Source organism: Mangrovivirga halotolerans, from assembly GCF_026241165.1.
Taxonomy (GTDB): Bacteria; Bacteroidota; Bacteroidia; order Cytophagales; family Cyclobacteriaceae; genus Mangrovivirga; species Mangrovivirga halotolerans.
Window position 1 is genome coordinate 230,686 of sequence record NZ_JAPFQN010000006.1, and the last position, 230,686, is coordinate 461,371.

Genomic DNA, 230,686 nt, shown 5'->3' on the forward strand with positions numbered 1-230,686 from the left:
TGTAGAGGCATCTCTGGATAAAGGTCGTGGTTATGTAACCACTGTAATGGTTCAGGCAGGTACTCTTAAAATTGGAGATGTATTGCTTGCCGGAAGTCATTTCGGTAAAGTTAAAGCCATGTTTGATCACAGAGGTAAAAAACTCGATGAAGCTGGCCCATCAACTCCGGTACTTGTACTTGGTCTGGATGGAGCACCTCAGGCCGGAGACAGGTTTAATGTGATGGAAACTGACAGGGAAGCAAGAGAAATTGCTAACAAGAGATCTCAGATTCTCCGTGAGCAAACTCTTAGAACCCGTAAGCATATTACTCTTGATGAAATTGGCCGTAGATTAGCTATCGGATCGTTTAAAGAACTTAACATCATTGTAAAAGGTGACGTGGACGGTTCTGTAGAGGCTCTTTCAGACAGTTTATTGAAATTATCTACTGAAGAGATCGCTGTAAACATTATCCATAAAGGCGTAGGCCAGATCTCTGAATCAGATGTTCTGTTGGCTTCTGCTTCTGATGCAATTGTAATTGGTTTCCAGGTTAGACCATCTGGCGGAGCAAGAAGAATTGCAGAGACAGAAGAGATTGAGATCAGATTATATTCTATTATCTACGACGCAATCAATGACGTTAAAGATGCGATGGAAGGAATGCTTGCTCCTACAGTTGAAGAGGTAATTACCGGAACTGTAGAAGTCAGAGAGATCTTCAAAATATCTAAAGTTGGTACAGTCGCAGGTTGTATGGTTACTGAAGGCTATGTGAAGCGAAATAACCAGATCAGACTAATCCGTGATGGTATTGTTGTCTATACAGGTGACATCGACCAGCTTAAGCGATTTAAAGATGATGTTGGAGAAGTTAAGAAAGGTTACGAATGCGGTATGAGCATTAAAAATTACAACGACATAAAGGTCGGTGATGTAATTGAAGGCTTTGAAGAAAAAGAGATCGCGCGTAAACTTTAATATAAATATTCTGAAATTGAAAAAGGTTGTATCTTTAAATAATGGATACAACCTTTTTTTTATTGATACTAAAATTTTTAATCTACTTTTTGGCCTTCTGTGTTGTACTAGGACTTATAGAACCCTGGCGAGCCTTGTGGTGGGCAGAGAGGCAAAACAGGTTACTTGTCTTAAAATATTACGGTATCCCTTTAGCTATTCTTATTATTGTTTTACTGATGGTAAATTAAACTTATCCTCTAAAGCTGCCTCAAGGATCTTAGCTGCTCTGTCATTGATTGTATGAACCACTAATTCCAGCTCGTATATCCCCTCCTTTTCATCGACTATAGTAATTGTCGGATTATGCTTAGTTAAAATGTAGGGGAGTGATAGCGTATAATCTTTAATCTCACTGATTCTATTTTGCAGCTTTTGAAAAGAATCTGCTTCAACATACAGCTTAACAAGGTTCCGGTTTTTATATTCAGCACTTTGTTTTTTATAAATATAGTTACTTAATATCTGATCATAGGAAATCTTGACCCGATCTCCCTGGTTCGTCTCTAAAATAACAAACAAGAGGTACATACCTACCAGCTTACCATCAAGATCAATAGTTTTGATACCCTCGCCTAACTTAAAATTAAAGTGATATCTGAAAAGCACACCCATAAGCGCAGTCCTGTGAACATACCAAAGGATTAACAAGACTAATAGGATAATTGGTACGCTAAAGGCCCACGGGATTTCTCGAAACTGAATAGTGAACTTCCATATTAAATAAAAGAAAAATCCTGTATAAAAGATCAGTTCTAGATAAGCGAGATTCAAGCTGAAGTAGATCTTTTTGTCAGTTTGGCCATAGATCAATCTCACAATCTTAGCGATCAGGCGAAAAACACCCCATGCTATTACGAATATTAAAATATAATTCATCTTAAATAAATTCTTTTTCTCTTAATACCTGAATGATAAAATGTTCAACATGACTATTCACTCCGAAGATTTTATTATTCTTCTCTTGTACCAGCCCTTGCCTTTTCAGGTTGTCCAGTTTAATTAGGCAATTATCCCTGTCATTAAACATTATTTTAGCCATTCTATTTACACTTAACCGCTTATGTAGAACAAATTGTTGCAAATAAGAAAGGTCTTCATCAGTGATGTTATATAATATTTTATACCCGGTTTTATCAGGAGTCCGAATTTCTATTTTTCGATCAGTAGCCGCCGAAATATTAGCTAGCCAAGATTTCAATGCAATACCAGGCACTCCATTTGAATAATCAAAATAAGCATTAAATAATGAAGCAAGTCTCATTTCTGAAATCTCATCTTCTTCTTTACCTTTCCATGTAAACTTGATCCCGCTACTTCTGTGTCTTAATAAAAGCAAATGCTTTATCTCCTCAGCATCAAATGGTTTACAATATAATTCATTAAGAAAGTATTTATTAAAATCCCTTTGATTGATCATTAATCTATAGAAATACGGATTGCAATTGATCATGAAAAATATCTTTTCAGAATATTTATCAATTGCATTTGTTATCAGATCAATAACTTCCATTCCTCCTTCTTTACGCGTCCACCATAATTCAAGATCACAGATCATCAATACAGAACCATGAGGCATGGATTGAAAAATTCTCTCAGCATTTCCGTTAAAGCCGGTAACATCTCTTAAAGATTTTTCAAAGGTCTTAATAGACGAGGTCCCATCAGCCATTGGCCTTAAATGATAAGTATGCTTATGACCAAAAAACTTATTTGCTATTTGCCTCGCAAGAGCCGTTTTACCAGCATTACGTTCTCCCAGTATGATCAAGCCTCCGGAAAGTCCTTTCTGATGCCTTTTGTAAGCCTGATTTGCAACAGCCATTTCCTCAGGTCTTTCTACCCAGAAATCGCCACTAACAAAAGACCGGCCACTAAACAGGTTTTGATAGTAAACAGGCAGTTTACCAATAATCTTTCTATCAGGGCTTATTTTCTCTACAAATGACAATACCGAAGAAACAGTATAAAAGTCCTGACCATTAGCGACAATACTTTTGGCTAATATGACACCTTTACTTTTTGAATAAAGCAGCCTGGTTAGTTTTTCCTGTGCTGTAGTTGCGAGCTTTTCAGACCATTCAGTAAACTTTCCTCTTACTTGCTTATTCTTATAATCAACGATAAACTGTTTGTAATCTTCAGTATTTGCAGATAATATAAATACAGATAGTGGATCAAGTGCCTCCTCAAGATCAGCCCTTATTTTCCTCGTAGCATTATTTATCTCCTCTTTTAGCTTTTCTACATCTTGTTCGATTAAACGAGCCGATTGCTCAAGGATAGCCTTTTCCTTTTCTTCTTTATCCTCACTCAGCTTATTATTTGTTAAAATAAAATCATGCTGGTAATTGGTGTGATTGACAAGGTCTTTGAATGCATTATTATACTTTATGATCACTTGCTCAAATTGTACTACCTCTTGCTGCGCAGGAACAATAAGTTTAGAATCGATCAAAAATTCAGAGATCCTTTTTACTTCGATCGTCACAGGTTCTGGTTCACCCGTAAATTTTCTATCCTGAGACAGGTGGCCTGTTTTTAATACTTCACTTTCTTCAGGTAGCTGCCTGAATAAATTTGTTATACTTTCCGAAACCGCAGAAAAACGAGTTTCAAGATCCATTGCAGAGTGACCTTCAAACTTTAATTTTAGCTCGACATCATTACCAACTTCTTCCGCTGACTCTACAATTTCAGCTTTTAATTTTTCAGCAGGTCTGATGAGATGGTGTTTAGTATCATTTTCAAGAGCCTCAATAAACTCCAATATTTCCTGCCTTACCCGGTACTTGAAACTATTGAGCTGAACTTCAAGATTCAGAGCACCTATGTACCAACTCAATTCTTCATAAGTAGAATTGCTAAAGTTTCTATTATTGATCTCAATATTCTGGTATACCTTTTGGCGCTTAGCCAGATTAGATAAAAGAGGTTTTACGTTAAGCTTGGAAAGATTAAAAGCCAATTCCTGGGTCATCTTTCTCCAGAGCAATCTTAATCTGTTTTGAAGCTTTTCATATTGTTTTTGTTCGACCTCCTTCATTTTTTCCAACTGTTCATACACTGGTTGGAGCAAAGACTCAATATCTATTTCTTCATTCTTTTCCTGATCGATCTTAATATGAAGCTTTTGCAAAGCCTGGTCTATACCAATCAAGTAACCTCGGATGTTTTTGAGATTTTCCCGCTCGTATCTTTTTACTTCAGATAGCCAGCCCGAAAGATATCTCTGCCATTGTCCATATAAAGCAAATTCAACAGTCTTACGAAATAAAACCTTTCTATTGATCGACTGGACTCCCATACTGCGCTTTATACTGAGCCATCTTTTGTATATCCGAAGACCAAAAGAATCGTCTTTATTGATTCTTACATCTTCTGTTTTAAAGGTGACTGAAATGTGCTGAGGAGTACGCTCAATATCTTGTTTCAATTTATCAAGATACCAGTTGACAGCAGAGTCCATGCGCTGTCCATTATTTTTTAATCCATCTTCTGATAATTGCTCTAAAATATCTTTACTATGGTAATAAAAATCATTCTTGATTTTTATCAATTGCTTTTGAGCCCGGTAATCGGCATCAGTAGATTTCACCTTTTTCAGGTGGTCTTTTATTGAGTTAAGCTGCTTTTCCCATTTATGAATATATTCATCATAATTACCATGAAGCTCCCCTAAACCCTTTGCAAAGAAAACATCAAGTTCTTTCAACCCGTGCTTATCAATGAGCATCACATCCGAATTAATATTTTCATAACGTGTAGGAAGCAGCCTTGGTAATTCTACAAGATAATTTTTTTCATCAGAAACCGGTGCTCGCTTAGTAGTCAGACTATCAATAGCAATAGTCTCAAATTTTTCTGATGGAAGTGTGAGGATACTAGTTCCAAGTCTGTTTGATAAAAGATGGTTTTTGATAAAATGCTCTTCTTTATCGATTTCATCCTCATCAAGACCAACTATAACAAGGTCTACATTCTTAGATTCCCTCTCCATTATTTCAGGCACAGGACCATTTTCAAGGGAATTATCTATAATCTTGATCTTATAATCAAGACGGAACTTTTCAAGGGTGCTCTTTAATAATGAATATAGTTTTTCATCCTGATCTGCGGTCTGACTGATAGCAAGAACACGAATTTTAACATCTTTCCAGTCTGGAGAGCTTTGTAAATGTCTTAGTAGACTAAAATGGAAAGTAAGACCTTTCCCTTTTCCTTTCCACCAGAGATCAATAAATTTCTTCCTCCCAAACCCTTTTTCCTTATCATAATTTAACCAGATTCCGTTAAGATCTTCCTTATGAATGGTCTGAACCAGCTGTCTGAAATCATCTTTATTACCCTCATCCGAAGTCCATCCCATCAGCACTGTGTTCGGTCTTACACCAGAAAATCCATATACTCTGATCAGGCCTTGCATTCCACCGTATACATCTTTGCAGTCCACAGTATATTTAAAATAACCATTCCCTGTATCTGCAATATCCTTCCATTCTCCTTCGCTGCTTATTCTTAAAGCATCTCCTTTTTCTTTTAGTTCGAAGGCTGTCATAATACCAAGCCTGCCACTAATAGCAGTTCCAAACTCGATCAGATGCCTTCTCTGCTTTTCATCACCGGAAAAAACAAGACTATTTGGCCTCCAGTTCCTGTAATGTTCCTGCTTTTGTGTTAGATTCTGCAAACCGCTTTTAACCAGCGAAGACCAAACTCCACTCCAGGAGTCCCCGCTTTCCAGAACCATTTGTTTTCTTCTGAAATAAACATAAATACCACCTAATAAAACTACGGCCCCAATCATTGCAGGAAGGTCAAGTTGTATCATGACAATCAAACACGCCAGTGCTCCTAAAATACTTACCCAAGCAGGAGTTTTAAACTGAGGTCTGAAATCTGCGCTCGTTAATTTTTCAAATGCGCAACTGAGGTTTATAAATCCATAAGTGGTAATGAAGAATATCGAAACAATCCTCGCGATAACATCAAGTTCTCCAATCAGAATACCCAACTCGGCTATTATAAAAGTCAGGATCAGGGCATTCCTTGGTTCATTTGCTTCACCAGTTCCTTTGGCAAACCACTTCCAGGTGATTTTATCAATTGCTGTTGCTTGCAAGATCCTTGGTGCTCCTAAAATACTTCCTAAAGCAGAGGAGATCGTAGCTCCCCATACACCCGCAATAACCAATTCAGGTATCCAGGCAATTTCAAAAAGAATATTAGGATTATTCATTAATTGCTCTCCATCTACAGTAAAAGCAAAAAAGCAGGCAATAATAATATAAGCAATAAGTCCAAAAACAATCGCTGAAATGGTACCTACAGGAATTGACTTTTTGGGATCCTGAAGGTCTCCTGACATCGAAACACCCGCTTCAAACCCCGTTACTGCAGGGAAGAAAATACCAAAAAGAAGCATTATACTTACTTCACCACTGAACGGTTCAAAAAGAGGTTTGGAAGTTTCGTGAGCATCATTTCCAATGAATATTGACAAAAGGGATAAGCCAATTGCCGCCATAATAAAAAACTGTGACTTAATAGCTAAAGAGGTACTTATAAAAGTAATTGCTGTTACCGCAAAAAGAGCTATACTTCCTGTGAGACGAATTGTATTAATATCTGTTGGCAGATCAAAATAAGAAAGCAAACTCTCACTAAAACCTATTAAGTAAAGTGATGTACTAAATGAAAGTCCGACAAAAAGTGCGAGTCCCAGGGTTCCACCTATCGGCAATCCTAAACTTCGACTAATTATATAGTATGTCCCTCCAGCTTCGACTTTTTTGTCTGTAGCAATTGAAGAAACACTTAAGCCAGTACTTGCAGAAATAATATGTGCTACTAAAATAATCCCGAGAGTGTACCAAAGTCCGGCAGAACCGACTATCATTGGCAACCTCAGATACATTATAACACCTAATATAGTTAAAATGGAAGGGGTGAAAACACCGCCAAAAGTTCCAAACTTTTTGATTTTGGCCATAAAGGTCAAATTTTATTATATAAAATATCTAAAGTTATCGTTAATTTAATAATTTGAATGCAACCTGAAAGTTTAATTTTCAGGATTGTTGTAAAATATACTACATGGAAGAGTTAAACCAATTATCACCTTATATTCTTGTTATCGCTGCTTCAGTGATAATCATTGCCTCCTATCTTTTCAATATAGTGAGTCAAAAAACTAATATCCCAAGTGTAATATTATTGATTTTAACCGGAATCGGAATAAATCAGGGACTTAAATATATCGGACTGGATATTGAAAACATCCTTTTTAAAACTTTAGAGATACTCGGCATCCTTGGTTTGATTATGATTGTACTCGAAGCTGCATTAGATTTAAAATTAGGCCGTGATAAACTAAAACTGATAACCAACTCCTTTGTCGTTGCATTTTTAAGCCTCGGAATCACCTGTTTTGCTATTGCCTATATCCTGATCTATTTCCTGGAAATGGACATGCTCAACGCAGTGTTATACTCAGTACCTCTGTCAGTAATGAGTAGCTCGATCATTATACCCAGTGTAGCAAACTTAATTGGATCTAAAAAAGAGTTTTTGATTTATGAAGCTACTTTTTCAGATATACTTGGCATCATGGTGTTTTATTTTATCATAGGAAATGCTAATGCTAGTGATGCTAAAGAAGTATTTGTTGATATATCAAGCAACATCACTTTAACTGTAATCCTTTCTGTTATTCTTGGTTATGCACTGGTATATCTGATCCAGAAACTGGATTCTAAAGTAAAATTATTTTTACTTATATCATTTTTGATCCTTTTATATTCTGTTGGTAAATACTACAAGCTTTCCAGTCTTATAATAATCCTTCTGTTTGGCTTGATATTAAATAATCACAAACTGTTTTTCAGAGGCTGGTTTAAAAGGCTCACAAATGAGAAAAAACTAAATGAAGCACTGGAAGACCTCCACCTGGTAACACTCGAAACTGCATTTGTAGTCCGGACATTTTTCTTTGTCATTTTTGGTATGACATTGAAGCTTGATACCTTACTTAGTCTTCAAACAGCGATAGTAAGTTTGATCATTATATTAGCTACCTACATAATCAGATGGCCACTACTAAAGATCTTTTCAAACCGATCATTAAAGCCTGCCTTTTTTGTCACACCTAGAGGGTTAATTACTATTCTATTATTCTTTAGCATTCCTGCTGAATTTACTTTCGAAGGATTCAGACCGGGAATCTTACTCTATGTAATTATGCTGACAAACATTGTTATGACCTATGGTTTGATAACTGATAAGTCAGATAAATCCGAAGATATTGAAAAGCTTGAATTTGACGATTGGGATGAATTAGATGAAGAATTAAAGATGCTTAAAAGTGAGGATACAGATGGGACAGAGAATTCATCTTCCTCTTCTTCTACTGATGATTCTGAAAAAAATCGAATAGAGCAGGCTGAAAGCAGAAAATAAAAAAAGGGAGCTACTGGCTCCCTTTTAATTTTATTTTAATGATGGAAATTTCATCCTGTACCCCACTTTAACTTTTCCTTTTGAAATATTATTAAGCTTACCTTTCAGGAGTCTCTTTTTTAACCCACTTAAGTAGTCGGTAAATAATACTCCTTCGATATGATCATATTCATGCTGTATAATCCTGGCAGCAACCCCTTCATAAGTTTCTGTATGCTCGTTCCAGTCTTCATCAAAATATTTAATGGTAACTGTCTCAGGACGATATACATCCTCGCGAATACCTGGTATACTAAGGCAACCTTCTTCAAAAGCCCAGTCATCTCCATCTTCATCAATGATCTCAGGATTAATGAAAGCTTTTTTAAAGCCATCAGTAGTTTCATCTTCCATAGGCTCTCCATCTACAACAAAAATCCGTAAACCTTTGCCAATCTGAGGGCCTGCCAGACCTACACCACTTGCCGAATACATTGTTTCAAACATGTCTTCCACAAGTTCTTTTACATCAGTGCCTTTTTCTATATCTACTGCTTTCTTCTTTAAAATCGGGTGTCCGTAAGCAACAATCGGATAAATCATAAGTACCTTTTCAATTTAAAGCTGCAAATCTACTCAAAATACCTTAAATAGTTAAGATACAGACTCAAGGTATTCCTGAAGTATCAATACGGCACTTACCTTGTCAATGTTTTCCTTTTTTCTTCGGTCCTTTTTTTTAGATCCGGCAGCTATCATAGATTCCATTGCCCTAACGGAGGTAAATGCCTCATCTTGTTCATGAACGGGTATTCCAGGAAATTGCTTTTTGAGGGTGGTTATAAATCCTTTACAATGTTGGGTATTATTTGTAGGTGAACCGTCTTCTTTATAAGGTACACCAACGACAAAGGCTTCAACATCTTCTTTAGAAAGATAATCTTTCAAATAATCCACTACATCTTTTGAGTGAACGGTATCCAGACCAGTTGCAATTATTTTTAAAGGATCGGTTACTGCAAGCCCAACTCGCTTTGTTCCATAATCGACAGCTAAAATTCTTGGCATGGACTAATTTGAACCTTTGTTATCGGAAAGCATTTTTTTGACTTCCTTTTCAAGCATCAATGCCTTTGGAAAAAGGATTTCATCTTCTATTGAAGCATGGATCTTCAATTCTTGCTCAAAAGACTGAAGCTCTTTCATGATCACATTCATATGAATGTCACTCTGATCTTTCAGATCAAAATTGTTTGTGATCTTTTTAAGTCCTTCTAGCTCATCTTCATGAATTTCATGGTCCACTGCATATTTTCTTACCGAATGTTTTTCCAGTTCAAAGAATAGTTTAGCAGCTGGAAAATCACCTGAAACTGCTTTTTGAAGTTTAGTAATGTAGGTAAAAAGTGTATCCTCCTCCTGGTAAATATGGTGAATGAAATCTTCGACAAATATGGGATATACAAATTTAAGATCCTGAATAATCTGTTCGTGTTCAGGCTTAACTTTTTCCGCACCTCTAAGCAAGCTGGATATATAAGGCAGTCTCCTTTTAATAAAAATGTGATGAGCGTGCTTTAAATATTCTATAATAAGGTCTACAGGTAAGGTAAAAAGCTTTAAAGACTCTATACTGTTATCATCTTTATATTTTTCAAGCTTACTAACTACTTTTTCAAGCAAAAGCCCTCTGTTCTTACATACTTCCTCAAGAGTAAGTTCAGGATATTCATAGAACCTGATTCCAAAATCATTGAGAATTGAAGCAAAAATGTGATTTGCTCCTACTAATTCATTTAAAGTCTTATGCTTGTATACTTTGTAGTCCATTATTTTGCAAAGATAATGTATAAAATAGATAAATAACTGACTTAAGTCACCTCTTTAACAAACTGTTGTGGTTTGAATGCGTTAAATATTTACTAAATATGTAGTTTTGTTATAGTGCTTTAGAAATAAATATATATGCTTAAGGAGAATAAGTCAAGAAATAAAAAATACGTCAGGCTTCCGATATACCTTGCAATTGCAGTTGTAGCCGGAATGTTTATGGGTACTACATTGAGTAGTAGTGACTCAACACCTATCAGTTTTAAACCTAAATTAATGGGTGACAAAGTAAGAGAGGTGATGGCGCATATCCAAAAGCACTATGTTGATGATGTCGATGAAAATGAATTATCCGAAAAGGCTATTCAAGCCATTCTTTCAGATCTTGATCCTCATAGTGTTTATATCCCGAAACAGGATGCTGAGCTTACAAAATCACAATTTGAAGGTGCATTCGAAGGAATTGGAATCGAATTTACAATACTTAATGATACACTAACGGTTGTCGCTCCATTGATTGGTGGCCCATCAGAATCGGCAGGAATTATTTCTGGCGATAAGATTGTAACTGTGGATGGTGATACTATTGCGGGGACAGGGCTGACTAATCGTGATGTTTTTGAATTATTGAGAGGAGAAAAAGGATCAGAAGTCACCTTGGGCATTAAACGAAATGGAAAATCAAGTCTTCTGGATTTTAAAATTGAAAGAGACGAGATACCTCAATATACTGTTGAATCAGGCTATAAAATAAACGACTCCACAGGCTACATTAAAGTTACCAGATTCGGATTGGAAACTTATAACGAGTTTGAAGAGAAAGTTCGCGAGCTGAAAATGAAAGGAATCAAAAACCTGATCGTAGACTTGCAGGGAAACCCTGGAGGGATAATGAGTTCAGCAGTAAATATAGCCGATGAATTTCTTGAAGAGGATAAAATGATCGTCTATACTGATGGCCGAATTGATTCTTATGATGATGAATATAAATCTACTTCAAAGGGATTATTTAAAGACATGCCGGTTATCGTTTTAATAGACGAAGGTAGTGCTTCTGCTTCAGAAATAGTTGCCGGTGCTCTTCAGGATAATGATCGGGCATTGATAGTTGGCAGGAGGAGTTTTGGAAAAGGATTAGTTCAAAGCCCGATCAGATTAAAAGATGGTAGCACGATCAGATTAACAATATCAAGGTATTACACACCAAGTGGGCGATCTATCCAAAAACCATATAACGATAATACCGAATACACCAATGATATAATGGACAGATACGAAAATGGAGAATTCTTTTCTCCTGACAGTACTCAATTAAATGATTCCCTGGAGTATAAGACTTTGCACGGCCGAATCGTTTATGGAGGTGGCGGTATTATGCCAGATGTTTTCGTTCCCTTAGATACTACCAATACTGCTGAAGTTTTAAATAATCTGATCTATAAAAATATTCTATCAGCATTTGTGATTTCTCACCTTGAAGAAAACAGACCTGAAATCAAAAAATTAGGGCTTGAAAAATTTGTTAAGGAATATGAAGTCTCTGACAAAATGATAGATGAACTTATTTTAAAAGCAAAAAACTCAGAAATTGAAATAACAGATGCTGAAGTAATGAAAGCATCTGATTTAATAAAGTTACATATTAAAGCACATATAGGAAGAAATATCTGGCGTGGAGATGGATATTATCCTGTCATCAATCAGATGAATGAATCATTACAAACTGCTTTAAAACTATTACCAGAGGCTGAAAAGCTAAATGATAAATTGTAACTTTATATAAAAATATTAAACAACAACTAACCCCTAATTATGTCTTACTATTATAAATTGGGAGATATACCTCATAAAAGGCATACTCAATTCAGACAACCTGACGGCTCTTTGTATGAAGAAGAGTTGGTAAGTAGTATCGGTTTTTCAGGAATCTATTCATTGCTTTATCACAAGCATCCTCCTACAAAAGTTATTAGAGTAGGAGACCCAGAGCCTTATAAGGTAGAAATGCCCGAGGAATCTCCATTACTTCAAACACACTTAAACACTTCCGGATTAACAACAACCGGTAAAGATTATCTTGAATCCAGATTAACATTATTAAAAAATAAAGATTGCTCAATGGCCATCTGCATGCCAGAAGAAAGAAGTATGGATTACTTCTATAAAAATGGAGAGGCAGATGAAATCGTATTCATCCACGATGGTTCAGGAACTTTAATATCTCAATTTGGGAAAATTGAAGTAAAGCCAGGTGATTATGTAATGATACCAAGAACAACTATTTATAAGTTTGAATGGGACGATAAACCATTGAGACTACTAATAATTGAATCAAATAGCCCAATAGAAACTGTAAGTAGATACAGAAATGAAATGGGGCAATTGCTTGAGCACTCTCCATATTGCGAGCGCGACATCAGGCCACCTGAAGAGCTGGTAATGGAGGATGAAAAAGGTGAATATCTTATAAAAGTAAAAAAGGAAGGCTACTTACATAATTACTATTACGAAAACAGCCCGCTGGATGTAGTTGGCTGGGATGGTTGTCTTTATCCTTATGCATTAAGCATTCATGATTTCGAACCTATCACAGGTAGAATTCACCAGCCACCTCCGGTTCATCAGACTTTCCAGGCTGCAGGATTCGTTATTTGCTCATTTGTACCAAGGTTATTTGACTATCATCCAGAGGCAATTCCAGCACCTTATAACCACAGCAATATAGATTCTGACGAAGTACTATACTATGTTGAAGGAAACTTCATGAGTAGGAAAGGTATTGAACGAGGCTCATTCACTATGCATCCCGGAGGACTTCCACATGGACCTCACCCAGGTACAGTTGAAAAGAGTATTGGTGCGAAAGAAACTCACGAAATTGCAGTAATGCTTGATACTTTCGGCCCTTTATATGTCACAAAAAAAGGATTAGATTTTCTTGATAAGAATTATCCGATGAGTTGGAATGAATAATTATTCAATTGTAATAAACTAAAAAAGGAGGTCAAATGACCTCCTTTTTTTATTTCTTATTAAACCGATCCTCTATACTTTTCGAGAAATAAATTTCTCAAGATCTTTTAATTTAAGTCTATCTTCATAAAAAGCCTTCCCAAAGAACACACCATAAACACCGATATCTTCAAGCTTTTGAATATCCTCTACTGACCGAACCCCACCTGAAGCAAATAGTTTAATATCAGGAAACTGCTCAAGAATTTTTTCATATAAATGAATTGAAGGACCTTCTAAAATTCCATCTTTTGCAATATCCGTAGTCTTTACATACTTTAAGCTATGGCGATAAAAGTAATCGATATGTTCAATAAGATCAGTTTCAGTACTTGTCTGCCATCCTCTGATCGCTATTTTACCTTTAAGAGCATCAGCCCCCATTATGATTTTCTCTCTACCGTAGCTGATTATCCACTGAGCAAATAGATCAGGTCTAAGAACAGCAATCGTTGCAGCGGTAATAGAAACAGCACCGTATTCAAAAGCTTTAGTTACATCTCCATCAGTGTGCAATCCTCCACTAAAATTCACTTTAAGATCTGTATAGGAAGAAATTAGCTCAAGGGTTTCGTAATTAACCGGAGTTCCTTTCTGAGCTCCTTCCAAATCCACCAGGTGAATAGTATCTAATCCGGCATCTTCAAATTGCTTAGCTACATCCAACGGAGAAGCTTCATACTCTCTTTTTTTATCAAAATTACCCTGCTGCAGGCGAATTGTCTTTCCTTTAATAACCGATATTGAAGGAATAATTTTTATCATAATGTCAGTTTTATATCTTACAAAACTAACATTTATTTGGATATCTCCTTAATAGATTTTCTTTTTTTCTGCTCTATTCTTTCAATTCTATCAATTTAAAACCCTCGCCATGCACAGTAAGAATCTGTACAGTATCGTCTGGTTTTAGCATTTTTCGAAGCTTAGCTATATAAACATCCATACTCCGGGCATTAAAATAGGAATCATCTTTCCATATTCTGTTCAATGCCATACTTCGGTCTAAAGTTTTATTTTTGTTTTGAACTAGTAGCTTTAATAGTTCAGCCTCTTTGGTAGTTAATTTAGTGGTATTACCCTTAAAATTTAACATACGTTGAGTATAATCAAATTCAAAGTCACCAAATTTCATTTCATCTGAACCGGATTCTATTTCCGATGCACCACTTCTTTTTAGAATATTATTAAGTCTCAACAAAAGCTCTTCCATGCTAAAAGGCTTGGTGATATAATCATCAGCACCAATTCTCAAACCATGAAGAGTATCTTCTTTCATCGATTTGGCCGTTAAAAATATTACGGGGATATCCCTGTCTATTTTACGTATCTTTTCTAAAAGCGTAAAACCATCCATTTTTGGCATCATGATGTCAAATAAACAAGCATGATACTCTTCCTTCTTATAGGCTTCCAATCCTTCTTCCCCATCTCTGCATAAGTCAGTTTCAAAGCCTTTAATTTCAAGATATTCTTTCAGGATCTGTCCGAGATTCGGATCATCTTCAACTATCAGTAATTTATATTTGCTCATTGTATAGTGGTAAACTTATTTCAAATGTACTTCCTTTTCCGGGTTCACTTTTTACTGTAATATTTCCTCCATGTGCATTAACCATAGTTTTGACATAGGTCAGCCCTAAACCAAAACCCTTTACATCATGCAGGTTACCAGTAGGAACCCGATAAAATTTTTCAAATATTTTATCAATGGTATCCCTTGTCATGCCTATTCCATTATCAGATACTTTTATTCTCACATCCCCATTTAAATTATACGTCTGAATAGAAATTTTAGGCTTAACCGGTGAATATTTATTCGCATTATCCAGCAGGTTGTGAATTATATTGGTCAAATGTACTTTATCAGCATAAACTTTATGCTCACTAGCCTCAAGATCAAGATCGATATTACCTTCTTTTTTCTGCACCTGGAGATTAATGTTGTCCAGAGCTTTTGAAATTACCTCCTCTACATCTACAACATCTTTCTTAAGCTTAATGTCTTCTTTTTCTAATGTTGCCATCTGCAATACTTTTTCAACTTGTGTTCCTAACCGATTATTCTCATCCTTAATTATTCTGAGATATCGATCATGAAATTCAGGGATTTTTCTTATTTCAGGATCCTGAAGTGCCTCGCAGGCAAGGGAAACTGTAGCAATAGGCGTCTTGAATTCATGAGTCATATTATTGATAAAATCATTCTTGATCTCACTGATCTTCTTCTGACGGATTATTATAAACAAGGCATACCCGAAACAAATCAAAATAATAAAAATTAAAACCCCGGATGAACCCAAAGTAATAGCACTTTGCTGTAATAGATATCCTGTTTCATTAGGGAAATAAAGGTATAAAAAACTGGCCTTTCCAATTATATCATTAGGAAACAGCTTCGTTTTAAAGTTCGATTCAAGCAGGTTTTCCCTGTTCGAAGTATGCGCGAACATAAGGGTATCCTGAGAAATATTCGATACTCCATATTCGTAATTAAGATCAATTCCGTTATTGCGAAGCTCAGCAGCTAAAAGGCTGTCGAGTTCTTCAGGGTTTATCCGGTTGGTTATTGTTCTTTTCCCATAAAAAAGTTCATTTAACACAACCTTAACCATGTCTGATTTATTCAGGGCCTTTGCAAGCTGCATGTCATAATCCTGAACTTTATTTTTAAGGCTGTCAAATTGATCATAGAAATTTAGAATTTCTTTCTTGAGAGTGGTTTCGTCGTCATTTCTGTTGAGAAAAACTTCTTTTTCCATCTCAAGATTAAAAGAACCGGTTCCATCGCTAAAAGAATACTCAAAGCTTGGCTGCCCTTTTATGGAACCAAACGTCTTACTTTTTTCCGGTAACCTAAGCTCAGCTTTTGGCAAAGGAGCTATTGTAAAGGAATCACTTTCTCCTGATAAAAAGAATTTAATCGAATAGTCAAGGCCAGTATAGGCATTATAAAGCATTTCCTGTTGCTCTAATTTCTCAGCAACATTATTCAATGCCTCCTGTACCTCCTGATCAAATCTTTGCTGATTTATAGACAGGGAGTTTTTAATCCAGTATAGCTGAAATGCAATTAATGCAGTCAGAGCAACACTCATCAGCAGTATAATAACTATTAATGTTCTTCTCTTCTTCATTCCTTCAATTACCAAAACGAATTTATTTATACCGGTATTCTCCCGAAATAAATCAATTAATTTTAAAATTAAGCCCTTAAAATCACTGTTTTATCCATTTAACAATATTTAACCCGGTTTAATGAAATCAATTAGACAGATAATGATTGAGTATTGTAAAAATGATTACTATTAATAAACCATCTATTCAACATTGGGTTTGTTTTATTAAGGACTATAGATGTATTTTTGCAAAAAAAATTTGATCAGATGCAATTAAAGAATAACACCTATCAAATTCAGGGAATTGATGTTTTGGACATTTGCAATGAATTTGGAACGCCGGTATACGTATATGATTCGGATAAAATAAAAGAACGGTATGATTCACTTAAAAGTGCATTTAGCGGGCAGCCGGTCAAGATCAAGTATGCGGCAAAAGCTCTGACAAATATTAACATATTAAAATATATTAAGAAACTCGGCGCTGGCCTTGATGTTGTTTCTATTCAAGAAGCACACCTGGGTATAAAGGCAGGGTTTGATCCTACAGATATTATGCTGACTCCCAATTGCGTATCATTTGACGAAATCAGAGAAGCAGTTGACCTGGGAGTACAAATTAACATTGACAACATTCCTCTCCTTGAGCAATTTGGTCATGAGTATGGTGATAGCGTGCCTATCTGTGTTCGAATAAACCCACATATTCTGGCTGGAGGAAATGCGAAAATTTCAGTAGGGCATATTGATTCTAAATTTGGTATTTCTATACTTCAAACCAGGCATCTTTACAGAATAGTAGAGACTCATAATATCAGAGTAAATGGTGTACATATGCACACTGGTTCGGACATTCTTGATGCTGAAGTGTTTTTACGTGGGGCTCAGGTAGTTTTTGATATTGCTAAAGAGTTTAAAAACCTTGAATTTCTCGATTTTGGTAGCGGTTTTAAAGTTGGATACCGAGATGGTGATGTAACAACGGATGTTTTTCTTTTAGGGAAAAAACTTGGTAGTGCAATCGATAAATTTGCTGAAGAATATGGAAGCAAGCCTGAAATATGGTTCGAACCTGGAAAATATCTTGTTAGTGAATCTGGTTTCCTGTTTGTGAAAACTAATGTAATTAAAACAACCCCTGCTACAGCTTTTGTAGGAGTTGACAGTGGTATGAACCATTTATTAAGACCAATGATGTATGATGCTTATCACGATATCATAAATGTTTCTAATCCACATGGCACAAAACGGGTATATTCTGTAGTAGGATACATTTGTGAAACTGATACATTGGGTTGGGACAGGGCACTCAACGAAGTAAAAGAAGGTGATATCCTGGCAATAAAAAATGCCGGAGCTTACAGCTTTTCTATGTCTTCTAACTATAATTCTAGATTCAGACCTCCAGAAGTAATGGTTTACAATGGAAAAGCGAACTTAATAAGAAAGAGAGAAACATTTGATGACCTGATAAGAAACCAGGTAGAAATCAGTTTTGATTAAAATGAGAAATCAAAATCAAAGCTTATATCAAAATACTCTGATAATTTAAGTTTTGAAAGGAGGTTTAAAAAGAAATTATAAGAAAGTGGAGATACTTCTTCTTCACTTTTTTCTTTTAACTTCTTTTTTGCTTTAATAGCTTCTTGTTTATCTGACACTTTCGTTGAACTACTTTCTTTAGTGTCCTCCATTTGCTGATATAGGCTATCAGAATTCAAATCGAAAGATTCAAAAGTGGTGTTTGAAAGTTCTTTAGCAAACAATTGATTATTATTAATTCTTGACCCTGCAAGAATCAAAAACAATGCAAATACAACTAATAATTTTGGCTTTATAGATTTGTGCATGCTTAAAATTAATAAACATTGTGCAATTTTAAAGTGAAATAACAAAATTTTACTCTCGATTAATCTAAAATTTCCGATTAAATGACAGACGTCAATAGCAACGAGACTAACATTCCTTTTTCTGACTTGAAAAAAGTTATAGATGGAGAAATCCTCAATTTGGACTTTGAAAACAGAAACATAAAATATTTAATCACTGATAGTCGAAGGCCAATTATAAATCCGGAATCTGTATTTTTTGCAATTAAAGGCAACAATCATGATGGCCACAACTATATACCCTCAATGATTGAAAGCGGGATCAAACAATTTATTATTGAAGACCAAACTGCTTTTAAACATTTTAAGGATACTGATTGTAATGTTTGTCTTGTAAAAAGCTCCGTAAAAGCATTACAGGATCTGGCCTCATATAAAAGGTCATTAACTACATCACCAGTTATAGCTATAACAGGCAGTAATGGCAAAACTATTATAAAAGAATGGGTTTCTCAGTTACTTTATGATTCAGAAAAGGTAATTCAAAGCCCAATGAGTTACAATTCTCAGATTGGCGTGCCTGTATCAGTATGGGGAATAGAATCATTTCATACGGTTGGTGTTTTTGAAGCCGGAATTAGTCACCCCGGAGAAATGAAAAAACTGCAGGAAGTAATTAAACCAACTCACGGTATTTTTGCAAACATCGGATCTGCCCACGAAAGCAATTTTGAATCTATAGAACAAAAGGCTAATGAGAAGGCTATATTATTTCAAACCTGTGAACGAATTACCTACTGTAAAGATCATGAAATAATTCATAATGCATTAACAATATATGAAAAATCAAGATTAAATGGTTGGTCTGCAAATGATGAAAGTGCTGATTATTTCGTGAGCTACGAAACCACTGAGGATAATTTCACAAACATTATTATTTATCGGGCTAATAAGAAATCAACTTTCACTGTTAAATTCAATGACCCGGTAAGTTTAGAAAACATAACTCATTGTCTGGTATGCCTTATCGATATGGGTTATAAAAAAGATTACTTAAAAAATCAGTTGCCAAGAATAAAGGAAGTAGATATGCGTCTTACAATTAAAAGAGGCATTAATCAATCTTTTGTCATTGATGACACATACAACAATGATATGGCCGGACTGGAAGCAGCCCTTTCACGGGTAACCCAGTTTCCAAATATCGCCAAAAGAATAGTCGTTCTTTCTGATATCCAACAAAGTGCAGCAACTAAAGAAGAGCTTTACGGGCAGGTAAGCAGACTGCTAGAATCTTTTAAAATTGATCAGGTTATAGCTATTGGAAATGAAATTACTCAGTATTTGAAATATAACTTTGGAGATAAAATTTCTTTTCAAAATACTGAAGAGGCTTTAAATAACTTTGGCTGGGATGAAATAGAAGACTCACTAATTATTGTAAAAGGAGGGCGTGTATTTCAACTCGAGAAAATTGTCCGCCGTTTAGAGAAAAAAATCCATGGAACTACTCTGGAAATAAACCTCTCAGCTCTAACTAACAATCTTAATTTTTACAGGAGCAAAATCAAACCGGGAGTAAAACTTATGGTAATGGTAAAAGCTCTTGCTTATGGTAGTGGTGCTGTAGAAATAGGTAAAATTCTTCAATTTCACAGAGTTGATTATTTGGCGGTAGCCTATCCTGATGAAGGAGTTAATTTGAGAAGAAATGGGATTTATATACCCATCATGGTAATGAACCCTTCACCTGAAAGTTTTGATATGCTTCACCGCTACGATCTTGAACCTGAAGTCTATAGTCTTTCTTTCCTTAAAAAGCTAGATTCTTATACGAGAGAAGAAAAAAAATCATTTAAAGTGCATGTCAAGCTTGACACTGGAATGCACCGTCTTGGCTTCAATATTGAAGAACTAAAAAAAGTAATAGAGATCATATCTGCTAACAAATACATTCGAGTAACTGCCGCATTCAGTCACCTTGCAGGTGCTGACAGTTCTTCACATAATGAATTTAGTCATCAACAAAATGATGAATTCAAAAAAATGTCTGAAGTATTGATAGACGGGCTTGGTCATAATGTCATCAGACACCTATGTAATTCTGCAGGCATAATCAGGTTCCCGGAATTTCAGTATGACATGGTGAGGCTGGGTATAGGCTTATACGGAGTTGAAGTGACTGAAATGGAACAAAAAAACTTACTCCCCATTAGTAAGCTGAAAACTATAGTATCACAGGTTAAAGCAATAAAAAAAGGACAGACAGTTGGTTATGGCAGGGCTGGAGTAGCAGCGAAAGACATGAAAATAGCCACTATAGCAATTGGTTATGCCGATGGCTTCAGCAGAATATTTTCTCAGGGAAATGCTTCTGTTTACATCAAAGGGGTTAAAGTTCCTGTTTTCGGCAATGTCTGTATGGATATGACTATGGTTGATGTCACTGCCATTGATGATATAAATGAAGGTGATGAAGTGGTGATTTTTGAAACAACAGAACAGCTTTTAGAATTAGCTGAATCAGGAAAAACAATTCCATATGAAATTTTAACCAATGTTAGTGAGCGAGTTAAGCGTGTGTTCCAATCGATCTGATTAGCCACCGCATCCCATTAATTTTCGAAGGTCAAAATCATCGGGAAGATTATCAATGCCCTTAGGCTCTTTCTCCTTATTTTTCTTTTTGGCGGAAACTTCCTCTTTTAACTTATTTTGAGCCTTTTTGGATTTCTTTTTGCTATCTTTCATGATTTATCTAACGAAATAAATAAAGATTCGATTAATGAAATTTGATAATAGTCTTGGGTATTTCAAAAATCAAATTGAAATATCAGAAAATAAACTTCAGGAATTAAGAAAAAAGGATAAACGATTCGCTTTTCTCAGGCTCATATCATTTTTAGCAGTTGTTGTTCTTTCTGTTTACTTCATTTCTAATTCTGAAATGCTTCTTTTCTCTATAATGCTATTCATTTCATTGATAGCATTTGGATATTTATTAAAGACTCATCAATTCGTAAGAAATACAATACATTCAACAACTTTATTAAAAGGGATCAATCAAACTGAAATATCCAGATTAAAAAGAAACCTTTCTGACATTCCGGGAGGCGAGCATTTTTTTGACCCTAAACACCCTTATCATCAGGATCTGGATATTTTTGGAAAAAACAGCCTTTATTCCTTAATCAACAGAACTACCTCAAAGGAAGGAGCAGAATTGCTGGCGAATCGATTATCTAATGGAATTGCTGACAACAATAAAATAGTAGATATACAGAAAGCAATTAAAGAATTATCTCCTAGAGTCGATTGGAGACAAAAGCTTGAAGTTCTGGGGTTGTCAATACAAGAAAACCAAATTCCGGATAGCGAAACACTTAAAACAGAAAAAATATCCACTTTCAGAGTGATCACTCAGATCATTTTAAACCTATTATTGGTTGCCAATATAATTTTAGTTTCTCTGGATATCGTCGATGTCAGGCTACTAATAATTAACATTATAGCCAATATAATTGCCACTTATACTTTTATATCAAAAACAGTAAAACCTGCTAATGAAGCAATAATTTTTTCAACAAAGCTGAATAGATATAAAAATATCTTCAAGCATATTGAATCTGAAAATTTTGAATCTGAATTAAATACCAAATTAAAAACACGGTTATATTCTGAAAACATATCTGCAGGCAAAAGCCTTGAGCAATTAAGCTCTATTGGATACTGGCTGGAAAACCATGGCAACCAGCTCTATCAGATTGTTAATGCTCTTTTTAACATTGATCTTTTCATATTTATCCGATTACATCGCTGGTTTAAAAATTTCAGGACTCACATACCTGAATGGTTTGAGGTAATGACTGAATTTGAAGTACTTAATAGCTTTGCAGGATTTTATTATGAAAGTGAAGGCTCTTATAATTTTGCCAAAATCACTGATGAAAAATACTGCCTTGATATAACCAGTACAGCCCATCCTCTTTTAAAACCTGGTGAAACAGTAAAAAATGATTTTACTATGGAGGGAAAAGGAGCTATTGGATTAATTACTGGTAGCAATATGTCAGGGAAAAGTACCTTTTTAAGAACTTTAGGCATCAATATGGTTTTAGCTTATTGCGGTGCACCCGTAATTGCCGAGAAATTGGTGGTTTCAAGAATGCAGATTTTCACATCCATGAGGACACAGGATTCGTTAACAGAACATATTTCTGCTTTTTATGCTGAACTATTGCGGATCAAGGCTTTATTAGATGAAATCGAAAAAGGCAAGCCTGTATTTTATTTATTAGATGAGATACTTAAAGGAACAAACTCAGATGACCGGGTGTCAGGATCGCTGGCCTTGATAAAGCAATTAATAAAGCTAAATGCCATGGGATTGATCGCAACACATGATCTTCAATTAAGTGCATTGGAAAAATCCTTGCCTGAAATGGGGAATTATCATTTCAGTAGTGAAGTAAACGGAAAGAGTATTAATTTTGACTATAAATTAAAGGAGGGTCCGTGTGAAAGCTTTAATGCTAAGGCATTGATGAAGAATATGGGCATTCAACTCGAAGATTGAGCAATTTTAGTTATATTAAAAATTTAAAGTAGTGGAAAAGTTTTACCAACAATTTAAACTTGGAGTATTAGGCGGAGGACAGCTGGGAAGAATGCTGATCCAGTCAGCAATTGATTTTAATATCGATGTCCATATCATCGATCCATCACCAAACGCCCCTTGTTCCAATATTGCCACCTCATTTACAACAGGCGACTTACAAGATTTTGATGCCGTTTACAATTTTGGTAAAGATTGTGATGTGGTTACTATTGAAATTGAAAAGGTAAATACTGAAGCACTAAAGAAATTAAGGGAGGAAGGCGTGCAGGTTTTCCCTGAACCTGAGGCTATCGAAATGATACAGGATAAGCGAGTTCAAAAAACTTTCTACAAAGAAAATAACATTCCCACTTCTCCTTTCATTCTTGTAAATAATAAAGATGAAATTAAAAACCATAAGGATTTTCTTCCTGCGGTGAATAAACTTGGAAAAGATGGTTATGATGGGAGAGGTGTTCAGGTAATCAAATCAGAATCTGACATTGAAAAAGGTTTTGACAGGCCAGGGCTATTAGAGAAGTTTGTGGACTTTGAAAAAGAACTTGCTGTGATTGTGGCCAAAAACACAAAAGGAGAAATCAAAGCTTTCCCACCTGTTGAACTTGTTTTTCATCCTGAGGCAAACCTTGTAGAGTATTTGTTTTCACCGGCTGATATATCATCAGAGATTTCTGAAAAAGCAGAAACCCTGGCAAAGAAAGTTATTGAAAAGGTAGATATGACAGGCTTATTGGCCGTAGAAATGTTCCTGACCAGGGATGGAGAAGTTTTAGTAAATGAAATAGCTCCAAGACCTCACAATAGTGGACATCAGACCATTGAGGGAAATACAGTCAGTCAGTATGAACAGCACCTGAGAGCTATCCTCGGAATGCCATTGGGTGATACAGATATTCGGATTCCTTCTGCTATGGTTAACCTGTTAGGTGAAGAAGGGCATACTGGTGAAGTTGATATTGAAGGATTGGATGAGGCACTTGCTACGAAAGGAGTACATTTTCATTTATATGGTAAGAAAGACACGAAACCATTTAGAAAAATGGGACATATTACCATCACAGATGAAGATGTAAAAGCTCTAAAAGAAAAAGCACTTAAAATAAAATCATTAGTAAAAATTAAAAGCAAATGAGTCAGGTAGGAATAATAATGGGCAGCAAATCGGATCTTCCTGTTATGAAGGAAGCGGCTGAAATTTTAGAAGAGTTAGGAGTAAGTTTTGAGATTGATATAGTTTCAGCTCACAGAACTCCTGAAAAAATGGTGGACTATGCCACTACTGCTCGAAAAAGAGGACTAAAAGCCATTATCGCCGGTGCAGGTGGTGCAGCTCATTTACCAGGTATGGTAGCTTCGATGACCTCATTACCAGTTATCGGTGTTCCGGTAAAATCACGAAATTCCATAGATGGATGGGATTCGGTTTTATCAATTTTACAAATGCCCGGAGGTATTCCCGTAGCAACAGTGGCCCTCGACGGAGCTAAAAATGCCGGAATCCTTGCTGCTAGTATTGTTAGTACTTTTGATGAAAAAGTTGCCTCTAGCCTGGATAAATATAAAGCGAGTCTAAAAGAAAAAGTATTAAATACTGCTGATGAACTAAAACAATCAGGATATAAAAACATTTAACTATTAATGAATTCTGGCAAATTTATCTGGCTGATTTTTATTTTGCCATTTTTAATTAATGGTCAGGATTACTATGAAGATCCCGGAGATAAATATCCAAAATATTGTGAAGAGTGTGTAATCACCCTCAATCAATTACCTTCTACAGTTGAATATGGCCTTACTGGTCGGGGAGACAGTGTCTTTTTTGTCACGAATGAAAAAGAGTGGTTCTTTGAGCAGCTGATCACCTCTTCTAAAGATGGCCTTATTGTTGATGTAGTCGGTAAAGAACTTTACAAGTGCGGTGAGAAAGTGGGATATTCTCAGCGTAGCCTTCACCGGGGAATAATGCTCCCTCCAGTTTTTGAAGATGAACTTGAGGAAAGAATTGAAAAAAGAGATAATGGCTACTATTATATCTACCTGGGATCTACCAGTGATATAGAACTTCAGTCAGATAATCTTGAGTATAATCTCATTATTTTACAAAAGGGCTATCACTGTTTTTATAATACTTTTTATGACTTGCCCCCGCCTAATTGGAAGCTCCCTCTTTCATTTTTCAGGGTTCAGGACGATACAGTTTTCCTGACAGAAAAATATAAATGGACAGGCAAGGATACTGTCAGGTTTTCGGTCCCTTTTGAAAAGGCAGAAAGTAATATCAATAAACTTGCTTTAAACAAACTATTATTTAACCTTAACCTTTTTCAAAATAATATTGATAGTGTTGTTATATATGGTTTTGCATCAATTGAAGGAAGTGAGCAACGAAACAAGATATTACAAATTAATAGGGCAAGATCTGTTGCCGGATATATTAGGGGCTATTCTGATAACAGATTTCCTCTGGAAATTTTAACAGAAGAAAACTGGGCTCAATTTTACAGGGATATAAGCAAAACTTCATGGGCTTACCTGGTTGGAAAACCTAAATCGACTATCCGGAACTATGTCAATGCAAATAGCGGGACATTCGAACCTATATTAAAAAACCACAGAGCTACTGTAGTAGACTTATATCTAAGTCCGAGAGAAACCGAAATCAATAATTATGATAAAATACCGGAAGATTTCTTCCAGTACCCTCCGACACCAGGTAAAACCGATGGGATCTTAGACTATATCAAAAGAAAGAATATCTCAGTTGAGAACCTTCTTGGAAAAGTATTTGACGAAGCAAGAGAGCCTTATAAATGGCTTAATGAAATAGTATTAACCAAGCATTTCCGCAATGAAATACCCGTAAAAGAAGCCTGGTGGTATTTTGAAAGAGCAGGAAATTATGGTGAGCTTCCGAATTGGTTTAAATACAATAATCTGAATTTAACCTGTAAATTATTATTCCATGAAGATAGTTTTTCTACTATTGAAGAAAGAAAATATTTTAACAGGCTAGATCAAGTCCCGGATAGTCTTGTAGACCAGGCTTATTATAAGATCAGGCTGAACAAATTTTTACTCATGGCTGAGAGAGCCAAGCAGCAAAAAGATTATAAAGAACTGGATCTGATTCTTCAGGTTTTAGAAATGACCCTCAAAAAAACTGAGCTTACCCCTAAAGAAACTCAACAAACAGCTCGCTTTCTTGAATACTTTGGCTTTAGTGAAATGGCCATCGATGTCCTCTCAGAATATGCCTATCAGCAAGGCGTCAACCCTGGTGTAGTCAGTGATTATATAGCCTTTACCATTACAAGAGAGGCTTTTATGAGAAGTCCTGCTTACAGAGAATTATTAAAACGGTTTTCACAAAGGGAAAAGTCGTTATTTTGCCAGTTATTTAATTCTTATAAAAACGGAGGGATAAGTTTTCAATTACTTGAAGACAGATATCTTAGAGATTTGTATTGTTCTAGTTGCGCTACTCCTGAAAAAGAAGGAGAAGGAAATTAACAGGCATCAAGATTTATTAGCCAGTTTCTTAGGAAGGATAACTGACATAACGATCGATAAGAGCATTGTTCCGATTATAATAATAAAACTAACTACCGGTTCAATCAGAGGCTCTTCTCCGGGTTCTTCAAACCAGGTAAGTAGCATCTTAACGCCGATAAATACAAGGATCAAAGAAAGTCCCTTTTGTAAGAGATAGAACTTATCCAAAATACCTGCCAATAGGAAAAACATCGCCCTTAAACCAAGAACTGCAAAAATATTGGAAGTATAAATAAGAAATTCATCTGTAGTAATTGCGAAAGCAGCAGGAATAGAATCTACAGCAAAAATCAGGTCTGTGGTTTCAATAAGTATTAATACCAGAAATAAAGGCGTAAAAAATAATACCCCATTCCTGATAATATAAAATTTACCACCATAATTGCCTTTAGTGATCTTGAGGTGCTTACGAGTAAATTTAATTATCGGATTCCTTTCCGGATTAATCTCATCTTCTTCATTTTCAAACAAGAGTTTAACACCTGAATAGATAAGGAATATACCAAAAACGTATAAGATCCAGTGAAACCGCTCTACTAGAGCTGCTCCTACAAAAATAAAAACTCCCCTGAATATCAAAGCTCCTAGAATACCCCAGAACAAAATCCTGTGGTAATGCTTTTCCTTCACCTTAAAATATCTTAAAATCAAAAGAATGACAAAGATATTATCAAGGCTCAATGCCTTTTCAAGAAGATACGCTGTTAAATAAAGGAAGAAGTTTTCTTTGGAAGAATAGTGTTCGGTACTGTATTCAAAATATATGAGTACACCAAAAATCAGGGATATTATAACCCAGAAAATAGTCTGATACAGCGCACTTTTAGTACTGATCTTATGGGATGACTTATTCAGTACACCCAGGTCAATTACTAAAAACCCAATAATTACGACTGCGAAAATCCCTACTAATGTGTAATCAACTTCCTGAAACATAAAAAAATCTTTACAACTTCTATCACGGTCATGCCTAGCTTAAAAAGTTGTTAATTATTTAACTCCTGGCTGAGAAAGGGTTAAGATTATCCTTGCAAGATACAATAATAATTGAATTATCAATGTTTTTATATGACTTTTTTAATCTTGAAGCTGTAATTGTACAAGATTTCGATAAACCCCCTGATCTTTCTGTTTCAATTCTTTGTGCGTCCCGCTTTCTGCTATCACACCATTTTCAATAACAAAAATATTGTCGGCTTTTTTAATAGTACCCAACCTGTGTGCTACAATAATTGTAGTACGATCTGCCATTAATTTTTCCAGTGCATCCTGAATCAAATATTCAGACTCTGCGTCCAGAGCACTTGTGGCTTCATCCAGGATTAAAAGTTTAGGATCCTTTAAAATCGCCCTTGCTATTGCTATTCTTTGTCTTTGACCTCCTGAAAGTTTCACACCTCGTTCACCAACCATGGTATTAAAACCATCCGGAAATGAATTGATGAATTCTAATGCATTGGCCTTTTTTGCTGCTTCAACTATGGCTTCCTCAGATGCTTCAGGATTACCATAAGCAATATTTTCTCTGATGGTCCCCCCAAACAAAATAACTTCCTGAGGAACTACACCTATTAATGATCTGTATGATTCGAGGTCAATTGATTGAATATTAGTTTCTCCAACACAAATTACTCCACAATCAGGATTGTAAAATCTCATAATAAGTTGCGTGATGGTAGATTTACCAGCACCACTTGGACCTACCAATGCTACTTTTTGCCCTGGATTAATTTTGAAATTCACATCTTTTAAAACCTCCATTTCTTTCCTAGTAGGATAAGCAAATGAAACATTTTCAAATGAAACTGAAAGCTTAGTCTCTTTGGTAGTTTCTGCTTCACCTTCAGTTCTTGATGGTTCTCCATCTTCATCTATGATCTCCAGGACCCTTTCTGAAGCTCCAACTGAACGCTGGATCTGTGTAAGTATATTACCTATTCCAGCTATAGAGCCTCCCATAAAAGCAGTAAAGAAAACAAAGCTCGTAAGATCGCCCATGCTTATCACACCATCCTGAACAAGTGTTGCTCCATACCAGATCACACCGATAATTCCACCCATTAAAAAGAAAATGATAAATGAAACAAAGAGACCCTGATAGGTGGATGTTTTAATGGCAATCCCAACTAGCTCTTTTACAGATCTGCCAAACCTGGAGTATTCATACTTTTCATTTACAAATGCTTTAACTGCCTGGATTCCATGCATACTTTCCTCCGCAATAACATTCGTTGCCGCCAGATGATCTTGAGTTTTTCTTGACATTTTCCTGATAAATTTCCCAAAAACCATTGCAACAATAATAATTAAAGGAAGAGTTGCCAGCATAAATAAGCTCAACTGAGGAGTCATTATAAAAATCACAGTCGTACCGACAACTAAAGTAATTATCTGTCTGAAAAACTCAGCAAGGGTGGTAGTAAATGTAGTTTGAAGTTGAGAAATGTCTGCGGTTAATCGCGAAACTAATTCTCCAACTCTATTTTGATCATAAAAACTCATTGGAAGGGAGAGGAATTTAGAAAATAATGCTTTCCGAAGGTCAGCCATACTATTTTCACTAAACCTGGCAAATAGGTAAATCCTCAAAAAAGAAAATATACTCTGAACAAAGAGTATTCCCAATAGTAACAGACCAAGGTTTGTAATTCCTTTAACAAACCATGTATTGACCCCTTGTGCTTCATCAACGATTTTTCCGACAACATAAGGTAAGGCCAGCAGTACACTAGATGAAATAGAAAGTGCAATCATCCCTAAAATAAAAGTTTTCTTATAGGGGAGCACATATTTGAACACTCCGTAAACTTTACGTAGGTTTTTCTTATTTAATTTTCTCTTCTCTCCTTCCTTGAGAGGTTCCCTGGATCTTCCCTTCGCCATCTATTTTTTAATGCTTGCTTTTATACTATATTCATTTATGCCTCTTAGAGACATGTCCTTTTCTTCAAAATAAAAATAACTTCTCAACCTTTTACTCTCAGGATCAAAATCTAATTCAATCACTTTTTCTGTGTGAAAAAGAATATTTTCATCATTGATCACTGCTCCGATATGAGTTATTCGATCCTCCTTTAATTCAACTACAAACTTTCTTAAATTAAAATATGAAGTATCTGTAACAATGTAGGTTCTTTTTTCATAACCATTATTGAGTTTCTCAACAGTAGAATCAACCGCTTTGGCTCTGAAAATTTTTTCCGGCTTAAATTCTGAAAGAAAGCCGAGTTCCTTTTTCCAATCTACTTCTTCAAGCTCTACAGTTTCTTCCTTGCTATTATAAGTAACCGTTTTGGTTACTATCAGATCTTTTTCGGGGAGAATTTCTCGATTCAAAGAATCTAATAATTGTAATTGGTGGGTAATAGGATGAACCTTATATGCTGAGTAAGTATCCGATTTTTCTTCCGAACACCCAACAACACTAAATATTAATGCAAAGAATAAGAAACGTATTGCCATGCCTTATTAACCTGTACCGAAACAAATAAGTTGCAAACTTACAATAAAAATAAAAAAAGCCCGATTAACGGGCTTTCTGATTTCATTAATTTCTTATTTACTGACTAACAGGTTCTTTTAATAAGACATTCCCGGTCATTTCTTCAGGGATATTGAGGTCCATTAGTGTTAAAATTGTAGGAGCGAGATCTCCTAGCTTACCATCTTTCATCTTAAGAGGAGATTTACTCACATGAATAGATGGAACCAGATTAGTAGTATGAGCTGTATTAGGAGATCCATCATCATTGATCATGAAATCGCTATTTCCATGGTCAGCAATAATAATAGAGTCATAACCATGTTCAAGACCAGCTTCAGCCACTTCTTTCGCACATTGATCAACGGTTTCACATGCCTTTACCGCTGCATCAAAATCACCAGTATGACCTACCATATCCGGGTTGGCAAAATTCAGGCAAATAAAGTCCGTTTCTTCGTTTTTGATCTCTTTAACAATAGCATCAGTAATTTCTCTTGCACTCATTTCAGGCTGCATATCATATGTAGCTACCTTTGGAGAAGGAATTAATATTCGTTTTTCGCCATCAAATTCTTTTTCCCTACCTCCTGAGAAGAAAAATGTAACATGGGGATATTTTTCTGTTTCAGCAATACGAATTTGTTTTTTGCCCTGATCAGCCAGTGTCTCACCAAGGGTATTTTTAAGATTATCCTTTTCAAATACCACACGAACGCCTTCAAAAGTATCGTCGTAACGGGTCATCGTTACATAATGTAAATCAAGCTTGTGCATATTTTGTTCAGGAAAATCCTGCTGAGTAAGAGCCATGGTGATCTCACGACCTCTGTCAGTTCTGAAATTGAAACAGATAACAACATCGCCATCCTCAATAACAGCTTTCGGATTGGATCCATTTTCTGAGGCTATGATCGGTTTAACAAACTCATCCGTAACGCCATCTTCATATGATTCTTTCAAGGCTGCCAAAGGATCTTTCGTAATTTTCCCTTCTCCTTTAACCATCGCATCATATGCCAGCTTGACACGCTCCCATCTCTTATCCCGATCCATAGCGTAGTAGCGACCAATTATTGAAGCAAGTTCACCAGAAGTATCAGATAAGTGGTTTTGAAGATCTTTTAAGAATCCTGCACCGCTTTTCGGATCGGTATCCCGACCATCAGTAAAGGCATGGACAAAAACGTCCTCCAAACCATATTCGTCAGCATAACTGATAAGTCCTTTCAAATGGTTGATATGTGAATGAACTCCACCATCAGACACCAATCCGATCAAATGAACTTTTTTATTATTTTTCTTAGCATAATCGTATGCCTCATTTAATACGTCGTTTTCTTTGATTTCGCCTTCTTCTATAGCACGATTGATCTTTACAAGGTCTTGATAGACAACTCTTCCGGCACCAATATTCATGTGACCAACTTCAGAATTACCCATTTGCCCTTCCGGCAATCCTACTGCCATTCCGGAAGCATCCAATTTAGAATGTGGATATTTTTCAAAGGCACTATCCATAAAAGGTGTATTTGCCTTAGCAATTGCAGACACTTCTGGTTTTGTTCCCAGTCCCCAGCCGTCGAGAATCATCAGGATAACTTTTCTCATATCAGTAGATTATATTTATTTTTAATGTAAATTTAGCAATTCAGATTCAGCAATTTTAATTTAATAATGCCAAATTCCTTAGTTCTATTTGTTTTTTGCAACTAACTGGCATAGTTTTAGCTGAATTATGAAGATGACAATATTTTTAAAATTTCATGTTTAAAATTAAACATCTTTTTTACGGAATGGTGTTATTTTTTGCTGCTTCAAATGCGATAGCTCAAAACGGTGCGGCGTTAAATAACATACAGGAAGCCATTAAAATTGGATCTTCGAGAGAGTTGGCAAAATATCTCAGCAATAATGTCGAAATCAATTTTGATAACGAAAGCGCTATATATTCTCAAAATCAGGCTGAGTTTGTGCTCAAGGAGTTTTTTATGAAATATCCTCCCAGGGATTTTCAGGTTAGTCACCAGGGCTCTTCAAGCAAAGGTCAATTACGATATGCAATCGGAAAATATATTTGCGAGGACACAAGCTTTGTGGTCCTTATACGCATGAAAAATATAGATGGAGAATATATTGTGATAAACCTGACATTCAACAAAGAATGATGGACTACCTTACAAAAGAATCAATTAATAATTTCATATCCTCTGCCCTAAAAGAAGATGTAGGCAATGGCGATCACAGCACTCTTGCCAGTGTTCCTAAAGAGGCAAAAGGAAAAGCTCAGCTAATCGTAAAAAATGATGGCATAATTGCCGGTGTAGAAATGGCCAGGCAGATATTTAAGTTTTTTGATGATGATCTTATCATGCATGCCCAGGTTGATGATGGCGCTCCTGTTAAGATAGGTGACATTGCTTTTACTATTGAAGGTAATGCCAGGTCGATTCTAACGACAGAAAGACTTGTATTAAACTGTATGCAAAGAATGAGTGGAATTGCTACATATACAAGAGACCTCAATGATCTTATATCTCATACTGAAGCCAAGCTGTTAGATACCCGTAAAACAACCCCGAATTTCAGACTTTGTGAAAAATGGGCTGTCGTAATTGGCGGTGGGAAAAATCACCGCTTCGGTCTTTATGATATGATCATGTTAAAAGACAATCATATTGATTTCGCCGGTGGTATCGATGAAGCAATTATTGCGACGAAAAATTATTTGAGCAAAAAGGGTCTGAATCTTAAGATTGAAGTTGAAACCCGTAACCTTGATGAGGTACAACAAGTTTTACATCATGAAGGAATATACTCCATTCTGCTTGATAACATGAGCCCGTCAGAATTAAAAGAAGCTGTGAGCCTGATCGATGGCAAAGTAGTTACTGAAGCTTCGGGTGGTATTACAGAAAAAACTATTTCTGAAATAGCTGAAAGTGGAGTTGATTTTATTTCTGTTGGTGCTCTGACCCATTCTGCGGGCAGTCTGGACTTAAGTTTAAAAGCTGTCGATGAGTAAAAGATCTAACAGAAATCTGATTACAGTATTAATAAATGCTTTACTGGTCACTGTAATGATAATTTTCTTTTTTTACCAATGTGTAGGATAACCAGGTGAATTAAGAACCCAACTCATTATTTTATCAACTAATAGAATGGAAAAAAGCCATTATTTAGCTAGTTTTGCCATCCGTTAAAGAGTAATATTCAAAATGTTAATAAGAACAAGGAAATACCAATTACCAACCAACACTTATATCAAGTTGGGAATGGTTAATGTATTGAAAGAACAATGGTGGGTATTTTTGATCTATCTCGCCATTAATGCCGGAGCATTAATCTGGCCTTCATGGTGGTGGTTTATAGGCTCAACTATTGCCTTAGTGCTTTATTTGTTATTCTGGTTAATACAGTTTGCCGGTTTAACTCAGCATGAGCAAGGAAAAATGCTTTTTGAAAAATTAAGCTATGAGATCACCTCACAACAAATCCTTGTGAAGATCAGTACTAAGCAAGGAATGCCAATCAAATGGGATATGCTTAAAAAAGCGGAGAAGAAAAAAGATTCTTTTGTCTTATTCGTTAATAAAGCTCAGATCATCCACTGGCCATTTAAGTTGTTCAAATCCGAAGGTGAAATAAAATTCATCGAGGCAATACTAAAAAGAAAGAATTTAATTAAATAAATTAACCGGGTAACACCCGGTTTTTTTATGGCTGAACGAATATTTCTTTTTTTACTCGGACTTTTACTTGCCAGCCCTGGCTTGCTGACTATTTATATTGTTCGCAAAAATCCCCGGGCATTTATTAGGGAAGGATTTACAGCTTATTTAAAATTGATCCTGATAATAGCAGGTTTTGCCCTGATGATTATTTCTATTTTCGGATACTTTGCTCTGTAATTATGACCGATCTTATTATCAAAGAAGCTCTTATCAAATATTCAAAATACTGTACCTATCGGGAGGTATGTGGTTCAGACTTAAAAAAGAAAATCCTGAATGACAAAAAGTTGCAAGTCACATTGACCGAGGCAGAAAAGATTATTGATAAATTAACAGATGAAGGCTTTATAAATGAAGAGCGATTTGCCTCTGCTTTTGTTAATGATCATTTCAAATTTAACAAATGGGGTAAAATCAAAATACGTTATCAATTACGATCTAAGGGAATTGCTGAAGATCACATTCAATCAGCCCTTAACTCCATTCCAGCTGCCGATTACAAAGACATATTGAAAGAACTCGCTGTAAATAAATGGGACAAACTAGAATCTGAGGACGATATACATAAAAGAAAGATGAAATGTGCGAATTACCTTTCTTCTAGAGGGTTTGAATCTGATTTGATCTTTAGTGAATTAGAAAAACTTTAAATAATGTGTACTGTAAGTTTTGTTAAAGCATCCGAAGGAGTAGAAATCACCAGCAACAGAGATGAAACCACATTAAGGTCAAATGCCATGGCCCCTGCAACCTATATTTATAAAAAGAAAGAGTTAATTTTCCCCAAAGACCCACAGGGTGGTGGTTCATGGATTGGGGGTAATAAGCAAGGAAGAATGGCTTGTCTTTTAAACGGTGCTTTTGACTATCATCATCATCGTCCACCTTACCGGCATAGTAGAGGCTTAGTACTGTTAGATGCTTTAGCAACTGAAGATAAAGATGATTTTATAAATAATTATGACCTCAATAATATCGAGCCTTTCACGCTGATAATATATCAAAATGATACTTTAACAGAATTACGCTGGGACGAAAGAAAAAAGCACATCAAAAAACTTGACCCTGATAAAACACATTTATGGGCTTCAGCTACATTATATGGGCCGGAGATTGTTCAAAAAAGAAAAGAATGGTTTCGAAAATGGGAGAAAGAAAACGAAATATCTGCTCCATATAGTGTTCGGGATTTCCATTATCATGCAGGAGAAGGAGACCCTGAAAACGATGTAGTCATGAAAAGAGGCTCTTATTTACAAACTGTCAGCGTCACCTCAATGAGGCTGGATGATGTAAAAATAAAATTAATACATGATGATCTTGTTGGGAACAATTCTGGAGATGCAGAATTATTTACCGATATCAGCAAATGATTGTTGGGCAAGTACTAAATCGATATCTTCACATTTATGGAATTCCTTTCCTCTTATAAAGACGGTTTTAATTTTGTGAGCAAGCTAACACCTTCAAAAATTATCAATGGTTTGAAGGTGATGGGAAGTTATTACCGATCGAGGTGGACAGGAAAGGTGAATCATAAAGGCTTACCTGTTTCGATGAGTGTTGAGCCTACTACAGCCTGTAATTTGCGTTGTCCGGAATGCCCAAGCGGCTTGCGCTCTTTCACAAGAGATACCGGTGCACTTACACTGGACACATTTAAATCACTTATAGAAGAGTTAAAAGATCAATTAACCTACTTGCTATTATATTTTCAGGGTGAACCTTATCTCAATAAAAACTTTTTTGATATGGTTAAAATAGCCTCAAAAAACAAAATATATACAGCAACAAGTACCAACGCCCACTATTTGACCCCTGAAAATGCAGAAAAAACTGTTAGGTCAGGGATTGACAGGGTCATCATTAGTATTGACGGCACCACTCAGGAAGTATATCAGCAGTACAGAGTAGGAGGCAAACTGGAAAAGGTTATTGAAGGAACAAAAAACCTGGTCAATGCCCGAAAAAAATTACAATCGAAAACTCCCTTTATTATTTTTCAATTTCTGGTAGTACGACCAAATGAACATCAGATAGATGATATAAAGAAGCTTGCTAAAAAATTAAAAGTTGACAAGGTTGCATTCAAATCCGCTCAGATCTACAACTATAAAAATGGTTCACCTCTAATCCCTGAAAATGAAAAATATAGTCGATATAAGAAGCAAAACGATAATACTTACAGATTAAAATCAGAACCAGATGACAGTTGCTGGAAAATGTGGCACAGCTGTGTTATGACATGGGATGGAAAGATCGTTCCTTGTTGCTTCGATAAAGATGCACACCATAATATGGGATCAATTTCTGACCAGCCTTTTAAGAAAATATGGCATAGTAAACCCTACAATGCATTTAGAACACAGCTATTTGAATCCCGTGATCAAATCGAAATATGTAAAAACTGTTCAGAAGGCAGTAAGGTATGGGTTTAAACTTTTATCTGAAGACCTTCCCTCTTAGTGGTAATCAAGTAAATATAAAAAGACCTTAAAATTGAAATTAAAATAACAGGAAGGAAAGCCGGGTGAAACCATTGCGGTAAAATACCCCAGAATAAAACTAAAAAGATCATCAGCCAACCATGAACTAAGAAATATCTCCTCAGGTAGACAGAATAATTCTTTTTTAATAAAAGAATAGCGAAGACAAGGTGAGTTGGCCATGCCCATAATAAATTAAAATTATTTTCTGCTGCGCTATGATCTGTAAAAAACCAGAGCAATGTTAAAAGCAGTCCTATAGCTCCAACAACAAAGTACCATATCACATCGATCGCTTTAATCCAACGATAATTCTTATATCCAATGAGGGTAATAATAAATATTATACCAAAAACGGCCCAAAAAACTACCATTGGAGTGAAAGGGCCTGGCTTTTCCGCTATAGCCTGGGCCTCATTACGAGAATAATGAATGATGAGGTCTTCTTTAATTGCAAGTGGCCGACCCGAAACCTTTGTGTTAAGAAATGATTTTTCCACATATTCCGGTAGATATGTATACTCTCTAGGAGTCATTTTTTTATCGATAGGTAATCCAAGACATAAATTAATACCAAGACTACCCCATGGCTGCCAGCCTAACAACTGATTAGTACTTTCCCTGAAACTTAGATTGCTATCTATAAAAGACCAATCTGTAGACATGTCCTCACCAAGTACCTGGTCAAAAACATCATATACTTTTGTTGCGCAATTATTATAATAATAATCGTAATAATAATTTTGGTTTTCCGGGCGGATATTATTTTTTAGATATTGATGTATTGCTTCTGCCTGCTCGATAGTTAGATTAAGAGGTAATTCTTTTACAGTCCTGTTTTCTTTGGTGCTATAATGATTTACATAAGCTGGAAATGATGCACCCCCGAGTTTGTACAAAAGATAACCCCGGGCAAAATTCAAGTAGAAGTTGGGTTGATTAAAGTCAAAGATTCCATAGTTATACATAAAATCTATTCCTCGGGCAGGGTCATAAACCCTTATACCTGAGTGACCAAAAGCAGCATATAATTCTCTTTGTCCTGGTTCAATCGTTATTAAGCTTATCTTAGCTTCGTCACTAAGATCCCTGACTTGTGTAAATAATGCCTGAGAAGATAAAAATAAGGCAAACAGGGAAAAAATTATTTTATTCATTCTTGCCAGTATTTTCTTATAGTTTCAAGGATTTCAGGATGCACTGTGTTTGCAGCTACAATCTCACGTCCAAAAACGTAATCACTTCCTCCTGAGAAATCTGATACTGTTCCTCCCGCCTCACAAACAATAAGGGCTCCGGCAGCAACATCCCAGGGTTGTAAATTATATTCAAAAAAACCTTCAAACCTGCCGCAAGCTACATAAGCCAGGTCAATAGCGGCACTTCCCATTCTTCTAACTCCATGTGAATTTCTCATAAACGATTTCAGGATCTCGATATAATCATCCATTTTACCGAAATCATAATAAGGAAATCCTGTCGCTATAAGAGAATTATCCAGATCAGGAACCCTTGACACCGAAATAGGTTCATCGTTGAGAAAAGCACCCTGATCTTTAATCGCATGAAAGAACTCATCCATTGATGGTTCATATATGAAACCTGCGAGGATTTCTTCATCTTCCATTAAAGCTACACTAACACAGTATACAGGAAGTCCATGGGTGAAATTAGTTGTACCATCTAGTGGATCAATTATCCATCGAAAGCGATGACCTTCCTTATCAATTGTTCCTTCCTCAGCAATAAAGCCAGCATCGGGTATCAGCTCCATCAATTTTTCCACAAGCTGCTTTTCTGCTTCTTTATCAACATAAGAAACAAGGTCATTAAAACCCTTCTTCTCAATATCTTCGATCTTAAAATTTTTCGACTCTTCTAAAATAAATTGACCGACATCACTAATGATAATTTTACATTGTTCGATCAGATTACTATCTACCTGCATTAATTTTTACCTTGGATGATTACCACAAATTCACCTTTTACTTTGGATGCATTTTCCGTAAAGTAGTCAGTTACTTCTTCTAAACTCCCGTTAATTGTTTCTTCAAACTTTTTTGTTAGCTCCCGGCTGACAGAGACAATTCGGTCTTCTCCACATTCTTCTGATAAGGCAGTTAGCAATTTGATAAGCCTGTGTGGAGATTCATATAAAACAACAGTTCTTTCCTCTCCGGCAATATATTTAATTCTAGTTTGACGTCCTTTCTTTTGAGGTAAAAACCCTTCAAAACAAAATTTATCAGAAGGTATACCAGATTTAACAAGTGCCGGGATAAAAGCAGTGGCTCCTGGAAGGCATTCAATTTTGATATTTTCATTCATGCATTCACGAGCTAAGAGAAAGCCGGGATCTGATATTCCCGGTGTACCTGCGTCGGTTATCAAAGCAAATATTTTACCTTCTTTCATTTGCTCAATAATATTCCCCAAAGCTCTGTGCTCATTATGAGCATGAAAGCTTTTCATTGGGGTATTGATCTCGTAATGAGAAAGAAGTTTGCCACTTGTACGAGTATCCTCCGCCAGGATAATATCCACTTCCTTTAAAATTCTAATCGCTCTTAAAGTAATATCTTCCAGATTACCAATCGGAGTTGGAACCAGGAATAATTGAGTCGAAGAAATTTCTTCCATTAAACCAATTTATCTATTGCATCAGCTAAATCCCTGTCTTTTTCAGTAATAACGTTACCTTCATCATGTGTAGTTAATTCAATGGTAACCTTATTGTATACATTACTCCAGTTTGGGTGATGTTGTCGTTTTTCAGCTTCAAGTGCTACACTTGACATAAAGCCGAAGGCTTGAACAAAATTATCAAACTCGAATGTTCTTGTTAGTTTATTGTCTTGTTCTTTCCACATATTTTAATTTATTTATGGTTGATAATTAATTAATTAGCCTATTTTAATTTATTGTTTTATAAATTAGGTAAACTTTTTAACTCTTCAGTGTTTTAAAGTTATAAAAAGGAGCATAGAATGTCTCAACCACTATCAAATATTGACAAAAACGAATTTAATCATGTTAAACAAGCATATTATAATATATATGCTTTTGTAAAAAGCTATTACGAAGATAATAATTCATATAAAGCTTGTATTGATAAATGGGGAGAACAATTGCACATTCCGGATAACGCTTTGGAGGAAAGAGAAAACATTGACTTCAAAAAACCATCTGACAAACTCTATGCACTTGAAGAAATTTATGATATCGTTTATATGATCTACCTTGATGGTGTAGTTGAAGATGTAGAACTCTCACTTACCATAAAATTTGCTGAAAAACTAGGGTTTGAAAAACACGTTGTCGGAGATTTACTAAAGGCAATTGTTACGGCTCCTTACGATGGCATTCCTAAAGAGGAAGTAAGAAATGAACTTACCACCTATCTTAAGCAAATACTTGAAGAGTAGTTTAATTATAAAGAAATAATCCCTTCTATTTCCGCAGCTTTTAAATATACGTTTATAATGTCATCACTGGATGGTGTCATAATATCAGCAGTGATGCTAACATAGTTTCCCTTCTTAGAAGGTTTGGTAACCACTTCAGTTTTAGGAAATAAAGCCTTTACTTCATCCAACTTATCAGAAGGAACGATAAACTTATATTTATATAAAGCGGGCCACTGATAGCTGGCATCAAGTTGATCTTTAAACTTTTTTATGTCTAATTCCTTTTTACTAGTCATAATCACTCCTCTTTAGTGCAGTAAAGTTACAAAAAAAGCCATGAGTGAATACCCATGGCTTTAATTCAATTTATGTTTTTTTAGAAAAACTTATATCTCAGATCTTCGATGTCAGCTGTTTCTTCAAGAACAACATTTAAGTCACCTGCAATCTGACTTTGCTTTCTTTGTAATAACTCATTTTTAATTGCTGTGTAGTCTGCAATTTCCGGAGCTTCAGATTTATTGGTCACTTCCACAACAATCACTCCTCTTTCCTCTTCTATAGGCTGGCTTCTTTCTCCGGTTTTAAGACCAAATGCAACTCCGACAGCTTTTGGAGATGCACCAACCGTCGTTCCAATACTAGAAGAAGTTAATTTAAGATCAGCTGTTGAATAAACTTCCCCATCTTCTCCAAAAAGATTAGCAAGTTCTTCTAAAGAACCTGTTTTACCTTCAAGCATAGATTTGATCTTTGCCGCTTTCTTCTGGTTCTTCACTTTAGTTGTTACTACAGGTCTTACATCAGATACCTCCGCAATACCAGCTTCTCTTTCACCCGTCATTACAGCAACAACGAATTTAGTTTCAAAATCAAAAACATCAGATACTTTCCCGGTTTCTGCTTCATTATATAACCAGGTAACCAAACCTCTGCTGTTTGTAATTCCTTTAATAGTTCGAGATTGTGCTAATACATCATTGTCATTAAATACACTTATTCCTTCCTCACTTGCTTTATCTTCGAATGACTTAGCATTATTTACTTCAGCCTGGAACCTTGCAGCCTCTCTGTAAATATTGTTATATGTCTGCTTGCTAGGAACTAATTCCTTAGTCACATTAGCAATTTTATATAAAGTTTTTGTTTTAGATTCATCAACTTTTATAATGTGAAATCCTATTTCAGATTCAACTACTTTAGGAACAATCCCTGTTCCGCTGAAATTGAATAACTCATTGCTGAATTCTTCAAGTCTGATCTGACCTTCTTTAATCCACCCAAGTTGTCCACCCTGATTTTTAGTTTGCTGGTCATCGCTATGAGCAGCAACCAGAGATGCAAAGTTTTCTCCTTCTAAAGCCTTAGCTAATACTTCCTCTGCTTTTTCCTTTAATTCATCATTTTGAACTGAATCGGCTCCGGTTTTCTTTTCAAACAAAATGTGCGAAGCCTTCACTGAATAGGCAGTATCTTCTGCAACATCTGAGAATTTGTAGATAACCATTGAGTTGCCTTTTTGAATTGGCCCGATGATTCCACCTGCTCTTAAACCAGGAATAGTATCCTGTAGCTCCTGTGGTAATTCATGATATCTTAAAGATGCGTAAGGAATTCTCGCTTCTGAAACTGCTGCTGCAATAAGTGAATCTGGTGTTGATGAAGACCTAAGATCCTCAAGAGCCTGATCCATTGTTTCCCTAACAACCGCGGAATCCTTTGAAGAAGGAACCACATCAAAAGAAACATACTTTAATGAACGAGCTCTTTCCACCTGGAACATTTCTTCATTCTCATTTATATATGCTTGTAACTCATCATCTGTTGGCTCCTCTATTTCCGAATCAGGAATAGCAAGGTATGGCACATATAAATAGTCAGCTTCAACTACACTGTTATTGTTTTTATAATAATTTTTAGCTGCTGGCGTAGATACAAAAGCAGATCCAATAAAGAAATTATCATATTTAACTCTTTGTCTGGCATCCCTGATTGATTTTTCAATCATTAACCACTGCTGATATTGAGCAGAGTTTATATCCTGTTCCTTTAATGAGTTAAGATATTGCTGAACAAAAGCCTTATCAAACTGTCCAGTCTGAGGATTGGTAAAGTACTGTCTGATTTCAGGGCTAATATTTTGTCCCTGAACAGCATCTTTCAATTCTTCATCAGTTACAGTAATTCCAAGATCTTCAAATTGTTCATTGAACAATACTGTGTTGATCATGCTTTGCCAAGCAGTATTTCTTAAAGAATATCGCTGAGCTTCATTGAGGCCCATTCCGCCATATTGCATTTGCTCTAACTGGTCGACTCTTGCAGTAAACTCATCAACGCTAATATCTTTTCCGTTAACTGTTCCTACAACCCTTTCATTACCCGACCCAAAAATTCCTGTTTGCTGATTGAATAAATCAGTTAGAATAAATGCTAACAGGGCCAGTCCAATTACTACCAACAAAAGGGTAGCCATCCGCTGTCTCAAAGTATTAATAATTCCCGCCATTCGTATGAGTTATTTGGTCTTTTTTAATATATAAGATTTTTCCAAAATCGTGCAAAGCTAACCAAAAGCAGCCTTATAACAAAAAATAAACTTCTATTTAGCTCTCTCTTTCAGAATTTTTAACTTCTAATTCTACAGTATCGATTCTGGCTTCCTCAATAGTTTTTATTGTTATTTTAAAAAATTCATTCTCAATCACCTGACCCTCCTCCGGAATATCCTCTGTTATCGAAAGAATATATCCTCCAAGAGTGTCGTAATCACCTTCAGGAATTGGCCACTCGTGTCGATCGATTAGATCATCAATTTCATGTCTTGCACTTAATAAATAAGTGCGGTCATCGATCTTTCTTTCAAGCCAGTCTTCCTCGTCGTGCTCATCCTGAATATCGCCGAATATCTCTTCGATGATATCTTCTATTGTCACAATGCCCGAAGTTCCTCCAAACTCATCAACCACCAGAGCCATACTTTTATGCTCATTGATAAACTGAATTAATAATTCATTAGCCTGCATGGTTTCCGGGACGATCATAATAGGGTTTAATATCTGTTCCAGATCTTTTGGTTTTTTAAAGAGTTCCATTGAATGGCAATACCCTTTGATGTCATCGATAGACTCCTTATAAACCAATATTTTCGAATGCCCGCTATCAATAAAAGATTTCCTGACTTCCTCAATATCTACATCGTCCATATCGATTGCCACGATTTCAGTTCGCGGCACCATACATTCTCTTACCTTTACAGTTTTAAAATCAAGTGCATTGGTAAGTATTTTAGTATTTACCTCGACTTTTACGTCATTATCATTCGACTCTAATGTTTCCTTGACATAGTACTCCAGATCATTCAATCCGAAAGCAGGACGATCTTCTGCATAATTTAGTCTGAACAATTTATTGATAACAAACCTGGATAAAATCTCAATAGGATATACAAACAATAATAAAATGTGATAAAGTATATTCATTATTGGCGCAAAAAATGACAATAAAGCATTTGGATTGACCAGAAATATACTTTTAGGAAGAAATTCTGCTATTGCTAAAACTAATAGAGTAGAAATACCTGTTTGAATGATAAGTGTCACCACTTCATTGTCAACATAACCAGGAAGCCATTCATGAATTACCGGCAACAAAATCTTAGCCATGAAAATGCCATATACTACCAGTGCAATGGTATTTCCTGTTAATGTTGTGGCGATGAACAAGGACGGTCTTTTAGTAATATTTCGTAACGCCCGGGCTGTTATACCTGTATCGTTCTTACCAAGTTCCAGATGTAATTTATTTGCTGAAATAAATGCAATCTCTATTCCACTGAATAAAGCTGAAAACAACAAACTGATAATTATAATGATTACTTCAGTACTCATTTTAAAATTTTTGCCTTTCAATTGGCATGGTCATGCATCGTGGGCCACCGAGCCCCCTGCTTAATTCACTACTGCTTATTTCTAACACTTCCACGCCCGCATGTCTCAATGCACGGTTAGTGTGTATGTTTCTATTATACGAAATTACTCTTCTAGGTCCAATTGCAAAAACATTTGCCCCATCAAACCATTGCTCCCTTCTTGCATAGTCAGGATTACCATCGCCGGTTTCAACTACTTCCAGATGATCGATCTCATTTTGTAAGACTTTCAATATTGAATCATTGATTTCTTCTTTGTGAAGACTTACGTTTCCTTCAGAATCGACTTCATCTAACCTGTATACATTAGTTTGAAGTACTGATTGCATTGCATCCGGGTAAGTCACTACAAGGTTCTCGTCGATTATAGTAAAGACTGTATCCAGATGCATGCAGTTCCTTACCTTGGGAAGATGTACCTCATAAACCCGCTCAACTCCACCTTTCTTTAGCACCTGCCTGGCAACTGCCTCGATTGCTTTCGTATCGGTCCTTTCAGAATGGCCGATGGCTAACGCTTTATCTGAAAGAACGATTACATCCCCTCCTTCAATGCAAGTATTCACTCCCTCCCCGGTATCCAGAAAATCAACTCTCCCTTTAAAAAGATCGTGATTTTCAAAGATTGTTCTAAGTAACTTAGATTCTCTTTGTCTACCCGGAAATTTCATTTTACTGCTTATTACACCGGTTTGTACCACTGCAGCAGGATCACGCATAAAATAAAGATTCGGATTAGGTTTGATGAGATAATCGTAATCATCAAACTTATCGAGAACCTTATGTTGATATTTTCTTTTTAACTCGTTTACTTTTATTCCATGAAGTAGAATACCAGCGCATTCCGAAGTGCTATATCTGGCAATAAATTCCTCTGAGTGTTCCTCGATACCACTACCGTTCAAAGCATCAGTTATAGCCTCTAAAAGTAAATTATCATCGATAAGCACATCGATCAATAACTCATGCAATCGATACACTTGCGCACCTGCTGCTTGCTTTATTAAAACAGTAAATTCATCATGCTCCTTTTGCATTTGTTGTAAAAAAGGAACATCATCAAAAAGTAGTTCAGATTTATTGTATGGAGTAAGCCGGTCAATTTCTTTTCCCGGCCTGTGCATAATTACAGATTTTAACGTTCCAAACTCGGAATGTAGCGCAACTCTATCTTCAGGCATATATCTTCGATTTTGCGCTAATTTAATGAAACAAGATTCAATTAAGCAGCCTTTTTTGCAGATTCTTTAAATCGCCTGTAAGTACTAATTCCAAATCCAACAGCTAGAATAATTGTTCCAAGCCACAATAAATTGATCCAAGGCTTTTCAATTGATTTAATTACAACAAAATCTTTTTGAGTTGTATAAGGAATAAATTTGAATTTTTCAGTATTCGGATCAACTCCCAGGAACTGAACTTTTATACCAAGCTCAATTAATTCATCCTCTAATGAAGCTCCCATGTCATCCCTAATCACTATCAACGGTTCGACATAATGAGTCAATGACTGGCTCTTGATCTCAAATGCTGCTTTAAGTGCCAGGTCATTTTTATTAAGCCCTCTGAATTCAAGCTCCTCAGCATCAAGTTTTACAACTTCTTTTAATGTTGTAACATAATCATTGATAAAAAATTCTTCTCCGACAGAAATAACCATGGTATCACCTGCCACCCACTTTAACTCATCATCACTTGGTGGAATTACTGTTGCATATGTATAAAAATCCCTGGTAAATGTGTGAAGAAGGTCTGGAGATACAACTTTTCCCATATCAGGGTTATCTTGCACACGCGGGTACATGTCGATAATTTCATCCCCTCTGACATGCCTGATCTTATAATATGTGTTTTCAGGATTCAAAGAGAAAGTATCTGCTTTTCCGGCAATTAATTCATTCTCCTCATTATAAATATCGCGCGATGCCACTACTTTATAAGGGTCATCCGTAGGCAGCACATCAGAGATTCTGACATATTCACCATTTTCATCAAGCTTAACGTGTCTGCCTAAATAATTCAGATCATATTCCGCCATCTTTGAAGTTTCGTCAAACCATAAGACTAGGTTTTCCCTGTTTTCCTGAGTAGTCATATTTTTATTTATGACCAAACCAGAGGTGTTTTCTGAAACTACGTTGGAAAATCCTGTTGAATATAAAATTCCAATAACCATGAAAGCAACACCAATGTGGGTTATTGCGCCTCCACTTAATACTGGTTTTTTTCTCAATAATTCGATTAAAATTTGACCATTTGCCAGCAAAGAAAAAACCCCGGCTATGAGCATTATGATTAATCTGAAGTCACTATATGTAAAGCCAATTTGCAAAATGATCAATACTAATACCATCGTAAGAATTATCGATGGAACAAAAGAAGCAAGCGCTTTACCTTTTTTGATATTTTTCCACCAAAAATATTGAGCTATACCCGAGGTAATAGTTAATAATATTGCAAACCAGATCTGGTACTTAGAATATTCAGCAGGATCAGATGGCGCGGCTGCGGTTGATATACCACCAAAAAACTCTACAATTTTATTATATACGGGAATTGAAGTAGGCAACAGAACCTGAATACCCATTAAAATCAATATTAGCGCACCAATAAATACCCAGAATTCTCCTGAATAAGTTTCGACATCCTTTTGTGAACTTGGTATTCTTCTTCCATGGTAGATAAGAAGTGCAACCCCGCCAATAAAGAAAAACAGCAGGTAAATTAACAATTGCCCACTTAAGCCAAGATCTGTAAAACTATGCACTGATGATTCACCTAAAACACCTGACCGGGTAAGAAAAGTACTATACAAAATCAAGGTGTACATAGATAGAACCATGATCATTGAAGCCATTAATCCGGATTTGCTTCTTGTAAAAACAATCATGACATGATAAGAGGCAACAAGGAACAGCCAAGGTATGTACACTGCATTTTCTACAGGATCCCAATTCCAATAACCACCAAAGTTAAGAGTTTCATATGCCCAGTAGGCTCCCATTAGAATACCCACTCCTAAGACCCCTGCAGCAAGCAAAGTCCATGGTAAAGCAGGCTTCACCCATTCCTTATATTTACGAGTCCATAATCCTGAGATCATAAAACTAAATGGAACAAGTGTTAATGCAAACCCAAAAAATAATGTTGGTGGATGTATTACCATCCATATATTTTGAAGTAATGGATTTAATCCTCGACCGTCTTCGGGAACAAAATTTGGATTTGAAATAAAAGTTGGGTCGTCAATTACATCCCTTAACAGCATGAAAGGGCTACTACCCAATTTCAGTTCGATCCCCGGGAGAACAACACCCAACACCATTGAGGTAAGGAAAGCCTGAACAACAGAGAAAACAGTCATTACTGGCGCTTCCCATTCTCCACCTTTGCCCATGATAAACATGGCAGTAACCACATGCCAGAATATCCATAATAAGAAACTACCTTCCTGACCTTCCCAAAAGGAAGAGATCATATAATGAACCGGAAGATGTCTGCTGGAGTGACTCCAGGCGTAGTGGTATTCGAAGTAGTTATTATAAATTATAGAAAATAGCGTAACCACTATTCCGAAAACTGCAAGACCATGAATAGCAAAGAGAATTCTGGCATATTTTAATGCACTCGATGCCTCAATAGTATTCGCCTTTCTGTAAGCATTATAATATGCCCATGAAGAAGCCAATGCAGTAACAAAGGATATAATAACAAAAAGGTGACCTGTGTCACCTATCCACTTATGAACCAGGGAAAGGATCATGCTGTTTATAATTGAGCGTTAGGATTAAGATTTTCTTCCTGATATTTAGACGGACATTTCATCAGGATCTGATCAGCAACAAAAACATTTTGACGGAAACTTCCCACAACAACCACTTTCTCAGATTTCATAAAATCCTGAGGCATTGGCTCATTGTAAAAAACCTGTCTTTCTTCTTTATTATCGTCTACTAAAGTAAATGAAAAGCTAAGCTTATCTGGTGAAGGATGAATTCCGATCACTTCTCCCGAAGCATCTTTTTTTAATTCACCAACAACATGATATTGCTTTTCACTACCATTATCTGCAAGTTCTTTGGCTTCATTAAAGGTCACGTAAGAACCTGCATCAAAAGAAGTAGCAAAAATAAATGCAACAACGGCTGCTACTATGACTAAAATAAAAATATATTGCTTTTTCATAATTAATATTATTTCAATTCTTCACTTTCCAACTTCTTGATTTTTCTTTCTACACGGAATAAATAAGCAAACAAACCGACTAGTATTATAAGCAATACTGCCACCACTACGTAGATTTTTCCATCCGCTCTTAAAGCATCTGCCATGGCAACATCACTATTTACCGGAGCATTACTATCTCCCGATTGCGCCAGAGTCTGAAACGATATCTTCGATATCAGATTTATTAAAATTGAAAAAAGCTTATGCATTATTCTTCTTCAAGTTTGTGTTCAATTTTACGGATTCTGAAGTGCAACGTTGCAATCCAGTAACCAAGAAGTGTCCATCCGATAACAGCCGGATAAAACACCATTCGCAATCTGCTATCAAGATCATAAGCATTAAAACCAGGATTTCCCGCATTTCCGGGGTGCAATGAATTTTCTGCCAGTCTCGGAAGTATAAATAAAAGAGATATCATTAATGGGTAAGCGAAAATATTATAAACTGCGCTAACCCTTGCTCTTTTTTGTTCATCGTTGAGACTCGATCTTAATAATAAATATGCGAAATATATTAATAATGTTACGAAAACAGCTGTGATCTTCGGATCTGCGAGCCAACCTGCCATTCTACCCCACGTATAGGTTGCCCAGACTGCGCCTGTAACCAATCCTAAAACTCCATACCAGATACCTACTTTAGCCAAAACATCGGCTCCTATATCTTTGTTCAAATCATTTGAACTCAAATATCTGACCGACTGAATTACAGATCCTGTTAGAATTATAACCATGCCAAACCACATCGGAACATGGAAAAATAAATTTCTAATTGACTCATTTAAGATATTGAGCCTTGGTGCTTCGATCAAAAATCCGGCTACGACGGTATAGATCAAAAGAACAATAGTAAGATATTTCCACCAGTTTTTTTTCATATCAACTCCTCCATAAATATGGAAACAATACGAGGCCTACCACCACTATAATTATATCGAGTGCAAAAATGCTTAATAAAGGTTTCCATACCAACAGAATCTCAAAATTGTCAATTGCTGCTTTTGAAATTTTAATAGACAGCAACAACAAAGGTACCATGATGGGCAACGACAATACAGCCATTAAGGTTGCCGTATTTTCAGCATTTGATGCAATTCCTGATACCATTGTAAGAATTGCAGCAAATCCGATGGAAGTTAACACCAGATTTATCAGAAAAAGAGGGGTGTTGGCAACCGGATTACCCATCACAAAAGAATAAAAAACAAAAGAGATCAACCCGAAAACAGTCAGTAATAAAATATTGTATGCCGATTTAGCTGCAAACAACATTTGGGGATCTACCAATGAATACATATACAGCTGCTGCCGCTTTTCATCTCCTGAAAAACTTTTGGCAATCGCATTAATTGCTATAAATGAGAAAATGATCCAAAATATTGAATTCCATGTCAGGGGATGAATAAGGCCTCTTTGAACACCCAGCGATAGGTAGGTAATAAAGATAGTGGTAGCCAGGTACAAAAGAATGCCGTTGATGGCATATTTTTGTCTCCATTCGATTAAAAATTCCTTGCTTACCAGTTTCCTGAACACGTTCTTAAAAATTCTGTCTTACCCGACAGGTGAAAATCACTTATTTATCTTAGAACAAAATTATATGTCTGACAAACATTGTTGACATTCTTTTATAACTTTATCCCTTTAATTTGCTGATATTGAATATCGACGCAAAATTAGGTCATATTGAATTATTAATGAAATTTTTTTGTCAGTCATCCTATAATTGATAATTATTAATAGAATTCAAAAAATTTCATAGATTAGCATTTTGAACTATGCCACGTAAAAATTTAACAATTCTATGAAAGGAATTATTCTTGCCGGAGGATCCGGCACCAGGCTTCATCCTCTAACGATCGCAGTAAGTAAACAGCTAATGCCTATTTACGACAAACCGATGATCTATTATCCTTTGTCAATTTTGATGCAAGCCGGAATTAAAGAGATTCTCATTATCACAACTCCACACGATAAATCTTTATTTCAAAAGCTTTTAGGAGACGGATCTACCCTGGGATGTAAATTTGAATACGCCATCCAGGAAGAACCTAACGGACTTGCTCAAGCCTTTGTAATCGGTGAAGAATTTATAGGAAATGATAAGGTGGCCTTAATACTCGGAGATAATATATTTTATGGTTCAGGTCTAAAAGAATTACTCCAGGCTAATAATGACCCTGAAGGAGGCGTAGTTTATGCTTACCACGTATTAGATCCAGAGCGATATGGTGTAGTTGAATTTGATGATAATCAAAAGGCCATATCGATTGAAGAAAAACCGGCAAAGCCAAAATCCAATTTTGCAGTACCGGGCCTTTATTTCTATGATAATGATGTTATTGAAATAGCAAAAGGACTAAAACCAAGTGCAAGAGGAGAATATGAGATAACTGATATTAATAAAGAGTATTTACGTCGTGGAAATCTTCATGTTGGTATATTAGATAGAGGAACAGCATGGCTTGATACCGGTACTTTCCCTTCTTTAATGGAAGCGTCTCAATTTGTTGAGGTCATAGAAAACAGACAGGGATTAAAAGTAGGATGTATTGAAGAGGTTGCATACCAAATGGGCTTTATTGACGATCAACAGTTAAGAGAACTCGCTGAACCTTTAGTTAAAAGTGGGTATGGTAAATATTTATTAAACCTGATAGAAGAATGAAGGTAACAAAGGGCAAGCTGAAAGGTGTGTTTATCTTTGAACCAACTATACACGGAGATGACAGAGGATATTTTCTGGAATCCTACAATAAAAAAACTTTCAAATCTTTAACAGGTCTTGATGTTGATTTTGTTCAGGATAACCAATCTCGATCGAAAAAGGGAGCATTGAGAGCATTACACTTTCAAAAAGGGGAACATGCCCAGGCCAAACTGGTCAGAGTATTAAATGGAAAAGTGCTGGATGTTTTTGTTGACATAAGGCCTGAATCTGAAACATTTGGTCAATGGGAAGCACATGAACTATCTTCTGAAAATCAAAAGCAAATTTTCGTACCCAGGGGGTTTGCACATGGATTTGCAACGCTAAGCGAATCAGTAGATTTTTTCTATAAATGCGACAATTACTACAATAAAGAATCTGAAGGTGGCATTTTTTATGCTGATGAAGATCTGAACATAGATTGGCAGCTTAACGATATTTCACCAATAATTTCAGAAAAAGACTTAGCTTTACCATCGTTTAAGTCTTTTAAAGAAGAAATAAATAACTAAGATGAAGACAGTTTTAATTACAGGCGGCGCCGGATTTATAGGCGCTAATTTTGTGCCTTATTTCATAGATAAATACAAGGACTATAAAGTCATAAATTTGGATAAACTCACATATGCTGGTGACCTTGCCAATTTGAAGGAGATCGAAGGACATCCTAATTATCACTTTGTAGAAGGAGATATATGTGATTATAACATAGTAAATCAGCTTTTTAAGACAAATGATATAACTGATGTTATTCATTTTGCTGCTGAATCTCACGTTGACAATAGTATTTCAGGACCTGAGGCATTCGTAAAAACTAATGTAAACGGAACCTTTACTTTACTTGATGCAGCACGAAGATATTGGATGGACGGTCCTTTTGAAGTTAAAAAAGGAATGGAAAATAACCGCTTCCATCATATTAGTACAGATGAGGTTTATGGAACACTTGGTAAAGTAGGCCTTTTTACTGAAGAAACACCATATGCACCCAACAGTCCGTATAGCGCATCAAAAGCAAGTAGTGATTTTCTGGTAAGAAGTTATTTTCATACTTATGGATTGAATGTCGTAACTACTAACTGTTCAAATAACTACGGCCCAAAACAACACGATGAAAAACTAATTCCTACCATAATAAGAAAAGCTATTAATGAAGATAGTATTCCGATCTATGGAGATGGAAAAAATGTTCGAGACTGGTTATATGTACTGGACCATTGCAAAGGAATAGACCTTGTATTTCATAAAGGAAAATCAGGGGAGACCTATAACATCGGAGGAAGAAACGAAAGAGAAAACATTTACATTGCCACAACTATTTGTGAAATTCTCGATAATAAAAGACCTTTGTCGGAAGGAAAAAGCCATAAGGATCTGATCACTTACGTAAAAGACAGGCCTGGTCATGATCGCAGGTATGCAATTGATGCATCAAAACTTGAAAACGAATTAGGCTGGGAAGCGGACGAGAACTTTGAAAGTGGCATTGAAAAAACAATTGAGTGGTATCTGGAAAAATATAATTAATGGATAAGATAGGAATTATTGGTTTAGGCTATGTTGGCCTGCCATTAGCTGTAGAATTTGGTAAAAAAGTCAGCACTTTAGGGTTTGACATCAACCACAAGCGCATAGAGGAATTGCAAAAGGGCAAAGACAGAACCTTAGAGGTAGAGCCCGAAGAATTAAAAGAAGCAGAGCACTTGGTTTATTCAAGTAATCTGGAAGATCTGGCAAGCTGTAATATATATATTGTTACAGTTCCAACTCCAATTGATAATTATAAAAAACCTGATCTTCGGCCACTCATCGGAGCCAGCACTACTATCGGAAAGGTGTTGAAAAAAGGAGATATTGTGATATATGAATCAACTGTATATCCAGGTTGTACTGAAGAAGACTGCGTTCCGGTACTTGAAAAAGTTAGTGGACTTAAATTCAACGAAGACTTCTTCTGTGGTTACTCACCTGAAAGAATAAACCCCGGAGATAAGCAACACAGATTACCAACAATTAAAAAAGTAACCAGTGGATCTACTCCTGAAATCGCTGAAAAAGTAGATAATTTATATAAATCAATTATTACAGCAGGCACACATAAAGCCTCTTCAATAAAGGTAGCTGAAGCTGCTAAGGTGATCGAAAATGCCCAACGTGATATAAATATCGCTTTCGTAAATGAACTGGCAGTAGTATTTGATAAAATGGATATCGACACCACTGAAGTTCTTGAGGCAGCGGGAACTAAATGGAACTTCCTTCCATTCAGACCTGGATTGGTGGGAGGTCATTGCATAGGAGTCGATCCCTATTACCTTACTCATAAAGCAGAAAGTCTTGGGCACCACCCTGAAGTAATTCTTTCTGGAAGAAGGATAAATGACCAGATGGGACTGTTTATCGCAAGCAAAGTCATTAAGTTGATGACCCAAATGAACAACCCGATAAAAAATTCCAACATTCTGGTACTGGGAATTACCTTTAAAGAGAACTGTCCGGATATAAGAAACAGCAAAGTGATTGATGTTATTCGTGAACTGCAAAGCTTCGGAGCAAATGTTGAAGTCTTTGATCCACTTGCAGACCCAGAGGAAGTTAAAGAAGAATACGGACTCAATTTAATAGAAAAACCATCCAAGAAATACAATGCGGTTGTGATGGCAGTAGCGCATAATGAGTTTGAATCGCTCAATTGGTCAGAAATTAAAAATGGGAATACTGCGGTTTACGATGTTAAGGCAAAACTCGATAAGTCAACAATAACAGCCAGACTTTAATTGGTATGGGTAAAATTCAAATGGTCGATCTTAAAAGTCAGTATCTTAGGTTAAAACCTGAGATTGACAAGGCTATTGAAGATGTAATCATGTCTACTGCATTTATTAATGGTCAGCCAGTAAAAGATTTTGCCAGAAACCTCGAAGAATATCTGGACTGTAAATATGTTATACCCTGTGGAAATGGTACCGATGCACTTCAAATAGCTATGATGGCATTGGGGTTTGCCCCAGGCGATGAGATACTAGTCCCTGCTTTTACATATGTAGCAACTGTAGAGGTTATAGCTCTATTAGGTTTAAAACCGGTTTTTGTAGAGGTAGATCCAAATACATTTAATATCGACACCAAAGACCTAAAGAAAAAAATAACCCCTAAATCTGCAGGAATAGTACCTGTTCACCTTTATGGACAATGTGCCGATATGGAACCAATAATGCAGATTGCCGCCGAAAATGATCTTAGAGTCATCGAAGATACGGCACAAGCATTGGGTGCTGAATATACTTTTTCTGACGGGACAGTCAAAAAGGCGGGAACTATAGGGGACATTGGGACAACTTCATTTTTTCCATCAAAAAACCTGGGTTGTTTCGGTGATGGGGGTGCAATAATGACTAACCATAGCGAATTAGCTGACCTTTTAAAGATGATCGCTAACCATGGTCAGAAAGTTAAATACCATCACGATACTATTGGAGTAAATTCGAGGCTGGACAGCATCCAGGCAGCAGTTCTTGATGTAAAACTTAAAGAGCTGGATGATTTTGCCAGAAGTAGAAGACAGGTTGCTGACAATTATGATAAAGCTTTTCAGGGAAATAAATTAATTTCAATCCCCCATCGATCTGAAAACTCGACGCATGTTTTTCACCAGTATACTTTAATTCTGGATAAATCAATAAACAGGGATAAATTTAAAGAAGAATTGCACAAAAATGGTGTTCCAAGTATGGTTTACTATCCACTCCCGATTCATCTTCAAAAGGCATACGAAAATTACGGATTCAATAAAGGAGATTTTCCTGTTTCTGAGGAATTATGTGATCGCGTGATCTCTTTGCCTATTCACACTGAAATGAAGGAGGAAGACCAGACTTTTATTATAAAAACATTTTTAACAACACTTACAGACCATGTCCGATAAAACCACTGATTATTTCGCACATCAAACTGCAGTAATAGATGACAACTGTGAAATCGGATCCGGAACAAAAATCTGGCACTTTTCTCACATTATGAGTAATTGCAAAATTGGAGAAAAGTGTAATATTGGTCAAAATGTAGTGGTTTCACCAGAAGTTATTCTAGGAAACAATGTGAAAGTACAAAATAACGTATCAATTTATACCGGTGTTACTTGTGAAGATGATGTGTTTTTAGGGCCTTCAATGGTTTTTACTAACGTTACCAATCCCAGAAGTGCGGTAAACAGGAGAGGGCAATATGCTAAAACCCATGTAGGTAAAGGAGCCACCATCGGTGCTAATGCAACTGTGGTCTGTGGTCATGATATCGGAAAATTTGCTTTCATTGGAGCGGGTGCGGTAGTAACTAAAAACATACTTCCATATGCTTTGGTAGTTGGTAATCCGGCAAAACAAACAGGTTGGATGAGTGAATACGGGCATAAACTTGATTTTAATGCTGAGGGAATTGCAGTTTGTCCGGAAAGCAATGAAAAATACCAATTAAAAGATGGACAGGTAACTAAACTTGGCTAAAATTGAATATGAAGGATTTTGCATTAATTGGTGCCAGTGGATATATAGCTCCCCGGCACATGAAAGCCATAAAAGATACTAATAACAACCTGGTAGCCGCTCTGGATCAATTTGATAGTGTGGGCATTATTGATAGCTTTTTTCCAAATGCAGATTTTTTTGTTGAATTTGAGAGATTTGACAGACATATAGATAAACTAAAGAGATCAGGCAAAAAAGTTGATTATGTTTCTGTTTGTTCCCCAAACTATCTTCATGACAGTCATATAAGATTTGGGCTCAGGCAAAATACAGATGTTATTTGCGAGAAGCCTATTGTACTCAACCCATGGAATATTGATGCTTTACAGGAAATTGAAAAGGAGACAGGCAAAAAAGTTTACAATGTTCTTCAGCTTCGATTACACCCTTCTATAATCGCATTAAAAGAAAAAATTGAAAACGGCCCCAAAGATAAAATATACGATATTGACCTGACCTATCTGACAAGCCGAGGTAATTGGTATTACACCAGCTGGAAAGGAAACATCGAAAAATCCGGTGGTATTGCAACAAATATTGGTGTTCATTTTTATGATATGCTTACCTGGATTTTTGGTAAGCCAACAAAAAATACTGTAAACATCCATACTCACGATCGGGCCTCAGGATATCTGGAACTTGAAAAAGCTCGTGTGAAATGGTTCTTAAGTATTAATTACGATGTGATCCCTGATAATATCAAGGCTGAAGGAAAAAGGACTTACCGATCAATTACAGTAGATGGGCAGGAAATTGAATTCAGCACAGGGTTTACCGATCTTCATACTGAAACTTACAAAGATATCTTAAGCGGCAATGGTTTTGGTCTGGAAGAAACCAGAACTGCGATAGAAATTGTTCATGATATCAGGCATGCTAAACCAGTAGGGCTAAAAGGGGAATACCACCCCATGGCTAAATTACCGCTTGCTGAGCATCCATTTAAATAAAAAAGTCCTCAGAAAATTCTGAGGACTTTTTTTATTATTCTTCAAATCCCAATACCAGAAAGGATGGGTTAAGCAAATCCTCCCGGTTATAATGGAATCTTTTTTTATTGTCAAACCGGATCACATGACCGCCCGCAGCTTCTACTACAGCCTGTCCGGCACCTGTGTCCCATTCCATAGTCGGTCCATGACGGTAATACAAATCTGCTCTACCTTCAGCAACCATACAAAATTTAAGTGAGCTCCCAATTGATATACTATTTTTACAATCATATGAGTTTAGAACATCTTCTTCTTCCTCGCTGGCATGAGAAGCACTTCTAACTGCAATTCTATCACTTGGTTTATTATTCACAATTAAACTGGATGTTTCTCCGTTTTTAATTTTATATGCTCCCTCTGCATCACCATAATAAACTATATCAGTAACAGGAGTATAAACAATGCCAAGTGCCGGATAATTATCTCTTATCAAAGCAATATTAACTGTAAACTGACCATTTCTTTTTATAAATTCCTTAGTTCCGTCTAGCGGATCTACAAGCCAAAATTCGTTCCAGTCCTTACGTTCTTCATAAGGAATACTTCGACCCTCTTCGGAAAGGATAGGAATATCCGGAAAGTACTCTTTTAATTTTTTGGTTATTACTTCATTTGCAGATTTATCCGCCTGAGTCAGTGGTGAATCATCAGCCTTAAAATCTACCACATTAGAAAAATCATCTAACCTGTAAACCTCCATAATAGCTTCACCGGCAGATTTTACGATCTCTGTAAGTTGCTCTTTTACTTTATTTTGCATGATTTTTTTTAATTCAACCCTAAATCTATAAAATTAGTAGAGATTTTACTTAACCGTTATAAATTTATCAATTAGTTTTGTGTCTTTAATAAAATAATATGGCGGAAAATATACACCCTATATTCGATACTATCCTTGCAAAAAGTGATAAAGAAAAACTCCTCAATCAACGAGGAGTTGTTGTATGGATGGTTGGACTAAGTGGAAGTGGAAAAAGCACTCTTGCCAGAGGTTTAGAGAAAAAGCTTCATGAAGAAGGCATTTTGACAATGCTGCTTGACGGAGATAATCTAAGAACTGGGGTAAATAATAATCTGGGCTTTTCAGATGAAGACAGAACTGAAAACATTCGACGGGCTGCAGAGGTTTCAAAATTATTTTGTGAGTGTGGTGTAGTGACGATCTGTTCGTTAATCAGTCCGACCAACTCAATCAGAAAAATGGCAAAAGAAATCATTGGTGAAGAGAATTACCTGGAGATCTTTGTTAATGCAAGTCTTGAAGAGTGCGAAAAAAGAGACGTCAAAGGCTTATATGCCAAAGCAAGAGCAGGTGAGATAAAATCTTTTACCGGTATAGATTCACCGTTTGAGGTTCCTTCAAAACCATTTTTAGAAATTATCACAGAAGGAAGTACAATTGAAGATTCATTGGATACACTTATAAAAAGAGTATATCCAAAAATCCAACCAGGAAATTAAAAAATCGTAAATAATTATTTTTAGCGTAAAAGCTATTAACAAACAAAAATCTATCAGATGAAAGCGTACAACCTAACACATCTGGAAGAACTGGAATCAGAAGCAATTTACGTTATTCGTGAAGTTGCCGCCCAGTTTGAACGTGGAGCATTATTGTTTTCAGGAGGAAAAGACTCAATCGTAATGGCACATCTTGCCAGAAAAGCTTTTTACCCTGCTAAACTTCCATTTCCTTTAGTACATATCGACACAGGTCACAATTTTCCTGAAACTATTGCATTCAGAGATAAATTTGTGGAAAAAATCGGAGCTGACCTAGTTGTCGGTTCGGTACAAAAAAGTATCGACGAGGGAAAAGCCGTGGAAGAAAAAGGATTCAATGCTTCAAGAAATGCACTCCAAACGGTAACACTTTTAGACACTATCGAAGAGCATAAATTTGATGCTTGTATGGGTGGTGCTCGCCGTGACGAGGAAAAAGCAAGAGCTAAAGAAAGGTTTTTCTCACACAGAGATGATTTCGGTCAATGGGAACCAAAGAATCAGAGACCTGAGCTCTGGAACATTTTTAATGGCAAAAAGAATTATGGTGAACATTTCAGGGTTTTCCCTATCAGTAACTGGACTGAAATGGACATCTGGCAATATATCCTTAAAGAAAACATCGATCTTCCGCCGTTATATTTTGCTCACGAAAGAGAAGTATTCGTTCGCGATGGCGTGATCATGTCTACCGGTGAGTTTATGAATCGCAAGGACGATGAGGACGTTATCAAAAAGGTTGTTCGATTCAGAACAATCGGTGATATGACCTGTACCGGAGCTGTTGAATCTGGCGCAGATACATTGGAAGGAATAATTGAAGAAGTTGCAGCTACACGAGTAACTGAAAGAGGTACAAGAGCGGATGATAAGCGTTCAGAGGCTGCAATGGAAGATCGTAAAAAACAAGGATACTTTTAACCAACACCACATTGAAAATTATGAGTACTTCAAATAATAATACAGATGGATACCTGGACATGGAGCTTCTTCGCTTCACCACTGCTGGAAGTGTTGATGATGGAAAAAGTACACTGATCGGTAGACTTCTTTACGATAGTAAATCAATATTCGAAGATCAATATCAGGCAATAGAGGAATCTTCTAAAAGAAAGGGTGACGAAAACGTAAACCTTGCACTTCTTACTGACGGGCTTAGAGATGAAAGAGAGCAGGGAATCACAATAGATGTAGCTTATCGTTATTTTGCTACTCCAAAAAGAAAATTTATAATCGCTGATACGCCCGGCCATATTCAATACACAAGGAATATGGTTACTGGAGCTTCAACAGCCAACCTGGCTATCATTCTTATTGATGCCCGTAAGGGTGTTGTTGAGCAAACAAGAAGACACACATTTATTGCAGCTCTTCTTGGCATTCCTCACATAGTTTATTGCATTAACAAAATGGACCTTGTCGATTTTAAAGAGGAAAATTTTGAAAGCATTAAAAAAGAACTTGAAGCTTTTTCAAGTAAGCTTGATGTTAAGGATGTCAGATTTATCCCAATCTCTGCCTTAAAAGGAGATAACGTGGTAAATAAATCTGAAAAAATGCCATGGTACCAGGGTAGTACATTACTATATCTTCTAGAAACAATTCATATTGGTAGCGATCATAATCATATTGATTGCAGATTTCCTGTTCAGAATGTTATCAGACCTCAATCTGATCAGTGGCATGATTACAGAGGATATGCAGGGCGAATCGCGGGTGGTATATTCAAACCGGGTGATGATGTAGTTGTTCTTCCTTCAGGATTTACCTCAAAGGTCAAAAGTATCGACACATTTGATGGCCCCCTTGATGAAGCTTTTGCCCCTCAATCTGTAACTATCACTCTGGAAGATGACATCGATATCAGCCGTGGTGATATGATCGTTAGAGAAAATAATCAGCCCTCTGTAAGTCAGGATATTAATTTAATGATCTGCTGGATGAACGATAAGAAATTGATTCCGAATGGTAAATATGCAGTAAAGCATACTACTAACGATGCCAGGGCAATGATCAAAGAAATAAACTATAAAGTCGACATCACCTCCCTTCACAGAATTGAAGAGGATAAGGAGATCGGCATGAATGATATTGCAAGGGTAAAAATCAGAACTACCAAACCATTACTGTTTGATCGTTACGACAGAAACAGAATTACTGGTAGTGTGATCCTTATTGATGAAGCAACTAACGAAACAGTTGCAGCGGGAATGATAGTTTGATTATTTTTGTGCCATGGAGAATATTGAAGCATTAAAAAAGGAAATTAAATCGTTCAAAGTTGAAAATGAACAGCAACTTGAAGAATATCGTCTGAAATTTATCGGGCGAAAAAACATCATAAATGATTTATTTTCTCAGCTTAAAGACGTACCCAATGATCAAAAGAAAGCTTTTGGTCTTGCAGTTAACGAACTTAAAAACCTGGCTAAAGATACTTTCCAGGCACATATAGATGAATTAAATAATAATAAGGCTGGTGGAGCTCAATCATTCGATTTTGATCCGACACTGCCTGTTGCCCCAAACCAAACCGGAGGCCTTCATCCATTAACTATTGTAAGAAACAGAATCGTTGAAATTTTTGAACGTATTGGATTTACTGTGGCTGACGGACCGGAAATTGAGGATGACTGGCATAATTTCACTGCCTTAAACTTCCCTCCAAATCATCCTGCCAGAGAGATGCAAGACACTTTCTTTATTGAAAGGGATCCGGACATTGCTCTCAGAACTCATACCTCATCGGTACAGGTCAGATTAATGGAAACTGATAAACCACCGATTAGGGCTTTGATGCCTGGCAGAGTATTTAGAAATGAGGCTATATCTGCACGAGCTCATTGTGTCTTTCACCAGATCGAAGGACTTTATATTGATGAAAATGTTGGACTCACAGACTTAAAGCAAACTCTTTATCACTTTGCTAAAGAATTATTCGGGCCTGACACTCAGGTAAGGTTCAGACCATCATATTTCCCATTCACAGAGCCTAGTGCCGAGATGGATGTATCATGTAATATATGCAAAGGCAAAGGCTGTAATGTTTGTAAATATACCGGCTGGCTTGAAATACTTGGATCAGGAATGGTAGACCCGAATGTGTTGGAAAACTGTGGTATTGACTCAGAAAAATATACTGGTTTTGCTTTTGGTATGGGAATTGAAAGACTCGCCATGCTAAAATACAATGTTAAAGACCTGAGGCTGTTTACTGAAAACGATGTCAGGTTCTTAAGGCAATTCAAAGGAGCAGAATAAAACACTAAACCGAATCAGATTGATTCGGTTTTTTTTATGCATTTTGTAATTGATCAATTAATTCTTATCATGTAGATAAAAGCTTTAAGACTTATCTTTTTAACAGTCAGCTTATTCTTTCAAACCAAAATGATTAATTATGAAAAGATCTATGCTAATGACCGTAGCAGCTGCTATGGCTATCTTAATTTCCTCATGTGTCAATAATGAAGAGGTAGTACCGGAAGAACAACTACAGATTCGTCAGATGGATACCGGAAATGATGAATTTGCGAATGAACGACATATTCATCTCCCAGAGGAAATAAAAATAAACCTTCCCGGACTATATCCTGAGGGAATCGCCTTTAACCCCTGGAAAAAAGAATTTTATGTCTCTTCAGCCAAAAAAGGGGTTATTACCAGCATTGATTTTGAAGGTAATACACAAACATTAACTGAAGAAGGTAATCTGATTACGACAACAGGAATGGATTTTTCTTTCTTTACCCAAAAACTTTATGTTTGTAATGGTGATGCCGGGGTTAGTGAATATAGTTCTCCTTCAACAATAGCAAGATTAGCCCAGGTGGGTACTCTAAAACAAAAATACAATTCAGATATAAACTTTGAAGCACTTGAACTTTCAGGAATTTATCCAGGTCCCCAGCTTTTAAATGATCTTATCCGTGACTGGTATGGAAATACTTATATCACAGATAGCTTTTCGCCTGTAATCTATAAAATTGATCGGTATGGAAATAAATCCGTATTTGCTGAAAGTGAATTATTTCAAGCTCCTGTGGGAAGCTTTGGTTTAAACGGTATTGCATGGTCACCAAAAGGCTATCTGATAACTGCCAAATATGATGAAGGTAAGTTGTTTAGAGTTTCTACTTACGATCCAACAAAAACTCATGAAATAAAAATCGATCAGGATATCGCCTCTCCGGATGGGTTATTAATGATAAATCCACATACCTTACTGATGGTAGGAAACAATCTAGGGCAGGCAAAAGGACCAGTTGGTGTTTATAAGTTACAATCATTTGATAATTGGCGATCAGCTAAGGTGGTTGATTTCATGCCTGTAGAAGAGAATTTTCCAACTACGCTAACAAGAGTTTATAATGAGGTTTATGTATTATATGGAGAAATTGACAAACTCCTGACAGGAGGTCCTGAAGTACACTCTTTTACTATAAAAAAGGTGTCATTTTAATAAAAAAAGGGGCTATAACAGCCCCTTTTTCCACTTATTTACTTATTATACTTATAGTAGCTTTTCGATAATGGAATCGTTGTCAAGATCTTCAGCATCAGCCTTAAAATTTGAAACGATCCTATGCCTTAGTACAGCTTTAGATACAGCCTGGACATCTTCGATATCCGGGGCAAACTTACCATGTAGCAATGCATGACATTTAGCTCCCAGAATTAAATATTGACCGGCTCTTGGCCCTGCACCCCATTCTATGTATTCCTTAGTAACAGGGTCTGCCAATTCACTTTTTGGCCTTGTTTTATGAACAAGGTTAACAGCATACTCAATTACATGATCTGTAACGGGAACTCTCTTTACAAGCATCTGAAATGACTCCATCTCTTCTGCTGAAAGAATAGGTTCCACATTTTTAACACTTCCATCTGTAGTACTTTTAACTATTTGAACTTCAGAGGCATAATCAGGATAATCGAGTACAATATTGAACATGAACCTGTCAAGTTGAGCTTCTGGCAGAGGGTAAGTACCTTCCTGCTCAATAGGATTTTGAGTTGCCAGTACAAAGAAGGGTTCAGGTAAAGCATATTTTTGCCCTCCGACTGTTACCTGGTGTTCTTGCATTGACTCCAGCAGTGCAGCCTGAGTCTTTGGAGGAGTACGATTAATTTCATCCGCCAAAACGATATTTGCAAAAACAGGGCCTTTTATAAATCGGAAATTCCGATCTCTGTCGAGTGTTTCAGCTCCCAGAATATCCGAAGGCATTAAATCGGGTGTAAACTGAATTCGGTTAAAACTTAAATGCAGTGCGTCGGCAATAGTATGAATCAAAAGTGTTTTTGCCAACCCAGGCACCCCTACAAGTAAGCTATGGCCTCTGGAGAATATCGATATCAGTAGCAGGTCCACGACCTTTTCCTGTCCGATAATTACCTTTCCAATTTCTGATTTTAGATCACTGAAAGCTTTTTGTAAAGCTTCGGCAGCTTCCTTGTCTGAGTTAAAGTTCTTCATATATTATTGCATGATCTTACATTCCTTATATTCGGGATCTATAGCAATATAAACTTCATCTCTCGCATCCAAAAACCACTCCTCTTCTTTTTTGCCTTGTTTTTTTATCAGGGCTGCTCTTTTGATCCTTTCAAAGTCATCCGTAAGGTTAGCCTCGTGAGGCTGAAATCTCTCTTTATAGTAAATAATTCTTGCTGCATCCTGCTGGTGCATTACCGTACCAGGACTTGAAACTGTGAAAGTAAGAGGTTTTGAAATATCTCCTATTTCCATTGTATCTATAGCAAAATAAATATTTGCATCCATTTCTTCAGCTAGTACCCTTGGCACTCCATTCTGATCTGTAAAATAACCTCCGGCATCAGCAGTGTATTTATCATCACTATATTCTTTTGCTGCTTCTTCGAATGAAATACTATCTCGCAATATTAGTGTTCTCATGCTATCAAGGTATTCTTTAGCATCCTGAACATCCGCTGAGGTAATTTTTGGAGCTATTAGAATATGTCTGCTTCGATATTCATTACCTCTTCTATCTAATAACTGTATCAGGTGAAAGCCAAAATCAGATTCAACCGGATCACTTATCTCTTCCTTCTCAATGCTGTAAACCGTTCCTTCATACTCCGGCACAAAAGATCCTCTTTTTGTCCAGCCATACTCACCACCTTTAGCTGCAGAGCCAGGATCCTGAGAATATTTCATGGCAGCATCCGCAAAAGACAATTGTCCGGATTCGATCTGGCGTTTAAGATCAGTGAGGAAGTCAATAACACGTTGTTTCTCTTCCTTATTAATTTCAGGATATTTGACAATCTGACCGGCAGTAACCTGCGTTGAAATAAACGGTAGTGAATCAGATATGCTTTCATAAAACTGCTGAACTTCCCGAGGTGTAACACTTACATTTGCTGTGATCTCCTGCTGCATACGCTGAATGGTCATTTGTTCACGTATCTGATCTCTCAATTCATTTTTAATTGATTCCAATGAGCGACCATACAATTGTTCAAGCTGTGATTCATTTCCTCCAACTGATTGCACGATAGTTGCTACACGACGATCAAGGTTTGCTGTAACATCCTCTTCGGAAACAATTACTGAATCTATCTCCGCTTTTGCAAGCATCAACTTTCCAATAACTTGTTGCTGCAGAATACGGCATTTAGTTTCTTGCCCGGCATAGTTACCCCGACTCAGAAAGTCAAGGTATGCTTTTTCAAGGTCGGATTTTAATACTATGTAGTCATCTACTTTAGCTATTATTCCGTCTGCAGTTATTACTTCTTCGTTATCCTGTGCATTAATATTTATGCATACAAAGAATATTGCTGCAATAAACGATACCTTACTGTCCAAATATTTCAAAATCTTCATTTTCTTTTGCACTTTCATATATGTCTTCTTCCAACTTATTGGATAGCTCTACTTTTCTTTTATTAATAATTATAGTTTTGATCTGATCATTAACTACGTCTACAGGTGAGATTTCGTCGGTAATTTTATAATCTTTAATTCTTAAAAAATACCGGAAATTATCATCTGAAGTCTCATAGAATTTATTTCCCTTCAAAAACTGAACTTTATTGGGAATATCCGCAATAGGTGTTCCAATAATCAATTCATCAAAGTTATGCCAGGTAGAGTCATCCAGCATATAAACCTGAGCATTATTGTAACAATATTCCTGAAGTTCTTCTTCATCAACATTAGCAGCCCTGAATTTAGTTCTGAATTCAGAAATTTTAGGAGCTTCTTTGGACAACTTCACAAACCTGCCTTTTATAATGTTCTGCATTAATTTGAAATTATCAGAATGCTTCTCATAATATTCCTGAATTTCTTCATCTGAAACTTCCTGATCCAGTTGCTCATTAACATGCTTTTTCTTGTATTCGTAGATCAATAAAGAATATTTATATTCCAGCAACCTTCGATCAAGCTCTGCCTCATCCATAACCATATTATCTTCAGCTTTGGCTATGATCAATTGCTGACGCACCCATTTATTAATATACTGGCTTACCCTGTTAATACTATCAGCAGCACTCATTTCATTACCGGTAAGCCCTTTAAGGTCTGACTTATATAAATACTGATCTTCTACTTTAGCGATTGGCTTTTCCCCTTCTATGGGAGTGTCATCTTTAAACTGCAACCATTCGCAGGAAGACATCAGTAGCATAACTACAATAAAAGCTATTCCTTTAAATCCTTTGCTCCTCAAGTTCATTTATAACTGATTGTAATAATTCTTCATTTACTATTACCTCATACTTTTCTCTGAGGCTATCTAACCACTGCTCTTCAAGATGTTTTTGATACCTTGAAACTACTTCTCCCCGAACTTTCGAAAGTGGTTTATTTGTAGCAGACAATTTTTCTTCGATGTATATTATTGCAAAATACCCATCTTTATTTACATACTGCAAACCTTCCTGCCAGGGAGAAGATCTGAAATATAAATAATCAGATCTATCAAATTTGCCGTAATCGACCACTACATTTAATGATTTTAAATCCTTGCTAAGTAGATCTCGTTTATTCTTATCACTTACCCAGGTTTCATCATTTTCTATTAACCTTGTAACGCTATCTGCAAGGTCTTTATTTTTTAATACTGCATACCAGAGTCTTGCAGATTCATCAGCAATATATTCATCTTTTATTCCTTCATAAAACCCATAAAGCCCTGTGCTATCTTTATTTGCTTTATCCCAAACTTCTCTCTCCATCACCTCAAATAACACCATGCCATCAGAATATTCATCGAGAAGAAATTTGAAATCAGAGTTTGTCTCGTACAAATAGATAACTTCATTCTCCTCCAAAGCATTCTCTACTGCCTTATTGATCTTTTGTTGATTATTTCCTGCAAGTTTTTGTTCTACTAAATAAGTGGCGTTATATGGTTTCTTATTTATATAGAATAAAGCTACTGTATCGGAAATACTTTCACCGGAACTATACTTGTCGAAAAATTCAGTCTTTCTAAATCCAAATTTCTTTTTAAGAGAGTCTTTTAATGACAATTCAAGTGCTTTCATTCGCGAAGAATTGGCCAGCCTGATCTTTAATTCCCTTTTAGTTTCTTCTAAACTGGGGACAGGTTGCTTTTGAATAAGCTTTACAATATGCCAGCCATATCTTGACTTTATTGGTTTGGTATAATCCCCGGGCTTTTCCAGTTGAAAAGCTGGATCCAGGATCTCCGGATCAAGCTGCCCTGTTCCAAACCATTGTAGACGACCTCCATTATCTTTTGATCTTATATCTTCTGAATATTTAGAAGTTAATTCGTCCCAATCTTCACCTTGCTCCAATTTTTTATAAATCTCCCGTATTTCTTCTTCGGCTTTTTTAGAATTACTGTTATCCGCTTTTTTGTATATATGTGCGATCAACACCTTTCCCTGAGCTTTTCGCACATCCTCTACTTTAACGATGTGATATCCAAAACGTGTACGCACTGGATCTGAAATTTCTCCTACAGATGTATTGTAAACAACATCTTCAAACGGCTCCACCATTTGAAAAGCAGTAAAATAACCTAATTCACCATTATTAATTTTTGCCGAAGGATCTTCTGAATACTCCAGTGCTACCTGACCAAAGTCAGCACCTTGTTCAATTTTATTCTTAAGTTCTAAAATTTTATTGTACGCTTTTAAGGTATCCTGAGGTAAGGCTTCTTCTCCAACCGTGATCAAAATATGGGATGCTTTGATCTCTTTCTGTGTTCGGTCATACATCATGCTTACTAAAGAATCCGAAACCTGGGAGGTTAAAAGGTAAGGCTTAACTAACTGACTTTTATATTGCTTATACTCTCTTTTAAACTTTTCTGTAGTATCAACCATCATTGACCTGCCCTCTGTAACTTTCAACTTAAAGTCAATGTACAGATCAAGATAATTTCTCACCCTGGCATTAACGGACCCTGAAGTGTCCCGATTATTCTTGTTAAATGCATATAAAAATTCTGCAGCACTTATGCTATCTCCAGCGACCACCAATAATGGTTCTGCCTCCTCTGTTTTAAATGTATTTACCCGGCATCCAAAAACCAGGATTACCATCAATAAGGAAATTGTTGATAAGCTTCGGATCATCAAAAATTTAAATTGATTATATGCAACCTGCAATGTTAAGAAAAAGTAGATGCTTAATGGAAAGGAAAGCTATTTTTTTGCAAAGTTTAACTTAATGAAAGCTTTTTATATAATACACAACGGTTACCAAAATCATCACTCTCTAATTCAATCTTATCGATAAGTCGCTTCACAAGCATCAGACCCATACCTCCTTTGCTCCTTTTTTTAATCAAATCATTGAGGTCTGGCATTTTATAACCATTGATATCAAAAATGCATGAAGGGTCGACAATATCAACACGAATAAGGTCTTTTTCTTTTTTACTTATATAAACCTCAAACACCTGTTTTGTATTACAATCATTGCCGTGGATAATAAGGTTAGCGCATACTTCGTCAATGGCAGTGACCAAATTGTAGACATCTGTTTCTGACATTTGCCAATTTGACAAAGATGTAGATACAAAATCCCTGATGTGCCTGAGATTATTTTTTCTGCAACTAGCTTTATATCTAAACTTCATTTAAATATCCCTTTGCCTCCTCTTCGGTTTGTTTAATTGTTAAAACCTGGTGTAATCCAAGAATTTCAAATGTATTATAAACTTTAGGGCTGAGTCCATATATTACCATCTTCAAATCTTCAGCCTCCATCGGCTCAACATAAGACATAAACACCCCTAATCCGGCAGAAGATATATACGATAACCCTGTACAATTGATCAGTAACTTGTTCTCGCCCTTATCCAAAGCCATTGAAATCTGCTTATCCAGTTCGATCGATGAACTTGCATCTACCTCACCAGTAATAATTATATGGTATATGCCTTCTTGTTTTTTAGTGCTGATTTCTAGCATGTTGTACGAAAAAATTTATAGTTAGTTATATCTATTTAAATTTAATTACCATCATGGTATAGTCATCCTTTAATGGATTTGTATCACAAAAATGGTAAACTTCCCTGATAATGGCATCTTGAATATCCAGGGCGCTAAGGTCTTTAAATCTGGTCAAACAGTGTTGCAATCTATCATAACCAAACTCATCACCTTCGGGGTTTGTGGCCTCAGTAATTCCATCTGTATACACTACCATTATATCACCAGACTGATAAACACACTCGATCTCCTGAACAAAAGGTAAATATTCTTTTTTTCTGATCACACCTAGCCCCAATCCTTTATTCTTAAAATAGAAAGTTCTGTCTTCTTCTTTTGAATAATATAAAGTTGGACAATGTCCGGCTCGAACAAAGCGAACTGATTTCTCCTGTGTATTTACTATAAAATACGATAAAGTAACAAAATTATTTTTTTCCAGAATACGGCCAAGAGTTTCATTTGCCCTGACGATGAAATCAATCGGGTCAAGCCCAAAGGGAACAAGACTATGGAAAACTCCTTTTACCTGGGACATATTAAAGGCTGCAGAAGTACCTTTTCCTGAAACATCTGCGATCACCAGGGCTATATTTTCATCATCAATCCTGAACGTATCGTAATAATCACCACCAACTTCATCTGCAGCTTGAGAAAAGCTGGTTATTTCATAGCTTTCGTGTTCGATCAATCGATCCGGAAGTAGACTTTCAGAAACTTTCTGGGCAATCTTAAGCTCCTCTTTATAACGCTCAGTCGTAATTGCCTCCTCCATTAACCTGGCGTTTTCAATCGATATCACAGCCTGGGCAGTAAACGTTTCAATAATTTCGAGCATATCTTTATTGAAACCATCCTTGACTTCTTTTAAAAGCACGAGATCTCCCGCCGCTACTCCCTGGATATTGATCGGGCACACCAATACAGATTTATAGGCTCCTTTATTTAATGAATAAATCTTTCTTCTTCTGAAAATAGAGGACTTCTTATCCTTTGATGTATCAATATTGGTTTTTATTGCTGCGATATCTGATCCTGAAATTTCGTAATGCAATAAAAGCTCTTTCCCTTTTTCGGTAATTTCTAACCAGCCAGCATCCGCGAGTACTGCACTCATAGAACTGTTAAGAAGGACATCAAAAACAAATTCATCCTTCTGTTCGGAGTGAAAAGTTTGCGACAGGTCCTTAAATCTCAATACATCTCCGAGTTTTTGTTCGAATACCGAACTTGTCGGAAGATTAAACAGTAGAACTAAAATAGAAAATACCACATACACCGACACAAATGTGAATAATGCTATTATGGTCACGTTAGACTGAAGAAGTGTAATGCTTGCTTCCAAATTAACTCTAACCAGCACAAGGTTGATGAAGTAGTATAAATAGACCCCGGATAGGGTAAGCAATAAGATGCTTTTAAGTTTCTGGTTGAAATTAAGATAAGCAACCCACTTCATATTGACCGACAGGATAATACTCATCACGGTAAGGAAAAAGAAAACGGATAGAGAAAAAGGTTCTGTAAACTCTAAATCCCAAAAATTCAATAATACTGAAGCAAGCAAAGTATATTCAAAAACATTCCATAGCCTTAACAACGAAATAGTTTTCTGATAAAGGATCAGCCTCTTAAAAACATGATAAGAAGATATGAGCAGTGCACAGATCACCCCAATATTTATATGGTATTGAATATTGAGTACAAATGGGTTAACTGCGAAACTATGACCTTCAAAGATTGATAGAAAATACGAAAGGCCTATCGATACAAAAATTGCAAGAAGTCCGGTAATAAAAACTCTCCAAAGCAGATCTATGAAATTGCTACTGGCATACCTTTGTACCTGAAAATGATAGTATATAAAAAGAAATATTATAAATGAGTCCAGAAAAGCCCTTGAAAAGAAATTTTCAATATTTACTGCCAGGGCATTTTTAGTAGTAAAAAGAATGACCACGTCAATAACTGAAAGGCCTATCCAGCTGAATAAGGCTCCGAAAAATACCAGTCTTCTTATGATCTTCGTCGATAACATGGCGCCAATATAATATTTAACTTTTTAACCGGAAACAAAAATAAAAGAGCTGCCCGAAGAGCAGCTCTTTTTTATAGTTATTTTTTGTTAAGTCTTTACTTAATATTTAACACTATAGTTTGGTGCCTCCCTTGTTACCTGAACATCATGAGGATGACTTTCCTTTACACCAGCAGCAGTGATTTTTACGAATTTAGCTTCTTTCATAGCTTCGATATTTCCTGCTCCACAGTATCCCATTGAAGCTCTCAATCCGCCTACTAATTGATAGATAACTTCAGAAACAAGTCCCTTGAATGGCACTCTACCTACAATTCCTTCAGGAACTAATTTCTTAATATCATCTTCAGCATCCTGAAAATATCGATCTTTTGAACCTGATTCCATTGCTTCCACAGATCCCATTCCACGGTAAGTCTTATATTTTCTACCTTCATAAATCACCACTTCTCCTGGAGCCTCTTCGGTCCCGGCAAGTAACGATCCTATCATAATACTGTCAGCTCCTGCTGCTATTGCTTTGGCGATATCACCTGAGAACCTGATACCTCCATCTGCAATTACTTTTGTCGGACGACCCTTTAAGGCCTTTGCTGCTTCATAAACTGCAGATAATTGAGGTGCACCAACACCTGCAATAACTCTGGTAGTACAAATACTTCCCGGTCCAACTCCTACTTTAACACAATCAGCTCCTGCATCTGCAAGCGCTATTGCTGCTTCAGCAGTGGCAATATTTCCGACAATCATATCGAGGTCAGGAAACTTATTTTTAATTGATTTTGCCATATCGATCACTCCTTTAGAGTGCCCGTGAGCAGTATCAATACTAACCACATCAACCCCTGCTTTTACAAGTAATGTTATTCGTTCTTCAATATCAGGAGTAACTCCTACAGCCGCTCCGACTCTTAATCTTCCAAAAGAATCTTTACATGCATTAGGCCTGTCTTTATTTTTAAGGATATCCTTATATGTGATCAGTCCGATTAGATTATTATCCTCATCTGTGATAGGTAATTTCTCGATCTTGTGTTCCTGTAGAATTGTTTCCGCCTCTTCAAGACTGATTCCTTCGCTCGCTGTCACAACGTGATCCCTTGTCATGATGTCTTTAACCGGAAGATTAAGATTTTTCTCAAATCTCAGGTCCCTGTTGGTAATGATTCCGACAAGCTTATTGTTTGAATCCACTACCGGAATACCTCCGATCTTATTTTCTTTCATGATTATTGCAGCGTCCCTTACCTTGGCGTCAATCGCCAGAGTGATTGGATCGATAATCATACCACTTTGTGATCGCTTGACCTTTCGTACCTGTTCAGCTTGCTGTTCTTTAGTCATATTCTTGTGAATAAAACCAAGACCTCCTTCAAGAGCCATAGCAATAGCTAACTCTGATTCTGTAACAGTATCCATTGCTGCAGAAACCAGTGGAGTATTAAGCTTGATATTTGGGGTTAAGTAGGTACTCGTGTCTGTATCGCGTGGCAGTACATCTGAGTAGGCCGGTACTAAAAGCACGTCATCATAAGTGAGCGCTTCATAGAGAAATTTTGATGAGTCTATCGACATAGCAAATAACTTTATAGGAACTATTATTTGCCGTGCAAAATTAGCTTTAGTACACCACATTTAAAACAAGTTTGGAAGAATTATTTTTTATTTAGTTAGTTTTGCCTTTCATATGTTAGAAATAATCCAATTATGATCGAATTTTTTGTTCAGGGTATACAAAATGGTATTCAAAACATGACCTGGCTTGAGGTGGTTGGAGTTGTATTTGGTATCACCAGTGTGTTTTTCTCTATTAGAAAAAGCATTTGGGTATATCCTACAGGAATTATCTCGGTAGTAGTCTACATTTATATATGCTATAAATATAAGCTTTATGCTGATATGGGTATCAATACTTATTATTTTGTAATGAGTATTTACGGATGGTATGTCTGGTCGAGAAGAGATCCGAATGATCCTGCTCATCATACCCCTGTTACAATTAATTCAACCAGAGAAAACATCATCTCCATCTTAATGACGGGGCTGTTTTGGGTTGCCATAGTTATGGTATTAAGCCTTACTGATAGTGATGTGGTATATTATGATGCTTTCACTTCATCTGTTGCAATGACAGGCATGTACCTCATGGCAAAAAAGAAAGTTGAGAACTGGATAGCATGGATTATCACTGACCTTGCTTCAGTCCCATTGTATATCCACAAAGAATTGGCATTTACCGCCTTTCAATATTTTGTATTTTTAATTATGGCCGTCGTCGGATTGATCGAATGGATAAAAACTTACAGAAGGGAACACAATTACGAATTGCAATAACCGGACCTGAAAGCTCGGGCAAAACCACTCTCACCAAAAAGCTTGCTGAACATTTTGATGCAAGCTATGTGCCGGAGTATGCCCGGGAATATCTTAATAATATTAACCGGGAGTATGATGAAAGCGACCTCCCCGAAATTGCGAAAGGGCAATGGTGGAGCTGGAATAATGTGAAAAAAGATAAAAGCCAATTGTTCATTGCGGATACAGATATGCTGGTCATTAAGGTCTGGAGTGAATATAAATACGGAAAAACACATCCATTCATAAAATACCTGTTTAAAAAACAAAACTTTGATGCTTTCATCTTAACCAAAGCTGACATTCCATGGGAGGAAGATGAATTGAGAGAAAATCCGCTGGACAGAGATGTTCTTTTTGACATGTATTTAAAAGAGCTTAAAAATCAATCAAAGCCTTTTACTATTGTAGAAGGTGAAGACCCGGAAAGAACTCAAAAAGCAATTGATTTTATTAATTCTCTCAGGTAACATCGATTCTTTCCAACACCTTGGCCAGCATTCCAGGCCATAATCTTTTCAATACTATTCCTGTAGATTCCTTTAGACCAGCTATATAAACTTCCCTTTTATTTTTCTTCAAAGACCTCACGATCTTTCTTGCACATTGATCAGCTGGTATGCCATGTTTATTGCCTGGTTCCAGTTTGCCCAGTGGACTACCATCTGCCGTAACCGCTTTTAGTGTAATAGGTGTTTTTATAAATCCCGGGCAAATAAGCGTGACATTAATACCATTCTTTGAATTTTCTGCCCGGACAGAATCGAAATACCCATGTAAAGCGTGTTTGCTGGCGGCGTAGGTTGACCGATATGGTGTGCCGTATTTTCCGGTGACACTACTGGTTGCTACAATATGACCGGATTTTCTTTCAATAAAATATGGCAAAATCTCCCGCGTCAAAGCAACAGCACTAAAAAAATTGACCTCCATAATTTTTCTAGTTGCTGAAAGATCTGTTTCTGCTGCTAGTGATCTTTGGGTGACTCCTGCATTATTGATCAAAATATCCAGGGTGCCATACTTTTCCAAAACTTGTTCGAATGCAGGCTTTAAAGTTTCTGTATTAGTTACATCCAGAGGTAAAATCATATGCCCAGTTCCTTTGCATTGAGATCTGACCTTTTCTAACTCTTCTTCCCTTCTTGCAGATAAAATGACTTTAGCTCCCTTTTCGCTTAGTTCCACAGCAAGGGCTTCACCAATGCCGGAGGATGCTCCAGTAATCCAAACAATAGAATCTTTTATTTTAGTCATAGATTTTTATTTGTTCCAAAATAATATTTTCTAAACATTATTGCAGAATATGCGTCCTTATTATTAGAATTGCACTGCAAATTCAGGGGTGCCCTAATAATTACGGGCTGAGATCATACCCTTATCACCTGATTCCGGTAGTGCGGACGAAGGGAGTAAGATTTAAGATTAATAACAAACACCATTGAGGTTAAGGTTCAGCTACCCCTGTCTTGCTGATGTTACACCTTTAAAACCTTAAATTATGTTTCGCTTAACTTTATTAAGCATTTTCACTCTTGTATCAATGATGATGAATGCGCAACATTCATTTTCCGGGAGTATTTCCGATGTAAACGGCGATCCGGTAGTTGGAGCCTATGTGTTACTGGGAGAAAAATCCCAAACCGTTACTGATACTGATGGGAAATTTGAATTCCAGGACATTCCTTCTGGAGATTACATGCTAAGAATCAGTCATATCAGTTTCGAACGATTCAACAGAGAAGTATCAATTCCTGAGGAATCATCAATCAATGCTGTATTGAAAGAGCAGGTTATTCAAAACCAGGAAGTGACTGTTTCAGCATTACGAGCAGGGGCAAAAACGCCTACTACCTATCAAAACATTGACAAAAAAGAACTCAATGAATTGAATCTTGCCCAGGATATGCCATTTCTATTAAACTTAACGCCTTCGGCCGTATCAACTTCTGATGCCGGGGCCGGAGTGGGATATACGGGTATTCGTATCCGTGGTAGTGATGCAACACGAATTAATGTGACAATTAATGGAATTCCGATCAATGATTCAGAAAGCCATGGTACTTTCTGGGTTAACATGCCGGATCTTGCTTCTTCTGTAGAAAGTATTCAGATTCAAAGAGGTGTGGGTACTTCAACCAACGGATCTGGTGCATTTGGTGCCTCTGTAAATATTGAAACCAACAACCTGCAAGATGAGGCATACGGAGAATTAGCACTATCTGCAGGATCTTTTGACACTTATAAGTCAACTGTAATGTTTGGATCAGGATTACTCAACAATCATTTTATTATTGAAGGTCGACTGTCAAAAATTGAAAGTGACGGGTATATCGATCGTGCTAGCAGTGACCTGCGATCACTAAATCTTGCAGCTGCTTACACTTCTGAAGATCATTTATTGAAGTTCATACTACTTTCAGGAAGAGAAAGAACTTATCAGGCATGGTATGGAGTAAGTGCAGAGGATATTGCCACCTTTGGGAGAACTCACAATTGGGCAGGTTATTATTTCAACCAGCTTGGAGAAGAGGGGTATTATGATGACCAGGTTGATAATTATGGTCAGGATCATTACCAGCTTCTATATACATTTAGTGGATTGACCAACTGGAACATAAACACTGCAGTACATTATACCCGCGGTAGAGGTTATTACGAGGAATATCACGGTTCTGAACCCTTTAGTGATTACTATCTCGACCCATTGGTTTTCCAGGACAGCACCATAAATCAAACTGACCTGGTCAGACGTAAATGGCTTGACAATCACTTTTATGGTGGTACTTTCTCCGCAGAGTTTACCCCAAACGCACCTTATCAGTTAACTTTTGGCGGGGCAATAAATCGATATGACGGCGATCATTTTGGAGAAATTATCTGGGCCAGGTATGCTTCGCAAACTGAAAACGATTACGAATGGTATCGTAACAATTCAGTTAAAGATGATTACAACTTTTATGTAAAAGGTCTGTATGACTTCAATCAGAAATTATCAGTTTTCGGAGATATCCAATTCAGAATGATCGATTATACCATGGAAGGTGTTTTTGACGGCTCTCCTGAGATAAGATCAATGAATTATGATTTCAACTTTGTTAATCCAAAAGTCGGATTAAACTATGCAATAAATAACAACATGAGCTTGTATGCCAGCTATGCAGTTGGAAGAAGAGAACCGGTGAGAAGTGATTTTGTCGATGCTCCGCAAGGTGAACAACCTAAGCCTGAAAAGCTTAATGACTTTGAATTAGGCTTTAGAAGCCAGGGATATAAATACGCAGTTGAAGTCAATTCATATTTCATGTATTATGAAAATCAGCTCGTATTAACTGGTGCTGTAAATGACGTTGGAGGATACATCAGGCAAAATGCAGGAGAGAGCTACAGAGCCGGTGTAGAAGTAAGTGGTCTTTACAATTTCAGTAGTCAATTTACAGTTGAAGGAAATGTTAGTCTTAGCCAAAACCGCATTGAAGAATTTAAAACTTTTGGAGAAACTGACCTGGTAACTTATGAAAATACGCCAATTGCATTTTCACCAAATATGATCAGTTCGGTAATTCTAAGATATAATCCAACAGATGATCTTTCAATCAATCTGATCAACAAATATGTAGGATCTCAATATCTGGATAATTCGGGAAGGGAAGTAAGTAAACTGGATGATTACTTTGTCAATGACCTCAAAATTGGATATAATATTCCAATGGATTCAGGAATTAAATCTTTGTCATTTGATTTACTGGTCAATAACATATTTGATCAGGAATATATAAACAACGGATATATGTATGGTAGCACTCCATATTTTTATCCCCAGGCGGGCAGAAACTTCCTGATTGGATTTACAGCCAGATTCTAAAATGAAATTTGTTCCGTTTCATAATATACCAGAACCGGAAAATTGCCTTGCGGTGGATTGTACCCACCGCAAGGCTCTTCCCTTAAGTCACTGGCGAGGTGCTCCTTCTCCTGAAAATATTCACGATGACACCTCTGCAGCAATATGCCTGAATGCCATTAAAGCAAATCTGATAGAAGGGTATCGATATGTTACCAATAATCATTTTGACATTGATGGATTTATGGGTGTATGGGCTTTAATGGAGCCGGAATTAGCACTAAAAAACGAACAATTAATTAGGCAGGCAGCGCTGATTGGTGATTTCAGAGAATTACCTGACTTAAACGATGTGATAAATGACAAAGCGCTCAAAATAGTTTGCCTGATCAATAAAATTGAAAAGGATCATTTTTATGCTCCTTTTGAAGCTCAAGACCAGGAAGATAAAGAGAGCAAGGCGTGTGTTGAAAAGTATGAGTATTTTCTTCCTAGGTTGAAAGCCTATTTAAATAATATTGACCACTATGCTGATTATTGGAAAGAAGAATATGAATGCGTAATCAATGGGTTGAGAAATATAAACTCGATCAAATATGATGACTCAATCCGATTAACAATAATTCATGCTAAAAAGCCTGTACATTATTACTCCTTGTTTAAAGGAACTGAAAATTCTGACATGGTTATTACTGTTTATTCTGAAAACAGATTTGAATTAGAATATAAATATACCAGCTGGGTTGACACTAACCGTCTAAGTTATCCTCGAGTTGACCTTACTCTTTTAACTGAAAGATTAAATAAACTTGAAGAAAATCCCGGTACCTGGATAGGTGATAAAATTACGGATACGGGTCCGATATTAAGGTTATCACGAGAAACACTCTCAAAAGCACAACGATTTGACCACCCTTTTAACAGACCGATCCATAAAAGCAGTATACCCGAAGAGCAATTCATAAAAATTATCCATTCTTATTTTAAAGAAGCTTACAATAACATCCAACCTCAGAAAAAGTACAGCTGGGAAGAAATAAAAGAATGGAACAAGCAAAGGGTTTAAAATCTAATTTTTAGATTTGAGCCATGTCTTCACATCACGTAATCAGAGAAGGTCAGGAGCCTGCTATTTATTTAAGAAACAGTAGCAGTGTAATTCTTAAAGTACTTCATAATTTGCTTGAATGGAGCCCATATCTTATTGTCAATTCTGATACGTTAGTTTTTTGCAAGGATCATGGTATAAAACCTGACGCAATAGTATGCGAAACAGAGAATGAAGTAGATTTCTTCATTGAAATAATACCTCATTTAGATACTTTAAATGATCTGGATCAGATCAAAAAATGGTTAAAATCCAGGAATTGCGATCAGCTGTTGATCTTTGAAGATATGAATAATCTGAAACAACTTATCAGTACTGATCCTTTGTTCGGTGTTATTGATAGAAATATTAAATATTCCATGATCAGAGAGAGAATATTAAAATGGTTTCCCGAAGGACAGAAACTATTCCTGGTCAATACAGAGTCAAAACAAAATATGGAATTTACTAACCTGAAAAAAAATAACCAGGCCCTTATTGTTATAAATACTGGCCTGGTTAACATACATTCAAACAATCCTTTTTACCTGGGTGAACTATTAGAATAGTCCGCTATCAGGAAATTGTCTGACATCAATTTTTTTATGATATCCTCTACCGTCATGGTTAAAAGGAAGGTTAACAACTAGTTTCTCGTCTTCTCCATAAGCTTCAATACGCTGATAATCAACATCCCTTGGCAAGGTCACTATTGCATGTACCTTAGGAACTTTCACATTTGATTCATAGGTATCAGTAAGTTTACATACAGTTAATTTATCATTGAAAATATCAACATTAAGCTCTTCAGGACTTATCCCGGGAACATTAACAATTAACCTGTAGTTTTTCTTTAATCGCTTAAACTTAACATTGGCTTGAACACTGCCTCCGTTAATTGTGTTCATGAAGTCCGTTGTTAACAATAGTTCTTTAGGAATTTTGTTATAAATTTTCATATCAACCTCAACTTTCTTCAATTAATTCAAGATATTTAATGCAAAGTTTGTTCCAAATAATTTTTTCATTTGTTATGACAAATAAAATGGTCAAAATGTCATCTACATCCGCTTTTAAAGACTTTCTGTCAGCATCTTTTATCTTAATAATAGGTTTCACATTATTTTATAATCATGTATCGGGACAAAACTCTACAGTTTTTGAGCAATCCCAGGGAACAAAAACAGCTACATATCAGGAAGGCATAAAGTTTTATAAAAGCCTCTCTCAAGAATTCAGTACTATTCAGATGGATTCTGTGGGCATGACAGATTCAGGAATGCCTCTGCACCTTGTTACTTATTCTCAAAATGAGGTTTTTAACTTTACCCAGTTGCATCGTGATAATAAAAAGATATTAATGATCAATAATGCCATTCACCCTGGAGAACCTGATGGGGTAGAGGCTTCAATGATGCTTCTTAGAGATATTGCAAGTGGAAAACAAGAAATCGATGAAGACATTGTCATTGCCATTATACCTTTTTACAATATCGGAGGCGTTTTAAACAGGAACAATCATTCCAGAGCAAACCAAAATGGTCCGGAAGAATATGGATTCAGGGGCAATGCAAGAAATTATGACCTTAACAGAGATTTTATAAAGTCTGATACGAGAAACGCTTTCGCTTTTCAAAATGCTTTTCATATGGTTAAGCCTCATCTGCTTGTCGATACACATGTATCTAATGGAGCCGATTACCAATATGTAATGACAATGGTCTACCCACAAAAAGATAAACTTGGAGGGGCCACCGCAAAATTACAAGAAGAATTATTAATGCCTTACCTATTCAATCAGATGGAAGAAGCAGATTATCCTACTGTACCATATGTCAATGTATTTGGAAGGACTCCTGAACCAGGATGGCAGCAGTTCCTCGATGGACCCAGATATTCTTCAGGGTATGCTGCGCTTTTTCAAACTATCGCATTTCAAAGCGAAACTCATATGCTTAAACCATTTAAGCAGAGAGTTTTGGCTACCTATGCCTGGCTAAACGCATGTATTTCAGCACTTGAAAAACACGGTGATGAAATAGTTGAAGCGCAGAAAAAAGATCGTCAGAATTTGATGGATCAAACACGGTTCTCACTCTCATGGGAAATTGATACTACAGATTACCAGATCTTGAACTTCAAAGGGTATGAAGGAAAGATCATTAAAAGTGAAATATCAGGAGGGGAAAGATTGTATTATAATCATGAAAAACCGTTTGAAAAAGAGTTAAAGTTCTACGATTCATATAAACCCGGAAATATAATCAATGCCCCCTCTTATTATGTAATCCCACAACAATGGCACGAAGTAATCAGGCGGTTAAAAAATAACGATGTAGAACTCAAGACGGTCGAAAAAGACACTTCCATACTAGTAGCGGCATATTCTATCAATTCTTATGAAACGAGTCGCATGCCGTATGAAGGACATTATCTTCACTATAACATAAAAACCAGTAAAAATCAAAAGCAGGTTAATCTAAGAAAGGGAGATTACATTCTTGATGTAAACCAACCTTCTAAACGATATATTATTGAAGTTCTCGAGCCAGAAGCACCGGATTCATTTTTTGCATGGAACTTTTTTGATACAAGACTCCAGCGGAAAGAACATTTTTCTCCTTATGTATTTGAAGACCTGGCAAAAGAAATGCTGGAGAATGACCGCGAGTTAAAGCAAATCTTAGAAAATGCGACCAAGGAAAATCCTGAATTAGAAAGTAATGCTTATAGTCAATTGAAGGTAATCTATGAAAACTCTCCTTACTCAGAGAGTGCCTATTTGGAATATCCGATTTATAGAATAGAATAAAAAAGGGACTCAAATTGAGTCCCTTTTTTATTCTGTTTGTTTATTGACCTAAACTCTCATCGCTGGAATTCCTTAACTTTAAAAGTAAAAAACATTCCTTTCGTCCTTTCATTGTATAAATAAATCTTTGGTTTTCATCAAGTTGATTACCTTTAATTGGTTTAAAGTATAGATCAACCTCATCTTTTTCGAAAAGAACGCTTTTTTCAACTTTTGCATTTGCGTCTACTCTTACCAATAAAGCGGCATAACCATTATAACCGCCCGTTGAATAAATTTTATCTCCTGGTTCCAAGTCTATATTTGCTTTTGTACCATTATACAATAAATAAATATCGTTACCATTTACAAAAGCATTATATGATCCTAAATATTTATCCCTTTGATCTTTAGCAATTTTTGTTCCCCAAACTATTTCTCCTTCAGGAGATAATTTGATAATCATAATGTCTCTGATATGATGGTAATATTTGTTTTCTGTAGGTGAGACATAAACAGAATTTACATGATGGAATTCACCTGTTAGAATAATATTTCCATCTTCTAACACTCTTAAATAATCAAGATCAAAATGTTTAAGTTCATTAGCTTCATTTTCTTTATCCTTTGTCACAGACTTCACATCATTCCTATATTTGAAATCAAGCGAAATAACATTTTGCGGCAAATCATTATGAACTCTTTTTAATATTCTTCCGGACTCAGAATTTATTTTTAAAAAGTAAATCCCTGCAACATTATTTGGTTTCAACCTTGAAAAATAACCTGTGCAAATAACATTTCCTGCATTGTCAAGCTTTAAAGCTAAGTCGTAAAAATATTCGTCATTGTCACGAATATTAACTTCTCCCTTATCGCCATTATTTCTAACACTTAATATTTTATAAGTATAATTAGGCTCGACCTTTTTTCGGTATTCTTTTGAAATGTTGCCTTTATAGTCAGACAGAAAACTTTCTTTTTTTTCGTAATATTCCTTATATAGTAAGTGAATGTTACCATCATTACTCACTCTAATATTTTTAATCACCGCTAATTTTGATTCTACTGGAAGTTCCAGATCCTTTTTCCAAAGACTTTGAAGGTTTGAATCAAATATTTCAAATGTATAAAAGGCATTTTCATTTGGATCAGTTGGGTTAGCAGTGGTAATAGCTATTTTACTTGTATCAGAAGATAAATTTATATAGATACCGTAATTTTCATCAAGTATAGATGTATTTTCCATTCGCCCCAATATCTTATAATCACTCTCATCAACCTCAAAAGTGTTTTTATTCACTTTATGGGCAACAAGGTCTAGCCCGTTAGTTTCTTTATTTTTAACAGAGGATATTGCTGTTAACTGTCCATTTAAAAAGATCAACTTTTGGATTGTACATTTTTTCCCATTTACCTTTACCTTGAATTGCTCTTCCTTAACCTCATTAAGGTCATTGTCTAATTTTACAAAATAAGTTTTGGTGTTAAATGCTAAAGCTTGAACATTCACAATATAATGTCCAGACTCGTCATGACCGGCATAGTGGTTGAAAGACTCTTCAGCTCTTCTCCGCTGTTTCTCCCCCCATTTCAAATCATATTTTGTGTTTCCCTTTTGGGCATTGGTGTGATTGTTAAACAGAAATAAAGCGACAAAAAGCGTGAAACAGACCCTTTTCATAGTTAAAAAAATTTATAAACTCCTGATTGATTAAAAAACAAAACCAGTTTAAGCCAGGTGAATTCAACACCTCTTTTAACTTAAACAATAAGTTTTAACTTCAAACTTCGGGAAACATGGAAACAGAAAAAAATTAATTAATCAAAAAAAAACCTTAATTTTGGAAAAATAACATTTCACTCATGATTCTATTCATGCCATATATTCCCATCACCTCCGTGGTGAAATAAACTGAGAAGAAAACTTATTCTTCTCAATTGAAAGTCAATTCTCAATTCTTTCTCATTTTTTATTTCAATAGGCATGAAGAAGTTTTTACAACAATCTCGTCATATATTATCTATTTTCCGGCAATCGCTGAGCGGAGAAGATTATTCATTTACATCAGGAAGTTTAAGAAAAGCACTTTTTATCCTGGCTGTACCAATGATTCTGGAAATGATCATGGAATCATTATTTGCAGTTATAGACATATTCTTTGTCAGTAAAGTGGGTACCAGTGCAGTGGCTGCAGTTGGTCTTACTGAAACTGTAATCACACTAGTATATTCGCTGGCTATTGGAATCAGTATGGCTGCTACAGCCACAGTTTCCCGAAGGACAGGTGAAGGAAAGCCTCGCGCTGCCTCTGAAGCCGCTGCCCAAAGTATGATCGTTGGATTATTGGTTTCTGTTGTTTTAGCAGTAGTCGGGCTTTTATACGATCAGGAAATACTTCTTTTGATGGGAGCTAGTCCTGAACTTGCTGAATATGGTAGTGTATACTTACAGTGGATGTTTGGAGGTAACATCTTCATAGTGTACCTGTTTGTAATTAATGGAATATTCCGGGGTGTGGGAAAACCGCACCTGGCAATGCAATCTCTGTGGCTAGCTAATGGACTAAACATTGTTCTAGATCCTTGTTTGATTCTGGGATTATGGATCTTCCCGGAGTTAGGTTTGAAAGGTGCTGCAATAGCAACGAATATCGGCCGTGGAGTGGGAGTTCTTTTTCAGCTATACCATTTATTCAAAGGAAGACACTCCTTAAAATCGAACTTATCGATGTTCCTGCCTAATTTATCTTTGTTAAAAAGATTAATTAAGATTTCTGCCGGAGGTGTAGGACAGATGCTGATCAGTTCAGCCGCCTGGATATTTTTAGCAAGAATTGTAGCTGAGTTTGGTCAGGCAGCATTCGCCGGATACACAGTAAGTATTCGCGTTATTATTTTCGCCATCTTACCTGCATATGGATTAGCAAATGCAGCGGCTACGATGGTTGGGCAAAACCTTGGAGCCAATAAACCTATGAGAGCTGAAAAATCCGTCTGGCTTGCTACAAAAGCTAATTTTATATTCCTTGGTATTCTGGCTATAGTCTTTGGAATATTCGCCAGGGATATTGTTAGTTTATTCGACGATACACCCGAGGTAGTTATTGTAGCAACCCGTAGTTTACAAATAATTTGCCTTGGATATATACCCTTTGGTTTTGCGATGGTACTTAGTCAATCGTTTAATGGTGCAGGGGATACAAGGACTCCAACTGTTATTAATTTTATATGTGATTGGGTATTTCAGATCCCATTGGCATATCTTATGGCTAAAACTTTCGGACTTGGGCCTTATGGTGTATTTTTGACCATTGCATTGACATCACTAGTGATGGCAAGCTTATTTTTTATTAGATTCAGGAAAGGAAACTGGAAAACTCAGAAGGTGTAAAATGGATAATAAAAAGCTTTTTATTTTAGATAGAGTGGCGTCAATGGGATTTTTTATAACATTGATCATTTATATGAATTATAAGTCACTGACAGTACTGTTGGTAACTACCTATGTTCTTTTGGTTACAGCAATTGTGACGAAATACTTCTTGTTTAAAAGGTCAGGTCAAAAAGTATATTTATTATTTGCCTTTCTGTATCTGGCACTTGTCGCGGCAGTATTTTATTTTAAATAACATAAAAAAAGCCATGATCTGAGATCATGGCTTTAATTTTATATTATCAAATAATTACTTTTTCTGTTTATTCATTCCTGGCTTTGGCACCCCATATGGAGCATTCCATTGTTTCCACATTACATATAGTCCTCCTAATAAGAACGGAATACTAAGTAATTGCCCCATGTTAATGAACATATCATCTTCAAAAGATTTTTGATTCGCCTTCACAAATTCTAATAAAAATCTTGCACTAAATAATAATACAAAGAAGAGTCCAAATATCACACCTCTACCAAGTTCCTGGTATTTTTTATGATATAAAATGTTCAGAATTATAAAGATACCAAGGTAAGCAAGTGCCTCATACAATTGACCCGGATGCCTTGGCACATTATCAACCTGAACAAATACAAATGCCCATGGAACGTCTGTAGGAGCTCCAACAATTTCACTGTTCATCAAGTTGCCTAATCTGATACACATTCCAGCAAGAGGCCCAACCAGTGCAAGCATGTCTAATAGCCACCATTTTTCTATTTTCTTATTTTTTGAAAACAATAACAGGGCAAGTAGAACACCAAAAATCCCACCATGACTGGCAAGTCCCCTGAAACCAGTTACTTCAAACTCCGGTTCAAATCTGAAAGGTAAAAATATTTCAAGTGGATGTTGAGAAAAATATTCCCAGTCATAAAAAATACAATGTCCAAGTCTTGCTCCAATTATAGTACCTAGTACAACATAAGTTACAAGTGAATCAAGATAATCCTGCTTAAGTCCTTGATTCTTAAAGTATTTATTTAAAATAATATAACTTAAAATAAAACCACCGGCAAAAAGCAGAGAATAATAGTGTATGGCCAAACTTCCAAAGTCGATCAAAATCGGGTTTGGATCCCACTCTATAAAATTTAATAGCATATTACAGTTCTGATTAAATTACTCAGGCAAATATAAAGGTAAATATTAACGAAGCTAAACCAGCCACAGAAAATAGCCGATTATTTATGATTTTTTAATTTAAATAATACATCAAGGCCTCTAAAATTATATTATTTTGTTATTTTGAGGTGAATTTTTAATATACGTGATGAGACTGTTATTTTTAATTGCCATCGTTATTTGTGGTTTTTTCAACTGCCTGGGGCAGGAAGAGCCTACGGTTATAAGGCAGGTTACCTACATAAATCTTCAGGATTCTGCCAATCAACCTTTCTTTAAAAGTGGAATGGAGATTTCTAAAATCTTGATCGAGGCTTGCTATAATGGAGATTTAGATGCTTACTATATCGACTATAAGGATAATAGTAAAATTATCGAACTGTCTCCGGAAGAAGTCGCAAATGCACTAACAGCTGAAAGTGATGGAGAAGTAAACCCTAAGCTTTTCAATGCCTGGAATGACGACAAAAGATACTCAAAAGGCGACGTTGTTCTTTTCGAGAATATGCTATACATGGCAACAAAAAACGTCCGTGGAAGAAATCCTAAAAGGAACAAACGATGGAAGCTTGTAGATTCAGGAATAGGTCAAATCCCTTATAATTCTCTTTACCTTATGGGTATCGATGAAACTGTTCTTACACATTCGGGTAACATCAAAAGATTATATAATTATATTAACTTCTATCTTCATCCATTACAAACCGGGGATGACATTGAATACCTGGTCTCATTCGAGTTTGACGATGTTAGAAAATATTTAAATAAAAATGACCAGTTCATGTGGTATAGAAATAATCATGGATCTTGGTGGTCAGGATCGGTTTTTAGTGATCCTGGATTAAACTATCTTCATCATACCGACTTTCTTAATAATTTACTTCTGGTAAGTAAAAACACATCTTTCAAACCATTTTTACTGGACGATGCTGGGTATAGAGTTGAAATCCCAATTGAAAATCTAAGTTCGCTTGAAGAAAATGAATATTACTTTTCTTTTGTTGAAGATGGGGTGATTAACGGTGAAAATATTGATTATATCGAGGTGCTGAATAATGATGGCATGCTGATCGCATTATTTGACTTTTCTGAATACAAAGCAGCGGTTTCAAAAATGTTTCAGATTCAATTTACCCCGATAATCTGTACCTTCGACATAGCATTAATTCAAAGATACTTTCAAACAAGTTCTCTTTTTAATCCAATGGAAATTGGAAAAAACGGCGTGTTTCTTTACGATGAATCTACTATTGATCCGTTATCCCAAAGTTTTACATTTGGTACTGAAACCGACTTTACCCCTGTAGAAATTAGCGGACCGTTTGAGAATGAAAAAATCACTCGTCTCATACCTGGTATCCCAGGGACAGAAACTATTAAAACCGGCTTTATGGATGAATTGGTTCAGGCTATCATAAATGACGAAATTGACGCCTATGAATCATTCAAGTTCGAGAAAGCTTTAAGCCTGAATTCATTAAAGCAAATATGGCAGGATGCCAATAAGAATGCAGTAAATAATAGCCAACCAATGGAGTTACTGTTCGATCATTATCAAAATGTTCAATTTGATAAATTTGGCCAAAATAAAAAATACGATTCTGAAGGTTTAGCGGTGATTATTCCATATTGGGCTAATCCTGCCGGTTTTGATCAACCTCTTGCTTATTTTACCTGGAAAGATATAAATAAGCTTTTTAGGGATCAGGATAAATATCCAAATGGAAAAGCTTTTCTGAATGCTTTGGAAAAGGATGAGCTTCAAACGATATACCTGTATAACACCTACATTAGAACAAAATAAAAGAACACTCTTTTATTGCTTATAAACTGAAAATCAAAGACTTGTTTTAAACAATATTTTTAAATGTGAGTTGTTAATTCATTGATATTTGTTATACTATGGCTATATTTGTTTAGACAAAATTTGTAATATGAAGATAGAGGAGGCAATTAAGACTAAAGGACTTAAAGACAATTATGAAAAACTTTTTGTCAATGTTATCTATACCAGCAATTGGTTTAAATCAAAATTAAAAGAGCTATTTAAGCCTTATGGAATAACCCAAACTCAATATAATGTACTACGGATTCTTAGAGGAAAATACCCTGAACCATGTAATCCTGGGTATATTACGGGTGTTATGATCGAAAAAATGTCTGATGTAACACGACTCATCGATCGCCTTATTGAAAAAAAACTGGTAAAGAGAAAAGTCTGCGAGACTAACAGAAGAATGGTTGAAGTATACATTACAAAAGAGGGGTTGGAACTTCTGGAAAGACTTGAGCCAGTGGTGGAAAAATCTCGCGATGATTTAAAAGTTCTTACTGATGAGGAAGCAAATCAACTAAGTCATCTTTTAGATAAATTAAGAGGTCATTAATTTATAAACCCAAACCGTAATTTTTCATATAATTAAACAACAAATGATTACCCAAATTTCATTTTTACAAGACCCGTGGACTGTCGAATTAATTATAAAAATAAGTCTATCACTTTTTCTGGCAATACTATTTTTGCAGTCGGGATTAGATAAAATTTTCAACTATAAGGATAATGCAGATTGGTTAAAAGGGCATTTTGCAGAAAGTCCGATTTCAGGGTTGACACCTTTGATGATTCCTTTGATTACTTTGCTCGAAACTGCTGCAGGAATTCTTTCTGCTATCGGAGTGATCATGCTGGTCATTTCTCAATCCGGAACCTTCGCTTTTCTGGGAGCATTACTAAGTACTATTAGCATAATCAGCTTGTTTTTCGGACAGCGACTGGCGAAAGACTATGAAGGTGCAGCTACTTTAACAGGGTATTTTCTGATTTGCATCGTAACTCTGTTTATGTTTATATAAACAGATCAAAATATTAAGATTAAGGCCGGTATAATCCGGCCTTTTTATTTTTAACTAACTTATATTTTTTATTGCTAAACCAGTTTAGTTTGAAACTTTAATAATCAAATTTATAACCGACGCCTTTGATCGTCTTAATGAAACGATCACCTAATTTTTCTCTGATCTTTCTGATGTGAACATCCACCGTTCTCTCAGCTACAAATACATCAGCACCCCACACATGGTGCAGTAAAATATCTCTTCCAAAAATATTATTGCTGTTGCTTGCAAGAAAATATAAGAGGTCAAATTCTTTTTTAGCTAATTGAATCACCTCTTCACCTACTCTTACTGTATAACTGGCTTTATCGATCATAAAATCTTTCGTTTCGATCTTTGTCTTGTCATCTACAGCTTTGTTTTCTCTTTTAAACAACGTCTCCACTTTTTTAAGGAGAGCCCTGGGTTTGATCGGCTTGATTATATAATCATCACCACCCACATCAAAAGCAGCTACCTCGGAGTATTCTTCGCTTCTGGCAGTAAGAAAAAAAACAAATGTTTCTTTAAACTGAGGGATATTTCTAAGTTGCCTGCAAGTTTCAACCCCGTCAATATCAGGCATCATTATATCCAGAATAATCAGGTCGGGATTAAATTTTTTTGCTATATCAATGGCTTCCTTGCCATTAGTAGCTTCCTGAACCTCATAGCCAGCACTGTTGAAATTATACGCTAGCAACTCTACTACATCCGGTTCATCATCTACGATCAATATCTTTTTATCTGTTACAGCAGGCATTTGGTTGGTAATATTTTAATACCGCTAAGTTCCTAATCCTATATTACCTCATTGTTAATAGTCTTTTAAAGTTGCTTTAAGTATAACTGTGGTATGTTAATTAATTAAACAAAAATCTTATTGCCCCAGGTGTCTCGTCATAATGATTAAAAAAAAGCTCCAGGATGGAGCTTATAATCAATAACACTTAATACCCGATCCAATCGGGCTCCCATCGGGAATTTTAGGTGGGGATGCCGGAACAGATTTAAGTTCACCCTCCAGGTATTCACTAATATAATTTGACAACAATTTATCCTCAGGCTGGTCAGAGTTAACCAAAGAGTCATTTAATTTCTCGAGGAACACCAGAATTTCTGCTTTCACTGATACCGATGAGTTTTTGTCTTCTTTTAATTCTATAATTCTTTTTATAAACTGATTTCTAACCGAAAACATGATCTGATTTCCAAATTCTGATTTACCAGTTCCCTTTTTAATTTCATTTAAAATGCTGTCAAATACATCTTTGACTGTTATTAGATTATCTTCCTGGCTACTTTGTATTGACAGGCGATTAATTCTTTGCGGGTTTAATAATGCATTAAAGGTAAATGATGAAGCTGTTTCTGCAATTCCTACAGGATCAAGAACCGGATCAGTTTTTCCCATTAAAGATTCTCTTCCTTTCCTGTCTCCATATGATTTAGGCGGTATTACAGATAATATCTTATCACTTAACATGAGGTTTTCAAGTGAAATAGTTTCCAATATGGTGGATAAAGCTTCGCTTTGAACCTCCGCTGAGACAGGTTCATTTATTAAATTACCTTCCCCTTTTACACTATATCTGTAATCTACCCCTCCAATTAATTTAACTGCTGCCTCAAGTTGGTACCGATGAAAGAAATATAATGGTGCCAGCATCTCTTCAAGGTCTGAATACGACCTTCCCTCTGGTAAATTATCAGGCCCAAATTTATCAAGAGCAATTTTCCTTATTTTTAAAACTCGCTTTAGTTCTTGATCTGCGCTCAAACCATTATCCCACAAATGTGTTTCAGGGTGAGCCCCATATATTGGTCTTGCATCCTGGTCAGAAAGAAAATAAATGCCTTTTTCTGATGCTTCACTGATTACTTTTTTTCTTTCCTCTTCAGAATGGTCTCCATACCCGTAATTAATAGCCACTTTATCCCATTCTCCAATTCCTGCATCATAAGCAGAATCAAATTTTAATTGTCCGTCTGCTCCTTCGTAAACATATGGATGAGGATAATCCATTACTGACTCCCTGCCATACGAACTTGCTGCATAATTATGTGCCAAGCCCAATGTATGCCCCACTTCATGAGCAGATAATTGCCTGATCCGAGCCAGGGCAAGCGCCATATGTGGAGCGGTATTTGGGTTAAGACCATACGCAGGCACCAAAGCCTGTGCAATCAGGAAATCCTGCCTTACCCTTAAAGAACCAAGAGTTACCATCCCTTTTACAATCTCACCAGTTCGGGGATCAATTACCTGGACGCCATATGACCACCCTCGGGTTGACCGATGAACCCACTGAATGACGTTATACCGACTATCCATCGGATGAATAGAGTCAGGCAATACTTTGACTTGAAAGGCATTTTTAAATCCCGCAGCTTCAAAAGCCTGATCCCACCAACTTGCTCCATCTAATAAAGCAGACCGAACAGGTTCAGGGGTTCCGGGATCTAAATAATAAACAATAGGTTCAACAGGCTCAGAGATTTCGGCTTCCGTGTCTTTTTTAATCAATCTATGTTTGGTAATGAATCGTTCTTCAATAGGTTGATCAATCGGAGAGGCATAATTATATCTTCTAATACCAAAATAGCCTCCTCCCGGATGAAATTTTACAGGTTCAAAACCTTCTTCAGGCAAAGAAACAAAGCTATTCCGCACTTGAATTGTAACGGCGCCGGCAGTAGGAGTTACACTTCTGATTTCATAGTCTTGAGGCTCTCCTCTGAAAGTGAGCATGGCTTCAAACTCAGTATTGCGCGGGAAATTAAAACTCTTTTCAGGTAATATGACAGAAGCTTCCTTGTCAAGAGTATAACTTCCCTGCCCCTGATCCTTTAAAGTTTTAGCAATATTGTGAGCATCTCTTGTGATGAAATCTGTTATATCAATCCAATCGCCATCTGTACTTCCTGATTTTTTCTTTTCTATAGAAAAAGATGCTAATACAGATTTAGCAAAGGCTTCTTCAACAGCTCTCACCTCAAAACTATTATCAGTAACAGCTACATAACTTGAATTTGGTTCAATTAATAAGACCTTGTTCCCATACTTACTAAACTTCACCATCCTGGAATTACCCAGTTGCCCTCTGTCCAGACCGATATCATTGGAACCAATACCGGCAGTAAGACTGTTTATATAGAGAAAAAGGCTGTCATAATGTTTAACTTTTAAATAAACCTTTTGAGATGCCGCATCAATCTTGTAATCAAAAAAGCCCTCGACAACTTTTACTTTGTCCTCCTCAGTCTCATCAGAAGCCGCTTGATTTGCCGAAGCACAGGCTGATAATATAAAAAGGCTGACGAATAGCCTGAATAATTTAATATGATTCATCGTGTATTTATTAATTCGGTTTTTAATTAACAAAATACAAAAACACGCGATGAAAACAATTTATTTACTGAAGGTAGTTATCTTTCAAAAACAACATAAGGATTATCCTCATGTAACCTGGCACTTGTCACTTCATCATTATAATTAAAATGAATGATATTAGACTGGTCATCGTATTTTTCAAAAATCAGTGTGTTTCTAACAAAGAGTTTAGAAACTTTTTTCACATCTTCAACTTCAATAAAAATCATCAAGGCATCCTGATCTAATTGAGAACCGAGGTATTTTAGAGATGATTTTTTATCGTCTATTCTAAGATTAAAATTCTTTAAAAAATAGGGTTTCAGGATATCATCAAGCTTTCCTGCCTTTGATAAAGCAATCACATCAAGAGTTTCTCCTTTTACATCATTCAATGCTAACTCAAGATCATCCAAAAAAACACGAGACGTAATTTGAAGTACATTTTGATCTTTTTTGTGAACAATATCTGTCACGCTTACGTGAAAAGGATGTAGGCTCCAGAAAAATGATAATATCGCCGTTAAAAATATTTTTGCCGTCATATTAGATATTTTATATATGTAAAGTTACTATAGTTTATTAATATTGAACTTTTAAGGAGTCACAAAAAATATACCCGTTTTTAAATATGGATAACTTCTTGCTCTATTTTGAGCTGGGCCTCAGGCATATATTGGATATAAATGGATATGACCACATTTTATTTGTCATTGCATTAGGTATCATTTTTATGTTTCGGGACTGGAAAAGAGTTTTAGTTTTAGTCACTGCCTTTACTGTTGGTCATTCGATCACACTGGCACTTTCAGCTTTCGATCTGATTGATTATGATCACAGGCGAATTGAAAAATTGATAGTATTAACGATACTTATCACAGCAGTGGCTAACCTTTTCAGAAAAAAATACTCTGAAAATAAAAAGTTAGTCAGTATGAATTCTATTCTTGCGTTATTTTTCGGATTAATTCACGGATTAGGGTTCAGTACATATTTCAAGACGCTTCTAGGAAGAGAAAAATCAATAATTGGGCCGTTATTTGCATTTAATATAGGTCTGGAAGTTGGCCAGATTGTTGTGGTATTAGCTGTGCTGATTACTACATCCCTCTTTGTAAACCTCGCTGGTGTTAAACGACGGGACTGGGTGTTGATAATATCATCAGCAGTAGCTGGTATAGCTGTCAGCTTTTTAATTTAGAATACAATTTAACAATTCAATAAATTAACAATAAACAATACATTATGAAGAAAGTATTTCTATTGTTTTCCTTAGTATTTATCTATGGCACTTCTTTTGGCCAGGGGAAATATGAAGGAAAATTTGAGCAAATGGGAACGCTGCTACCTTCTCCAAACGTTTACCGAACAGCTTCAGGAGCTCCGGGTCCGGAATATTGGCAGCAACGTGCAGATTATGACATCGATGTCAAGCTTGATGATAACAAGCAAACAATTACTGGAAGTGAAACGATTACCTATTATAATAATTCTCCAAACCCTTTAGGCTATATCTGGGTTCAGCTTGATCAAAATATGAGAGCAACAGACTCGCATACTCCTAAAGTAGCTACTAATGGAATGCGAGACACTTTGTACAGCAAATGGGTTCCAGGAATAGAGGTTAATGATTATGAAGGAGGTTACAACATCAAGTCTGTAACTGATGAGAACGGAAATGACCTGAAGTATTTCATTAATAAAACAATGATGCGGGTTGAACTCCCTTCTGTGATGAATAATGGAGATACATTCAAATTTAATATTGAATGGTCATATAACATCAACGACAGAATGAGTGATGGTGGTCGTTCAGGACTTGAATACTTCCCGGAAGATGATAACTTCCTTTACACAATTGCACAATTCTATCCAAGAATGGCTGTTTACAGTGATTTTGATGGATGGCAAAATAAACAATTCCTTGGAAGAGGAGAGTTTGCATTACCATTTGGTAACTATGAAGTATCAATCACTGTACCTTCAGATCATATAATTGCCTCCACTGGCACATTACAAAACCCGAAAGAAACTCTTACTGAAGAACAAAGAGAAAGATTTGAAAAAGCTAAAACTTCATTTGACAAGCCAGTATTCATCGTAACTGAAAAAGAGGCTATAAAAAATGAAAAGAAAAAAGCTTCTGATACAAAAACCTGGGTATTTAAAGCGGAAAATGTAAGAGACTTTGCATTTGCTTCTTCAAGAAAATTTATCTGGGATGCTCAGGCAGTAAAATTACCTAATGGTAATACTCCTTTAGCAATGTCTTTTTACTCAAAAGAAGGAAACCCTCTTTGGGAAGAAGAATCTACAAAAGCTGTTGTCAACACATTAAAAACATATTCTAAGTATACCATTGACTATCCATATCCGGTTGCTATTTCTGTTCATGCAGCATCTATCGGTATGGAGTATCCTATGATCTGTTTTAACTTTGGTCGTCCTGATGAAAAAGGAAACTATTCTGAAACTACCAAATACAGAATGATCGGTGTAATCATTCACGAAGTAGGTCACAACTTCTTCCCAATGATCATCAACTCTGATGAGCGTCAGTGGACATGGATGGATGAAGGACTTAATACATTTGTTCAATACAGAACTGAAGTTGAACAATATGACAACTTCCCTTCTCGAAGAGGACCTGCAGCTAATATCGTAAGATACATGAAAGGTGAAAAGCAATATATCAGACCAATCATGACTAACTCTGAGCAGATCCTTCAGTTCGGTAACAATGCTTATGGAAAACCTGCTACAGCATTGAACATTCTTCGTGAGACTGTAATGGGACCAGAGTTATTCGATTATGCATTTAAAGAATATGCTAAAAGATGGGCATTTAAACACCCTACTCCAGCTGACTTATTCAGAACAATGGAAGATGCTTCAGCAATAGATCTTGACTGGTTCTGGAAAGGATGGTTCTACAGTACAGATCATGTAGATATTACAGTAGAAAATGTAAGATGGTTCAAGTACACAGAAGACAAAGAAAAACTTGAAAATCAGGTAAGCGTTTCTGCCTCACAAGAACCGGGAGAAGCTTCTGAAGGTGAAACAGCATTAGAAGAACCAATGTATTTCACTATCGCTGAAACTCCTGACAGATATTACGGCGAATTCATGAATCGTGTAGATGAAAAAGAAATCGTAAACAAAGCTAAAGACAAAAACTTCTACGAAATAACTTTCGAAAATGAAGGTGGCCTTGTTATGCCGATCATCGTTGAATTCACATATGCAGACGGAACTACTGAAACTCAAAAGATCCCTGCTGAGATCTGGAGAAGAAACGAAAATGTAGCAGTTAAAACTTTCGTAACAGAAAAAGAAGTAACAAGAATCACAGTTGATCCAAATCTGGAAACTGCAGATGTGAATCTTGAAAACAACGTATATCCAAGAAAAGATGTTAAATCTGCCTTCGATAAATTCAAAGAAGGAACCAACTAAAACAGATTAACAAACGTTTACATAAAAGAGGCCGGAGAATTCCGGCCTTTTTTTTACTTTTGCAGGAAACTGAAACTATTATTTATGAAAAGATTGCACTTAATCGCGCTTACTTTTCTTTCGATTTTTATCGCCTCTGCACAAGGCAAGTACGAAGGAAAGTTTGAACAGCTTGGGACTATGCTACCTTCTCCAAATGTATACAGGACAGCTTCAGGAGCTCCTGGACCTGAATACTGGCAGCAAAAAGCTGACTATGATATCAAGGTATCTATTAATGATAAAACTCAAGTATTATCAGGCGAGGAAACTATTAAATATTATAATAACTCTCCGAACCCACTAGGTTATTTGTGGATACAGCTTGATCAAAACATAAGAACTCAGGAAAGCCTTGCCAATACTTCAGAAAAGCAACAAATGGCTTCTAAAATTCCTTCTAAAATATTGAAATCAACTGCTGAATTCAGTGGCTATGAAGGTGGATTCGACATAAAAAAGGTAACTGATAAAGATGGAAATGATCTAAAGTATTTCATCAATGGAACCATGATGCGAATTGAGCTTCCTTCAGTTCTATCAAATGGGGATACTTTTACTTTTAATATCGACTGGTCATACAATATTTATGATCGAATGTATATCGACGGCAGAGGAGGATATGAATACTTCCCTGAAGATGACAACTTCGCATATACTATTGCTCAATGGTATCCAAGACTTGCTGTTTACTCTGATTTTGAAGGGTGGCAAAACAAGCAATTCCTTGGAAGAGGAGAGTTTGCTCTTACTTTTGGCGACTTTAATGTGGAGATTACTGTACCGGAAGATCATATTGTTGCAGCAACCGGATCGCTTCAAAATGCTAAAGATGTTTTAACAAAAGAGCAAAACAATCGATTTGAAAAAGCAAAAAATTCTTTTGATAAGCCTGTATTCATCGTTACCGAAAAAGAAGCTATCGAAAATGAAAAAGATAAATCGACTAAATCTAAAACCTGGGTATTCAAAGCAGAAAATGTAAGAGACTTTGCATTTGCTTCTTCAAGAAAATACATCTGGGATGCACAAGCTGTAAAAATCGGTGATAAAACTCCTTTAGCGATGTCGTTTTATCCTAAAGAAGGAAATCCTCTTTGGGAAGAAGAGTCTACAAAAGCAGTTAAAAACACTTTAATCACCTATTCTGAGCATACCATCGAGTATCCATATCCTGTAGCTATTTCTGTACATGCTGCTAATCAGGGAATGGAGTATCCAATGATTTGTTTCAACTATGGTCGACCTTCAAAAGATGGTTCATATTCACAGCGAACTAAAGAAGGAATGGTCGGCGTAATCGTTCATGAAGTCGGACATAACTTCTTCCCGATGATCATTAACTCAGACGAGCGTCAGTGGACATGGATGGACGAAGGTTTGAATTCGTTTATGGAGCATGTTACTATGACAGAACACTATCCTGATTTTGACCTGACTTGGGGTACTCCTAAAGGTGTAACTAACTACATGAGAGGCAGTAAAGAATTTATCCGCCCGATAATGACTCAGTCTGACAATATTCTTCAGTTTGGATATAATGCTTATGGAAAGCCTTCTGCAGGTTTAGTAATGCTTCGTCAAACGATTATGGGTGAAGAATTATTTGACTATGCTTTTAAAGAATATGCACAACGATGGGCGTTTAAGCATCCTACTCCTGCTGATTTTTTCAGAACAATGGAAGATGCTTCTGCATTTGACCTTGACTGGTTCTGGAAAGGATGGTTCTACTCAATCGACCATGTAGACATTTCGGTTGATAATGTTAAATGGTTTAAATATACGGAAGATAAAAAAGTCCTTGAAAATCAGGTTAATGCTGAAGCCTCAGCACAACCAGGAGGAGAAGACAAGAAAAGCAACTCTTTAGAAGAGGGCCCGTCTTACTTTACGATCACTGATACACCTGACAGATATTATGGTGAATTCATGAACAGAGTAGATTCGAAAGAAGTAGTTAATAAAGCAAAGGATAAAAACTTCTATGAAGTAACTTTCTCAAATAAAGGTGGATTAGTGATGCCTTTGATTCTTGAATGGCACTATACTGACGGAACTACCGAAAGAGAAGTTATTCCTGCAGAGATCTGGAGACGTAATGAAAATGAAGTGACGAAAGTATTCGTTAAAGAAAAAGTAGTTTCGAAATTGGTTTTTGATCCTGAAGGAGAACTGGCAGATGTTGAACCAACAAACAACACCTTCCCGCAGGCTGATCTGGAATCTGCTTTTGATAAGTTTAAAAGGGAGAATTAATAAAATAAAGAAATCATAAAAGAAGCTCGTGTTTATTACACGAGCTTTTTTTTTAATATCAGTATTAATATCTTCATGAGAATTTTTTAACCTACTTTTTCAACTTATGAATTCTAGAATTTTTCTATTTCTTTTAATTGGAGCATTTATAGTCTCCTGTAGTGAAGATGAGCCTATTAGAAAGTTTGACTATGATATTAAAATGTCGGGGGTAACAATTAATAGTTCCGATATTACAATTAACCAGGCAAATGTTAAAGCTGAGGGATCTATCGGAGCGTTTTATAGTAGATTTTATTATAAATCAAAAGACCAGGCAGAATATCAATTTATCGAAGATGAAAATAATGATCGGCAGGAGGTTTTATCGAATTTGGATCCTGCTACCACTTACCAGGTTTACTATCAGGTTTACGATGAAAAAGACACATTAAATAGTGGGGTGTTTTCCTTTACTACAAAAGCTTTTCCACATGATCTGGATTTTTCTCCTCTTACGGACTTTACTGATTATCCACATTCATCTTTTAATGAGTTGTATAACCAGAATTATTATTTTTCTCACGATAAAGCTTTTCACAAATTTTATGCACCGGGGATTTCCGAATATGACATCAGTGACATTTCTATTTATACAATTCCCGACAATGAAAATGAAAAAATATTTTCCGAATTTGAGATAATTTCTGATACTGTGATTTTTCAAATTCCAGAAGGTTACAATTTCACCCCAGCTAATCTGGGCAGTTTTAAATATGCAAAAGCAGTTTTAAAAGTAAAGGATTGGTATCAATATTTACCAAGTTATGGGTCTATATTAAATGGAATTTCCGATCCGGGAACATATGAATCTAATATTGGTAAATTTAAAATCTTTAATTCTAAACCATATATCTCTGAATACTTTTATGGAACTGTATGGGGTGATGACATGTTGCAATTAAATGGTGGATTTAAAGGTAATTCTGATGGATTGTACTGGGACCCTTCCGGAGCAATATTGACTATTTGGGATCAGCAGGGAAACGTTTATAACACTTATGTTTTCCCGAATAATTTGAGTACTGCGGAATGTAATGATTTTCAAATCTGGTCGAATATGGGTGAAGAAATAGAAGATAATCTTCTGATATATCACCATAATAAATATAGTCAAGTAAAAACCTGCGGCTTACCAAGTGGAGTATATACTGCTCAAATTGAAGTGGTCATGCCTAATGGAAGGAATGATTTCACCAACAAAATCACTATTACGGTAGAATAAATATTTTTATATAATATAAATGCCATGGCAATCTATGTCATGGCTTTTTTGTACCATTTAAATTCTGGGCATCACCTGTCAGGATCATTTGTATTTGAAAAAACACTCATTCTAAAATTAAAAACAAACACAGCTCACATCACAAGAAAGCAATTACTCAGATATATGATATATACGAATTGAACCTCCACCTACTTTTGCTACAGGCTCATATTTTCTCAACCAGTCGTAACGCTCCTCAAAAGGAACATCATAACCTATAAAATCCACAAAATCACACGGTTTTTCAAGGCCCCAATCCGGAATTTTTCTATATACAAATTCACTAATAGCAATCCATCCTGTCTTTTTTTCTGTTGGCCCGATATATGACATATCAGGCAAATCATAATTGCACAGGTTATAAGTATGAAAAATAGCCACATGAAGGCTATCAACATCTTTTCCTTCAAAAAAATCCTCAAGTTCATACATACCTTGTCCCCAGTCTAAATCACTATCTACTATAATGTTGCCGGGTTCATTTCCGCCAAACAGGTTAAAATAAGAAAGCCAGTGAGGATATTGTGACCAGGAAATAATCACCTGGGTACTCAGGAGTAAAGCTGTACCAACACAAGCATAGTATATTTTAGACTTATCAACCTTATCAATTAGAATTGTTACCCCGAAAGCTGAAACTAAGGCAATAAATGGAAAAACCTGGATAATATGTCGAAGTCCTATATTTAAATTACTTATAAAACTCAGCAAGAAAATAATGACAATGACACTATATATTCCCAATACTTTCCAGGTAAAAACCCGATAGTATATCGTGATTATAATTGATAAAAAAAATAGAAGTAACAGGGTTAATGGCGTTTTCACTATAAACGAAACAGGGTAAAAGAAAATACTACCAGTGGGTTTAAGGTCTCCCATCAGGTATCCCTTTAGTGGGACCTGGTTTTGGCACCAGGTATCCCCAAGGCCTTTAAAAAATTCCGGTGCCGGCACCTTCCAGCTTAGCATTTGTGAAAGAATGGGATTAGATGCATAACAATTGCCTGCATCTAGAATTCCATCATGAGGGATTTCACCAATCAACCCAAATGAAAATCTATAAACCGTCCATACTGTTAGCAAGGAGCAAAAGAGGATTAGTGGTAAGGTTTTAAAATAGGGAAATAAATCTTTAGAATTCTTCCAAACTTTTAATGCCAGGAAAACTAACAATGAAGGTGTAACAAATAATATGGCAGTGAATTTTGTACATACTGCCAGTGCAAAGCCAATACCCATCAACACCGAACGTTGCAAATCAGGTTTTTCGATCCATAAAATTATCAGGTAAATAGATAATAGACATGTTCCCATTGCTGGCACATCAGTTGTCGCTAAAGTAGAGTGTGCCACTACCAATGGAGTAGTTGCCAATAAAATCACAGCAATGTACCCCGTTAATTTCCCATTGAGGTTATTGCCGACTAAATACACCAAATACAGAGTTAAAAGTAAAAATATTAGGATACCTAACCGCGCATATGGCAAAAAACTACGATATTCTTCACTTGAATCAAATTGTTTAGCTAATGCCCCGCCTGCTGCTCCATTCTTCCAATAATTTTCATGTAGATCTTGAGGAATTTTTACTCTTTCACCTCTTAAGTATGGTATAACAGCACTCCAAATCCTTGAAAAAGGAGGGTTTTGAGGTGAAACCTCATAAGATCCCTGAAACCATTCAAGACCTGCTACAATGTGACCTGACTCATCATGGGTCTGTGATAGTTTCGACATACTGGAAACCATTAGTATAACACTTACTAAAACGACCAGTATAGTGATTATTGGCAGGGCATGATTGAACCCTATTTTGAGTTTCATATATTAATATACCAATTATTATTGCTTTGATCGCCAGTAAGAGGTTTTATTATGAGGTAAACAAAAAGAACACAGTACTTTTTCTAAATATAAAAATCAAACAACATGAGTTTCACAATCTAATAACTAACGCCAATACTTTCTCTTATGAATTACCTTTAAAGTAATTAAAGATATCCGCTAAAAATCCCTTGTATTTATCTAATCTATAATCTTAAGAATTTCACTTAGCCCTTTAGCATATTTGCTATTATAATACTGACTTTGAGATTTCTTCAATTCTTTAATCAAAAATGCCTTTTCGCTTTCAGGTATATACTTAATATTAAACTCTTTTGGCCGCTGTAAAATATTAATATACCATCCTTCGTCTTTTCCTCCAGCATTCAACCACCAATCATATATTTCTGGCAGCTGACCTACATTTAACGATGAAATTGTTGGAGAAATAAAAACCCTTACTGCTGTGTTGTTTATTAAATACTGTAAATTTTCTTCGAGTTTTTGGAAATTCTGACCTGTGCGTATTGATTCGCCGTGTTGTCCAATGCCATCAATACTAATCATTACTTCTACATCATCAAAGTGATCCCACAGATCGGTAACTTTTCTTTCTTTAAATGACAATGAAGAAAGGTTAGTATTATACCTGAGAGTAGGTTGGGCACCTGTATTTGTCAGCAAATCGAGCAATTTGTAATGCTCTTCCATAATCAACGGCTCACCCCCGGCAAAATAAAACTCATCAGCCTGAATGAGTAGTTCTCGGTTATCCTTAAAAAAACCATTAATATCCTCAATGTTTTTAATTATTGCCTGATCTGCTGCGGTATTACCATTCTTCTTTGCCTCTTCAAACCATTTAGAACTAGCTCCATGCCAGCAGGTTCGACACTTAAAATTACAGACATTTGAAAACCGGATATCCCAATAAACCGGGTGAGAAGAAATCGATCCGTCAGAATCAGTGTTTTGAACCAAATCAATATGTTGGACGAATTTTTTATTGTTTTCCTGTCTTAAACTTTCTACCCCATTCTCTTCTAGTGAATAACAGCCTTTACATGCTTTCACTTTTTTACCAGCAAGCATTTTAGTCCTAAGCTCCCTGAATTTTTCTCCATTCCAAATCTCCTCTAGTGATTCCTTATTGATATCTCCCATTGGCTTAGATGCAATACAACAGGGTTGCACTCTGCCATGTAACCCAACATGAAAATGTATCCAGGGAAGAATACAAAAAGCTTTATTGCTGTCTGAGACCCGAGGTTTCATCAGGAAAAATAGTTTCTGGAGAGGTCTACATTTCCCCCGGTAAGAATGATCCCTACTCTTTTATCCTTGAAGAGATCTTTTTCTTTTAAAATTGCTGCTACAGGAACAGCACAAGAAGGTTCTATAATGATCTTCATTCTTTCCCATACCAACTTCATTGCTTCAAGAATCTGCTCATCATTAACCAGAATTATATCCGCTATTCCTTCCTTGATAATGGCCCATGTTTTGTCTCCTAAAGTAACCAGTAAACCATCAGCAACAGTATCCGGAGTATGACTTTTGACTAACTCTCCACTCTTGAGTGATCGATATGCATCATCAGCTCCTTCCGGTTCACCCCCATACACCTTAATTCCCTTTCCGAAAACCTTCGCAGAAAGGATGGTTCCTGAGATAAGTCCACCACCACCAATAGGAGCAATAATTATATCAAGATCGTTAACTTCTTCGATTAATTCTTTGGCACAAGTTGCCTGGCCCAGGATTACATCGTTATGATTGAAAGGAGGTATAAAAATTGCCTCTTTCTCTTTTTGAACTTCTTCGAGAGTAGATTCCCTGGCTTCAAGAGTTGGTTCACATAATATTACCTCGGCTCCATAACCTTTTACAGCATTGACTTTTACTTTGGGAGCATTGTCAGGCATCACGATGTAAGCTTTTGCACCCAATATTTTTGCTGCATAAGCTACTGCCTGCGCATGGTTTCCACTTGAGTGGGTGACAAGCCCTTTTTTCAACTCAGCGTCAGATAAATTCAAAGCAGCATGAACCCCTCCACGGGCTTTAAAGGCACCTACCTTTTGGAAGTTTTCGCATTTAAAAAATAGCTCAGCACCACTGAGTTCATTAAAAAATTTACTGGTAAAAACCGGCGTATTATGAACATACGGGGAGATTTTTTCAGCAGCTTTATTAATATCTTCTTTTTTAATTTCAGCTAACATATTTAGTGTGCTTCAAGCCAATTATTTCCTGTTCCTGTTTCAACTTCCATAGGGACAGCCAGATCAGCAGCACCCATCATTCTTTTTGGAATTTCCTTTTTGATCAGGTCCAGTTCATCTTTATGTACATCAAATACAAGTTCATCATGAACCTGCAATATCATCTTAGACTTGAGATTTTTCTCTTTCATCCAATTATGAATATCAATCATTGCTACCTTAATAATATCCGCAGCACTTCCCTGTATTGGAGCATTTATTGCATTTCGCTCTGCAAAACCTCTATTCGTTGCATTCCTGGAATTAATATCTCGTAAATATCTTCGACGTCCTTTGATTGTTTCTACAAACTCATTTTCCCTGGCCTTATCAATAATGTCATCCATGTATTTTTTTACAGCCGGGAATTCTTCGAAGTAGGTTTCAATTAGCTCGGCCGCTTCTTTTCGTGGAATATTAAGTCTTTGTGAAAGTCCGAATGCAGAAATTCCGTAAATGATACCAAAGTTAGCTGTCTTAGCCTTCCTCCTCATATCGCTATCCACATCTTCCACATTAACTTTAAAAATTTTTGCGGCGGTAGCAGAGTGAATGTCTGTGCCATTTTTAAAAGCTTCGATCATATGTTTATCACCGCTAAATGAAGCCATGATCCTCAACTCTATTTGGGAATAATCCGCTGCTAAAAGGGTATAATCTTCGTTTCGAGGCACGAATGCTTTCCTTATCGCACGACCTTTTTCTGTTCTTATTGGTATATTTTGAAGGTTCGGATTTGTGCTACTTAACCTTCCGGTTGCTGCCACGGCCTGGTTATAACTGGTATGGATTCGGCCATCGCGTTCGCTGATTAGTTCGGGTAGCGCATCGATATAGGTGGATTTTAATTTTTGTATTTCTCTGAAATCAAGAATCTTTTGAGCAATCTCATGCTCATTTGCCAATCGTGACAAAATCTCTTCTCCAGTAGCAAATTGACCAGTCTTTGTCTTTTTAGGTTTTTTGTCAACTTTAAGCTTAACAAAAAGGATTTCTCCTAATTGCTTTGGAGATGCTATATTGAATTCCTCGCCAGCAATTTCAAAAATCTCTTCCTGGATCTTCAGGAGGTCTTTCTCCATCTCTTTTGATGATATTGCAAGCTCCTCTTTATCGACTTTTACTCCCTCAAATTCCATTGCAGCCAATACTTCAACCAATGGAGATTCCAGATCGGTGAGCAAGTCTTCCATCTGTAATTCCCTGATTTCTTTATCTAGCTTATTTTTAAGTCGTAATGTTATATCGGCATCTTCGGCTGCATAAACACCAACCTTTTCGATTTCAACATCACGCATATTACCCTGTTTTTTACCCTTTTTACCGATCAGCGTTTCTATACTTACAGGAGAATAATTAAGATAATTTTCTGCCAGGACATCCATGTTATGTCTCTGTTCTGGTTCCAGAAGATAATGAGCGAGCATGGTGTCATAATATGGACCACTTACTTCTATACCATACTTCTTCAAAACCAAAATATCATATTTAAGATTTTGACCAATCTTGGTGATTTTGTCGTCCTCAAAAATATCCTTGAATTTACTCAAAATAGCCTCGGCTTTTTTCTCATCTTCCGGGACAGGAATATAATAAGCCTCACTTTCTTTAAAAGAGAAAGAAAGCCCTACCAGAGAAGCTTCAAAAGCCTGAATTGAATCCGTCTCAGTATCGTAACAAATTTCCTTTTGCTTTTTTAAATATTTTACAAGCCTATCAATCTCCTTTTCTTCCGTTAACGTGTAGTACTCATGTTCAACAGTTTCAATAGTATCAATCTGGGCTGTTGTTGTTTCCTCTGCTTCATCTTCTGACACCTGGGCAAACATCTGTAGCTGACCTTTTGAATCGGCATCTTTAACTTGCTCACCAAAAACCCTTTTTAAGAGTGTTCTAAACTCCAGCTCATCAAAAACCTCCTTAAGCTTTTCTTCATCAGGACCTGTATATTCAAGGGCTTCAGGATCAAGATCTATATCACAGTCTATTTTAATTGTTGCCAATTCTTTAGACAAGATACCCTGAGGGCCAAATTCTATGACTTTTTCTTTTTGTTTACCTTTAAGGTCTTCGGCATTCTTAACCAGGTTTTCTACGGTACCATAAGTTTTCAATAACTTAGAAGCTGTTTTAGGACCAATACCTGGGATACCTGGAATGTTATCAACACTATCACCCTGCAAGCCCAACATATCTCTTACCTGATCTACATGTTCAATATCCCACTTCTTTTTAACCTCTTCAATTCCCAGTATATCAACACTATTGCCCATAAAAGCAGGCTTATAAAGGAAAATATTCTCTTCAACTAATTGAGAATAATCCTTATCCGGAGTCATCATATAAACAGTGAATCCTTCTTTTGCCGCCTTTTTACTTAATGTTCCTATAACATCATCAGCTTCCATCTTTGGAACCTCAAGAATTGGAATACCGAAACTTTCAATAATTTTTTTAACCCAGGGAACACCTGCTTTTATATCTTCCGGAGTCTCTTCTCTATTCGCTTTATATTCTTCATAAACTTCAGACCTGAAGGTAGGACCCGGAGGATCGAAGGCAACACCAATATGAGAAGGTTTCCTTTTATTGATAATCTCCAGTAATGCATTTGTAAATCCCAGCATAACTCCGGTATTAAGCCCTTTAGAATTAATTCTTGGGTTCTTACTAAAAGCAAAATGTGCTCGATATATTAATGCATAAGCATCCAGTAGAAATAATGTTTTTTTATTTTCAGCCATAGGTCTGAGTCATTCAAATTAAAATTTTCTTGTCAAAGTACTATTTTAAGCTAATTTGATTAAATATGAACGGGACAAACGTTTATATTGCAGCAATATTGTAAAATTGGCATAATCATTGAACTTGTTCACGAAAAAACTACAATAATGAAACGGATTCTATTTTTTAGTATTATCGCCCTGACCATTTTTCAGTCATGCAGTAGCGGTAAAAAGCAATTCGAGCAGGGAAATTACGAAGAAGCAGTATTTTTAGCTGTCAATCGGTTAAGAGATAAACCTGACAATAAAAAAGCTACACAAACCTTGCGTGAGGCATACCCGTTAGCGGTGAATCTTCACCTGAGAAAAATCAATCAGTATAAAACCAGTACTGACAGATTTAAATATGATCGAATTGCACAGTCTTATAAACTCTTAAATGATATGAACAGGGAAGTCGAAAGATGTCCTGCTTGTATGAACCTGGTTGAAACCAGAGGGTTTTTAAATGAATACAATGAAGCCGCAAGATTGGCAGCTGAAGAAAGATACCAGGCAGGTATTGAATACCTTTCTAATGGAGACAGACAGAGTGCTATAGAAGCAATTAATCATTTTAGAAGAGCAGAAGAACTTGTTTCTAATTATAAAGATGTCAATGAAAAAATAGAAGAAGCCAGGTGGGCTGCCACTTTGAAAGTATTGGTTGAACAAATACCAGTTCACTCTCAAACTTTTGGATTAAGTAATCAATTCTTTCAAAACCAGATAAATGAATATCTGGCTCATCAAAACTCAAATGAGTTTGTTCGATTTTTTACTGTTGATGAAGCAGAAAAAATGCAACTTGAAGAATTTGATCATTATATAAGAATGCAGTTTGATGATTTCCAGGTAGGTAACACTCACCTTCGTGAAAATTCGGAAGTGCTGACACGTGACAGCGTTAAAGTTGGAGAAGTGGAAGTTGAGGGTGTCAAAAAACCTGTGTATGGTACTGTTAAGGCAAAACTGACTATATTTACTAAAAGTGTAATGTCAAGAGGTTTACTTGATGTGCAAATATGGGATGCCAGATCAAACAGAATATTAAGACAGGAAAAACTTCCTGGCCAATTTGAATGGGTTACTCAATGGGGCAATTTTAATGGTGATGAAAGAGCCCTGACAAAAGAACAAATAGCAATAACAAGGAGAAGAGAAGTTCCTCCTCCACCTCCTCAGGATTTATTTATTGAGTTTTGTAAACCTATTTACGGACAAGTTACTAATTTGATATCCGGATACTACCGGGGTATTTAACCAGGAATAAAAAAATTAAAAAGGGCCGTTCTCGGCCCTTTTTTTATGCTATAATATTTTTAGAATTGATTCATTAGTTAAAGGCTTTCTCCTTGTAGTTCAATTAATAAACTTTTAATTGCTTATTGATTCAAATTTCTAAAACTTCCTATTTGTTAAAACTACATACCAACAGGAAGAAATACAGGAAAGGCCTGGATCTGAAATAAATTTCATTAGCTTCTATGTTAATCTTTTAATAAAAGGATATCATCGGTTTACCTTGAAATAAAAATGAATGGCAAATCACATTTACCCTGACTAATGCATTCAAAATATATAATTGATTTTGTTTAAAAGATAGGTAGTAATAGCAACTAAACTACATTATAATATACCCCCAAAAACCCTCAGAAATTGTCAAAATATAAAGAGCCCGGTCAAAAAACCGGGCTCTTAACCAGCTATGGAAAGAAAGATATACTTGTTTGAACTCTTAAAGTAATGAAAGTTATTCTAGTGAAGAAGCCTATTAGACAAACGGCTTATTTTTTACGATTAAACCAGCGATTTCTTCGATAAAATCCCGGAGTGACACTCCGGGATTCCCATTCAACCAGCTATGAAATAATCAACTTCTTTTAAGCGACTAACTTCAAGTGTATATTCCCTGAAAATCAAAAAGGTGAATGCGGTTTAGACCAACTATCTCGATCATTCGATTAACATATTAAATATTTCGGTAAAATAAATTTAGCGTTTTTTAGATCGGCCTTTATTTGGTTTCTTTTTCGAAGCTTTCTTCTTTTCTGATTTTGGCTTTTTATCGTGAAATGCTCCCTGGTAAGTAGGATCTTCCTTTTTCCGCTGATAATCGATCGCCCGAAGGATCTGTTGGTTCTCCTCTTTAGGTGTATCAGTAACCTCTACATCTGCCGGAATATCTTTTACCGGGATGGTCATTCGAATTATCTCTTCAATTTTTTTTATGTGATAATGCTCAGCAGGGTTTTCAAAGGTAATAGCAGTTCCTGCCTGCATAGCACGACCTGTCCTTCCTATTCGGTGAACGTAATCTTCATAAATAATCGGCACATCAAAGTTCACTACGTGAGAAACCATAGAGATATCCATTCCTCTAGCCGTTACATCGGTAGAAACTAATACTTTGATATTACCTTCCTTAAAGTCATTCATCGCGTTAATTCGAGAGTTTTGCCCTTTGTTAGCATGGATCACTCTCGCGCCGCCTTCAACTGTCCGTTCGAGATATTTGAAAATATTATCGGCTGTCTTTTTGGTTTTAACAAAAACAATCACTCTGTTGAATTCATCTTGTTTCAAAAAATAAGACAGGAGATTAATTTTTGTTTTAAAGTTAGGAACCTTATATAATTCCTGGCTAATAGTTTCTGCGGTACTGGCTTGCGGTGCAATTTCTACTCTTTCCGGAAACTCGAGAAATTCTTCCGAAAGCTTTTGGACATTATCTGGGAAAGTTGCAGAAAACAACAAGTTTTGCTTTTTCTGAGGAAGCACTTCTAAAAGACGAAGAATCTGATGAAAAAACCCCATATCCATCATTTTATCTGCTTCGTCCATTACCATAGTTTTAATATGCTTGGTAATGAATGCTTCTTTCCGGTAAATATCCATAAACCTCTGTGGTGTGGATATAATCAGGTCTACACCAGCCTCAGCAAGCTCAATCTGGGTTTTTGGCCCTAGCCCTCCATAAAAACTAACAATTCTCAAATCAAGATATTTGCTAAACTTTTTAGCCTCCTCTTCTATCTGTAAAACAAGTTCCCTGGTTGGCGCTAACACTACTGCACGAGGGTCATCTCCCTGCGCATATTTAAGTTTCATCAAAATAGGCAAGAGGTAAGCAGCTGTCTTTCCGGTTCCGGTTTGAGCAATGCCCAGCACATCATGACCTGCAGTAACCAGTGGGATAGCTTTTTTTTGAATAGGAGTGGGTGATTCATACCCTGCTTCTTCAATGGCATTTAAAAGCTGCCTGTTCAATTTAAAATCTTCAAAAGTATTTACTTGCTTCGACATATGAGATGAATGGGTTTTGATCAAAAAAAGACACTATCTTTACAAAAAAAACTAAAAGATGCGCAGTTATTTGATTTCCAATGCAAATATAGTCAATGAAGGCAGGATATTTAACGGTGATGTCCTTATTAAGGGTGGCCGTATCGAAAAAATATCCTCATCCATAAGTGCCGATCAGGCGGATGAAGTAATCGATGCTGAAGGAAAATATCTGTTCCCGGGAGTTATTGATGACCAGGTTCATTTTCGTGAACCAGGCCTGACTCATAAAGCAAATATTGCAACTGAATCCCGCGCTGCAGTCGCCGGAGGGGTTACTTCTTTTATGGAAATGCCCAACACCGTTCCACAGGCACTTACTCAGGAACTTTTAGCAGATAAATATGCAATTGCTGCCAAAAACTCGCCAGCAAATTATTCTTTCTTTATGGGAGCGAGTAACGACAACCTTGACGAGGTGTTAAAAACTGATCCCACTAAAGTATGCGGAGTAAAAATCTTTATGGGTTCAAGTACTGGAAATATGCTTGTTGATAACCAGCAGACACTGGAATCAATTTTTGGTTCCACAAATATGCTTATTGCGACCCATTGTGAAGATGAAGAAACAGTTAGAGCAAACACAGCGAAATACGTTGAAAAATATGGTGATGATATTCCAATAAAATACCATCCGACTATTCGTTCAGAAGAGGCTTGTTATAAATCATCTTCATTTGCAGTTGGTCTTGCCAGAAAGCATGGAGCCAGGCTACACGTACTCCATATAAGCACCGCTAAGGAACTTGAGTTGTTTTCAAACAAACTGCCTCTGGAGGAGAAAAAAATCACTGCAGAGGCTTGTATACACCATCTGTGGTTTTCTGATGAGGACTATGAGGAAAAAGGGACACTTATCAAGTGGAACCCTGCAGTAAAAAAGGCTTCGGACAGAGAAGCTATCTGGGAAGCTGTTAACAATAACACCATCGATGTAATCGCTACAGATCACGCCCCACATACTCTTGAAGAAAAGGACAATCCATATATGAAGGCTCCGAGTGGCGGACCATTAATTCAACATTCTCTTGTAGCTATGGTCGACAAGCATAAAGAGGGGAAAATAACACTGGAGCATATTGCCGAGAAAATGGCTCACAGTCCTGCGCGATTATTTAGAATCAAAGAAAGGGGTTATATCAGGGAGGGTTATTACGCCGATCTGACCTTAGTTGATCTGGAAGGAAGCACTCCAGTTACAAAAGAATCTCTCCTTTATAAATGTAAATGGTCACCTTTTGAAGGACATACCTTTAACAGCAAAGTAACTCATACTTTTGTTTCTGGAAACAAAGTATATGATAATGAGACGGTTATTGATGATAAGATGGGGATGAGGATGGAATTTACAGTTGATTGATAAAATTTAATCAATTAATCTTTGCAGTTTATTCTACCTTTTCTAAATTTGCTGCCCAATTAGACGGTGATTGTAGCTCAGTTGGTTAGAGCGCCAGTTTGTGGCACTGGAGGCCGCCGGTTCGAATCCGGTCTTTCACCCGAAAAAGCTCTCAGATTCTGAGGGCTTTTTTTGTTTTACCATCTCCCTTATTTAAATTCAGGTTTTGATTTTTTCCATCTACCAGAATTTTCTATGCTAACAAGAAAGATCTCAAAATATTCAGCGATCATTTTCACTATTTTACTTGCCGTTTTATGTGCTGAAATACTTAAAAAAGCTATTCATGGCTTTAAAGACTTTAACAGCCCCTATCTTTCAACGCTTATAATCATGGCTGCCATGGTACTGATTTATTATCCGGCATATCATTTTATTAAGCACTTAGCTGAAAAATTTTCAAAATCATATATCCGCAACACTAAAAAAGTTTTTAAAAGTAAATTCTTCGGAATATTCTTGGCAATAACCGTCGGTTTTTCAGCAATATATTGTATCTTTTTATACTTATGGTTTGATATAAATGTGCTGAAAATGATTGGTGTGGTATGATTAGCCTGAACACTTTTATGCAACTTCCAAGAGATGAAAAGATCAAATGCCTGTATCTTGAAGGGGAGTTTATTGTCTCAATTCGATACTATAAACATAAGGTGAATTTATATCTCCTGAGTAATTCTTTTGTAGAGGTATTTTACAATCCCAAAACTGACCGGATAGATCAAATCATCCCCCTTGATTTTAAAGTAAAGCGAATGAAATTTTATACCGATCAAATCTCTTTACCTCGTGTCAGTTGATCGTGCAACTTAATTATGGGTTGCAATACACTTTGCTTATTGTCGTTAAAAACCACCAGGTCTGCCAGTTTCTTTTTCTTCCCTTCACCCCATTGCCTGTCCATTATATCAAGAACCTGCTCTTTAGATCTTTCAGGATCGCGAATTAATACGCGATTCAATCTGTCATTTTTAGGTACGCTGACATGAATTACAAAATCAAGTGACTTATAACTTCCTGCTTCAAACAATAATGCAGCTTCTTTTATAAGATAATCATGGTTATTATTTTGATCCACCCATTTTTGAAAGTCTTTGCCAACAGCAGGATGTACAAGTGAATTAATCACTTTAGTTTTTTCCTCATCGGAAAAGACCTGACCGGCAAGATAAGCCCTGTTTGGAGTGCCATCATCATTATAAGACTCTTCACCAAAAGCTTCAATTATCTTTTTTTTGAGTTCAGAGTCTGTATGTAGCAAAGCCTTTGCCCTTGAATCAGCATCATACACCGGCACACTAAGTGCTGAAAAAATCTTACAAACCGTGCTTTTTCCTGCACCAATTCCGCCGGTTACTCCAATAAGCTTAGGGCTTTTCATTTTTAACAATTTCTATTTCACTGGAATCATAAGAAAGGATCTTCATCATTTGAGGATATTCGACTATTCGAGGAATAATAGTTGAATCGGATGTCAGGCTGTCATAATTTAATTCAACCACAATATCACTGCTATCCATACCTGTTCGATCTTTCAAAAAATAATAGGTTACTGCGATCTTTTCTTTCGATGGTGAGAATTCTTCCGGGAAATTCTCAAGCTGGAAAGGTACCATTTTTTGGATTTGGTTAGCCTTTTTTACTCTCACAGCAACATTGATCTCCTCGGGAGATGCCAGAACCAGATCAGATGTATAAGGTGGTTCTATTGCTTCCTCATAGTCTTCATCAAGTGGTTCTTCATAACTCAATGATAGCTGTATAGTATCTGGAATACTATCAACCATACTTTCAGGACCTGAATATTTAAGGTATCGCGTATTTAATAAAATACTATCCCCAAAATAAAACAAAGGCTTAAACTGAATTTCAGTTGAATCAAGATCAAGATACACACTCTTTTCCTTGAAATTCTGAATATCAAAGGCCAGTGTATCGGTGATAATTCGTAAAATTCTTAGATTAGAAAATTCATCTGCAATGATATCCCGGACCGAACTTGTCAGGATAAATTTCTGTTCTGTCGGATTCTGAATAGGAATTTGGATAGGTTCTTTATTTATCCCAAGGGTAGTCCTTAAAAGATCCCATCCTCCTCCGTTTACTTGAAGGGAGATATTGTCTGGCAATTCGCCTACTACGACTGTACTATCATTTTTAAACTTTAATTCAACAGGGTAATTTACTGTTGCTTCATAGTCTGCTTTATTTAAGGCATTAAAAAACCAAAAAGTAGTGGCGCCCAAAATACAGAGCGCCATTACTTTAGTGTTACTTCTTGATATAGTTTTTAAAAAACTTTTAATACTTCGAAAGAAGTCATTCATTCGGTTTATTTATCTTTTTTTGTGCCTTCATTAAGCCTTTTTGAGTTCTCAAGTGAGATAGCAGATCGCTCGAAAGTCAATTTAAATCCTCGTTCCACCTCTACAACTACAATATCATCGCTTGGCAGATCAAAGATCTTTCCGTGAAGTCCTCCGATAGTAACTACTTTATCTCCTTTTTTTAATTCACTGATAAATTTTTTAGTCTCCTTTTGCTTTTTCTGCTGTGGACGGATCATAAAGAAGTAAAATATAACTATGATCGCAACAAAAAATATTATCTGCGAATAGCCACTTCCATCAGCAGCCTGTAATAAAATTAAATCAAGCATTAATTAATCAGTTAATTTATAAGTTTATTTTAAGATAGAACTCTTACCATCACCCTTAGCAACATTTCCTTTAATATAAAGAACCGTTCTCGCAGGGTTAGTGTTTGCGGTAATTGTAACCGACTTGTTTTGTGTGCCCACTTTGTTTTTACTATCAAATCTCACGTGAATTTCTCCTTCTCCGCCAACTGGCACAGGCTCTTTTGTCCACTTTGGAGTTGTACAACCGCAAGAAGCCTGAACATTACCAATTACAAGCTCAGAATCACCTGTATTCTTAAATTTGAAAACGTGCTCTACAACATCTCCCTCTGTAATATCTCCAAAATCATAGATTTTGTCATTAAAATCAAATTCCGGCAACGGAGCATTTGGATCTAATTCCGGGGTTTTTGCCTTAGCAGTAGGCACAGGATTTGAAACTGGTGTACTAATCGCACCATTTTGCTCTAGCTGAGCGACCCTGTTTTCCAGGTCCTCAACTCTTTTCTCTAATTTTTCATTTGTACAGCTCGCTAATACGAAAGCTACCAAAGCAAATAAGCTAATCTTTTTCATTTTTCTCTTATTTTATTTTTTCTTCAATTGTCCTAATAATTCATCAACATCGTCAAGCAGTTGTTCTGCTTTATTCTTAGCATCTGAAACTACTTTTTCCCCATCCGTTTTTGCCTGGTTGGCATGTTCCACTTTTCCTTCTACAAGGTCATCTATCAGCTCTTCTAATATCTGTTTGTATCTGTCAAGCTGGTAAGTCACCCTGTCTCTGGTGTTACTGCCTTTATCCGGGGCGAATAAAATTCCTATAAGAGCACCGGAAGCCATACCGGTTAAAAAAGCTAATAAATTGTTTGATTTCATGGTATTACTATTTATTGTCTAAAAGTCCCCTTCCGCTCTTTTTAATCTTTCCGGCAGTTTTAAGATCATTGGCTATAACATCCAATACTCCATTAACAAACTGTCGGCTTTTAGGGGTACTGTACTTTTTTGAAATTTCTATAAATTCATTTATTGTAACCTTTACCGGAATGTTTGGAAAATTAATCATTTCCGAAACTGCCAGCATCAAAATTATTTTATCTGTTGTTGCCAGCCTTTCTACATCCCAGTTCTTTGTCTTTTCCGAGATGATCTCTTCATATTCTTCCTCATTGTCGAGCAAATAATCATAGGTGTCCTCGAAAAAAATTTTATCGTCTTCCCAATTATAAGATAATTCTCTCAATTCCACAGAATCTTCGTCAGATTCTTTAATGGTTTTTAAGGCCAGACTTTTAACAATATTTTTATCCTCTGCCCAATGAATATCTTCTTGTTCGAAGAAATCCATCACTGCCTGATTTTTAAATATAATATTTTTTACCAGGTATTGTGCAAAGATTTTGTCAGTTTCAAAATCACTTTCACCTGTAGAATACTTTTTATATTCCTCAGAATCCTTAATCAAGTTTTTGAACCACGATTCTACCTCAGGTCTCATTTCTGAAGTGTTAATCTTTTTTCTTAATAAAGCATTCTCAAAACTGTCAGAATTTCTTAGTAGGCCAATGACATCATTTTGTATAAAGTTGTCATCTTTTCCATTTTTTAAATACCTGTTAAACGAAGGGTCAGAAAGATCTGTTAATAATTTAAGCGCAAGCAAATAATGGTTATAAATCTCTTCCGCTTCAATTACCATCCGGCGCTTCAAGTGCGCTCGATCCTTCTTATTTTGAGCATCATATTCAATTAATGCTTTTTCGACTTCGGTATTTATTTTTTCTTCAAAGGATGAATCATAGACGAATTCTTCGCCATTTTCAAAGAGGTGATCAAATCTGGATAATGCCTTTTTCCTCTTTTCCTTGAGTTCTTCCTTATCCTGAACCTCATTCGCGTTGAGGTCCGGAAGAAAAGCATCGTGTACCAGATTTCTTGCCAACTCTTTATTTGCATTCTTACTTTGAAGAAATGCGAATATGCTTTGCATTGCTTTTATCCGAAGAATTCGTCTATTGATCATATCAGTAATTAAAGAACGTATTATTAAATTTCTTACTCGATTCTATATTAGTACGAAAGTTTTACCTTTCCAATTCTCTCAATCCTATCTACAGCCATTTTCATCGCTGCTTCTTGTGGAGTGATATTTTCTTTTTCAGCTCTGTCCAGGGCTTCAAGTAATGTATCATAGATCTTATCTGATTGCTCGTATGCCATTTTCGAATGGCCTTTCTTAGCATATTCCATGTATACATTGATCACTCCTCCTGCATTTATCAGGAAGTCTGGAGCATATACGATACCCCGGTTAATTAGTTCAGCTCCATGCTTTTTCTCATCTTTAAGCTGATTATTAGCAGCTCCGGCAACGATCTGGCATTTTAACTGAGGAATAGTATCATCATTCAAAGTGGCACCAAGTGCACAAGGTGCATAAATATCCATATCAAATGAATAAACATCTTTTGGATCTACAATCTCAGCACCATACTCCTTATTTACATGATCCAGTTTATCCTGGTTGATATCTGAGATAAAGACCTTGGCATTTTCTTTTGTCAGATGATTTACCAGGTATTCACCTACATTACCTACACCTTGAACAAGCACTTTTTTACCATCCAGGTTATCTTTCCCGTAAACCCTTTTCGCTGCAGCTTTCATTCCTACATAAGTTCCGTAAGCTGTTACAGGTGATGGATCTCCCATACCGCCCATGTATTCAGGCAATCCGGTCACATGCTTTGTTTCCACTCCGATGTGAACCATATCAGAAGTATTCATGCTTACATCTTCAGCAGTGACATACTTCCCGTTAAGACTTTCTACAAAACGACCAAACCTTCTCAAAAACGCTTCATTCTTAAGCTTCTTTGGATCACCAATGATCACTGCTTTTCCTCCACCAATATTCAATCCCGCAAGTGCATTTTTAAAAGTCATTCCCCTTGAGAGTCTCAAAACATCAGTAAGAGCTTCACTATCACTGGCATAATTCCACATTCTGGTTCCTCCAAGGGCAGGACCCAAAACTGTATTATGAACACCGATAATTGCTTTTAAACCTGTTGGCTCGTCATAACAAAAGACAACCTGCTCGTGCTCCATTTCGGTCATCTGGCTAAATATCGCCGCTCCATCCGAACCAGCAACTGCCTGAGCCTGATCTAAATCTTTTAATTCTTGCATTACTTTGGGTATTAATAAGTTGTTGTTTACTGTTTTTAATTACAAAATATTGCAAAAATACTCGATTTATATGAAATGACCTGCTATTAACTGATTGGTTTGTATTTTTTCCTGACATGTGGCCTGAAAAACTTCCCTTATCTTAACTTTGAATTTGGAACATAATGTAAATTCAAGCGTTTTACTTATTGTGAAAGAACTTAAACACCTCAATAAATATCTTTATAAGTACAAACATCTGATCCTGCTCGGATTGCTGTTCGTTATTATTAGTAACATTTTTGTTATTGCTCCTGCTCCAATCGTCAGGCATGCAATAGATTACGTTACTGGTACACTCAAACCTTACCATCTAATGGAAGGGACGGCTCTCCAGGATAATTTACTCGATCAGATATTTGGTCATATAGCCTGGTTTGTAATTCTTATAATACTAATGGCTGTTGGCCGGGGAATCTTTCTATTCCTTGTCAGGCAAACTATTATTGTGATGTCTCGCTATATTGAGTTTGATCTGAAAAATGAGATTTACAATCACTACCAGGAATTACCGCTGGGTTTTTACAGAAAAAACAATACCGGTGACCTGATGGCCAGAATTTCTGAAGATGTCAGTCGTGTAAGAATGTATCTTGGGCCAGCCATAATGTATGGGCTAAACCTGGTGACATTATTTCTGATGGTTATTCCTTATATGATCTCAATTAACCCAAAACTTACATTATATGCTTTAATACCTCTTCCCATTTTATCGATCAGTATTTATTACGTCAACAATATTATCAATAAAAGATCTGAGGAGATTCAACGGTCATTATCCGGCTTGAGTACTTTCGTTCAGGAAGCTTTTTCAGGAATAAGAGTAATCAAATCTTTTGTCCGGGAAGAAGATTCTGCCAAAAACTTCACTAAGGAAAGCAACAATTATAAACACAAAAATCTTAGACTGGTCTTTGTAAATGCGCTATTTCTTCCCCTGATAATGGGACTGATCGGACTTAGTGTGATCCTGACAGTATATATCGGTGGTAACGAGGTGATCCTGGGAAATATCACAGTTGGTAATATTGCAGAGTTCATTATTTATGTAAACATGCTAACCTGGCCAGTAACTTCACTTGGCTGGATTACTAGTATTATTCAACGTGCTGAAGCTTCCCAGGGAAGAATAAATGAATTCCTGAATACTAAAAATGAAATCATCTCTGAGAAAAATATTGACAAGGAATTAAAAGGAAAGATAACATTTGAAAATGTGACTTTTAAATATCCTGACTCAGGTATTACTGCTTTAAAAGATGTTTCCTTTGAGATTGACAAAGGTAAATCATTAGCTGTAATCGGGACTACCGGTTCGGGTAAATCTACCCTAGCAAACTTAATTAGCCGAATGTATGACGCCAATGAAGGACAAGTTCGGATAGATGATATTCCTATCAGAGATATAAAAGTTGAGAGATTAAGAAGTTCTTTGGGATATGTTCCTCAGGATGTTTTTCTTTTCAGTGACTCTATTAAAAACAATATCGCTTTTGGAACTCAAAATCTCACGGACGAACAAATTCATCAGGCGGCAAAAGACGCAGACGTTTATTATAACATCATCGACTTCCCAAATCAATTTGAAACAGTTTTAGGTGAAAGAGGAATCACATTGAGTGGCGGACAAAAACAACGAGTTTCTCTTGCACGAGCAATTGTAAGAAACCCTAAAATTTTGATTTTAGATGATTCTCTTTCTGCAGTTGATACTAAGACTGAAAATGCTATTCTCAATAGTTTACAGGAAATTATGAAGGGAAAAACTTCAGTAATCATTTCTCACAGGGTATCTTCTGCCAAACTTGCTGACCATATTATTGTACTGGATGAAGGGGAGATTGTTGAAAAAGGCACTCATGAAGAACTAATGAATAATAGGGGTCCCTATTTCGAATTATATGAAAAACAGTTAACTTCAGAAGACTCTGGCCAAACTCAGGAAATATGAAGAAACCAGCACTACTTATATTATTATTTTTAATCACTGTCTTTTGTTTTGCTCAGACACCAACCACTGTTACGATCAGGGTTCTTGCTAAGGATGCCAAATTCATTGGCACAGGCATGGGTGGAATGAATGTAGTAATTAAAAACAGCTCTAACGGTGAAGTTATGGCTAGTGGAACAATTGAAGGAGGAACAGGTAATACATCAAAAATTATTGCAGATTCAATAGGTCGATATCAGCAAAAAGCCACACCTGAAAGCGCCGACTTCACTACGCAGTTAACCCTGACTCATCCTCAAAAAATAACAGTTTCTGTCAATGGCCCTCTTTCTTTAGAACCTGAAAACAGGATTACTGCAACAGAGGAATATTGGATTATCCCTGATCAGGATTTATCTGAAGAAGGGTTGATTTTAGAAATTGATGGTTTTGCAATTACAGCTAAAGATCCTGTGAAAAATGAAGATGGTTCCTACACTTTAAAAATGCATTCTGTAATGCTTTGTGGCTGCCCAATTACACCAGGAGGATTCTGGAATGCAAACAAAATGAAGGGAACTGCCTTGATTTATAAGAATGGGGAACTTCTTAAAAAGGTAGATATGGAGCCTGGTAAGGAAAAAAATACTTTTATCGGCAATTGGAAACCTGACCAAAAAGGCTTTTATAATATTTACTACAGCCTTTTTGATCCAAGAAATAATAATACCGGAGTTGATGAAGTTTCTTTAACCGTCGATTAAAGATCATTTGCAATCAGCTGCATTAGTTCCTCAAGATGCTTCTTGTCAGTTTCATCAAAGTCATTGAGTTCTTTGCTATCAATATCCAAAACACCTTTTACCTTTCCGTCAGTTATAACAGGTACGACAATTTCAGATTTAGAAGCACTGCTGCAGGCAATATGTCCAGGAAAAGCATCCACATCAGGCACCAACATAGTCTCCGCCTGATCCCATGCCGTTCCACAAACCCCTTTACCTTTTTTTATTCTTGTACAGGCAATTGGTCCCTGAAACGGACCCAATACTAACTCATCATCTTTTACCATGTAAAATCCCACCCAGAAAAAATCAAACGCTTCTTTTAAAGCTGCTGCTACGTTGGCCTGGTTGGCTACTCTATCAGTTTCGCCACTGATCAAGGCCTGAATCTGGGGTTTTATAGATTGATAAATATCCTCTTTTGTTGCCTGATCCGGAATTAAAAGTGTTTCTGCCATAATTGATCAATTGTTTATCCAAAATTGAACGATATCATTTTCAATTTGTTTCTCTTTTTGAAGTTTTCCCTGCCCGGCAATAATGGGAGCCGGAATCCCATTCTCAAATGTTACAGGAGATATATATACATGGGCCTCATCCCATTCTCCGGTATTGATCCATCTTCCCAAAGTAATACTTCCTCCCTCAACAAGAACAGATCTAATTCCTGCTTCAAATAATCTTTCCAATACAAAGGAAGGGTCAAAATCTTCTAATTTAATCTTGTGAATATTACCGTCAACAAGGTTTTCGGAGGAATTAAATATTATGGTGTTGGCCTTTTTATTAAAGATTTTAAGGCGCTTGTCTTTCAATTCATTCCTGGGATCCAGAACTACCCTGACCGGATTATTTCCTGGCCAGTCTCGGGTTGTCAACTCCGGGTTATCATAATAAACAGTATTATAACCAACCAGGATAGCATCAATCTCGGATCTTAGTTTATGAACTTGCTGCCTGGAAAGTGTATTACTAATCCATTTGGAATCAAAATTTTCTCTTGCTACAAATCCATCGCTCGTTTGAGCCCATTTGAGAACTATAAAAGGCCGATCGAGTTCCATATTAGTCAAAAAGACACGATTTTGATACTGACATTCTTCTTCGAGAACTCCTACTTCAACTTCAATACCTGCCTCTTTTAAAATTTTTATTCCCCCTCCATTAACCTTAGGGTTCGGGTCACGATGACCGATAATTACTTTCTTTACTTTTTCTTCAACCAATCTGTTTGCACAAGGAGGGGTGTTACCAAAATGGGCGCAAGGCTCTAGCGTGACATACGCGGTACATCCTGGAATCTGTGATTTATCGGTAACGGATTCAATAGCATTAACTTCGGCGTGATTTTCACCATACTTTCTATGCCAGCCCTCTCCGATAATCTCCCCATTCTTTACCAGCACACAACCCACTAATGGATTAGGACTTACATATCCCCTTCCATACTCTGCTAACTGAATAGCCCTTTGCATATATTTTTTATCCTCTGGCAAACTCATACTGTAAAAGTATAACTAATTGACGTATTTTTGAACAATGGCAATAACAAGTTCAAAGGAATTATACGATCAGATAAATAAAAAGCTATCCGAATTTATAGATATTCAGGAAGCTCAATCATATGCCTTTTTCATCCTGGAATATCTTTTTGGCCTTGAGCGAATTGATGTGATGATGGGTAAAGAGGTTGACCTTAGTGCTGAGAAACAAACTCGTCTTAAAAAAATTTATCACCGGGTACAACAGCAAGAACCTGTTCAGTATATATTTGAACGTGCCTGGTTTTATGGCCGCACCTTCAAGGTTGATCCGAGAGTTTTGATTCCCCGAGGCGAAACAGAAGAATTAGTCGATCTTATAATCAAGGAGCACCGTAAAAAAAAGAACTTATTGATTGCTGATTTTGGAACCGGAACAGGCTGTATACCAATTACTTTGGCTTTGGAGTTAGAAGAGGCAGAAGTCTATGGTATAGATTACAGTGAAGATATTATTCGACTGGCATTGATGAACGGCATGATCAATAAAGCTGATGTTGGCTTTATGGTGGCAGACATATTACAAGACAAAATCGAACTTCCGCAATTAGACATAATTGTTTCTAATCCACCCTATATCCGTGAATCGGAAAAGGAGGAGATGAAACCAAATGTATTGGAATATGAGCCTGAGGAAGCTTTGTTTGTTTCAGATGATGATCCTTTGGTCTTTTATAAAAATATAGCTGATCACGCGTTGGACATGCTTAAACCAAATGGATTTTTATATTTTGAGATTAATGAGGCGCTGGGCAATGAAGTTGAATCAATGCTATTTAATAAGGGGTTCAACCTGGTTAAGGTTGTACAGGATATTCACGGAAAAGACAGGATTGTATCTGCCAGAAAACCTTAAATTATTTTGGGCTTTTTATTTACCAGATAAACGCCAGCAAGAATTCCAACCATCCCGATGTAATGCATTAAATACAAATTTTCTCCATCCCATATTCCCCAAATTATAGCTACAATGGGTATAAAATAGGTGACCGTTGAAGTAAACACAGGGGAAGTTAGTTGAACCAGTGTATTAAAGATCATTAAGGCGATGGCTGTACCAACAATTCCCAAAACTGAAACGGCTAACAATGACCACTGAGCTTGTTCATTGCCAATGATATAATCAACAACACCCTCCTCGGAGAAAAAATAAATTAATGCTATGGGAAGAACAAAAACTAATGAAACCGATGTGATGGCTACCGGATGTAAATGATACAATCTTACTTTAATAAAATTAAGGTTGATACCATAACAAAATGTAGCTGCCATAACAAAAAATGCATAGGAATTTAAAGAGATCGAGCCAGACTCCCCGGCAATAATTAAAAAAGCACTTCCTATAAAGCCAATAAAAAGACCGAGCAATTGTGACCGCATTGCTTTTTTCTTCCAGAATAACACCCCGATTAAAAGAGTGAACATCGGTGTTAATGCATTTAACACTCCGGTTACTCCACTGGAAAGCCTTGTTTGAGCAATAGCAAAAAAGAAAGCAGGCAATAAAGTTCCTGAGAAACCCGGAATGAACAATGGTAAATAATCCTTTGGCTTAATTTTCCTCAGATGATAAATTGCTACAGGAATCAATACCACCCCTGCAGAAATTACCCGTAATGCACCTACCTGAGGAGCATTAAAACCCAATAACGCTTTCTTGATCAGAATAAACGAACTACCCCAGATCAATGTTAATACTAAAAGCAAAACCCAGGGCAGAGGCCCGGTTGGTAACTGATCTTCCTTCATAAAAATTAAACTACCGGAACTGCTCCTGCAAATTCCTCAGCTATTCTGTCAAGAGTATTAAAAACTTCCTGTGGATCGTTTGATTCAACAAGTAATTGTCGGAAAGGTTTAAAATTAGGGATTCCTCTAAAATAGTTAGTGTAGTGCCTTCTCATTTCAAAAAGACCCTTTTTATCACCTTTCCATTCAAGAGAAAATTCAAGGTGCTTTTTAGTGATATTGACCCGTTCCTCAAGTGAAGGAGGATCAAGGAGTTCACCTGTTTTCAGATAGTGCTTTATTTCATTGAATATCCATGGATAACCGATAGCGGCACGGCCAATCATAATACCATCCACACCGTATTTATTTTTATATTCCAGTGCTTTTTGAGGGGAATCAATATCGCCATTTCCAAATATTGGTATATGGATGTCCGGATGGTTTTTAACTTCTGCGATATGCGACCAGTCAGCCACCCCTTTGTACATTTGCTTTCTTGTACGTCCATGAATGGAAAGGGCCTGAATTCCTACATCCTGTAGGCGTTTTGCCACCTCAACGATCTTAATCGAATTTTCATCCCATCCCAGGCGAGTTTTGACGGTTACTGGTTTATTTACCCTCTTAACGATTTCTTCAGTCATTGACTGCATTTTGGGAAGATCCAGTAATATCCCAGCTCCAGCACCTTTACAAGCTACTTTTTTTACAGGACAGCCATAATTTATATCAATGATATCAGGATCAGCTTCCTCAGCAATAGCTGCAGCTTCTCTCATCGATTCTATCTTATCTCCGAATATTTGAATTCCGATTGGCCTTTCGTAATCATATATATCCAGTTTTTCGACACTTTTTGCAGCATCCCGAATTAATCCTTCAGAAGATATAAATTCTGTATACATGATATCCGCGCCATTTTCTTTGCAAACTGCACGAAATGGAGGGTCACTTACGTCTTCCATCGGGGCTAATAATAACGGAAACCCCTCTAATTCCAATGATCCGATCTTTATCAAGGTATTTTAAATTTTTGCCGTAAATTTACGCGATTATGAATTATCTGGAAAACGAAAATACTGACAATAAGGTTATTTCTCCACTGAAGTACTTTTTTGATTTTTTTACATTGCTTTGTTTTGTCATAGGAGGAATGCTGCTAATAGGTCCTATTATAGGAATTATCCTGGTTGGATTTTATTCAATTATAGCCAATATAGATACACAATCTATAATGGAAGGTATAATAGCAGGTGATCTCAGCGACACACCTAAAACCATTCTAATGCTTATTCAGGCTGGAGCAGCCTTAGGAGCTTTTGTGATCGCTCCATGGTTTTTTATCCGGTTTTTTGAAAAGAAAAAACTTAGATCTTACTGGAAACATGATATAAACCTGCCCCTGGCGCTATTGCTATCAGGAGTAATTGTGATTGTGTTTATGATCGTTGATTCCATAATAATCGAATGGAATCAAAATGTAGATTTCCCTGCATTCCTTGAAGGATTTGAAAACTGGGCAAGACAAAAAGAAAATGAGTTGGCAGATATGACAACACTTTTGACAACTTTCGATTCCTTTAATGAATTTTTGCTCGCTTTCATAGTTATAGCTGTGCTGGCCGCAATTGGTGAAGAAATTGTCTTCAGAGGATTAATGCAAAATCAATTAAGCAGAATTTTTGGAAATCCACATGTGGGGATTTTTCTTGCTGCTTTTATATTTTCAGCAATTCACTTACAATTTTACGGCTTTTTCCCTCGTTTTTTGCTTGGCCTTTTATTCGGATATCTATACTATTGGAGTGGAACATTATGGGTTCCGGTGGTTGCTCATCTGGTAAATAATGGCTTTACTTTAATAATGGTATACTTATATCAACAGGAAATTACAGATTCAAATATTGCTGAATCCAAATCAGCTCCATGGGTAGCTATTATAGTGTCTTTTGTAATTCTTGCAGCTCTGCTTAAATATTTCAGGGAAAGATTTTACTTATCAAAAACTGAATAATAGATTGCAGACTCATATTTCACTATGTATTTTGGTGGATATATACCGAAATCTGTCAACAGTACCATCGATAATAATTATTAAACTTTAAACATGACCCAAATTCTAAATAAATATAGCAACCTGACTCAGCGAGTGATTGTTGCTTTAATCGGTGGGATTGGATTGATAGCGGCAATAATCTATTCACCCTACACTTTTTTTCTTATATTTTTCTTTATATGCATGTTTTCCATGCTGGAATTTTATAAGCTCGTAGGGCTTGATGGATATCTTCCATTAAAATCGTTTGGAACTTTTATCGGGTTATTTTTATTTACTTCCAGCTTTCTTGTAGGTATGAATATCGTATCCTCAACCATCTTTTTTATGGTTGTGCCATTAGGAAGTATGATATTTTTTATAAAGCTTTATAAAAAAGGAGAAAAAAAACCGTTCACTAATATAGCATTTACGTTTCTTGGAGTTCTTTATGTAGGACTACCTTTTGCATTATTAAACTTGGGTGTGATCAGAGACGGCAATTATAGCTGGCAGATCATATTAGGAATTTTAATTATGCATTGGGCAAATGACTCCGGAGCGTATTTTGCAGGAACAAAATTTGGAAAGACAAAATTATTCGAAAGGGTATCTCCAAAAAAATCCTGGGAGGGAAGTATCGGTGGAACATTGACCACTTTAATTGTGGCTTTTGTTTTAGGTGAATACTTCACCGACCTTCGCCATTGGGAATGGCTTGTAATGTCCGCAATAGTAGTTATTGCAGGTACTTACGGAGATTTGATCGAGTCCTTATTAAAAAGGAGCATGGAGATTAAAGATTCCGGAACAATACTTCCCGGACATGGAGGCTTCCTTGACAGGTTTGACGGATTGTTACTTTCAGCCCCTTTTATCGCTGCTTTTTTAAGAATAATTTAAAAGCAGTTAGGAAATATAAAAAAAAGAGTAATTTTGTCGCATAGTCATTTAAAACGATTGCAAAACAATAATTTTTTTTCCTATGGGATACATCGAACCGGCTCCAATTAAGGACAAGGAAAATCCTTTTGAGTCGATGATGTCGCGATTTAATATAGCGGCAGATGCACTGGGACTAGACGAAGAAGTTTACAACGTATTAAAGTCACCGGCAAAACAGGTTACGGTTTCCTTACCAATCACCATGGATGATGGATCCATCAAGGTATTTGAAGGACACAGGGTTGTTCATTCGAATATACTTGGTCCGTCCAAAGGTGGTATAAGGTATGATATGGATGTCACCATCGATGAGGTCAAGGCTTTGGCTGCATGGATGACATGGAAGTGTGCCGTAGTGGATATTCCTTACGGCGGAGCTAAAGGTGGTATCAAATGTGACCCGAGATCAATGTCTGCAGGAGAGATCGAACGATTGACCCGCGCATTCACTGCCCAGATGGCTGAGATATTTGGTCCGGACAGGGACATTCCTGCTCCGGATATGGGGACAGGCCCAAGAGAAATGGCCTGGTTAATGGATGAGTACTCTAAAATCCAGGGTATGACAGTAAATGCGGTCGTAACCGGAAAACCTCTTGTTTTAGGTGGTTCTTTGGGAAGAACTGAAGCTACAGGACGTGGAGTAATGGTGTCTGCACTTTCAGCAATGGGTAAAATAGGATTAATTCCTTCCCAAGCTACTTGTGCTATCCAGGGCTTTGGAAATGTTGGTTCATGGGCTGCTAAACTATTAACTGAAAGAGGAGTTAAGGTAATTGCCGTGAGTGACCTTTCAGGAGCTTACGTCAACAAGAACGGCTTAGACATCGATGAATGCATCGAATACCGTAATATGAACAACGGAACGCTCGAAGGTTATAAAAATGCAGATCACATTCCGGGAGATGACATTTTATATCTTGACGTGGATGTTCTGGTACCTGCAGCAAAGGAAGATGTTATTACAGTTCAGAATGTTGAAAAAGTAAAAGCAAAATTAATAGTTGAAGGCGCAAATGGCCCTACTTCTGCTAAAGCTGATGCAATTATCAACGAAAAAGGCATCATGGTGGCTCCTGACATTCTTGCTAATGCAGGTGGAGTGACAGTCTCTTATTTTGAGTGGGTACAAAACCGATTGGGATATAAGTGGACTGCTGAAAGAGTCAACCGCAGGTCAGACAGAATTATGAAAGATGCTTTTGACAGAGTGTACAAGACTTCTAAAGAATATAATGTTCCGTTAAGGATTGCTGCTTATATTCTGGCTATCGATAAAGTTGCCAAGACTTATAAGTATCGCGGAGGTTTTTAATCGATAAAATTTATAATAAAAAAGTGCGGTTTTGTCCGCACTTTTTTTTTGCTTAGAACTATTCGATTATTTTTGTACAAAGTTTAACCAACATCAGATGACCATTCATAAAGAAGGAAGAGTTTTATTGATAGCAATGCTATTAATTTTAATAGGCATCAACTTACTTGTCTATTATTTCGCAGGTGAATCAGAATATGCCTTACCACTATCCATTTCTGCATCAGTGATAATTTTTTTATTGGTACTGCAGTTTTTCAGGAATCCAAAATTTAATGTTAACACTAATCCTAAACATATAATTGCACCTGCAGATGGCAAAGTAGTTGTAATTGAGGAAACAATCGAAGAAGAATATTTAAAAGATAAAAGAAAGCAAATATCAATTTTCATGTCTCCTGTTAACGTGCATGTTAACAGAAATCCTGTTTCGGGAATAATCAGTTATTTTAAATATCATCCCGGAAAATATCTTGTAGCATGGCATCCTAAGTCAAGTCTTGAAAACGAAAGAACAACAATTGCAGTTAAAATGGATACTGGACTTGAAGTTGTTTTCAGGCAAGTGGCCGGGGCTATGGCACGAAGAATAAAATGGTATGTTAAAGAAGGTGATAAAGTTGACCAGGGTGAAGAATTCGGATTTATCAAATTTGGATCCAGAGTAGATATTTACCTGCCTTTAGACGCTGAAATAAAAGTTAATATAGGAGAAAAAACAAAAGGAGGACGAACTATAATCGCTGAAGTATAATTACATCAGCGTTCCGTCTTTTTCCGTCTGTAACGACTCCATAATATTAATCCGAAGGATACCATAAACAGCCAGTAACTACCAATAAAACCTGTAGTAAACGCTTCAAAAAGCCCAATCAGGAACATTCCAATAGCTAAAAACATTAGTATGGATGCCAATGTATCACTGGATTTGTTGTCTCTATTTTCGCGGTTTTCTTTTTCCTTATTCATTATAATCAAATTCGCCGGTAGGTCGTAATATTCTATATTTAGTAAAGTTCTGATTACTGGATAATCCTTCTCCGTATAGTAATTCCGATGCGGTTTTAATGGTTACAAACTTATCTGTGTAGATCGAATCACTTCCCGGAAGCCAGTTTAATTCTTCAGTCTTTAACTGTTCTTCTTTTTCAATATTAGTAACAACAACGTCCCCACTAACGGTATAAAGCTTACTTTCATTACTAAATTTCCCCTTATTTGCGGAAAGGGTTGAAGTTACCTCCCCTTTAGATTCATCATCGTAAAATTCTATAAATAATGGGCCCGGGAAATCGCGATCACCATTAAAATAATCCACTTGTTTGCTTGCTCTGATGGTGAAAACAATCCTCCCGGAATCAGAATAAACAGTATACATGCTATCTATTTCAGCCTGAGGACCACTGTATTGCTGCTTAAGCTTATTACTTTTTTCTTCCATATCATCACATGAAGCAATGACAAGCAACAAAATTATTGGTAAAAAATATTTAAACAGGTCATCTTTCATCTTGCAAATTTAAGCGATACAAATGAATTAAAATAAAAAAGCGATCTGTGGAGTTCACAGATCGCTTTTATATATTTTAGATTTTATTAATCTCTGGTTCTAAGGGTCACAGACTTACCAATCCAGCAATTTACCTGCATTGATCCACCTACTTTCTTACCTTCTACGAACAATTCTTCTTTAGAAGGAAACTGTTCCTTAGCTTTAGCCATTCCACTTCTATTACCAGCTTTTTGATACATCTCATATGCTGCTAAGAACACAAGACGGTCATATACTCTTGACTTACCCTGCTTACAGCTTTCATAGCTACCATAATAAAGATCACCGATGAAAGTATATGCTTCAGAAGCAAGGCTTGCATCAGCAGATACTGCGTCCATAGCATAACCTCTCGCAGTTGATTTTGCACCTTTTCTCGCATTCATTCTTGCAAGCTTCAAATAGGTTTCCCCTTTTCTAAGGTTATCATCTGTCATTTCTAAAGCCTGCTTGAAATAATCTTCAGCACACTCATAATCACCTTTCTGAAGGCATCTTGAACCTAATAGATTAGCAAGACCTGGCTGAGGGTTTTCCTTCATGATTGCTTTTGCTGCGTCAGCTACCAGATCAGAATCGAAACAATCGAATTTATAACCTAATTTGAAAATGTTCTCTGCAAGCTCGATATTATCTGGATTCTCCCTGAATTTCGCTCCAAAAGTGTTTTCAATCATGTCACAATCTATATCGATAGTTGCTACAAATAGTTTGAAAACATATTCTTCAGGCTTAGTCATATCTTCACCAGCCTCTTTTTTAGCATCAATAACACTTTGGATATCGTCAAAAACAGCGATAACTTCTTCAGGTGTCATTTCATCCTTATGAGTTAAATAATACCTTCTGGTTGCATCCATGTAGAATGTCAGGTTGGCATTATAAATTTCATTTCCTGCAAAAGAATAAAGATCCTGATATCCTTTGAATAAAAAATCGTACTTATCCTGCTCATTTTTATAATAGTTATAAGCATCATACATTTTTCTATTCATAAGGTCTGCTGTTTTACCACAAAGCTCCATTCGCTTGTCGTAAAGTAGCATAACTGAATCCTTATAAACTTCCACTTTTGATGGATCATCAGGATTACTTACCAGATTATCATACAATTTTACACCATTTGCATAAATAGAATAGTGTAAGCTAGGTACGTTGTTTAGCAACCAGAATAATGGTGCTTTCGCATTTTTGTAATCGTCAGCTCGTAAGTAGTCTGAATAAAGCGCATTCTTTTCTAGCGCTTGTTGTTTGTTCTGCGGCCAGTTCCACTCATTACAGTCAACTTCCTGAGCGAAAGTTACTGCACTTATCAAAGTCATGACCAGAAATAAAACATTCTTTCTCATAATGCATACAGTTTAATTATACCACGGTGATCTCTCCCACCGTTTACCATTGAATGTTGCTCCTATAGTTATTGAAAAATATTGTTCTTTTAATACGTTATTACTAAGGCTTCCCCGACTTCCATAACCAAGAACTATATTTATCACTGAAGCGTTCTTCACTGGCAAATGTAATCCAAGATTCATGCCAAACTCATCAAGCCCTTGATTATTAAGGTTATACGGCGTCTGTTTGTAAAAGGTCCCTAATCGATAAGTAATTCTTTTTAGATAACTTTCTACATTGGCAGCATCTGGAGTATAAGAAGCTCCAATAGCAAATTTACTACTATTTCTTAAATTTTCCTGACCCTCATTATTATTATAGGCGCTCCACTGGTCAAAAACAGCATCAAATCCTACCGACCAATGATTATAACCAGATTTAAGTTTGCGATATCCTAATCCAAATCCGATTTGCTGGGGCATAATTTGATCTCCGCTTCCATCAAAAATAGTATCTGCATCAATTGTAGTTCCTGTTAAGGTCTGCCTTCTAAAAGTAGAAAGATAATTTGTACTCATTTTTGATTCAGGGCGATAAATAACCCCTGCATTTAGAAATGAGTTTTTATTTACTTTGTAATTGTATCCCAACCCAAAGTCAAAATTAAAGTCTGATATATTTCTCCTGTCTGAAACCTCTATAATATATCGGGATATCAATGTATTCTCATCTCCGACATATTGACCGGTCGAACGGGTGGTTGATCCGAAATAATAATTAAACCGGAATCCAAAATATATATCCTTGTATTGAAAGCCCTGGGCAAGAAAAGCTTTTCCAATTCCACCTTCACCTTCAGAAAGCCTGTTTAAATTAACTCCTGGTTCATTTGAAACATCTCCTGTTGCGAGAAAATCATAATTAACTACGCTATAAGGACTTAGCCCTACAGATAAATTCCAGAAATTTAATTTTAATGGAACTCCGAATGTTAAATATCTTACCGAACCATTTATTGGGGTTGTGGTACCCTCAGAAGATTCTATTGTCCTCCTCTCTCCGGAAAGAGCAGCTTCAAAAGTGGATAATTTATTGAATGGCAGCCAAGCGGGATTTACATTATTTAAATGTATAAAACTAGGCAAACCAATTCCGACCCCACCCATAGATTGATTATGGCTAAGTGAATTATCTAAAACTTCACCAACTCCATAAGATGTATAGGGTGAATTCATTGTCTGTGCAAAATTGCTTTGATTAAAGCCAATTGCAAAGAGTAGTGCTATAGTAAATCTGTTGAAAAATAACTTCATGAAATCCTTACCTCTTTTAAATTTAGGTTAAGAGCCTACAAAGATGTCCTGTTTTATCCGAGTATCAAAAAAAAATTACATTCTATTTTATTGCATTTGGTCCTGATGGGATAGTTTTATAAAAAATTAACATTGATGATCTCATGTCCGAGCTTTTTCAAGGATCGTATATTTCACTTGGATTAATGTCTGGAACTTCCCTGGATGGAATCGACTTATGTTTGAGCAAATTTACTTTCAAAAACAATTCCTGGAATTATGAAATCATTAAAACTGAGACGATTCCTTATAGCAAAAAATGGCAAAATGAACTGGCTAATGCAATAAACCTAGATTGGGCTGAGCTATTGACTCTTGACTACGAATATGGACACCTCCTGGGAAATGTCATCAAAGAATTTCTTGAAACGACAGATATAAAACCTGACATTTTAGGTAGTCATGGGCATACTGTTCATCACAAGCCTGATGAAGGCTATACCATTCAAATTGGCAATGGGCACCAAATTGCCTTAAAAACCGAAATAGAAACCGTATTTGATTTTAGAAGTTTAGATGTAAGTAAAGGAGGGCAGGGAGCACCCCTGGTACCAATAGGAGACAAATTACTTTTTTCAAATTTCGATGTATGTGTCAATTTAGGAGGCTTTGCAAACCTCACAAAATATGACGAGACAGGCACTATCCGGGCATATGACATCTGTGCTCTTAATACTGTTCTTAACTATCTGGCTTCATCAATTGATCTTGATTATGATGAAAATGGTCATATAGCTGCCTCTGGAAAAAAAATACCAAACCTTCTAACCGATTTAGAAAACCTGTCATATTATTCTACCACCGGACCTAAATCACTGGGCATTGAATGGGTAAAAAGCAACATATTCCCCTTAATAGATAATTATTTGATTAATCATCCTCTCCAAGATGTAATTCATACTTACACTATTCATGCCGCTAAGGCGATAGCCAAAGAGTTACCTTCAGGTGGACGTTGTCTTTTCACCGGTGGTGGAGCATTTAATGACTTTCTTATTTCAAGAATAAAAACTTATTCTGATGGCAACATCGAAATACCTGACAACCAATTAATCTCATTTAAAGAAGCTCTGATTTTTGGGTTTCTTGCTGTTCTAAAAAGTCGCAATGAAGTTAATGTTCTTTCATCAGTAACCGGATCAAAAGAGAATACCAGCTCCGGAATACTAGTCTCTAAAAACGAATTGATTTGACATTTTCTTAAAAATTATATTTTGTAAATTGCGCCAACTTAAAAACGACTTAACTCAATGAAAGACTTATTAAAGCAATTTGAAAACAAAACCCCCGAAATTGTTTTTGAATGGAAAGATTCTGAAACCGAAGCAGAAGGCTGGGTTGTGATTAACTCTTTGCGAGGTGGTGCAGCTGGTGGTGGCACCAGAATGCGTCCGGGATTAGATAAAAGAGAAGTAGAATCCCTGGCAAAAACCATGGAAATAAAATTTACTGTTTCAGGACCAAATATTGGTGGCGCAAAATCTGGAATAAACTTCGATCCAAAAGATCCGCGTAAAAAAGATGTCTTGAAAAGATGGTATAAGGCAGTTTTTCCTCTTTTAAAAAATTATTATGGAACTGGGGGAGACCTGAATGTGGATGAGATTCATGAAGTAATACCAATAACTGAGAGTTATGGCCTGTGGCATCCACAAGAAGGAATAGTAAATGGACATTTTAATCCAACTGAACCTGAAAAAATAAAAAAACTAGGGCAGCTGAGACAAGGGGTTTCTAAAGTTCTTGAAGATATAAACTTTACTATTACAGGAGACTACAAATTCACAGTGGCAGATATGATCACCGGTTTTGGTGTTGCTGAATCTGTCAAGCATTATTACGACTTGTGGGGTGGTAATATCAGCGAGAAAAGGGCTGTGATTCAAGGTTGGGGTAATGTAGCTGGTGCAGCTGCTTTGTTCCTTTCTAAGATGGGTGTCAAAATAGCTGGTATAATTGATAGAGAAGGCGGATTATTAAGTGAAGAAGGTTTTGGTCTCGAAGAGGTAAAAGAGCTTTTCATTAAGCGTCAGGGAAATAAGCTAAATGCTGACAATATGATCCCATATGATGAAATAAATGATAAAGTGTGGGACCTTGGAGCTGAAATTTTTATTCCAGCGGCTGCTTCACGCCTTATCAGCCAGGAACAAGTAGAAAAAATGGTTAACACCAAACTTGAAGTGATTTCTTCTGGGGCAAATGTTCCTTTTAAAGATGATGAAATCTTCTTCGGCCCTACAATGGAATATGCAGATAGCCACATTTCTTTAATTCCAGACTTCATAGCCAATTGTGGTATGGCAAGAGTGTTTGCTTATTTAATGAGTGATGAGGCAGTTATGACCGACGAAACAATTTTCGAAGATACCTCAGAAACCATTAAAATTGCAATGGAAGAAATCTACAAAACTCATAAAGAAAAAACAGGAATATCAGAGGCTGCCTTCGAGGTTGCACTTAAAAAACTTGTATAATTCCTTCAATAAAATATCAAAACCGGCCTCGAGCCGGTTTTTTATTTATACTATTTTAAGAAAGCACTATAATTGATAAGCATTATACAGTTATTATATATAAACTCTCTGATTCATTTTGTAAATTTAGGCGCGCTTTAAATTTTACAGTCCTTAGTAACGGACTGTTTTCTTTGTAACAGTAGCCAATTGAATATAAGTTAATGGATCAAGACAATAACCGCTTTTCGACAAGAGTTATAATATTCCTGATTTTACTTTTTTCACCTCTATTTGGTCAACTTTATGCCTTTGAGTTGGATTCTGGCAATTCCTCTTCTGTTAATGAGTTATCAATTGAAAATTCTACCAATTCTGAATTAGCTACTCTTGATCAAGATCAAAATGATCAGGAACAGCATGGTGAAGAACATGGTGAAACAGATGAGCATGGCTCAGAAGAAGCGTCTTCTCACAAACCTCCGGGATGGTCAGTGATACCATTTGTTGTTCTTTTATTAATGATTGCCACCGGCCCCTTGTTCTATGAACATTTTTGGCATAAAAATTATCCCAAAATAGCAATTTTATTAGCAGCTATTGTTGTTCTGTATTACCTATTTGCACTAAATAATGAACATGGTCCTGTCCATGCCTTTTTTGAATATTTCCAGTTTATAGCACTTCTTGCTTCGTTATATATAGCATCCGGAGGAATACATATTGATATTGATAAAAAGTCTTCCCCGATGGCTAACTCGATTTTGCTGATTTGCGGAGCTGTAATAGCAAACCTTATCGGTACCACTGGGGCATCAATGCTATTAATAAAGCCTTTTATGAGGCTTAATAAACACCGGATCAAACCCTATCATATAGTATTCTTTATTTTTATTGTTTCAAATGTCGGAGGATCATTAACACCAATTGGTGACCCGCCTCTATTTCTTGGTTTTCTAAAAGGTGTTCCTTTCGAATGGACAATTACACACAACTTTTTCCCTTGGTTATTTGGTATAATTTTCCTTACTATGGTATTTTATTTCTTTGACAGAAGAAATAAGGATATCATTGATGAAGACGAGATTCCAACTGATTTTACCAACAAAATAAAAGTTTCGGGCTCTAAGAATTTTGCCTGGCTTGGCTTAGTAATTATTTCTGTATTCATTGATCCAAATGTATTTGACTGGGTGCCAGCTATCAATTATCACGGTCAACGATTCTCTTTTATCAGAGAGTTAATCATGTTTGCAGTGTGTTACTTTTCTTATCGATTTGCAGACAAGGAAGCAATCAAAAGTAACGACTTTAGTTTCGAACCAATCCGAGAGGTAGCATTTATATTCATTGGGATTTTCGGAACGATGATGCCTGCACTTGAATTAGTTAGTGAATTTGCAAAATCACCGGAAGGAGTCAAGCTTATATCTCAAAACACTCTTTACTGGGGAACTGGAGCTTTATCAGGATTTTTAGATAACGCCCCTACCTATCTTAACTTTTTAGCAGCATCAATGGCGTCCCAAGGTGCGGATATTAATTCTATAAGTGAGGTGGTAGAATATGCTACAGGTAGCAGCTATCCGCATTCACAACTCTATTTAAAGGCTATTTCAATTGCAGCAGTGTTTTTTGGAGCAATGACATATATCGGTAACGGACCAAACTTTATGGTTAAATCAATTGCTGAACAAGTTGGTATTAAAATGCCTTCGTTCTTTGGTTATATGATCAGGTTTTCAATTCCTTTCTTATTACCAATGATCATTATTACATGGTTGATTTTCTTCTTATTCGCTAAATAAAATATCATTCTTAGATAAATTAAAAAAGCCTGTTCGCTGAACAGGCTTTTTATATATCTAAATATTTTAATTTAAATCAGGCTTCCTCCAGTTGAAATACTCCCTTATTTAAACTTTGAAGGGCAGAAGCTTTATAAGAGGTGTCGATTAAAACTGAAATATTATGTCGACTACCTCCATAGCTGATCATCCTAACTGGAATTTCTGTAAGACTATCAAAAACTTGTTTTACAATCCCCGGACGATCTGAAACAAAATCTCCAACCAGGCAAATGATTGATTGATTGCTATCGATCTCAATTTTACCAAACGGCTCAAGCTCTTGTTTAATTTTTTCCAGATTACTGCTGTCATCAATGGTAAGTGAAACGGCTACCTCACTCGTAGTAATCATGTCTACAGGAGTTTTATATTTCTCAAAAACCTCAAATATCTTTCTGAGAAATCCATATGCGAGCAACATCCTGGTTGACTTAATCTTAATAGCGGTAATGTTATCTTTTGCGGCTACAGCTTTTATACCTGTATCCTGTTCTTTTCCAGAAATAATAGTTCCCTTTGCATCTGGACGCATTGTATTTAACAATCGTACAGGACAATTATATTTTTGGGCAGGAAGAATTGAGGCAGGATGCAAAATCTTTGCTCCAAAATAAGCAAGCTCAGCAGCTTCGTTAAAAGATAATTCTGATATAGAATAAGTATTTTTAACTACCCTGGGATCATTATTATGCATGCCATCAATGTCTGTCCATATCTGTACCTCCTCAGCATTTAAACCAGCTCCGATTAATGATGCACTATAATCACTTCCTCCACGTTTCAGATTGTCTACCTCTCCTTTCGAGTTTTTACAAATAAAGCCCTGTGTAACTAAAAGCTTCCCTTTTACATTCAGTTTATCCTTTGCAGGAAAATTATTTCCTATAAACTCCACATTAGGCTCATCATCTTCATCAAGCCTCATGAAATCCAAGGCGTTTAACCATTCCGCATCAATTTTCTTTTCCTTTAGTAACTCAATGAAAAGCTTAGTACTTAATAATTCTCCCTGGGCAAGTAATTCTTTACTAAGTCCTTCGTTAAAGGAAAGATTAATAGCTGAATTTAAAAGAGTAAAATGTTCATCGAGAATAGCGTTTGCCTCTGCTTTTCTGTCTTCTTCAATAACTAAACCATCAACAAAGGCATCATATTTTTGTCTTAATTCCGACACAAGCTCTTTCGCAGCTTTTTTATCACCAGTTTTCAATAACCTGCCTAGTTCCACCAGGCTATTTGTGGTCCCTGAAACTGCTGAAAGTACAATTACTTTCGGTTCATCGTCAGCCGTGATGATAGATGCTACTTGATTCATTCGTTCGGGACTTCCGACTGAAGTACCTCCAAATTTTAAAACTTTCATTACAATGATTCTTTTAAACCCAACATTTTAATTGCGGTAATTGCAGCTTCATCGCCCTTATTACCATGTTTTCCACCAGCTCGATCAAGGGCCTGCTTCATCGTATCAGGGGTTAGCACGCCAAAAATCACTGGTTTATTGTACTTCAGGTTAACGTTGGTTATGCCGTTGGCCACAGCGTCGCAAATAAAGTCAAAGTGCCTTGTCTCTCCTTGTATTACACAGCCAAGACAAATCACCGCGTCAATATCATCGCGCTCAGCCATCCATTGTGCACCAAGAGTAAGTTCATAACTTCCCGGAACGTACCTCTTGACTATATTTTCCTTTTTAACACCGTTCTGCAAAAGCGTTTCATAAGCTCCTTCATATAATGCTTCTGTCACAGTATCATTCCATTCAGAAACTACTACTGCAAAAACTTTATCTTTAACGTCTTGAAGATTTTTAGATGAATATTCGCTTAAACTCTTTAATGATGTTGCCATAATATTAAATGAAAAAAGGGATGAGCCAATTGCCTCATCCCCTTGTTAATAATCTTTATTTAATTATACAAATTAATTGGAGGCCATGGCTTCTAAACGAGCCTTGTGTTTTCGTGCTTCCGAGATTTGTTTATATTTTGGATAATTAGTTACTATATCAGAATAAACCGATGCGGCTTTCGATGTATTTCCAGCTAACTCATATGCTAAAGCAGCCTGCATCAAATAGTCCGGAGAGAAAACACTGTTTTCGTTGGTCTCAGCTGCTTCTTCAAATAATGAAGCGGCTTTTTCAAAATTTCCTTTTTCCATATAAGCACTACCAAGCAGGCTTTTTGAAAATGAAGGAGAAAGCAAGTCATCATTTGAATAGGACTCAAGATATTCTATTGCCTTGTCAAAATTTTCTTGCTTCAAATAAATTGAACCAGCATAAAATTTTGCAAGATTTGCTGATTGTGTTCCTGAATAATCATCAATTATATCAAGAAATCCTGAATTTACTGTTGTACCTTCCAAAGCAAGTGCAAGACTATCATTTTCAAACCAATATTGAGCCTGGAACATTTCCTCCTGAGCCTTGGCATTTTGGTTTTCCTGGTAATACTTGTACCCGATGATACCACCAACTACTAAAAAGAGAACCGCTACAGCACCGAAAACCAGTGTTGAATTATCTCTTAAAAACTTTTCTGCTGATGATAAACTCTCCTGGATTGCTTCCGGATTTTCCAACAGCTCATTTCCTTCGTCGTGCTTATGTTGTTTATTCTTCGCCATTCTATAAAAAATTGAACCTCAAAGTTAGTGGAAATAACTTATCCACAAATAAGTATTTTTATTTTTTTTATTTATCGCTGATAAAAGGGTAATCAGGTTGAACGTATACATCGTCAAATGCTTCTGATGGATCAGGCCAATCTGAGTTTTCAGAAAATTCAACACATTCTTTCACCTGGTCTTTAATCTTTTTATCAATCTCTTTTAATTCATCCTCGTCTGCCCACTTGTTTTCCAGGATCACACTTCTTACCTGCTCGATAGGATCTCTTTCTTTATATTCCTGAAGCTCCTCTTTAGTCCTGTACTTAGCTGGGTCACTCATTGAGTGTCCTTTGTAACGGTAAGTTCTGAACTCAAGTAAAGAAGGACCGTCTCCTTTTCTTGCTCTTTCAGCTGCTTCGGCTACCGCGTAGTGAACTTCTTCAACCGACATCGCATCAACAGGTTTTGATGGCATACTGTAAGCCTCTCCCAACTGATAAAGCTCAGTTACGTTAGAAGTTCTCTTCACAGAGGTACCCATTGCGTAACCGTTATTTTCTATTGCAAATATCACAGGTAACTTTAATGTCATCGCCATGTTTAAAGCTTCGTGAAAAGCGCCTTGTCTCACCGCTCCATCACCCATATAAGTGATGCAAAGAAAATCAGTTTCTTTATATTTTTCAGCAAATGCAAGACCAGCACCAAGCGGAATTTGACCTCCCACAATACCGTGACCGCCGTAAAAATGATTTTCCACATCAAACATGTGCATCGAACCACCTTTTCCTTTTACTAAACCGGTCTTTTTTCCGAACAACTCTGCCATTACTGCTTTCGGATCTGAACCCAATGCTAATGGGTGAGCATGATCTCTGTAAGCAGTGATATATTTATCCCCTTTTTTCAAGGCTGAAACCGACCCGGCTACACAAGCTTCCTGGCCTATATATAGGTGGCAAAAACCACGAATCTTTTGCTGACCGTATAGTCGCCCTGCCATTTCTTCAAATCGCCTCATCAATAACATACTCTCAAACCACTCCATGTATTGATCTTTACTGAAGTTCGGTTTTGAAGCAGATTTGCTTTTCTTTGCCTTTGTTTTAGATGTAGCCATAATCTGTGATTTATTGCTTAATATTGGGTTGCAAATATACACTTTACAAGCATTTTTCAATAATATTAATGCGTGTTTTAGTCATACAACAATACATCTTCCATAAATTTTTGCTATGATTCTCAAGGAGGTCAGCCTTTTTAATTTTAAAAACTACGAACAGGCGAAGGTCAGCTTCGGCCCTGGCTTTAATGGAATCTATGGAGAAAATGGAGAAGGAAAGACCAACCTGCTTGATGCAATATACTTTTTATGTTTTACTAAAAGTGCCTTTCAGAGCAATGACAGCTACCTTATCCGGCATGGAGAATCATTCTGCCTGGTAAAAGGTAAATTCGAATTTGAAGATAAGGTAAAGGAAGTTTCCGGCGGAATTGAAAAAGGCCCAAAAAAAACATTTTCTGAAAATACGGCAAAATACGATAAGCTAAGTGATCATATTGGAGAGTACCCTGCAGTAATGGTTTCTCCCTATGATATGACATTGATCAGGGAAGGAAGTGAAGAAAGAAGAAAATTTTTGGATGGGTTACTCTCTCAGATCAACAGGCCATATCTGTTGAACATTCTGAAGTATAAAAAAATCCTCAAACAACGAAACGCCATATTAAAGCAATTTGATGAATCTGGATTTTCAGACCCTCATCTGATTGAGCCTTATACCGTAGAATTAATCAAAACAGGCAAAGAAATATATACTGAACGGGAGAAACTTACCAAGCAAATAGGGCCAATAATCGAAGAGCAATACTCTTTACTAACTAATAATAAAGAGAAGATATCAATCAGATATCGGTCCGATTATCAGAAAGAGGATTTTGAAGATTTATTCTACAAACAATTTGATAAAGAACTGATACTCGGCCGCACAACCATGGGAACACATAAAGATGAGTTAATTTTCAACATGAATGACAGACCGTTGAAAAAACTCGGATCTCAAGGTCAACAAAAATCATTTTTGATTGCATTGAAACTGGCTCAATACAAGATTTTGAAAGAATCAAAAGGGTTCACTCCAATCTTACTGTTAGATGACATATATGATAAACTGGATGATAATCGAATAAAGGGATTAATTCAACTTCTGGCTGGAAAAGAATACGGACAGGTTTTTATTTCAGACGCACGTCCTGAACGGTCGGCAAAATTAATGGAGACCATCGGTGAAACTTCCCGCCTTTATGTAATAAATTCAGGAGAAATAGATGAGATGACAGATTGATATCTGGTATCTTTGCTTACTAAACTCAATTAATCAATGGCTGGATATAATAAAAAGGATTCGAAAAGAAATGCAGGGATATCCACATTAAAGGATAGCATAAAAGAAATGCTTAAAGAGTTTAAGCTGGATGCTAAATACAAAGAAACTGAACTTATTAAAGCCTGGCCGGAATTAATGGGCCCTATGATCTCCAAAAGGACGACCAAAGTTTTTATCAAGGACAAAAAAATGTTCGTAAAGCTAAATTCAGCACCTTTGAAACGGGAATTATCGATGTCCAGATCAAAGATCCTGGCCCTTTTTCATCAAAAATTCGGAGAAATAATAATTGAGGATATTGTCTTTTTATGACAATTCTTTGTTGAAGAATGAATCTACGAATTCCATCCTGTTAAATACCTGCAGGTCTTCTACCTTTTCACCTACACCGATATACTTTACAGGTATTTGAAATTGGTCTGAAATCCCAATAACCACACCACCTTTGGCAGTGCCGTCCAGTTTTGTGATTGCTAATGATGTTACTTCTGTAGCTTTGGTAAATTCTTTTGCCTGGATAAAAGCATTCTGACCGGTTGATCCATCAAGAACCAATAAAACTTCATGAGGCGCTTCATCAATGAATTTCTGCATCACCCTCTTTATTTTAGAAAGCTCATTCATCAAGTTTACTTTGGTGTGAAGACGCCCTGCTGTATCAATAATTACTACATCATAATTGCCTTCTACACCTTTTTTAACTGTGTCAAAAGCTACAGATGCCGGGTCTGTATTCATCCCATGGCTGACAATATCAACATCAACGCGCTCACTCCACATGATCAACTGATCTACAGCAGCAGCACGGAAGGTATCAGCAGCACCGAGTAATACTTTATTTCCAGAGGCTTTAAATCGAGAAGCGAGTTTTCCAATTGTGGTGGTTTTCCCAACTCCATTTACCCCGACAACCATTATTACATATGGCTTCTTATCCTGTGGAACGGTAAATCCCTGGAGTTCTTCATAGTTATTTTCAGCCAGGAGACCTGCAACCTCCTCTTTGAGAATGGTATCTAATTCAGAAGCATTTAAATACTTATCCCTGGCCACGCGATTCTCGATTCTTTCTATGATCTTCACCATGGTATCAACTCCCACATCAGAAGAGATCAGAATCTCCTCCAACTCATCCAACACCTCGTCGTCAACTTTAGACTTACCGGCGACAGCCTTACCAAGTTTTGTAAAGAAGCTATCTTTGGTCTTTTCAAGACCTTTTTCTAGTTTCTCTTTTTCTTCCTTGCTTTTGCTGGATTTAAAATTGAATATTCCCATGGCGGTTTTGATCAAATATCGATAACGCGATAATAATACAAAATTTGTAGCAATTCACCTTCGCCCGAAACAAAAAAAGCCCCTTAACCAAGGGACTTAGTTTTTTTAACCGGACAATATCTGATTACTTGGCCAAAGTCTCTTTTACCATATCAACCGGAACCATTTCCTCTCTGTAAGAGTAAGATCCAGATTTCTCAGACTTCACAGCTTTAATTACTCTGGCGTACTGCTTATTCGCGCCTTCTTTCTTAAGGGTTGCAACTACTTTCTTAGCCATTGTTATTTAATTTCTTTGTGAACAGTATACTTTTTAAGGATTGGGTTATACTTCTTAAGCTCCAATCTCTCAGGAGTATTCTTCCTGTTTTTTGTTGTAATGTGTCTTGAAGTTCCAGGCATACCTGTATTCTTGTGCTCAGTGCACTCAAGAATAACCTGAACTCGGTTTCCTTTCTTAGCCATTTCTTTTCTCTTTTATGCTTTCGCTTTTCAGATTACTAAGGTTCCTTTAGCTTTAGCTTTCTTAAGAACATTTGATAAACCATTTTTGTTTATCGTTCTAAGAACTGAAGCTGATACTTTTAATGTTACCCACCTGTCTTCTTCTTCGATATAAAATCGTTTCTTTTGAAGATTCGGATAAAACTTACGTTTCGTCTTGTTATTAGCATGCGAAACGTTGTTACCTACTCTAGGTCTTTTTCCGGTTATTTGACAAACTCTAGCCATTTTTATCTACTTTCTTAGATATACTTTTCAAAATCGGACTGCAAATATCGCAAGATTATTGTTAAAAGCAAAACATGTCCGTAAAAATATTAAAAATCATGGGATTATATATTTCAAACTTTCACTCCTCTTACCATTTCTTTCTTTCCTGGAGGCCCTGGTAAGGTTTCTACAACCATGTCTAATGAGGCCAGATCCCGCTTAAACTGCCCTTTTGCACAATAGGTTACCAGACATGATGGTCTCGCCATCATTTGAGCCACTTTTTCTAAAATATCATATTCCCACAATTCCCCCTGCTTATTTGGAGCAAAGGCATCGAAATATATTATATCATACTTTTCTTCTGAATTAAAATCCTGAAGTTTTAATTTCTGCTTGTTAATAGTAAACCGATCTGTTATCTCAACATTTTCTCCCCACTCAGCCTCGTGGATCTTATAAAATTGATCCTTATAACTTTCGAGCATATCCAAATCAGTATAATTAAGGCCTTCAACAATCTCTTTTGTCAATGGATAAGGCTCAAGTGTGGTGTAGTTTATTTTTACATTTGGTAAAAGGCCAAGCTCTTTAACTGTGAGTAGCGCATTGAGGCCCGTGCCAAACCCTATTTCAAGAATCTTTATTTGTTTGGGAAAATGTTCAAAATAAAAGTACTTGAGTCCCTGCTTAATAAATACATGTGTAGATTCATTATAAGCACCATGCTGACTATGGTAGGTCTCATTCAGATCCTCATTATATAAGGAATGTGAACCATCTTCTGTTTTTATTAATTTAATTTTATCAGCCATGCTATTACTTTTGAATTAATACAACCGCATGAGCACTCACCCCTTTTTCTTCTCCAACAAAACCAAGTTTTTCGGTCGTGGTAGCTTTTATAGAAATATCGTCCTCATCAATACTCATCACCTTGGCAAGGACTTTTTTCATTTCAGGGATATGCGGATTTACTTTAGGCTTTTGCAGGCAAATTGTAGCGTCTATATTCCCAATTGTGTATCCTTTCTGAGCAACTAAGCCTATAACATCTTTTAGTAAAATTTTCGAATCGATACCTTTGAATTTAGGGTCTGTATCAGCAAAGTGATATCCAATGTCTCTTAAATTTGCTGCTCCAAGTAGAGCATCACAGATAACGTGAATTAACACATCGGCATCGGAATGCCCAACAGATCCCTTATCGTGGGGTATCTTTATTCCTCCAAGTATAAAATCATGACCTTCTTCAAGCTTATGAACGTCATATCCATATCCTACTCTTATTTTCATTGATTATTATTCTTTATATACAACAAGGTAGAGGCATTGCTTTCTTTCAATACGGATTTTGCCATATTATTGAAACTATCAGTGGTAACATTTCTGATCATGCCTGTTTCTTCATTGACTAAATTGGGGTTGCCAAGGTTTGCTCCAATAGCTATAGACATAGCCCTGTTTAACAACTCCACTTCTCCAAATACCAGAGAAGCTTCAGCTTTATTTTTTACTTTTTCCAGTTCTTTTTCTCCAACACCATTTTCAGCCAGATCGTAGACAACCTCATCAATTGCGTTTTCGGCCTGCTCCAAAGAAATGCCATTTGGCGTTTTACCGGCAACAACTAACAAGCCAGGATCAACTGAACCGGTCACATAGGCATTAAGTTCAAAAAAGTACTTTTTATCTTTAACAAGTTTCTCATAAAGACGAGAGGATTTGCCCCTCCCTAAAACATCACTTATTAAATCTGCATCGTGATACCTGCTGTCAGACCTTCCCGGAATATGATATACTTTATAGATTGCATCGGAAGGAACATCAGTTTCAATAATATCAGTTCTTTTGCCTTTTTGCTCAGGTTCTTTAGGCAGATTTCTGACATAATCTTCACCCGAAGGAATTGGGCCAAACCATTTCTCTGCGAGATATTGAACTGTTTCTTTTTTCACAGGTCCGGCAACCACTAAAACTGCATTGTTTGGCCTGTAAAATTTAAAGAAGAACTCTTTAACATCATCCATTGTCGCATTTTCAATATGGCTAACGTCTTTACCAATGGTTGCCCATTTATAGGGATGGACTTTATATGCTAATGGACGTAGTTTTAACCAGGCTTCCCCGTAAGGCTGATTGAGATATCGTTGTTTGAACTCTTCAATTACTACCTTCTTTTGAACATCTAATACTTTTTGATCAAAAGAAAGAGAAAGCATTCTGTCAGATTCCAGCCAAAATGCAGTTTCTAAATTCACTGCTGGTAAAGTGATATAATAGTTTGTAATATCCGGAGCTGTAAAGGCATTGTTCTCTCCACCAACTTTTTGAAGTGGTTCGTCAAATGATGGGATATTCTTTGAACCTCCAAACATTAAATGCTCAAATAGATGAGCGAAACCGGTTTTATTTTCATCTTCATCCTTAGATCCCACATTATATAATAAATTAAATGCTACCTGGGGAGTTGTGTGATCTTCATGAACAAAGACTTGTAACCCGTTATCTAATGTAAAAGATGAAAAGTTTATCATACACTTTTTTTTTCAGGACAAAGCTAACAAAATATAAATATCACTCGATAGTAATTTCTTAGAATATGAAATATCAGTGCTTTCTCTGCTTTATTTTTTGACTTGATTGTATAGATTTGTTTCCGAAACAACAAACCCATGAATTACCAAAAAAAGAAACTCAACCAAAAACAGCTTATTTCAATATACGAAAAGCTAGTAAGACCTCGCATTATCGAGGAAAAAATGCTGGTACTCCTACGCCAGGGCAAAATATCAAAATGGTTTTCCGGAATAGGTCAGGAAGCTATTGCTGTTGGTAGTACTCTCGCTCTTAATAAATCAGAATATATCCTGCCAATGCATAGAAACCTTGGTGTTTTTACTGCCAGGGAAGTCCCATTTAGCAGGTTATTCTCTCAATTTCAGGGAACGATGAGTGGATTTACAAAAGGCCGGGACCGCTCATTTCATTTTGGAAGCAATGAACATCATATCGTTGGTATGATTTCCCACCTGGGACCTCAATTAAGTATAGCTGACGGAATTGCCTTAGCATCTAAACTCTCTTCTAAAAATGAAGCTACACTGGTTTTTAGTGGTGACGGGGGTGCCAGTGAAGGAGACTTCCATGAAGCACTGAATGTTGCAGCTGTTTGGGATCTACCGGTAATTTTTGTAATTGAAAATAATGGTTATGGTCTTTCTACTCCTAATAGCGAACAGTTTAAATGCATAAACTTTGTAGATAAAGGGCCTGGTTATGGCATTGATGCAGTTAAAATTGATGGTAATAATATACTGGAGGTTTATCATACCATCAGCGAATTGGCTGAAGATATCCGAAAAAACCCAAGACCAGTATTAGTCGAAGCAATGACTTTCAGAATGCGAGGTCATGAAGAAGCCAGTGGAACAAAATATGTTCCTAAGGAATTAATGGATGAATGGGCTGCAAAAGATCCGATTGAAAACTTTGAAAAATTCTTAATAGAAAAGAAGGTCCTTTCTCAGAAAAAGATCTCAGAGATCAGAGCTAATATCAAAAAGGAAATTGAAACAAGCTTAAAAGAGGCATATAAGGACATCCCTCCATCTATTAGTTCAGAAAATGAACTTAGTGATGTTTATGCAGGACATGATTTTAAACAAATACCAATCGATAAAAATGAAGAAAGAGAGATCAGGTTTATTGATGCTATAAGTGAAGGCTTAAAGCAAAGCATGGAGAATCATGATAATCTTGTCTTAATGGGGCAGGACATTGCCGAATATGGAGGTGTCTTTAAAATAACAGAAGGATTTGTTGATCAGTTTGGTAAAGAAAGGGTTAGAAATACTCCATTATGTGAATCGGCTATTATCGGATCAGCATTGGGACTTTCAATTAAAGGATACAAATCGATGGTTGAGATGCAATTTGCAGATTTCGTGTCTTGTGGTTTCAACCAGATAGTTAATAACCTGGCAAAAATTCATTACCGATGGGGTCAGAATGCAGATGTTGTAGTCAGAATGCCCACTGGGGCAGGAGTTGGAGCAGGACCGTTTCATTCTCAATCAAACGAAGCTTGGTTCACTCATACCCCAGGTCTAAAAGTTGTTTATCCTTCTAATCCTGAAGATGCAAAAGGATTGTTGATATCTGCAATAAATGATCCTAATCCATGTATGTATTTTGAACACAAATATTTGTACAGGTCACTAAAAGGAAATGTTCCATCAGGCTATTATAATATTCCATTAGGAAAAGCTTCTGTTAGTCGGGAAGGAACTGATTTAACTGTGATCACATATGGACTGGGAGTTCATTGGGCGTTACAACTAGCTTCTGATACAGGATATGATATAGAAGTAATTGATCTCAGAACTTTAATTCCATGGGACAAAGAGACTGTTTACGAATCGATTAAAAAGACCGGGAAAGCTTTAATCCTGCATGAGGACACTCAAACAGGAGGTTTTGGAGGTGAGATTGCAGCTTGGATTTCCGAAAATTGTTTTGAACTTCTGGACGGACCGGTATATCGAGTTGGAAGCCTTGATACTCCGGTACCATTTAATAAAGATCTTGAAAATAACTTTCTGGCTATTAGCCAACTGCATAACAAGGTTACTGAATTGATCGAGTATTAATATGCAAAACCGTTCTATTTTAACGTTTACCTTACAGGAAGACTAAGAAGCCTTTTTGTTTTGTTAAAAATTGGTGACATTTGTGTCTTTTATAAGTTTCCTTATTTTAGGAAAAATTTGTATTGTCGTTAACCGGCTAATTTTTGGAATAAGAAAATACTTTTGGCTACAACAAATATTTCAAGTCTGAATTTAACTTTTAAATCCAACAGGATATACTGGATAGTAGTACTATTCTTTGCTTTGATGTTCGGTAGTACACCGGAAATCATAGCCCAGGATACTATGCCCAATAAAAAGCTTGAACGCTCTTCACGGCCTGAATATAAAACCAAAGGCAAACCGAAAATCAGAAAAAAGCCGCGTGGTCCAAAGACAGTAAAAAAGAAAAACACAAAAAACAAACGAACTGAAAGACCAAGAGGCGGAGGTTTTCTTTATAAAATAAAACCAAGAACGACTCAAAGAAAAAGCAACAGAGTTCTCGATGTTCAAATAAAACCAAGGACGACCGGCAGACGAAGCAATGTGGCTTACGATAAAAATGTTAAGCCAAGAACTACCCGTAAACGCGGAGTTAATGTACCTGACGTAAATGTTACACCAAGAAGTGTAGGCCGAAGAAACAGGGCTAAAGACATCAATATAAAGCCGAGATCAACGAAAAGATCACGTGTAGCAAGAGATGTCAATGTTACGCCACGTTCTGTTCGACGAAGTAACCGTGCCCGGGATATTCAGGTATCTCCGCGTACTACGAGAAGGTCTCGTACAACAAGAGATATAAATGTTATTCCGAGAAGCATTCGTCCTGACAATACTCAGCGCGATGTGAGTGTTCAGCCAAGAACTACCCGGCGTTCTCGTACTGCAAGAGACGTAAACGTTCAGCCCCGTACGACAAGAAGAGATAAAAAAGCTCGTGACATTAGTGTACAACCACGGACTACCAGAAGAGATAAGCGTGCCCGTGATGTTAATGTTTCTCCAAGAAGTATTTCTGGTAGAAGAGGCGCTGTAAGAGATGTCACTGTAACACCAAGGTCCTACAAAAGAAGTAGAACAGCCAGGGATATCTCCATTACACCTAGATCAATTTCGGGTGGCAGAAATGTTGTTAAAGATAAAAAGGTAAAACCACGTAGTGTAGGAAGAAGCAATATTGTAAGAGATGTTACTATTAATCCTCGCACAACAAGAAGAAGCTCGCTTGTAAGAGACCGCGAAATAACTCCTCGTTCGATAAGCAGGGGAGAGGTCGCTGGCCAGCGCAATGAAAAAGCAATACAACAAAATAGACCTGTAAATCTATATACTAATTATTCTGGTTTCCAGAAGAGAAAAAAAGGAAGAAAGAAGGCAGGTCCTGAAGCGAATTACAAAGGCACGCTTAATTTGAGAAAAGTAGCCTTATTCAATGAAAGTTATTTGCTCTACGATGGTAATATCAAACAAAAAAGACCTGTTGATAATCGTCAGGGTATTAAATATAAAGGCAAGGTGGTCAAAGTTCGCGGACCTTCTGATAACCAGTCGAATATTGATTATTCCGGAAACATTAAATATAACGTTCTAAAGAAAAGAAATGCAGCCAGAAAGAGCGCTGTTAAAAAAGCAAACGCATACCAGGGACGTCAGAAAGGACTTACACCTTCTGCTAAAGACAGAAAGTATAAGAAAATAACGGCCAGAATTGAGCGAGAAGAAGGCAGAACTAAAGTACCAAAGCCTGCTAAAGGAAGTCATCCAACCTCTAAGTTTAAAGGTGATAATGAACAATATGATGGCGCCAATGAATCTTTAGGTAATAAGTTCAAAAAATTCTGGTATTCATTGTTTGATAAAAAACTTCAACCTGCCCATATGCGTAAGAAACCTAAGAAGCAGAAATACGATAAGGGAGAAAAAGTACTTTGGGAATATGACCTGGACAGAGATAAAAGAAGAAAGAGACCTGAAACAGGCGATAGAAATATCGAAAACTAAACCTGTATTAATATTTAAGCACAGCACCAGATGTGCTATATCATCAATGATGTTGTCAAAACTGGAAAGAAACTGGAATGAGAAGTCTACTGAGAAAGTATCTCCATTCTTTCTCGACCTTATCAGTTACCGGAACATTAGCAATTTGATTGAAAATTCATTTGGTATTATGCATGAATCGCCACAGGCATTATTGATACATAATGAAAAATGCATTTTTGATAGCTCCCATGGAGGAATCAATCACGATGTATTAATGGATAAAGCCGAGCGTGTTATCAACTAAAAATTAAAATTGACTGTCTGTTTTAAGTCACTATGAAGGCTTTTGGCTACCGGGCAATTTAATGCTGCATTCTCAACCTTCTTCTTTTGTTTTGAATCAAGATTGTGCCCTTTAAAAATAAGAGTAATTTCAATTTCTTCAATCCTTCTTGGACCAGATGCCATAATCTTATTTATTTCAGCAGACATTTCACCGGGATCAATATTATAATTGTTGGCGTAAATACCAATAATAGTCATCATGCATTGTGCTAAGGCTGTGGCAACAAGGTCAGTTGGTGAAAACGCTTCTCCTTTTCCGTGATTATCAACTGGTGCATCAGTAATAATTTCATTCCCTGACTTTAAATGTTTTGCAGTAGTTCTCAACCCCCCTAAATATTTAACTTCTGAAGTTGGCATTTGATAACAGTTAAGTTTATATTTCGTTATATTAATCTTACGAGATTGTAAAATTGCAATATGAATTCTCTTAAACAAACTATTTTACCCTTGATGCTGATATTTTTAACAATCAGCATATCTGCTCAAAATGACAGGGAAAGAAATTTTTCCAGGGAATTCGTTTGGGGCATTAAAAAAAGTACCACTGGCGGACTTATAAGCGGGTTCATGTTCAAATATGGCATGAGAAGAAGCGAGCGTCAATGGCAAAGTTTCAACCTTGAATTAGTCAATGTTAAGCATCCAAATGAGTCTCGTGAAACTTCAGTCATAACGGGAGAACCTTTTATCTGGGGTAAAGAACATTATCTTTACGCTGTGAGGCTTCAATATGGTCGAGAATATGTACTTTTTGAAAAAGCTGATCAGCAAGGCGTTCAGGTAAACTTAATTGGCGCTGCAGGACCAACTCTGGGATTAATTGCACCATATTATATCAAATACGCTACAGACAATCAGTTTAACCCTGTTTCAGAACCTTACGATCCGAATAATTCATCAATCCGCCGTTCGGCAGTGATGGGAACGGGACATCTTTTCCAGGGATTAGGTGAATCAAAATTAACTGTAGGGTTAAGTGCAAAAGTTGCTTTTTCTTTTGAGTTCAGCACCTTCAATAGTTCAATATCTGGTTTTGAAGTTGGATTCCTAGTTGAAGCATTTCCAAATGAAATTGTTTTAATGCCTGCTCAGAATAACAGAGCAATTTTTAATGAAGTATATATAACCTTGACTCACGGTAAACGTAGATAGGAAATAGTATATAGTGTAGTAGAAATTTGATACCTTTGCGTCGTTATGATTGAATTACCGGTAATTTCTGAAGAACAAACCAAAAAAAGAACTAAACCTAACTGGCTGAGAGTAAAACTTCCGGTTGGTCATGAATATAAAAGAGTTCGAAATCTGGTTGACAAATATAAACTCAATACAATTTGTGAGAGTGGTAACTGTCCTAATATGGGTGAGTGCTGGGGAGCCGGTACTGCTACTTTTATGATTTTAGGTAACGTTTGTACCCGATCTTGTTCATTTTGCGCTGTAGCGACAGGAAGACCTCCAGAGTATGATGAAGACGAGCCAAAGAGAGTTGCTGAAGCAATTAAACTCATGGGAGTAAAGCATGCGGTATTGACTTCTGTAAACCGGGACGAATTAAAAGACAGAGGCGCAGAAATTTGGTATCAAACTGTAGTTGAAACTAAAAAAGCATCTCCTGAAACAACCATCGAAACTCTTATACCCGACACAAAAGGTAATTGGGATGCCCTCTATCGAATGATCGAAGGTGGGCAAGAAGTTGTTTCACATAATATCGAAACCGTAGAGAGACTATATAGAAGAGTAAGACCACAGGCTAAATATTACAGGAGTCTTGAGCAGATTCAAAAAACTAAAGAAGCTGGAATGCGAACCAAGTCTGGCATAATGGTCGGCCTGGGAGAAACTCAGGAAGATGTTTTCAAGGTAATGGATGACTGCGCTGAACACGGACTGGATATCCTGACAATCGGACAATATCTGCAGCCTACCAAAATGCATATAGAAGTAGCTGAGTTTGTACATCCTGACGTTTTTGAACTGTATAGAGAAGAAGGTCTGAAAAGAGGGCTTAAATATGTTGAATCAGGTCCATTGGTAAGATCTTCTTACCATGCTGAAAGGCATGTAAATGTCCCTATTTAAAATATATCGAAAATCTAAAAAAAGGCAACATTAAAAAAAATGTTGCCTTTTTATTTTGCAATAATCCCTAATTTATTACAGTGATTATCCTGTTTTAATAAATTGTTTTATTTTTACATTATTAATCGAAAAACAGCCAATAAATAAAACTTTTCTAATATTTATTAAACTTTTTTAATGAAGACTAAATTTTTATTTGTAATAATTTCTGTTCTGATGCTCATCGGGTCAGTAGCCAGTTGTAATAGTGAAGATAATGAAGCTCAGCCTGAAGATGTTTCTATAACAAACACAAACATTGAAAAAGAGGATCAGGGTGCTTCAAATATAGAAAGCCTGGCAAATCAACTTGTAAATACTCTTAAACAAAAAAATTTTCCGGGATATATAGGATTATTACTTTCAAGAGATCATCATATTGAAATAGCTGAAAACATTCCATCAGATAGTTTAAAAAGCCAATTCCTAATAAAATATGATTTTCGATTACAAGAGCAGCGTGAGAAATTCAGTCAGTTGACCGATCTTTTAGTTATAAATAATATTAATCTTGATAATGCACTGATCAATGAAATGGTGGTGCTGGAGGATCCTGAATCATCAATTAATAATATTCAAGTATCAGAAGTGTTAATACCAATTTCACAAAACGGTAAAGAATATGAATTAAGGTTTTTTGTTATTAAGAATAAAGGAAAATTTTTCTTAACTTCGGATATAAACCTATAACCTTAATTTAACCCTAATAACCATGAAAAAAGGCTGCTAAATAGCAGCCTTTTTTATTTATTCTATCGTTTCTTGACTTACAAATTTTCCAAGATCTCTTCTGTTTCGTTTTCTTCAGAATATGCAGAAGTAGGAATGCATGCACACATCAGGTTTCTATCACCGTAGGCACTATCGATCCTGCTTACTGACGGCCAGAATTTTCTTCCTCGCACATATTCTAAAGGAAATGCAGCTTTCGCTCTTGAATAAGGAAAATCCCATTCGTTGTCTGTAACCTTGGCAAGAGTATGAGGAGAATTTTTCAGTACATTGTTTTCCTGGTCAGCCACTCCATTTTCTATCTCAGATATTTCATTTCTGATCTCGATCATAGCATCACAGAATCTGTCCAGTTCATTCTTCCCTTCACTCTCTGTAGGTTCTATCATTAGAGTACCAGCAACAGGGAAAGAAACTGTAGGAGCGTGGAAACCATAATCCATCAATCTCTTTGCAATATCTTCTACTTCAACACCAACTTTTTTGAATTGTCTGCACTCAATAATCATTTCGTGTGCAGCTCTTCCTTTAGAGCCAGTATAGAGGATCGGATAATGCTCTTCTAATCTTGATTTTATATAGTTCGCATTTAAAATAGCCATTTTAGTGGCTTCAGTTAAACCGTCACCTCCCATTAGAGCAATGTATGCATAAGAAATAGCCAATATACTCGCACTACCATAAGGGGCAGAAGAAATAGCTGTAATAGCTTGATCGCCGCCTACCTCGTTTACAACTGCATTACCCGGAGCAAAAGGAGCAAGGTGTTCTGCCACCCCGATTGGTCCCATTCCCGGTCCGCCTCCACCATGAGGAATACAGAAAGTTTTATGAAGGTTCAAGTGGCAAACATCTGCACCAATAATCGCCGGAGATGTTAATCCCACCTGGGCGTTCATATTTGCTCCATCCATATAAACCTGACCACCATGATCATGAATTATCTGACAGAATTCCTTGATGTTTTCTTCAAAAACTCCATGGGTAGAAGGATACGTGACCATCAAACCAAAAAGATTATCACTGTGCTTGTCAGCCTTTTCTTTAAGGTCTTCAAGAGAAATATTCCCTTTTTCATCACACTCCACAATTACAACTTTAGTTCCTGCCATTACAGCCGAAGCAGGGTTAGTACCATGAGCTGAAGATGGGATCAAAGTAATGTTTCTATGCCCTTCACCTCGGCTTTCGTGATAAGCCTTGATAACCATAAGTCCGGCAAACTCTCCCTGAGCACCAGAATTTGGTTGTAAAGAAACATCATGGAAACCTGTGATCTCAGAAAGCCATAGCTTTAATTCCTTGATCATTTCCAGATACCCCTTTGCCTGATCTCTGGGTACAAATGGATGTAAATGACCCAGCTCCGGCCAGGTGATTGGCATCATTTCTACCGTAGCATTTAATTTCATTGTACAAGATCCTAAAGAGATCATTGAGTGAACCAAAGAAAGGTCTTTGTTCTCAAGTCTCTTCATATATCTTAGCATTGCATGTTCAGCATGGTACATGTTAAATACCTCGTGTTCAAGAAATGAGCTCTCACGCTGAAGACCAAGTGGAAAACCTACCTCGATACTATCTTCGGCAGTAATATTTTCTTTGCCTCTAACATGAGCAAAAACTTCCAGTATTTCATTAACATCATCCAGCCTGGTAGTTTCATCTAGTGAAATACCAACATGAAGACTATCATAATATCTAAAATTCAATTCTGCGCCCAATGCAATAGACTTAAGAGCAAGTCTTTCTTCCTCATCATTTATAGGAATTTTAATTGTATCGAAGAATTGATCATTTAAGGTTTCAAACCCAAGTTTATTCAGGCCTCTTGAAAGCGCTTTTGTCAGCCCGTGAATTCTGGCAGAGATTCTTTTTAATCCATCAGGACCGTGATATACTGCATACATTCCGGCCATAACAGCTAAAAGAACTTGTGCAGTACAAATATTTGATGTAGCGCGTTCACGCTTAATATGTTGTTCCCTGGTCTGTAAAGCCATTCGATATGCAGGCTTTCCATCTTTATCCACAGAAACACCAATAATCCGTCCGGGAATTAACCTTTTAAATTTTTCATTTGTAGCAAAATAAGCGGCATGTGGTCCACCAAACCCCATAGGGACACCAAAGCGCTGAGTATTTCCAAATACCACATCAGCTCCGTGCTCACCCGGAGGGGTAAACATTACAAGGCTCATCAAATCAGCACCTACAGCTACAAAAACATCATTTTCTTTTGCTTCGGTGATAAAGTCTTTGTAATCTCTTACAGTTCCTTCAGCATCAGGAAACTGAACAAGTACACCATACAAGTCTTCAGCAGAAAGATCCAATTCTTTATAATCACCAACTTCCAATTCAATTCCCAATGGAAGAGATCTGGTTTTTAATATATCCAGAGTCTGAGGGAAAACATTTTTGTCTACAAAAAACCGGTTAGCTTTTTTCTTCTTTGTTCCCTTTCTGGCGCCATGAAACATAGTCATTGCCTCAGCAGCTGCAGTTCCTTCATCTAATAAGGAAGCGTTTGCTATTTCCATACCGGTGAGATCCATAACCATGGTCTGGAAATTAACCAGAGCTTCTAATCTTCCCTGAGCTATTTCAGCCTGGTAGGGAGTGTAAGCTGTGTACCATCCCGGATTTTCAAGGATATTACGAAGGATAACATTAGGCGTTATCGTATGGTAATACCCCATTCCGATATAAGACTTGAAGAGTTTGTTTTTAGATAACTTTTTACGGAAAGATGATAAAAACTGATACTCACTCTTCGCTTCGGGCAGGTCAAGATTTTTTTGAAGTCTGATCCCTTGGGGAACTGTTTGACTGATCAACTCTTCTACCGACCCGGCACCGATCACTTCAAGCATCTGCTCTATCTCCAGAGAGGTTGGAGAATTGTGTCTTGAAGCAAAAGATTCATTCTTTTTTAGGTTAATGTTCATTGACATAACAATAATAAGTCCTTGTAAGTCTTCAATTTGGGTGCAAAGGTAATCTTTAAATTTTATTTGGCATTTATTTATCTAAAGATAATCACACTACGATCAAAAGAAATATCACCCACTCATGTAAATACTATACATTCTTTATATGCTTTTTGTTATCTTAGTAGCTTAAAATAAAACTGTAATTTTATGAAAAAAACTATTTTGCTTGCTTTTACTCTGGCATTTGCGGGAGTGGGAATCAAAGCCCAGGATAGCACTGCGATAAAGTACGGACAGACAATTACTCAGGATGACCTGAAAGACAACCTGACAATATTAGCTTCTGATGCCCTTGAGGGAAGGGAAACCGGTACCAGAGGACAAAAGATGGCCGCTGCCTTCATTTCTTCACATTATGATGCCATAGGGTTAAAGCCCGGCACAAAGAATGGGTGGTATCAACCCGTAATCCTTGAAAATGTGAAACAAGGTGATGCCTTCATTTCTACTGATGATAAGAAATGGAACAATTATGAAAACATTATTATTTATTCAAATGAAAATATGAGCGAAGCAGTTGAACTTGAAACTGCTTTTCTGGGAAATGCTGGTGAAGCTGAGCTCGAGGCAACTGATATAGAGCAAAAGGCTGTTGTTATAATGAATAAAGATAACAGAAGCGCAATTCCTTTCGCTCGTCAAATGATTGAAAAAGGTGCTAAAACTGCAATCATTGTAAGTAGCGCCTCTGACGAAGACTTCGAAAAGTATCTTAATCAGTTTAAGTACTACATGAGTAATGGCAGAATGCAATTGCCATCTGAGGAAGAAACTAAGAAGTTTTCAATAATTTTCGCTTCTAAATCTGCTGCTGCTGAGCTTCTTGATACCAAAGTTGAAAAAATGGAGAAAGCTGCAACAATGGCTGCAGAAGGAAAAGTTAAAAAGCTGAAATCTATTAAACCTCAGGATATCAGCTTCAAGAATACTATGGACATTACCAAAATAAAATCAGAAAACGTTCTTGGCTTTATTGAAGGTACTGATAAAAAAGATGAAATAGTGGTCATCACTTCTCATTACGACCATATTGGTAAAATGGAAGAAGGTGAAGGCGACCTGATCAACAATGGAGCTGATGACGATGGTTCTGGTACTGTAGCTGTAATGGAAATTGCTGAAGCATTCGCTCAGGCTAAAGAAGAGGGTAACGGACCAAGAAGAAGTATTCTATTCATGAACGTTACTGGTGAAGAAAAAGGATTGTTAGGTTCTGATTATTATACTCAAAACCCGATATATCCTCTTGAAAACACCGTTGTTAACTTAAACATTGATATGATCGGTCGGGTTGATCCTGATCATGAAGAAAATAAGGATTACGTTTATCTTGTTGGTAGCGACAGACTTTCGACTGAACTTCACGAGCTAAGCGAAAATGTAAACAAAAAATACATTAATTATGATCTTGATTATACTTATAATGATGAAGATCATCCGGATCGTATTTATTACCGATCTGACCACTGGAACTTTGCCAAGAACAATATTCCTGTAATATTCTATTTCAACGGCGTTCATGCTGATTATCATAAACCTTCTGATGAAGTAGATAAAATTGAATGGGAACAATTACAGGAAAGAGCTCAGCTGGTATTTTACACAGCATGGGAACTTGCTAACAAAGACTCCAGACCTGTAGTCGATAAGAAAGAAAATCAATAAAAGACAGTGATTTTTGATATGATAACCTGGCAGTATTTCTGTCAGGTTTTTTTATGTAAAAAAAAGAACACCCGAAGGATTGATCGGGTGTTGAGCTTATGGAAAGAAAGATAATTAACTTATAATAAATATATTATTTCCTTTCTTAAGATTTTGTTTAAATAGATAAATAACAACTTACAATCGACAAAGAACATTAATTATTCGATTGTAACCTTTTAAATGGGATTCTATAATAAACATAATAATTAAATCCCCAACTGGCACCATCATTTATTCCATAACCTGGCACACGATAAGCATCATTAGTTGAAGCATTGTTAACTCTATTTAAAAATGCTAGTCTACCGGTAAAACCAAGAAAAACATTTTTCAATACTCCCACTTTAATTCCCGCATTTAGTTCAAACCAACGACTATTTACGCCTTCATCCTGATCGGTTTGATCTATCTGCCCAAAAAATTCATCTTCGAAGTTATAGGTGAATTTTGAATCGTAATAAGCCCGAGCATATCGTAAGCCAACAAACATCACAAAATTTCTAGGTTCTTTGATATTAAAATTCACATCTCCACCAACCCTGAAATAACTACCTGAAACATTCATTTCAGAACCAGATAAATGATCCAGGTTATAATCTGCCAGACCATAGTCAGCAACTATCAACAGTTTCCCCAAATCAAGATCAGCAGTAATCTCATATTGCTCAAGATCATTATTAATAATTCTTCTTACAGGATATACCAGGTCTACTCCAACTCTTAGACCATAAAGAACTGGTTTCCATTCAGACTTTTTCTTCACTTTTAATGTATCCGTATTTGTTGCTTTTTGCTTTTGTATTGATTTTGCTTCCTGGGCTAAAGATTCAGCCTGAAAAAGACAATTAATTGCTAGAAACAAAAAGACGGATGTCAGCTGGTGCCGTAGAAATATCATTAGTTGTTATTCTTAATGTTGTTCTATTAAAAACCTGAACAGTATCATAATTATAATCTGTTGCAGTTAATTCCCTAAAAAGTACTTCAGGGCCACACTCTGGAGAAATCAATCTGCTAATTGTTTTATATTTCATTTCCAAAGTGTAGATGTTATTATCAGTTGTTTCAAATACGTACCGGGTAGTATTTACTCTCGGATTTAAAGGCAGAAGTACTTTTGAAACAGTGTCATCTGAAACAATGATAGAATCCTCATAACCTTCGACATACACTCTGCGTAAACCCAAGCTAGAACTATCACTTGTATTGATATTAAAAGAGGCCACAGCAAAGTCCCTATACTCACTGTAACAGTTTATCTGGGGATCACAACTACTCATTGCAATCAATAAAAAAGCCGCAAATACAAAAAAGTATTTTTTACTCATAATATAAACTTAAAGCGTAAAGATACAGTTTTATTCAATCCTCCAACGAAAGGATCGAGATTTCTTGTGTAAAAGGAGATAGTATTTTAGTACTTTTGCAGATAATTTAAACGGAGAACGCATTGAAAACGAAGGGAATAAAAAAGCATAAAGTAAATATTGTAACATTGGGTTGTTCTAAAAACCTGGTGGATAGTGAGGTTATGCTTACTCAATTAAGAGGTAATAATATAGACGCTGTTCATGAAGACAAAAAAGATGATTCTGGCGTTGTGATAATCAACACATGTGGTTTTATCGATAATGCCAAGCAGGAATCTATCGATACAATTTTACGGTATGCAGATGCCAAAGATCAGGGATTAGTAGAAAAAGTTTATGTAACTGGATGCTTATCTCAGCGATATAAAGATGATCTTGAAAGAGAGATCCCTCAGGTAGATGCATTCTTTGGCACCCGGGATCTTCCTTTACTTTTGAAAAAGTTTAAAGCTGATTATAAGCATGAATTGGTTGGTGAAAGAATTCTTAGCCATTCAGGCCATTATGCATACATGAAAATAGCTGAAGGCTGTGACAGGCCCTGTTCTTTCTGTGCCATTCCGTTAATGAGAGGTAAACATGTTTCCAAGCCGATAGAAGAACTCGTAAAGGAAGCCAAAGGTCTTGCGGCAAAAGGCACCAAAGAGTTATTACTAATCGCTCAAGACAGTACTTATTACGGCCTTGATATCTATGGAAAGAGGAGACTGGCTGACTTGATGAAAGCGCTCTCAGATGTTGAAGGAATAGAATGGATACGTCTTCATTATGCATTCCCTACAGGGTTTCCAAAAGATGTGTTAGATGTAATGGCTGAAAGAGACAACATCTGTAACTATCTTGACATTCCACTTCAGCACGGTTCTACTAACATGCTTAAGTTAATGCGAAGAGGAACGACCAGGGAAAAAACTGAACAGCTCATACATGATATTCGTGACAAAGTTCCTGGTATTGCAATTCGAACAACCCTGATTGCCGGTCACCCTGGAGAGACTGAAGCAGACTTTAATGAAATGGTCAGTTTCGTAGAACGAATGCGTTTTGAAAGGCTGGGTATCTTTACCTATTCCCATGAAGAGAACACTCACGCCTTCTCAATGGAAGACAATGTCCCTGACGAATTGAAACAAGAAAGGGCAAATATCGTTATGGATTTACAAGAAGGGATTTCCAGAGAAATCAACGAACAAAAAATTGGCAAGAAATTCAAAGTATTATTTGACCGTAAAGAAGGTGGCTACTTCGTTGGCAGGACTGAGTTTGACTCACCTGAAGTTGACAATGAGGTACTTGTTGATGCCAAAGATCAATATGTCAGAGTCGGTGATTTTGCCAACGTCATTATTGATGATGCTACAGAATTCGACTTGTACGGTTCCTTACTGTAACAAAATATACAGATGAAAGTAGAAAAAATTGGATTTGGAGAGATCGATACGTTCTCTCCAATTTTTTTGGATTATTTAGCTGAAAAAGATGCTTTAAAAGAATTTTACAGATATTCCATTCAACTCGACAGTTTTAAAGAGGCGATTAATGAAAGGAGTTCTTTTTCAGAAAATCACCGAAAAACCCTGGTTAATGTATTAAAAAAACAATACTCTTCGATTGATACTCCAGAGGCTGTAACCGAAAACATCAATTCCTTAGCCAATAATAATACTTTCACTGTAGTCACCGGACACCAGCTGAATATTTTCACCGGCCCTCTATATTTCATTTATAAAATAGTTACTACCTATAAGCTGGCTCAAAAGCTGAAAGAGGCTTACCCGGAATATAATTTCGTGCCGGTTTACTGGATGGCTTCTGAAGATCACGATTTTGCAGAGATCAATCATTTCAATCTTTTTGGCAAACAAATAAAGTGGGAAACTGATCAAACCGGACCTGTAGGGCGCTTTACCACAGAAGGAATGGTTGAAAATCTTAATCTCAATGGAATGGGTGATGAGATTGAGGCATTTTTGAATTTCTATAAAAAAGAAGACACTCTGGCGAAAGCTCATCTTTCTTTGGTTAATTATCTCTTTGGAAAAGACGGGGTCGTAACTATCGATGCAGACCATCCGGAACTTAAAAGCATTTTTGCCCCAATAATAAAAGAAGACATCTTCTCGGAGAAAAGTAACGAACTTACAGAAAAGCAGACTGGAGCATTAACAGATCTGGGTTATAAGTCCCAGGTTTACAGCCGTGATATTAATTTCTTTTACCTTAAAGATGATCTTAGGGAACGAATAGTTAAAACTGATTCTGGTGATTATAAAACTGTTAATGAGGTGGCTCAATGGACTAAAGAAGAATTGAGTTCCGAGATTGAACAGCATCCGGAAAGATTCAGTCCAAATGTAATAATGCGACCTGTATATCAGGAAACAATCCTTCCCAACCTTGCTTACATAGGAGGTCCTGCGGAAGTTGCATATTGGCTTCAATTGAAATTGGTGTTTGATTACTATGACACTTTTTTCCCTGTTCTCATGCCAAGAAATTTTGCGCTGACTCTTAACAAAGCCAATGTTAAAAAATACGAGAAGCTTGAAATCGGAACAAAACAACTTTTTATACCCTTTGAAGAGCAAAAAAAGGACTTTATTGAAAAGCTTACAGAAAATGAGATCAAGCTAAACGAGCAAAAAAAAGGCCTGGCAAAAGTTTTCGATGAAATAAAGGATAAAGCAGCAGAAATAGATAAAAGTTTACAGGGTTTCGTTGGTTCAGAAATGGCGAAATCGATGAAAAGCATTGATAATATCGAAAAAAGGCTGCAGAAAGCGGAGGAGAAAAGACACGAAATTACTCTAAATCAGCTTGAATCACTGCTCAATAAATTATTTCCCAATGGTTCATTGCAAGAACGTCACGACAATTTCTTAAATTTCTATTTGAATCATCCTAAATTCATTGAACACTTGAAGTCTGCGTTTGACCCGTTTGACTTTACTTTTAACATCTTATTTGAAGATGAATAAAGATACCTTAAGACGTACATTTTTAGAAAAAAGAAAGGGATTAAAAAAGGCAGAGTACGACTGGAGATGTGAAGCAATTGCCCAAAACTTTTTTAAATACTCCGGCTGGTCAGAATTGTCCTGCATCCATACCTTTTTGCCAATCATCAAAAATCGGGAAATAGATACTTATCAGATAATCAATGGCCTTAGAAAGAGAGACTGGGAGGGAAAAATTACTACCGGTGTATCTGATTTCAAATACAACACAATGCAAACTTATCTCCTGGATGAGTCTACAATCTTAAAGGAAAATCATTGGGGAATTCCTGAACCTGTAGATTCGATCGAAGTAGAGGATTCGGAAATAGATATGGTACTCACTCCATTGATAGTAGCAGATAAGAAAGGTCATCGAATTGGATATGGAAGAGGCTTCTATGATATCTTTTTTAAAAAACTAGAGCCCCATACCAAAAAAGTAGGCCTTTCGTTAAGCCTACCTTTAGATCCTGTTAAATATTTCAGTTCTTTTGATATCTGCCTGGATATGTTAATTACTCCTTACCGGGTATATCATTTTGACTGACCGGTTATTTTTTCAATAACTGAGCTGCTTCTTTGGCAAAATACGTCAGTATAGCATCGGCGCCCGCTCTTTTTATGCTCAATAATGTTTCCAGAATCACCCGGTCGTTATCAAGCCAACCTTTTTGAGCTGCAGCCTTAATCATGGCATATTCTCCTGAAACATTGTAAGCTGTAACCGGAAGTTCTGTTTTTTCTCTTATTAAATGAATAACATCAAGGTAGGTCATTGCTGGTTTGACCATAAGCATATCTGCACCTTCTAATTCATCTTGTTCAGCTTCAATCAAAGCCTCTCTTTTGTTGGCGGGGTTCATCTGGTAGGTTTTCTTATCACCGGATTTAGGTGCGGAATCTAACGCATCTCTGAATGGACCATAAAAAGCACTTGCATATTTAGCAGTATAGCTCATTATTGAAGTATTGGTAAACCCTGATTCATCCAGTGCTTCCCTGATCTCAGCAACTCGCCCGTCCATCATATCAGATGGTCCGATAATATCAATACCGGTTTCTGCCTGTGCAACGGCCATTTGAGCTAAAACATCGAGAGTCTCGTCATTCAGGATCACCCCGTTATCATCAACAATTCCATCATGACCATCAACACTGTAAGGATCAAGGGCAACATCAGTCATGATACAAGCTTCAGGAAATTTCTTTTTAATCTCCGTGAGTGCCTTTAAATAAAAAAAGTTCTCATCATAACTGGCAGTACCGGTTTTATCCTTATACTTTTCATCTACCACAGGAAAAATATCAAAAACTTTTACACCAAGGTTTAAGCATTCCTCAATCTCTTTAAGCATGTTGTCGAGGGATAGTCTATTGATACCCGGCATACTATCTACCGGAACAGACTTTTTAGTCCCTTCGAGTAAAAATAACGGGAAAATAAAATCCTTGGTGGTCAGGGTGGTTTCCTCAACCATTTCTCTTATCGCTGCAGACTTACGGTTTCTTCTTGGCCTCTGTAACATGCTTCTTATTTTGATTTGAGCAAAATTAAGATATAAATGTCAAATATTTAATAATGAAAAACCCCGACCTGTAAGTCGGGGTTTAAAATTATTTTTTCCAGGTTTTCTCAAACTCTGAAATCGTTTTCTCTATTATATCACAACATTCGTGTAATTCTTCTTCAGTCATTACCAGTGGAGGAGCAAACCTGATAATATTACCGTGAGTAGGTTTAGCCAGTAAACCATTTTCTTTCAATGCCATACAAATATCCCAGGCTGTTGAGCTTTCCTGTGTGTCATTGATTACGATAGCATTGAGTAACCCTCGGCCACGTACTAACTTTACAGATTCAGATTTTTCAATGAATTTTTCCATTCGTTCTCGGAACAACTCACCAAGCTGACGGGCATTCTGAGAAAGGTTTTCATCTACTACAACTTCAAGTGCAGCCATAGCAACTTTAGAACCTAAAGGATTACCTCCAAAAGTACTTCCATGCTGTCCTGGTTGGATTACTTCCATAATATGATCATCTGCAAGAACCGCAGATACCGGATAAACTCCTCCAGAAATTGCTTTTCCTAAAACCAACATATCTGGTTTAGTATACGTGTCTTCTTGTCTTTCACATTTTCCTTTACAAGAGCAGTTTCCACAAACAGCTAAAAGACTACCAGTTCTTGCAATTCCGGTTTGAATCTCATCAGCGATCATTAAAACATCATTCTGGGAACATATCTCTTTGGCCTTAGATAGAAAGTTATCATCAGGAGTTACAACACCTGCTTCACCCTGAATAGGTTCAACTAAAAATCCCGCTATGTTTTTGTCGCTTTTAAGAACATTTTCCAGCGCTTCAAGATCATTGAAAGGTATTTTTATGAATCCCGGAGTATACGGACCGAAATTTTTTCTTGCTCCCTCATCATTTGAAAATGAAATAATGGTGGTTGTTCGTCCATGAAAATTGTTTTCGCAGATAACTATTTTAGCTTCATTTTCAGGAATGCCTTTTCTTTCGTAAGCGTATTTCCTGCAAATTTTAATTGCAGTTTCAACAGCCTCAGCTCCAGTATTCATTGGCAATACTTTATCAAAGCCGAAATACTCTGTCACATACTTTTCATATACGCCTAATACGTCATTATAAAAAGCCCGCGAGGTTAGTGTCATAGTTTGAGCCTGCTCCGTAAGGGCTCCAACAATCTTAGGATGACAATGCCCCTGATTTACGGCACTATAGGATGATAAAAAATCATAATATTTTTTACCTTCAACATCCCACACATGTACCCCCTCACCTTTGGAAAGTACAACTGGAAGGGGATGGTAATTATGTGCCCCATGCTTATCTTCCAGCTCGATAGCTTCTTTGCTCGATTTAATGCTGTCCACCATTACAATAAGAATTTTAGATCTTTAATATGTTTAGAATGCCAAATTAACGATAAGCATTCGTTAGAAAAAAGTAAAACTGGAAGAAGTTAAATCGAGCAAAATGTACATTTGAGGCAAACTAGGCCTATTGCCTTTAAACTAAGAAAATACTTATCCGGAGGTAAAAAAAATTTTAACTCGCTATTCCCAATTCATTTCTAATTTCTTGAAAATCGACAACCCCTTTAATAAAATATTTAGAAAGGTGAGGATATGCTGAGCGGAGTTCAGTTAACATTAAGTTAAAAGGAATGTCCTCAAATGTCCCGTAAAAATGCAAAAACTCAAGTTGTTTACCAGATTGATCGTATTGCTGAAAAAAGGCATCATTTTCACCATCAAACTCAAGCACAGGAACACCCAGGTAATTGCATAATGATTTATTAAAAGCAGGTGTAAGCTTTACCCATTTACCCTTGAGAAATAATTCAGCATACCCGTGAAACACAAACACATCAGTTTCAAGTATTTCTTCAAGATGACTTGTGCCTATGTGATTTTTTACATTCGCAAACCCCATTCTGGCCGGAATTCCAACAACTCTGGCGGTTGCAACTAGTAAAGAGGCTTTTTCAACACAATACCCATAATTCCTTTCCAGTAAATTACTAGATTGAATTCCTTCTTCTGTGAAGTTCAATTTATAAGGATTGTAACGAAAATCATCTCTGATACGATAATAAAGAGCGATTGCCTTTTCTACTGGTGAATCAATACCAGTACAAATCTTTTTCGCATAACTTATTACTTTTGGATGGTCACTATTAATATATCTGTAAGCAGAAAGAAACTCTTGCATTCTTAATTAAAAAATTTCGATTTTTGGCGATGACTAATATAATAAATAATCATTAGAAATTTAAACCCAATTCAATTCACCATATTTATAATTAACTATCATCAAGTTTTCTGATTCTTTCTTTAATAATTTTTATCAAAATATTATAATTGCAGATCTATCAACCAAATAAGAACAATGTATCGATTTATTCGATTGCTGATCCTATCAGCTTTTTTATTAACTAATCTGTCTAGTTGCTCAACCACAAAAATCAGAAAAGAAAGTGGAATGCTAAGCCTCACCAGCTCCGACATCATATTAATTAATACTCTTCCCGTTAACGGACATAAAGCTATTTCTTTTTATGAGTCAGCAAGAGAAAAGCTTACAAAAGCAGGGGTAAAAGAAGTGATTTATCTTCCAGAAGTTGAGTTTCAATTATTAGCATCCGGAATAAAGTATGAGGATTTAAAGCGTATGCCTTTAAAAGAATCTACAAGAATAAGAATTTCTGAAACGTTAGGTGTCAATTACATAATTGAAGCACAATTGATCAACGCTAAAGAGGGTTCTTTATATGAAATTGAAAATGCAAACAACAAACTGCCTTATGATGATCCAACTACTTCAGAAGCTGAACTTTTATTTTTGATTTCAAACCTGGAAAACCCTGCTTTGGATTACAAGTTTTCAGTGTCCACTACAATTTCAGGATTATCCTACAATGATGACGATGGAGATTCGCACTCTATTAATTTAAGCTACTCTGAATATTCTGTTGTAATGAGATCATTTAAGGATGGAATAAAAGAAATATCAAGAAAAGTCAATTAAAAATCGCAAGTAATTTTTTAATTATCACGGAATGAAAAATTTTTTAATTTTCGCAGTTTTTATCAGCATAGCATTTTTTATTTACCCTGTTTTACAAAAAACCAACATATCTATTTTTGGAATTAATACTATCAAAGAATCCATCCAAGACTATGATGAAAAGATTGAAGAGTACGATAAAAAAATAAATGAGCTAAAAGAAAAAGAGGTCCTTAGAGAAATTGACCGAACAAGGATTGAGTCAAATGAATCTACTAGAAATACTTATGTAGCCGTTAAAAAGGTGCAAGAAAAAGAATTGCGTAAATCTTACGGCATTATAATCGGTACATTGGCACTTTTTGTATTATTACCTTTTTTAATTTTTGGTGGATCCTCTACAAAAAACCTTAGCAATGAGGAAAAAACATGGCTGACAATCCCTTTAGAAAACATTAAAAGCCTTGCCCTTTCGTATGACAAGAAAAAAAGGGACAGAAACCAGGACCCGATGAATATAAATTTTGTCAGTAAAAGAATTCAAATTGAAAACAATATATTAAGCACAAAAGGATCTACACAGTCATCTGCCATGATCATGGCATTTCTTTGTCTTCCTGTATTTTATTTTATACCTCATTTGTATCATTTCTTTTCACCATCAAACGAAGGTGAATCTTTAATTAGTCAATTTGATAATTGGGGAGTTTTAATCACTCCAGTTGTATTCCTTATCGTTGGTATTTATCTTTTTTTAAGTTTTGGTCCAAAAGCGAAGTTTACAATTAACAAATCCAATAGACTCATTAAATATAGGTCAGGTACAGAAATGGTAACCCGAAAAATTTCTGAATTGGAATCTATCCAAATAAATTCATTCACCTTAAACTCAAACAAAGGGCATTCACATCAACAATATGAATTGCAGTTAAATTTTATCGATGGTTCCGTTAAGGCATTATTTAATCATACCGGTAAAGAAGAAATGTATGTGGACGCAATCAAAACAGCCCGGTTTGTTAGAAAACCATTTGTTGATCCTGTTCGTGCAGTAGAATCAAATCCACATTTTATTTAGCAAAAATTAGCACTTGCCTTAACAGTTTTTAAGTGTAATCTGTCTTTGAAGGAAGGTCTCAATAATATATTTGTTGCTTATCATCAATCAACAAAACTAATACTATGAGATTTTCATTATTAATTATTTTAAGCATTTTTTTATCCTCAAGTAATATTAATGGACAGGATAAAGACAAAAAATTAAGCTTTTCTATTGAGGCTGGACACTTGTCAGGAATAGGAAAAATACACCACACAGAAGACATTTACTATGAAAACTTCACTAAGGCTTCACGGTTAAGATTTATACTTGACTATAAATTAAATGGCTATTTCTCTACAGGGCTTGGCTTCGGTCTAGAAGGGTATCAAAGTAATCTTCCTGTTGGTGCTTCTTACTATAATACAGCTCCTTTATTCCTGGAGTTCAGTGGTAAATTAAAAGATTCGGGTAATACTCCAGTTGCTTCTTTTAGACTTGGGAATTCAATGAAACTTGCTGAAATTTTCGAATCAGGTCTTCATTTAGGTGTTGACCTGGGTTATTTAATCAAATTAAAAAAGATTTCTCTTCGACCTTCAGTGGGTTATAACCTTCAACAAATAAGAAATACAAGTATTTCTATTTATGATGAAAACAGTAACAATGTTACTTCATATGAAAGCAATATTCTTTTGAAAAGCCTTTCTTTCAATTTAAGACTAACTTTATAAGATTTGTTAGTAGAAAAAATAAAAAAAGGCTATCTGAATCACCAGATAGCCTTTTATATTATTAGTCATTAAAAAACCTCTTCTTATTAATAAATATCAACACTACCCCAACGAAAATGCAGGAGTCGGCAATATTAAAAACGGGTCTGAAAAACTGAAAACTATCGCCTCCCCAAATAGGAACCCACTCAGGAAAAGTCGAATCTATCATGGGAAAGTAAAGCATATCTATAACCTGCCCATGAAATAAAGGAAACAAGGCTCCATACATTACATTTCCTTCCAGAAAAATGCCATAAAAAGTACTATCGATCACATTTCCGAGGGCACCACCAAGAATTAATGCTATTGCATATAACAATCCATCGTGAACGCCTTTTTTATAAAGATAATATATGTAATATCCGATAGCTCCGACAGCAATAATCCTGAAAGTGGTTAGAATTAACTTTCCATATTCAAAATCCATTTTCCAGCCAAAAGCCATGCCGGGATTTAATGTATAGTGAAGCTTGAACCAATCGCCGATAACGTTGATATCTTCACCCTGGTACATATTGTGATAAACCCACATTTTACTGGCCTGATCGACAATAATGACCAGTAGAGTGAGAAGGTAAAACTTTGTTAATTTCACTTTTCTACTTCAATGTTTATTTTAATAGTATAATCATCAATCTGGAGTTCTTCGCCGTTTCCATTAACTCCGGATTCAACAAGTGATAACGCCTGTGTTTCAGAACATATATATTCTTTATGAGCAGACACGGCTTCTTTAACAACGCTATCTGATGATTCAAAAATTATGTTGATCTTATCCTGGACTTCAAGTCCTTTATCCTTTCGAAGGTTCTGGATCCTGTTTACCAGGTCCCTTGCAAAGCCTTCTTTACGTAAGTCGTCAGTAATTGTAATGTCAAGTGCCACAGTTACACCTTTTTCACTGGCTACCGCCCAGCCTGGAATATCATCTGAAGTGATTTCAACATCTTCTAGTGTTAACTTAATCTCTTCTCCTCCTACTGTGATAGGATATTCATTCTGTTGCTCAAGTGTTTTGATGTCTTCCTGATCAAACTTTGAGATTTCCTTAGTGATATCTTTCATCAACGGACCATATTCCTTACCTAATTTTCTAAAATTCGGTTTGATACGCTTAACGATCACTCCAGATTCTTCATCAAGTAGCTCCACTTCTTTAACATTCACCTCAGATTTTACAATATCTTCAACGGCTGCAATGTACTGAGCTGTCTTTTCATTTAATGCAGGCACCATCACTTTTTGTAACGGTTGACGAACCTTGATCTTATTTTTCTTCCTGATAGAATGAACAAGAGATGAAATATGCTGAGCAAGATACATTCTTTCTTCCAGAGCTTTATTAACAAGACTTTCATCTACCTGAGGGAAATCACTTAAATGTACACTTGTCACTTCTCCAGTATCTTCAGATGCAATCAAAAGATCTCTGTAGAGCTTATCCGCATAGAAAGGAGCTACGGGTGAAGCAAGTTTTGAGATGGTAAATAAACACTTATATAGAGTATAGTAGGCCGCTTTCTTATCTTCATTAAGATCTCCTCTCCAGAATCGCTTTCTATTAAGACGAACATACCAGTTACTCAAATCATCAATTACAAAATCCTGAATCAAACGCGTCGCTCTTGTAGGTTCGTATTCGCTGAACGCATCATCAACATCCTTGATAAGAGAATTTAATTTACTAATCACCCAACGATCACTTTCAGTCAATGCGTTGGTAACATCTTTATCTTCGGCAAACTCGTAATTATCAAGGTTTGCATAAAGAGCAAAGAAAGAATAGGTGTTATGAAGCGTACCGAAAAACCTTCTTTGAACTTCCTGTACACCTTCCAGGTTGAACTTCAGGTTATCCCACGGGTTGGCGTTAGAGATCATATACCAGCGAGTGGCATCCGGACCATATTGTGAAAGAGTCTCAAATGGATTGATTACGTTACCAACCCTCTTAGACATCTTATTTCCGTTTTTGTCCAGAACAAGACCATTTGAAATAACATTTTTATATGCTACAGAATCAAATAGTAATCCCGCAATTGCATGGAGAGTAAAAAACCACCCTCGAGTCTGATCAACACCTTCTGCGATAAAATCTGCCGGGAAGTTTTTTTCAAAAGTCTCATGATTTTCAAATGGATAATGCCACTGAGCATAAGGCATCGCACCACTATCAAACCAAACGTCGATTAAATCAGGTTCACGGAACATCTTTTGTCCGGTAGAACTAACTAATACGACATCATCAACATATGGCCTGTGAAGATCAAAGTCTTCTGGTATCTGCTCAGACATATAGCCCGCATCGATCGACTTCTGCACTTCATCTCTCAGTTCCTGAATAGAACCAATACACTTTTCCTCTGATTTATCTTCTGAAACCCAGATCGGAAGAGGTGTTCCCCAGTATCTAGATCTTGACAGGTTCCAGTCGACCAGGTTTTCGAGCCAGTTTCCAAACCTGCCTTCACCAGTTGATGCCGGTTTCCAGTTTATGGTTTTATTTAATTCTACAAGCCTGTCTTTTAAAGCCGTGGTTTTTATAAACCAGCTATCCATAGGATAATAAAGTACAGGCTTATCAGTCCTCCAGCAATGTGGATAACTGTGCTCGTATTTTTCGACCTTAAATGCTTTATTCTCTTCCTTTAACTTAATCGCAATTAATACGTCTGTAGATTTATAATCCGGATCAGACTCATCTTCACCGGTATAATTTTTTACATATTTCCCGGCAAAATCAGTTATTTCTTCAACAAATCGACCCTGGCGATCAACGATTGGAAGCTCTTTGCCATCTTTATCCTTTACAAAGATTCCTTCTACATTATTTTGAACTGAAACTCTGTAGTCATCTGCACCAAAAGATTTGGCCAGGTGAACAATTCCCGTACCATCCTCGGTTGTCACATAATCTGCTTCCAGCATTGTAAATGCGGGCTTTTCAAGCTTAATGTAAGGAAGCAATTGTTCGTAATCTATTCCAACAAGCTCCTTACCTGTGTATTCGTTAACTACCTCGTAAGGGATTTTCTTATCTCCCGGATTAAAGTCTTCCAGGTTCAAATCTGCATGTTTAGGATTAAAATATGCTGAAATCCTGTCACTGGCTAAAATCAGTGAAACAGGCTGATTTGTATACGGGTTATAAGTTTTAACTTTTGAATACCTGATCTTTTCTCCAACAGCCAGAGAGTTATTTGCCGGTAAAGTCCATGGAGTGGTTGTCCATGCTAAAAAGAAAACTTCCTCGTCACCATCAAATAAAAATTCTGACTTTTCATTTCGCTCAACTTTAAACTGAGCTGTGATAGAAGTGTCCTTCACCATTTTGTAGGTGCCTGGCTGATTTAGCTCATGAGAACTAAGACCAGTTCCAGCAGCAGGAGAAAATGGCTGAATTGTATAGCCCTTGTAAAGAAGACCCTTATCATAAAACTTTTTGAGTAAATGCCATAAGGTCTCCATGTACTTGCGGTCAAAAGTGATATATGGATCATCAAGATCAACCCAATACCCCATTCTTTCGGTCAGGTCATCCCATTCACTTTTAAATTTCATCACCGCTTCACGGCATCTTTCATTATATTCTTCGACAGTAATTTTCTTACCGATATCTTCCTTAGTAATTCCAAGTTCTTTTTCAACCTGAAGCTCAACAGGTAATCCATGGGTATCCCAACCACCTTTACGCTTAACCTGCATTCCTTTAAGCGTTTTAAATCGGCAGAACAAATCCTTCACCGTTCTGGCCATTACGTGGTGAATACCGGGAGTACCGTTAGCAGAAGGTGGTCCTTCATAAAAAGTAAATGAGGGAGCTCCTTCACGGTTATCAACCGATGCTTCAAACACTTTATTTTCCTTCCAATAAGCCAGCATCTCATCAGCTAGCTTCGCATAGTCAGGTTGTTTATACTCAGGGTACTTCACTGCAATAATTTTAATTTTCAATAAGTTGCAAATTTAATGACGTAATAATAAGAATTGAGGTTTTTCTCGGGTTTTTTGAAAAGGACATAAAAAAAGCGCCTCCTCGGCGCTGACCTATTCTAAAGGCGGACACTCCTCGCGTCCTTTTTTATAGATATTATCTGGCTGTAGGAGGAGGAGTCGAACCTCCACGAAGTGGTTAGCCTCTTGCGAGATTTATCCCAAACCTTCACCCCCGAGACAGGAGGGCATGTCTGCCTGTTTCATCACCCTACAGTATAATTAAGGATTTCTCCTTTTAGTTGTTTTTTTAAGTGTTTACTTCACTTTGTTGCTGTAGAGGGAGGAGTCGAACCTCCACGAAGTGGTTAGCCTCTTGCGAGATTTGTCCCAAGCCTTCACCCCCGAGACAGGAGGGCATGTCTGCCTGTTTCATCACCCTACAGTATAGATTAATTATCCGGAAGCATTTCTTCCTTCGGTTTTTTAAAAGTGTTTCCTTCACTTTGTTGCTGTAGAGGGAGGAGTCGAACCTCCACGAAGTGGTTAGCCTCTTACGAGATTTGTCCCAAGCCTTCACCCCCGAGACAGGAGGGCATGTCTGCCTGTTTCATCACCCTACAGTGTAAAAACGAAATTTTAAATATTTACCTCGTTTGGTTGTTACAAATATCATAAAACCTATATAATTATGCAAATAACGCAACAAATTAATTTAATTTTTATAAATTAAGCAATTATGCCTTGAAATATTGAATGTGCAAACACATGATTTTCAATATTTCTCGAAATTTTTAAGAAATTATTAATCTTAAGGAAAATGAATTTTTCAAAAAGGAAGAACCACCTAATGAAATACTAAAAAATAAAAATATAGCAAAAATATATTTTGACTATCCGTCATGTTTTGCAAACAATATACTCTTTGATGGATAGAATGGGGTTTCTTCAATTTTAGCAAGTTCTTTTCCATCATCGGACATGATTATAACATTGCTAACCCAAAACTCTTTTTCAACTATCAGGTCAGTCCATTGATAAGAATAAAAAACTTTCTTATCCAGGTTGTAGTAACCGTGAAAGATTGGGAGTGGTGTTGATGGAGTCATCGGAATATCGCCTACTTTATCTACTGTGCCTGACCCAATAAGCATTAATTGCGTTTCAAGACTTTTAATATTATCCGAATCAATATTACGTTTAAGATTTAATCTTAAAGATTTCATAAAAGAATCAAACCGATTCCTTTTTCCCTTTAGATAGATTTGATGAGATTCCTGACTTTTGAAAATATGGGCTAAACGTAATTTCAATCTTTCCGCATTTTCTGTTTGGGTGGCTTCAAATTCTTTAAATAACCCAAAAACTCTCACGCGGATGGGAAACTTTCCTGGTTCATGGATAGAAGAATAATCGATGGTAATAAAATAATTAAAAAAGTTATCGGAATGCTCAAGAATCATTTTCAGATCATCAAACTCTCCAGAATCAGAATTTCTGATATTTTTGAATTTATTTATAGCAGTACTTAGATCGTTTTGTAAACCTTCACTATCAAAATATGCATCCTCTCCATCAACTTGAAGTCTGACAATGTTATCTATTTCTACTGATTGAAGAACCGTATAAAGCTTATGTAATATCTGTATCGCTTCAAAAGATTCCTTTTCAACTTTTTCTGAAAATACTCCGGCAGTTAAATAATGAAAAAGCTTTTTTACAGAGGAATCGGGCTTAATGCTTTCTATAACTGTTTCTTTCGAAGGATCTACCAATATGTCTCCCTGAAAAAACATAGTTAATTAATTTGCTCTAAAAGAGTTCTAAAGGATACGTGTCGATCCTTATATTTCTCATAATGCTCATTAATAAGGTCCGGAGCATGATTTTCAAGATATTCGTTTATCTTATTTATATCATCTGCAAAATACTGAATTGAAAATGTTGTGCCTTCAACACCACTTTCCTCATTTAATAGTCTGAACATTTTATGCTCTCTGAACATTCCTGTATTTAATACTTTTGGAATATGACTGCTTTTCATCCATTCCAGCCATTCTTCCTCAATATCCTTATCTACATTTACTGTAACGCTATATAAAACCATTTGCCATTTTTTTTGTTTATATGTAAATATACGATTCAATGATAACAAAATACTTTATATATTTGATCATTTGAATCTTTTCATAACTATCAAAATATAATCAAAATTGCTTAATAAGGGCAGGTAGAAGATGGTAAAATATTCGATTAAAGATTTAGAGCAATTAAGTGGCATTAAGGCGCACACTCTCAGAATATGGGAGCAGCGATACAATATATTAAATCCTCAGCGAACAGTTACAAACATTCGCTATTATACAGATAGAGATCTTAAAAGTCTATTAAATATCGCTCTATTAAATCAGCACGGCTATAAAATTTCTAAAATAGCTGAAATGCCTAAAGAAGAGCGTAACGAAATAATAAAAGACCTTGTGAAGAAGCCTGAAAATACTTCATCACAAGTAAACAGTCTAACTGTTTCTATGCTTGAACTCGATGAAATTGGTTTTGAGGAAAAATTAAATAAAGCAATTCAAAGTATAGGCCTGGAACAGACAATGTTAAAGGTTCTTCTACCTTTTATGCAAAAAATTGGTGTTTTATGGCAGATAGGATCTATCAATCCTGCCCAGGAACATTTTATTTCAAACCTAATCGTTCAAAAAATATACGCAGCTATAGATAAGTTAGGTCCTTACTACGCCAACAGCGATAAAAAAACTTTCTTATTATGGCTAGCAGAAGGCGAGTATCATGAATTAATGCTTTTATTCGCCAATTATCTTTTAAAGTCCAGAGGTTACAAGGTGATTTATCTTGGAGCTAATCTGCCATTCGAAGATCTTAAAACTATTTATGAGCAACATACCCCGGATGTGCTCTTTACTGTCTTTACTACATCCAATCTTCCATACGACATATCTAAATATATAGAAGAACTAGTAAATATCTCAGGTAAAAGTGAGGTACTCGTTTCAGGCAGTCAGTTAGTTGATGTGGAAGCTCAATTACCTGGTAAGGTTCAGGTAATCCCATCACTGGACAAATTCATATCTATGATTTAGTGAAATAAACAGATTAACATCTAATCTAAAACGTTCTGACCATTATTAGTCAAAAGGCTTAATATTTTAAGCCTCTTATACTCCTATTATCTAAAATAGCAGGCTTCTATAGCAGCACAACGTAAATTGTTTCAACAAATGTTTAACTTTTGTTTGACATTAGTTAAACAATTAGTATATTTGTTTAAGAGATGTTCACAAAAGTTAAACATTATGACTGCATTAGAATTCGGATACAGATTAAACAGTTTAAGAGTTTTTCTTAAGCCCTACGCTTACAGACTAACCAGAGACAATGATGAAGCCAATGACTTGCTCCAGGAAACAGTTCTAAAGGCTTTCAGTAACAGAGAAAAATTTTCGGAAGGCACAAACATCAAGGCATGGTTATATACCATAATGAAAAACACCTTCATTACAAATTACCAAAAGAAGGTCAGACAAAAAACCTTTGTTGATAAGACAGACAACGACCACTACATAAACAGTTCTAAGCACACTATCGAGAATGGTGCTTACGGTAATTTCAAAATGAAAGACATCAAAAGATCAATCAAAAAACTTGATGATAATTATAAAGTTCCTTTCATGATGCATTATAAAGGGTATAAGTATTATGAGATAGCAGAGCATTTAAATGTACCTATTGGAACTGTAAAAAACAGAATTCACCTTGCAAGAAAAGAATTGAAAGAAATGTTACAGGTTTATCGAACCATTTAATGAAATCTTAGATTCTAATTACTATATTGTTCCCTAAAAATTTTAATGAACAGAAGGAAATACGATGCCGTTGTCATCGGTAGTGGGTTTAGCGGTTTAGCAGCAGCATGTTATCTTGCCAAAGATGGTTTCAAGACAGTTGTTGTTGAAAAAAATGATACTCCGGGGGGAAGAGCAAGACATTTTTCTGAAAAAGGTTTTGTTTTCGACATGGGTCCTTCGTGGTATTGGATGCCTGATGTATTCGAGCATTTCTTTGCTTCTTTTGGAAAAACTCCTTCTGACTATTACAATCTAATTCGTCTCGATCCTAGTTATAAAGTCATATATAAAGATTCAAAAATTGACATTCCAGCTAATTGGAATGAATTAAAATTACTATTTGATAAATTAGAACCCGGTTCTTCTAAAAATTTAGAAGAATTTATGCGTCAGGCTGAAATTAAATATAAAGTCGGTATGAACGATTTTGTTTACAAGCCCGGCCATTCTTTTACTGAATTTTTAGATCTGGATCTTCTCAAAAAAGCAACAAAGCTTGATATTTTTTCTTCTATAGGCTCTCATATACGGAAGTTTTTTAAAAACAAGGAATTGATCCAGCTAATGGAGTTTCCAATTTTGTTTTTAGGAGCCCTGCCAAAAAACACTCCTTCGTTATATTCAATGATGAATTATGCCGATATGAAACTCGGCACTTGGTATCCGGAAGGAGGAATGCATAAAATCATTGAAGGAATGGTCTCTTTGGCCAATGAGCTCGGGGTTGAAATTCACACTAATGAAGAGGTAAAAAACGTAGAAATCACAAACAATAAAATTTCGAGTCTACAAACAAGTTCAGCGGTTTATGAGGCCGACAATATTATTTGCTCCGCTGATTATCACCATTTTGAACAAACAATACTTCCTAAGCAATACCGCAGATACACAGAAAAATATTGGGAAAAGCGAAAGCTTGCCCCGAGCTGTTTGCTTTTTTATATTGGTGTAGACAAAAAATTAAACAACCTTGAGCATCATAATTTATTTTTTGATGCAGATTTTGAAAAGCATACAGATGCAATATATGGGGATGTAAAGTGGCCTGATGATCCATTATTTTATACCTGTGTTCCATCAAAAACAGATTCAACTGTTGCGCCGGAAGGAAAAGAAAATATTTTTATTTTAATCCCTATGGCACCAGGATTAATAGAAAATAACGATATTAGTGAAAATTACTATAAACAGGTAATAAGCAGGCTGGAGAAACACTGTGGCGAAAACATCAAGGATCATGTGATTTACAAGCGTAGTTATGGAGCTAAAAACTTTATAACTGATTATCATGCCTATAAAGGAAATGCTTATGGTCTAGCTAATACTTTAGATCAGACTGCGATCCTTAAACCTAAAATGAAAAACAAAAAACTAAACAATCTGTTATATACAGGACAACTTACTGTTCCGGGACCAGGTGTTCCTCCTAGTTTAATTTCTGGAGAAATAGTTGCCTCAGAGGTAATTAAGGAGAAATCCGGACAGTTAGCATAAACTTTCAGATCTATGATTGAACTTTTTCACAAATCAGCTTTTGAATGTAGTAAGAGAATAACTGAATTATACAGTACTTCTTTTACTCTTGGAATCAAGACGCTGAGTAAAAGATATCACGACCCTATTTTTGGAATATATGGTTTTGTAAGATATGCAGATGAGATCGTGGATACTTTTCACCATATAGATAAAGAAAAGACATTAAAGCTTTTTGAAGAGGACACCTATAAAGCTATTGAAGAAAAATTCAGCATGAATCCTGTACTTCATAGCTTTCAAATGATTGTAAATGAATATTCGATTGAAAGAGAGCTCATTGAAGCATTCTTAAAAAGTATGAGAATGGATATTTATTCTTCTACCTATAATGATTCTGCCTACGGAGAATATATTTATGGCAGTGCAGAGGTAGTTGGCTTAATGTGTTTACGCGTTTTTTGTGAAGGCAATAAGGAAGAATATGAAAAACTAAAACCTCATGCGATGAGTCTTGGTTCTGCCTTTCAAAAAGTAAATTTCCTTCGGGACCTGAAGGCTGATTTTGAAGAAAGAGGAAGGGTGTATTTTCCTGAGGTTGATTTCAGATCTTTTTCTCAAGATGAAAAATGTGAGATCGAAAATGATATTGAAAAAGATTTCGACCATGCCCTAGAAGGGATAATTAATCTTCCAGATGGAGCCCGTGCAGGTGTCTATCTTGCATATTTATATTATAGAAAGCTCTTCAACAAAATAAAAAAATGTCCGCCACACCTTATCCTTGAAAACAGGGTTAGAATTCCCAACTTTACTAAATTAATACTTTTAGGCAGCACTTATTTTAAATTTCAGCTAAGAGTTATTTAAATTGTTATTAAAAACCTTTAGGAGGTATGTGGGACATTATAATTAATTCTTTAATTGTTATTGGCACATTCTTATTTATGGAAGGTGTGGCCTGGTTTACGCATAAATACATTATGCATGGATTCTTATGGTCCTGGCATAAGTCGCACCATTCTTATCATAATCATGCACTTGAGAGAAATGACCTTTTCGCGTTAGTATTTAGCATTCCGGCAATCTTACTTTTCATGATTGGTTCCCAGTATCCCCAGTTTCACATATTAATATATTTTGCAATCGGAATTACTGCATATGGAATTTTCTATGTCCTTTTTCATGATATTTTAGTTCATCAAAGAATAAAATTCCGTTACCACGTTAAAAATACTTACCTTAAAAGGATGATTCATGCACATTATGTGCATCATGAAAAAAGAACCAAAGAAGGTTGTGAGGCTTTTGGGTTTTTATATGCCCCAAAAAAATACGATTCAAAACAAAAAGATAATGGTTAATCTTTTTTCGGTGGCACCGGATCATGCCCGCTCCCTCCCCATGGATGACACCTGGAAATTCGTTTTAGGCCTAGCCATAACCCCTTCCATGGACCGTGTACTTGAACTGATTTAACCATATAAGTACTGCAGCTTGGACTATATCTGCATGCTCCGGGAATAAATGGCGAGATCATTCCTTTATATATATAGGTCAATCCTATAAAAAATTTCGAGAAAATTAAGTTAACAACCTTCATACTAAATGGTTAAACCCTTAAAGAGTTAAAAACGTTACATCAATTGAGCATAAGACTTGCAAAGATTAATAAAAATATCAATTTTTGACTTTATTATAGTCGCGTAACATCGCGGATAAATTTAGATATGGGAAATAAAGGACTATCACCGGAAAAGCACGAAGAAATAAAAAATATTTTTACAAGCTTTCTTGAAGAGAAAAAGCTACGTAAAACTCCTGAGCGATTTGCTATTCTGGAGGAGATTTATAGCAATGAAGGACATTTTGATGTTGAGTCTTTGTATATCAACATGAAAAACAAAAATTATAGAGTTAGTCGTGCTACGGTTTACAACACATTAGATTTGTTATTGGAATGCAGCCTGGTGACAAAACACCAGTTTGGAAAGAATCTTTCACTTTATGAAAAGTCACATGCTTATCGACAGCATGACCATGTGATTTGTACTAAAACAAATCAAATATTTGAATTTTGTGACCCCAGGATCCAGGCAATACAAAAGCTGGTCGAAGACACATTTGACTTTACAGTCACTAGCCACACCCTTTACTTTTACGGATATCTCAATTCAGCTAAAGAAAAGGCTAACCAGGATTCAAAAAAAGAAGTTGAAGAGAAATAAAAAAAGCCGGCATAGCCGGCTTTATCATATATAACATCTTAATTAATTATAATCCCATTGTCTTGTTTACTTCATTTCCTTTTTTAAGAATATCAGCATATTCCTCAGGAGTTATATCTTGTAAAAAAAAGTGAACAGGATTTAACGGTTTATCATTTGAGCCTTTAAGTACTTCGTAATGTAAGTGCGGCCCGGTTGATTTTCCTGTATTTCCGACTTCAGCTATTTGCTGACCCCGCGTAACCTTATCTCCTTTTTTAACTAAAAATTTATTCAAGTGAGCATATCGGGTTTTATATCCAAAACCATGATCGATTATTATCTCTTTGCCATATCCCCAGGCATTAGTTCTTACCCTTACAACTTTTCCGTTACCGGTAGCATAAACAGGTGTTCCAATAGGAGCGGCAAGGTCAATGCCATCATGGCCACGTCTTGTACCATAATGAGGATCTATTCGTGTACCATATCCTGATACAAAATAGTACTTATCCTTATCTACAGGTTGAATAGCCGGCATGCTCTTCAGTTTTTCTTCTGCATTGATTGCAGATTTTAACAATTCTCCGTGCGAAGCTTCCTGCACCATCGCTCTGCGTTTCAGCTTGTCAATTCGTTTCGACAAATTAACATATACGTCTGAATATTGAAGATTATCGCCTTTTAACTTTTTATATCTGTCTGATCCTCCGACACCGGCGATTCGATAATCTTCAGGTAATGGATCAACACCCATAATTGTCCTGTAGATCTCATCGTCTTTTCTCTCTAATGAGGAAATAACATGATCAAGAGTGTCTAACTTGGATTGATATAGATCAAAATGGGTTTCCAGTTCAGCTACTCTTTCCTTAAGGATAATCTCTTCTGGTGAATCAAAAATAGCATTATATCCAAAGAGCAAAAGAGCACCTGATACAACTGATAAGATAAAAAAACCGAGGATGTTATAAAAAACATCTGACTTACGGACCCTTACTTTTTCGTATTTGCAAGATTCAGGGTCATAGTAGTACTTAATTTTTTTCATTTGTTGGCTGCAGTTGAAAAAATTAAATTTCCTGTTAAAAGGCCGTAATATAGCAATTATTGATATTCATTCCAAATTAAGGCTGCCGCACCAAGGATAGCAGCATTCATATCCATTAATCCGCTAGGCAAAATTTCGACTTTACCTTTGTAAATTGTCATCAGGTGTTCTTCAAAACTTTTCCTTGTGGGATCAAATAAAAGATCACCGCTACTTACCAGTCCACCAGCAAGATAAATGGCCTTTGGCTCCGAAAAAGCAACAAAATCAGCTAAAGACCTACCTAAAATATACCCTGTTTTCTCGAAAGCGGCCTTAGCAACCTCATCACCATTTAATGCCTCTTCAGTTATTTCTTCTCCGTGAAAATCATTTATTCCCAGATCCCTGAATTTACTTGGTGCTTTTTTAACAGCAAGCATTTCAAGTAATGTTCTTTTCAGACCGGTGGAAGAGCAATACGTTTCAAGGCATCCTTTTTTTCCACACCCACATTCTCTGCCATTCTCTACAGCCCTCGTATGACCAAGTTCTCCAGCAAAACCATTATTTCCATAAACCAATTTATTATTAATAACTATGCCTGAACCGAGGCCGGTACCTAGTGTGATAGTTATAAATTCCGAAACTCCTTTTGCTGCTCCAAAAATCCCTTCGCCATAGGCACTAGCATTAGCATCATTAGTAAGTATAGCAGGAATGTCGGGAAATATAGGCTTTAATTTATCTATTAAAGGAACAATCCCTTTCCATTCTAAATTTGCTGCATGTTCGATGGTTCCTTTAAAGTAATTACCATTTGGAACCCCAATACCTATTCCGATTAATTCACATTCACCGATTTCATCTACTAATTTGTCTACTTCGGTTTTTATCTTTCGCAGGTAATCATCAATATCAGAATGGCCTTTAGTTGGCAATTTTGACTGAACAGGGCAATTACCTTTTTCATCAACAAGTCCAAGCTTGGTATAAGTTCCCCCGATGTCAATGCCTACAGCAAATTTTTTCATGTTTAGGTCAGCTTTTTAAAGTGCTATTAAGTGGTTTTTTATATTTGAGCTTTTCAGATCTTCCTTTTACGTATTTATCTCCTGTCCTGACCGGATTATTCTTCCTCCACTCTTGTCTTTCTTCTTCATCCCAATGTAAAACTTCTTTACACTCATCTGAACAGCAGCCTTCAAATTTTTCCTTACAATTGCTACACTGGATAAATAATATATGACAACCATCATTTGCGCAATTTGTATGATCATCACACGGCTCTCCACATTGATGACAAACAGCGATTACATCCTCACTGATTCTTTCTCCCAACCTGTCATCAAATACGAAGTTTTTACCAATATACTTATTCTCCAGCCCTTCATCTTTAACCTGTCGGGCGTATTCAATAATACCTCCATTTAACTGGTAGACATTTTTAAATCCTTTATGCTTATAATACGCACTGGCTTTTTCACACCTGATTCCTCCGGTGCAATACATTAAAATATTTTTGTCTTTGTGCTCCTTTAACTCTTCTTCCACTACATTGAGTGCTTCCCTGAAGGTATCTACATCTGGGGTTAAGGCATTTTTAAAATGACCAACTTCAGCCTCATAGTGGTTTCGCATATCTACAATTATAGTATTCGGATCCTCTGCTAATCGGTTAAATTCAGCTGCACTCAAATGAATACCTTTATCAGTTACATCAAAGGTGTCATCATTTAAACCGTCGGCTACAATTTTATCTCTTACTTTTATAGTAAGCTTATAAAAAGATGGCGCCTCAGCTTCAACTGCAATATTCAGTCGAACATTATCTAGCCAATCAATTGAATAAAGTTCGTTTTTAAATTGCTCAAAATTTTCTTTAGGCACACTTATCTGGGCATTTATTCCTTCCCAGGCCACATAGGTTCTTCCTAATACTCCCATCTCATCCCATTCCGCATAAAGCATATCTCTGAATTCTTCAGGATCTGAAATATGATGGTATTTGTAAAATGACAAAGTTACTCTTGTCGTTTTATCATCACTGTAAACACGAGACTTTAATTCTTCTCTGTTTACCCTGTTATAGAGATGCTTAACTTTTTTCATGAGGCAAAATTAGGCCTAATTTAACACAGGAACAATAATGTGCCTCAATCAATACAAGTAAAGATCGATTTTTAACTTTATTTTTGATAAATTTTTAATATGCAGCGTTATTATTTTTACGTTTATATAAAATAAAATATATATTAGATCTTTATTCTCAATTTTAATAAAATGAAAACCAAAACATTATCATACTTATTACTTCTGGGTTTTGCTGTATTATCTTCTTGTGTAAATGGTGACGAGCACATGGCTATAAGCTATACCTTAAAATCTGGCACAAATTACAACACCGGAGGTACGGTTAATGTACAACAAATTGAAGGTGGGGTCAAAATAACTATTAAGCTTGAGGGAGGAATTGAAGGCGAATTTCATCCGGCTCATTTACATTTCGGAGCCTGGGACGGTGAAGGAGAAATGGCCGCAATGCTAAACTCTGTTGATGGAACAACTGGTCTTTCGGTAACAGAACTGAAAGTTCTTTCAGACAATTCATCAATGAATTTTGACAGATTCCTGACTTTTGATGGCAGCATCAGGATTCACCCAAACGATGGTGATCTGAGAAAAGAAATTATGGCTTATACGAATATCGGAATTAACACACCTTAATCGACCACATCAGCATCATCAAGGATATAGTTCAGGTGATAAATATCAGATTTATTAAGCCTGAACTTTCCTTTAAACACAACATAGTCATCCGTTTTAAATTTTTTATGCCCGGGTTTTAAATTCAATTCCATAACTGTTTCAGGACCGGCGTTTCCACAAAAAAAACAATTTGCAAAAGGGTTTTTAGATAATACAAATTCTCCTTTCTTCACATCCATTGGAATAACATATCCTTCGATAATAACTTCTTTCCCATCAATTGCTTTTACCTTCGGTCCAAAAGTAGGTTCTGTAAAGTAGGTCTCTAACTGATTATCATACGTTTGATTGAATTGAACATCTGCCAAAGTATTCCAATCAATCTTAGTTTGACCGAAAACCGGAATGATAGTTATTAAAAATATGAGTATTTTATTTTTCATCACTTAAAACTTGAGCTATATCTGTTTTATACAACTTATAAGCAGGGATCAAGGCTGCAACGATACCTAATAAGATCACCAATGGCAGTAAAATTAGTTCACGAGTATCAAACATACTACCTGTTAACCATGCACTTTCTTTAATATAGGATATAAAATACATAATCAACCTGCTTAATATTAAACCAATCAAAATCCCTGCCAGACACAAAATGCAGGATTCCACGATTACCTGAAATAATACTCTGGCTTTTGAATATCCCAGCACCCGCATTACAGATAAATCGTATTTTTTCTGGTCAAGTGAAGTAAACAAAGTAATAAAAACTGCAAAACCTGAAAGAGCCATTATACCGTAGGCCAGTATTTTTAATGTGTCATATCCTGTACCTAAAAGGGTCATTAACCGGTCAATTTCAATAGAAGGTAAAGCTGCCTGCATTGAAGTATTATTATTGATCATTTTGCTAAGCATGAGTTGTCCCATAGGATTTTTAAACTGTAGGAGATAAGCGGTAAAATCACCTTCGCCCTCGATGTCATGGACTTCCCATAAGCTTTGGTAAGGCGTAATGATCAATCGGTCAACAACAGTTCCGGTAGGTTTCAGAATACCTTTTACTTTAAAAGGATGTTGATGTTGTTCTGCTTCCATAGCCTGGCCATGCTGAGAATTTATCTTTGACCCAACAGTAAGATTATGTTTTTTAGCAGCCTGTGACCCCACTACTACTTCCATTTCTTCATTAAATAATCTCCCTTCCGCTATTTGGACATCGTATAAATTCAAATATGAGGTATCGGTACCGACAATCCTTGTGCCCTGATAAGAATCCCCATAAGCAAGAGGTATTGCTTTTTTAACTAAGGGGTGTCTTGTAAAAGGCTTTACTTCTGAAGCTTTAATATTACCCGTTGGGTTATCTGCCTGATAAACGGCTGACAATATTAACTGCAAAGGACTTCCTTTGGCTCCTACAACCATTTGAATTCCTTTAATATCTCCATAGAATTTCTTCTGAAGATCATTATCTATCAAAAAAAGCAGGGAAATTATCCCTGTACCTGTAGCTACAAGCAATATGCTCATCAAACTATACCAGGGCTTTGAAAGAACGCTTTTAAAACTTATATAAAAATCGTTCATAAATCTATTTCATTTTTAAAATACCTTTTGACCCTTTGGTCATGAGTAATACAAACTAACTGTGAATTATTTATCTCCGCTTCTTCTAACAATAACTCCATTACGATGCTGGCATTTTTGTCATCTAAACTAGCTGTGGGCTCATCAGCATACAGTACTTGTGGTTTATTCACTATAGCTCTTGCAATACCTAACCTTTGCTTTTCTCCCAGGCTCAGATTATTAGTTTTATAGCTTGCTCTGTTTTCTATACCAAGCCTATTGACCAATTTATTTATATGATTGTTTTTCTCTGGGAATCCTTTTTTTACAGCAATTTCAATATTCTCAAAAGCTGTTAAACCGGAAACAAAGTGAGGTTGCTGAAAAACAACGCCGATCTGGTTACCGCGGAAGAAATCCAATTCAGAAGACTTCAATTCATATAATGATGTGCCGTTAATTTTAACTTTTCCTGATTTCGGCCTTCGAATTCCTGCAAGCAGATGTAATAATGTTGTTTTACCCACACCACTATTTCCTGTAATTAAAAGATTTTCTTTATTTGGAACATTGATGTCAGGAAAAGAGAATTCCGGTCCGTCTTTATAGGTGAATTTTAGCTTTTCAGTTTGAATCATTGTGGTAATATTCAGAAAAAGGTGTTTCGCTTAAATCATCAGTCACTACAATATCTGTTAGCTTTCTGCTTCCTCTATCTGATGAAAGTAAAAGACCATTGTAATTATTGTAGCCTCTCCAAGGGGTAGCCATCCCCGGAATGGTATCAGTAGCATTTGAATAATATGCCCATTTTTTTATAAGATTGTCCGATTGGTCAACAAAAACTTCATACTTATTTTCAGGAGTTACTCCAACTGAATTAAAAGTTAATTGAAGTACATGAGCAGGGCCTTCTTTAATCGTATCTTCTCTAAGATATTTTAAAGTAACACCCGAGTCTTTAAGTTTATATGGCATTAAAAGCCAGTATGTATCATTTACCCAGGCTTCATATCCATAATTTGCATAATATTTTATGGAATCGGGATTTTTAAGGAGTTCGCCATCTTTCCAGACAGTACCATTCCTGGTATCCAGGTCCACAAGGATCTTCAGATCCTTTTTATTTAATTTTATAATTGCGGAATCCGCAAATTTATCCCACCAGACTTTTCTAAAACCAAAAAAATCAAACCCAATAAAGCGGGTATTATCATATGCTTTTCTCCCACCCATTGCAACCATTACGCTATCAGCGATGGAAATTGCCTTATCGTCTGATTCAGCCATATTAAAACCTGGTGCTGGAGGATTATAAAATGCACTATCAATGTTGGTGTTTTCTTTTGATGTCTTTTCCTTACCTTCACCACAGGAAGTGATGATCAAAATGAAGGCCATTAAAATTAAATAAGGGGTTTTCATAATGAATATTATTTATTTTTTAATAGTGGATAGTTCAGCTTTAAATTAAAATACAAAGCAAATGAATATTCGAATGATTTATTATTAAGATCGTAGAGTGGTTCTCCCCTCAAGGTCAAATAACTGTTTTTAGCAATTTCAAGATCGTATCCATACCTTAAAAAAATCAGCTCCCGATCTTCAATATATCCCGGAGTACCATACTCAGTTGCTAAAGACTGATACAATCTCCCTCCCTGGTAAGAATAAAAGTCATTACCATTCCAGTATGAAAGCAAAAATTGCCCAAAATTGTTTGATCTAACCGATGCATTTAAAAATATTCCGTTACCATCATTAAATGGAAGTAGCTCTGTGCCTGAATTATCATTAAATGTAACATAAAATGCAGAGGTTTCTATTTCCTTTAAGACTGAAGCTTCGGAAAGCTTCCAATTTGTTTTAAGACCAAAAGCAAAGTTAGTCCTGGTAATTAATGAGGCATTACTAATATCGATCTGACCTCCACGATGATAGACTTTAAACTGCAGTGGTATACTGAGACTAAAACTATTTTTATTTACAATTTTTCCATCAAAAATTAATCCTCCTGCAATCTCTTCCTTTGCCGAATCTAAAGGATAAATCATATTTTGCCAGTCTACCCAAATATCGAGATCGTACCAGTTTCCTTTCCGTAAATATTGAATTCCCAGCTCAGGATTATTAGTTATAAAGTTTTCAAATTCATATAACGGTTCAATATATTGATGGGCTAACCAACCATTAATATTTCCAAAAGTCAGTGTGTTCTTTTCCCATTGATAATTTATTTTGAAATAGGGCAAAACAGTTCTGAAGTCTTCATTTCCGAAATCCCACCTGAAAAATCCTCCGGCTTCAAAATTCAAGTTATCGTTAAATTGATATCCACCTTTTACAATTAGGTTATAGCCAAAAAGAGTGTAACCTTCTACTATGTCATTAAAGTATTCGTTATTCTTGAAATATCCGGTTGTATTTATTCCGAGGTAAATTTTTTGATCTACCGAATCTGGACCAGTGCTTAAAAATGCAGAATTATCTATTTGAGAACAGCCCTCATGATAGGTGAGCAGTAAAAAAAATAGAACTATAAGAGACTTGATCAATTTCATTCAGATATAAATAAACAAAAAGGAAGCGTAAATATACACTTCCTTCTCGATTTATTGAATGAATATGAATTATGCAGACATACTCAGATCTGTTGTCTGTGATAATTTTCTGGGTATTTTGAGTTTAAAAGTGGCGCCAGGTTCACTCTTATTATTTGAGACTGAAATATTAATGTTCAGATCATCACATAATTTTTTAACAATAGATAACCCTAAGCCAAAACTGCTTTCTCCTCCTGTAGGCTTTGCACTTAGCTTCTTATATTTCTTGAACATATTCTTTTTATCGTCATCAGAAAAACCAGGACCACTATCTTTAATTTTAAGAATTAAATAATCCTTATTATCCTCCATCACGATATTTACAGAAGAACTCTTCGGCGAATATTTGATTGCATTTGATAAAATATTATCAATAATTCTATTGATCATAACACCATCAGATTTGATAATATGATTGGAGGAATCATTTTGATAGTTAATATCTATATTTTTTAATCTCGCCTGATAGGAAGTTGAGGAAATAAACTTCAACATCATCTGGTTGGCATCGATAATTTCACTTTCAAGTCTTTTTTCTTCATCAAGAGTAAGAACATCATCAATTAATATAGACGCTTCTTTAGACACTTCTTCAAGAATAGAAAGATATTCTTCCGTTTCTTCTTTGTTTCTTGATGTTTTAAGGAGTGAAAGTAATCCTCCAATTCTGCCTATAGGTGACTTAAGATCATGTGCTACCACTTTTACAACATGATCCCTTTCATTTACAGCTTTAATAAGCTCCTCATTTCTCTTTTGAAGCTTATAGTTTAGCTCAATGAAAGCATTATTTTGAGATTGGATCATTTCAGAATAATCTTCAAGATCTTCACTTCTTTGTTCCAACTGGTTTATAAGTTCACCGTTTTTTGCTTCATAATAACGGGTAGACTTCTGGTAAAAAGTAGTTAGAAAGAAGACAAACAGGGTAGAACCAATAAAAGTCAAGACATTGGCAATCCATATCTCCATCGGAGAAAGAGTAAAGAAAGGCAGGTTATATCCTATGTAAAAATACCCAAGTAGAAGAATTGAAACAAAATAAATATATGCTAGTACTCTTTCAGAGTGAGATTCCAGAATTATTACCGGAATTAATATTAAAAAGAAAAATATGAATTCGGCAGTTACCTGGGAACCAAAAAGAACAAATATTCCCAAAGGAATAACCGGATATAAAATAATAGCGATCCAACGACTTATTATTCTCATCCCTAGCCATGAGAAAAACAGGATAATAAATGCAAGGGCCGTTATCAATAAAACAGTAATTGATAACTCCCCAAACCCGGACAACCACAGAAAACCAGACACTGGTGCAAAAATAGCCATCGCTAACATTGACACCTGGTTAAGAATTATTGTTTTTCTTTTGTTTTCTTTGGAAAGGTCAGGTCGCAATCCCAACTTTGATATGTACTTCCAAATTTTCATTCACACACTAATCAACGTGCAAAAGTATCCAAATAATATTTGGTGTAACAACCAAAAATTGCACTCATCCTAGTTGTGTAAGATTTTTGACCTTTACTGACTAAATGAGTTGGCCTTCGAGGTTGCCATGAGGTTTGATGTTGAATAAGCGATAACCACATCATCGCGTTTAAGCTTACAAACACAGTGAGTTATCTTTCTTCCATCTTTAATTACTTCTGTTTCAGCAACTATCTCGTCATCAAGAAAAGCTGGTTTTAAAAAGTCAATTGTCAGGTTTACAGATGTATAAAAATGCTCTTTATTTAAAGTAAACAGACATAATCCCATCATATCGTCTGCGATCAAACTCGCCATACCACCATGAAGAACCCCCGCAGGATTCATCATTTCTTTCCTTACTTTAAAACTAACGGCGATTTTTCCTAATTCTGCCGAAATCAGTTTACCTTTAAGCCAATTTGAAACTTCACTTGGAGTATTTTCTATTGTACTGCCAATTTGTGTATTTAAAAATTCAACTATTGGATTTGCCATACTTAAAAATAAGAATTTAAATCAAAAGATATGAAAAATCTTGCTTCACTGCTTATAGCTTTTGTATTATTTTCATGTGGAAAAAGTGAATCTGTTTCTGATTTATCCAATAAGAAAGAATCAGCAAAGATTTCAAAAGACACCTTACATGTGGAAATATTTTTATCAGATAAGACTTTCAATACTGAGCTAATTGCTCCTATGGATATTTTTCAGCATACTATTTACCATACAAACCCGGTAATGAAAGTGACTGTGGTCGGTGAAAAGGAAGGAACTATTAATACATTTGAAGGATTGAAAATAATTCCTGATAAATATTACGGAACAAATTCATCCCGTCCTGATATTTTAGTTATCCCTTCTTCAGCTAATCACTTGAATGAAAATAATGCAAGTCAGGAAGTCCTGGACTATCTCAAAAGACAATCGGAAACTGCAGATTATATTTTAACTCTCTGCGATGGGGCATTTTTAGCTGCAGAAGCAGGGATTTTAGATGGTAAAGCAGTAACCACCTTTCCTTCGGACATTAAACTATTCAGACAGAGATATCCTGCCATCCCTTGCATGGATAGCGTAAGCTTTGTTCATGATGGAAATTTAATTACTTCTGTTGGAGGAATAAAAAGCTATGAAGCTGCACTTTATTTATGCGATTTGATATATGGGAAAGAAAAAACTAGAAATATAGCAGAGGGTCTGGTTATAGATTGGGATAAATCATCTATAAAATATGAAATAGTAAAAGATAGTCTGAAAATCAGTAAGTAGTATTAGCAATAAATTTCTCAGCGGCATCAAATAATTTCCTTTTATCCATATCTGATTTTTTATCAAGCATAGAAACCATCATGCTTAACCGTGGGTTAGAAGAAAAAAAATCTCTGTGCTTATCTATAAACCTCCAATACAAGCCATCAAAGATTTCATTCCAGTCTGATTTACCATAGTCTGACATTTTCTTAATATAATTTGAACCGCTTATATATGGTTTAGTTGCGAAAAGTCCTCCATCTGCAAATTGACTCATACTGTAAACATTACCAGCCATTACCCAATCTGCAGAATCAATAAACATTTCCATAAACCAACGATAGCATTCATCCGGATCGACCTCTGACAATAACATAATGTTTCCCATGATCATCAACCTTTCTATATGATGCAAATAAGCCTGTTCATTAACTTTTCTAATGCAATCATCCACTGGCTGGATGCCTGTGGTGCCATCGTACCAGCATTTTTTTAACTTTCCTTTATGTTTCCAAAAGTTTTTATTCATGTCTTTATTTTGATACATGCCGTGCATAAACTCTCGCCAACCAATGATCTGTCTCACAAATCCTTCTATGCTTGAAAACGTAACTTCATCGACTTTATCTAAAATAGAATCGAGCACTTCTTCAGGCGTTAATAAACCGCTATTTAGATAGGGAGAAAGGGTAGAATGAAATAAGAAAGAATTATCAGACAAAATACCATCCTGATAAGGACCAAAATTGTCTAGCTTTTCTTCAATAAAATATTTAAGAACTTCTTTGGCTGACTTTCTGGTCACTGCCCATTTAAATGGTTTAGAAGACCCAGGGTGTTTATTGAATATTCTTTCAATTAATTCTTGTGCTTCGCTCACATGCTCCTGATTCTCAAAATCTATTTGATCAGGTATTTTTAATCCTTTTGGTATTTTCTTTCTATTTTCAGCATCAAAACTCCATTTATTTCCACGAGGACTTCCATCTTCAACAAGAATATTAAGTTCCTTTCTTTTTTCTATATAATAATTTTGCATTCGTATTGACTCATTATTATCCAGCCAATTCTTAAAGTCATCTCTTGAAAACAAAAATTTAGGTGAAGGTATCGTTTCAAATGTTAGTTTCTTACTGTTACAATACCCTATAATGCTTTTTTCAAAAAATTTATCTGAAATTTCATATGAAACTATAGTGCTTATGGAAGGATTTTCATCTAATGTTTTAGTAATCTTTTCGGTATAAGAAATGTGTTTGTTGGATTCACTAAGCTCATAATATTTGATGTCTATACCTTTTGATTTTAGCTCATCCCGATGATTTCTCATTGTAGAAAGAAAGTAGATTAGTTTTTGTTTATGGTAATTAAAATGAGTACAGAGTTCATAATCTTCAGCCATAAAAAACAAAGTATTATCATTTCCTGAGAGAGCTTTAAAATCATGGTCATATAAACTATCACCCGCAATCAAAGCAAGTCGTTTAAATTTTTTATTAGACATATATTAAGCCTTCCTTTTTATTCCCTATTGCCGTTGCTTCACCTAAATAAATCTTTACGGTAATGATCCATGCTATCATTGCATCAAAAGCATGGGAATTAATAATTTGATTATTCTTTACGTCTAAAGAAAAAATGTAATCCCTGAATTCTTTTTTGGTGTGATTCCTCTTTAATATCGGAAACTCATTTGATCTTAAATATCCTGAAGGATATACTTCGTAAATTCTATTGATTTTTTGCTTAAGCTGGTTTTTTAGTTTTATTGAACGTGCGGTTAATCCTCCGATAAACATCGGTGACATAGCTTGAAGTTCACGATCGCATTGTCTGTAGAAATAATCTTCAAAGGCATTGTTAGTATATACACCGGGTAATGACAAGGGGGAATCAATTCCTACAATTGATGGTTTCTTTTCATTGATAAGATCATAGAGCCAAACATCAGTATTGCGACCTTTCTTACTATAATATAAGTTTAAAGTATTATTTTCGTTGATGCACAACACTGTATTACCTGAAAGATTACTACCGTAATCAATTCCGGAAATTGTGGGCAAACCTTCCAAATCAGGAAGTTTTAATTTAGCCATAACTTTATAAACTGATTTTTCTTATCATACTTTTCAGACTGAAGATCAGGATTAAACCTACGGTCAGTAACAGAATCATTTCCTACTCCAGATACATACATCCAGTTTCCATAATTGGAACAGGGATCATAATCTATTAAACAATGCTCAAACCAGTAAGCACCCCAACGCCAATCAATCTTATAATCATGAGCTAGCCAGGAAGCGACATTTTGCCTCCCTCTGTTACTCATAAAGCCTGTTTCTTTCAGCTCAATCATGTTTGCATCTATAAAGTCGACACCTGTATTTCCTGTACGCCATCTATTAAATAGATCGACATCGTAATTCCAGTCTTTTTTTCTGTGCTTTATCCCTTCTGCCTTAAAAAATTCAGCGCCGAACTTTAAGGCTTGAAAATGAAAGAAATCACGCCATAATAGCTCAAAAATCAGCCAATATGTGCTTATATTACTTCTAATTTGATCTTCGAACTTTTTTACTTCCTGGTAAACTCTCCTGGCAGATAAAGACCCATTCGCCAACCAGGGGGAGAATTTACTACTGTATTCGGTTCCTACTAGCCTGTTTCTGGTAGACTTATAACTTAGGATATGCTGGCTTTCCCAAATATATTGATTCATTCTATTCAAAGCAGCACTTTCTCCCCCTTCAAAAGGAAAGGCAGTTTTTTCAGGAATAATGGTCTCTTCCTCCTCTAGAACTAATATTTCAGGCCATTTAACGTCTTTAAAAGAAATTAGTGTTGCCGGTAAATCTTTTACATCATCGTATGAGTTTTGAACAGAGAATTTGTCTTCAATCTTTTTCCGAAAAGAAGTAAATCCAAACGGAAGAGAATCTATTTTAAAAGGTAACGATTCAGGATCAACCATTAACATGGATTGATGAGATACTATATTTTCATCTCCAATTAGAGCTCTCAGATAATTGATGTCATCCCTTTCTTCTGAGGCAAACTGATCCTGCGTAAAAACTTTGTCAATATTATGTTCCTGAAATATATCTGAAATTATTTCCGCCGGATTACCGATCAACACAATGAGTTTCTGATCAATCTTTTTTAAAGACCGGTCCAGATCAACTAATGTTTCTTTTAAAAACTTTCTTCTGTATTTTCCGAACCTGTTAAAGTCAAGACCAAAAGGATTATTTAACCATCGATTTGGAATTATATAAAGACATAAAAGTTCATCAAAAGATTGGTTAAGATTGCTTAGCACTGGTTGATCATGAATTCTCAGGTCAGATTGGAACCAATAAATTGCTTTTCGACTCATTCTTATTTATTTCTACGGCATTTTTTACTACAATATTTAACATTATGCCAATTCTTTTCCCATTTCTTTCTCCAGGTAAAAGGCCTTTGACAAACCAGACAAATTTTTTCTTCGAGAAACTCTTTTTTATGCATAATTTAAGAATTATAACAATCAGGCAATAACGATTGTTTTATATACAATGAAAATACTACTCACTGGATCAACTGGTTATATAGGAAGAAGATTGCTGCCCGTATTGATTGAGGAAGGGCATGAAATAGTATGTCCTGTAAGAGATACGCGTAGATTTGATTATGAAGATTTTACGGAAAAAGAACTCGAACAAATTGAAGTAATAGATAGTGACCTTTCGGTCAAAGAGGATTATCAAAAATTACCAAAGGATTTTGATGCAGCGTATTTCTTGATTCATGCCATGGCAAAAGGCTCCGGGTTTGAAACAGTAGAACAAAATATTGCAACTTTATTCAGAGACTTCGTCGATGAATCCTCTTGTAATCAAATTATTTATCTTAGTGGAATAGTCAATGATGAAAACCTATCCAAACACTTAAAATCAAGACTGGAAGTCGAAAAGATACTCAAAGAAAGTAAGTGTCATTTAACGGTGCTTCGGGCGGCAATCATAATCGGTTCAGGAAGTGCCTCATTTGAAATAATTAGAGATCTTGCTGAAAAACTCCCTTTAATGGTCACGCCGAAATGGCTAAACACCAAATGTCAGCCTATTGCAATCCGCAATGTAATTGAATACTTACTTAAATGTGCTGGTAATGACGACGTATATGATCAAACATTTGATATTGGAGGACCTGAAATATTGACCTATAAAGAGATGCTTTTAGGTTATGCAGAAGTCAGGGGGTTAAAAAGATATATTTTTACTTTACCAGTGATGAGCCCAAGACTCTCGAGCTATTGGCTATATTTTGTTACTTCAACCAATTATAAACTTGCGGTTTCATTAGTGGATTCAATGAAAAATGAGGTAACAGCAGAAGATAACAGAATTCATGAAATCATCCCTTCGGATTTACTGACCTATCAAAATGCTGTTTCTTTGGCCTTAGACAGGGTTGCCCAAAACAGGGTTATTAGCAGTTGGAAAGATACTATTGGGTATAAATATATCAGGGAAGATTTTCTAGACAGAATTAAAGTTCCTCAATATGGTGTTTTTGATGATATCAGAACATTCTCTTTCGAAAGACCTAAAAAGCAGGTAATTGAAAATGTATTCAGTATAGGTGGCACTAAGGGTTGGTATTATGGTGATTTCTTATGGGAAATTCGCGGACTCCTTGATAAGATGGTGGGAGGAGTAGGATTGAGAAGAGGTAGAAGAGATGCTAAAGACTTAAAGCCTGGCGATGCGCTAGACTTCTGGAGAGTTCTTGTGGCAGATCGTGTTAAAGGAAGGTTATTACTGTATGCTGAGATGAAATTACCTGGAGAGGCCTGGCTCGAATTTAAAATTAAAGAAAAAAATAAGACCGAATCCTGCCTGGTACAAACTGCTACCTTTAGACCTAAAGGATTAGCAGGAAGACTTTACTGGTATTCGGTCTTACCATTCCATGCTTTTATCTTCAAAGGAATGGCCCGGGGTATTATAAACTCTTAATTAATTTTGCGCTTTCTCATAATTTTCTAAAAACTCCTCAATTCGCGCAGCAGGAAGTTTTTTAGCGATAATTTTTTTATCCTCATCCAGGATATAAATAGTCGGAGTTGAGTATGCATCATAAAGGTCCTGATAATTCCCTACAAAAGTTCTTGGTCCATTCACTGTTATGAAATTCATATTCATTTCTCCAATGTAATCTCTCATTTTAGTTAAACTAGTATCTGTGCTAACAGCAAACACCTCCACATCAAAATCTGTATTATTATAAAAATCGACTAACACAGGTGTTTCTTTTTTACAATGACCACAATCAGGGTCGAAAAAATAGATTACAGTGTATTTCTTATCGATATTGTATAAAGACTTTTTATTCAGATCAACATCCTGCATAATCAGGTTTGGTCCTTTCATACCGATCAAACTCTTGCGCAGTTTATCTGAATATTCTCCCAGGTTCTTTTTTAATGAAGCACTTGCCCAATAGTCCATTGCGCCAGATTGAAAGTATTTGTCATTTAAGTGAACAAAAACCTTATCAAGCCCCATGATTTTTGGGTTTTGGTATTTCAACACCATGTTCCAGATTATAAACCGATACATATCTTCATTTGAAGAAGCTATTTCAGCTACCCTGTCAATTTCATTTATTAAAGTATCAGGATTTTGTGATAACACTTTATCAAAGTAAGTATCAAGCTTCTCCTTAATAACCTGGTTTGGCAGGCGCAAATAGATCGGATCCGACAAATCAATATTATCGAAAAAGTGAGTTTTATAATATTCGTAAGCCTGTTCCCGATCGTCTTTCATACTCTCCGGCACATCCACTGGTTTGTTAGCAGACATCATTTTTCCAAGAACTGAATTAGGATAATTCGCAATTACCGAGTCTTGAAAAACAAGAACCTCCTGATTTATCTTATCAAATTCTTTTTGTGCTGCATTTAACTCATCTTCGTTCGCAGTTGAATCTTTTAAAACTGATAGGTAAGGCTTTGCTTTTTGATTTTGTTCAAAATTAAATCGCATATTCTTATAAAAAAGTTCATTTCCTTTTGAACCTTCTATCTTCATATCAGCTATGTAATTTTGAGTTGGAGCTATTAATTTAAAATGCTGATCATTACCAACAGTAAAATCAAACAGCTTTTGCTTGTCAGCCATTAAAAAATAAACACCTTCAGGAAGAGGCTCTTCTCCTGAAAAAACCAGATGCCCCTCTGAATCAGTATTGACTGTATCTTTAGCATATGTTTTTCCATCAAAATAATACCCAAGGAAAACCTCTTTTTCTGGCATATCAGCTACAGTGATATCGAGCTCATAACCATTTTGAGCTGCAGAGGAAAAACTAATAATTGTTGAAACAAAAAAAATAAATAGAAAATCTTTTACTTGCATAACCAGTTGTCTGTATTTCTAATAAACTAATTTAGATACGTTTATAACTCAATGATGTTTTCAATTTGAAAAACGAATTTATGAAAAAAATATTTACGCTATTTGTATTTGCCATTTTTTCAGTGCATTCATTCTCACAAACTAAATCCCCTTCTGAGTTTCTCGGATATGAATTAGGAGAGCAATTTACGTACCATCATCGTGTTGTAGATTACTTTTATCATCTTGAAGAAGAAAAACCAGAGAATATCAAGCTCATAGAATACGGACGAACTTACGAAAACCGCCCATTATTGTATGCTATCGTTACATCAGAAGATAATCTCCAAAATATTGAAAAAATCAGAACGCGAAATATTGAAAGAGTTAATAAAGGAACGACTGAAGCAAACAACTCGGATCCTGCAATAGTTTGGTTGAGTTACAACGTACATGGCAACGAAGCAAACAGTACTGAGGCCTCGATGAAAACTGCATATAACCTTCTTACCAATCTTTCCGAAACCAGTGACCTCCTCAAAAATACTGTAGTGATCATTGATCCTTGTTTAAACCCCGACGGGCGGGACAGGTATGTTCACTGGTATAGACAAGTAGCAAATATTAAACCTGATATAAATCCTGTTGGCAGAGAACATCACGAACCATGGCCTGGAGGCAGGCAGAATCATTACCTCTTCGATCTTAACAGGGACTGGGCATGGATAACGCAAATAGAATCTAGACAAAGAATAAAAGTTTACAATGAATGGATGCCTCAAATTCACGTAGATTTCCATGAACAAAGCCATACTTCACCTTATTATTTTGCTCCGGCTTCCGAACCCTTTCATGAATTAATTTCAGACTGGCAGAGAGATTTTCAGGTTGCGATTGGAAAGAATAATGCGACCAGCTTTGACAAACAAGGATGGTTATACTTTACCAAGGAAAGATTTGACTTGCTATATCCAAGTTATGGCGATACTTACCCAATGTTCAGTGGTAGTATTGGTATGACTTACGAGCAAGCCGGGCATTCATTTGCCGGTCTAGGAATAAAGCTACCTGGAGGTGATACACTGACACTAAAAGATCGTCTCGAACATCATTTTACAAGTGGGATGTCAACAATTCGCACTGCATCAGAAAATCGGAGTGACCTTCTAAACAACTTTAGTGAGTATTTCAAATCTTCCAGAAACAACCCAGGTAAATATAAATCCTTTGTTATTTCTCAGGAAAACAATCCCAAGAAAGTTGAGGATATGCTTAAGATCCTCGATGCCCATAATATCATATACGGAAAAGCAGGTATCACTAAATCATTAAAAGGTTACGACTTTTCGACAATTAATGAGCAAACTATTGAAGTAAAGAAGAATGATCTTGTTATACCTGTAAACCAGCCTAAGTCAATTTTAACCCGTGTGCTCCTTGAACCCAAAACCAAACTGGCAGACAGTATTACTTACGATATTACCTCCTGGTCACTTTTCCATGCATATGGTTTAAAAGCAGCTGCAATATCTAGTTCTATACCTATCGAAAAGGAAGCTTTAGAAAGTGAATCAACCTTGCTTCCTGAAGAAAACGCTTATTCATACGTTGTGCCATTTCAAGGTCTCAGAAGTCATCGATTCCTGGCAAAATGTCTTACAAAAAATATTAAAGTTCATTTAGCTACTGAACCCTTTTCAACGAAAGAGAAGAAGTTTGAGCGTGGCACTTTGATTGTATTAGGAAGTTTAAACCACTCAACTGTGGATAACTTTTATAATAAATTAATTGAGATCACTAACGAAACCAATATTGATATCTATTCTGTATCATCCGGCTTCGCAACATCCGGTCCTGATTTTGGGTCGGCCTCTTACAGGCTTTTAGAAAAACCAGAAATCGCTCTTTTATCAGGTGAAGACACCTCTCCATTATCATTTGGTGAAAATTGGTATTATTTTGAACAGTTAGTCAATTACCAACCTCATATTGTTCGCCCTGGATATTTCGATGAAGAATATATGAATGAAGTGAATACAATAATTCTTCCTGATGGAGAATATTCAAGTCTCAATGAAGAAAAGATCCAAAAATTAGAAAAATGGGTGAAGGCAGGAGGAAAGTTAATTTTAATAGGTAATTCAATAGACAAATTTGATCCGGAAAAAACCAAGCTGGCCCTCGAAAAAACAAATTCAGAAAAAACAGAAGAAGACACTGAAACCTATAACTATAAAACCAGGATCAGGTCATATGGCAGATCAGAGAGAAATGCATTAAAAAATTATACTGCAGGAGCGATTTTAAATTATTCGCTCGATCAAACACACCCCCTGGCTTTTGGGCTGGGATCCTCTTATAGAGGGCTTAAGACCAATAACAACACATTTAAGCTATTGAAAAATGGCTGGAACGTTGGGTATCTTGAAAATAATTCTGTAGTGGATGGGTTTGTTGGGATTAATTTAAAGGAAGATCTTGAGGGCTCACTTGGTTTTGCTACAAAAAGCCTTGGTGATGGTAAAATTGTATATTTAATTGACAACCCACTGTTAAGGTGCTTTTGGTATGAAGGGTTGATTTTATATGGAAATGCTGTTTTTTACTAATAAATAACAAAGGCTGGAATTTCTTCCGGCCTTTGTTATAATACCCTTTCTAATTCTATTTTCCTTTTAAATGTTTCTTCTCCGCGTTGGAGTACTATCTTTAGTTTTTTCCCTTCTTTTCTGCTAAATAACTCTGATACCTCCCAGAGTTCCATATTTTCTACATTTGAGGAGTTAATTTTAAGTATTTTATCACCGGCAACTATACCAGCTCTGTCTGCTGGCGAGTCTTTTCTTACATAATGAATGGTTACTTCGTTAAGATGAGGACCATCAGCCATTACCTCTAATCCAGTCATGTTTAATTCAAACGGATCATTAAAAAACTTATTCTTTCTGAGGTAAAGTTTATTATTCTGATAATCGAATACAACAGTGAAACGGTTTAAAATTCCTCCTCCAATAGTCCCGTTTCTTTCATCATTTTTGGTAGCTTCCAGGTAAGCATCTCCTTCAGGAAAAGAAGCGATAACCTCGTCCAAACCATATTCTTTCAACCTCATCTCAGCAATTCTTCCAAGATTTCCATTTATATATCCGCCAAGCCCTCTTCCTATAACTGATTCAATATTTTCTTCGGGAACCTCAATTTTATTATGTGATTCGGTACTAAGCATTAAACTATGAGATGCCCCGGTGTCAATCATTAATTTACACTCGACTTTAGTTGAATCATCTACACTTATTGGAGCAAAAATATATGGTTTACCTTCAGTTATTTCCATATTGAATTCCTCATAGCTTCTCCTAGGCTTAAAATATTCCGGATCATGTAAAATTATTTCTTCATCATCGTAATCAATTTGTACGACAAAATTTTTAAATAACTCATACCCAAGAATACCATGAACATCGATTCCGATATTATTTTTTAGTTTTAAATAATCATTTTCCAGAACAAGTAACGCCTGACTGTGGCCCTTCACGCCAGGTAGAGCAAGTGTATTGTTACTCGCTACAAAAGCCGATATAACATGAGTTCCAGAAGCGTCAGAAATAAATACCTGACGGTCGTATTCCATCTCAATTAAATCACAAATGGTTTTCTCTGTTAAAATCGCATTCCTGACACCGGTATCGAGTATAAATTTTAGAGGTATTGTTTCGTTTAATAGAACAGGTACAATAATGAGGTTGTTGTATTTTTCGAAAGGGATAGTAATTCTCTTTACATCTGAAGTTAATTCAAAGCCGATTTTAGTAATTTGACTTTTAACATCAAACACTGATACGGTAAAAATGATAACTATGATTAGGATAATATTTTGTAAAGGTTTTTTCATTATAACTCCCTAGGGACTATTATAATAACGAAAATTTTTGACAATGGATTTACATACCGAATCAAAATCCACTAATCAAGCCATTAAGCAATCCGGGGATTAAAAAATCACCCAATTGGGGTTATTTTCTGTAATATGATTTGTACGAGGGTTTTCTTGCGTAAAACATTAACCACATAGCAGGAAAAAGAGCCAGGTCGATTAGTTTAATTCCTGTAGAGTACATTACCCTGTCTATTATACAAGAACTATTTTTTCCAAAAACTATATGTCTGTGTTTCCATCTTTTAAGGGGAAAAGGTAGTTTTTTACCTTTATCAATAAAGTAAAACCCTTTGGTAGAACTTGCAGAATGTGTGTTATAGCTGATCCATTCCTGTTTAAAAATCAGGAAATTGAGTTTAAGATGTGTAATGCCTCCCTTTTTTATACCATCAAATCTCAAAACTGACAATTTTGGGAAAGGGGGACTAAGGTGATTAAAAAGATTCTTGTTGAATCCTGATTCCACCTCTTTTATCGGCTTATTTATTTTTGTTTTAATAGTAATTTCCACAAAACATAAACCGGCAGGAAATAAAATAGTTTAGCAAAGCTTTACGTAAGACCCCAGCCACTTTACATTTTTTATAAAAGGAGCTAGAGCCTCCTGAATTTTAGCATCCTGAAAATGCCCATCGCATTCAACAAAAAACCAATATTTAAATTTTTTACCTTCTTTTGCAGGCCTACTTTCAACTTTTGAGAGATTTATGCCTGCTGTATGAAAAGCTTCCAAAAAGCTAGCCAGACTACCAGGAGAGTCAGGAAGTTTGGCCAATAAACTAGTCTTATTATTTTGTGCCGGCTGATTGACCATATCTTTAGCAAGAATCCAAAACCTTGTGTGGTTGGCATCAGAGTCTTCTATATTTTCAAAAAGGATGGGTAAACCATATTCTTTAGCTGCTATATGAGAACATATTGCTGCTGAATTGGGTTCTTCTTTGGACATTTTGACAGCTGTAGAAGTACTATTTACAGGTATAAGTTCTACCTGATCTCCAAAAAGATCCTCTAAAAAATTTCGACATTGTCTGAAAGCAATATCCTTTGAATAAATCTTTTTAATTTCTGATACTTTTTCCTGTCTGGTGGCAAAGGAAAAGTGAATTGGTAATGGTATTTCTGCAACTATATGGAGATCGTGCCTTCCAATCAGATCGATAGTTTCCTGTACGATTCCTTCCTGGTTATTTTCAACAGGGACTACCCCAAACCTAGCTCTGCCAGCACTGATAGTCTCAAAAACAGAGGATATGGATTTTATTGACAGATATTCACTATTTGCACCAAATCTACTTTCTGCTGCCTGGTGAGTAAAGCTTCCTTCAGGACCCAAAAACGCTACTCTTTCCGGGAGTTCCAGATTTCTGCTGACAGCAAAAATCTCAAGAAAAATAGCCTCTATTGCTTTTTGTTTTAAAAGACCTTTTGAACGCTTAGTCAATCGATCAATAATGGTTTTTTCTCTTTCCGGTCTGTAAATTATAGAGTTAGAAGACCGCTTGATTTCCCCAACACTGTTAACAATTTCCATTCGCTCATTAAGCAAATCCAGAATTTGATCATCCAGTTTATCAATTTTCTTTCTTAAGTCTTCTAATTTCACTTTGTATAGGTTTTATGCTAATCAAACAAATATCGCACAAAAAGCCATAAACAAAAAAAGCGGGTAACAATTACCCGCTTTAACTATAACTATTTTGAAGATTTGTTAATAATCCTCATCATTATCGTTGTTTTTATTATTTCCTTCACTAATTGAACCCAATCCATTAATATCTTCCCTGATCTCCTTTGGATTGCAATAATATTGGACTCCACCAATACCGGAGATTTCTGCATCTAATACTTCCCTTACACAAACCTGTGCTCCACCAACACCACTGATCTCAAGATCTGCATTGCTTGCGACAAGATTTTTTGCATCGAGGCCCCCGGCTCCACTTAGACTAACGGCTAAAAACTCAGTAAAACCTCTCAATTTAATTCCACCTGCTCCTGAAACATCGATCATAGTCTCATCAGTTTCAAGTGTCAGATTGATTGCTCCTGCACCTCCAAGATCCATTTTTAATTTATCGAGAATCAAGGTTCCTTCATTTTTTAGGTCCACGGCACCAGAAACATTTATTATTTCCAGATCGGGAAAATAAAGATCAATACGAATGTCATCAGCATCATATATATTTTCAGTGGTTTCAATCTCAAGTCTTCCGTTAGATTCATCCACTTCAATATAATTCATCAGGTTATCATCAGCTTCTATTACAAGTTTATAGTCATCTGCCTGGTGAAGATAAACAACAAAGTTGCCTTTAAATTCCACTTCAGAAAATTTAGACAACCCTTCTTCGCGATCAACTTTGTTCCCGGATCCTTTTACTCCATCGGAATAATCGCAGGAAGTAAGGCACGCAAAAAAGCTTAAAAAGAAAATGTTAAGAAAAATATTTTTCATGATTACTAATTTTGAGGTTAATTTAGCAGCACTAAATAAGAATTACATTAAAAACTCGCCATTCGGGGGTTTAAATTGATAAATGGTAAAAAGAGTAGTCTAATGGCACTCGTTTGTTTTGTATTACGGTAATCCACAATTAATTTTGCAACTGATTTAACAATATCACAATCATGTATAGAGACCAAAAAGTTTTTGACCTTATCGCTCAGGAAAAGAAGCGTCAGATGGAAGGAATAGAATTGATTGCTTCCGAAAACTTTACATCACCACAAGTAATGGAAGCCATGGGCAGTGTATTAACAAATAAATATGCTGAGGGATTACCAGGTAAACGCTATTATGGTGGTTGTGAAGTTGTTGATGAAGTCGAAAATTTAGCTATTCAACGTGCTTGTGAATTGTTCGGAGCAACATGGGCAAATGTCCAGCCACATTCCGGAGCGCAAGCAAACTCTGCAGTAATGTTGGCATTACTAAACCCTGGTGATAAAATTCTCGGATTTGATTTATCTCATGGAGGACATTTGACACATGGATCGACTGTTAATTTCAGTGGTAAACTTTATCAGCCATTCTTCTACGGTGTAGATAAAGAAACTGGTTTGATCGATTATGATCAAATGGAAGAAACAGCACGAAAAGAAAAGCCAAAATTGATAATTTGTGGAGCCTCTGCCTACAGCCGCGACTGGGATTATTCCAGATTCAGATCAGTAGCTGATGAAATAGGAGCAATCCTTCTGGCTGACATATCACACCCTAGTGGTTTGATCGCCCGCGGATTATTAAATGACCCACTGGAATTCTGTCATATCATAACTACTACTACTCATAAAACATTAAGAGGGCCAAGGGGTGGTATGATTTTAATGCGAGAGGATTTTGAAAATCCATTTGGTATTAAAACACCAAAAGGGACCACAAAAAAAATGACACAACTTCTTGATGGTGGGGTTTTCCCGGGTACCCAGGGTGGACCTTTAGAGCACGTTATAGCTGCTAAAGCTGTTGCTTACGGAGAAGCGTTAACTGATGAATATTTCAACTACATCGTTCAGGTTGAAAAAAACGCAAAAGCTATGGCTGATGCTTTTGTTGAAAAAGGATATGATATTATTTCCGGAGGTACTGATAATCACTTAATGCTAATCGACTTGAGATCTAAAGGCCTCACTGGTAAAGAAGCTGAAAACGGATTAGTTAACGCTGACATTACTATAAATAAAAACATGGTTCCGTTTGATGATAAGTCTCCATTTGTAACTTCGGGGATGCGGGTTGGCACAGCGGCTGTAACCACGAGGGGAATGAAAGAAGACGATATGAAAAAAATCGTCGGATTCATTGATGAAGTTCTAACAAATGTTGAAGATGAAGAAAAGGTCGGTAAGATCAAAAAAGACATTAATGAATGGATGAGTGGGTTTGAATTATATGTGTAAATTCATCCTTTTAAATAATCTTAACAGCATAGGCTTTCATTAGCCTGTGCTTTTTTTAATTTTGCGCATATAATAAAACTATAGTGGCACAAGAACAAAATGAAATGACCTTCCTTGAACACCTCGAAGAATTGAGGTGGCATATCATACGGTCTCTGGCTTCCATACTTGTTTTTGGAATCCTTGCCTTCATTTTTAGTGAGTTTTTATTCGGTGAGGTAATAATGGGGCCTGGTAAATCAGACTTCGTTACTTTCAGGCTATTTTGCAAGCTCGGACAAGAATTGAATATACCTGCTTTATGCATCGATGATTTTAAAATCACACTATACAACAGACAAATAGCAGGTCAGTTTATGGCTGATATTAAATACTCCATCATGCTTGGCTTTATTTGTGCATTTCCTTATGCCTTTTTTGAGATTTGGAGATTCATAAAACCAGGTCTTCATATGGAGGAAAAAAACGCATCCCGTGGAGCTGTTTTCTTTGTTACTGCATTATTTTTATTAGGTGTTTGCTTTGGTTATTTTATTATTTCACCTTTTTCGTTCAATTTTCTATACCATTATTCTATTACTGCCGAATTTGAGAATGAAATTGATCTGGCCTCATATGTTGGGTTTCTGGCTACCCTGGTTTTAGCCTGTGGTATAACCTTTCAGTTACCTGTTGTCGTTTACTTTCTTACAAAGGCAGGCATAGTAACTCCTAACTATTTAAAAACATACAGAAGACATGCGTTTATAATCATTCTGTTTTTATCAGCAATGATTACACCACCAGATATTTTCACACAGTTATTAGTTAGTTTACCATTGTTCCTGCTGTATGAGATTAGCATTGTAGTATCTAAGAGTTTATATAAAAGAATATCAAAAGATCTTGTAAAACATGAAGACGAATAAATTATTTATCGGGGGAGACCACGCCGGATTTGAGTTAAAGCAAAAGTTTGTTGATTATCTAAACGATAAGGGTTTTGAAGTAACTGATCACGGTACTTATTCTGAAGATTCAACTGATTATCCGGATTATGCTCACCCGGTTGCTGACGATGTTGCTAAAAATGATGATTCATTAGGTATCCTGATCTGCGGAAGTGGAAATGGAGTTTGCATGACAGCAAATAAGCATAAAGATATCAGAGCAGCTCTATGCTGGAATGAAGAGTTAGCTGCGCTTGCTCGCCAGCATAATAATGCCAATGTAATTTGTATACCATCGCGGTTTGTAGAAGAAGAAGTTGCTTTTAAAATGTTGAGCACATTCTTAAATACAGACTTTGAAGGAGGAAGACACGAACGAAGGGTAGGAAAGATCTCCTGTTAAAACATCTTTTTTTAAATAATGAAATAGTCTTTATTTAAAAAGAAAAAGGCTATTTCATTATTCTACCAAACGATATATCACACCATCACTGGTCTCATATCTGTCTTCTAATAAAGGTAAATATTCTTTTATCTGAGGAATGACATTTTCTTTATCAAGAATAACTTCCGGAGGATCCTGAACAAATGAGTTATAAAGATGAACAATTCTGTTATAACGATCAGTATTTTCAAAATACGGCCTGGATATCTCCCAATTAAAATATGGTGTCGCTAACCTGGCTTCTCTGTAGTACTGTTTATTATTACCAACAACTAACAATTTTTTACCACTTACCTCGCTAGAATATTTATCCTCCTCAGGTAAGAACATAATATTTTCAGTTACATCTACCCCAAATAAAAATGGTCTTTCATAATACATTCCATAATTGACAAAAATTATGCAACCAAGAAATATAAACCATTGCAATTCTGCCATCCATTTTCGTCTGATAAGTAGAAAATAATGAGAAAGAAAAAACGCAAAAGCAGGAACAAACAATAATAAATGATATATTGACCGGTCTTTTGAAACTGCCCAAACCACTAAGCTGATAATAAAAAATATTAACATTACCTGTTGTAATCGCACCTGGTAATTGGTGTACCTGGAATAGGTAAAGGTTTTAAATACTGATATAAATAAGAAAAATACAGGTATTGCTAATATCAGCCAAAACATTATCCTTGAATATCTTTGAATCCATTCAAGTGAAAACCAACTGAAAACAAAGTTATCAAGAAAGATCAGTGACGAATCAAGATATAAAAACAAAACAAACACTATGGCAAAAGGTAATGCTACGCCATAAAAAAACAGCAGGTATCTTCTGGCAACAGTTCCTGTAAACAAGACCAGGCTGAACAAACAAAAAACAATATAAAGTCCTGACGGCAAATAAGACATTGTGGCCATAGACAAGTAAAACCCTGTAATAAGAAAATCTCTGTCTTCGGTCTTTACTTCTATCCTCTTAAAAATATTTTCAGTTGCAAGCAATATAAATGTCAGGCTGATCAACACAGGAGACATTAAATACATATCAGGAAACAAATTACTGCAAACTGCATATATCATTCCCGGAACATAAGTGTTTTCATTAAAGGCCTTGTTTCTAAGAGCAATTCTGTTAAATGTAATTGCCTGGAATAAAGTTAGCAGTACTCCACCAACCTGAAGAGGCCATTGAGTTCTTCCAAATATAAAATTCAATACAGCATACAAATATGCGCTTACTGGACCAATGTCATCAAAAAGATCCTTGTACAACACTTTTCCGTTGACAAGTTCCTCACCAATCAAAAGCCATTCCACCTCTGGCAGTGTAAGCCAGATGCCTGATATCCAATAGGGTAGCCGTATCAGAAGTATCAATAAAAAAACCGCTACAAAGCGATAAGGGTCGTTTATTCTAAAAAACTGTAACAAGGATACGCTGGTTAATCTTTAAAGTGATTTCGAAAATAGCCGAAATTCAAGAAAAATAACAAAATTTGAGACATATTTGTAATATGAGCGTAAGTCAAAGACAATTAAAGTTTGCAAGGCTGATCCAGGAAGAGCTTAGCCAAATTTTTCAAAGAGAGGGAAAAAATGTAATAGGGAACGCTTTTGTTACGGTTACAAGAGTTGAAGTTTCCCCGGATTTGAAAGTTGCCAAGGCTTATCTCTCCCTTCTGGCTGAAAAAGATAAAAATGCGTTTATCGAGAACCTTAATGAAAGAAAGTCAGAAATAAGAAAACATCTGGGAAACAGAATTGCCAAGCAGGTTAGAGCTATTCCGGAACTTATCTTCTATCTCGACGAAGGAGCGGAATATGCAGGCCGCATAGATAGTATCCTGAAAGACCTGGATATCCCACCAGAGGATGACCAGGAGGAAGACGAAAACTGATGATTAATCTCCCTTATCTTTTTGCGAAAAAGTATTTCTGGTCACGTAAAAAGAAAAACTTCATCCACGTGATCTCAATCGTATCAATGGTAGCTATTTCCATTGCTACAGCTTCTTTAATAATTGTATTGAGTGTCTTTAATGGATTAGAAGGGTTATTAACTTCTCTTCTTAATGATTTCGATCCACAGATTAAGATTTCTGCTAAGGTTGGAAAAACGTTTCATATCGATTCGGTTGAATCAAAGTTAAATAATATTCCTTCCGTTGAAGTAATCACCCCGGTTATTGAAAATAATGCGCTGATCAAATACAATAATGCCCAAACTCTTGTTACAATAAAGGGAGTCGATGACAATTTTAAAAGCCAGGGAAGAATTATTGGATCTATCGTAAGAGGTGACTTCAACCTTAAAAATAACGAGGTAAATTATGCCGTGATGGGTTATGGTTTATTTGATGACTTGCAGATATCATTGGAAAATGATTTTAAAGCTCTTCAAGTATTTTATCCAAAAGAAGTAAAACCTGGATTAATCAATCCTGACCGTGCAGTCAAACGAAAATCTATATTGCCGTCCGGCGCTTTTGCTATTGAAAAACATTATGATGAAAAATTCATGATCGTTCCATTAAGATTTGCCTCTGATCTTTTCGAATATGAAAAAGGCCAAGTTACAAGCATTGAGATCAAAACGATGGAGGAATCGGATCTTAATGATGTCAAAGAAGATATTCAGCAAGCAATAGGGCCTGGTTTTACCGTATTAACAGACAGAGAACAGCACGCTGATATACTGAGAGCCGTAAAACTTGAAAAACTATTTGTTTTTATAATTTTATCCTTCATTCTGACAGTTGCTTCAATTAATATATTCTTTTCATTGAATATGTTGGCAGTAGATAAAAGGCGAGATATAAGCATATTATTTGCCATGGGAAGCCCTGATAAATTAATTAGAAAAATTTTTCTATACGAAGGTTTCATTATATCTCTTGGAGGAGCAGTCACGGGTATTATTATTGGATTTACTCTTTGCTATCTACAACAAGAGTTTGGTTTTATAAGCATGGGAATGCAAACTGCTGTCGTTGATTCATACCCTGTAAAAATGTATTGGGGAGATTTCGTTGCCACCGCAATCACAATCTGTGCGATCACTTTTATCATTTCATTTCTACCTGCCCGGTCTGCAGTGAAAGCTGCTGATTTAAAAGAACTTCAATAAAATGTAATTTTTTTCATCAACCTTAACTTGCAAGGGTACACAATTTCACCTAATTTGGTATTCATTGTTTGCAAAAATTTGACGCATTATGAAGGTTTCGAGCGCTCAGCCGTTTCAAATCATTTATTCAGTTTTTGAACATGAGTATCTCGGATATCTATTCGAATCTTACATTGTTCATCTCGATGATAATGGAGGTCTGACTTTTCAGCATCAGAATATTTCAATTAAGAATGCTGAAGAGTTTAGTTCAGGTCTTGATGAAGTTGACTATAAGTTGATCGAGTTTATGGACAGTATGCAGCAGGATGTTGTTGCCAGAAAGTTTTCAAAGAAACCAATGAAAACTGAAGACTTTTTCCTGAAAGTTTTTGATAAGGAAAAAGGAAATAAACTTCTGCAGAAGGAAATTGAAAGGTATCTTGATTTAAGACGCGCTGAAATCCTAAAAAAGATTAAAGGTAAAAGACTATTCGAGATGGGCTCTGATGGAGAACCCGCCTGGAAAGAGATCTTTTATCAGGATAAAGCTGCGACTATCCTTTTTCATTTCCATCGCAATGAAGACAATACTCACTACTGGCCAACTATTAAGCATAACGGGGCAAAAGTAGAGTTTACTTATAAGGATGCATACATTCTTTGCAATGAGCCTGCCTACATGGTTGTGGAAGGTAAGCTTTACCACTTCGAAAAAAATCCGGAAGGTAAAAAGCTTATTCCATTTCTTAGAAAGAAATTCATTCTTATCCCTGGCAAAATCGAGGAAACTTATTACGAAAAGTTCGTTTGTCCATTAATTGCAAATTTTGATGTGACTGCTAAAGGCTTTGATATTATCAATGAAGCTTATGGCGTTAATCCATACATATATTTCTCTACATTAGCAGCGGCAGAAACAACCCAGGGTACTTTATTCGATGATAAAAAACCTGGTGCTGACGTTGAAGACAGAGAAAAAATTCTATTTGAACTCAAGTTTAAATACGGGCCGTATGAATTTAAAGGTGAGGCTAATCAAAAATCATCCGTCAGGATGGAAAAAACAGAAGACTCTTTTCTTTTTCATAAGGTGAGTCGTGACCCTGAAAAAGAAAAGCAGATCATCCAATACCTTAAAGAGATCGACCTTTTATTAAAACATGGCAGGCTTACTCTTTCAAAGCAAGATGCATTTGCCTGGTTAACCTTATATAAGTTTAAACTTGAAGAGAAAGGATTTAAACTAATACAGAAAGATGTAGAAAATAAAAAATACTTTCTGGGCAAGCCAAACATTAACCTTGAGGTCAATGAAAAAAATGACTGGTTCGATATTCACGCTGTTATTGAATTCGGTGATTTTAAAATCCCATTTAAGGATCTTAGGAAATATATAGTTAAAAAGAAAAGAGAGTTCTCTCTTCCAAACGGTGAAATTGCTGTAATCCCTGAAGCCTGGTTTTCAAAATATGGAGAGCTATTTTCATTTATGCATGAAAATGGGGAGGATTCTAATGAGAGAATGGCTCTGAATAAGCATCATGTTGCTTTAGTTGATGAATTAAAGCACGGGAATCTTGCCAAAGTTAATATTTCGACAAAACTCGAATCGCTGAAAGATTTTGATAAAATCGATGACTATCCGATGCCGGAAAATTTCAGTGGGACATTAAGACCTTATCAAAAGGCAGGTTTCAACTGGATGAAATTTCTGAATAATTATAATTTCGGTGGTTGTCTTGCTGATGATATGGGATTGGGAAAAACTGTTCAAACTCTGGCTCTTCTTCAAGATGAAAAAGATCAGGGAATGGATAAAGCGTCTCTTCTTATTATGCCTACCTCTCTTTTATACAACTGGCAAAAGGAAGCAGAAAAGTTCACTCCAAATCTTAAAGTATTTCTGTATACCGGCACTAACAGGGAAAAGGATGTTAACCAGTTTGAAGGGTATGATATTATTCTGACAAGTTACGGTATTGTAAGACTTGATGTAGATATTCTTAAGGATTACTTCTTCAACTATATTATTCTTGATGAATCACAAGTCATTAAAAACCCTAATAGCAATATTGCAAAAGCTGTAAGGGACCTGCGATCTAAATTCAGGCTCATCCTTACAGGTACTCCACTAGAAAACACCACATTAGATCTTTGGTCACAGATGTCGTTTGTAAATCCTGGCTTACTTGGTTCTCAATCATTTTTCAAAAATGAATTTTTGCAGCCAATTGAAAAAAATCAGGACGAAACAAAGATCAAAAAGCTATATAATATAATTAAGCCTTTCATCTTAAGAAGGCATAAGTCACAAGTAGCAAAAGACCTTCCTCCTAAAATTGAAAACATCATCTATACTACGATGTCACCTGAACAAGAGGAAAAATACGAAGAAGTCAAAAGTTTCTATCGAAATAAGATCATGGATGAGATCGAACTTCAGGGTATGAAAAAAAGCCGCATGATGGTTTTACAGGGATTAACCAAACTGCGTCAGTTGGCTAACCATCCTAAAATGGTAGAAGAAGATTATAAAGGGGAAAGTGGAAAAATGGAAGATGTTATGATCAGATTAACTGATGCTATTAGTGATGATCATAAGGTACTTGTGTTTTCTCAATTTGTGAAGCACTTGAATATTGTTAAGAAACAGCTTGATAAGGAAAAAATCAAGTACTGCTACCTCGACGGTTCTACCAAAGACAGACAAGGAGCGGTAGAAAAATTTCAGGATGACCAATCAGTCAAAGTATTTTTAATATCATTAAAAGCGGGTGGTTTGGGCTTAAACCTGACAAAAGCAGATTATGTTTTTCTGTTAGATCCATGGTGGAACCCTGCAATTGAAGCTCAGGCTGTGGACAGAGCTCATAGAATAGGTCAGACAAACCAGGTATTTACTTATAAGTTCATTATGAGAAATACGGTTGAGGAAAAAATATTGACACTCCAGCAAAGCAAACTAAAATTAGCTGATGAGCTAATTAATACAGAAGAAAGCTTTATGAAGAGTCTTGACAAAGCAGATATAGAAGCATTATTCACCTGATGGCTAAACAAAAAACAGCATTCGTTTGTGATAGTTGCGGCTATGATTCACCAAAATGGCTCGGAAAGTGCCCTTCCTGTTCTCAATGGAACACATTTAAAGAGATTAAATTAGGTTCCGGGAAAAAAAATGAACCTGAAGCATTATGGGAGGAACCAGAAAATAAGTCAAATGGCTTGAATAAAAACAAAGCGACCAGGCTTTCTGAAGTAAGCTCTGACGAACAACCCCGTATTATAACTGAAGATCTTGAATTTAACAGGGTGTTAGGTGGAGGAATCGTACCTGGCTCATTAGTCTTAATTGGTGGAGAACCAGGAATTGGTAAGTCAACATTAATGCTTCAGATTTCTCAATCTTTAGGGACGAACAAAAAAGTACTATACATAAGCGGAGAAGAAAGTGCTCAGCAGATCAGCATGAGGGCAAAACGAATGTCGCTTGATTCTCATGAAATATTTTTATTAACAGAAACACAGATTGACCATATATTCAACGAAATTAAAACGATAGATCCAGATCTTATCATCGTTGATTCAATTCAAACTACAGTTACTCCTCAAAACGATTCGATGGCTGGTAGCATTACCCAGATCAGGGATTGTACTGCCACCTTCATGAAGTTTGCCAAAAAAACACAGACCTCTGTAATCTTAATAGGCCACATAACTAAAGACGGAAGCATTGCCGGGCCAAAAATTTTAGAGCATATGGTTGATACAGTTCTTCAGTTTGAAGGAGATAGACATATGAGCTACAGGATTTTACGTACAACCAAAAACAGATTTGGAAGTACGGCTGAACTGGGCATTTATGAAATGATCAAAGACGGACTGAGGCAGGTTAATAATCCTTCTGAAATATTACTATCTCAACGTGAAGAACATGCTTCAGGTATTGCCATCGGAGCAACGCTTGAGGGTAACAGACCATTACTTGTAGAAATTCAGGCTTTGGTAAGTACAGCAGCCTACGGAACGCCTCAGCGGACTTGCACCGGCTTTGATGTTAAAAGGCTTAACATGCTACTTGCTGTTCTTGAAAAAAGAATGGGCTTCCGCCTGGGTTCTTTCGATGTCTTTATCAATATCGCAGGGGGAATAAAAATTGAAGATCCGGCAATTGACCTGGCGGTATGTGCAGCCGTAATTAGCAGCGCCAATGAAATACCAGTCCCAAAAGATGCATGTTTTGCCGGAGAGGTAGGACTTAGTGGTGAGATCAGAGCTGTCAACCGAATTGATAGCCGCCTGGCAGAAGCTAGTAAACTTGGTCTTGATACTTTTTACCTGAGCAAAATGCAAAAAAAATCTATAAGCAATGAATATAATAAACTTAACCTGGGATGGTGTAATAAACTTGGGGACGCATTGTCAGATTGGTTAGTCAGATAAGTTTTTTGTATATCCACGCCAGCCTTGCAAGCCCCCCGTATGAATAAATAATATTCTAGATCCCATTTTAAAATATTTTTGACTTATTTTATCAATCAACCCATACAAACCTTTACTTGTATAAACCGGATCTGGTAATATGTTATATGTATTTTGAAATTCCTTACAGAATACTTGCAGTTCATCAGGGAACTTTCCATATCCCCCAAAAGTATATTCCTGCCAGATAATCAATGGATCTGTTTTCGTTTTGATCAATCGGTCATTTATTTCTTTGAGCGTATCAGTAAGATTTAGCGCGGGTACTGCTATAATTTTTGTTTCATATTCATTAACCGCCTTTGCAATACCTGCAGCAGATGTCCCTGTTCCGGCACACACTACTATATAATGATATTGACTTATATTTTGTACCCGGTGAATCATATCTTCAATTCCTTTTTCACCAGTTTGACCAGCACCTCCTTCAGGAATTATCAGAGAATCAGGATGATCATTTTCTATATTGTTCAAAAAATTAACATCATATCTTCTTTTATAATCTTTTCGACTTATAAATTTCAATTTCATGCCGAATTGCTCAGCATCAGATAATGTGGGGTTTAGTTTTTTTGTCGCAAGTTCTTCTCCACGAATAAATCCTATTGTATTAAATCCGAATTTTTCTCCTGTGTAAGCCAGAGCATGTATATGATTACTATAAGCACCTCCAAAACTTATTAAAGTATTAAGGTTTTTAGCTCGGGCCTCCTCAATATAATACTTAAGCTTCCAATACTTATTTCCACTTATCAGGGGATGTAAAAGATCTTCTCGAAGTATATCGACTTGAACTTCATGCTTTTCAAATAAGGAATTAAACAATCGGTCAATTATTGGTGGCTTTTCCATAAATCAAAAATAGACTAACTTCGCAATTCAATGCAAGATATAGAAGAGTATTCAGATAGCGATGAATTATACGAACACTATCGTATAATCTGTGATCCTAAACAAACTTTACTTAGGATCGACAAGTTTTTAATGGACAGATTACCAAATGTGACCCGTTCAAAATTACAAGCTGCCATTAAAGATGGGTTTGTAAAAGTAAACGATAATTTCGTTAAACCTAATTACAAGGTTCATCCAGCTGACGAAATTATTATTGCATTACCTGAACCTCCTAAGGAGTCAGAAGTGATCCCTGAAGATATTCCTCTGGATATTAAATATGAAGATGATCACTTATTAGTTGTTGAAAAGCCTGCTGGAATGGTCGTTCATCCGGCGTATAATAACTGGAGTGGTACGCTGGTTAATGCATTGGCTTATCATTTTGAACAGCTCCCCGAAATGCCCGGCAATACCGGAAGACCTGGCCTGGTACATCGCATTGATAAAGACACCAGTGGATTATTAGTAATTGCTAAATCTGAAAAGGCAATGACAGGATTAGCTAAACAGTTTTTTGATCATTCTATCGACCGAACATATATCGCGATGGTATGGGGGATCCCTAAAGAAGATCAAGCAACAATAAACTCTCCTCTGGGCCGACACCCAAAAGATCGACGAGTTGTAACCGTAGTTGATGAAGAAAAGGGTGGTAAACACGCAATTACTCATTATAATGTTATTGAAGATCTTAGATATGTTTCCCTGGTTCAGTGCAAATTAGAAACAGGAAGAACTCATCAGATCAGAGCCCATATGAAATCTATTGGACACCCTTTATTTAATGACAGCACATATGGTGGAGATAATGTTTTAAAAGGAGCCCGGTTTTCTAAGTACAATAGTTTCGTAGAAAACTGTTTTAAGTTAATGCCAAGACAGGCCTTACATGCAAAATCACTGGGTTTTATACATCCAATAACAAAAGAGAAATTATATTTTGAATCTGAGTTACCGGACGATTTTATATCCGTAATAGAAAAATGGAGACATTACGTTCAATATAATTAAACATATACTTTCTTTTAGTGTTTGATTCAAATATGAATATGAAAAATAAAAAAACTGGAGTTTTACTTATCAATCTTGGAACACCTGATAGTCCCAAGGTTTCGGATGTCAGGTCTTATCTATTTCAATTTTTAAATGACCCAAGAGTCATTGATATTCCAGCAGTTTTAAGAAAAGTGCTGGTGAATGGTATTATAGTTCCGTTTCGCGCACCTAAATCAGCTGAGGAGTACAAAAAACTATGGACTGAAAAAGGGTCTCCTCTACTATATTACAGCGAGCAAACAAAAGAAAAATTACAGGAGGCATTAGGGGGCGAAATAACTGTGGAACTGGCTATGAGGTATAAAAACCCTTCAATTCCAGATGTACTCGAAAAAATGAGGAAAGAGAATTATGACAAAATAATTATTCTCCCATTATTTCCGCAATATGCTTCCGCAACCAATGGATCTGCTATTGAAGAGGTTTTCAGAGTTATCAGTAAATGGTGGGTTATTCCTGAACTTGAATTCGTTGGTCAATTTTATGATCACCCACTTTATATACAGGCATATGCTGAACTTGGTCGTCAGTTTAAAATAGAAGATTACGACCATGTTATATTCAGTTATCATGGACTACCTACACGACAAGTTGATAAAGTTTATGACACTGGTCTTTGCGAAGATAGAGATTGCGAAAAAGAGGTTAATGAAGAAAACAAATTTTGTTATAAAGCGACTTCATATGCTACAACCAGAGCAATAGCTGAAGCATTGAACATTCCTGAGGAAAAATATACAGTAGCCTTTCAGTCTAGATTAGATAACAAATGGCTTGAACCTTTTGCTGATAAAACGATAATAGAACAAGCGAAGAAAGGAGCAAAAAAATTATTGTTCTTCAGCCCTGCATTTACTGCAGACTGTCTGGAAACAATTGTTGAGATAGGAGAGGGATATCAGGAATTATTTGAAGAACATGGAGGAGAAAAAGTCCAACTAGTTCCCAGCCTCAACGATCATCCAACCTGGATAGAGTGTTTAAAAGATATAGTAATAAAAAGGGCATAAAAAAAGGCTGCTTTTTTAGCAGCCTTCTTTTCTTATTTTAAGTTTTGTACTTTTATCTGGGTAGTTAATTCCATTGGAATTACCATTAACTGGCCACTAGCCGGTTCAGTAATTTTCACATCTCCTTTAGCTACTTGCATATATAGTGCTTTTTGAGGTACCGACTCAGAATCTAATAATGCCTCTCCCTGAAGCTGACCTGAAAGATTAATTTTAGCAGGCATTCCCATCAAATTCATTGATGCTCCTTCAGAGGTCTTCATGTTACCTTTAATATCAACTTTAGCCATAGAGTTTTCAGTGGTAGCATAATTGAAATCCTTTGAAGCTTTCATGCTAAAGCTTGATACAGAAATTTCACTTGTTTTACTCCATGTATCCCCTTTAGAAGCACCTCCTTCTTTAAGAGTTATAAAAATCTGATTAAACATGTCTGCAATCTGGTCTTTCGACATTGATGCTTCCAGCTGATTTTTTAACATATCTACCTGAGCCGGAGGTAAGTTCTCTAAAGAGGCTACTATTTTATTAATTAATTCCTCAGCTCCTTCAAGTTCAGAAATGTTTCCGTTGTTATCTATTTTAAAAGTGTATTTATGCCCTTTTAAGTTTTTATAAATCATTCCGGTTTGTCCACCTCCTTTTTCAGAATCTTCCGAATCGAATTCTGAAACACTACCATTTGCTGAAGATTTATTCTTAAACGATGAAATCACAGCTTCCATAGTACAAGATGAACTAGAAGCTTCTGATACACTTATATCAAACACATATACTGAGGAATTTTCAATTTCTTGTTTTTGACTCATTATAGTTTGTACAACTTTTGTGTCAGAAGAATATGAATATTGAAATGAATCGCCCTCATTAAATTCATAGCTAATTTCTTTCTTTAGTGTGGTGAATGCGAAAGAAATCATCACACCAAATAGAATCAATACTGGTAAGTGTTTTAGTTGTCTAGTCATTTTTCTTTTTATTTCTAGTTGAATGATTATAAAGAAAAGCTAATTTAATAAACATTTTAACTTTAGATAAGATAATTTTTATATAATAATCAATATTTTGATGAATGGTAAAAAGAATACATCTATGAAGCAACTAATCATATTTCTGGTTTTTTTATTCCCGGTAATCATATCAGGGCAAAAATTAAATGAAAAAGCCGAAGAAAAAGCCGCTGAAATCGAAGAAAAAGTCATCGAATTAAGACGATATTTTCATCAGTATCCTGAACTAAGCAATCGTGAATTTAAAACAGCAGAAAAAATAGCTAATCACCTGAGATCATTAGGAATAGAAGTTCAAACTGGCGTGGCAAAAACAGGCGTCGTCGGAATCCTTAAAGGTGGAAAGCCTGGACCTGTAATTGGTTTAAGAGCAGATATTGACGCACTTCCTGTAACTGAAAGAAATGATCTGGAATTCAAAAGCGAAGTAATAGCTGAATATAATGATCAGGAAACTGGTGTAATGCATGCCTGTGGACATGATACCCACATTGCTATTTTGATGGGAGTGGCAGAAGTTCTCTCTTCGATGAAAGATGATTTAAAAGGAACTGTCAAGTTCATATTTCAACCTGCAGAGGAAGGAGCTCCTCCGGGTGAAGATGGTGGTGCTGAATTAATGGTCAAAGAAGGGGTCTTAAAGAATCCGGACGTAGATGCAATTTTCGGTCTTCACATAAATGCAGGAACTCCTGTCGGTCAAATAAAAATTAAAAAAGGCGGTATAATGGCAGCTTCTGATCGGTTTGTGATTAAAATAAAAGGAAGCCAGACTCATGGTTCTACTCCCTGGGGAGGTACAGACCCTATTGCCATTTCGGGGCAGATAATTAACGGTCTCCAGCATATTATCAGCAGACATACCGAATTGACAAAAGAAGCTGCGGTGATAAGTGTAGGAATGGTAAGGTCCGGTGTCAGGTTTAACATCATTCCGGAAGAAGCGGAACTAACAGGAACTATCAGAACACTGGATAGTGATATGAGAGAAGAAATACATCGTCGAATGAAACTGGTAGCCTCCAACATTGCCGAATCACATGGGGGCACTGCAGAAGTTGAAATTCAGAAAATGGTGCCTGTCACATATAATAATCATGAGCTTACAGAAAAAATCATGCCTTCTCTTAAAAAAGCAGCCTTAAATGGTGACCTGGTTATAACAAAAGCTATCACTGGTGGAGAAGATTTTGCTTATTTTCAGGAAAAAGTCCCGGGTGTTTATTTCTTCATTGGAGGAAAAGTTGAAAATAATGATAAGAGAAAAGAAAAAATAACCTCTCAACATCATACCCCTGATTTCATGATTGATGAAGCTGGTATGCTAACAGGCATGAAAGCGTTTCTAAATATTACTCTCGATTATATGAATAACAATTAATAAAAAAAGCCCTTCAATAATAGAAGGGCTTTTGTTTTGTTTTATTTTATTCAGGCATTTACCCGATCAAATTCTTTAATTGTATTAACGAGGTAATCTGCTTCCTCTTCGGTATTAAACCTTCCAAATGAAAATCTAACTGCTGCCTCATTTTCATTTCGATCTAATTCAGCAAGAACATGTGAACCAGTGGCCGCACCTGAGGAGCAGGCTGATCCACCAGAGCAAGAAATTCCTTTGAGATCCAAATTAAACAATAGCATGTCTTTATCCATTCTTTCAGGAAAGTTTACCGATAGGACAGTATATAAACTGTTTTTCAAGTTATTGCTCATTCCGTTAAAGGTTACACCTTCAACTTCATCCTTTAATCTTGTTATGATTCTGGTTTTAACTTTTTCAATATTCGCCCGATCTTCACTCATCTCATCATAACTTAATTCAAGTGCCTTTGCAAGACCCACAATTCCATAAACATTTTCGGTACCTCCTCGAAGGCCTCTTTCCTGGGCTCCACCATGAATAAAAGCGGGTATTCTTTTGTTTTTATTCACGTAAATAAAACCGGCTCCTTTGGGCCCGTGGAACTTATGGGCTGATGCAGCCAAAGTGTTTAAATCGAGTTTTTTTACATCATGCTCGAAATGCCCCATGGTTTGAACAGTGTCAGTATGAAAAAAAGCCTCATATTCTTTACACAGATCAGAAACTTTTTGAATATCTGTGAGGTTTCCAATCTCGTTATTTGCATGCATCAAACTTACAATTGTTGACTTATCCTCCTTTAATAAACTCTCAAGGTGATCATAATTAACCACTCCATTTGAATCTAATTCAACAAAGCAAAGCTCTATACCGTGTTTGTTTAAATACTCTGCGGTATGTAAAACAGCATGATGCTCTATTCTGGAAGTGATTAATCTTTGATAGCCAAATGTTTCGACAGCGCACCTTAAAGCCATGTTGTCAGCTTCAGTACCACCGGAGGTGAAAAATATTTCAGAAGGAGTTGCATTGATAAGCTGGGCTACCTTTTTCCTGGCACTTTCGATTTCTGATCTGACAGCTCGTCCATGAGCATGTGTCGATGATGGGTTTCCATAGCCATCTCTCATCAGTGGGATCATAACCTCCAGTACTCTTTCGTCTATTGGAGTTGTCGCAGCATTATCAAAATAAAACCTCATTATTAAATTATTTTATTTACAAAGATACATAAATTTCAGTTCGATTAAATAAAAAAGGGACTGGCTATTCGCCAATCCCTCCAAATATCTTACTTAGTTAATTTTAATCTCTGTGATGAATAATTTCTCTGATATCATCCATTATTTTTTGAGCTAAATGTTCTGCTGTAGCCTGTGATTCTGACTCACTATAAATTCTTATAATTGGCTCAGTATTACTTTTTCTCAAGTGTACCCATTCCTTATCAAATTCAATCTTAACACCGTCTACAGTATTAACAGGTTGCTTATGATATTTCTTCTTTACTGAATTTAAGACCTCATCAACATCGATTTCTCGTGTTAATTCAATCTTATTCTTAGAGATATGATAGTTAGGATACTTAGACCTGAGCATGCTGGAAGATTTTCCAAATTTAGCCAGATGGGTCAGGAACAATGCTATGCCAACCAAAGCATCCCTTCCGTAATGAAGCTCCGGATAAATAATACCTCCGTTTCCTTCTCCACCTATTACCGCATTGACCTCTTTCATTTTTTCAACCACATTGACTTCACCTACTGCTGAGGCGGAGTATTCTCCTCCATGCTTCTCTGTCACATCACGTAACGCTCTGGTAGAACTCAAGTTCGAAACAGTATTTCCTGAACCATTGGTCAAAATATAATCTGAAACAGCAACAAGGGTATATTCTTCTCCAAAAGGAGTTCCATCGTCACAGATTAAAGCAAGCCTGTCTACATCCGGGTCAACAACGATTCCAAGATCAAAGCTGCCCTTTTCCATTGTTTTTATGATGTCTCCGAGGTGCTCTGGCAAAGGCTCTGGGTTATGAGCAAAAAGACCATCAGGTTCACAATGTATTCTTTCTATTACAAGAACGCCAAGAGCTTCCAGTAAGCGAGGAACAGCTATTCCTCCTGAAGAATTAACTGCATCGACAACTATTTTAAATTTTGCTTCTTCAATAGCCTTTTGATCAACTAAAGGGAGGTCCAAAATCTTTTTTATATGGATATCGAGTGCATCTGGTTTTTCGGAAATAGAACCAAGATGTTTAACTTCAGAAAAAGTTGTATCTCCTTGCTCGGCAATTTCCAGGATCTTTTTTCCTTCGTCACCAGAGATAAATTCCCCTTTATCATTAAGAAGTTTTAAAGCGTTCCACTGAATAGGATTATGAGAGGCTGTAAGAATGATTCCTCCATTTGCATTTTCTTCAACAACCATCATTTCGACGGTTGGGGTAGTAGATAGTCCGAGATCAACAATATTAATTCCAAGCCCTTGTAAAGTTGCGCATACCAGGTTATTAATCATTTCTCCTGATGGGCGGGCATCTCTTCCAATTACTACTTTAGCCTTATTTCCTTTGTTCTTTTCGAGTAGCCATTGACCGTATGCTGAGGCAAATTTTACAGCATCGAGTGGAGTTAAGGCTTCGCCTTGTTTACCCCCGATAGTTCCTCTAATTCCGGAAATTGATTTAATTAACGTCACTGATAAATAAGTTTATATTCCTTCGAACAAATCTAGTTAATCTGAAGGAACTATTTTTAACGACCTGAAATTATAAATGAAAAATTATTTGAATCGGGCCATTACTTTTTCGACCTCATTATCACTCTGCTCTTCTTTCCCGCAGGTTTCGCCAGCCTCCATAGTTTTTCCGCAGTATCCGCAGGTAGCTCCTTCTTTATTTAAAAAAGGACTCTGCGAAGCGCACGTTCCTTTGAACTCTCCGTTCTTCAAAAAGAGCAATCTGACTGACATTAATGCAAAAAACAATGCAACAAAACCTATTCCTAATAAAACTGTCCACATGATTGTTTACTTTTATGCAAAGTTACCTCTGTTTGGTTAAACGACACTTATTCAGGAATGTTTTTTTAAGTAAAAGTAATTGTAAACATGCACCATAACGCACTGGCTCCCAAAGATAATAACCGTCAAAAAAAGCTTGAAGCATTCGACAGGCTACTTACAATAATGGATGAATTGCGCTTAAACTGTCCATGGGATAAAAAACAAACAATAGAAAGTTTAAGGCATTTAACTATCGAAGAAACTTATGAACTTTCTGATGCTATAATTGAAAATGACCTTGATGAAATAAAAAAAGAATTAGGGGATATAATGCTCCACATGGTATTTTATTCACGAATAGCTGATGAAAAAGATGCTTTTGATATTTCAGATGTTTTAAATGGAGTTTGCGATAAGCTGGTACATCGTCACCCGCATATTTACGGAGACGTAAAAGCCGATGATGAAGACGCTGTGAAAGCAAACTGGGAAAAAATCAAGCTTAAAGAAAAAGGAGGAAATAAAACAGTTCTCGGAGGGGTTCCTAAATCACTTCCTGCTTTAGTAAAGGCTATGCGTATACAGGAAAAAGCTCGTGGAGCAGGTTTTGACTGGGAAGAACGAGGGCAAGTATGGGAAAAAGTCCAGGAAGAATTGAATGAATTTAAAGAGCAGATAGATATTGAAAAGGGAGAAATCGATCATTCAGATGAGGCTACAGAAGAATTTGGAGATGTTTTGTTCAGCCTGATAAATTATGCTCGGTTCGCCAATATAAACCCGGAAGAAGCTCTTGAAAAAACAAATAAAAAGTTTATCAAACGATTTAATTATATCGAAAAAAGATCTAAAGAAATGGGAAAATCATTGAGCGAAATGTCACTAGCAGAAATGGATGTATTGTGGGAAGAAGCCAAGAAAAAGTAAAAGGTGATTGTCACCTTTTACTTTCCGAAACTCATCATTGATTTATATCCTTCAGTACTTATTGTTACTGGATTGTCTGTATTTAATTCGGTAACTACCATTTTATACTTTTCACCTTTCTTAGTTTCTCCTTCAGACTCCATCATTATCCCTTCAGGATAAGCACCCATAAGTGGGTTTTTATTTTTCCCTTTGTTTCCCATTCCCAGTAGACCGGCGATTTGAGAAGAAGAAACATCAGCCTCCTCTGTTATCCAGCTTGTTCCTGAAGCATCGTCTGACTCGAACTTATATTCATGACAAGTATATCCTAGTATCTCTTTGGTGTTACCGGTTTTTTCAAAAGTAAAATCTTCAGGTTCCATATTTTCAGCTGCATTTTCAAGTTGTTGTGGATTGAAAGGCATTGCCATAGCTGTTTTTTCACCTTCATTATCCATCAGCATATGCATCTTTTTATCAGATTTATCATAAATAATGATGGTTTCCCCAGAAGTATTTTTATCATTCATGATCATTTTAATGCCAAAAAGCTCTTTTCCTTCATTGAAATATATAGTATAAGGAAAGCTTTGTTCGCGACCTTTCTTATCAATATATGTCATGTCATAAGTTATATGACCATCGAATTCAAACTCATCAATTGTAGAGGTCTCTTCTTTATCAGTAAATGAAAAAAGAGCCAATACAAGGAATACTACAGGTACTAGATTTCTAATTTTCATGGTTTGGTTGTGTTTAAATGATAGACTATATAGAATTAACCAATTAAATAGAGTAAAGCAATCTTTTAATGCTTTTTTTAATCAGTGAATTGCTGATACACGAAATGAATAAATGTGGAAAGATGATTAAAAAACAATCAGATTAACCTGTTGGTCATTGGTCTTTCTTTACTTCAATTGCTTTTATTTCAATCTCTTCATCCTCATCTGCCAAATAAAACTCATCATATTGTTCGATCAATGGGTGAGAATCTTTTTCCCTTTTTCCCTTATCAAACACCATTAATAGGGCAGGCAACACCACCAGGTTGGTGATCATAGCAACAAGTAAAGTAAGAGAAGTTAAAATACCAAGGGCTACCGTTCCGCCAAACTCAGAGAATGCAAAGATTACAAAGCCAAAAAACAATACGATCGATGTATAGATCATTGACTGACCAACTTCCTTTAAACTTTTAGAAATGGCGATTGGAACAAAAAAATTACTACTGAACAGCGCTTGCCTGTATTTTGCAAGAAAGTGAATTGAATCGTCTACAGAAATACCAAAGGCAATGGAAAAAATCAAAGCAGTAGATGGTTTTAGTGGAATTCCGGCATAGCCCATTATTCCAGCAGTAATAATTAGTGGAATAAAGTTGGGAATCAAACTAATAATGATCATCCTGACATTTTGGAAAAGAATTGCCATGATGATGCTGATAATAATAAATGCAAGTATCAGGCTTTGTCGAAGGTTTTCAATCAGATATTTATTACCCTTTATAAAGAGTAAAGTTGTTCCGGTTAAGCTAACCTCAATATCTGAACCTTCAAAGATTTCATTTTTGGCAGGTACGATGACATTTTCAACCAGGCTATCCATTTTATTTGATCCAATGTCAGCCATCTTTAATGATACTCTCATTTTCTGACCAGTGGAATCAATAAAAGATTCAACCAACGGGTTATCTGATTCGCCATTTCTCAGATAACTATATATAAATGCTTGTTCCCGCCCCGAAGGAAGTCTGTACTGTGATGGGCTATTATTATAATACGCAGAACGAACTGCCTTTATAAAACTAACCATTGATACAGGGCCAGAAAGATCCTTCAGAGATGCCAGCGTATCTTCAAATTGCTCGACTCTTCTTAAAACAGATAACGATCTGATTCCCTGTTCTTTTTTAGTATCAATATATACTTCTAATGGCATTACCCCTGAAAAATTATTTTCGAAAAAGGCAAGATCTTTTTTGATCTTACTATCTTCAGGAATATCGTCGACCATGTAAGACACACTTTGTACTTTGGTCGCGCCGTAAATAAAAATCACAAGGAGCGCTCCTGTTACCACAAAAACCGCATAACGATGTCTGTGAACTAATAGATCTAAAACCCTTATTGATTTTCCGACCATCTTAAAATCAAGATGTTTTAAGTGCCTTGATTTTGGAGCCGGAAGGAAAGAAAATACACTTGGAATTAATATGATGCTGACTACGTAAGTCATCATAATATTAATACCCGCCACAATTCCGAATTCCTTTAAAATTGTAATATCATTAAAAGCCAGAACAACAAATCCTACCGCTGTCGTAAAATTAGTTACAAGGGCTACAAGGCCAATTTTTCTTATCATTCTTGATAGAGCAAGAACCTGATTGCCATGCGTAGCTACTTCCTGATGATACCTGTTTAATAAATAAATGCAATTAGGAACACCTATAACCACAATAATTGGCGGGAGTAATCCTGTAAGTATGGTCATTTTGTACCCTAACAGAACTGTTGTTCCCATAACCCAGATTACCATTACTCCAATCACGATCATTGGAAAGAAAACGGCAGACACAGACCTGAAAAAGAAAAACAGGATTAGTGCAGTAACAACTCCAGAAAGAATAAGAAACTTGTTTAATTCTTTCTGAACCTTAGCGCTCATCACTGACCTGATGAAAGGAATTCCTGCATAATGTAATTCTATTCCTGATACTTCAGAAAATTTTTCGCCGGCCATCTCAATATCATTGATCAACCTTAACCGCTTATCCGAGTTTATAATTTCGGAATCAAGAGAGAGTAAAAGGACGGTTGAACCATTAGATGGGTTAATTATCTGACCTGTATAAAATCGCTGATCTCTTGCAACGCTTAATAATGAATCGAGTTCTTCTTCTGTTTCAGGAACCGATTTAAAAATTGGTTTTGGATCAAACCTTCTTTCTGAAGTGTTTTTCTCCAGTATTTGCATGCTAGCAAGAGACAGAACATTATTTACTCCTTCTAGGTTTTCTAACTCATTGGTCAGATAATATAAGTTTTGAAAGTTTTCTAGCTCATAGACAGAGCTGTCTTTCATTCCCAATACAAGCAGGTTTGCATCTTCTCCGAATTGTTTTTTAAAAGCCTGGTAGTTGATCATCAGACTATCAGAAGGAGGAACGATCTTAGCAAAATCATAAGATACCTCCAGGTCTTTGGCTTTAAAAGCCATAAAACCCGTGATAATAGCTATAATAGCTATTAGTATAACTCGGAACTTAAGTATTATATGTGATATGCTTGTCCACATGATCTCGGCAAAAGTGCAAAACTAGGGAAATAAAATCTTTTATTTCAGTTCATTAATATATAATCACCCAAATAAAGTTACATCTATCAATTTCTCATACCAGGAATGGTTTGACCAGTAATCTTACGATAAATACTTACAGCATGACTATCTGATAATCCGGAAACCATATCAATAATTTCACGAATCAAACTATACACATTCTTTGCTTCTAAAACATTTAATCTATTGAGCTCTGGAAGCATTTGAATAAGTCTTTTATCAGCACCTGATCGGTTTTCATTATCAAAAACCATCCTGAAACCGGCTTCAATAAATTTATTCAAAAGGCCATCTACTACTTCAAAGCCTGCTACTTCAGTTTCAACAACCTGGATGTTTTGGTAAATTTCTTTGACCGAAACCTGTTGAATTTCATTTAAAACATCCTTAGAAGGTAAAAGATTGAATATCGACTGATCAAAATCTCCGGAGAGTATCTGCTTTTCACTTTCAACAAAAATTGATCCTGCCTGATCTACCAATGTATTAATTGCAAGAGCTCTCAAAATGGCCAGTTTTTCTTCTCTAGTTGACAAACTGTTAAACTTTTTCTCATTGAATTTATCTTTAATTATTTCAACAAGAAACTTTTTCGTTTGTTCAAAACTGATGATTTCAAGTCTGCATGCATCTTCAAGGTCGATAATATGATAGCAAATATCATCTGCAGCTTCTACCAGAAAAGCAAGCGGATGTCTCTTCCAGGCCATGCCTTTAGGAGTATCGACTTTGATTAACCCAAGATTTCCTGCGAGTTCCTGAAACTGCTTTTCTTCAGAAGAAAAATAACCATATTTTTTACGAGACTTAGCACCCGTTTTTCTATCCATTCCAAGAGCACTACACGGGTATTTAGTAAATGCTCCTAAAACAGCATCACTAAGCATTATTCCCAGGCTCTTATTTTTAGCCAGCCTGAAACCCTGTGCGTTTCCTTCGAAGGAGATTAATTCCTGCCATTCTTCCTCTGAACAATGCTTTTTAAATTTTTGCCCACGCCCGGTTTTAAAATATTCAGATATAGCGTCCTCTCCTGAATGTCCGAACGGAGGGTTTCCAATATCATGACAGAGACCTGCAGCAGCAGTTACTGTACTGAAGTCAAAAGGAGTAAGGCCTGCTGATTTAATATCATCACTGGTTTCACAAAGCATTTCTCCAGCTTTTCTACCAAGACTTCTTGCAACAGATGATACCTCAAGGGAATGAGTTAGTCTGGTATGTACAAAATTGCTTTCTGGCAAAGGGTGAACCTGTGTTTTATCCTGAAGTCGTCTGAAAGGTTGTGAAAAAATTATTCTGTCATAATCGCGCTCAAACCTGCTTCTGATATGGTGCCCATCAGAATCAGCATTATCATCTAAACCAAAAAGTTTAATCCAGTTTCCCATCAGTCAAATTTTGGCGCAAGATACATTATTTTAAAACTTATTAAATAATGATCTGCTCATACCTTTAAAATCGCTTCAAAAAATGACAGATTTTCCTTTCTGTTTTTAAGGATTAATAAGGGTACATACCTGTTAATTTTCAAGATTTTTGCTGCCGTAGAGCCCATCACCAATCCAGCCCAGGACGATCTGCCTTGTGAAGACACAACCAACAGATCTACATCTGAAATTTTAACACGATTTAAAACCTTATCGGCCGGATTATCATCTTCATCCAGTAAAAAATTGCATATTAAATTGTCCAGGTTATTTGTTTTAGAGAACCTTAAAAAATCCTTTTCTGCATTAAACCTCATTATTTCAGAAAACTCCTCATATGTCTTACCACTAAAATGATATCCCGATGGAACAGTATAGACGTGTATCAGTTCTGAAATGGTTTTTTCAGGAAGATTGTCTCTCACAAATTCAATTCCTGCATATGAGTGATCAGAGAAATCCGTTGTAATCGCTACTTTATTAATATGATCTTTGAATTTTTCGGGAACAAAAAGCAAGGAACATGGGGCCATATTCGAAAGCTTAGTTCCTAAAACATTGTGACCCTTGAGTGAGTCCTTATTTCCTATGAACATCAGGTCAGCATGTTTGATCTTTACCCATTCTAAAAGGTCCTTAGAAGGATTTCCTTTCTTAACCTGAATCTTATAATTAACTTTAGCTTTAAAGTGTTCGTTAATTAACGATTGAATATTAGACTCTATTTTTTCATCTAAAGGAAGACCCTCTGAGTCATCATAATCCAGGTTTTTGATGATGTGAATAAAATCTACCTGCTCAAGGTTTGCCACGTTTGAAAACAAGGATGCGTACTTTATCATGTTCACATCCATTTCAGTATTATCCAGAGCGACTATGGCGTGCTTAAACTGATTAACCATTCTTTTTTCTTAATTTAATCAAAATTATCGGTTCACAATTTTATGTCGGTCAGGAGATTATATGACCTTTATCATTTAATAAAATCAAGTAAATTTTGTATATTAAAAGTAATCTACAAAATAAAAATGATATGGCCGGAATCATGCATACCCATTCTGCTTCAAACCCTTTAAAATCGATTGCAAATAGTCAAAATGCAATCAACAAAATACTTGTTGCTACTGAGGTGTGCTCCACCTGTGTTCCTGTTCTGAATTATGGTGCAGGTCTTGCTGAGGTTCTGGGTTCAGAACTTGTCATTTTACATATAATAAAAACCGACCCTAGTAAAGGAGATTACATAAATGATTACAAAATAAATAAAGGAAGACAAAACCTGATTCAGGCACTTAATAGAATGAATATTAAACCTGAAAACGTCATTGTGTTAGTTCGTACCGGTGATCCTGAAGATATTATAAACAAAACGATTCTTACTCATAATATAAGTCTTTGTGTTATGGGAAAGTCAAAAAGTCGTACTGATAAAGAAAGGGTCGGTAAGCTAACTAGTAAAATAGTAGATAACCCGCCATGTCCTCTGACAATTATTAATCCTCATTACAGAACAAAGCTTCCCAAAAAAGTGCTAATTACCTGGGGAAATTATGATCTCAATATACTTGAACATCAAAAAAAATTTTTTGACAGCTTCATGAATAAGCTTCAGGCAGAAGATATTCTTTTTCACGTTACCCATGATTATGAATCTTTTCAACCTGAAGAAGTGGAAGAAGCATTCAAGGGAATTTTACATCATAAAGTAAATTTAGAAACTTCTCATAGTGATAATGCCTACCTGGCGATCAAAAACAAACTTTCTTCAGAAGAATTTGATATGGTGGTGCTATTTCACAAAGTCAATAAATCTATCGACGATAAATTTAATGGTAGTGTTAGTAAAAAACTATCATTTTCATCCGATACTGCAGTGATGATAATTCCTGTATTTAATTAATGCACAAAGATTTATACCAAAAAAATTATATAATTTTACTATATTTGACCGAACAATCAGTCAAAATATGGAAACTGCAACCAGAGAAAAAGACTTTAAAATTCAAAAAAGAAAAAGAATTCTCTTTTCAGCATTAGAGCTTTTTGCCACCCAGGGATATGATGGAACTTCTGTTAGCCAAATAGCCAAAGCTGCAGGGATATCCAAAGGATTAACATACGTTTATTTTGAAAGTAAGGAAGACTTATTACTTCAAATAATCAATTACTTTAAGGCAGAAGAAGAAATAAGGTTAGCGTCTTTGTATGATGATGATCCAAATATCTTTTTAAAGCGGCTTATTCATGATTTTTTTAATCGGCTTAGAGAACGGCCGGAGCATATTAAACTTGTCACTTCTTTGATGCTGCAGGTGAGCAAATACAAATTCATACAGGAAATGGCAATAGACAAGTATTTAACCTATTTTCAGCTAATGCAGGAATTACTGGACAAAATTGGTTTTCCCGATTCGAGAAGGGAGGCTAAATTGTTAACAGCTATGCTTGATGGTGTTGCAATACAGTTTACAGTTGTAGGTGAAGATTATCCATTGACCGAAACTGAGAAGTATATTTTAACTAAATATGTCAATTAATAACAAGCATTGGGATACTCTTGTTGTTAGCCAGGCTTTTTGACACAGACTCTGAGAACAAACCGTTGTAAAAATGCTTTCCCGGAAACACTACAATCAGATCACCATTTATTTCAAGGACTTTTTTTAATATCGTTTTAGAAATAAATTCATTGCTCTTTTGTGGTACCTGAACGGTTTGAATATCTGGAAGTGTCTCGCTGAGAATTTTCAGAACTTTTTCTTTTTCTTCACTAAATCTTTGCTTTAGCGATTCCTGTGTGACTGAAAGTAAAATTTGGTCAAGTGATAAAATCTTTAATATTAGCGCAGAGTCAGCAAGGTCTTTTTTCTTATTCTTCTTGCTATAGTCACAACTGATACATGCCTTTTTAAACGGAAAACACCCCTCATATTGTTCAGGAATAATAATCGAAGGACATCCGATACTATTTAATATTCGAACTATGTTGATTTTGAGGAAAGACATAAAACCAGAAGGATCTTTCTTTCCAAGGACAATAAGATCTACTTTTTCGTATTCAACGAATGCTGATAAACGAGTCTCCAGATAGCCAAGTTTAAACTGTAAATCATAATCGATACCACTATCAAAAAGATACTCTTCCTCAAGCTTTTTAAATTTTTTTGCAATGCTGGAAGAAAACACAGCCGGGTCGTTATCTTCTTCTATATATAAAGGAAGACCACCAACCGGCTGGGGTATATTGAAAACATGAAGAACCGTCAGCTTCGCATTGAGCTGCCTGGCAATATTAATTGCAAATTTAAGACCGGTATAGCTGGCTTTACTGAAGTTTACCGGCACCAAAATGTGGCTGACTTCTAAGTTACTCATTAATCTTATCTTCGGCTTTTACTATTTAATATGACAAGTCCAAACTGGTTTATTCGTGTGATTTACAAGGTCTTCTGCTATACTTCCGGAAATTGTATGCATCAACCCTTTTCTACCATGAGTGCCTATAGCAATCAAATCTATATCATTGTCTTCTGCAAAAGCAGAAATACCAGCATCTTCCTTATACGCATCATATGTACTTACATTCACATTAACCAGATGATTTTTCTTAGCAAATTCTCTTAGGTTATTTTCAGCTCCTCGGGTAGGAATAAAATTATAAGGTGTATTCACCCTCACCAGGTAAAGCTCTGCATCGAGTACCTCAAGTAACTTGTCAAAATGATTTAGCAGGTTTTCCTGGGTTTCAGTATAATCAGTAGCAAAAGCAATTGATTTAATTTCCTCTAACCTGATTGGGTCTTTTACGGTGATCACAGGATGCTTAGAATATCTGACTACACGTTCAGCATTAGAGCCAATCATAACTTCGTCCATTCCGTGGGCACCTTTGCTTCCCATTATAACTAGATCAGCATTTAGGGCTGCGATCTTTTTTGTAATGTTTTGATAAGGATTTCCTATTTTGACGATAGTTTCAATGTCGAGACCGTCAAACATTTCTTTTGATCTTAGCTCTTCAAATTGTTTCTCAACTTTTTCTATCATTTGGGCTGTAAAGGCATCGGCGGGCATTCCACTTTCCGGAGCAGGTCCCATTGTAGTAAAACTAGCAGTTGGATAATATTCTATAACATGTATAATTGATAACTTTGCGTTAGTCTTTTTTGCAAAATCAACCGCAAGTTGAAGTGCGTATCCTGCTTCTTTCGAAAAGTCTGTGGGTACTAATATATTCTTCATGGCTTTCGTTGTTTTTTAACAAATAAGACATTTATTTATGGATACCGCCTTGCATCTTGTCAGCAGGTAATATGATTAATATCATTAAGTCAAAAATATTATTATCTTGAGTTAAAATATGTGGAAAATGAAGGTTGCTAATGGAAAATGAAGAAAAATTATTTCAATCTATATTTGAAAGTGCAGTTGAAGGGCTAATAATTTGTAATAGAGAAGGAGAAATAGAGTTAGCCAACAAAAGGGCCGAAAGCCTTTTTGGTTATGACAAGGATGAACTTATCGGCAAAAAAATAGAATTGCTTGTTCCGGATGACCTAAAAGCAATTCACAGGGGTCATCGAAGACAATATGCTGAAAAACCCACTAAACGAATGATGGGGGCCAATCTGGAACTTTACGGAAAAAGAAAAGACGGCAGTGAGTTTCCATTGGAAATTTCATTGAACTATACCTCTGTCGAAAGTAAAACACTCATTGTTGCCTTTATCATTGATGTTACCTCCAGAAAAAAAATGGAAAAAGATCTGGAGAAGAATAGAAACAGGCTTGAAAAATATTCCGTTGAGCTGGAACAAAGAGTAAAACAAAGAACACTGGAACTGGAAAAATCAAATATTAACCTGATCGCTTCGCAAAAACTATTCAGAACCATTTCCAAGAATTTTCCTAACGGTACCATCAATGTTATTGATAAAAATTTCAATTACATTTTTGT

The 230,686-nt window shown here is 36.2% G+C and carries 213 protein-coding genes, 1 tRNA gene and 1 riboswitch (2 of these 215 running past the window's edge); of the genes, 98 read left to right on the forward strand and 116 right to left on the reverse strand.

What is annotated here, in order from left to right; translation table 11 throughout:
* Positions 1 to 964, forward strand: the 3' end of a protein-coding gene (gene infB / locus OO013_RS11845) for a translation initiation factor IF-2 (protein WP_266057018.1). 2,024 nt of this gene lie to the left of the window's left edge; only the last 964 of its 2,988 coding nucleotides appear in the window; the start codon falls outside the window, past its left edge; its stop codon occupies positions 962 to 964.
* Between the two features lie 204 nt (positions 965 to 1,168).
* On the opposite strand, the gene OO013_RS11850 is transcribed toward infB, so the two are convergent.
* Entirely contained in the window at positions 1,169 to 1,882 is a 714-nt protein-coding gene (locus OO013_RS11850) for a hypothetical protein (RefSeq protein WP_266057019.1), read from the reverse strand.
* A gap of 1 nt (position 1,883) precedes the next feature.
* The gene (locus OO013_RS11855) at positions 1,884 to 6,995 is read right to left on the reverse strand and encodes an APC family permease (protein ID WP_266057020.1); all 5,112 of its coding nucleotides are present in this window, start codon (positions 6,993 to 6,995) and stop codon (positions 1,884 to 1,886) included.
* Positions 6,996 to 7,099: 104 nt separating this feature from the next.
* On the opposite strand from OO013_RS11855, the gene OO013_RS11860 reads away from it, so the two are divergent.
* Positions 7,100 to 8,461 (forward strand): cation:proton antiporter domain-containing protein, encoded by a 1,362-nt coding sequence (locus OO013_RS11860; protein WP_266057021.1) that lies wholly within the window; start codon positions 7,100 to 7,102, stop codon positions 8,459 to 8,461.
* A gap of 30 nt (positions 8,462 to 8,491) precedes the next feature.
* On the opposite strand, the gene def is transcribed toward OO013_RS11860, so the two are convergent.
* The 3 genes from def to OO013_RS11875 are packed head-to-tail and all read right to left on the reverse strand — an operon-like array spanning position 8,492 to position 10,270.
* Positions 8,492 to 9,043 carry a peptide deformylase gene (def, locus tag OO013_RS11865; RefSeq protein ID WP_266057022.1) on the reverse strand — a complete coding sequence of 184 codons (552 nt, stop codon included), beginning with the start codon at positions 9,041 to 9,043 and terminating at the stop codon, positions 8,492 to 8,494.
* Positions 9,044 to 9,094: 51 nt separating this feature from the next.
* Positions 9,095 to 9,508, reverse strand: coding sequence for a Holliday junction resolvase RuvX (ruvX, locus tag OO013_RS11870; RefSeq protein ID WP_266057023.1), 414 nt, complete (start codon positions 9,506 to 9,508; stop codon positions 9,095 to 9,097).
* A gap of 3 nt (positions 9,509 to 9,511) precedes the next feature.
* The gene (locus tag OO013_RS11875; RefSeq protein ID WP_266057024.1) at positions 9,512 to 10,270 is read right to left on the reverse strand and encodes an iron-sulfur cluster repair di-iron protein; all 759 of its coding nucleotides are present in this window, start codon (positions 10,268 to 10,270) and stop codon (positions 9,512 to 9,514) included.
* A 135-nt stretch (positions 10,271 to 10,405) separates the two neighbouring features.
* Here OO013_RS11875 and OO013_RS11880 point away from each other — a divergent pair, with 135 nt between their 5' ends.
* The gene (locus OO013_RS11880) at positions 10,406 to 12,043 is read left to right on the forward strand and encodes a S41 family peptidase (protein ID WP_266057025.1); all 1,638 of its coding nucleotides are present in this window, start codon (positions 10,406 to 10,408) and stop codon (positions 12,041 to 12,043) included.
* A gap of 39 nt (positions 12,044 to 12,082) precedes the next feature.
* Positions 12,083 to 13,243, forward strand: a complete 1,161-nt coding sequence (locus OO013_RS11885; protein ID WP_266057026.1) for a homogentisate 1,2-dioxygenase — start codon at positions 12,083 to 12,085, stop codon at positions 13,241 to 13,243.
* A gap of 72 nt (positions 13,244 to 13,315) precedes the next feature.
* Here the strand turns inward: OO013_RS11885 and OO013_RS11890 are convergent, their stop codons facing one another.
* The 3 genes from OO013_RS11890 to OO013_RS11900 all read right to left on the reverse strand — a co-directional run bounded on the left by OO013_RS11890 (position 13,316) and on the right by OO013_RS11900 (position 16,419).
* The gene (locus OO013_RS11890) at positions 13,316 to 14,047 is read right to left on the reverse strand and encodes a 1-(5-phosphoribosyl)-5-[(5-phosphoribosylamino)methylideneamino]imidazole-4-carboxamide isomerase (protein WP_266057027.1); all 732 of its coding nucleotides are present in this window, start codon (positions 14,045 to 14,047) and stop codon (positions 13,316 to 13,318) included.
* Between the two features lie 73 nt (positions 14,048 to 14,120).
* On the reverse strand, positions 14,121 to 14,816 hold the full coding sequence (locus OO013_RS11895) for a response regulator transcription factor (protein WP_266057028.1): 696 nt from the start codon (positions 14,814 to 14,816) through the stop codon (positions 14,121 to 14,123).
* Positions 14,803 to 16,419: a sensor histidine kinase gene (locus OO013_RS11900; protein WP_266057029.1), complete on the reverse strand. Its 1,617-nt coding sequence runs from the start codon at positions 16,417 to 16,419 to the stop codon at positions 14,803 to 14,805. Before OO013_RS11900 ends, OO013_RS11895 begins: the two co-directional genes overlap by 14 nt.
* A gap of 249 nt (positions 16,420 to 16,668) precedes the next feature.
* Here OO013_RS11900 and lysA point away from each other — a divergent pair, with 249 nt between their 5' ends.
* Positions 16,669 to 17,904, forward strand: a complete 1,236-nt coding sequence (gene lysA / locus OO013_RS11905; RefSeq protein WP_266057030.1) for a diaminopimelate decarboxylase — start codon at positions 16,669 to 16,671, stop codon at positions 17,902 to 17,904.
* Here the strand turns inward: lysA and OO013_RS11910 are convergent.
* On the reverse strand, positions 17,901 to 18,251 hold the full coding sequence (locus tag OO013_RS11910; RefSeq protein WP_266057031.1) for a hypothetical protein: 351 nt from the start codon (positions 18,249 to 18,251) through the stop codon (positions 17,901 to 17,903). The two genes, lysA and OO013_RS11910, sit on opposite strands and share 4 nt — an antisense overlap.
* Positions 18,252 to 18,332: 81 nt before the next feature.
* On the opposite strand from OO013_RS11910, the gene OO013_RS11915 reads away from it, so the two are divergent.
* The gene (locus tag OO013_RS11915; RefSeq protein WP_266057032.1) at positions 18,333 to 20,828 is read left to right on the forward strand and encodes a bifunctional UDP-N-acetylmuramoyl-tripeptide:D-alanyl-D-alanine ligase/alanine racemase; all 2,496 of its coding nucleotides are present in this window, start codon (positions 18,333 to 18,335) and stop codon (positions 20,826 to 20,828) included.
* Here OO013_RS11915 and OO013_RS11920 read toward each other — a convergent pair whose 3' ends face one another.
* A complete protein-coding gene (locus OO013_RS11920) occupies positions 20,829 to 20,981 on the reverse strand; it encodes a hypothetical protein (RefSeq protein WP_266057033.1) in 153 nt (50 codons plus the stop codon). It abuts the gene before it with no gap.
* 34 nt (positions 20,982 to 21,015) lie between these two features.
* Here OO013_RS11920 and OO013_RS11925 point away from each other — a divergent pair, with 34 nt between their 5' ends.
* Genes OO013_RS11925 through OO013_RS11940 form a run of 4 tightly spaced genes read left to right on the forward strand, consistent with a single transcriptional unit; the run spans position 21,016 to position 26,358 of the window.
* The gene (locus OO013_RS11925; protein ID WP_266057034.1) at positions 21,016 to 22,806 is read left to right on the forward strand and encodes a MutS-related protein; all 1,791 of its coding nucleotides are present in this window, start codon (positions 21,016 to 21,018) and stop codon (positions 22,804 to 22,806) included.
* 31 nt (positions 22,807 to 22,837) lie between these two features.
* A complete protein-coding gene (locus OO013_RS11930; RefSeq protein WP_266057035.1) occupies positions 22,838 to 23,980 on the forward strand; it encodes a 5-(carboxyamino)imidazole ribonucleotide synthase in 1,143 nt (380 codons plus the stop codon).
* Positions 23,977 to 24,480: a 5-(carboxyamino)imidazole ribonucleotide mutase gene (gene purE / locus OO013_RS11935; RefSeq protein WP_266057036.1), complete on the forward strand. Its 504-nt coding sequence runs from the start codon at positions 23,977 to 23,979 to the stop codon at positions 24,478 to 24,480. The genes OO013_RS11930 and purE overlap by 4 nt, the downstream gene beginning before the upstream one ends.
* A gap of 6 nt (positions 24,481 to 24,486) precedes the next feature.
* Positions 24,487 to 26,358: an OmpA family protein gene (locus OO013_RS11940; RefSeq protein ID WP_266057037.1), complete on the forward strand. Its 1,872-nt coding sequence runs from the start codon at positions 24,487 to 24,489 to the stop codon at positions 26,356 to 26,358.
* 6 nt (positions 26,359 to 26,364) lie between these two features.
* Here the strand turns inward: OO013_RS11940 and OO013_RS11945 are convergent, their stop codons facing one another.
* The 4 genes from OO013_RS11945 to gpmI all read right to left on the reverse strand — a co-directional run bounded on the left by OO013_RS11945 (position 26,365) and on the right by gpmI (position 31,492).
* Complete coding sequence (locus OO013_RS11945) at positions 26,365 to 27,336, reverse strand: TerC family protein (protein WP_266057038.1); 972 nt, start codon at positions 27,334 to 27,336, stop codon at positions 26,365 to 26,367.
* A 141-nt stretch (positions 27,337 to 27,477) separates the two neighbouring features.
* On the reverse strand, positions 27,478 to 29,283 hold the full coding sequence (locus OO013_RS11950; RefSeq protein WP_266057039.1) for an ABC transporter ATP-binding protein: 1,806 nt from the start codon (positions 29,281 to 29,283) through the stop codon (positions 27,478 to 27,480).
* Positions 29,284 to 29,862, reverse strand: coding sequence for a hypothetical protein (locus tag OO013_RS11955; RefSeq protein ID WP_266057040.1), 579 nt, complete (start codon positions 29,860 to 29,862; stop codon positions 29,284 to 29,286).
* Between the two features lie 97 nt (positions 29,863 to 29,959).
* Positions 29,960 to 31,492 carry a 2,3-bisphosphoglycerate-independent phosphoglycerate mutase gene (gpmI, locus tag OO013_RS11960; RefSeq protein ID WP_266057041.1) on the reverse strand — a complete coding sequence of 511 codons (1,533 nt, stop codon included), beginning with the start codon at positions 31,490 to 31,492 and terminating at the stop codon, positions 29,960 to 29,962.
* A 155-nt stretch (positions 31,493 to 31,647) separates the two neighbouring features.
* On the opposite strand from gpmI, the gene OO013_RS11965 reads away from it, so the two are divergent.
* From OO013_RS11965 to OO013_RS11995, 7 genes are all read left to right on the forward strand, one after another.
* The gene (locus OO013_RS11965; RefSeq protein WP_266057042.1) at positions 31,648 to 32,049 is read left to right on the forward strand and encodes a DUF4783 domain-containing protein; all 402 of its coding nucleotides are present in this window, start codon (positions 31,648 to 31,650) and stop codon (positions 32,047 to 32,049) included.
* A complete protein-coding gene (gene nadC, locus OO013_RS11970; protein ID WP_266057043.1) occupies positions 32,046 to 32,906 on the forward strand; it encodes a carboxylating nicotinate-nucleotide diphosphorylase in 861 nt (286 codons plus the stop codon). Before OO013_RS11965 ends, nadC begins: the two co-directional genes overlap by 4 nt.
* A gap of 193 nt (positions 32,907 to 33,099) precedes the next feature.
* Complete coding sequence (locus tag OO013_RS11975; RefSeq protein WP_266057044.1) at positions 33,100 to 33,573, forward strand: YcxB family protein; 474 nt, start codon at positions 33,100 to 33,102, stop codon at positions 33,571 to 33,573.
* Positions 33,574 to 33,600: 27 nt separating this feature from the next.
* Positions 33,601 to 33,792 (forward strand): hypothetical protein, encoded by a 192-nt coding sequence (locus OO013_RS11980; RefSeq protein ID WP_266057045.1) that lies wholly within the window; start codon positions 33,601 to 33,603, stop codon positions 33,790 to 33,792.
* A 2-nt stretch (positions 33,793 to 33,794) separates the two neighbouring features.
* Complete coding sequence (locus OO013_RS11985; protein WP_266057046.1) at positions 33,795 to 34,265, forward strand: regulatory protein RecX; 471 nt, start codon at positions 33,795 to 33,797, stop codon at positions 34,263 to 34,265.
* A 3-nt stretch (positions 34,266 to 34,268) separates the two neighbouring features.
* Complete coding sequence (locus tag OO013_RS11990; protein WP_266057047.1) at positions 34,269 to 34,988, forward strand: NRDE family protein; 720 nt, start codon at positions 34,269 to 34,271, stop codon at positions 34,986 to 34,988.
* Positions 34,989 to 35,024: 36 nt separating this feature from the next.
* The gene (locus OO013_RS11995; protein ID WP_266057048.1) at positions 35,025 to 36,053 is read left to right on the forward strand and encodes a radical SAM/SPASM domain-containing protein; all 1,029 of its coding nucleotides are present in this window, start codon (positions 35,025 to 35,027) and stop codon (positions 36,051 to 36,053) included.
* On the opposite strand, the gene OO013_RS12000 is transcribed toward OO013_RS11995, so the two are convergent.
* Genes OO013_RS12000 through OO013_RS12015 form a run of 4 tightly spaced genes read right to left on the reverse strand, consistent with a single transcriptional unit; the run spans position 36,050 to position 38,971 of the window.
* The gene (locus OO013_RS12000; protein WP_266057049.1) at positions 36,050 to 37,258 is read right to left on the reverse strand and encodes a lipoprotein N-acyltransferase Lnb domain-containing protein; all 1,209 of its coding nucleotides are present in this window, start codon (positions 37,256 to 37,258) and stop codon (positions 36,050 to 36,052) included. The two genes, OO013_RS11995 and OO013_RS12000, sit on opposite strands and share 4 nt — an antisense overlap.
* Positions 37,255 to 38,049: an inositol monophosphatase family protein gene (locus tag OO013_RS12005; protein WP_266057050.1), complete on the reverse strand. Its 795-nt coding sequence runs from the start codon at positions 38,047 to 38,049 to the stop codon at positions 37,255 to 37,257. Before OO013_RS12005 ends, OO013_RS12000 begins: the two co-directional genes overlap by 4 nt.
* Complete coding sequence (rsmI, locus tag OO013_RS12010; RefSeq protein WP_266057051.1) at positions 38,049 to 38,741, reverse strand: 16S rRNA (cytidine(1402)-2'-O)-methyltransferase; 693 nt, start codon at positions 38,739 to 38,741, stop codon at positions 38,049 to 38,051. The genes OO013_RS12005 and rsmI overlap by 1 nt, the downstream gene beginning before the upstream one ends.
* On the reverse strand, positions 38,741 to 38,971 hold the full coding sequence (locus OO013_RS12015) for a 4a-hydroxytetrahydrobiopterin dehydratase (protein WP_266057052.1): 231 nt from the start codon (positions 38,969 to 38,971) through the stop codon (positions 38,741 to 38,743). Before OO013_RS12015 ends, rsmI begins: the two co-directional genes overlap by 1 nt.
* Positions 38,972 to 39,088: 117 nt before the next feature.
* Here OO013_RS12015 and OO013_RS12020 point away from each other — a divergent pair, with 117 nt between their 5' ends.
* Positions 39,089 to 39,526 carry a hypothetical protein gene (locus tag OO013_RS12020; RefSeq protein WP_266057053.1) on the forward strand — a complete coding sequence of 146 codons (438 nt, stop codon included), beginning with the start codon at positions 39,089 to 39,091 and terminating at the stop codon, positions 39,524 to 39,526.
* A 5-nt stretch (positions 39,527 to 39,531) separates the two neighbouring features.
* Here the strand turns inward: OO013_RS12020 and OO013_RS12025 are convergent, their stop codons facing one another.
* The 9 genes from OO013_RS12025 to OO013_RS12065 form a co-directional block, all read right to left on the reverse strand.
* A complete protein-coding gene (locus OO013_RS12025) occupies positions 39,532 to 39,804 on the reverse strand; it encodes a DUF493 family protein (RefSeq protein WP_266057054.1) in 273 nt (90 codons plus the stop codon).
* An 80-nt stretch (positions 39,805 to 39,884) separates the two neighbouring features.
* Complete coding sequence (locus OO013_RS12030; RefSeq protein WP_266057055.1) at positions 39,885 to 42,017, reverse strand: peptidylprolyl isomerase; 2,133 nt, start codon at positions 42,015 to 42,017, stop codon at positions 39,885 to 39,887.
* A gap of 97 nt (positions 42,018 to 42,114) precedes the next feature.
* Entirely contained in the window at positions 42,115 to 43,398 is a 1,284-nt protein-coding gene (locus tag OO013_RS12035; RefSeq protein ID WP_266057056.1) for a hemolysin family protein, read from the reverse strand.
* Position 43,399: 1 nt separating this feature from the next.
* Positions 43,400 to 44,620: an arginine deiminase gene (locus OO013_RS12040; RefSeq protein WP_266057057.1), complete on the reverse strand. Its 1,221-nt coding sequence runs from the start codon at positions 44,618 to 44,620 to the stop codon at positions 43,400 to 43,402.
* Positions 44,621 to 44,661: 41 nt separating this feature from the next.
* Complete coding sequence (gene ccsA, locus OO013_RS12045) at positions 44,662 to 47,202, reverse strand: cytochrome c biogenesis protein CcsA (RefSeq protein WP_266057058.1); 2,541 nt, start codon at positions 47,200 to 47,202, stop codon at positions 44,662 to 44,664.
* 5 nt (positions 47,203 to 47,207) lie between these two features.
* A complete protein-coding gene (locus OO013_RS12050) occupies positions 47,208 to 47,624 on the reverse strand; it encodes a cytochrome c maturation protein CcmE domain-containing protein (protein ID WP_266057059.1) in 417 nt (138 codons plus the stop codon).
* An 8-nt stretch (positions 47,625 to 47,632) separates the two neighbouring features.
* Complete coding sequence (locus OO013_RS12055) at positions 47,633 to 47,875, reverse strand: CcmD family protein (protein ID WP_266057060.1); 243 nt, start codon at positions 47,873 to 47,875, stop codon at positions 47,633 to 47,635.
* Entirely contained in the window at positions 47,875 to 48,546 is a 672-nt protein-coding gene (gene ccsA, locus OO013_RS12060; RefSeq protein ID WP_266057061.1) for a cytochrome c biogenesis protein CcsA, read from the reverse strand. Before ccsA (OO013_RS12060) ends, OO013_RS12055 begins: the two co-directional genes overlap by 1 nt.
* A 1-nt stretch (position 48,547) precedes the next feature.
* Complete coding sequence (locus OO013_RS12065) at positions 48,548 to 49,204, reverse strand: heme exporter protein CcmB (protein ID WP_266057062.1); 657 nt, start codon at positions 49,202 to 49,204, stop codon at positions 48,548 to 48,550.
* 268 nt (positions 49,205 to 49,472) lie between these two features.
* Here OO013_RS12065 and rfbA point away from each other — a divergent pair, with 268 nt between their 5' ends.
* From rfbA to OO013_RS12100, 7 genes are read left to right on the forward strand one after another with little or no spacing between them, the layout of a single operon-like run.
* Complete coding sequence (gene rfbA / locus OO013_RS12070; RefSeq protein ID WP_266057063.1) at positions 49,473 to 50,336, forward strand: glucose-1-phosphate thymidylyltransferase RfbA; 864 nt, start codon at positions 49,473 to 49,475, stop codon at positions 50,334 to 50,336.
* A complete protein-coding gene (gene rfbC, locus OO013_RS12075) occupies positions 50,333 to 50,890 on the forward strand; it encodes a dTDP-4-dehydrorhamnose 3,5-epimerase (RefSeq protein WP_266057064.1) in 558 nt (185 codons plus the stop codon). The genes rfbA and rfbC overlap by 4 nt, the downstream gene beginning before the upstream one ends.
* A gap of 1 nt (position 50,891) precedes the next feature.
* Positions 50,892 to 51,905, forward strand: a complete 1,014-nt coding sequence (gene rfbB, locus OO013_RS12080; protein ID WP_266057065.1) for a dTDP-glucose 4,6-dehydratase — start codon at positions 50,892 to 50,894, stop codon at positions 51,903 to 51,905.
* Positions 51,905 to 53,155, forward strand: a complete 1,251-nt coding sequence (locus OO013_RS12085) for a nucleotide sugar dehydrogenase (RefSeq protein ID WP_266057066.1) — start codon at positions 51,905 to 51,907, stop codon at positions 53,153 to 53,155. Before rfbB ends, OO013_RS12085 begins: the two co-directional genes overlap by 1 nt.
* Positions 53,156 to 53,160: 5 nt before the next feature.
* Complete coding sequence (locus OO013_RS12090) at positions 53,161 to 54,303, forward strand: DegT/DnrJ/EryC1/StrS family aminotransferase (protein ID WP_266057067.1); 1,143 nt, start codon at positions 53,161 to 53,163, stop codon at positions 54,301 to 54,303.
* The gene (locus OO013_RS12095) at positions 54,293 to 54,880 is read left to right on the forward strand and encodes an acyltransferase (RefSeq protein WP_266057068.1); all 588 of its coding nucleotides are present in this window, start codon (positions 54,293 to 54,295) and stop codon (positions 54,878 to 54,880) included. Before OO013_RS12090 ends, OO013_RS12095 begins: the two co-directional genes overlap by 11 nt.
* An 8-nt stretch (positions 54,881 to 54,888) precedes the next feature.
* Positions 54,889 to 55,851 carry a Gfo/Idh/MocA family protein gene (locus OO013_RS12100; protein WP_266057069.1) on the forward strand — a complete coding sequence of 321 codons (963 nt, stop codon included), beginning with the start codon at positions 54,889 to 54,891 and terminating at the stop codon, positions 55,849 to 55,851.
* Positions 55,852 to 55,885: 34 nt separating this feature from the next.
* On the opposite strand, the gene cysQ is transcribed toward OO013_RS12100, so the two are convergent.
* Positions 55,886 to 56,653 (reverse strand): 3'(2'),5'-bisphosphate nucleotidase CysQ, encoded by a 768-nt coding sequence (cysQ, locus tag OO013_RS12105; protein ID WP_266057070.1) that lies wholly within the window; start codon positions 56,651 to 56,653, stop codon positions 55,886 to 55,888.
* Positions 56,654 to 56,751: 98 nt separating this feature from the next.
* Between cysQ and cysC the strand changes: the two genes are divergently transcribed.
* From cysC to OO013_RS12130, 5 genes are all read left to right on the forward strand, one after another.
* The gene (gene cysC, locus OO013_RS12110; RefSeq protein WP_266057071.1) at positions 56,752 to 57,354 is read left to right on the forward strand and encodes an adenylyl-sulfate kinase; all 603 of its coding nucleotides are present in this window, start codon (positions 56,752 to 56,754) and stop codon (positions 57,352 to 57,354) included.
* A 57-nt stretch (positions 57,355 to 57,411) separates the two neighbouring features.
* On the forward strand, positions 57,412 to 58,317 hold the full coding sequence (gene cysD / locus OO013_RS12115; RefSeq protein WP_266057072.1) for a sulfate adenylyltransferase subunit CysD: 906 nt from the start codon (positions 57,412 to 57,414) through the stop codon (positions 58,315 to 58,317).
* Positions 58,318 to 58,337: 20 nt separating this feature from the next.
* Entirely contained in the window at positions 58,338 to 59,618 is a 1,281-nt protein-coding gene (gene cysN / locus OO013_RS12120) for a sulfate adenylyltransferase subunit CysN (protein ID WP_266057073.1), read from the forward strand.
* A 13-nt stretch (positions 59,619 to 59,631) separates the two neighbouring features.
* Entirely contained in the window at positions 59,632 to 60,657 is a 1,026-nt protein-coding gene (pheS, locus tag OO013_RS12125) for a phenylalanine--tRNA ligase subunit alpha (RefSeq protein ID WP_266057074.1), read from the forward strand.
* A gap of 139 nt (positions 60,658 to 60,796) precedes the next feature.
* Positions 60,797 to 61,858 carry a hypothetical protein gene (locus tag OO013_RS12130; RefSeq protein ID WP_266057075.1) on the forward strand — a complete coding sequence of 354 codons (1,062 nt, stop codon included), beginning with the start codon at positions 60,797 to 60,799 and terminating at the stop codon, positions 61,856 to 61,858.
* A gap of 51 nt (positions 61,859 to 61,909) precedes the next feature.
* On the opposite strand, the gene OO013_RS12135 is transcribed toward OO013_RS12130, so the two are convergent.
* The 8 genes from OO013_RS12135 to guaB all read right to left on the reverse strand — a co-directional run bounded on the left by OO013_RS12135 (position 61,910) and on the right by guaB (position 71,461).
* Positions 61,910 to 62,875 carry an AAA family ATPase gene (locus OO013_RS12135; protein WP_266057076.1) on the reverse strand — a complete coding sequence of 322 codons (966 nt, stop codon included), beginning with the start codon at positions 62,873 to 62,875 and terminating at the stop codon, positions 61,910 to 61,912.
* A gap of 3 nt (positions 62,876 to 62,878) precedes the next feature.
* Positions 62,879 to 64,252, reverse strand: coding sequence for a peptidylprolyl isomerase (locus OO013_RS12140; RefSeq protein WP_266057077.1), 1,374 nt, complete (start codon positions 64,250 to 64,252; stop codon positions 62,879 to 62,881).
* Positions 64,224 to 65,108 carry a peptidyl-prolyl cis-trans isomerase gene (locus tag OO013_RS12145; protein ID WP_266057078.1) on the reverse strand — a complete coding sequence of 295 codons (885 nt, stop codon included), beginning with the start codon at positions 65,106 to 65,108 and terminating at the stop codon, positions 64,224 to 64,226. The genes OO013_RS12140 and OO013_RS12145 overlap by 29 nt, the downstream gene beginning before the upstream one ends.
* The gene (locus OO013_RS12150) at positions 65,083 to 66,987 is read right to left on the reverse strand and encodes a peptidylprolyl isomerase (RefSeq protein WP_266057079.1); all 1,905 of its coding nucleotides are present in this window, start codon (positions 66,985 to 66,987) and stop codon (positions 65,083 to 65,085) included. Before OO013_RS12150 ends, OO013_RS12145 begins: the two co-directional genes overlap by 26 nt.
* Positions 66,988 to 67,073: 86 nt before the next feature.
* Entirely contained in the window at positions 67,074 to 67,493 is a 420-nt protein-coding gene (locus OO013_RS12155; protein WP_266057080.1) for an ATP-binding protein, read from the reverse strand.
* Positions 67,483 to 67,827, reverse strand: a complete 345-nt coding sequence (locus OO013_RS12160) for an STAS domain-containing protein (protein ID WP_266057081.1) — start codon at positions 67,825 to 67,827, stop codon at positions 67,483 to 67,485. Before OO013_RS12160 ends, OO013_RS12155 begins: the two co-directional genes overlap by 11 nt.
* A gap of 31 nt (positions 67,828 to 67,858) precedes the next feature.
* On the reverse strand, positions 67,859 to 69,886 hold the full coding sequence (locus OO013_RS12165; protein WP_266057082.1) for a PP2C family protein-serine/threonine phosphatase: 2,028 nt from the start codon (positions 69,884 to 69,886) through the stop codon (positions 67,859 to 67,861).
* Positions 69,887 to 69,985: 99 nt separating this feature from the next.
* Positions 69,986 to 71,461 carry an IMP dehydrogenase gene (guaB, locus tag OO013_RS12170; RefSeq protein WP_266057474.1) on the reverse strand — a complete coding sequence of 492 codons (1,476 nt, stop codon included), beginning with the start codon at positions 71,459 to 71,461 and terminating at the stop codon, positions 69,986 to 69,988.
* A gap of 132 nt (positions 71,462 to 71,593) precedes the next feature.
* Between guaB and pnuC the strand changes: the two genes are divergently transcribed.
* Both pnuC and OO013_RS12180 read left to right on the forward strand, forming a co-directional pair.
* A complete protein-coding gene (pnuC, locus tag OO013_RS12175; RefSeq protein ID WP_266057083.1) occupies positions 71,594 to 72,220 on the forward strand; it encodes a nicotinamide riboside transporter PnuC in 627 nt (208 codons plus the stop codon).
* On the forward strand, positions 72,175 to 72,711 hold the full coding sequence (locus OO013_RS12180; protein WP_266057084.1) for an AAA family ATPase: 537 nt from the start codon (positions 72,175 to 72,177) through the stop codon (positions 72,709 to 72,711). The genes pnuC and OO013_RS12180 overlap by 46 nt, the downstream gene beginning before the upstream one ends.
* Here the strand turns inward: OO013_RS12180 and OO013_RS12185 are convergent.
* Positions 72,704 to 73,498, reverse strand: a complete 795-nt coding sequence (locus OO013_RS12185; RefSeq protein ID WP_266057085.1) for an SDR family oxidoreductase — start codon at positions 73,496 to 73,498, stop codon at positions 72,704 to 72,706. The genes OO013_RS12180 and OO013_RS12185 overlap by 8 nt on opposite strands.
* Positions 73,499 to 73,572: 74 nt before the next feature.
* Positions 73,573 to 73,670, forward strand: a riboswitch (TPP riboswitch).
* A gap of 72 nt (positions 73,671 to 73,742) precedes the next feature.
* On the opposite strand from OO013_RS12185, the gene OO013_RS12190 reads away from it, so the two are divergent.
* Genes OO013_RS12190 through OO013_RS12200 form a run of 3 tightly spaced genes read left to right on the forward strand, consistent with a single transcriptional unit; the run spans position 73,743 to position 77,741 of the window.
* Positions 73,743 to 76,106, forward strand: coding sequence for a TonB-dependent receptor (locus OO013_RS12190; RefSeq protein ID WP_266057086.1), 2,364 nt, complete (start codon positions 73,743 to 73,745; stop codon positions 76,104 to 76,106).
* Position 76,107: 1 nt separating this feature from the next.
* Entirely contained in the window at positions 76,108 to 77,151 is a 1,044-nt protein-coding gene (locus OO013_RS12195; protein ID WP_266057087.1) for a DUF6687 family protein, read from the forward strand.
* Positions 77,152 to 77,174: 23 nt separating this feature from the next.
* A complete protein-coding gene (locus OO013_RS12200; RefSeq protein ID WP_266057088.1) occupies positions 77,175 to 77,741 on the forward strand; it encodes a hypothetical protein in 567 nt (188 codons plus the stop codon).
* On the opposite strand, the gene OO013_RS12205 is transcribed toward OO013_RS12200, so the two are convergent.
* The gene (locus tag OO013_RS12205; protein WP_266057089.1) at positions 77,733 to 78,080 is read right to left on the reverse strand and encodes an Hsp20/alpha crystallin family protein; all 348 of its coding nucleotides are present in this window, start codon (positions 78,078 to 78,080) and stop codon (positions 77,733 to 77,735) included. The two genes, OO013_RS12200 and OO013_RS12205, sit on opposite strands and share 9 nt — an antisense overlap.
* A 146-nt stretch (positions 78,081 to 78,226) precedes the next feature.
* Between OO013_RS12205 and OO013_RS12210 the strand changes: the two genes are divergently transcribed.
* Positions 78,227 to 79,984 carry a M14 family metallopeptidase gene (locus OO013_RS12210; protein WP_266057090.1) on the forward strand — a complete coding sequence of 586 codons (1,758 nt, stop codon included), beginning with the start codon at positions 78,227 to 78,229 and terminating at the stop codon, positions 79,982 to 79,984.
* A 40-nt stretch (positions 79,985 to 80,024) separates the two neighbouring features.
* On the opposite strand, the gene OO013_RS12215 is transcribed toward OO013_RS12210, so the two are convergent.
* Positions 80,025 to 81,647, reverse strand: coding sequence for a hypothetical protein (locus OO013_RS12215; RefSeq protein ID WP_266057091.1), 1,623 nt, complete (start codon positions 81,645 to 81,647; stop codon positions 80,025 to 80,027).
* Positions 81,648 to 81,950: 303 nt separating this feature from the next.
* Here OO013_RS12215 and OO013_RS12220 point away from each other — a divergent pair, with 303 nt between their 5' ends.
* The gene (locus OO013_RS12220) at positions 81,951 to 83,357 is read left to right on the forward strand and encodes an MATE family efflux transporter (RefSeq protein WP_266057092.1); all 1,407 of its coding nucleotides are present in this window, start codon (positions 81,951 to 81,953) and stop codon (positions 83,355 to 83,357) included.
* 292 nt (positions 83,358 to 83,649) lie between these two features.
* Here the strand turns inward: OO013_RS12220 and lgt are convergent, their stop codons facing one another.
* Positions 83,650 to 84,501, reverse strand: coding sequence for a prolipoprotein diacylglyceryl transferase (gene lgt / locus OO013_RS12225; RefSeq protein WP_266057093.1), 852 nt, complete (start codon positions 84,499 to 84,501; stop codon positions 83,650 to 83,652).
* Positions 84,502 to 84,670: 169 nt separating this feature from the next.
* Between lgt and OO013_RS12230 the strand changes: the two genes are divergently transcribed.
* The 3 genes from OO013_RS12230 (at position 84,671) to OO013_RS12240 (ending at position 87,375) form a co-directional block, all read left to right on the forward strand.
* Positions 84,671 to 86,326: a hypothetical protein gene (locus OO013_RS12230; RefSeq protein ID WP_266057094.1), complete on the forward strand. Its 1,656-nt coding sequence runs from the start codon at positions 84,671 to 84,673 to the stop codon at positions 86,324 to 86,326.
* A 130-nt stretch (positions 86,327 to 86,456) separates the two neighbouring features.
* A complete protein-coding gene (locus tag OO013_RS12235) occupies positions 86,457 to 86,909 on the forward strand; it encodes a MarR family winged helix-turn-helix transcriptional regulator (RefSeq protein WP_266057095.1) in 453 nt (150 codons plus the stop codon).
* A 43-nt stretch (positions 86,910 to 86,952) separates the two neighbouring features.
* Positions 86,953 to 87,375: a DoxX family membrane protein gene (locus OO013_RS12240; protein WP_266057096.1), complete on the forward strand. Its 423-nt coding sequence runs from the start codon at positions 86,953 to 86,955 to the stop codon at positions 87,373 to 87,375.
* 97 nt (positions 87,376 to 87,472) lie between these two features.
* Here the strand turns inward: OO013_RS12240 and OO013_RS12245 are convergent, their stop codons facing one another.
* The 3 genes from OO013_RS12245 to OO013_RS12255 all read right to left on the reverse strand — a co-directional run bounded on the left by OO013_RS12245 (position 87,473) and on the right by OO013_RS12255 (position 91,314).
* Complete coding sequence (locus OO013_RS12245) at positions 87,473 to 88,159, reverse strand: response regulator transcription factor (RefSeq protein ID WP_266057097.1); 687 nt, start codon at positions 88,157 to 88,159, stop codon at positions 87,473 to 87,475.
* Between the two features lie 177 nt (positions 88,160 to 88,336).
* A complete protein-coding gene (locus tag OO013_RS12250; protein WP_266057098.1) occupies positions 88,337 to 90,748 on the reverse strand; it encodes a zinc-dependent metalloprotease in 2,412 nt (803 codons plus the stop codon).
* 77 nt (positions 90,749 to 90,825) lie between these two features.
* Complete coding sequence (locus OO013_RS12255; protein ID WP_266057099.1) at positions 90,826 to 91,314, reverse strand: DUF6702 family protein; 489 nt, start codon at positions 91,312 to 91,314, stop codon at positions 90,826 to 90,828.
* 86 nt (positions 91,315 to 91,400) lie between these two features.
* Between OO013_RS12255 and OO013_RS12260 the strand changes: the two genes are divergently transcribed.
* From OO013_RS12260 to OO013_RS12275, 4 genes are all read left to right on the forward strand, one after another.
* A complete protein-coding gene (locus OO013_RS12260; RefSeq protein WP_266057100.1) occupies positions 91,401 to 91,970 on the forward strand; it encodes a HupE/UreJ family protein in 570 nt (189 codons plus the stop codon).
* A gap of 44 nt (positions 91,971 to 92,014) precedes the next feature.
* Positions 92,015 to 94,228 (forward strand): M1 family metallopeptidase, encoded by a 2,214-nt coding sequence (locus OO013_RS12265; RefSeq protein WP_266057102.1) that lies wholly within the window; start codon positions 92,015 to 92,017, stop codon positions 94,226 to 94,228.
* Between the two features lie 84 nt (positions 94,229 to 94,312).
* Positions 94,313 to 96,526 carry a M1 family metallopeptidase gene (locus tag OO013_RS12270; protein ID WP_266057103.1) on the forward strand — a complete coding sequence of 738 codons (2,214 nt, stop codon included), beginning with the start codon at positions 94,313 to 94,315 and terminating at the stop codon, positions 96,524 to 96,526.
* Between the two features lie 106 nt (positions 96,527 to 96,632).
* Positions 96,633 to 97,790, forward strand: a complete 1,158-nt coding sequence (locus OO013_RS12275) for a fibronectin type III domain-containing protein (RefSeq protein ID WP_266057105.1) — start codon at positions 96,633 to 96,635, stop codon at positions 97,788 to 97,790.
* Between the two features lie 153 nt (positions 97,791 to 97,943).
* Here the strand turns inward: OO013_RS12275 and OO013_RS12280 are convergent, their stop codons facing one another.
* From OO013_RS12280 to polA, 4 genes are all read right to left on the reverse strand, one after another.
* The gene (locus OO013_RS12280) at positions 97,944 to 99,659 is read right to left on the reverse strand and encodes an ArnT family glycosyltransferase (protein WP_266057107.1); all 1,716 of its coding nucleotides are present in this window, start codon (positions 99,657 to 99,659) and stop codon (positions 97,944 to 97,946) included.
* Between the two features lie 201 nt (positions 99,660 to 99,860).
* Positions 99,861 to 100,934 (reverse strand): twitch domain-containing radical SAM protein, encoded by a 1,074-nt coding sequence (locus tag OO013_RS12285; protein WP_266057108.1) that lies wholly within the window; start codon positions 100,932 to 100,934, stop codon positions 99,861 to 99,863.
* Positions 100,934 to 101,884, reverse strand: a complete 951-nt coding sequence (locus tag OO013_RS12290) for a threonine ammonia-lyase (RefSeq protein ID WP_266057110.1) — start codon at positions 101,882 to 101,884, stop codon at positions 100,934 to 100,936. Before OO013_RS12290 ends, OO013_RS12285 begins: the two co-directional genes overlap by 1 nt.
* A gap of 2 nt (positions 101,885 to 101,886) precedes the next feature.
* On the reverse strand, positions 101,887 to 104,667 hold the full coding sequence (gene polA / locus OO013_RS12295; RefSeq protein ID WP_266057112.1) for a DNA polymerase I: 2,781 nt from the start codon (positions 104,665 to 104,667) through the stop codon (positions 101,887 to 101,889).
* A 147-nt stretch (positions 104,668 to 104,814) separates the two neighbouring features.
* Here polA and OO013_RS12300 point away from each other — a divergent pair, with 147 nt between their 5' ends.
* A complete protein-coding gene (locus tag OO013_RS12300; protein WP_266057114.1) occupies positions 104,815 to 105,951 on the forward strand; it encodes a hypothetical protein in 1,137 nt (378 codons plus the stop codon).
* Positions 105,952 to 106,683: 732 nt separating this feature from the next.
* Here the strand turns inward: OO013_RS12300 and OO013_RS12305 are convergent.
* Complete coding sequence (locus tag OO013_RS12305; protein WP_266057116.1) at positions 106,684 to 107,994, reverse strand: DEAD/DEAH box helicase; 1,311 nt, start codon at positions 107,992 to 107,994, stop codon at positions 106,684 to 106,686.
* A 58-nt stretch (positions 107,995 to 108,052) separates the two neighbouring features.
* Between OO013_RS12305 and OO013_RS12310 the strand changes: the two genes are divergently transcribed.
* The 4 genes from OO013_RS12310 to OO013_RS12325 all read left to right on the forward strand — a co-directional run bounded on the left by OO013_RS12310 (position 108,053) and on the right by OO013_RS12325 (position 110,232).
* The gene (locus OO013_RS12310; RefSeq protein WP_266057118.1) at positions 108,053 to 109,393 is read left to right on the forward strand and encodes a dihydroorotase; all 1,341 of its coding nucleotides are present in this window, start codon (positions 108,053 to 108,055) and stop codon (positions 109,391 to 109,393) included.
* 65 nt (positions 109,394 to 109,458) lie between these two features.
* Positions 109,459 to 109,534, forward strand: a tRNA-His gene (locus OO013_RS12315).
* A gap of 93 nt (positions 109,535 to 109,627) precedes the next feature.
* A complete protein-coding gene (locus tag OO013_RS12320; protein ID WP_266057120.1) occupies positions 109,628 to 109,984 on the forward strand; it encodes a hypothetical protein in 357 nt (118 codons plus the stop codon).
* A 17-nt stretch (positions 109,985 to 110,001) separates the two neighbouring features.
* Positions 110,002 to 110,232 carry a hypothetical protein gene (locus tag OO013_RS12325; protein ID WP_266057121.1) on the forward strand — a complete coding sequence of 77 codons (231 nt, stop codon included), beginning with the start codon at positions 110,002 to 110,004 and terminating at the stop codon, positions 110,230 to 110,232.
* Here OO013_RS12325 and coaE read toward each other — a convergent pair.
* The 7 genes from coaE to OO013_RS12360 are packed head-to-tail and all read right to left on the reverse strand — an operon-like array spanning position 110,205 to position 115,268.
* Entirely contained in the window at positions 110,205 to 110,813 is a 609-nt protein-coding gene (gene coaE / locus OO013_RS12330) for a dephospho-CoA kinase (protein WP_266057122.1), read from the reverse strand. The two genes, OO013_RS12325 and coaE, sit on opposite strands and share 28 nt — an antisense overlap.
* Complete coding sequence (locus OO013_RS12335; protein WP_266057124.1) at positions 110,800 to 111,759, reverse strand: YbbR-like domain-containing protein; 960 nt, start codon at positions 111,757 to 111,759, stop codon at positions 110,800 to 110,802. Before OO013_RS12335 ends, coaE begins: the two co-directional genes overlap by 14 nt.
* 5 nt (positions 111,760 to 111,764) lie before the next feature.
* Positions 111,765 to 112,091, reverse strand: coding sequence for a preprotein translocase subunit YajC (yajC, locus tag OO013_RS12340; RefSeq protein ID WP_266057126.1), 327 nt, complete (start codon positions 112,089 to 112,091; stop codon positions 111,765 to 111,767).
* A gap of 24 nt (positions 112,092 to 112,115) precedes the next feature.
* Positions 112,116 to 112,649: a DUF1573 domain-containing protein gene (locus OO013_RS12345; protein WP_266057128.1), complete on the reverse strand. Its 534-nt coding sequence runs from the start codon at positions 112,647 to 112,649 to the stop codon at positions 112,116 to 112,118.
* Between the two features lie 12 nt (positions 112,650 to 112,661).
* The gene (locus tag OO013_RS12350) at positions 112,662 to 112,952 is read right to left on the reverse strand and encodes a YtxH domain-containing protein (RefSeq protein WP_266057130.1); all 291 of its coding nucleotides are present in this window, start codon (positions 112,950 to 112,952) and stop codon (positions 112,662 to 112,664) included.
* A gap of 7 nt (positions 112,953 to 112,959) precedes the next feature.
* Complete coding sequence (nusB, locus tag OO013_RS12355; RefSeq protein ID WP_266057132.1) at positions 112,960 to 114,099, reverse strand: transcription antitermination factor NusB; 1,140 nt, start codon at positions 114,097 to 114,099, stop codon at positions 112,960 to 112,962.
* Positions 114,100 to 114,146: 47 nt separating this feature from the next.
* Positions 114,147 to 115,268 carry a Glu/Leu/Phe/Val family dehydrogenase gene (locus tag OO013_RS12360; RefSeq protein WP_305067228.1) on the reverse strand — a complete coding sequence of 374 codons (1,122 nt, stop codon included), beginning with the start codon at positions 115,266 to 115,268 and terminating at the stop codon, positions 114,147 to 114,149.
* Positions 115,269 to 115,458: 190 nt separating this feature from the next.
* Here OO013_RS12360 and OO013_RS12365 point away from each other — a divergent pair, with 190 nt between their 5' ends.
* Positions 115,459 to 117,258: an ABC transporter ATP-binding protein gene (locus OO013_RS12365; RefSeq protein WP_266057134.1), complete on the forward strand. Its 1,800-nt coding sequence runs from the start codon at positions 115,459 to 115,461 to the stop codon at positions 117,256 to 117,258.
* Positions 117,255 to 118,001, forward strand: coding sequence for a hypothetical protein (locus OO013_RS12370; RefSeq protein WP_266057135.1), 747 nt, complete (start codon positions 117,255 to 117,257; stop codon positions 117,999 to 118,001). Before OO013_RS12365 ends, OO013_RS12370 begins: the two co-directional genes overlap by 4 nt.
* Here the strand turns inward: OO013_RS12370 and OO013_RS12375 are convergent.
* Complete coding sequence (locus OO013_RS12375) at positions 117,998 to 118,480, reverse strand: free L-methionine (R)-S-oxide reductase MsrC (RefSeq protein WP_266057136.1); 483 nt, start codon at positions 118,478 to 118,480, stop codon at positions 117,998 to 118,000. The two genes, OO013_RS12370 and OO013_RS12375, sit on opposite strands and share 4 nt — an antisense overlap.
* A 6-nt stretch (positions 118,481 to 118,486) precedes the next feature.
* Entirely contained in the window at positions 118,487 to 119,524 is a 1,038-nt protein-coding gene (gene ribD, locus OO013_RS12380) for a bifunctional diaminohydroxyphosphoribosylaminopyrimidine deaminase/5-amino-6-(5-phosphoribosylamino)uracil reductase RibD (RefSeq protein WP_266057137.1), read from the reverse strand.
* Between the two features lie 37 nt (positions 119,525 to 119,561).
* Between ribD and prmC the strand changes: the two genes are divergently transcribed.
* Entirely contained in the window at positions 119,562 to 120,419 is an 858-nt protein-coding gene (gene prmC / locus OO013_RS12385; protein WP_266057138.1) for a peptide chain release factor N(5)-glutamine methyltransferase, read from the forward strand.
* Here prmC and OO013_RS12390 read toward each other — a convergent pair.
* Positions 120,416 to 121,312 carry a DMT family transporter gene (locus tag OO013_RS12390; protein ID WP_266057140.1) on the reverse strand — a complete coding sequence of 299 codons (897 nt, stop codon included), beginning with the start codon at positions 121,310 to 121,312 and terminating at the stop codon, positions 120,416 to 120,418. The genes prmC and OO013_RS12390 overlap by 4 nt on opposite strands.
* Before the next feature lie 5 nt (positions 121,313 to 121,317).
* Positions 121,318 to 122,313, reverse strand: coding sequence for a tRNA dihydrouridine synthase DusB (gene dusB / locus OO013_RS12395; RefSeq protein WP_266057141.1), 996 nt, complete (start codon positions 122,311 to 122,313; stop codon positions 121,318 to 121,320).
* A 35-nt stretch (positions 122,314 to 122,348) separates the two neighbouring features.
* On the opposite strand from dusB, the gene OO013_RS12400 reads away from it, so the two are divergent.
* The 4 genes from OO013_RS12400 to OO013_RS12415 all read left to right on the forward strand — a co-directional run bounded on the left by OO013_RS12400 (position 122,349) and on the right by OO013_RS12415 (position 126,343).
* Positions 122,349 to 123,308: a CPBP family intramembrane glutamic endopeptidase gene (locus OO013_RS12400; RefSeq protein ID WP_266057142.1), complete on the forward strand. Its 960-nt coding sequence runs from the start codon at positions 122,349 to 122,351 to the stop codon at positions 123,306 to 123,308.
* Between the two features lie 93 nt (positions 123,309 to 123,401).
* A complete protein-coding gene (locus OO013_RS12405) occupies positions 123,402 to 124,232 on the forward strand; it encodes a phosphatidate cytidylyltransferase (RefSeq protein ID WP_266057143.1) in 831 nt (276 codons plus the stop codon).
* A gap of 82 nt (positions 124,233 to 124,314) precedes the next feature.
* Complete coding sequence (locus tag OO013_RS12410; protein WP_266057144.1) at positions 124,315 to 125,589, forward strand: Glu/Leu/Phe/Val family dehydrogenase; 1,275 nt, start codon at positions 124,315 to 124,317, stop codon at positions 125,587 to 125,589.
* Positions 125,590 to 125,686: 97 nt separating this feature from the next.
* Entirely contained in the window at positions 125,687 to 126,343 is a 657-nt protein-coding gene (locus OO013_RS12415; RefSeq protein ID WP_266057145.1) for a phosphatidylserine decarboxylase family protein, read from the forward strand.
* Positions 126,344 to 126,550: 207 nt separating this feature from the next.
* Here OO013_RS12415 and lptC read toward each other — a convergent pair whose 3' ends face one another.
* From lptC to bamG, 3 genes are all read right to left on the reverse strand, one after another.
* Positions 126,551 to 127,099: an LPS export ABC transporter periplasmic protein LptC gene (gene lptC, locus OO013_RS12420; protein WP_266057146.1), complete on the reverse strand. Its 549-nt coding sequence runs from the start codon at positions 127,097 to 127,099 to the stop codon at positions 126,551 to 126,553.
* Positions 127,100 to 127,185: 86 nt separating this feature from the next.
* Complete coding sequence (locus OO013_RS12425; RefSeq protein WP_266057147.1) at positions 127,186 to 128,490, reverse strand: tetratricopeptide repeat protein; 1,305 nt, start codon at positions 128,488 to 128,490, stop codon at positions 127,186 to 127,188.
* Between the two features lie 12 nt (positions 128,491 to 128,502).
* On the reverse strand, positions 128,503 to 129,789 hold the full coding sequence (gene bamG / locus OO013_RS12430) for a BamG family beta-barrel-assembly machinery protein (protein ID WP_266057149.1): 1,287 nt from the start codon (positions 129,787 to 129,789) through the stop codon (positions 128,503 to 128,505).
* A 143-nt stretch (positions 129,790 to 129,932) separates the two neighbouring features.
* Between bamG and OO013_RS12435 the strand changes: the two genes are divergently transcribed.
* The 3 genes from OO013_RS12435 to OO013_RS12445 all read left to right on the forward strand — a co-directional run bounded on the left by OO013_RS12435 (position 129,933) and on the right by OO013_RS12445 (position 134,092).
* A complete protein-coding gene (locus tag OO013_RS12435) occupies positions 129,933 to 131,021 on the forward strand; it encodes an anhydro-N-acetylmuramic acid kinase (protein WP_266057150.1) in 1,089 nt (362 codons plus the stop codon).
* A 57-nt stretch (positions 131,022 to 131,078) separates the two neighbouring features.
* Positions 131,079 to 132,305: a Glu/Leu/Phe/Val dehydrogenase dimerization domain-containing protein gene (locus OO013_RS12440; protein ID WP_266057151.1), complete on the forward strand. Its 1,227-nt coding sequence runs from the start codon at positions 131,079 to 131,081 to the stop codon at positions 132,303 to 132,305.
* A gap of 203 nt (positions 132,306 to 132,508) precedes the next feature.
* Entirely contained in the window at positions 132,509 to 134,092 is a 1,584-nt protein-coding gene (locus OO013_RS12445) for a sodium:proton antiporter (RefSeq protein ID WP_266057153.1), read from the forward strand.
* A gap of 76 nt (positions 134,093 to 134,168) precedes the next feature.
* Here the strand turns inward: OO013_RS12445 and OO013_RS12450 are convergent, their stop codons facing one another.
* From OO013_RS12450 to pdhA, 4 genes are all read right to left on the reverse strand, one after another.
* The gene (locus tag OO013_RS12450) at positions 134,169 to 135,497 is read right to left on the reverse strand and encodes an aspartate kinase (RefSeq protein ID WP_266057154.1); all 1,329 of its coding nucleotides are present in this window, start codon (positions 135,495 to 135,497) and stop codon (positions 134,169 to 134,171) included.
* A complete protein-coding gene (gene ribH / locus OO013_RS12455; protein ID WP_266057155.1) occupies positions 135,497 to 135,985 on the reverse strand; it encodes a 6,7-dimethyl-8-ribityllumazine synthase in 489 nt (162 codons plus the stop codon). Before ribH ends, OO013_RS12450 begins: the two co-directional genes overlap by 1 nt.
* A gap of 72 nt (positions 135,986 to 136,057) precedes the next feature.
* Entirely contained in the window at positions 136,058 to 136,765 is a 708-nt protein-coding gene (locus OO013_RS12460) for a YfgM family protein (protein WP_266057156.1), read from the reverse strand.
* A gap of 67 nt (positions 136,766 to 136,832) precedes the next feature.
* Complete coding sequence (gene pdhA, locus OO013_RS12465; RefSeq protein ID WP_266057157.1) at positions 136,833 to 137,870, reverse strand: pyruvate dehydrogenase (acetyl-transferring) E1 component subunit alpha; 1,038 nt, start codon at positions 137,868 to 137,870, stop codon at positions 136,833 to 136,835.
* A gap of 115 nt (positions 137,871 to 137,985) precedes the next feature.
* On the opposite strand from pdhA, the gene recF reads away from it, so the two are divergent.
* A complete protein-coding gene (recF, locus tag OO013_RS12470) occupies positions 137,986 to 139,095 on the forward strand; it encodes a DNA replication/repair protein RecF (RefSeq protein WP_266057158.1) in 1,110 nt (369 codons plus the stop codon).
* A 36-nt stretch (positions 139,096 to 139,131) separates the two neighbouring features.
* Entirely contained in the window at positions 139,132 to 139,449 is a 318-nt protein-coding gene (locus OO013_RS12475; RefSeq protein WP_266057160.1) for a DciA family protein, read from the forward strand.
* Here OO013_RS12475 and ftsY read toward each other — a convergent pair.
* The 7 genes from ftsY to OO013_RS12510 all read right to left on the reverse strand — a co-directional run bounded on the left by ftsY (position 139,444) and on the right by OO013_RS12510 (position 143,666).
* A complete protein-coding gene (ftsY, locus tag OO013_RS12480; protein WP_266057161.1) occupies positions 139,444 to 140,415 on the reverse strand; it encodes a signal recognition particle-docking protein FtsY in 972 nt (323 codons plus the stop codon). The two genes, OO013_RS12475 and ftsY, sit on opposite strands and share 6 nt — an antisense overlap.
* A 124-nt stretch (positions 140,416 to 140,539) precedes the next feature.
* Complete coding sequence (locus OO013_RS12485) at positions 140,540 to 140,695, reverse strand: DUF4295 domain-containing protein (protein WP_137089130.1); 156 nt, start codon at positions 140,693 to 140,695, stop codon at positions 140,540 to 140,542.
* A gap of 2 nt (positions 140,696 to 140,697) precedes the next feature.
* Complete coding sequence (gene rpmG, locus OO013_RS12490) at positions 140,698 to 140,880, reverse strand: 50S ribosomal protein L33 (RefSeq protein WP_137089131.1); 183 nt, start codon at positions 140,878 to 140,880, stop codon at positions 140,698 to 140,700.
* A 27-nt stretch (positions 140,881 to 140,907) separates the two neighbouring features.
* A complete protein-coding gene (rpmB, locus tag OO013_RS12495; RefSeq protein WP_266057162.1) occupies positions 140,908 to 141,147 on the reverse strand; it encodes a 50S ribosomal protein L28 in 240 nt (79 codons plus the stop codon).
* 113 nt (positions 141,148 to 141,260) lie between these two features.
* The gene (gene mnmC2 / locus OO013_RS12500) at positions 141,261 to 141,944 is read right to left on the reverse strand and encodes a tRNA (5-methylaminomethyl-2-thiouridine)(34)-methyltransferase MnmC2 (protein WP_266057163.1); all 684 of its coding nucleotides are present in this window, start codon (positions 141,942 to 141,944) and stop codon (positions 141,261 to 141,263) included.
* Positions 141,945 to 141,948: 4 nt separating this feature from the next.
* Positions 141,949 to 142,425, reverse strand: coding sequence for a 2-C-methyl-D-erythritol 2,4-cyclodiphosphate synthase (ispF, locus tag OO013_RS12505; protein WP_266057164.1), 477 nt, complete (start codon positions 142,423 to 142,425; stop codon positions 141,949 to 141,951).
* Positions 142,422 to 143,666 (reverse strand): M16 family metallopeptidase, encoded by a 1,245-nt coding sequence (locus tag OO013_RS12510; RefSeq protein ID WP_266057165.1) that lies wholly within the window; start codon positions 143,664 to 143,666, stop codon positions 142,422 to 142,424. The genes ispF and OO013_RS12510 overlap by 4 nt, the downstream gene beginning before the upstream one ends.
* Positions 143,667 to 143,804: 138 nt before the next feature.
* Here OO013_RS12510 and OO013_RS12515 point away from each other — a divergent pair, with 138 nt between their 5' ends.
* From OO013_RS12515 to ytxJ, 3 genes are all read left to right on the forward strand, one after another.
* Positions 143,805 to 145,781, forward strand: coding sequence for an alpha-ketoacid dehydrogenase subunit alpha/beta (locus OO013_RS12515; RefSeq protein ID WP_266057166.1), 1,977 nt, complete (start codon positions 143,805 to 143,807; stop codon positions 145,779 to 145,781).
* 162 nt (positions 145,782 to 145,943) lie between these two features.
* On the forward strand, positions 145,944 to 147,767 hold the full coding sequence (locus OO013_RS12520; RefSeq protein WP_266057167.1) for a hypothetical protein: 1,824 nt from the start codon (positions 145,944 to 145,946) through the stop codon (positions 147,765 to 147,767).
* A complete protein-coding gene (gene ytxJ / locus OO013_RS12525) occupies positions 147,703 to 148,053 on the forward strand; it encodes a bacillithiol system redox-active protein YtxJ (RefSeq protein ID WP_266057169.1) in 351 nt (116 codons plus the stop codon). Before OO013_RS12520 ends, ytxJ begins: the two co-directional genes overlap by 65 nt.
* Here ytxJ and OO013_RS12530 read toward each other — a convergent pair.
* Positions 148,050 to 148,454 carry an OsmC family protein gene (locus tag OO013_RS12530; protein WP_266057170.1) on the reverse strand — a complete coding sequence of 135 codons (405 nt, stop codon included), beginning with the start codon at positions 148,452 to 148,454 and terminating at the stop codon, positions 148,050 to 148,052. The genes ytxJ and OO013_RS12530 overlap by 4 nt on opposite strands.
* Before the next feature lie 60 nt (positions 148,455 to 148,514).
* Between OO013_RS12530 and OO013_RS12535 the strand changes: the two genes are divergently transcribed.
* The 3 genes from OO013_RS12535 (at position 148,515) to OO013_RS12545 (ending at position 150,911) form a co-directional block, all read left to right on the forward strand.
* Positions 148,515 to 149,249 carry a hypothetical protein gene (locus tag OO013_RS12535; RefSeq protein ID WP_266057171.1) on the forward strand — a complete coding sequence of 245 codons (735 nt, stop codon included), beginning with the start codon at positions 148,515 to 148,517 and terminating at the stop codon, positions 149,247 to 149,249.
* 45 nt (positions 149,250 to 149,294) lie between these two features.
* Positions 149,295 to 150,182 carry a lipoyl synthase gene (gene lipA / locus OO013_RS12540; RefSeq protein WP_266057172.1) on the forward strand — a complete coding sequence of 296 codons (888 nt, stop codon included), beginning with the start codon at positions 149,295 to 149,297 and terminating at the stop codon, positions 150,180 to 150,182.
* Between the two features lie 177 nt (positions 150,183 to 150,359).
* A complete protein-coding gene (locus OO013_RS12545; protein ID WP_266057173.1) occupies positions 150,360 to 150,911 on the forward strand; it encodes a hypothetical protein in 552 nt (183 codons plus the stop codon).
* 77 nt (positions 150,912 to 150,988) lie between these two features.
* Here OO013_RS12545 and gcvP read toward each other — a convergent pair whose 3' ends face one another.
* Positions 150,989 to 153,904 carry an aminomethyl-transferring glycine dehydrogenase gene (gene gcvP / locus OO013_RS12550; RefSeq protein ID WP_266057175.1) on the reverse strand — a complete coding sequence of 972 codons (2,916 nt, stop codon included), beginning with the start codon at positions 153,902 to 153,904 and terminating at the stop codon, positions 150,989 to 150,991.
* Between the two features lie 192 nt (positions 153,905 to 154,096).
* On the opposite strand from gcvP, the gene OO013_RS12555 reads away from it, so the two are divergent.
* Complete coding sequence (locus OO013_RS12555) at positions 154,097 to 155,614, forward strand: M28 family peptidase (RefSeq protein WP_266057177.1); 1,518 nt, start codon at positions 154,097 to 154,099, stop codon at positions 155,612 to 155,614.
* Between the two features lie 196 nt (positions 155,615 to 155,810).
* On the opposite strand, the gene OO013_RS12560 is transcribed toward OO013_RS12555, so the two are convergent.
* Complete coding sequence (locus OO013_RS12560) at positions 155,811 to 156,518, reverse strand: DUF6048 family protein (protein WP_266057179.1); 708 nt, start codon at positions 156,516 to 156,518, stop codon at positions 155,811 to 155,813.
* Complete coding sequence (locus tag OO013_RS12565) at positions 156,502 to 156,984, reverse strand: DUF6452 family protein (protein ID WP_266057180.1); 483 nt, start codon at positions 156,982 to 156,984, stop codon at positions 156,502 to 156,504. The genes OO013_RS12560 and OO013_RS12565 overlap by 17 nt, the downstream gene beginning before the upstream one ends.
* Before the next feature lie 122 nt (positions 156,985 to 157,106).
* Here OO013_RS12565 and rimO point away from each other — a divergent pair, with 122 nt between their 5' ends.
* Genes rimO through OO013_RS12580 form a run of 3 tightly spaced genes read left to right on the forward strand, consistent with a single transcriptional unit; the run spans position 157,107 to position 160,572 of the window.
* Positions 157,107 to 158,417 (forward strand): 30S ribosomal protein S12 methylthiotransferase RimO, encoded by a 1,311-nt coding sequence (gene rimO, locus OO013_RS12570; protein ID WP_266057181.1) that lies wholly within the window; start codon positions 157,107 to 157,109, stop codon positions 158,415 to 158,417.
* Positions 158,418 to 158,429: 12 nt separating this feature from the next.
* A complete protein-coding gene (bshC, locus tag OO013_RS12575) occupies positions 158,430 to 160,004 on the forward strand; it encodes a bacillithiol biosynthesis cysteine-adding enzyme BshC (protein ID WP_266057182.1) in 1,575 nt (524 codons plus the stop codon).
* Positions 159,997 to 160,572: a 5-formyltetrahydrofolate cyclo-ligase gene (locus OO013_RS12580; RefSeq protein WP_266057183.1), complete on the forward strand. Its 576-nt coding sequence runs from the start codon at positions 159,997 to 159,999 to the stop codon at positions 160,570 to 160,572. The genes bshC and OO013_RS12580 overlap by 8 nt, the downstream gene beginning before the upstream one ends.
* A gap of 4 nt (positions 160,573 to 160,576) precedes the next feature.
* Here OO013_RS12580 and hemB read toward each other — a convergent pair whose 3' ends face one another.
* The 3 genes from hemB to OO013_RS12595 form a co-directional block, all read right to left on the reverse strand.
* Positions 160,577 to 161,551 carry a porphobilinogen synthase gene (hemB, locus tag OO013_RS12585; RefSeq protein WP_266057185.1) on the reverse strand — a complete coding sequence of 325 codons (975 nt, stop codon included), beginning with the start codon at positions 161,549 to 161,551 and terminating at the stop codon, positions 160,577 to 160,579.
* 88 nt (positions 161,552 to 161,639) lie between these two features.
* A complete protein-coding gene (rocD, locus tag OO013_RS12590) occupies positions 161,640 to 162,932 on the reverse strand; it encodes an ornithine--oxo-acid transaminase (protein WP_266057187.1) in 1,293 nt (430 codons plus the stop codon).
* A 172-nt stretch (positions 162,933 to 163,104) separates the two neighbouring features.
* On the reverse strand, positions 163,105 to 163,770 hold the full coding sequence (locus tag OO013_RS12595) for a transglutaminase-like domain-containing protein (RefSeq protein WP_266057190.1): 666 nt from the start codon (positions 163,768 to 163,770) through the stop codon (positions 163,105 to 163,107).
* Positions 163,771 to 163,947: 177 nt separating this feature from the next.
* Between OO013_RS12595 and OO013_RS12600 the strand changes: the two genes are divergently transcribed.
* The 3 genes from OO013_RS12600 (at position 163,948) to OO013_RS12610 (ending at position 166,338) form a co-directional block, all read left to right on the forward strand.
* The gene (locus OO013_RS12600) at positions 163,948 to 164,586 is read left to right on the forward strand and encodes a hypothetical protein (RefSeq protein WP_266057191.1); all 639 of its coding nucleotides are present in this window, start codon (positions 163,948 to 163,950) and stop codon (positions 164,584 to 164,586) included.
* Between the two features lie 31 nt (positions 164,587 to 164,617).
* Entirely contained in the window at positions 164,618 to 165,643 is a 1,026-nt protein-coding gene (locus tag OO013_RS12605; protein ID WP_266057192.1) for a hypothetical protein, read from the forward strand.
* 104 nt (positions 165,644 to 165,747) lie between these two features.
* The gene (locus OO013_RS12610; RefSeq protein WP_266057193.1) at positions 165,748 to 166,338 is read left to right on the forward strand and encodes a hypothetical protein; all 591 of its coding nucleotides are present in this window, start codon (positions 165,748 to 165,750) and stop codon (positions 166,336 to 166,338) included.
* Positions 166,339 to 166,399: 61 nt separating this feature from the next.
* Here OO013_RS12610 and OO013_RS12615 read toward each other — a convergent pair whose 3' ends face one another.
* From OO013_RS12615 to OO013_RS12630, 4 genes are all read right to left on the reverse strand, one after another.
* Positions 166,400 to 166,975 (reverse strand): lipoprotein signal peptidase, encoded by a 576-nt coding sequence (locus tag OO013_RS12615; protein ID WP_266057195.1) that lies wholly within the window; start codon positions 166,973 to 166,975, stop codon positions 166,400 to 166,402.
* Complete coding sequence (gene ileS, locus OO013_RS12620; protein WP_305067229.1) at positions 166,972 to 170,334, reverse strand: isoleucine--tRNA ligase; 3,363 nt, start codon at positions 170,332 to 170,334, stop codon at positions 166,972 to 166,974. Before ileS ends, OO013_RS12615 begins: the two co-directional genes overlap by 4 nt.
* 872 nt (positions 170,335 to 171,206) lie before the next feature.
* On the reverse strand, positions 171,207 to 172,109 hold the full coding sequence (locus OO013_RS12625; protein WP_266057197.1) for a hypothetical protein: 903 nt from the start codon (positions 172,107 to 172,109) through the stop codon (positions 171,207 to 171,209).
* 2 nt (positions 172,110 to 172,111) lie between these two features.
* A complete protein-coding gene (locus OO013_RS12630; RefSeq protein ID WP_266057198.1) occupies positions 172,112 to 172,420 on the reverse strand; it encodes a DUF4286 family protein in 309 nt (102 codons plus the stop codon).
* 130 nt (positions 172,421 to 172,550) lie between these two features.
* Between OO013_RS12630 and OO013_RS12635 the strand changes: the two genes are divergently transcribed.
* The 5 genes from OO013_RS12635 (at position 172,551) to OO013_RS12655 (ending at position 177,028) form a co-directional block, all read left to right on the forward strand.
* A complete protein-coding gene (locus OO013_RS12635) occupies positions 172,551 to 173,426 on the forward strand; it encodes a MerR family transcriptional regulator (protein WP_266057199.1) in 876 nt (291 codons plus the stop codon).
* Positions 173,427 to 173,639: 213 nt separating this feature from the next.
* Positions 173,640 to 174,149, forward strand: coding sequence for an RNA polymerase sigma factor (locus tag OO013_RS12640; protein WP_266057200.1), 510 nt, complete (start codon positions 173,640 to 173,642; stop codon positions 174,147 to 174,149).
* A 45-nt stretch (positions 174,150 to 174,194) separates the two neighbouring features.
* On the forward strand, positions 174,195 to 175,685 hold the full coding sequence (crtID, locus tag OO013_RS12645) for a bifunctional phytoene desaturase/3,4-desaturase (RefSeq protein WP_266057201.1): 1,491 nt from the start codon (positions 174,195 to 174,197) through the stop codon (positions 175,683 to 175,685).
* A 12-nt stretch (positions 175,686 to 175,697) separates the two neighbouring features.
* Positions 175,698 to 176,534, forward strand: a complete 837-nt coding sequence (locus OO013_RS12650) for a phytoene/squalene synthase family protein (RefSeq protein WP_266057202.1) — start codon at positions 175,698 to 175,700, stop codon at positions 176,532 to 176,534.
* 26 nt (positions 176,535 to 176,560) lie between these two features.
* Positions 176,561 to 177,028, forward strand: a complete 468-nt coding sequence (locus tag OO013_RS12655) for a sterol desaturase family protein (protein ID WP_266057203.1) — start codon at positions 176,561 to 176,563, stop codon at positions 177,026 to 177,028.
* Here OO013_RS12655 and yidD read toward each other — a convergent pair.
* A complete protein-coding gene (gene yidD, locus OO013_RS12660; RefSeq protein ID WP_266057204.1) occupies positions 177,025 to 177,267 on the reverse strand; it encodes a membrane protein insertion efficiency factor YidD in 243 nt (80 codons plus the stop codon). The genes OO013_RS12655 and yidD overlap by 4 nt on opposite strands.
* A gap of 127 nt (positions 177,268 to 177,394) precedes the next feature.
* Here yidD and OO013_RS12665 point away from each other — a divergent pair, with 127 nt between their 5' ends.
* On the forward strand, positions 177,395 to 177,892 hold the full coding sequence (locus OO013_RS12665; RefSeq protein ID WP_266057205.1) for a Fur family transcriptional regulator: 498 nt from the start codon (positions 177,395 to 177,397) through the stop codon (positions 177,890 to 177,892).
* Positions 177,893 to 177,938: 46 nt separating this feature from the next.
* Here OO013_RS12665 and OO013_RS12670 read toward each other — a convergent pair whose 3' ends face one another.
* The 3 genes from OO013_RS12670 to trhO are packed head-to-tail and all read right to left on the reverse strand — an operon-like array spanning position 177,939 to position 181,013.
* Complete coding sequence (locus OO013_RS12670) at positions 177,939 to 178,922, reverse strand: M23 family metallopeptidase (RefSeq protein WP_266057206.1); 984 nt, start codon at positions 178,920 to 178,922, stop codon at positions 177,939 to 177,941.
* A 56-nt stretch (positions 178,923 to 178,978) separates the two neighbouring features.
* A complete protein-coding gene (locus OO013_RS12675) occupies positions 178,979 to 179,935 on the reverse strand; it encodes an ROK family protein (protein ID WP_266057207.1) in 957 nt (318 codons plus the stop codon).
* A 7-nt stretch (positions 179,936 to 179,942) separates the two neighbouring features.
* Positions 179,943 to 181,013: an oxygen-dependent tRNA uridine(34) hydroxylase TrhO gene (trhO, locus tag OO013_RS12680; protein WP_266057208.1), complete on the reverse strand. Its 1,071-nt coding sequence runs from the start codon at positions 181,011 to 181,013 to the stop codon at positions 179,943 to 179,945.
* Between the two features lie 171 nt (positions 181,014 to 181,184).
* Here trhO and OO013_RS12685 point away from each other — a divergent pair, with 171 nt between their 5' ends.
* A complete protein-coding gene (locus OO013_RS12685; RefSeq protein ID WP_266057209.1) occupies positions 181,185 to 181,628 on the forward strand; it encodes a hypothetical protein in 444 nt (147 codons plus the stop codon).
* Here OO013_RS12685 and OO013_RS12690 read toward each other — a convergent pair.
* The 7 genes from OO013_RS12690 to OO013_RS12720 form a co-directional block, all read right to left on the reverse strand.
* A complete protein-coding gene (locus OO013_RS12690) occupies positions 181,625 to 182,053 on the reverse strand; it encodes a DUF3299 domain-containing protein (protein WP_266057210.1) in 429 nt (142 codons plus the stop codon). The genes OO013_RS12685 and OO013_RS12690 overlap by 4 nt on opposite strands.
* A complete protein-coding gene (locus OO013_RS12695) occupies positions 182,043 to 183,200 on the reverse strand; it encodes an ABC transporter permease (protein ID WP_266057211.1) in 1,158 nt (385 codons plus the stop codon). The genes OO013_RS12690 and OO013_RS12695 overlap by 11 nt, the downstream gene beginning before the upstream one ends.
* Positions 183,197 to 183,820 carry an ABC transporter ATP-binding protein gene (locus OO013_RS12700; protein WP_266057212.1) on the reverse strand — a complete coding sequence of 208 codons (624 nt, stop codon included), beginning with the start codon at positions 183,818 to 183,820 and terminating at the stop codon, positions 183,197 to 183,199. Before OO013_RS12700 ends, OO013_RS12695 begins: the two co-directional genes overlap by 4 nt.
* Positions 183,807 to 184,607, reverse strand: a complete 801-nt coding sequence (locus tag OO013_RS12705) for a hypothetical protein (protein ID WP_266057213.1) — start codon at positions 184,605 to 184,607, stop codon at positions 183,807 to 183,809. Before OO013_RS12705 ends, OO013_RS12700 begins: the two co-directional genes overlap by 14 nt.
* Positions 184,608 to 184,615: 8 nt before the next feature.
* Positions 184,616 to 185,743: a lipid A deacylase gene (locus tag OO013_RS12710; protein ID WP_266057214.1), complete on the reverse strand. Its 1,128-nt coding sequence runs from the start codon at positions 185,741 to 185,743 to the stop codon at positions 184,616 to 184,618.
* A gap of 69 nt (positions 185,744 to 185,812) precedes the next feature.
* Positions 185,813 to 187,219 carry a sensor histidine kinase gene (locus OO013_RS12715; RefSeq protein WP_266057215.1) on the reverse strand — a complete coding sequence of 469 codons (1,407 nt, stop codon included), beginning with the start codon at positions 187,217 to 187,219 and terminating at the stop codon, positions 185,813 to 185,815.
* Between the two features lie 93 nt (positions 187,220 to 187,312).
* Positions 187,313 to 187,756, reverse strand: a complete 444-nt coding sequence (locus tag OO013_RS12720; protein WP_266057216.1) for a PaaI family thioesterase — start codon at positions 187,754 to 187,756, stop codon at positions 187,313 to 187,315.
* Positions 187,757 to 187,786: 30 nt separating this feature from the next.
* On the opposite strand from OO013_RS12720, the gene OO013_RS12725 reads away from it, so the two are divergent.
* Positions 187,787 to 188,530 carry a DJ-1/PfpI family protein gene (locus OO013_RS12725; protein WP_266057218.1) on the forward strand — a complete coding sequence of 248 codons (744 nt, stop codon included), beginning with the start codon at positions 187,787 to 187,789 and terminating at the stop codon, positions 188,528 to 188,530.
* Here the strand turns inward: OO013_RS12725 and OO013_RS12730 are convergent.
* The 4 genes from OO013_RS12730 to OO013_RS12745 are packed head-to-tail and all read right to left on the reverse strand — an operon-like array spanning position 188,520 to position 192,022.
* On the reverse strand, positions 188,520 to 190,016 hold the full coding sequence (locus OO013_RS12730; RefSeq protein ID WP_266057219.1) for a cryptochrome/photolyase family protein: 1,497 nt from the start codon (positions 190,014 to 190,016) through the stop codon (positions 188,520 to 188,522). The two genes, OO013_RS12725 and OO013_RS12730, sit on opposite strands and share 11 nt — an antisense overlap.
* A complete protein-coding gene (locus OO013_RS12735; RefSeq protein ID WP_266057221.1) occupies positions 190,009 to 190,608 on the reverse strand; it encodes a hypothetical protein in 600 nt (199 codons plus the stop codon). Before OO013_RS12735 ends, OO013_RS12730 begins: the two co-directional genes overlap by 8 nt.
* A complete protein-coding gene (locus OO013_RS12740) occupies positions 190,596 to 191,888 on the reverse strand; it encodes a DASH family cryptochrome (RefSeq protein WP_266057222.1) in 1,293 nt (430 codons plus the stop codon). Before OO013_RS12740 ends, OO013_RS12735 begins: the two co-directional genes overlap by 13 nt.
* A gap of 2 nt (positions 191,889 to 191,890) precedes the next feature.
* Positions 191,891 to 192,022, reverse strand: coding sequence for a DUF2256 domain-containing protein (locus OO013_RS12745; RefSeq protein WP_266057223.1), 132 nt, complete (start codon positions 192,020 to 192,022; stop codon positions 191,891 to 191,893).
* 47 nt (positions 192,023 to 192,069) lie between these two features.
* On the opposite strand from OO013_RS12745, the gene OO013_RS12750 reads away from it, so the two are divergent.
* Positions 192,070 to 193,515, forward strand: a complete 1,446-nt coding sequence (locus OO013_RS12750; RefSeq protein ID WP_266057224.1) for an SDR family oxidoreductase — start codon at positions 192,070 to 192,072, stop codon at positions 193,513 to 193,515.
* Here the strand turns inward: OO013_RS12750 and OO013_RS12755 are convergent, their stop codons facing one another.
* Positions 193,516 to 194,919: a TlpA family protein disulfide reductase gene (locus OO013_RS12755; protein ID WP_266057225.1), complete on the reverse strand. Its 1,404-nt coding sequence runs from the start codon at positions 194,917 to 194,919 to the stop codon at positions 193,516 to 193,518.
* Between the two features lie 80 nt (positions 194,920 to 194,999).
* On the opposite strand from OO013_RS12755, the gene OO013_RS12760 reads away from it, so the two are divergent.
* Positions 195,000 to 197,507, forward strand: a complete 2,508-nt coding sequence (locus tag OO013_RS12760) for a M14 metallopeptidase family protein (protein ID WP_266057227.1) — start codon at positions 195,000 to 195,002, stop codon at positions 197,505 to 197,507.
* Positions 197,508 to 197,542: 35 nt separating this feature from the next.
* On the opposite strand, the gene OO013_RS12765 is transcribed toward OO013_RS12760, so the two are convergent.
* The 4 genes from OO013_RS12765 to OO013_RS12780 form a co-directional block, all read right to left on the reverse strand.
* A complete protein-coding gene (locus tag OO013_RS12765) occupies positions 197,543 to 198,790 on the reverse strand; it encodes an aspartyl protease family protein (protein WP_266057228.1) in 1,248 nt (415 codons plus the stop codon).
* 121 nt (positions 198,791 to 198,911) lie between these two features.
* Positions 198,912 to 199,244, reverse strand: a complete 333-nt coding sequence (locus OO013_RS12770; RefSeq protein ID WP_266057229.1) for a hypothetical protein — start codon at positions 199,242 to 199,244, stop codon at positions 198,912 to 198,914.
* Between the two features lie 132 nt (positions 199,245 to 199,376).
* Entirely contained in the window at positions 199,377 to 200,441 is a 1,065-nt protein-coding gene (gene pheA, locus OO013_RS12775) for a prephenate dehydratase (RefSeq protein WP_266057230.1), read from the reverse strand.
* 105 nt (positions 200,442 to 200,546) lie between these two features.
* Positions 200,547 to 201,293: a head GIN domain-containing protein gene (locus OO013_RS12780; RefSeq protein ID WP_266057231.1), complete on the reverse strand. Its 747-nt coding sequence runs from the start codon at positions 201,291 to 201,293 to the stop codon at positions 200,547 to 200,549.
* Positions 201,294 to 201,466: 173 nt separating this feature from the next.
* On the opposite strand from OO013_RS12780, the gene glyA reads away from it, so the two are divergent.
* From glyA to rpiB, 3 genes are all read left to right on the forward strand, one after another.
* On the forward strand, positions 201,467 to 202,738 hold the full coding sequence (glyA, locus tag OO013_RS12785; RefSeq protein WP_266057232.1) for a serine hydroxymethyltransferase: 1,272 nt from the start codon (positions 201,467 to 201,469) through the stop codon (positions 202,736 to 202,738).
* 83 nt (positions 202,739 to 202,821) lie between these two features.
* On the forward strand, positions 202,822 to 203,646 hold the full coding sequence (gene tatC, locus OO013_RS12790; RefSeq protein ID WP_266057233.1) for a twin-arginine translocase subunit TatC: 825 nt from the start codon (positions 202,822 to 202,824) through the stop codon (positions 203,644 to 203,646).
* Positions 203,633 to 204,070: a ribose 5-phosphate isomerase B gene (rpiB, locus tag OO013_RS12795; RefSeq protein WP_266057234.1), complete on the forward strand. Its 438-nt coding sequence runs from the start codon at positions 203,633 to 203,635 to the stop codon at positions 204,068 to 204,070. Before tatC ends, rpiB begins: the two co-directional genes overlap by 14 nt.
* Positions 204,071 to 204,127: 57 nt before the next feature.
* Here rpiB and OO013_RS12800 read toward each other — a convergent pair whose 3' ends face one another.
* The gene (locus tag OO013_RS12800; RefSeq protein ID WP_266057236.1) at positions 204,128 to 205,540 is read right to left on the reverse strand and encodes a DUF6427 family protein; all 1,413 of its coding nucleotides are present in this window, start codon (positions 205,538 to 205,540) and stop codon (positions 204,128 to 204,130) included.
* Positions 205,541 to 205,623: 83 nt separating this feature from the next.
* On the opposite strand from OO013_RS12800, the gene rbfA reads away from it, so the two are divergent.
* From rbfA to radA, 4 genes are all read left to right on the forward strand, one after another.
* Positions 205,624 to 206,007, forward strand: a complete 384-nt coding sequence (gene rbfA, locus OO013_RS12805) for a 30S ribosome-binding factor RbfA (protein ID WP_266057237.1) — start codon at positions 205,624 to 205,626, stop codon at positions 206,005 to 206,007.
* Complete coding sequence (locus OO013_RS12810; RefSeq protein WP_266057238.1) at positions 206,007 to 207,236, forward strand: ABC transporter permease; 1,230 nt, start codon at positions 206,007 to 206,009, stop codon at positions 207,234 to 207,236. The genes rbfA and OO013_RS12810 overlap by 1 nt, the downstream gene beginning before the upstream one ends.
* Positions 207,237 to 207,324: 88 nt before the next feature.
* Positions 207,325 to 210,267, forward strand: a complete 2,943-nt coding sequence (locus OO013_RS12815; protein WP_266057239.1) for a DEAD/DEAH box helicase — start codon at positions 207,325 to 207,327, stop codon at positions 210,265 to 210,267.
* Complete coding sequence (gene radA, locus OO013_RS12820; RefSeq protein ID WP_266057240.1) at positions 210,267 to 211,661, forward strand: DNA repair protein RadA; 1,395 nt, start codon at positions 210,267 to 210,269, stop codon at positions 211,659 to 211,661. Before OO013_RS12815 ends, radA begins: the two co-directional genes overlap by 1 nt.
* Here radA and OO013_RS12825 read toward each other — a convergent pair.
* Positions 211,650 to 212,552, reverse strand: a complete 903-nt coding sequence (locus tag OO013_RS12825; protein WP_266057241.1) for a 1-aminocyclopropane-1-carboxylate deaminase/D-cysteine desulfhydrase — start codon at positions 212,550 to 212,552, stop codon at positions 211,650 to 211,652. The genes radA and OO013_RS12825 overlap by 12 nt on opposite strands.
* Before the next feature lie 30 nt (positions 212,553 to 212,582).
* Here OO013_RS12825 and OO013_RS12830 point away from each other — a divergent pair, with 30 nt between their 5' ends.
* Together OO013_RS12830 and hemH are read left to right on the forward strand one after the other, a co-directional pair.
* Positions 212,583 to 213,608 (forward strand): RluA family pseudouridine synthase, encoded by a 1,026-nt coding sequence (locus OO013_RS12830; protein ID WP_266057242.1) that lies wholly within the window; start codon positions 212,583 to 212,585, stop codon positions 213,606 to 213,608.
* 38 nt (positions 213,609 to 213,646) lie between these two features.
* Positions 213,647 to 214,663 (forward strand): ferrochelatase, encoded by a 1,017-nt coding sequence (gene hemH / locus OO013_RS12835; protein ID WP_369414890.1) that lies wholly within the window; start codon positions 213,647 to 213,649, stop codon positions 214,661 to 214,663.
* A gap of 32 nt (positions 214,664 to 214,695) precedes the next feature.
* Here hemH and OO013_RS12840 read toward each other — a convergent pair whose 3' ends face one another.
* A complete protein-coding gene (locus tag OO013_RS12840; RefSeq protein ID WP_266057245.1) occupies positions 214,696 to 215,631 on the reverse strand; it encodes a DUF6263 family protein in 936 nt (311 codons plus the stop codon).
* A gap of 124 nt (positions 215,632 to 215,755) precedes the next feature.
* On the opposite strand from OO013_RS12840, the gene OO013_RS12845 reads away from it, so the two are divergent.
* Positions 215,756 to 217,054, forward strand: a complete 1,299-nt coding sequence (locus OO013_RS12845; RefSeq protein ID WP_266057246.1) for an amidohydrolase — start codon at positions 215,756 to 215,758, stop codon at positions 217,052 to 217,054.
* 50 nt (positions 217,055 to 217,104) lie between these two features.
* Here OO013_RS12845 and OO013_RS12850 read toward each other — a convergent pair whose 3' ends face one another.
* The 3 genes from OO013_RS12850 to OO013_RS12860 form a co-directional block, all read right to left on the reverse strand.
* Positions 217,105 to 218,241 (reverse strand): cysteine desulfurase family protein, encoded by a 1,137-nt coding sequence (locus OO013_RS12850; RefSeq protein WP_266057247.1) that lies wholly within the window; start codon positions 218,239 to 218,241, stop codon positions 217,105 to 217,107.
* 103 nt (positions 218,242 to 218,344) lie between these two features.
* The gene (gene glmM / locus OO013_RS12855) at positions 218,345 to 219,742 is read right to left on the reverse strand and encodes a phosphoglucosamine mutase (protein ID WP_266057249.1); all 1,398 of its coding nucleotides are present in this window, start codon (positions 219,740 to 219,742) and stop codon (positions 218,345 to 218,347) included.
* Positions 219,743 to 219,826: 84 nt separating this feature from the next.
* Entirely contained in the window at positions 219,827 to 220,066 is a 240-nt protein-coding gene (locus tag OO013_RS12860) for a hypothetical protein (protein WP_266057250.1), read from the reverse strand.
* Between the two features lie 87 nt (positions 220,067 to 220,153).
* On the opposite strand from OO013_RS12860, the gene mazG reads away from it, so the two are divergent.
* Positions 220,154 to 220,975 (forward strand): nucleoside triphosphate pyrophosphohydrolase, encoded by an 822-nt coding sequence (gene mazG, locus OO013_RS12865; protein WP_266057251.1) that lies wholly within the window; start codon positions 220,154 to 220,156, stop codon positions 220,973 to 220,975.
* Positions 220,976 to 220,992: 17 nt separating this feature from the next.
* On the opposite strand, the gene OO013_RS12870 is transcribed toward mazG, so the two are convergent.
* The 4 genes from OO013_RS12870 to OO013_RS12885 all read right to left on the reverse strand — a co-directional run bounded on the left by OO013_RS12870 (position 220,993) and on the right by OO013_RS12885 (position 226,631).
* The gene (locus OO013_RS12870; protein WP_266057252.1) at positions 220,993 to 221,700 is read right to left on the reverse strand and encodes a DUF4412 domain-containing protein; all 708 of its coding nucleotides are present in this window, start codon (positions 221,698 to 221,700) and stop codon (positions 220,993 to 220,995) included.
* Between the two features lie 154 nt (positions 221,701 to 221,854).
* On the reverse strand, positions 221,855 to 224,179 hold the full coding sequence (locus OO013_RS12875; protein WP_369414891.1) for an efflux RND transporter permease subunit: 2,325 nt from the start codon (positions 224,177 to 224,179) through the stop codon (positions 221,855 to 221,857).
* Between the two features lie 164 nt (positions 224,180 to 224,343).
* Positions 224,344 to 225,690, reverse strand: a complete 1,347-nt coding sequence (dgt, locus tag OO013_RS12880) for a dGTP triphosphohydrolase (RefSeq protein ID WP_266057256.1) — start codon at positions 225,688 to 225,690, stop codon at positions 224,344 to 224,346.
* A 56-nt stretch (positions 225,691 to 225,746) separates the two neighbouring features.
* Positions 225,747 to 226,631: a universal stress protein gene (locus OO013_RS12885; protein ID WP_266057258.1), complete on the reverse strand. Its 885-nt coding sequence runs from the start codon at positions 226,629 to 226,631 to the stop codon at positions 225,747 to 225,749.
* A gap of 131 nt (positions 226,632 to 226,762) precedes the next feature.
* Between OO013_RS12885 and OO013_RS12890 the strand changes: the two genes are divergently transcribed.
* Together OO013_RS12890 and OO013_RS12895 are read left to right on the forward strand one after the other, a co-directional pair.
* On the forward strand, positions 226,763 to 227,629 hold the full coding sequence (locus tag OO013_RS12890; protein WP_266057259.1) for a universal stress protein: 867 nt from the start codon (positions 226,763 to 226,765) through the stop codon (positions 227,627 to 227,629).
* A 67-nt stretch (positions 227,630 to 227,696) separates the two neighbouring features.
* Positions 227,697 to 228,266, forward strand: a complete 570-nt coding sequence (locus OO013_RS12895; protein ID WP_266057260.1) for a TetR/AcrR family transcriptional regulator — start codon at positions 227,697 to 227,699, stop codon at positions 228,264 to 228,266.
* Here the strand turns inward: OO013_RS12895 and OO013_RS12900 are convergent.
* Together OO013_RS12900 and OO013_RS12905 are read right to left on the reverse strand one after the other, a co-directional pair.
* A complete protein-coding gene (locus OO013_RS12900) occupies positions 228,259 to 229,104 on the reverse strand; it encodes a universal stress protein (RefSeq protein WP_266057261.1) in 846 nt (281 codons plus the stop codon). The genes OO013_RS12895 and OO013_RS12900 overlap by 8 nt on opposite strands.
* A gap of 21 nt (positions 229,105 to 229,125) precedes the next feature.
* Positions 229,126 to 229,971, reverse strand: coding sequence for a universal stress protein (locus OO013_RS12905; protein WP_266057262.1), 846 nt, complete (start codon positions 229,969 to 229,971; stop codon positions 229,126 to 229,128).
* A gap of 140 nt (positions 229,972 to 230,111) precedes the next feature.
* Between OO013_RS12905 and OO013_RS12910 the strand changes: the two genes are divergently transcribed.
* Positions 230,112 to 230,686 carry the beginning of a sensor histidine kinase gene (locus tag OO013_RS12910; RefSeq protein WP_266057264.1) on the forward strand. 988 nt of this gene lie beyond the right edge of the window, so 575 of the gene's 1,563 nt are visible here — the first part of the coding sequence; the start codon lies at positions 230,112 to 230,114; its stop codon lies off the right edge, out of view.

Coding starts and splice junctions, on each gene's coding strand:
- OO013_RS11850 (WP_266057019.1), bottom strand. CDS start 1,882: ATGAATTATATTTTAATATTCGTAATAGCATGGGGTGTTTTTCGCCTG.
- OO013_RS11855 (WP_266057020.1), bottom strand. CDS start 6,995: ATGGCCAAAATCAAAAAGTTTGGAACTTTTGGCGGTGTTTTCACCCCT.
- OO013_RS11860 (WP_266057021.1), top strand. CDS start 7,100: ATGGAAGAGTTAAACCAATTATCACCTTATATTCTTGTTATCGCTGCT.
- def (WP_266057022.1), bottom strand. CDS start 9,043: ATGATTTATCCGATTGTTGCTTACGGACACCCGATTTTAAAGAAGAAA.
- ruvX (WP_266057023.1), bottom strand. CDS start 9,508: ATGCCAAGAATTTTAGCTGTCGATTATGGAACAAAGCGAGTTGGGCTT.
- OO013_RS11875 (WP_266057024.1), bottom strand. CDS start 10,270: ATGGACTACAAAGTATACAAGCATAAGACTTTAAATGAATTAGTAGGA.
- OO013_RS11880 (WP_266057025.1), top strand. CDS start 10,406: ATGCTTAAGGAGAATAAGTCAAGAAATAAAAAATACGTCAGGCTTCCG.
- OO013_RS11885 (WP_266057026.1), top strand. CDS start 12,083: ATGTCTTACTATTATAAATTGGGAGATATACCTCATAAAAGGCATACT.
- OO013_RS11890 (WP_266057027.1), bottom strand. CDS start 14,047: ATGATAAAAATTATTCCTTCAATATCGGTTATTAAAGGAAAGACAATT.
- OO013_RS11895 (WP_266057028.1), bottom strand. CDS start 14,816: ATGAGCAAATATAAATTACTGATAGTTGAAGATGATCCGAATCTCGGA.
- OO013_RS11900 (WP_266057029.1), bottom strand. CDS start 16,419: ATGAAGAAGAGAAGAACATTAATAGTTATTATACTGCTGATGAGTGTT.
- lysA (WP_266057030.1), top strand. CDS start 16,669: ATGCAATTAAAGAATAACACCTATCAAATTCAGGGAATTGATGTTTTG.
- OO013_RS11910 (WP_266057031.1), bottom strand. CDS start 18,251: ATGCACAAATCTATAAAGCCAAAATTATTAGTTGTATTTGCATTGTTT.
- OO013_RS11915 (WP_266057032.1), top strand. CDS start 18,333: ATGACAGACGTCAATAGCAACGAGACTAACATTCCTTTTTCTGACTTG.
- OO013_RS11920 (WP_266057033.1), bottom strand. CDS start 20,981: ATGAAAGATAGCAAAAAGAAATCCAAAAAGGCTCAAAATAAGTTAAAA.
- OO013_RS11925 (WP_266057034.1), top strand. CDS start 21,016: ATGAAATTTGATAATAGTCTTGGGTATTTCAAAAATCAAATTGAAATA.
- purE (WP_266057036.1), top strand. CDS start 23,977: ATGAGTCAGGTAGGAATAATAATGGGCAGCAAATCGGATCTTCCTGTT.
- OO013_RS11940 (WP_266057037.1), top strand. CDS start 24,487: ATGAATTCTGGCAAATTTATCTGGCTGATTTTTATTTTGCCATTTTTA.
- OO013_RS11945 (WP_266057038.1), bottom strand. CDS start 27,336: ATGTTTCAGGAAGTTGATTACACATTAGTAGGGATTTTCGCAGTCGTA.
- OO013_RS11950 (WP_266057039.1), bottom strand. CDS start 29,283: ATGGCGAAGGGAAGATCCAGGGAACCTCTCAAGGAAGGAGAGAAGAGA.
- OO013_RS11955 (WP_266057040.1), bottom strand. CDS start 29,862: ATGGCAATACGTTTCTTATTCTTTGCATTAATATTTAGTGTTGTTGGG.
- gpmI (WP_266057041.1), bottom strand. CDS start 31,492: ATGAGAAAAGTTATCCTGATGATTCTCGACGGCTGGGGACTGGGAACA.
- OO013_RS11965 (WP_266057042.1), top strand. CDS start 31,648: ATGTTTAAAATTAAACATCTTTTTTACGGAATGGTGTTATTTTTTGCT.
- nadC (WP_266057043.1), top strand. CDS start 32,046: ATGATGGACTACCTTACAAAAGAATCAATTAATAATTTCATATCCTCT.
- OO013_RS11975 (WP_266057044.1), top strand. CDS start 33,100: ATGTTAATAAGAACAAGGAAATACCAATTACCAACCAACACTTATATC.
- OO013_RS11980 (WP_266057045.1), top strand. CDS start 33,601: ATGGCTGAACGAATATTTCTTTTTTTACTCGGACTTTTACTTGCCAGC.
- OO013_RS11985 (WP_266057046.1), top strand. CDS start 33,795: ATGACCGATCTTATTATCAAAGAAGCTCTTATCAAATATTCAAAATAC.
- OO013_RS11990 (WP_266057047.1), top strand. CDS start 34,269: ATGTGTACTGTAAGTTTTGTTAAAGCATCCGAAGGAGTAGAAATCACC.
- OO013_RS11995 (WP_266057048.1), top strand. CDS start 35,025: ATGGAATTCCTTTCCTCTTATAAAGACGGTTTTAATTTTGTGAGCAAG.
- OO013_RS12000 (WP_266057049.1), bottom strand. CDS start 37,258: ATGAATAAAATAATTTTTTCCCTGTTTGCCTTATTTTTATCTTCTCAG.
- OO013_RS12005 (WP_266057050.1), bottom strand. CDS start 38,049: ATGCAGGTAGATAGTAATCTGATCGAACAATGTAAAATTATCATTAGT.
- rsmI (WP_266057051.1), bottom strand. CDS start 38,741: ATGGAAGAAATTTCTTCGACTCAATTATTCCTGGTTCCAACTCCGATT.
- OO013_RS12015 (WP_266057052.1), bottom strand. CDS start 38,971: ATGTGGAAAGAACAAGACAATAAACTAACAAGAACATTCGAGTTTGAT.
- OO013_RS12020 (WP_266057053.1), top strand. CDS start 39,089: ATGTCTCAACCACTATCAAATATTGACAAAAACGAATTTAATCATGTT.
- OO013_RS12025 (WP_266057054.1), bottom strand. CDS start 39,804: ATGACTAGTAAAAAGGAATTAGACATAAAAAAGTTTAAAGATCAACTT.
- OO013_RS12030 (WP_266057055.1), bottom strand. CDS start 42,017: ATGGCGGGAATTATTAATACTTTGAGACAGCGGATGGCTACCCTTTTG.
- OO013_RS12035 (WP_266057056.1), bottom strand. CDS start 43,398: ATGAGTACTGAAGTAATCATTATAATTATCAGTTTGTTGTTTTCAGCT.
- OO013_RS12040 (WP_266057057.1), bottom strand. CDS start 44,620: ATGCCTGAAGATAGAGTTGCGCTACATTCCGAGTTTGGAACGTTAAAA.
- ccsA (WP_266057058.1), bottom strand. CDS start 47,202: ATGATCCTTTCCCTGGTTCATAAGTGGATAGGTGACACAGGTCACCTT.
- OO013_RS12050 (WP_266057059.1), bottom strand. CDS start 47,624: ATGAAAAAGCAATATATTTTTATTTTAGTCATAGTAGCAGCCGTTGTT.
- OO013_RS12055 (WP_266057060.1), bottom strand. CDS start 47,875: ATGCATAAGCTTTTTTCAATTTTAATAAATCTGATATCGAAGATATCG.
- ccsA (WP_266057061.1), bottom strand. CDS start 48,546: ATGAAAAAAAACTGGTGGAAATATCTTACTATTGTTCTTTTGATCTAT.
- rfbA (WP_266057063.1), top strand. CDS start 49,473: ATGAAAGGAATTATTCTTGCCGGAGGATCCGGCACCAGGCTTCATCCT.
- rfbC (WP_266057064.1), top strand. CDS start 50,333: ATGAAGGTAACAAAGGGCAAGCTGAAAGGTGTGTTTATCTTTGAACCA.
- rfbB (WP_266057065.1), top strand. CDS start 50,892: ATGAAGACAGTTTTAATTACAGGCGGCGCCGGATTTATAGGCGCTAAT.
- OO013_RS12085 (WP_266057066.1), top strand. CDS start 51,905: ATGGATAAGATAGGAATTATTGGTTTAGGCTATGTTGGCCTGCCATTA.
- OO013_RS12090 (WP_266057067.1), top strand. CDS start 53,161: ATGGGTAAAATTCAAATGGTCGATCTTAAAAGTCAGTATCTTAGGTTA.
- OO013_RS12095 (WP_266057068.1), top strand. CDS start 54,293: ATGTCCGATAAAACCACTGATTATTTCGCACATCAAACTGCAGTAATA.
- OO013_RS12100 (WP_266057069.1), top strand. CDS start 54,889: ATGAAGGATTTTGCATTAATTGGTGCCAGTGGATATATAGCTCCCCGG.
- cysQ (WP_266057070.1), bottom strand. CDS start 56,653: ATGCAAAATAAAGTAAAAGAGCAACTTACAGAGATCGTAAAATCTGCC.
- cysC (WP_266057071.1), top strand. CDS start 56,752: ATGGCGGAAAATATACACCCTATATTCGATACTATCCTTGCAAAAAGT.
- cysD (WP_266057072.1), top strand. CDS start 57,412: ATGAAAGCGTACAACCTAACACATCTGGAAGAACTGGAATCAGAAGCA.
- cysN (WP_266057073.1), top strand. CDS start 58,338: ATGAGTACTTCAAATAATAATACAGATGGATACCTGGACATGGAGCTT.
- pheS (WP_266057074.1), top strand. CDS start 59,632: ATGGAGAATATTGAAGCATTAAAAAAGGAAATTAAATCGTTCAAAGTT.
- OO013_RS12130 (WP_266057075.1), top strand. CDS start 60,797: ATGAAAAGATCTATGCTAATGACCGTAGCAGCTGCTATGGCTATCTTA.
- OO013_RS12135 (WP_266057076.1), bottom strand. CDS start 62,875: ATGAAGAACTTTAACTCAGACAAGGAAGCTGCCGAAGCTTTACAAAAA.
- OO013_RS12140 (WP_266057077.1), bottom strand. CDS start 64,252: ATGAAGATTTTGAAATATTTGGACAGTAAGGTATCGTTTATTGCAGCA.
- OO013_RS12145 (WP_266057078.1), bottom strand. CDS start 65,108: ATGAACTTGAGGAGCAAAGGATTTAAAGGAATAGCTTTTATTGTAGTT.
- OO013_RS12150 (WP_266057079.1), bottom strand. CDS start 66,987: ATGATCCGAAGCTTATCAACAATTTCCTTATTGATGGTAATCCTGGTT.
- OO013_RS12155 (WP_266057080.1), bottom strand. CDS start 67,493: ATGAAGTTTAGATATAAAGCTAGTTGCAGAAAAAATAATCTCAGGCAC.
- OO013_RS12160 (WP_266057081.1), bottom strand. CDS start 67,827: ATGCTAGAAATCAGCACTAAAAAACAAGAAGGCATATACCATATAATT.
- OO013_RS12165 (WP_266057082.1), bottom strand. CDS start 69,886: ATGTTATCGACGAAGATCATAAGAAGACTGGTATTTTTCGGAGCCTTA.
- guaB (WP_266057474.1), bottom strand. CDS start 71,461: ATGTCGATAGACTCATCAAAATTTCTCTATGAAGCGCTCACTTATGAT.
- pnuC (WP_266057083.1), top strand. CDS start 71,594: ATGATCGAATTTTTTGTTCAGGGTATACAAAATGGTATTCAAAACATG.
- OO013_RS12180 (WP_266057084.1), top strand. CDS start 72,175: ATGGATAAAAACTTACAGAAGGGAACACAATTACGAATTGCAATAACC.
- OO013_RS12185 (WP_266057085.1), bottom strand. CDS start 73,498: ATGACTAAAATAAAAGATTCTATTGTTTGGATTACTGGAGCATCCTCC.
- OO013_RS12190 (WP_266057086.1), top strand. CDS start 73,743: ATGTTTCGCTTAACTTTATTAAGCATTTTCACTCTTGTATCAATGATG.
- OO013_RS12195 (WP_266057087.1), top strand. CDS start 76,108: ATGAAATTTGTTCCGTTTCATAATATACCAGAACCGGAAAATTGCCTT.
- OO013_RS12200 (WP_266057088.1), top strand. CDS start 77,175: ATGTCTTCACATCACGTAATCAGAGAAGGTCAGGAGCCTGCTATTTAT.
- OO013_RS12205 (WP_266057089.1), bottom strand. CDS start 78,080: ATGAACACAATTAACGGAGGCAGTGTTCAAGCCAATGTTAAGTTTAAG.
- OO013_RS12210 (WP_266057090.1), top strand. CDS start 78,227: ATGTCATCTACATCCGCTTTTAAAGACTTTCTGTCAGCATCTTTTATC.
- OO013_RS12215 (WP_266057091.1), bottom strand. CDS start 81,647: ATGAAAAGGGTCTGTTTCACGCTTTTTGTCGCTTTATTTCTGTTTAAC.
- OO013_RS12220 (WP_266057092.1), top strand. CDS start 81,951: ATGAAGAAGTTTTTACAACAATCTCGTCATATATTATCTATTTTCCGG.
- lgt (WP_266057093.1), bottom strand. CDS start 84,501: ATGCTATTAAATTTTATAGAGTGGGATCCAAACCCGATTTTGATCGAC.
- OO013_RS12230 (WP_266057094.1), top strand. CDS start 84,671: ATGAGACTGTTATTTTTAATTGCCATCGTTATTTGTGGTTTTTTCAAC.
- OO013_RS12235 (WP_266057095.1), top strand. CDS start 86,457: ATGAAGATAGAGGAGGCAATTAAGACTAAAGGACTTAAAGACAATTAT.
- OO013_RS12240 (WP_266057096.1), top strand. CDS start 86,953: ATGATTACCCAAATTTCATTTTTACAAGACCCGTGGACTGTCGAATTA.
- OO013_RS12245 (WP_266057097.1), bottom strand. CDS start 88,159: ATGCCTGCTGTAACAGATAAAAAGATATTGATCGTAGATGATGAACCG.
- OO013_RS12250 (WP_266057098.1), bottom strand. CDS start 90,748: ATGAATCATATTAAATTATTCAGGCTATTCGTCAGCCTTTTTATATTA.
- OO013_RS12255 (WP_266057099.1), bottom strand. CDS start 91,314: ATGACGGCAAAAATATTTTTAACGGCGATATTATCATTTTTCTGGAGC.
- OO013_RS12260 (WP_266057100.1), top strand. CDS start 91,401: ATGGATAACTTCTTGCTCTATTTTGAGCTGGGCCTCAGGCATATATTG.
- OO013_RS12265 (WP_266057102.1), top strand. CDS start 92,015: ATGAAGAAAGTATTTCTATTGTTTTCCTTAGTATTTATCTATGGCACT.
- OO013_RS12270 (WP_266057103.1), top strand. CDS start 94,313: ATGAAAAGATTGCACTTAATCGCGCTTACTTTTCTTTCGATTTTTATC.
- OO013_RS12275 (WP_266057105.1), top strand. CDS start 96,633: ATGAATTCTAGAATTTTTCTATTTCTTTTAATTGGAGCATTTATAGTC.
- OO013_RS12280 (WP_266057107.1), bottom strand. CDS start 99,659: ATGAAACTCAAAATAGGGTTCAATCATGCCCTGCCAATAATCACTATA.
- OO013_RS12285 (WP_266057108.1), bottom strand. CDS start 100,934: ATGAAACCTCGGGTCTCAGACAGCAATAAAGCTTTTTGTATTCTTCCC.
- OO013_RS12290 (WP_266057110.1), bottom strand. CDS start 101,884: ATGTTAGCTGAAATTAAAAAAGAAGATATTAATAAAGCTGCTGAAAAA.
- polA (WP_266057112.1), bottom strand. CDS start 104,667: ATGGCTGAAAATAAAAAAACATTATTTCTACTGGATGCTTATGCATTA.
- OO013_RS12300 (WP_266057114.1), top strand. CDS start 104,815: ATGAAACGGATTCTATTTTTTAGTATTATCGCCCTGACCATTTTTCAG.
- OO013_RS12305 (WP_266057116.1), bottom strand. CDS start 107,994: ATGTCGAAGCAAGTAAATACTTTTGAAGATTTTAAATTGAACAGGCAG.
- OO013_RS12310 (WP_266057118.1), top strand. CDS start 108,053: ATGCGCAGTTATTTGATTTCCAATGCAAATATAGTCAATGAAGGCAGG.
- OO013_RS12320 (WP_266057120.1), top strand. CDS start 109,628: ATGCTAACAAGAAAGATCTCAAAATATTCAGCGATCATTTTCACTATT.
- OO013_RS12325 (WP_266057121.1), top strand. CDS start 110,002: ATGCAACTTCCAAGAGATGAAAAGATCAAATGCCTGTATCTTGAAGGG.
- coaE (WP_266057122.1), bottom strand. CDS start 110,813: ATGAAAAGCCCTAAGCTTATTGGAGTAACCGGCGGAATTGGTGCAGGA.
- OO013_RS12335 (WP_266057124.1), bottom strand. CDS start 111,759: ATGAATGACTTCTTTCGAAGTATTAAAAGTTTTTTAAAAACTATATCA.
- yajC (WP_266057126.1), bottom strand. CDS start 112,091: ATGCTTGATTTAATTTTATTACAGGCTGCTGATGGAAGTGGCTATTCG.
- OO013_RS12345 (WP_266057128.1), bottom strand. CDS start 112,649: ATGAAAAAGATTAGCTTATTTGCTTTGGTAGCTTTCGTATTAGCGAGC.
- OO013_RS12350 (WP_266057130.1), bottom strand. CDS start 112,952: ATGAAATCAAACAATTTATTAGCTTTTTTAACCGGTATGGCTTCCGGT.
- nusB (WP_266057132.1), bottom strand. CDS start 114,099: ATGATCAATAGACGAATTCTTCGGATAAAAGCAATGCAAAGCATATTC.
- OO013_RS12360 (WP_305067228.1), bottom strand. CDS start 115,268: ATGCAAGAATTAAAAGATTTAGATCAGGCTCAGGCAGTTGCTGGTTCG.
- OO013_RS12370 (WP_266057135.1), top strand. CDS start 117,255: ATGAAGAAACCAGCACTACTTATATTATTATTTTTAATCACTGTCTTT.
- OO013_RS12375 (WP_266057136.1), bottom strand. CDS start 118,480: ATGGCAGAAACACTTTTAATTCCGGATCAGGCAACAAAAGAGGATATT.
- ribD (WP_266057137.1), bottom strand. CDS start 119,524: ATGAGTTTGCCAGAGGATAAAAAATATATGCAAAGGGCTATTCAGTTA.
- prmC (WP_266057138.1), top strand. CDS start 119,562: ATGGCAATAACAAGTTCAAAGGAATTATACGATCAGATAAATAAAAAG.
- OO013_RS12390 (WP_266057140.1), bottom strand. CDS start 121,312: ATGAAGGAAGATCAGTTACCAACCGGGCCTCTGCCCTGGGTTTTGCTT.
- OO013_RS12400 (WP_266057142.1), top strand. CDS start 122,349: ATGAATTATCTGGAAAACGAAAATACTGACAATAAGGTTATTTCTCCA.
- OO013_RS12405 (WP_266057143.1), top strand. CDS start 123,402: ATGACCCAAATTCTAAATAAATATAGCAACCTGACTCAGCGAGTGATT.
- OO013_RS12410 (WP_266057144.1), top strand. CDS start 124,315: ATGGGATACATCGAACCGGCTCCAATTAAGGACAAGGAAAATCCTTTT.
- OO013_RS12415 (WP_266057145.1), top strand. CDS start 125,687: ATGACCATTCATAAAGAAGGAAGAGTTTTATTGATAGCAATGCTATTA.
- lptC (WP_266057146.1), bottom strand. CDS start 127,099: ATGAAAGATGACCTGTTTAAATATTTTTTACCAATAATTTTGTTGCTT.
- OO013_RS12425 (WP_266057147.1), bottom strand. CDS start 128,490: ATGAGAAAGAATGTTTTATTTCTGGTCATGACTTTGATAAGTGCAGTA.
- bamG (WP_266057149.1), bottom strand. CDS start 129,789: ATGAAGTTATTTTTCAACAGATTTACTATAGCACTACTCTTTGCAATT.
- OO013_RS12435 (WP_266057150.1), top strand. CDS start 129,933: ATGTCCGAGCTTTTTCAAGGATCGTATATTTCACTTGGATTAATGTCT.
- OO013_RS12440 (WP_266057151.1), top strand. CDS start 131,079: ATGAAAGACTTATTAAAGCAATTTGAAAACAAAACCCCCGAAATTGTT.
- OO013_RS12445 (WP_266057153.1), top strand. CDS start 132,509: ATGGATCAAGACAATAACCGCTTTTCGACAAGAGTTATAATATTCCTG.
- OO013_RS12450 (WP_266057154.1), bottom strand. CDS start 135,497: ATGAAAGTTTTAAAATTTGGAGGTACTTCAGTCGGAAGTCCCGAACGA.
- ribH (WP_266057155.1), bottom strand. CDS start 135,985: ATGGCAACATCATTAAAGAGTTTAAGCGAATATTCATCTAAAAATCTT.
- OO013_RS12460 (WP_266057156.1), bottom strand. CDS start 136,765: ATGGCGAAGAATAAACAACATAAGCACGACGAAGGAAATGAGCTGTTG.
- pdhA (WP_266057157.1), bottom strand. CDS start 137,870: ATGGCTACATCTAAAACAAAGGCAAAGAAAAGCAAATCTGCTTCAAAA.
- recF (WP_266057158.1), top strand. CDS start 137,986: ATGATTCTCAAGGAGGTCAGCCTTTTTAATTTTAAAAACTACGAACAG.
- OO013_RS12475 (WP_266057160.1), top strand. CDS start 139,132: ATGGCTGGATATAATAAAAAGGATTCGAAAAGAAATGCAGGGATATCC.
- ftsY (WP_266057161.1), bottom strand. CDS start 140,415: ATGGGAATATTCAATTTTAAATCCAGCAAAAGCAAGGAAGAAAAAGAG.
- OO013_RS12485 (WP_137089130.1), bottom strand. CDS start 140,695: ATGGCTAAGAAAGTAGTTGCAACCCTTAAGAAAGAAGGCGCGAATAAG.
- rpmG (WP_137089131.1), bottom strand. CDS start 140,880: ATGGCTAAGAAAGGAAACCGAGTTCAGGTTATTCTTGAGTGCACTGAG.
- rpmB (WP_266057162.1), bottom strand. CDS start 141,147: ATGGCTAGAGTTTGTCAAATAACCGGAAAAAGACCTAGAGTAGGTAAC.
- mnmC2 (WP_266057163.1), bottom strand. CDS start 141,944: ATGGCTGATAAAATTAAATTAATAAAAACAGAAGATGGTTCACATTCC.
- ispF (WP_266057164.1), bottom strand. CDS start 142,425: ATGAAAATAAGAGTAGGATATGGATATGACGTTCATAAGCTTGAAGAA.
- OO013_RS12510 (WP_266057165.1), bottom strand. CDS start 143,666: ATGATAAACTTTTCATCTTTTACATTAGATAACGGGTTACAAGTCTTT.
- OO013_RS12515 (WP_266057166.1), top strand. CDS start 143,805: ATGAATTACCAAAAAAAGAAACTCAACCAAAAACAGCTTATTTCAATA.
- ytxJ (WP_266057169.1), top strand. CDS start 147,703: ATGACCTGGACAGAGATAAAAGAAGAAAGAGACCTGAAACAGGCGATA.
- OO013_RS12530 (WP_266057170.1), bottom strand. CDS start 148,454: ATGCCAACTTCAGAAGTTAAATATTTAGGGGGGTTGAGAACTACTGCA.
- OO013_RS12535 (WP_266057171.1), top strand. CDS start 148,515: ATGAATTCTCTTAAACAAACTATTTTACCCTTGATGCTGATATTTTTA.
- lipA (WP_266057172.1), top strand. CDS start 149,295: ATGATTGAATTACCGGTAATTTCTGAAGAACAAACCAAAAAAAGAACT.
- OO013_RS12545 (WP_266057173.1), top strand. CDS start 150,360: ATGAAGACTAAATTTTTATTTGTAATAATTTCTGTTCTGATGCTCATC.
- gcvP (WP_266057175.1), bottom strand. CDS start 153,904: ATGAACATTAACCTAAAAAAGAATGAATCTTTTGCTTCAAGACACAAT.
- OO013_RS12555 (WP_266057177.1), top strand. CDS start 154,097: ATGAAAAAAACTATTTTGCTTGCTTTTACTCTGGCATTTGCGGGAGTG.
- OO013_RS12565 (WP_266057180.1), bottom strand. CDS start 156,984: ATGAGTAAAAAATACTTTTTTGTATTTGCGGCTTTTTTATTGATTGCA.
- bshC (WP_266057182.1), top strand. CDS start 158,430: ATGAAAGTAGAAAAAATTGGATTTGGAGAGATCGATACGTTCTCTCCA.
- OO013_RS12580 (WP_266057183.1), top strand. CDS start 159,997: ATGAATAAAGATACCTTAAGACGTACATTTTTAGAAAAAAGAAAGGGA.
- hemB (WP_266057185.1), bottom strand. CDS start 161,551: ATGTTACAGAGGCCAAGAAGAAACCGTAAGTCTGCAGCGATAAGAGAA.
- rocD (WP_266057187.1), bottom strand. CDS start 162,932: ATGGTGGACAGCATTAAATCGAGCAAAGAAGCTATCGAGCTGGAAGAT.
- OO013_RS12595 (WP_266057190.1), bottom strand. CDS start 163,770: ATGCAAGAGTTTCTTTCTGCTTACAGATATATTAATAGTGACCATCCA.
- OO013_RS12600 (WP_266057191.1), top strand. CDS start 163,948: ATGTATCGATTTATTCGATTGCTGATCCTATCAGCTTTTTTATTAACT.
- OO013_RS12605 (WP_266057192.1), top strand. CDS start 164,618: ATGAAAAATTTTTTAATTTTCGCAGTTTTTATCAGCATAGCATTTTTT.
- OO013_RS12610 (WP_266057193.1), top strand. CDS start 165,748: ATGAGATTTTCATTATTAATTATTTTAAGCATTTTTTTATCCTCAAGT.
- OO013_RS12625 (WP_266057197.1), bottom strand. CDS start 172,109: ATGTTTTTTCAGGGAGACATATTGGTAGATCCTTCGAAAGAAACAGTT.
- OO013_RS12630 (WP_266057198.1), bottom strand. CDS start 172,420: ATGGTTTTATATAGCGTTACAGTAAATGTAGATAAGGATATTGAGGAA.
- OO013_RS12635 (WP_266057199.1), top strand. CDS start 172,551: ATGGTAAAATATTCGATTAAAGATTTAGAGCAATTAAGTGGCATTAAG.
- OO013_RS12640 (WP_266057200.1), top strand. CDS start 173,640: ATGACTGCATTAGAATTCGGATACAGATTAAACAGTTTAAGAGTTTTT.
- crtID (WP_266057201.1), top strand. CDS start 174,195: ATGAACAGAAGGAAATACGATGCCGTTGTCATCGGTAGTGGGTTTAGC.
- OO013_RS12650 (WP_266057202.1), top strand. CDS start 175,698: ATGATTGAACTTTTTCACAAATCAGCTTTTGAATGTAGTAAGAGAATA.
- OO013_RS12655 (WP_266057203.1), top strand. CDS start 176,561: ATGTGGGACATTATAATTAATTCTTTAATTGTTATTGGCACATTCTTA.
- yidD (WP_266057204.1), bottom strand. CDS start 177,267: ATGAAGGTTGTTAACTTAATTTTCTCGAAATTTTTTATAGGATTGACC.
- OO013_RS12665 (WP_266057205.1), top strand. CDS start 177,395: ATGGGAAATAAAGGACTATCACCGGAAAAGCACGAAGAAATAAAAAAT.
- OO013_RS12670 (WP_266057206.1), bottom strand. CDS start 178,922: ATGAAAAAAATTAAGTACTACTATGACCCTGAATCTTGCAAATACGAA.
- OO013_RS12675 (WP_266057207.1), bottom strand. CDS start 179,935: ATGAAAAAATTTGCTGTAGGCATTGACATCGGGGGAACTTATACCAAG.
- trhO (WP_266057208.1), bottom strand. CDS start 181,013: ATGAAAAAAGTTAAGCATCTCTATAACAGGGTAAACAGAGAAGAATTA.
- OO013_RS12685 (WP_266057209.1), top strand. CDS start 181,185: ATGAAAACCAAAACATTATCATACTTATTACTTCTGGGTTTTGCTGTA.
- OO013_RS12690 (WP_266057210.1), bottom strand. CDS start 182,053: ATGAAAAATAAAATACTCATATTTTTAATAACTATCATTCCGGTTTTC.
- OO013_RS12695 (WP_266057211.1), bottom strand. CDS start 183,200: ATGAACGATTTTTATATAAGTTTTAAAAGCGTTCTTTCAAAGCCCTGG.
- OO013_RS12700 (WP_266057212.1), bottom strand. CDS start 183,820: ATGATTCAAACTGAAAAGCTAAAATTCACCTATAAAGACGGACCGGAA.
- OO013_RS12705 (WP_266057213.1), bottom strand. CDS start 184,607: ATGAAAACCCCTTATTTAATTTTAATGGCCTTCATTTTGATCATCACT.
- OO013_RS12710 (WP_266057214.1), bottom strand. CDS start 185,743: ATGAAATTGATCAAGTCTCTTATAGTTCTATTTTTTTTACTGCTCACC.
- OO013_RS12715 (WP_266057215.1), bottom strand. CDS start 187,219: ATGAAAATTTGGAAGTACATATCAAAGTTGGGATTGCGACCTGACCTT.
- OO013_RS12720 (WP_266057216.1), bottom strand. CDS start 187,756: ATGGCAAATCCAATAGTTGAATTTTTAAATACACAAATTGGCAGTACA.
- OO013_RS12725 (WP_266057218.1), top strand. CDS start 187,787: ATGAAAAATCTTGCTTCACTGCTTATAGCTTTTGTATTATTTTCATGT.
- OO013_RS12730 (WP_266057219.1), bottom strand. CDS start 190,016: ATGTCTAATAAAAAATTTAAACGACTTGCTTTGATTGCGGGTGATAGT.
- OO013_RS12735 (WP_266057221.1), bottom strand. CDS start 190,608: ATGGCTAAATTAAAACTTCCTGATTTGGAAGGTTTGCCCACAATTTCC.
- OO013_RS12740 (WP_266057222.1), bottom strand. CDS start 191,888: ATGAGTCGAAAAGCAATTTATTGGTTCCAATCTGACCTGAGAATTCAT.
- OO013_RS12745 (WP_266057223.1), bottom strand. CDS start 192,022: ATGCATAAAAAAGAGTTTCTCGAAGAAAAAATTTGTCTGGTTTGTCAA.
- OO013_RS12750 (WP_266057224.1), top strand. CDS start 192,070: ATGAAAATACTACTCACTGGATCAACTGGTTATATAGGAAGAAGATTG.
- OO013_RS12755 (WP_266057225.1), bottom strand. CDS start 194,919: ATGCAAGTAAAAGATTTTCTATTTATTTTTTTTGTTTCAACAATTATT.
- OO013_RS12760 (WP_266057227.1), top strand. CDS start 195,000: ATGAAAAAAATATTTACGCTATTTGTATTTGCCATTTTTTCAGTGCAT.
- OO013_RS12765 (WP_266057228.1), bottom strand. CDS start 198,790: ATGAAAAAACCTTTACAAAATATTATCCTAATCATAGTTATCATTTTT.
- OO013_RS12780 (WP_266057231.1), bottom strand. CDS start 201,293: ATGAAAAATATTTTTCTTAACATTTTCTTTTTAAGCTTTTTTGCGTGC.
- glyA (WP_266057232.1), top strand. CDS start 201,467: ATGTATAGAGACCAAAAAGTTTTTGACCTTATCGCTCAGGAAAAGAAG.
- rpiB (WP_266057234.1), top strand. CDS start 203,633: ATGAAGACGAATAAATTATTTATCGGGGGAGACCACGCCGGATTTGAG.
- rbfA (WP_266057237.1), top strand. CDS start 205,624: ATGAGCGTAAGTCAAAGACAATTAAAGTTTGCAAGGCTGATCCAGGAA.
- OO013_RS12810 (WP_266057238.1), top strand. CDS start 206,007: ATGATTAATCTCCCTTATCTTTTTGCGAAAAAGTATTTCTGGTCACGT.
- OO013_RS12815 (WP_266057239.1), top strand. CDS start 207,325: ATGAAGGTTTCGAGCGCTCAGCCGTTTCAAATCATTTATTCAGTTTTT.
- radA (WP_266057240.1), top strand. CDS start 210,267: ATGGCTAAACAAAAAACAGCATTCGTTTGTGATAGTTGCGGCTATGAT.
- OO013_RS12825 (WP_266057241.1), bottom strand. CDS start 212,552: ATGGAAAAGCCACCAATAATTGACCGATTGTTTAATTCCTTATTTGAA.
- OO013_RS12830 (WP_266057242.1), top strand. CDS start 212,583: ATGCAAGATATAGAAGAGTATTCAGATAGCGATGAATTATACGAACAC.
- hemH (WP_369414890.1), top strand. CDS start 213,647: ATGAAAAATAAAAAAACTGGAGTTTTACTTATCAATCTTGGAACACCT.
- OO013_RS12840 (WP_266057245.1), bottom strand. CDS start 215,631: ATGACTAGACAACTAAAACACTTACCAGTATTGATTCTATTTGGTGTG.
- OO013_RS12845 (WP_266057246.1), top strand. CDS start 215,756: ATGAAGCAACTAATCATATTTCTGGTTTTTTTATTCCCGGTAATCATA.
- OO013_RS12850 (WP_266057247.1), bottom strand. CDS start 218,241: ATGAGGTTTTATTTTGATAATGCTGCGACAACTCCAATAGACGAAAGA.
- OO013_RS12860 (WP_266057250.1), bottom strand. CDS start 220,066: ATGTGGACAGTTTTATTAGGAATAGGTTTTGTTGCATTGTTTTTTGCA.
- mazG (WP_266057251.1), top strand. CDS start 220,154: ATGCACCATAACGCACTGGCTCCCAAAGATAATAACCGTCAAAAAAAG.
- OO013_RS12870 (WP_266057252.1), bottom strand. CDS start 221,700: ATGAAAATTAGAAATCTAGTACCTGTAGTATTCCTTGTATTGGCTCTT.
- OO013_RS12875 (WP_369414891.1), bottom strand. CDS start 224,179: ATGGCTTTTAAAGCCAAAGACCTGGAGGTATCTTATGATTTTGCTAAG.
- dgt (WP_266057256.1), bottom strand. CDS start 225,690: ATGGGAAACTGGATTAAACTTTTTGGTTTAGATGATAATGCTGATTCT.
- OO013_RS12885 (WP_266057258.1), bottom strand. CDS start 226,631: ATGGTTAATCAGTTTAAGCACGCCATAGTCGCTCTGGATAATACTGAA.
- OO013_RS12890 (WP_266057259.1), top strand. CDS start 226,763: ATGGCCGGAATCATGCATACCCATTCTGCTTCAAACCCTTTAAAATCG.
- OO013_RS12895 (WP_266057260.1), top strand. CDS start 227,697: ATGGAAACTGCAACCAGAGAAAAAGACTTTAAAATTCAAAAAAGAAAA.
- OO013_RS12900 (WP_266057261.1), bottom strand. CDS start 229,104: ATGAGTAACTTAGAAGTCAGCCACATTTTGGTGCCGGTAAACTTCAGT.
- OO013_RS12905 (WP_266057262.1), bottom strand. CDS start 229,971: ATGAAGAATATATTAGTACCCACAGACTTTTCGAAAGAAGCAGGATAC.